The sequence below is a fragment of the Pollutimonas harenae genome, from assembly GCF_004153685.1.
Classification (GTDB): domain Bacteria; phylum Pseudomonadota; class Gammaproteobacteria; order Burkholderiales; family Burkholderiaceae_B; genus Pusillimonas_C; species Pusillimonas_C harenae.
In genome coordinates this window covers 976554-1206295 of sequence record NZ_SDQD01000002.1, presented here as the reverse complement: position 1 = coordinate 1206295, position 229742 = coordinate 976554, and the positions used below count along the sequence as shown (strand labels likewise).

Annotated in this window: 216 protein-coding genes, 5 tRNA genes, 1 pseudogene and 2 riboswitches (2 of these 224 cut by a window edge); of the genes and pseudogenes, 125 read left to right on the top strand and 97 right to left on the bottom strand. The window is 56.5% G+C overall.

Annotated features, from left to right (window positions below; genetic code table 11):
* The 5 genes from ERD84_RS12530 to ERD84_RS12510 form a co-directional block, all read left to right on the top strand.
* A protein-coding gene (locus ERD84_RS12530) for a DUF3348 domain-containing protein (protein WP_218948053.1) crosses the window boundary here: on the top strand, window positions 1–334 show its end. The gene continues 416 nt to the left of window position 1, outside the view; only the last 334 of its 750 coding nucleotides appear in the window; its start codon lies beyond the left edge, outside the window; the stop codon is at window positions 332–334.
* 18 nt (window positions 335–352) lie between these two features.
* Window positions 353–2326: a DUF802 domain-containing protein gene (locus ERD84_RS12525; RefSeq protein WP_130039926.1), complete on the top strand. Its 1974-nt coding sequence runs from the start codon at window positions 353–355 to the stop codon at window positions 2324–2326.
* A complete protein-coding gene (locus ERD84_RS12520; RefSeq protein ID WP_130039925.1) occupies window positions 2323–3000 on the top strand; it encodes an OmpA family protein in 678 nt (225 codons plus the stop codon). The genes ERD84_RS12525 and ERD84_RS12520 overlap by 4 nt, the downstream gene beginning before the upstream one ends.
* Window positions 2993–3646, top strand: a complete 654-nt coding sequence (locus ERD84_RS12515) for a DUF2894 domain-containing protein (protein WP_130039924.1) — start codon at window positions 2993–2995, stop codon at window positions 3644–3646. Before ERD84_RS12520 ends, ERD84_RS12515 begins: the two co-directional genes overlap by 8 nt.
* A 469-nt stretch (window positions 3647–4115) precedes the next feature.
* Entirely contained in the window at window positions 4116–5081 is a 966-nt protein-coding gene (locus tag ERD84_RS12510; RefSeq protein ID WP_130039923.1) for an ABC transporter substrate-binding protein, read from the top strand.
* Here the strand turns inward: ERD84_RS12510 and ERD84_RS15980 are convergent.
* A complete protein-coding gene (locus ERD84_RS15980) occupies window positions 5074–5226 on the bottom strand; it encodes a hypothetical protein (RefSeq protein ID WP_167667408.1) in 153 nt (50 codons plus the stop codon). The two genes, ERD84_RS12510 and ERD84_RS15980, sit on opposite strands and share 8 nt — an antisense overlap.
* A 60-nt stretch (window positions 5227–5286) precedes the next feature.
* Here ERD84_RS15980 and ERD84_RS12505 point away from each other — a divergent pair, with 60 nt between their 5' ends.
* The 4 genes from ERD84_RS12505 (at window position 5287) to ERD84_RS16005 (ending at window position 12515) form a co-directional block, all read left to right on the top strand.
* Window positions 5287–6318: a quaternary amine ABC transporter ATP-binding protein gene (locus ERD84_RS12505; protein ID WP_130039922.1), complete on the top strand. Its 1032-nt coding sequence runs from the start codon at window positions 5287–5289 to the stop codon at window positions 6316–6318.
* Window positions 6315–8396 carry an ABC transporter permease gene (locus tag ERD84_RS12500; RefSeq protein ID WP_130039921.1) on the top strand — a complete coding sequence of 694 codons (2082 nt, stop codon included), beginning with the start codon at window positions 6315–6317 and terminating at the stop codon, window positions 8394–8396. Before ERD84_RS12505 ends, ERD84_RS12500 begins: the two co-directional genes overlap by 4 nt.
* Window positions 8397–8460: 64 nt before the next feature.
* Window positions 8461–9417, top strand: a complete 957-nt coding sequence (locus tag ERD84_RS12495; protein WP_130039920.1) for an arsenic resistance protein — start codon at window positions 8461–8463, stop codon at window positions 9415–9417.
* A gap of 458 nt (window positions 9418–9875) precedes the next feature.
* On the top strand, window positions 9876–12515 hold the full coding sequence (locus tag ERD84_RS16005) for an autotransporter outer membrane beta-barrel domain-containing protein (RefSeq protein ID WP_257215279.1): 2640 nt from the start codon (window positions 9876–9878) through the stop codon (window positions 12513–12515).
* Window positions 12516–12569: 54 nt separating this feature from the next.
* Here the strand turns inward: ERD84_RS16005 and ERD84_RS12485 are convergent, their stop codons facing one another.
* Window positions 12570–13016 carry a CBS domain-containing protein gene (locus ERD84_RS12485; RefSeq protein WP_245150682.1) on the bottom strand — a complete coding sequence of 149 codons (447 nt, stop codon included), beginning with the start codon at window positions 13014–13016 and terminating at the stop codon, window positions 12570–12572.
* Window positions 13017–13488: 472 nt separating this feature from the next.
* On the opposite strand from ERD84_RS12485, the gene ERD84_RS12480 reads away from it, so the two are divergent.
* Window positions 13489–13917 carry a hypothetical protein gene (locus tag ERD84_RS12480; protein WP_245150681.1) on the top strand — a complete coding sequence of 143 codons (429 nt, stop codon included), beginning with the start codon at window positions 13489–13491 and terminating at the stop codon, window positions 13915–13917.
* 127 nt (window positions 13918–14044) lie between these two features.
* A complete protein-coding gene (locus ERD84_RS12475) occupies window positions 14045–14764 on the top strand; it encodes a succinate dehydrogenase iron-sulfur subunit (RefSeq protein WP_180001947.1) in 720 nt (239 codons plus the stop codon).
* A gap of 237 nt (window positions 14765–15001) precedes the next feature.
* Here the strand turns inward: ERD84_RS12475 and ERD84_RS12470 are convergent.
* Window positions 15002–15078, bottom strand: a tRNA-Met gene (locus tag ERD84_RS12470).
* Between the two features lie 264 nt (window positions 15079–15342).
* Window positions 15343–17028 (bottom strand): FMN-binding glutamate synthase family protein, encoded by a 1686-nt coding sequence (locus ERD84_RS12465; RefSeq protein ID WP_130039916.1) that lies wholly within the window; start codon window positions 17026–17028, stop codon window positions 15343–15345.
* 170 nt (window positions 17029–17198) lie between these two features.
* Here ERD84_RS12465 and sugE point away from each other — a divergent pair, with 170 nt between their 5' ends.
* Entirely contained in the window at window positions 17199–17513 is a 315-nt protein-coding gene (gene sugE, locus ERD84_RS12460; protein WP_130040056.1) for a quaternary ammonium compound efflux SMR transporter SugE, read from the top strand.
* Window positions 17514–17593: 80 nt separating this feature from the next.
* A complete protein-coding gene (locus tag ERD84_RS12455; RefSeq protein WP_245150680.1) occupies window positions 17594–18028 on the top strand; it encodes a GNAT family N-acetyltransferase in 435 nt (144 codons plus the stop codon).
* 21 nt (window positions 18029–18049) lie between these two features.
* On the opposite strand, the gene ERD84_RS16060 is transcribed toward ERD84_RS12455, so the two are convergent.
* Together ERD84_RS16060 and ERD84_RS12445 are read right to left on the bottom strand one after the other, a co-directional pair.
* A complete protein-coding gene (locus ERD84_RS16060) occupies window positions 18050–18268 on the bottom strand; it encodes a LysR family transcriptional regulator (RefSeq protein WP_245150679.1) in 219 nt (72 codons plus the stop codon).
* Window positions 18269–18391: 123 nt separating this feature from the next.
* A tRNA-Leu gene (locus ERD84_RS12445) sits at window positions 18392–18476 on the bottom strand.
* 107 nt (window positions 18477–18583) lie between these two features.
* On the opposite strand from ERD84_RS12445, the gene rnr reads away from it, so the two are divergent.
* From rnr to ERD84_RS12420, 5 genes are all read left to right on the top strand, one after another.
* The gene (gene rnr, locus ERD84_RS12440) at window positions 18584–21052 is read left to right on the top strand and encodes a ribonuclease R (RefSeq protein ID WP_130039914.1); all 2469 of its coding nucleotides are present in this window, start codon (window positions 18584–18586) and stop codon (window positions 21050–21052) included.
* Between the two features lie 146 nt (window positions 21053–21198).
* On the top strand, window positions 21199–21948 hold the full coding sequence (gene rlmB, locus ERD84_RS12435) for a 23S rRNA (guanosine(2251)-2'-O)-methyltransferase RlmB (RefSeq protein WP_130039913.1): 750 nt from the start codon (window positions 21199–21201) through the stop codon (window positions 21946–21948).
* A gap of 37 nt (window positions 21949–21985) precedes the next feature.
* Window positions 21986–23215, top strand: coding sequence for a cystathionine gamma-synthase family protein (locus ERD84_RS12430; protein WP_130039912.1), 1230 nt, complete (start codon window positions 21986–21988; stop codon window positions 23213–23215).
* A gap of 337 nt (window positions 23216–23552) precedes the next feature.
* Complete coding sequence (locus ERD84_RS12425; protein WP_013741687.1) at window positions 23553–23825, top strand: HU family DNA-binding protein; 273 nt, start codon at window positions 23553–23555, stop codon at window positions 23823–23825.
* Window positions 23826–23962: 137 nt separating this feature from the next.
* Window positions 23963–24038: transfer RNA gene (locus ERD84_RS12420), tRNA-Val, on the top strand.
* 76 nt (window positions 24039–24114) lie between these two features.
* On the opposite strand, the gene ERD84_RS12415 is transcribed toward ERD84_RS12420, so the two are convergent.
* Complete coding sequence (locus tag ERD84_RS12415; RefSeq protein WP_130039911.1) at window positions 24115–25026, bottom strand: LysR family transcriptional regulator; 912 nt, start codon at window positions 25024–25026, stop codon at window positions 24115–24117.
* Between the two features lie 118 nt (window positions 25027–25144).
* Between ERD84_RS12415 and ERD84_RS12410 the strand changes: the two genes are divergently transcribed.
* The 7 genes from ERD84_RS12410 to ERD84_RS12380 all read left to right on the top strand — a co-directional run bounded on the left by ERD84_RS12410 (window position 25145) and on the right by ERD84_RS12380 (window position 31958).
* Window positions 25145–26563, top strand: a complete 1419-nt coding sequence (locus ERD84_RS12410; RefSeq protein WP_130039910.1) for an amidase — start codon at window positions 25145–25147, stop codon at window positions 26561–26563.
* Between the two features lie 54 nt (window positions 26564–26617).
* Window positions 26618–27598, top strand: coding sequence for a Bug family tripartite tricarboxylate transporter substrate binding protein (locus ERD84_RS12405; protein WP_130039909.1), 981 nt, complete (start codon window positions 26618–26620; stop codon window positions 27596–27598).
* 161 nt (window positions 27599–27759) lie between these two features.
* Window positions 27760–28665, top strand: a complete 906-nt coding sequence (locus ERD84_RS12400) for an energy transducer TonB (protein WP_130039908.1) — start codon at window positions 27760–27762, stop codon at window positions 28663–28665.
* A 13-nt stretch (window positions 28666–28678) separates the two neighbouring features.
* On the top strand, window positions 28679–29557 hold the full coding sequence (locus ERD84_RS12395) for a MotA/TolQ/ExbB proton channel family protein (RefSeq protein ID WP_130039907.1): 879 nt from the start codon (window positions 28679–28681) through the stop codon (window positions 29555–29557).
* Window positions 29558–30073 (top strand): ExbD/TolR family protein, encoded by a 516-nt coding sequence (locus tag ERD84_RS12390; protein ID WP_130039906.1) that lies wholly within the window; start codon window positions 29558–29560, stop codon window positions 30071–30073.
* 126 nt (window positions 30074–30199) lie between these two features.
* Window positions 30200–30874, top strand: a complete 675-nt coding sequence (locus tag ERD84_RS12385; RefSeq protein ID WP_130039905.1) for a response regulator transcription factor — start codon at window positions 30200–30202, stop codon at window positions 30872–30874.
* The gene (locus ERD84_RS12380; protein ID WP_130039904.1) at window positions 30855–31958 is read left to right on the top strand and encodes a sensor histidine kinase; all 1104 of its coding nucleotides are present in this window, start codon (window positions 30855–30857) and stop codon (window positions 31956–31958) included. The genes ERD84_RS12385 and ERD84_RS12380 overlap by 20 nt, the downstream gene beginning before the upstream one ends.
* Window positions 31959–31980: 22 nt before the next feature.
* Here the strand turns inward: ERD84_RS12380 and ERD84_RS12375 are convergent, their stop codons facing one another.
* The 7 genes from ERD84_RS12375 to ERD84_RS12345 form a co-directional block, all read right to left on the bottom strand.
* Entirely contained in the window at window positions 31981–32499 is a 519-nt protein-coding gene (locus tag ERD84_RS12375; RefSeq protein WP_130039903.1) for a hypothetical protein, read from the bottom strand.
* Window positions 32500–32626: 127 nt separating this feature from the next.
* Window positions 32627–33013 carry a monovalent cation/H(+) antiporter subunit G gene (gene mnhG, locus ERD84_RS12370; protein WP_130039902.1) on the bottom strand — a complete coding sequence of 129 codons (387 nt, stop codon included), beginning with the start codon at window positions 33011–33013 and terminating at the stop codon, window positions 32627–32629.
* Window positions 33010–33291, bottom strand: a complete 282-nt coding sequence (locus tag ERD84_RS12365) for a K+/H+ antiporter subunit F (RefSeq protein ID WP_130039901.1) — start codon at window positions 33289–33291, stop codon at window positions 33010–33012. Before ERD84_RS12365 ends, mnhG begins: the two co-directional genes overlap by 4 nt.
* Window positions 33288–33776 carry a Na+/H+ antiporter subunit E gene (locus ERD84_RS12360; protein WP_130039900.1) on the bottom strand — a complete coding sequence of 163 codons (489 nt, stop codon included), beginning with the start codon at window positions 33774–33776 and terminating at the stop codon, window positions 33288–33290. Before ERD84_RS12360 ends, ERD84_RS12365 begins: the two co-directional genes overlap by 4 nt.
* On the bottom strand, window positions 33773–35407 hold the full coding sequence (locus tag ERD84_RS12355) for a monovalent cation/H+ antiporter subunit D (protein WP_130039899.1): 1635 nt from the start codon (window positions 35405–35407) through the stop codon (window positions 33773–33775). Before ERD84_RS12355 ends, ERD84_RS12360 begins: the two co-directional genes overlap by 4 nt.
* Window positions 35404–35748, bottom strand: coding sequence for a Na+/H+ antiporter subunit C (locus ERD84_RS12350; protein ID WP_130039898.1), 345 nt, complete (start codon window positions 35746–35748; stop codon window positions 35404–35406). The genes ERD84_RS12355 and ERD84_RS12350 overlap by 4 nt, the downstream gene beginning before the upstream one ends.
* Window positions 35748–38684, bottom strand: coding sequence for a monovalent cation/H+ antiporter subunit A (locus ERD84_RS12345; RefSeq protein ID WP_130039897.1), 2937 nt, complete (start codon window positions 38682–38684; stop codon window positions 35748–35750). Before ERD84_RS12345 ends, ERD84_RS12350 begins: the two co-directional genes overlap by 1 nt.
* Before the next feature lie 238 nt (window positions 38685–38922).
* Between ERD84_RS12345 and hemN the strand changes: the two genes are divergently transcribed.
* Window positions 38923–40344, top strand: a complete 1422-nt coding sequence (gene hemN, locus ERD84_RS12340; RefSeq protein WP_130039896.1) for an oxygen-independent coproporphyrinogen III oxidase — start codon at window positions 38923–38925, stop codon at window positions 40342–40344.
* Here hemN and ERD84_RS12335 read toward each other — a convergent pair.
* Window positions 40341–40697, bottom strand: a complete 357-nt coding sequence (locus ERD84_RS12335; protein WP_130039895.1) for a YbaN family protein — start codon at window positions 40695–40697, stop codon at window positions 40341–40343. The genes hemN and ERD84_RS12335 overlap by 4 nt on opposite strands.
* A 65-nt stretch (window positions 40698–40762) precedes the next feature.
* Here ERD84_RS12335 and ERD84_RS12330 point away from each other — a divergent pair, with 65 nt between their 5' ends.
* Window positions 40763–41446 carry a Crp/Fnr family transcriptional regulator gene (locus tag ERD84_RS12330; RefSeq protein ID WP_130039894.1) on the top strand — a complete coding sequence of 228 codons (684 nt, stop codon included), beginning with the start codon at window positions 40763–40765 and terminating at the stop codon, window positions 41444–41446.
* 13 nt (window positions 41447–41459) lie between these two features.
* Here the strand turns inward: ERD84_RS12330 and ERD84_RS12325 are convergent, their stop codons facing one another.
* Together ERD84_RS12325 and ERD84_RS12320 are read right to left on the bottom strand one after the other, a co-directional pair.
* Window positions 41460–42782 (bottom strand): hypothetical protein, encoded by a 1323-nt coding sequence (locus ERD84_RS12325; protein ID WP_130039893.1) that lies wholly within the window; start codon window positions 42780–42782, stop codon window positions 41460–41462.
* Window positions 42782–43015 (bottom strand): DUF2249 domain-containing protein, encoded by a 234-nt coding sequence (locus ERD84_RS12320; RefSeq protein WP_130039892.1) that lies wholly within the window; start codon window positions 43013–43015, stop codon window positions 42782–42784. Before ERD84_RS12320 ends, ERD84_RS12325 begins: the two co-directional genes overlap by 1 nt.
* A gap of 176 nt (window positions 43016–43191) precedes the next feature.
* Between ERD84_RS12320 and ERD84_RS12315 the strand changes: the two genes are divergently transcribed.
* The 5 genes from ERD84_RS12315 to ubiT all read left to right on the top strand — a co-directional run bounded on the left by ERD84_RS12315 (window position 43192) and on the right by ubiT (window position 47679).
* The gene (locus ERD84_RS12315) at window positions 43192–44397 is read left to right on the top strand and encodes an NAD(P)H-dependent flavin oxidoreductase (RefSeq protein WP_245150678.1); all 1206 of its coding nucleotides are present in this window, start codon (window positions 43192–43194) and stop codon (window positions 44395–44397) included.
* Window positions 44398–44485: 88 nt separating this feature from the next.
* Entirely contained in the window at window positions 44486–45535 is a 1050-nt protein-coding gene (gene ubiU / locus ERD84_RS12310) for a ubiquinone anaerobic biosynthesis protein UbiU (protein WP_130039890.1), read from the top strand.
* Between the two features lie 119 nt (window positions 45536–45654).
* Entirely contained in the window at window positions 45655–46542 is an 888-nt protein-coding gene (gene ubiV, locus ERD84_RS12305; protein WP_130039889.1) for a ubiquinone anaerobic biosynthesis protein UbiV, read from the top strand.
* A 14-nt stretch (window positions 46543–46556) separates the two neighbouring features.
* The gene (gene trhA, locus ERD84_RS12300) at window positions 46557–47174 is read left to right on the top strand and encodes a PAQR family membrane homeostasis protein TrhA (RefSeq protein WP_130039888.1); all 618 of its coding nucleotides are present in this window, start codon (window positions 46557–46559) and stop codon (window positions 47172–47174) included.
* 19 nt (window positions 47175–47193) lie between these two features.
* Entirely contained in the window at window positions 47194–47679 is a 486-nt protein-coding gene (gene ubiT / locus ERD84_RS12295) for a ubiquinone anaerobic biosynthesis accessory factor UbiT (protein ID WP_130039887.1), read from the top strand.
* Window positions 47680–47688: 9 nt separating this feature from the next.
* Here the strand turns inward: ubiT and ERD84_RS12290 are convergent, their stop codons facing one another.
* The 5 genes from ERD84_RS12290 to ERD84_RS12270 all read right to left on the bottom strand — a co-directional run bounded on the left by ERD84_RS12290 (window position 47689) and on the right by ERD84_RS12270 (window position 52754).
* Entirely contained in the window at window positions 47689–48372 is a 684-nt protein-coding gene (locus ERD84_RS12290) for an anaerobic ribonucleoside-triphosphate reductase activating protein (RefSeq protein ID WP_245150698.1), read from the bottom strand.
* Window positions 48373–48430: 58 nt separating this feature from the next.
* On the bottom strand, window positions 48431–48622 hold the full coding sequence (gene nrdD, locus ERD84_RS12285) for an anaerobic ribonucleoside-triphosphate reductase (RefSeq protein WP_130039885.1): 192 nt from the start codon (window positions 48620–48622) through the stop codon (window positions 48431–48433).
* 52 nt (window positions 48623–48674) lie between these two features.
* A complete protein-coding gene (locus tag ERD84_RS12280; RefSeq protein WP_130039884.1) occupies window positions 48675–50396 on the bottom strand; it encodes a ribonucleoside triphosphate reductase in 1722 nt (573 codons plus the stop codon).
* A 183-nt stretch (window positions 50397–50579) separates the two neighbouring features.
* Window positions 50580–50843: a DUF2249 domain-containing protein gene (locus tag ERD84_RS12275; protein ID WP_371743186.1), complete on the bottom strand. Its 264-nt coding sequence runs from the start codon at window positions 50841–50843 to the stop codon at window positions 50580–50582.
* Window positions 50844–51311: 468 nt separating this feature from the next.
* Complete coding sequence (locus ERD84_RS12270) at window positions 51312–52754, bottom strand: sodium:solute symporter family protein (protein ID WP_130039883.1); 1443 nt, start codon at window positions 52752–52754, stop codon at window positions 51312–51314.
* Window positions 52755–52849: 95 nt separating this feature from the next.
* Window positions 52850–52958, bottom strand: a riboswitch (TPP riboswitch).
* A 56-nt stretch (window positions 52959–53014) separates the two neighbouring features.
* Window positions 53015–53116, top strand: a riboswitch (TPP riboswitch).
* A 48-nt stretch (window positions 53117–53164) separates the two neighbouring features.
* On the opposite strand from ERD84_RS12270, the gene ERD84_RS12265 reads away from it, so the two are divergent.
* Entirely contained in the window at window positions 53165–53947 is a 783-nt protein-coding gene (locus ERD84_RS12265) for a 3-oxoacyl-ACP reductase (protein ID WP_130039882.1), read from the top strand.
* 21 nt (window positions 53948–53968) lie between these two features.
* A complete protein-coding gene (locus tag ERD84_RS12260; RefSeq protein ID WP_180001946.1) occupies window positions 53969–55261 on the top strand; it encodes an LLM class flavin-dependent oxidoreductase in 1293 nt (430 codons plus the stop codon).
* A gap of 14 nt (window positions 55262–55275) precedes the next feature.
* Here ERD84_RS12260 and ERD84_RS12255 read toward each other — a convergent pair whose 3' ends face one another.
* The 5 genes from ERD84_RS12255 to ERD84_RS12230 form a co-directional block, all read right to left on the bottom strand.
* Complete coding sequence (locus tag ERD84_RS12255) at window positions 55276–55812, bottom strand: cytochrome b (RefSeq protein ID WP_130039880.1); 537 nt, start codon at window positions 55810–55812, stop codon at window positions 55276–55278.
* 54 nt (window positions 55813–55866) lie between these two features.
* Window positions 55867–57261 (bottom strand): saccharopine dehydrogenase family protein, encoded by a 1395-nt coding sequence (locus ERD84_RS12250; protein WP_130039879.1) that lies wholly within the window; start codon window positions 57259–57261, stop codon window positions 55867–55869.
* A gap of 40 nt (window positions 57262–57301) precedes the next feature.
* Complete coding sequence (locus ERD84_RS12245) at window positions 57302–58405, bottom strand: carboxynorspermidine decarboxylase (RefSeq protein WP_130039878.1); 1104 nt, start codon at window positions 58403–58405, stop codon at window positions 57302–57304.
* Window positions 58406–58418: 13 nt separating this feature from the next.
* Window positions 58419–58805: a helix-turn-helix domain-containing protein gene (locus ERD84_RS12240; protein ID WP_130039877.1), complete on the bottom strand. Its 387-nt coding sequence runs from the start codon at window positions 58803–58805 to the stop codon at window positions 58419–58421.
* A gap of 418 nt (window positions 58806–59223) precedes the next feature.
* A complete protein-coding gene (locus ERD84_RS12230; protein ID WP_130039876.1) occupies window positions 59224–59406 on the bottom strand; it encodes a hypothetical protein in 183 nt (60 codons plus the stop codon).
* 186 nt (window positions 59407–59592) lie between these two features.
* Between ERD84_RS12230 and ERD84_RS12225 the strand changes: the two genes are divergently transcribed.
* On the top strand, window positions 59593–60039 hold the full coding sequence (locus tag ERD84_RS12225; protein WP_167667406.1) for an NUDIX hydrolase: 447 nt from the start codon (window positions 59593–59595) through the stop codon (window positions 60037–60039).
* A gap of 82 nt (window positions 60040–60121) precedes the next feature.
* Here the strand turns inward: ERD84_RS12225 and ERD84_RS12220 are convergent, their stop codons facing one another.
* The 3 genes from ERD84_RS12220 to ERD84_RS12210 are packed head-to-tail and all read right to left on the bottom strand — an operon-like array spanning window position 60122 to window position 62797.
* A complete protein-coding gene (locus ERD84_RS12220) occupies window positions 60122–60829 on the bottom strand; it encodes an SDR family oxidoreductase (protein ID WP_130039874.1) in 708 nt (235 codons plus the stop codon).
* Window positions 60830–60884: 55 nt separating this feature from the next.
* Window positions 60885–61868: a Bug family tripartite tricarboxylate transporter substrate binding protein gene (locus tag ERD84_RS12215; RefSeq protein WP_130039873.1), complete on the bottom strand. Its 984-nt coding sequence runs from the start codon at window positions 61866–61868 to the stop codon at window positions 60885–60887.
* Window positions 61869–61915: 47 nt separating this feature from the next.
* The gene (locus ERD84_RS12210; protein ID WP_371743187.1) at window positions 61916–62797 is read right to left on the bottom strand and encodes a beta-keto acid cleavage family enzyme; all 882 of its coding nucleotides are present in this window, start codon (window positions 62795–62797) and stop codon (window positions 61916–61918) included.
* A 126-nt stretch (window positions 62798–62923) separates the two neighbouring features.
* Here ERD84_RS12210 and ERD84_RS12205 point away from each other — a divergent pair, with 126 nt between their 5' ends.
* Complete coding sequence (locus ERD84_RS12205) at window positions 62924–63718, top strand: IclR family transcriptional regulator domain-containing protein (RefSeq protein ID WP_209019827.1); 795 nt, start codon at window positions 62924–62926, stop codon at window positions 63716–63718.
* A 25-nt stretch (window positions 63719–63743) separates the two neighbouring features.
* Here the strand turns inward: ERD84_RS12205 and ERD84_RS12200 are convergent, their stop codons facing one another.
* The 3 genes from ERD84_RS12200 to ERD84_RS12190 are packed head-to-tail and all read right to left on the bottom strand — an operon-like array spanning window position 63744 to window position 66204.
* Window positions 63744–64490, bottom strand: a complete 747-nt coding sequence (locus tag ERD84_RS12200) for a ParA family protein (RefSeq protein WP_130039871.1) — start codon at window positions 64488–64490, stop codon at window positions 63744–63746.
* Between the two features lie 5 nt (window positions 64491–64495).
* Window positions 64496–66019: a CHAD domain-containing protein gene (locus tag ERD84_RS12195; RefSeq protein ID WP_130039870.1), complete on the bottom strand. Its 1524-nt coding sequence runs from the start codon at window positions 66017–66019 to the stop codon at window positions 64496–64498.
* A complete protein-coding gene (locus ERD84_RS12190; protein ID WP_130039869.1) occupies window positions 66016–66204 on the bottom strand; it encodes a hypothetical protein in 189 nt (62 codons plus the stop codon). The genes ERD84_RS12195 and ERD84_RS12190 overlap by 4 nt, the downstream gene beginning before the upstream one ends.
* Window positions 66205–66392: 188 nt before the next feature.
* Between ERD84_RS12190 and ERD84_RS12185 the strand changes: the two genes are divergently transcribed.
* The 15 genes from ERD84_RS12185 (at window position 66393) to ERD84_RS12115 (ending at window position 81209) form a co-directional block, all read left to right on the top strand.
* Complete coding sequence (locus ERD84_RS12185; protein WP_130039868.1) at window positions 66393–67289, top strand: HpcH/HpaI aldolase/citrate lyase family protein; 897 nt, start codon at window positions 66393–66395, stop codon at window positions 67287–67289.
* Window positions 67290–67313: 24 nt separating this feature from the next.
* Window positions 67314–68471, top strand: a complete 1158-nt coding sequence (locus ERD84_RS12180) for a CaiB/BaiF CoA transferase family protein (RefSeq protein ID WP_130039867.1) — start codon at window positions 67314–67316, stop codon at window positions 68469–68471.
* Window positions 68472–68551: 80 nt separating this feature from the next.
* Window positions 68552–69775, top strand: coding sequence for a CaiB/BaiF CoA transferase family protein (locus tag ERD84_RS12175; RefSeq protein ID WP_130039866.1), 1224 nt, complete (start codon window positions 68552–68554; stop codon window positions 69773–69775).
* A gap of 1 nt (window position 69776) precedes the next feature.
* The gene (locus ERD84_RS12170; protein ID WP_167667404.1) at window positions 69777–70901 is read left to right on the top strand and encodes a CaiB/BaiF CoA transferase family protein; all 1125 of its coding nucleotides are present in this window, start codon (window positions 69777–69779) and stop codon (window positions 70899–70901) included.
* Window positions 70898–72148 carry an acetyl-CoA hydrolase/transferase family protein gene (locus ERD84_RS12165; RefSeq protein ID WP_130039864.1) on the top strand — a complete coding sequence of 417 codons (1251 nt, stop codon included), beginning with the start codon at window positions 70898–70900 and terminating at the stop codon, window positions 72146–72148. The genes ERD84_RS12170 and ERD84_RS12165 overlap by 4 nt, the downstream gene beginning before the upstream one ends.
* A gap of 64 nt (window positions 72149–72212) precedes the next feature.
* Window positions 72213–72974: an IclR family transcriptional regulator gene (locus ERD84_RS12160; protein WP_218948049.1), complete on the top strand. Its 762-nt coding sequence runs from the start codon at window positions 72213–72215 to the stop codon at window positions 72972–72974.
* A gap of 49 nt (window positions 72975–73023) precedes the next feature.
* The gene (locus ERD84_RS12155; RefSeq protein ID WP_130039863.1) at window positions 73024–73575 is read left to right on the top strand and encodes a TRAP transporter small permease; all 552 of its coding nucleotides are present in this window, start codon (window positions 73024–73026) and stop codon (window positions 73573–73575) included.
* On the top strand, window positions 73575–74861 hold the full coding sequence (locus ERD84_RS12150) for a TRAP transporter large permease (RefSeq protein ID WP_130039862.1): 1287 nt from the start codon (window positions 73575–73577) through the stop codon (window positions 74859–74861). The genes ERD84_RS12155 and ERD84_RS12150 overlap by 1 nt, the downstream gene beginning before the upstream one ends.
* A 66-nt stretch (window positions 74862–74927) precedes the next feature.
* Window positions 74928–75959: a TRAP transporter substrate-binding protein gene (locus ERD84_RS12145; protein WP_130039861.1), complete on the top strand. Its 1032-nt coding sequence runs from the start codon at window positions 74928–74930 to the stop codon at window positions 75957–75959.
* Entirely contained in the window at window positions 75956–76981 is a 1026-nt protein-coding gene (locus ERD84_RS12140) for a TRAP transporter substrate-binding protein (protein ID WP_130039860.1), read from the top strand. The genes ERD84_RS12145 and ERD84_RS12140 overlap by 4 nt, the downstream gene beginning before the upstream one ends.
* A 37-nt stretch (window positions 76982–77018) precedes the next feature.
* Complete coding sequence (locus ERD84_RS12135; protein ID WP_130039859.1) at window positions 77019–78185, top strand: acyl-CoA dehydrogenase family protein; 1167 nt, start codon at window positions 77019–77021, stop codon at window positions 78183–78185.
* A 15-nt stretch (window positions 78186–78200) separates the two neighbouring features.
* The gene (locus tag ERD84_RS12130; protein WP_130039858.1) at window positions 78201–78662 is read left to right on the top strand and encodes a MaoC family dehydratase; all 462 of its coding nucleotides are present in this window, start codon (window positions 78201–78203) and stop codon (window positions 78660–78662) included.
* A 6-nt stretch (window positions 78663–78668) separates the two neighbouring features.
* Window positions 78669–79937, top strand: a complete 1269-nt coding sequence (locus tag ERD84_RS12125) for an MFS transporter (protein WP_130039857.1) — start codon at window positions 78669–78671, stop codon at window positions 79935–79937.
* Window positions 79938–79971: 34 nt separating this feature from the next.
* The gene (locus tag ERD84_RS12120) at window positions 79972–80436 is read left to right on the top strand and encodes a hotdog family protein (protein ID WP_130039856.1); all 465 of its coding nucleotides are present in this window, start codon (window positions 79972–79974) and stop codon (window positions 80434–80436) included.
* Window positions 80437–80591: 155 nt separating this feature from the next.
* A complete protein-coding gene (locus tag ERD84_RS12115; protein WP_130040052.1) occupies window positions 80592–81209 on the top strand; it encodes an ABC transporter ATP-binding protein in 618 nt (205 codons plus the stop codon).
* Window positions 81210–81218: 9 nt separating this feature from the next.
* Here the strand turns inward: ERD84_RS12115 and ERD84_RS12110 are convergent, their stop codons facing one another.
* Window positions 81219–82727, bottom strand: a complete 1509-nt coding sequence (locus ERD84_RS12110; RefSeq protein WP_130039855.1) for an aldehyde dehydrogenase family protein — start codon at window positions 82725–82727, stop codon at window positions 81219–81221.
* A 285-nt stretch (window positions 82728–83012) separates the two neighbouring features.
* Here ERD84_RS12110 and ERD84_RS12105 point away from each other — a divergent pair, with 285 nt between their 5' ends.
* Window positions 83013–83684, top strand: a complete 672-nt coding sequence (locus ERD84_RS12105) for a carbonic anhydrase (RefSeq protein WP_245150677.1) — start codon at window positions 83013–83015, stop codon at window positions 83682–83684.
* Between the two features lie 67 nt (window positions 83685–83751).
* On the top strand, window positions 83752–84288 hold the full coding sequence (locus ERD84_RS12100) for a DUF2058 domain-containing protein (protein ID WP_130039853.1): 537 nt from the start codon (window positions 83752–83754) through the stop codon (window positions 84286–84288).
* Window positions 84289–84336: 48 nt separating this feature from the next.
* Here the strand turns inward: ERD84_RS12100 and ERD84_RS12095 are convergent.
* Window positions 84337–84412, bottom strand: a tRNA-Ala gene (locus tag ERD84_RS12095).
* A gap of 81 nt (window positions 84413–84493) precedes the next feature.
* Here ERD84_RS12095 and argG point away from each other — a divergent pair.
* Window positions 84494–85831 (top strand): argininosuccinate synthase, encoded by a 1338-nt coding sequence (gene argG, locus ERD84_RS12090; protein WP_130039852.1) that lies wholly within the window; start codon window positions 84494–84496, stop codon window positions 85829–85831.
* Between the two features lie 120 nt (window positions 85832–85951).
* On the opposite strand, the gene argF is transcribed toward argG, so the two are convergent.
* Window positions 85952–86896 (bottom strand): ornithine carbamoyltransferase, encoded by a 945-nt coding sequence (gene argF, locus ERD84_RS12085; protein WP_130039851.1) that lies wholly within the window; start codon window positions 86894–86896, stop codon window positions 85952–85954.
* 145 nt (window positions 86897–87041) lie between these two features.
* Here argF and ERD84_RS12080 point away from each other — a divergent pair, with 145 nt between their 5' ends.
* Complete coding sequence (locus tag ERD84_RS12080; RefSeq protein ID WP_130039850.1) at window positions 87042–87350, top strand: DUF3579 domain-containing protein; 309 nt, start codon at window positions 87042–87044, stop codon at window positions 87348–87350.
* Window positions 87351–87367: 17 nt separating this feature from the next.
* Here ERD84_RS12080 and ERD84_RS12075 read toward each other — a convergent pair whose 3' ends face one another.
* From ERD84_RS12075 to ERD84_RS12030, 10 genes are all read right to left on the bottom strand, one after another.
* On the bottom strand, window positions 87368–88330 hold the full coding sequence (locus ERD84_RS12075; RefSeq protein ID WP_130039849.1) for a 2-hydroxyacid dehydrogenase: 963 nt from the start codon (window positions 88328–88330) through the stop codon (window positions 87368–87370).
* Window positions 88331–88485: 155 nt separating this feature from the next.
* A complete protein-coding gene (gene rpsT / locus ERD84_RS12070) occupies window positions 88486–88749 on the bottom strand; it encodes a 30S ribosomal protein S20 (protein ID WP_013741765.1) in 264 nt (87 codons plus the stop codon).
* Between the two features lie 56 nt (window positions 88750–88805).
* Entirely contained in the window at window positions 88806–90362 is a 1557-nt protein-coding gene (gene murJ, locus ERD84_RS12065; RefSeq protein WP_130039848.1) for a murein biosynthesis integral membrane protein MurJ, read from the bottom strand.
* Window positions 90363–90374: 12 nt separating this feature from the next.
* A complete protein-coding gene (locus ERD84_RS12060; RefSeq protein WP_130039847.1) occupies window positions 90375–91133 on the bottom strand; it encodes a 3-hydroxyacyl-CoA dehydrogenase in 759 nt (252 codons plus the stop codon).
* Between the two features lie 76 nt (window positions 91134–91209).
* Complete coding sequence (gene adk, locus ERD84_RS12055; RefSeq protein WP_130039846.1) at window positions 91210–91866, bottom strand: adenylate kinase; 657 nt, start codon at window positions 91864–91866, stop codon at window positions 91210–91212.
* Window positions 91867–91969: 103 nt separating this feature from the next.
* Window positions 91970–92734 carry a 3-deoxy-manno-octulosonate cytidylyltransferase gene (gene kdsB / locus ERD84_RS12050; RefSeq protein WP_130039845.1) on the bottom strand — a complete coding sequence of 255 codons (765 nt, stop codon included), beginning with the start codon at window positions 92732–92734 and terminating at the stop codon, window positions 91970–91972.
* Window positions 92731–92937, bottom strand: a complete 207-nt coding sequence (locus ERD84_RS12045) for a Trm112 family protein (RefSeq protein WP_130039844.1) — start codon at window positions 92935–92937, stop codon at window positions 92731–92733. The genes kdsB and ERD84_RS12045 overlap by 4 nt, the downstream gene beginning before the upstream one ends.
* Window positions 92938–92976: 39 nt before the next feature.
* On the bottom strand, window positions 92977–94059 hold the full coding sequence (lpxK, locus tag ERD84_RS12040; RefSeq protein ID WP_130039843.1) for a tetraacyldisaccharide 4'-kinase: 1083 nt from the start codon (window positions 94057–94059) through the stop codon (window positions 92977–92979).
* On the bottom strand, window positions 94056–94466 hold the full coding sequence (locus ERD84_RS12035) for an ExbD/TolR family protein (RefSeq protein ID WP_130039842.1): 411 nt from the start codon (window positions 94464–94466) through the stop codon (window positions 94056–94058). Before ERD84_RS12035 ends, lpxK begins: the two co-directional genes overlap by 4 nt.
* Window positions 94463–95071 (bottom strand): MotA/TolQ/ExbB proton channel family protein, encoded by a 609-nt coding sequence (locus ERD84_RS12030; protein WP_130039841.1) that lies wholly within the window; start codon window positions 95069–95071, stop codon window positions 94463–94465. Before ERD84_RS12030 ends, ERD84_RS12035 begins: the two co-directional genes overlap by 4 nt.
* 511 nt (window positions 95072–95582) lie before the next feature.
* On the opposite strand from ERD84_RS12030, the gene xseA reads away from it, so the two are divergent.
* From xseA to pcaF, 3 genes are all read left to right on the top strand, one after another.
* Window positions 95583–96917 carry an exodeoxyribonuclease VII large subunit gene (xseA, locus tag ERD84_RS12025; protein WP_130040051.1) on the top strand — a complete coding sequence of 445 codons (1335 nt, stop codon included), beginning with the start codon at window positions 95583–95585 and terminating at the stop codon, window positions 96915–96917.
* 77 nt (window positions 96918–96994) lie between these two features.
* On the top strand, window positions 96995–97573 hold the full coding sequence (gene sodB / locus ERD84_RS12020; RefSeq protein ID WP_130039840.1) for a superoxide dismutase [Fe]: 579 nt from the start codon (window positions 96995–96997) through the stop codon (window positions 97571–97573).
* 215 nt (window positions 97574–97788) lie between these two features.
* Window positions 97789–98994, top strand: coding sequence for a 3-oxoadipyl-CoA thiolase (gene pcaF / locus ERD84_RS12015; RefSeq protein WP_130039839.1), 1206 nt, complete (start codon window positions 97789–97791; stop codon window positions 98992–98994).
* Between the two features lie 3 nt (window positions 98995–98997).
* Here the strand turns inward: pcaF and ERD84_RS12010 are convergent, their stop codons facing one another.
* Both ERD84_RS12010 and ERD84_RS12005 read right to left on the bottom strand, forming a co-directional pair.
* Window positions 98998–99438 (bottom strand): DUF192 domain-containing protein, encoded by a 441-nt coding sequence (locus ERD84_RS12010; RefSeq protein WP_180001945.1) that lies wholly within the window; start codon window positions 99436–99438, stop codon window positions 98998–99000.
* 126 nt (window positions 99439–99564) lie between these two features.
* Window positions 99565–99807 carry a cold-shock protein gene (locus tag ERD84_RS12005; protein WP_013741779.1) on the bottom strand — a complete coding sequence of 81 codons (243 nt, stop codon included), beginning with the start codon at window positions 99805–99807 and terminating at the stop codon, window positions 99565–99567.
* A 162-nt stretch (window positions 99808–99969) separates the two neighbouring features.
* Here ERD84_RS12005 and clpS point away from each other — a divergent pair, with 162 nt between their 5' ends.
* The 11 genes from clpS (at window position 99970) to ERD84_RS11950 (ending at window position 115394) form a co-directional block, all read left to right on the top strand.
* A complete protein-coding gene (gene clpS, locus ERD84_RS12000) occupies window positions 99970–100293 on the top strand; it encodes an ATP-dependent Clp protease adapter ClpS (RefSeq protein WP_130039837.1) in 324 nt (107 codons plus the stop codon).
* Between the two features lie 199 nt (window positions 100294–100492).
* The gene (gene clpA, locus ERD84_RS11995) at window positions 100493–102805 is read left to right on the top strand and encodes an ATP-dependent Clp protease ATP-binding subunit ClpA (RefSeq protein ID WP_130039836.1); all 2313 of its coding nucleotides are present in this window, start codon (window positions 100493–100495) and stop codon (window positions 102803–102805) included.
* Between the two features lie 72 nt (window positions 102806–102877).
* The gene (locus ERD84_RS11990; RefSeq protein WP_130039835.1) at window positions 102878–104149 is read left to right on the top strand and encodes a paraquat-inducible protein A; all 1272 of its coding nucleotides are present in this window, start codon (window positions 102878–102880) and stop codon (window positions 104147–104149) included.
* Window positions 104118–105809: a PqiB family protein gene (locus tag ERD84_RS11985; protein ID WP_130039834.1), complete on the top strand. Its 1692-nt coding sequence runs from the start codon at window positions 104118–104120 to the stop codon at window positions 105807–105809. Before ERD84_RS11990 ends, ERD84_RS11985 begins: the two co-directional genes overlap by 32 nt.
* 17 nt (window positions 105810–105826) lie before the next feature.
* Window positions 105827–106474, top strand: a complete 648-nt coding sequence (locus ERD84_RS11980) for a PqiC family protein (protein ID WP_130039833.1) — start codon at window positions 105827–105829, stop codon at window positions 106472–106474.
* A gap of 115 nt (window positions 106475–106589) precedes the next feature.
* Complete coding sequence (gene putA, locus ERD84_RS11975) at window positions 106590–110405, top strand: trifunctional transcriptional regulator/proline dehydrogenase/L-glutamate gamma-semialdehyde dehydrogenase (RefSeq protein ID WP_130039832.1); 3816 nt, start codon at window positions 106590–106592, stop codon at window positions 110403–110405.
* A gap of 111 nt (window positions 110406–110516) precedes the next feature.
* The gene (locus tag ERD84_RS11970; RefSeq protein WP_130039831.1) at window positions 110517–111674 is read left to right on the top strand and encodes a branched-chain amino acid ABC transporter substrate-binding protein; all 1158 of its coding nucleotides are present in this window, start codon (window positions 110517–110519) and stop codon (window positions 111672–111674) included.
* Between the two features lie 147 nt (window positions 111675–111821).
* The gene (locus ERD84_RS11965) at window positions 111822–112754 is read left to right on the top strand and encodes a branched-chain amino acid ABC transporter permease (protein ID WP_130039830.1); all 933 of its coding nucleotides are present in this window, start codon (window positions 111822–111824) and stop codon (window positions 112752–112754) included.
* The gene (locus tag ERD84_RS11960; RefSeq protein ID WP_130039829.1) at window positions 112751–113836 is read left to right on the top strand and encodes an ABC transporter permease subunit; all 1086 of its coding nucleotides are present in this window, start codon (window positions 112751–112753) and stop codon (window positions 113834–113836) included. The genes ERD84_RS11965 and ERD84_RS11960 overlap by 4 nt, the downstream gene beginning before the upstream one ends.
* The gene (locus ERD84_RS11955; RefSeq protein WP_371743182.1) at window positions 113833–114663 is read left to right on the top strand and encodes an ABC transporter ATP-binding protein; all 831 of its coding nucleotides are present in this window, start codon (window positions 113833–113835) and stop codon (window positions 114661–114663) included. The genes ERD84_RS11960 and ERD84_RS11955 overlap by 4 nt, the downstream gene beginning before the upstream one ends.
* Complete coding sequence (locus ERD84_RS11950; protein WP_130039828.1) at window positions 114660–115394, top strand: ABC transporter ATP-binding protein; 735 nt, start codon at window positions 114660–114662, stop codon at window positions 115392–115394. Before ERD84_RS11955 ends, ERD84_RS11950 begins: the two co-directional genes overlap by 4 nt.
* 150 nt (window positions 115395–115544) lie before the next feature.
* Here the strand turns inward: ERD84_RS11950 and dut are convergent, their stop codons facing one another.
* From dut to ERD84_RS11920, 6 genes are read right to left on the bottom strand one after another with little or no spacing between them, the layout of a single operon-like run.
* Window positions 115545–115994, bottom strand: coding sequence for a dUTP diphosphatase (gene dut / locus ERD84_RS11945; RefSeq protein ID WP_130039827.1), 450 nt, complete (start codon window positions 115992–115994; stop codon window positions 115545–115547).
* A 14-nt stretch (window positions 115995–116008) separates the two neighbouring features.
* Window positions 116009–116656, bottom strand: coding sequence for a DedA family protein (locus ERD84_RS11940; protein ID WP_130039826.1), 648 nt, complete (start codon window positions 116654–116656; stop codon window positions 116009–116011).
* Window positions 116657–116679: 23 nt separating this feature from the next.
* Entirely contained in the window at window positions 116680–117885 is a 1206-nt protein-coding gene (gene coaBC / locus ERD84_RS11935) for a bifunctional phosphopantothenoylcysteine decarboxylase/phosphopantothenate--cysteine ligase CoaBC (protein ID WP_130039825.1), read from the bottom strand.
* 41 nt (window positions 117886–117926) lie between these two features.
* A complete protein-coding gene (lspA, locus tag ERD84_RS11930) occupies window positions 117927–118475 on the bottom strand; it encodes a signal peptidase II (RefSeq protein ID WP_130039824.1) in 549 nt (182 codons plus the stop codon).
* Complete coding sequence (gene ileS, locus ERD84_RS11925) at window positions 118468–121311, bottom strand: isoleucine--tRNA ligase (RefSeq protein WP_130039823.1); 2844 nt, start codon at window positions 121309–121311, stop codon at window positions 118468–118470. Before ileS ends, lspA begins: the two co-directional genes overlap by 8 nt.
* Complete coding sequence (locus ERD84_RS11920; protein ID WP_130039822.1) at window positions 121301–122266, bottom strand: bifunctional riboflavin kinase/FAD synthetase; 966 nt, start codon at window positions 122264–122266, stop codon at window positions 121301–121303. Before ERD84_RS11920 ends, ileS begins: the two co-directional genes overlap by 11 nt.
* A 47-nt stretch (window positions 122267–122313) precedes the next feature.
* On the opposite strand from ERD84_RS11920, the gene purN reads away from it, so the two are divergent.
* From purN to ERD84_RS11895, 5 genes are all read left to right on the top strand, one after another.
* Entirely contained in the window at window positions 122314–122994 is a 681-nt protein-coding gene (gene purN, locus ERD84_RS11915) for a phosphoribosylglycinamide formyltransferase (protein ID WP_130039821.1), read from the top strand.
* A 105-nt stretch (window positions 122995–123099) separates the two neighbouring features.
* Entirely contained in the window at window positions 123100–124425 is a 1326-nt protein-coding gene (locus tag ERD84_RS11910; protein WP_245150697.1) for an RsmB/NOP family class I SAM-dependent RNA methyltransferase, read from the top strand.
* 194 nt (window positions 124426–124619) lie between these two features.
* A complete protein-coding gene (locus tag ERD84_RS11905) occupies window positions 124620–125828 on the top strand; it encodes a DesA family fatty acid desaturase (protein ID WP_130039819.1) in 1209 nt (402 codons plus the stop codon).
* Window positions 125825–128110 carry a UvrD-helicase domain-containing protein gene (locus ERD84_RS11900; RefSeq protein WP_130039818.1) on the top strand — a complete coding sequence of 762 codons (2286 nt, stop codon included), beginning with the start codon at window positions 125825–125827 and terminating at the stop codon, window positions 128108–128110. Before ERD84_RS11905 ends, ERD84_RS11900 begins: the two co-directional genes overlap by 4 nt.
* Before the next feature lie 69 nt (window positions 128111–128179).
* Window positions 128180–128509: a DHCW motif cupin fold protein gene (locus ERD84_RS11895; RefSeq protein ID WP_130039817.1), complete on the top strand. Its 330-nt coding sequence runs from the start codon at window positions 128180–128182 to the stop codon at window positions 128507–128509.
* A 67-nt stretch (window positions 128510–128576) separates the two neighbouring features.
* Here the strand turns inward: ERD84_RS11895 and ERD84_RS11890 are convergent, their stop codons facing one another.
* The 7 genes from ERD84_RS11890 to ERD84_RS11860 all read right to left on the bottom strand — a co-directional run bounded on the left by ERD84_RS11890 (window position 128577) and on the right by ERD84_RS11860 (window position 135759).
* On the bottom strand, window positions 128577–130511 hold the full coding sequence (locus ERD84_RS11890) for an ABC-F family ATP-binding cassette domain-containing protein (protein WP_130039816.1): 1935 nt from the start codon (window positions 130509–130511) through the stop codon (window positions 128577–128579).
* Window positions 130508–131404 carry a 50S ribosomal protein L3 N(5)-glutamine methyltransferase gene (gene prmB, locus ERD84_RS11885; protein WP_130039815.1) on the bottom strand — a complete coding sequence of 299 codons (897 nt, stop codon included), beginning with the start codon at window positions 131402–131404 and terminating at the stop codon, window positions 130508–130510. The genes ERD84_RS11890 and prmB overlap by 4 nt, the downstream gene beginning before the upstream one ends.
* 20 nt (window positions 131405–131424) lie before the next feature.
* Window positions 131425–132561: a succinyl-diaminopimelate desuccinylase gene (gene dapE / locus ERD84_RS11880; protein WP_130039814.1), complete on the bottom strand. Its 1137-nt coding sequence runs from the start codon at window positions 132559–132561 to the stop codon at window positions 131425–131427.
* Window positions 132561–133382 carry a 2,3,4,5-tetrahydropyridine-2,6-dicarboxylate N-succinyltransferase gene (gene dapD / locus ERD84_RS11875; RefSeq protein WP_130039813.1) on the bottom strand — a complete coding sequence of 274 codons (822 nt, stop codon included), beginning with the start codon at window positions 133380–133382 and terminating at the stop codon, window positions 132561–132563. Before dapD ends, dapE begins: the two co-directional genes overlap by 1 nt.
* 29 nt (window positions 133383–133411) lie before the next feature.
* Entirely contained in the window at window positions 133412–134608 is a 1197-nt protein-coding gene (dapC, locus tag ERD84_RS11870) for a succinyldiaminopimelate transaminase (protein WP_130039812.1), read from the bottom strand.
* 69 nt (window positions 134609–134677) lie between these two features.
* Window positions 134678–134762: transfer RNA gene (locus tag ERD84_RS11865), tRNA-Leu, on the bottom strand.
* A gap of 118 nt (window positions 134763–134880) precedes the next feature.
* A complete protein-coding gene (locus ERD84_RS11860; RefSeq protein WP_130039811.1) occupies window positions 134881–135759 on the bottom strand; it encodes a lipid A biosynthesis lauroyl acyltransferase in 879 nt (292 codons plus the stop codon).
* A 232-nt stretch (window positions 135760–135991) separates the two neighbouring features.
* Here ERD84_RS11860 and tig point away from each other — a divergent pair, with 232 nt between their 5' ends.
* The 4 genes from tig to lon all read left to right on the top strand — a co-directional run bounded on the left by tig (window position 135992) and on the right by lon (window position 141983).
* The gene (gene tig, locus ERD84_RS11855; protein WP_130039810.1) at window positions 135992–137302 is read left to right on the top strand and encodes a trigger factor; all 1311 of its coding nucleotides are present in this window, start codon (window positions 135992–135994) and stop codon (window positions 137300–137302) included.
* Window positions 137303–137959, top strand: a complete 657-nt coding sequence (gene clpP, locus ERD84_RS11850) for an ATP-dependent Clp endopeptidase proteolytic subunit ClpP (RefSeq protein WP_130039809.1) — start codon at window positions 137303–137305, stop codon at window positions 137957–137959.
* Between the two features lie 91 nt (window positions 137960–138050).
* Window positions 138051–139358, top strand: coding sequence for an ATP-dependent Clp protease ATP-binding subunit ClpX (clpX, locus tag ERD84_RS11845; protein ID WP_130039808.1), 1308 nt, complete (start codon window positions 138051–138053; stop codon window positions 139356–139358).
* 150 nt (window positions 139359–139508) lie between these two features.
* The gene (gene lon, locus ERD84_RS11840; RefSeq protein WP_130039807.1) at window positions 139509–141983 is read left to right on the top strand and encodes an endopeptidase La; all 2475 of its coding nucleotides are present in this window, start codon (window positions 139509–139511) and stop codon (window positions 141981–141983) included.
* Window positions 141984–142195: 212 nt separating this feature from the next.
* Here the strand turns inward: lon and lexA are convergent, their stop codons facing one another.
* On the bottom strand, window positions 142196–142861 hold the full coding sequence (lexA, locus tag ERD84_RS11835) for a transcriptional repressor LexA (RefSeq protein ID WP_130039806.1): 666 nt from the start codon (window positions 142859–142861) through the stop codon (window positions 142196–142198).
* Window positions 142862–142950: 89 nt separating this feature from the next.
* Entirely contained in the window at window positions 142951–144153 is a 1203-nt protein-coding gene (locus ERD84_RS11830) for an amino acid aminotransferase (protein WP_130039805.1), read from the bottom strand.
* A 75-nt stretch (window positions 144154–144228) separates the two neighbouring features.
* Here ERD84_RS11830 and uvrB point away from each other — a divergent pair, with 75 nt between their 5' ends.
* From uvrB to flhF, 21 genes are all read left to right on the top strand, one after another.
* Window positions 144229–146253: an excinuclease ABC subunit UvrB gene (gene uvrB, locus ERD84_RS11825; RefSeq protein ID WP_130039804.1), complete on the top strand. Its 2025-nt coding sequence runs from the start codon at window positions 144229–144231 to the stop codon at window positions 146251–146253.
* Window positions 146254–146649: 396 nt separating this feature from the next.
* Window positions 146650–147141 (top strand): low molecular weight protein-tyrosine-phosphatase, encoded by a 492-nt coding sequence (locus tag ERD84_RS11820; protein WP_130039803.1) that lies wholly within the window; start codon window positions 146650–146652, stop codon window positions 147139–147141.
* A gap of 124 nt (window positions 147142–147265) precedes the next feature.
* Complete coding sequence (iscR, locus tag ERD84_RS11815; RefSeq protein ID WP_130039802.1) at window positions 147266–147775, top strand: Fe-S cluster assembly transcriptional regulator IscR; 510 nt, start codon at window positions 147266–147268, stop codon at window positions 147773–147775.
* A 19-nt stretch (window positions 147776–147794) separates the two neighbouring features.
* Entirely contained in the window at window positions 147795–149006 is a 1212-nt protein-coding gene (locus ERD84_RS11810; RefSeq protein WP_130039801.1) for an IscS subfamily cysteine desulfurase, read from the top strand.
* An 18-nt stretch (window positions 149007–149024) separates the two neighbouring features.
* The gene (locus ERD84_RS11805) at window positions 149025–149411 is read left to right on the top strand and encodes an iron-sulfur cluster assembly scaffold protein (protein ID WP_130039800.1); all 387 of its coding nucleotides are present in this window, start codon (window positions 149025–149027) and stop codon (window positions 149409–149411) included.
* A gap of 2 nt (window positions 149412–149413) precedes the next feature.
* Complete coding sequence (gene iscA / locus ERD84_RS11800; RefSeq protein WP_130039799.1) at window positions 149414–149737, top strand: iron-sulfur cluster assembly protein IscA; 324 nt, start codon at window positions 149414–149416, stop codon at window positions 149735–149737.
* A 1763-nt stretch (window positions 149738–151500) separates the two neighbouring features.
* A complete protein-coding gene (locus ERD84_RS11795) occupies window positions 151501–155493 on the top strand; it encodes an autotransporter outer membrane beta-barrel domain-containing protein (RefSeq protein WP_167667402.1) in 3993 nt (1330 codons plus the stop codon).
* 401 nt (window positions 155494–155894) lie between these two features.
* On the top strand, window positions 155895–156218 hold the full coding sequence (gene flhD, locus ERD84_RS11790) for a flagellar transcriptional regulator FlhD (RefSeq protein WP_130039797.1): 324 nt from the start codon (window positions 155895–155897) through the stop codon (window positions 156216–156218).
* Window positions 156219–156229: 11 nt separating this feature from the next.
* A complete protein-coding gene (gene flhC, locus ERD84_RS11785; RefSeq protein ID WP_130039796.1) occupies window positions 156230–156844 on the top strand; it encodes a flagellar transcriptional regulator FlhC in 615 nt (204 codons plus the stop codon).
* A gap of 108 nt (window positions 156845–156952) precedes the next feature.
* Entirely contained in the window at window positions 156953–157825 is an 873-nt protein-coding gene (gene motA, locus ERD84_RS11780; protein ID WP_130039795.1) for a flagellar motor stator protein MotA, read from the top strand.
* A 9-nt stretch (window positions 157826–157834) separates the two neighbouring features.
* Window positions 157835–158767: a flagellar motor protein MotB gene (gene motB, locus ERD84_RS11775; protein ID WP_130039794.1), complete on the top strand. Its 933-nt coding sequence runs from the start codon at window positions 157835–157837 to the stop codon at window positions 158765–158767.
* Window positions 158768–158829: 62 nt separating this feature from the next.
* Complete coding sequence (gene cheA, locus ERD84_RS11770) at window positions 158830–160896, top strand: chemotaxis protein CheA (protein ID WP_130039793.1); 2067 nt, start codon at window positions 158830–158832, stop codon at window positions 160894–160896.
* Between the two features lie 27 nt (window positions 160897–160923).
* Window positions 160924–161424 (top strand): chemotaxis protein CheW, encoded by a 501-nt coding sequence (locus ERD84_RS11765; protein ID WP_130039792.1) that lies wholly within the window; start codon window positions 160924–160926, stop codon window positions 161422–161424.
* A gap of 54 nt (window positions 161425–161478) precedes the next feature.
* Complete coding sequence (locus ERD84_RS11760) at window positions 161479–163119, top strand: methyl-accepting chemotaxis protein (protein ID WP_130039791.1); 1641 nt, start codon at window positions 161479–161481, stop codon at window positions 163117–163119.
* Between the two features lie 3 nt (window positions 163120–163122).
* Window positions 163123–163962 carry a CheR family methyltransferase gene (locus ERD84_RS11755; RefSeq protein WP_180001955.1) on the top strand — a complete coding sequence of 280 codons (840 nt, stop codon included), beginning with the start codon at window positions 163123–163125 and terminating at the stop codon, window positions 163960–163962.
* Between the two features lie 48 nt (window positions 163963–164010).
* Entirely contained in the window at window positions 164011–165066 is a 1056-nt protein-coding gene (locus tag ERD84_RS11750; protein WP_130039790.1) for a protein-glutamate methylesterase/protein-glutamine glutaminase, read from the top strand.
* A gap of 42 nt (window positions 165067–165108) precedes the next feature.
* Window positions 165109–165498, top strand: coding sequence for a chemotaxis response regulator CheY (gene cheY / locus ERD84_RS11745; protein WP_130039789.1), 390 nt, complete (start codon window positions 165109–165111; stop codon window positions 165496–165498).
* A gap of 9 nt (window positions 165499–165507) precedes the next feature.
* The gene (cheZ, locus tag ERD84_RS11740) at window positions 165508–166155 is read left to right on the top strand and encodes a protein phosphatase CheZ (protein ID WP_180001954.1); all 648 of its coding nucleotides are present in this window, start codon (window positions 165508–165510) and stop codon (window positions 166153–166155) included.
* 167 nt (window positions 166156–166322) lie between these two features.
* Window positions 166323–167483 carry a flagellar biosynthesis protein FlhB gene (gene flhB / locus ERD84_RS11735; protein ID WP_130039788.1) on the top strand — a complete coding sequence of 387 codons (1161 nt, stop codon included), beginning with the start codon at window positions 166323–166325 and terminating at the stop codon, window positions 167481–167483.
* Window positions 167480–169594 carry a flagellar biosynthesis protein FlhA gene (gene flhA, locus ERD84_RS11730; protein ID WP_130039787.1) on the top strand — a complete coding sequence of 705 codons (2115 nt, stop codon included), beginning with the start codon at window positions 167480–167482 and terminating at the stop codon, window positions 169592–169594. The genes flhB and flhA overlap by 4 nt, the downstream gene beginning before the upstream one ends.
* Window positions 169591–171912 carry a flagellar biosynthesis GTPase FlhF gene (gene flhF, locus ERD84_RS11725; protein ID WP_130039786.1) on the top strand — a complete coding sequence of 774 codons (2322 nt, stop codon included), beginning with the start codon at window positions 169591–169593 and terminating at the stop codon, window positions 171910–171912. Before flhA ends, flhF begins: the two co-directional genes overlap by 4 nt.
* Here the strand turns inward: flhF and ERD84_RS11720 are convergent.
* The 3 genes from ERD84_RS11720 to flgA form a co-directional block, all read right to left on the bottom strand.
* Window positions 171909–172385, bottom strand: a complete 477-nt coding sequence (locus ERD84_RS11720) for a flagella synthesis protein FlgN (RefSeq protein ID WP_130039785.1) — start codon at window positions 172383–172385, stop codon at window positions 171909–171911. The two genes, flhF and ERD84_RS11720, sit on opposite strands and share 4 nt — an antisense overlap.
* Before the next feature lie 7 nt (window positions 172386–172392).
* Complete coding sequence (gene flgM / locus ERD84_RS11715) at window positions 172393–172686, bottom strand: flagellar biosynthesis anti-sigma factor FlgM (protein WP_130039784.1); 294 nt, start codon at window positions 172684–172686, stop codon at window positions 172393–172395.
* Window positions 172687–172808: 122 nt separating this feature from the next.
* Entirely contained in the window at window positions 172809–173519 is a 711-nt protein-coding gene (flgA, locus tag ERD84_RS11710; protein WP_130039783.1) for a flagellar basal body P-ring formation chaperone FlgA, read from the bottom strand.
* 127 nt (window positions 173520–173646) lie between these two features.
* Between flgA and flgB the strand changes: the two genes are divergently transcribed.
* The 14 genes and pseudogenes from flgB to ERD84_RS11640 all read left to right on the top strand — a co-directional run bounded on the left by flgB (window position 173647) and on the right by ERD84_RS11640 (window position 187491).
* Window positions 173647–174060, top strand: a complete 414-nt coding sequence (gene flgB, locus ERD84_RS11705) for a flagellar basal body rod protein FlgB (RefSeq protein WP_130039782.1) — start codon at window positions 173647–173649, stop codon at window positions 174058–174060.
* 32 nt (window positions 174061–174092) lie between these two features.
* Window positions 174093–174509, top strand: coding sequence for a flagellar basal body rod protein FlgC (flgC, locus tag ERD84_RS11700; RefSeq protein WP_130039781.1), 417 nt, complete (start codon window positions 174093–174095; stop codon window positions 174507–174509).
* A 39-nt stretch (window positions 174510–174548) separates the two neighbouring features.
* A complete protein-coding gene (locus ERD84_RS11695; RefSeq protein ID WP_130039780.1) occupies window positions 174549–175235 on the top strand; it encodes a flagellar hook capping FlgD N-terminal domain-containing protein in 687 nt (228 codons plus the stop codon).
* Window positions 175236–175312: 77 nt separating this feature from the next.
* Complete coding sequence (flgE, locus tag ERD84_RS11690; RefSeq protein WP_130039779.1) at window positions 175313–176524, top strand: flagellar hook protein FlgE; 1212 nt, start codon at window positions 175313–175315, stop codon at window positions 176522–176524.
* A 10-nt stretch (window positions 176525–176534) separates the two neighbouring features.
* Window positions 176535–177281 (top strand): flagellar basal-body rod protein FlgF, encoded by a 747-nt coding sequence (gene flgF, locus ERD84_RS11685; protein WP_130039778.1) that lies wholly within the window; start codon window positions 176535–176537, stop codon window positions 177279–177281.
* A gap of 50 nt (window positions 177282–177331) precedes the next feature.
* Complete coding sequence (gene flgG, locus ERD84_RS11680) at window positions 177332–178117, top strand: flagellar basal-body rod protein FlgG (RefSeq protein ID WP_130039777.1); 786 nt, start codon at window positions 177332–177334, stop codon at window positions 178115–178117.
* 3 nt (window positions 178118–178120) lie between these two features.
* Window positions 178121–178804, top strand: a complete 684-nt coding sequence (locus ERD84_RS11675; protein ID WP_130039776.1) for a flagellar basal body L-ring protein FlgH — start codon at window positions 178121–178123, stop codon at window positions 178802–178804.
* A gap of 7 nt (window positions 178805–178811) precedes the next feature.
* Window positions 178812–179966 carry a flagellar basal body P-ring protein FlgI gene (locus ERD84_RS11670; protein WP_130039775.1) on the top strand — a complete coding sequence of 385 codons (1155 nt, stop codon included), beginning with the start codon at window positions 178812–178814 and terminating at the stop codon, window positions 179964–179966.
* Between the two features lie 9 nt (window positions 179967–179975).
* A complete protein-coding gene (flgJ, locus tag ERD84_RS11665; protein ID WP_130039774.1) occupies window positions 179976–180956 on the top strand; it encodes a flagellar assembly peptidoglycan hydrolase FlgJ in 981 nt (326 codons plus the stop codon).
* Between the two features lie 110 nt (window positions 180957–181066).
* Complete coding sequence (gene flgK, locus ERD84_RS11660) at window positions 181067–182725, top strand: flagellar hook-associated protein FlgK (protein ID WP_130039773.1); 1659 nt, start codon at window positions 181067–181069, stop codon at window positions 182723–182725.
* 60 nt (window positions 182726–182785) lie between these two features.
* Window positions 182786–184024 carry a flagellar hook-associated protein FlgL gene (gene flgL / locus ERD84_RS11655; protein ID WP_130039772.1) on the top strand — a complete coding sequence of 413 codons (1239 nt, stop codon included), beginning with the start codon at window positions 182786–182788 and terminating at the stop codon, window positions 184022–184024.
* 143 nt (window positions 184025–184167) lie between these two features.
* A pseudogene (locus tag ERD84_RS11650) lies at window positions 184168–185325 on the top strand (methyl-accepting chemotaxis protein); the annotation flags it as partial.
* On the top strand, window positions 185325–185699 hold the full coding sequence (locus tag ERD84_RS11645; RefSeq protein ID WP_130039770.1) for a hypothetical protein: 375 nt from the start codon (window positions 185325–185327) through the stop codon (window positions 185697–185699). The pseudogene ERD84_RS11650 and the gene ERD84_RS11645, both read left to right, overlap by 1 nt.
* A gap of 67 nt (window positions 185700–185766) precedes the next feature.
* Window positions 185767–187491: a methyl-accepting chemotaxis protein gene (locus ERD84_RS11640; RefSeq protein WP_130039769.1), complete on the top strand. Its 1725-nt coding sequence runs from the start codon at window positions 185767–185769 to the stop codon at window positions 187489–187491.
* Here the strand turns inward: ERD84_RS11640 and fliR are convergent.
* From fliR to fliF, 13 genes are all read right to left on the bottom strand, one after another.
* Window positions 187488–188276 carry a flagellar biosynthetic protein FliR gene (gene fliR / locus ERD84_RS11635; RefSeq protein ID WP_130039768.1) on the bottom strand — a complete coding sequence of 263 codons (789 nt, stop codon included), beginning with the start codon at window positions 188274–188276 and terminating at the stop codon, window positions 187488–187490. The genes ERD84_RS11640 and fliR overlap by 4 nt on opposite strands.
* Before the next feature lie 25 nt (window positions 188277–188301).
* Entirely contained in the window at window positions 188302–188571 is a 270-nt protein-coding gene (gene fliQ / locus ERD84_RS11630) for a flagellar biosynthesis protein FliQ (protein WP_130039767.1), read from the bottom strand.
* Between the two features lie 9 nt (window positions 188572–188580).
* Entirely contained in the window at window positions 188581–189324 is a 744-nt protein-coding gene (gene fliP / locus ERD84_RS11625; RefSeq protein ID WP_130040047.1) for a flagellar type III secretion system pore protein FliP, read from the bottom strand.
* 32 nt (window positions 189325–189356) lie between these two features.
* Window positions 189357–189608 (bottom strand): FliO/MopB family protein, encoded by a 252-nt coding sequence (locus tag ERD84_RS11620; protein ID WP_371743172.1) that lies wholly within the window; start codon window positions 189606–189608, stop codon window positions 189357–189359.
* Window positions 189609–189712: 104 nt separating this feature from the next.
* Window positions 189713–190258: a flagellar motor switch protein FliN gene (fliN, locus tag ERD84_RS11615; protein ID WP_130039765.1), complete on the bottom strand. Its 546-nt coding sequence runs from the start codon at window positions 190256–190258 to the stop codon at window positions 189713–189715.
* Window positions 190259–190268: 10 nt separating this feature from the next.
* A complete protein-coding gene (gene fliM / locus ERD84_RS11610; protein WP_130039764.1) occupies window positions 190269–191261 on the bottom strand; it encodes a flagellar motor switch protein FliM in 993 nt (330 codons plus the stop codon).
* The gene (locus ERD84_RS11605; protein ID WP_130039763.1) at window positions 191262–191744 is read right to left on the bottom strand and encodes a flagellar basal body-associated FliL family protein; all 483 of its coding nucleotides are present in this window, start codon (window positions 191742–191744) and stop codon (window positions 191262–191264) included.
* A 162-nt stretch (window positions 191745–191906) separates the two neighbouring features.
* Window positions 191907–193214, bottom strand: a complete 1308-nt coding sequence (locus ERD84_RS11600; RefSeq protein WP_130039762.1) for a flagellar hook-length control protein FliK — start codon at window positions 193212–193214, stop codon at window positions 191907–191909.
* A 12-nt stretch (window positions 193215–193226) separates the two neighbouring features.
* Window positions 193227–193676 carry a flagellar export protein FliJ gene (fliJ, locus tag ERD84_RS11595; protein WP_245150675.1) on the bottom strand — a complete coding sequence of 150 codons (450 nt, stop codon included), beginning with the start codon at window positions 193674–193676 and terminating at the stop codon, window positions 193227–193229.
* A complete protein-coding gene (gene fliI / locus ERD84_RS11590) occupies window positions 193669–195159 on the bottom strand; it encodes a flagellar protein export ATPase FliI (RefSeq protein ID WP_130039761.1) in 1491 nt (496 codons plus the stop codon). Before fliI ends, fliJ begins: the two co-directional genes overlap by 8 nt.
* Window positions 195156–195905, bottom strand: coding sequence for a flagellar assembly protein FliH (gene fliH, locus ERD84_RS11585; protein WP_167667400.1), 750 nt, complete (start codon window positions 195903–195905; stop codon window positions 195156–195158). The genes fliI and fliH overlap by 4 nt, the downstream gene beginning before the upstream one ends.
* The gene (fliG, locus tag ERD84_RS11580; protein ID WP_130039759.1) at window positions 195898–196899 is read right to left on the bottom strand and encodes a flagellar motor switch protein FliG; all 1002 of its coding nucleotides are present in this window, start codon (window positions 196897–196899) and stop codon (window positions 195898–195900) included. Before fliG ends, fliH begins: the two co-directional genes overlap by 8 nt.
* Window positions 196886–198571 (bottom strand): flagellar basal-body MS-ring/collar protein FliF, encoded by a 1686-nt coding sequence (fliF, locus tag ERD84_RS11575; RefSeq protein WP_130039758.1) that lies wholly within the window; start codon window positions 198569–198571, stop codon window positions 196886–196888. Before fliF ends, fliG begins: the two co-directional genes overlap by 14 nt.
* 352 nt (window positions 198572–198923) lie before the next feature.
* Here fliF and fliE point away from each other — a divergent pair, with 352 nt between their 5' ends.
* Window positions 198924–199256 carry a flagellar hook-basal body complex protein FliE gene (gene fliE, locus ERD84_RS11570; protein ID WP_130039757.1) on the top strand — a complete coding sequence of 111 codons (333 nt, stop codon included), beginning with the start codon at window positions 198924–198926 and terminating at the stop codon, window positions 199254–199256.
* Here the strand turns inward: fliE and ERD84_RS11565 are convergent.
* The 6 genes from ERD84_RS11565 to ERD84_RS11540 form a co-directional block, all read right to left on the bottom strand.
* On the bottom strand, window positions 199253–199549 hold the full coding sequence (locus ERD84_RS11565; RefSeq protein WP_130039756.1) for an EscU/YscU/HrcU family type III secretion system export apparatus switch protein: 297 nt from the start codon (window positions 199547–199549) through the stop codon (window positions 199253–199255). The two genes, fliE and ERD84_RS11565, sit on opposite strands and share 4 nt — an antisense overlap.
* Window positions 199546–200679 carry a flagellar hook-length control protein FliK gene (fliK, locus tag ERD84_RS11560; RefSeq protein WP_130039755.1) on the bottom strand — a complete coding sequence of 378 codons (1134 nt, stop codon included), beginning with the start codon at window positions 200677–200679 and terminating at the stop codon, window positions 199546–199548. The genes ERD84_RS11565 and fliK overlap by 4 nt, the downstream gene beginning before the upstream one ends.
* Complete coding sequence (locus ERD84_RS11555; protein ID WP_130039754.1) at window positions 200676–201008, bottom strand: flagellar protein FliT; 333 nt, start codon at window positions 201006–201008, stop codon at window positions 200676–200678. Before ERD84_RS11555 ends, fliK begins: the two co-directional genes overlap by 4 nt.
* A gap of 150 nt (window positions 201009–201158) precedes the next feature.
* A complete protein-coding gene (gene fliS, locus ERD84_RS11550) occupies window positions 201159–201593 on the bottom strand; it encodes a flagellar export chaperone FliS (protein WP_130039753.1) in 435 nt (144 codons plus the stop codon).
* Window positions 201590–203005, bottom strand: a complete 1416-nt coding sequence (gene fliD / locus ERD84_RS11545; protein WP_130039752.1) for a flagellar filament capping protein FliD — start codon at window positions 203003–203005, stop codon at window positions 201590–201592. Before fliD ends, fliS begins: the two co-directional genes overlap by 4 nt.
* Before the next feature lie 111 nt (window positions 203006–203116).
* The gene (locus tag ERD84_RS11540) at window positions 203117–203503 is read right to left on the bottom strand and encodes a flagellar protein FlaG (RefSeq protein WP_130039751.1); all 387 of its coding nucleotides are present in this window, start codon (window positions 203501–203503) and stop codon (window positions 203117–203119) included.
* Window positions 203504–203672: 169 nt separating this feature from the next.
* Between ERD84_RS11540 and ERD84_RS11535 the strand changes: the two genes are divergently transcribed.
* Window positions 203673–204440: an RNA polymerase sigma factor FliA gene (locus ERD84_RS11535; protein ID WP_130039750.1), complete on the top strand. Its 768-nt coding sequence runs from the start codon at window positions 203673–203675 to the stop codon at window positions 204438–204440.
* 137 nt (window positions 204441–204577) lie between these two features.
* Window positions 204578–204988, top strand: a complete 411-nt coding sequence (locus ERD84_RS11530) for a hemerythrin domain-containing protein (RefSeq protein WP_130039749.1) — start codon at window positions 204578–204580, stop codon at window positions 204986–204988.
* 91 nt (window positions 204989–205079) lie between these two features.
* Here ERD84_RS11530 and ERD84_RS11525 read toward each other — a convergent pair whose 3' ends face one another.
* The gene (locus tag ERD84_RS11525; protein WP_130039748.1) at window positions 205080–206234 is read right to left on the bottom strand and encodes a FliC/FljB family flagellin; all 1155 of its coding nucleotides are present in this window, start codon (window positions 206232–206234) and stop codon (window positions 205080–205082) included.
* Window positions 206235–206510: 276 nt separating this feature from the next.
* On the opposite strand from ERD84_RS11525, the gene ERD84_RS11520 reads away from it, so the two are divergent.
* Window positions 206511–207398 carry a methylglyoxal synthase gene (locus tag ERD84_RS11520; protein ID WP_167667398.1) on the top strand — a complete coding sequence of 296 codons (888 nt, stop codon included), beginning with the start codon at window positions 206511–206513 and terminating at the stop codon, window positions 207396–207398.
* Window positions 207399–207482: 84 nt separating this feature from the next.
* Here the strand turns inward: ERD84_RS11520 and lysS are convergent, their stop codons facing one another.
* The 3 genes from lysS to prfB form a co-directional block, all read right to left on the bottom strand.
* Window positions 207483–209003 carry a lysine--tRNA ligase gene (gene lysS / locus ERD84_RS11515; protein ID WP_130039747.1) on the bottom strand — a complete coding sequence of 507 codons (1521 nt, stop codon included), beginning with the start codon at window positions 209001–209003 and terminating at the stop codon, window positions 207483–207485.
* A 12-nt stretch (window positions 209004–209015) separates the two neighbouring features.
* Window positions 209016–209768 carry an SDR family oxidoreductase gene (locus tag ERD84_RS11510; RefSeq protein ID WP_130039746.1) on the bottom strand — a complete coding sequence of 251 codons (753 nt, stop codon included), beginning with the start codon at window positions 209766–209768 and terminating at the stop codon, window positions 209016–209018.
* A 3-nt stretch (window positions 209769–209771) separates the two neighbouring features.
* A protein-coding gene (prfB, locus tag ERD84_RS11505; protein WP_130039745.1) for a peptide chain release factor 2 occupies window positions 209772–210876 on the bottom strand; the annotation gives its coding sequence in 2 pieces (ribosomal slippage) (window positions 209772–210794 and window positions 210796–210876; 1104 coding nt in all).
* A 154-nt stretch (window positions 210877–211030) separates the two neighbouring features.
* On the opposite strand from prfB, the gene ERD84_RS11500 reads away from it, so the two are divergent.
* Window positions 211031–212119, top strand: coding sequence for a tellurite resistance/C4-dicarboxylate transporter family protein (locus ERD84_RS11500; protein ID WP_130039744.1), 1089 nt, complete (start codon window positions 211031–211033; stop codon window positions 212117–212119).
* A gap of 848 nt (window positions 212120–212967) precedes the next feature.
* Here ERD84_RS11500 and ERD84_RS11495 read toward each other — a convergent pair.
* From ERD84_RS11495 to ERD84_RS11465, 7 genes are all read right to left on the bottom strand, one after another.
* The gene (locus ERD84_RS11495; protein WP_130039743.1) at window positions 212968–214248 is read right to left on the bottom strand and encodes a TRAP transporter large permease; all 1281 of its coding nucleotides are present in this window, start codon (window positions 214246–214248) and stop codon (window positions 212968–212970) included.
* Complete coding sequence (locus tag ERD84_RS11490) at window positions 214245–214793, bottom strand: TRAP transporter small permease (protein WP_130039742.1); 549 nt, start codon at window positions 214791–214793, stop codon at window positions 214245–214247. The genes ERD84_RS11495 and ERD84_RS11490 overlap by 4 nt, the downstream gene beginning before the upstream one ends.
* Window positions 214794–214866: 73 nt before the next feature.
* Complete coding sequence (locus tag ERD84_RS11485) at window positions 214867–215874, bottom strand: TRAP transporter substrate-binding protein (RefSeq protein WP_130039741.1); 1008 nt, start codon at window positions 215872–215874, stop codon at window positions 214867–214869.
* 107 nt (window positions 215875–215981) lie between these two features.
* Window positions 215982–216842: an ABC transporter permease gene (locus tag ERD84_RS11480; RefSeq protein WP_130039740.1), complete on the bottom strand. Its 861-nt coding sequence runs from the start codon at window positions 216840–216842 to the stop codon at window positions 215982–215984.
* A 4-nt stretch (window positions 216843–216846) separates the two neighbouring features.
* Entirely contained in the window at window positions 216847–218091 is a 1245-nt protein-coding gene (locus ERD84_RS11475; RefSeq protein WP_130039739.1) for an ABC transporter permease, read from the bottom strand.
* A gap of 22 nt (window positions 218092–218113) precedes the next feature.
* Window positions 218114–219178: an ABC transporter substrate-binding protein gene (locus ERD84_RS11470; RefSeq protein WP_130039738.1), complete on the bottom strand. Its 1065-nt coding sequence runs from the start codon at window positions 219176–219178 to the stop codon at window positions 218114–218116.
* 2 nt (window positions 219179–219180) lie between these two features.
* Complete coding sequence (locus tag ERD84_RS11465; protein WP_130039737.1) at window positions 219181–220302, bottom strand: ABC transporter ATP-binding protein; 1122 nt, start codon at window positions 220300–220302, stop codon at window positions 219181–219183.
* A 103-nt stretch (window positions 220303–220405) separates the two neighbouring features.
* On the opposite strand from ERD84_RS11465, the gene ERD84_RS11460 reads away from it, so the two are divergent.
* Both ERD84_RS11460 and ERD84_RS11455 read left to right on the top strand, forming a co-directional pair.
* Entirely contained in the window at window positions 220406–221662 is a 1257-nt protein-coding gene (locus tag ERD84_RS11460; RefSeq protein WP_130039736.1) for a metallophosphoesterase family protein, read from the top strand.
* A gap of 5 nt (window positions 221663–221667) precedes the next feature.
* Window positions 221668–225189 carry an ATP-binding protein gene (locus tag ERD84_RS11455; RefSeq protein ID WP_130039735.1) on the top strand — a complete coding sequence of 1174 codons (3522 nt, stop codon included), beginning with the start codon at window positions 221668–221670 and terminating at the stop codon, window positions 225187–225189.
* Window positions 225190–225204: 15 nt separating this feature from the next.
* Here the strand turns inward: ERD84_RS11455 and ERD84_RS11450 are convergent, their stop codons facing one another.
* Window positions 225205–225768 (bottom strand): hemerythrin domain-containing protein, encoded by a 564-nt coding sequence (locus tag ERD84_RS11450; RefSeq protein WP_130039734.1) that lies wholly within the window; start codon window positions 225766–225768, stop codon window positions 225205–225207.
* Between the two features lie 72 nt (window positions 225769–225840).
* Here ERD84_RS11450 and ERD84_RS11445 point away from each other — a divergent pair, with 72 nt between their 5' ends.
* The 5 genes from ERD84_RS11445 to ERD84_RS11425 form a co-directional block, all read left to right on the top strand.
* Window positions 225841–226455, top strand: coding sequence for a peroxidase-related enzyme (locus ERD84_RS11445; RefSeq protein WP_130039733.1), 615 nt, complete (start codon window positions 225841–225843; stop codon window positions 226453–226455).
* A gap of 184 nt (window positions 226456–226639) precedes the next feature.
* Entirely contained in the window at window positions 226640–227413 is a 774-nt protein-coding gene (locus ERD84_RS11440; protein WP_130039732.1) for an ABC transporter ATP-binding protein, read from the top strand.
* Window positions 227410–228405, top strand: coding sequence for an ABC transporter substrate-binding protein (locus tag ERD84_RS11435; RefSeq protein ID WP_130039731.1), 996 nt, complete (start codon window positions 227410–227412; stop codon window positions 228403–228405). Before ERD84_RS11440 ends, ERD84_RS11435 begins: the two co-directional genes overlap by 4 nt.
* 98 nt (window positions 228406–228503) lie before the next feature.
* A complete protein-coding gene (locus ERD84_RS11430; protein WP_130039730.1) occupies window positions 228504–229277 on the top strand; it encodes an ABC transporter permease in 774 nt (257 codons plus the stop codon).
* Between the two features lie 2 nt (window positions 229278–229279).
* A protein-coding gene (locus ERD84_RS11425; protein ID WP_130039729.1) for a type 2 periplasmic-binding domain-containing protein crosses the window boundary here: on the top strand, window positions 229280–229742 show its 5' portion. 386 nt of this gene lie beyond the right edge of the window; only the first 463 of its 849 coding nucleotides appear in the window; it begins with the start codon at window positions 229280–229282; the stop codon falls past the right edge of the window.

Here is a 229742-nt window from a genome sequence, read left to right as displayed (position 1 = left end):
GCGAACGCGTTTGCGCGCCGTGCTGGCTGGCAGATCGCCTGATATGGCTCGTCTTGCCGCTGTGGATGCTGTTATGGAGCAGGCCATGAATGAACGCGAGTTTTCCATGCTGGCCCGTGTTCCGGTTTTGCTTGAAGCGCACTTCAAGCGCTTGAAACAAGCTGCACTGGAGGCACTTGCCAATGAGGATGAGCTCAAGCATGTCCCGTCGGGCGGCGCTCACGCCTGGCTAAATGTGTTTCACGAGGATATGCAAAGCGTATTATTCGCTGAATTGGATATTCGTTTGCAACCCGCTCAAGGGCTGTTGGCGGCCTTAGCTCGCCGGCCTTAGTCGTCAACCTACACTCCTATGAATCGATTTCTTCAATTTCTTATTTTTCTTGCCGGGCTTGTCGCCGCCTGCTGGATTGGCTCGCACTACATTGCTTCAAACCGCTTGGCACTGGCTATTACCGCCCTTATCGCTGTGGTTTATCTGGTCGGTGCACTGGAGTTGTATCGCTACCAGCAGGCCACGACAACCCTGTCGCGGGCGCTTGCGGGCCTTTCCGGGTCGCCGGACAGCCTGGATGAATGGCTGCGCGCTGTGCACCCAAATCTCAGGGTACAGGTAGGCCAGCGCATTCAAGGAGAGCGTGCGGGTTTGCCACGTCCGGTGCTTACTCCTTACCTGGTCGGCTTGTTGGTATTGCTGGGGATGTTGGGGACTTTCCTCGGCATGGTGGCCACCTTGCGTGGGACTGGCCTGGCTTTGGAAAGCTCAACCGACCTGGCCGCCATTCGGGCATCACTGGCGGCGCCCGTCCAGGGCTTGGGTTTTGCCTTTGGTACCTCGGTCGCAGGCGTAGCTACGTCGGCGATGTTGGGCTTATTGTCTGCCTTGTGCACGCGCGACCGGATCTTGGCTGCGCAAACCCTGGACGCCAATATAACGAGCGCTTTGCGCGTGCACTCGCCGGCTCATCAGCGAGAAGAAGGTTTCAGGTTATTGCAGCAACAGACGCTGGGCATGACGGCGGTGGCCGACAAGCTGCAGGCCATGATGACTGCTATGGAGCGACATAACCAGAGTTTGAATGAACGATTGGAGGCACGCCAGGAACAATTCCAGGAAAAAACAGATGCCGCATACCAGCACCTTGCCGCTACGGTGGGACAATCTCTGAAAGACAGTGTGGCCGAAGGTGTGCGCAGCGCCGGGACGGCGATCCAGCCGCTGGTGGAAACAACCATGGCTGGCCTGATGCGCGATACCACCACCTTGCACGACACACTTACGCAAGCTGTGCAGCGGCAGCTTGATGGCGTGGCAGGGGTTTTTGAGCAACGCTCGGCCAGTATGCTGGAAGGTGTCTCGGCTCGTCTGGAGGGCACAGCAGACAGTTTGTCCGCGGCATGGAGTCAGTCGCTTTCCACACAGCGGGAAACCAGCGAAAAGTTGGCCGAGGACAGCCAGCTTGCCTTAACGGCTGCTGTATCGGCACTGGAGCGGCATGCTGTTTCGCTTGTCAATACGGTGGGGCAGTCGCATCAGACTCTACTAACAGATTTGGCCAGTCAGGATCAGAAACGATTGTCGGCCTGGTCAACCAGTCTGGCTGAAACGGCTGAAGCCTTGCGCCAGTCGTGGCAGCAAGCGGGAGTGCAGGCTAAGGAACAACAGCTGGAAATTTGTGCAGCGTTGACGCAAACAGCGAACGAAATTTCCACGCAAACCAAAGTCCATGCCCGTGAGACCATTGCCGAAATGGCGAAGCTGGCACAGTCGGCTGGTGAAGCGCCCATGGCCGCAGCAAGTCTGGTTGCCGAGGTGCGCCAGGCCTTCACCGACAGCATGGCTCGAGACAATACTTTGCTGGATGAACGCAATCGCCTGTTGGAAACTTCGGCAAGCCTGCAGACCGCAATGCAGCATGCTTCGTCTGAGCAGCGGGAGGCTATTGACGCCTTGCTCGTCAAATCCGCAGATGTGTTAGGGCGCGTGGGCACCCAATTTACGGCCCAGGCCCGTGCTGAATCAGAAAAACTTTCCGATGCTGCCGGCCAAATTACCGGCAGTGCTGTCGAGATTGCCAGTTTGGGCGAGGCCTTTGGTGCTGCCGTACATCTTTTTGGTGAGTCAAATGCTGCGTTGATTGAACATTTGCAGCGTATAGAGACCGTCCTGGATAAATCGATTGCTCGTAGCGACGAGCAGCTTGCCTACTACGTAGCCCAGGCAAAAGAAGTGATCGACTTGAGCGTCATGTCGCAAAAGCAAATTATCGAGGAGCTACAGCATGCAGTCGGGAAGCGGCCCTCTTCTGATTCGGTATCTGCATGAACGACGATCTGGACACGGGCATTGAACCCAGCGCGCCTATATGGGCAGTCTTTGGAGATTTAATGTCCGTGCTGCTCGGTGCGTTTGTTCTGGTTTTGGTGGGCGCCATTGGTCTGCAGCTGGAATTGTCAGCCAAACTGGAAGAAGAGGTGCAGCACCGGCAGGAGGAGACTGAGCGCCGTATCAGCTTGGAGCAAGCGCTGGCCACGCAATTGGCCGAAGGCAGCGTGACGTTGATTGACGGGCGCATAGGCATCAGCGGCAGCGTGCTGTTCGCATTGAATTCCGCGCAGCTGCAGGCGGAAGGCCAGGAAGTGCTTCAGTCCCTGGTCGAACCGCTAACGGATTACCTGCGCTCGCATAACCAGATTTTAATGGTGAGCGGCTTTACGGATGATCAGCAAGTGCTCGAGGGAAATCGTAAGTTTGATGATAACTGGGATCTTTCGGCTCAACGCGCCCTGACGGTTACACGAGCCCTGATTTCCGCAGGCATTCCATCTTCATCAGTGTTTGCGGCTGCATTTGGCGCTGAACAGCCAGTTGCCTCCAATGAAGATGAAGCAGGGCGAGCCAAGAACCGGCGGGTGGAAATTTCACCAGTGCCCAGCATGACTGCTGCTGCGGCATCGGCGGCAACGACTGTGTCAGAGGTAAGAGCGGCTGATGAATAAGGAAAGCAGCGAGTCCATTGATAGGCAGCTGGAGGACTGGCGTAAGCGCGGTCACGATCAGCTGGCTCCCTTGCGCTTTCACTTTATCGAGGCCTTGTCCAGGCGGGCAAGCCATCAGAATGGCGCAGCACGGCGCTGGCTCAATGAGCGTCTGTCCACGCAATTGCAAGCCTATCAGGATGAGGTCGTTGAGCCGGCGCAACAGACGGAGCAGCAACGGAGCGAAACCCAGACCGACCCTGTCACCGCAGGGCCTCTGGCTGAACTCCTGGCTTATACGGCTAGCCTGACGCCAGAAAGCCATTCAGCAAGTCCAGTGTCCAGCAAAATAGTGCAGCATGGCTCATTGAGTCTTGATTCCGCACTTATTGATTATTTCAGAGAGGCCTGGGCCAGGGTCAGCGCGAATGGACTGCTGCGGCAATCAAGGGCACAGGTCCCCGATAACGCAGGCCCACTCAACTCCAGCAGCTTGGCACACCGTGCGCTAATCGTGATGCGTGAGCAGTCGCCGGGTTACCTGCATCACTTTCTATCGTACATAGATGCCTTGTCGTGGATGGAACAGTTGAACGACGAGAGGAAAAGAGCCAGTGCCAAGCCAGCCGTTGCGGGGAAACGTAAAGTCGCCAAGCGGCAGGCTTGAGAGGCTCGTCAAACACCCGGAAGAGCAGGCGATATCGGTGTTTGCATTAGGCAAATGGGCCTGTCTATTTCTAAAATGACGTCTTTCGGGTACAATAGCCTACTTCATGTCAGTAAACGGTTTAAATAAAAACCGGTCAAACGCAGCGTACGCGGCAAAAATTGTTGTTTTCAAAATCATCTACGTACCCGCAAGTGTCACGCAGTTTAAAAACGTCTTGAGCGTTTGGTAAGTGTGTCGCGGGTAGCGCTGGAAAGTGCAGTTCTACTCGATGTGTCTGAAATAACTCCAGCATTCTGAACCCCGCGGTTTGGCTGCACGGGTATTTGCCTTGTGTATCACTATTGCGCGCGTATTATGTCGCGCCCCGGGCGAACGAACCTTTGCTGTCATGGGCACGGCTGTGTCGTTTATCAACACTTTGAAAGAGTGATTCTTGCTCATTCAAAATAACGGAGGGAACTTTCCATTGAAAACACTCAACCAACTCAGCGTCAGCATATTACTGGCCGCCAGTGTGATTGGCGCGCCTGCCTTTGCAGCTGTTCCTGAATCCAGCGACCCGATAAAAATAGTCGATAACAACTGGTCCAGTCAAAAAGTACTGGCTCGTGTCGCAGAGCAACTGCTTGAAAAAATCGGCTATGAAACTGAAATTGTGCCCTCGGACAGCCAAGGACAGTTTGCGGCAATGGGTCTGGGCGATCTCCATTTGCAAATGGAGATATGGGAAGGCACGATGAATGACAGCTTCATGAAGGAAGTCGAGGCAGGCCGTATGGTTGATCTGGGTAGCCATACCGCAACGACGCGTGAAGACTGGTGGTATCCCGAATACATGGAAGAAATCTGCCCGGGCTTGCCTGATTGGAAAGCGCTCAATGCTTGTGCGGAAAAATTCGCTGCCCCCGAGACTGCGCCTAAAGGACGCTATCTGGCGGGACCTGTTGACTGGATCAAGCACGACAAAGAAAAAATCGAAGCACTTGACCTCAACTTTACGGTTGTGAACGCTGGTTCTGCCGCCGCGCTGTTTGGCGAGCTTAAATCAGCCGCTGCACGCAAAGAGCCTATCGTACTGTTCAACTGGGCACCTAATTGGGTAGGTGCCGCATTCCCCGGTAAGTTCGTTGAATTTCCCGCTCACGAGAAAGCCTGCACCGAAGATCCAGAATGGGGCATTAACCCAGACAAAACCTACGACTGTGGCTCGCCCGCTGGTGGCTACCTGAAGAAAGGTGCTTGGTCTGGCTTCGAGGAAAAATGGTCCTGCGGCTATCAGTTGATCAAGAACATTGATTTTACTGGCCCCATGATAGATCAGGCTGCTGCGTTGGCCGACGTAGATGGTATGGAACATGATGCCGCCGCTGCTGCATGGATAGAAAAAAACCAGGAACAGGTCACTGCCTGGATGCCTGATTGCGCTAAATAGCATGCGTTTGTGCGCGGCCATGTTCATCTTGCCGCGCACGTTTTACGCGAGTGACCGCACTGCTGTGTGTGTCACTCGTCTGTTCACCATCCCACTTATCCGACACCGCATAGGTTTCTTCTGAACCTGCTCTAATCTGTTTCATACTGCTGATCCCGTCGGAGAGTGGCTGCGCTCGTGCGCCCTTTTATCTGACAGGTCTATTATGAGCAATTCAATAAAAATTTCATGTAAGAATCTGTGGCAGTTGTTTGGCAAAGGTGCTGCTGGTTTCCTGGATAAACATCAATTCAATCCAAGTGATGCGGATCTTGAGTCCGCAGGACTGATCGCAGCAATACGCGATGTCAGCTTTGATGTCCATGCCGGTGAGATACTGGTCATCATGGGTTTGAGTGGCTCGGGTAAGTCCACGCTGGTGCGTTGCATGACCAGGCTGGTTGAGCCAACCTCCGGACAAATAATGTTCGACGGTGTTGACCTTTTGCAAGCATCTTTCGCCAGCCTGACTGATATTCGTCGACGCAAGATGGGCATGGTGTTTCAGAATTTCGGGCTGCTGCCTCATCGTACCGTTCTGGATAACGTCGCATTTCCGCTGGAAATACAAAACGTAGCCAAAGAGACTCGTCTGGCCAAAGCTCGCGAGTTGGTGGCTACGGTAGGACTCGAAGGGCGTGAGCATCATTTTCCTCGCCAGTTGTCAGGCGGACAGCAGCAGCGTGTAGGCATTGCCCGTAGCCTGATTGGTGAATGCGATGTCTGGTTTCTCGACGAACCCTTCTCAGCGCTCGACCCACTGATCCGGCGTGAGATGCAGGATGAGTTCGTGAGCCTGCAATCACGGCTGAACAAGTCCATTGTGTTCGTGACACATGACTTCGATGAGGCGGTGCGCCTGGGTGATCGTATCGCCATCATGAAAGATGGCCGCTTGGCACAAATAGGTACGGCAGAAGAGTTGCTATTGAACCCGGCCAATGATTATGTGAAGAAATTTGTGCAGCATGCGCCTCGCGCCAAACTGATCACGACACGTCAAATCATGGTGCCTGCGCAGGCGGGTGCTGTCAGTCTTGCAGACGAAGGGAGTCATGTCATCAAGGCCACCGATGTGCTGGAAAAGATAGCGCAGCGCGTTATTGAGTCGGAACGTGCCTTGCCCGTTGTCGATGGTGCCGGCTTGTTGGTGGGGCAGGTAAGTCGCGAACACTTGGCGAGGGCACTATTCCAATGACACAGACAGCAAGTTTATCGAACGGTGCTTTGAGCCCGGTGCAGCCCAAGGGGGAACACTCCGCCGGAGTGGCTGCTTCGTCCAAAGCAGCAGCCAGACAGCCTGCAGACCCGCATGCCAAGACAACAATACATCGGTCTATGTACTGGATTGCAGCCTTGGTCGTCATTGCGTTGGGTCAGTTCATGGTGAGCCGGTATGACTGGGTCGCAAAATACCCGTCTGACTGGATCTTGCCCATTAAAGAGTGGATTGATGCGTTTTTTGAGTGGCTGGTATACGGAATACGCTTCTTTGAGGGTGCCTCGCTTGAATTTACCCCGCGCGACGTAACGCGAGGTGTTTCGGCACTGCTGAAATATCCTCTTGCCCTGACCGAGTCTCTTTTCTTTGATGGGTTTTCCAAAAGCATTCCTGCCTTGCCGTGGATTACTGTGGTAGGTTTTGCCACAATTTTGGGGCATTGGCTGGGCGGCTGGCGTACTGCATTGCTTGCGGCAGTTGCCTTTACGTATCTGGCATTGTTTGGAGTCTGGCAGGCATCCATGCAGACTTTTTCTCTTGTCCTGATCACTGTCCCCATGGTCTTCTTGCTGGGCCTGGTTGCAGGGATACTGATGAGCAAGAGCCCGCGCTTTAAAAGCCTGATAACGCCTTTGTTCGATGTGCTGCAGAGCATGCCTCCCTTTGCCTACCTGGTGCCTATCGTGGTGCTGTACGGTGTTGGCAATGTGCCGGCCATGATCGCTACGGCATTGTTTGCCGTTCCTCCTGTAGCCCGCTGCATCTCTCTGGGACTGAGTGGTGTCAACAAAGGAGTGATCGAGGCAGGGCAGATGATGGGCTGCACGCGCAGGCAGTTGCTGTGGCAGGTTCAAATACCGGCCGCACGTTCGGCATTGCTGGTGGGGTTGAACCAAGGGGTCATGCAAACGTTGGCCATGATTGTGCTGGCTGCGCTGATCGGAGCCGCCGGCCTGGGTAGCGAACTGCTGACGTCGCTGCAATCCTTGCGTCTGGGCCAGGCTCTGGAGCAGGGGATTGCGATTGTTGTCATTGCTGTCGTGCTTGATCGTTTAAGCCGCGCATATGCCTTGAAGGAGCCCGTGTACGTAGACCCCAGCCTAAGCTGGTGGCGGCGTCATCCGTATATGTCGCTGGCACTGGGGTTTTTGCTGCTGAGCATCTCGATGGCCAGCCTGTTGCCCGAACTGATGCTGCTGACCGATAAATACAGCATCACCACTGCGCCATACTGGAACGCTGGTATCGACTGGATCAATTTGCATTGGTATGAGCCGGTACAGGCATTTCGCAATTTTGCTCTGATGGAAATTCTGATACCCACCCGCAATTTCTTTCAGGCAATACCTTGGCCTACTTTCGTTCTCCTTGTCGTCTTGCTGGGCTGCAGACTGGGTGGCTGGAAGGTGGCCGTGATTGCTGGTTTGCTGGTGTGGTTTCCGGCTGCGACCGGTTTATGGCACGAGGCCATGACCACCTTGTATATGATAGGTACCGCGGCCATTGTGTGTATTAGCACAGGCTTCGTCATAGGCTTGCTTGCATCGCGTACCGCAGCATGGTCGCGTTTTGCCTCGGGCGTATGCGATTTCTTTCAAACCTTTCCTTCATTCATCTATCTGATTCCAGTAGTGATGCTGTTCAAGGTCAGTGACTTGTCTGCAATTATTGCGGTACTGCTGTTTGCCGTTGTGCCAATGATACGCTATACCATATTGGGGTTGCGTGGCGTGCCGGCACACATTATTGAAGCGGCCACTCAGCAAGGTACCACCCCGCGGCAGCGCTTGTTGAAAGTAGAGTTGCCAATAGCGTTACCTGAAATCATGCTTGGCGTGAACCAGGTTATTTTCATGGCCTTGTTCATGGTTGCGATTACTGCGCTGATTGGAACTCAGGATCTGGGCGCAGAGATCAATGCAGCACGTTCGGGCAATGAGATCGGCAAGGCGCTGGTTGCCGGCCTGTGTATTGCATTCATGGGTATTGCCGCAGATCGATTGATTGGTGCGTGGGTCAAACGCAAGAAGATTCAGCTGGGTTTGACGGCATAGGCCTTTCTGTTTGCCATGCAAGAAAGCAGGCCTTTCTTGCATGGCTTTATCGGGCTTGGCATAAATGGAAAACCTAAGGGAAACACTCGAGGCACGTCAAGTCTGGATATATTTTTCTGCAATGCTCATCGGGGCATTGCTGGGGGTGCTAGCCCCCGGTTCGAATGTGCTGGCGTCGGCGATCAATCCCGCCTTGGCTTTGATGTTGTTTGTCACATTCCTGCAAGTGCCTCTTGCAGAGATCGGTGGGGCATTGCGAAGTACGAAGTTTATCGTTGCGCTGACCATCACTAACTTTCTGGCTTTGCCAGCCCTGACCGCCGCGCTTCTGCAATGTTTGCCTGATATACCCATGTTGAAGCTGGCGGTACTGTTTGTACTGTTGGCTCCATGCATTGACTACGTCATAGCGTTCACGCATCTCGGACACGGAAATGCACGGTTGCTGCTTGCGATGACACCGGTGTTGCTCGTGCTTCAGATGCTGTTGCTTCCGATTTATCTGCGATTGATGCTTGGGACCAAGGCTTCCCAGCTTATCGAAGCGGAGCCTTTTCTTAATGCTTTCGTCTGGCTGATTGTCGTCCCGCTGCTTATGGCAGGAATGGTGCAGGTGCTGGGAAAACGAACGAAAGCAGGTGCGTCGTTGCGCACTGTACTGGACGGTTTTCCAGTACCCGCCACAGCGCTGGTGCTGTTTCTTGTTCTGGCCTCGGTAATGCCTCAGATAGGGCTTGCGCAAGATGCGGCCATGCAGGCATTACCCATTTATCTGGTTTTTGCCGTTATTGCTCCTTTAACAGGCTGGATAATCGCGCGTGCCATGCGACTCGAGCCGGCTTCGGTACGTGCGGTGTCGTTCTCGGCATCTTATCGAAATTCTCTGGTTATCTTGCCGCTAGCCTTTGCTGTCCCAGGTGGAGCACCTTTGCTTCCCGCCGTCATACTCACCCAAACCATGGTTGAGCTCTTCTTTCTTCCAGTCTACGTGCGATTGATTCCCCGCTTGCCGGCATCGTAGTGGTCGGAGCCTGAGAGCGTATCGGTCAGTCAAGGTGCTGGCGCTGCAAGAAGCGCTCAATACTGGCCCTTAGTTGCCAGTCAGGCATCTCATGCGGCACCTGGTCCTGAAACACTGGCACCGTGGCGGGACGTTCGAGCACCTTCAGCAGTCGCAAGGCCTGGCGCTACGGTGACGGCCATTATGTGCATAGTGCTGAAATAATTCTGTTTTCCTTCGCTTTACCCTTCATATGAAGGGGGCCAAAACGGTTTTTCATCGCTAAGCTTGAAGTGATTCGTTACCGCTATAGCCCAAAAGGAAATACCGTGATACCTGACGCAACATCGCATGCTCATGCTCGCAGAAAACCTGCGCGAGGCAAGTCAAGTGCACAACGTAGGTTGACGCCGCGAGTCTTCAGAAGATCGACGGTATATGGGTTTGTATTGGCAGCTATAGCCTTTGGTTTGCCATTAATGGGTGAGGCGGCTGTACTTGGGGGCGATTGGTATTACGAGATAGATGGCATAGGTGGTAACTGTAATCCCCAATCGTCCAAACCAGCTAACTTTGCTACTTATGCTGGGAAATGTGAAGGATCTAGCGATGCGATTGGAGCTTACGTGGAGGTTAACGGTGAAACAGACTCCGAGCTTCCTGTAATAGGCGGATACACTTACAAAGGAAATGCAAGTGGAAATCAGGTGCTCGTTAAAGACTCACAGGTCCGTTCCGTAAAAGGCGCCTTCAAATCAGGGGACGATGGATATGACGGAAGCGCTAATGGCAACATCGTCATTATCGAGCGCTCAATCATTGAGGATGGGGTCTACGGCGCGGATGCCGAAGACGGGGCAGCCAATGGCAATATCGTAACTATCTCAGATAGCGAGATTGGCTATAGTGTGTCGGGAGGAGTTGGAGGTAGTGGTTATGGAGAGCACGAAGCCAACAATAATAAGGTCACCATTACGAATAGTACCGTTGCGCATGGGGTGGTGGGCGGCGATGCGTATACAGAAGACGCAATGAATAATACGGTCACTATTTCAAGCAGTACGATTAGTAATGACGAAGTAAGAGGGGGGGACGCCGATTGGGTGGCAAGCGGCAATAGCGTGATATTAAATGACGCCACGGTGGTGTCCAGCGTCTACGGCGGAGACGGGGACGGCGGTGCGGACGATAATCACGTTATCATTTCTGGGGCTAATAGCCGGGTGGGCGGTGAGGTATTGGGTGGCGTCAGCTACCATACTGGCACCATTGCTTCCAATAATAGTGTTGAAATTTCAGGTGGGGTCATAGAAGACAAGGTTGTCGGCGGTAGCAGTGGGGGGGATTTCGCAAACGAAAACACGGTAAAGCTATCGGGCGGCTGGTTAAAGGGCGATGTGTATGGCGGACGGACAGCTGGAAGTGCGACCGGCAATATTGTTGATATTTCAGGAACCGCCCGGGTAGACGGTAATGTTTACGGTGCGGGGGGCGATTTTGCTATGGATGCCTACGACAATCGCGTGGTGCTTTCGGGTGCGCCAGTGCTTACAAACAGCACGCTTTTCGGGGGCTATGCGCAAGGCGGTGTAAGCTCAGGCAACGTGCTCGAAATCCGTACTAAAGGGTTAACCGCCCAAAACGTCAAGGATTTCCAGGAATACCATTTCATTCTGCCAGGCGATATTCAGCCTGATGAGACGGTGCTGACCCTTATCGGCGGCGAGTCCACCGATCTGCAGGGCACCAAGGTGGGTGTGGCCCTGCAAGGTGGCGGTAATGTGCTGGAGGTTGGAGATCAAGTCGCGTTGATCCACAATACCGCTGGCGTGTTGGTGGATTCTTCGATCGCCCGAGCGTCTGTGACAGGCTATCAGGGGATATCGCTTCAGTATGAGTTTGATGTATCGGCCGACCCCGAAAACCTGTATGCGACCGTAAGCACGGGTTCGCCGGCTGACCCGGGTGATCCAAGTGATCCAAGCGACCCAGGCGACCCAGGCGACCCAAGCGACCCAAGCGACCCAAGCGATCCAAGCGATCCAAGCGATCCAAGCGATCCAAGCGATCCAAGCGATCCAAGCGATCCAAGCGACCCGGGTGGTCAGAGTGGCCAAGGGCTGCCAGGTGAACCAGGTTCGCCGGGAGGCGGTTCGGGCGCTACCGTCATGGAGCAGACCAAGGCGCCGGTAGAAGGCCGCATCAGTACGATGGCCTTGTCGTTGCAGGGTGCCGATATGGTGGCTGGTGAAGGGTTTAAGCAGGCGGGGGCGGCTGCGGCGAGCGGTTCCGGCACGGCCGTGGGTTTTGCTGCGGTCAGCGGCGGCAGCATGCGGTATAACTCAGGCTCGCACGTGGATGTCGATGGCGGCAGCCTGATGCTGGGGTTTGCACGTAAAATCCCGGTGGCTCAGGGCGATATGCTGGCAGGGGTATTTATCGAGGGCGGCTACGGCAGCTACGACACGTATAACGAATTTTCAGATGGTCAGAAGGTTCGCGGTGGCGGCAGCGCGCGCTATTTTGGTGGTGGGGTGTTGCTGCGCCGCGACTGGGCGATTGATCAGGCGGGGCCTTATGCCGAAGGTTCACTGCGGATCGGCAATGTTAGCTCAGACTGGGGCAGTAACGACTTGATCGGTGGGCCGGGCAGCCAGAACGCCCATTACGACACCTCTAATCTATATTATGGCGCTCATCTTGGGTTGGGTTATGTTCAGCCGCTGACGGACCGCCTTTCGGTGGATGTGTCGCTCAAATACTTCTGGGCTCACCAGGAAGGCGATTCGGCCATCATTGCGGGCGATCCGTTCGAGTTTTCAGCGGTCGATTCACACCGCACGCGTCTTGGCGTGCGCTTGAACCAGACGATTACCGAGCAAGTCGTTGCCTATGCCAGTGCAGCGTGGGAACGCGAGTACGATGGCCAGGCGCGGGCGACCACCTATGGGTTTGATACGCCTTCGCCAGGCTTGAAAGGCAATTCCGGCCTGTTCGAGCTAGGCGTCGATATCACGCCCGATGCAAAACGCCCTTTGACGCTAGGCGTCGGCCTGCAAGCCTATGTCGGCAAGCGCGAAGGCTTTAACGGAGTGGCTAAACTGTCCTATGAGTTTTAAGTTTCGGGCTCGCTATCGTTCTAGAGACGGCCATCACGGTCTTACCTGCGCCGGTTAGTGGTAACCAATGCCCATCACGTAATCGCGCAGCAAATCTTCTTCGTATTCGACTTCTTTTAAAAGCACTTGCAATGCGTCGCTGGCATCAAGCAAACCTACCGGGCGTGAGTGGCTGTCGCTAATCGGAATCTGCCTTAATGCTTTGTTTTTCATGACCTCCCATATGTCTCGTAATTTATCTTCCGGGCAGCACTTTATAATGTCGCGGGTCATAATGTCGGCAATGGCAGTGACACAGCCACATCCTGTGCAGTGGCTAATTTGGTTGACGATGTCAGCTTTGGTCAGCACGCCCGCCATTAGACCGCCAGAATCACAGGCAATGACGAGGTTCGTATTAGGAGCACTCAAGAGCTTTGCTGCTTCGGTCACCGGGGCGACCATATCAAGGGTCACAAGTCGTCTACGGGCGATAGGGAGCATGGCGGTAATCAGCGTCATGATTTCCATTCCAATGGTTATTGAGCAAATGTCCAGAAGGCAGGCCGCAGCCGGATAAATAACCTGCTGTGCTGCCGGATCAGAATATCATAGCAAAGTCTTAATTAGCACTTTCAGCACTTAGACGTGTCTTGAGGCCTGCGAGAGATCCATGCGGGCGGCTCGCTTGTGCAGAATGAGCCCATACTCGCCTCGTCCACCATGCTGCATCAGCCGGCCCCCGACGATGCGGTTGATAGAGCACCACACAGGCATTACATGAAATGATGCTGCGCTAATACATACTTGTCGTCAGGTAGCCGAAGGACGCCTGAGTAAGCGAAATCCGCGCGTATTGCCTTCGTCGCCCGTTTCTAATGGGTTAGCGAAAAGTTAGGTATTCACTTGCGGCAGATGCTTTGCAGTACCTCGATACAGAGGGTGCATCCGTAACCGGCTAGGCTGAAATCGGGTTTTGCTATACACAAACCCCATGGACACGCCAACCGCGCAGTTGCGCCTGCAGATGCAAAAGACTATGCAGGCAGACGCCGCAGTGTTTCGGACCGCCGAGACGCTTGAGCAAGGTTGTAGAAAGATCGACGAGATTAACGCTCAATTTGCCGATATTCATGTCACTGACCGCTCGTTGGTCTGGAACAGCGACCTCATCGAAACCTTTGAGCTGGACAATTTGCTGAGTCAGGCGGTCGGCACCATGCATTCGGCGGCACAGCGTACCGAAACCCGCGGTGGACACGCGCGTGAGGATTTCCCCGAGCGCGACGACGTGAACTGGATGAAGCACACGCTGGTCACCGTGGACGACAAAGGTGTCTGTTCATTTGACCACCGGACCGTCCACTCGAACACATTGACCGACGAGGTGGAATCCGTCCCGCCCGCCAAGCGCGTTTATTAACGCGTGTTTGCGAGACGGAAGCTACGCGCCTCGACGCTTGCAGATCATCGAATGTGAGGAATAAAACATGGCTGAATTTACCTTGCCAAAAATGTCCAGAATACAAAAGGGCAATCATCACGCCGCCATGCCGGGTGCAAAGAATGCGCGCAGTTTCCGCGTCTACCGCTGGGACCCTGATGTGGGCGGCAATCCGCGCGTGGATACGTACGAAGTCGATGTTGCGGGTTCCACTATGGTTCTGGATATCCTGCTCAAGATCAAGAACGAGATTGATCCGACGCTTACGCTGCGTCGTTCGTGCCGCGAAGGCGTGTGCGGATCGTGCGCGATGAATATCGATGGTGAAAATACCCTGGCCTGTACTAAGGGTCTGGATGAGCTTCCACAGGGCGTTGTCAGCGTGTACCCGTTGCCGCACATGCCGGTGGTCAAGGATCTGGTGTCTGATCTCACCCATCTATACGCTCAATATGCGTCGATCAAACCATGGGTGCAGACCAAGAGCGTGCCCGGTACGCGCGAACGTCTGCAATCGCCCGAGGATAGAGAAAAACTGGATGGCCTGTACGAGTGTATCCTGTGTGCATGCTGCACCACAGCCTGCCCAAGTTCCTGGTGGAATCCTGATCGCTTCCTCGGTCCTATGGTATTGCTGCAGGCTTACCGATGGATCGCTGATTCACGTGACGAAGCGACCGGCGAACGGCTGGACGACCTAGAGGATCCATTTAAGCTCTACCGTTGCCACACAATTATGAATTGCACCAATACCTGCCCGAAAGGGCTAAATCCTGCCAAAGCAATCTCCGAGATCAAGCAATTGATGATCAACCGGACAGTGTGAGTGGCATTTAATCCGCAACATGGCATGATTTGCATCATGCAACAGTCGCTCGCTAAAGGCGAAGGGCTAAATCAGGGAAGACTAGCGCTGTACCCACCTTGTACCGGACCACTTGGAAGCTGCAAAAACGCTGAACCCAATTTTTGCGTTGACACTTGGTTGACGGATAGCCTCAAAAACAAAAACGCCAACCCGGTAAAAGGCTGGCGTAAAGGCTTGATACTAAATAGATATTCCTGGTGGCGCATCCCTGATTCGAACAGGGGACCTGCGGATTATGATTCCGTCGCTCTAACCGGCTGAGCTAATGCGCCAAAGCACGAGACTTTAGCATATTTTTTTATGCTTGTGTAGCCAGTGAGATGATCGTGGCAGAAAAACGAAGGCCCCGCCTTTTGGCGGGGCCCTACTGCCGTTTTGGCAGTAAGCACAGCATTGGCGCTGTGCTGTATGGCTACCAAGGAAGGTAAGCCGCTACTGCCATCAGGCAGTGACTTAACGATAGAGCTAACAGAAACCGGAAACAAGCTGGGGAAAATACCGAATACTTTATGCTCCATATCCATTAACATGATTCGTTATGCTTCAGGCTTGTCGGCTTGGCTGGCCCCTTCAGGCAACGGGCTGTTTGTGTTGCCCGACAAGGCAGCACTCAAGCTGTATAGCGGAGCAAACGACTCGGCTTGTGCCATGGGCCAGGCGGTTCTGAAGATCGTATTGCGAAACTTACCTTCCAGTAGCTCGCCTTTTTCCAGGTCAGGAAAAAGCGCCGACAGCACGCGGACTTCTCCGTTTGATATCCGACGCGCAATATGATGAGGGCGTAGTTCGCCCGGATGCTGCACACCGGCAGCGCCAAGTAGTTCAGCCAGGGCCTTGAGCGTGTTCTGGTGAAAACCGGCAACCCGTTCTGCTTTATCGGGTACATGCAAGGCCGCCTGCCGTTTTGGGTCTTGCGTGGTAACGCCGGTAGGGCATTTCCCTGTATGACAGGCTTGAGCCTGGATGCAGCCGATGGCAAACATGAAGCCTCGTGCACTGTTGCACCAGTCGGCACCCAGCGCCATGGCGCGGGCCATGTGGAATGCGGTGATAATTTTGCCCGATACGCCCAATTTGATGTGCTCACGTAGTCCTATGCCTACCAGTGTGTTGTGCACCAGGCGTAGCCCTTCTTGCAGCGGCGTACCTACATGATCAACAAATTCAATGGGGGCGGCGCCAGTACCGCCTTCGGCGCCGTCCACAACAATGAAGTCGGGCGTGATGCCGGTATGCAGCATGGCCTTGGCGATGGCAAACCACTCCCAGGGGTGGCCTATGCACAGTTTGAATCCAACTGGTTTGCCGCCGGATAATTCACGCAGGCGGGCTACGAAGTGCATAAGCTCAACAGGGGTGCTGAAAGCACTGTGCTGGCTCGGTGAGTTGCAGTCCACACCTACCGGTACGCCGCGTGCCTCGGCAATTTCCAGGGTAACTTTTGCGCCGGGAAGAATGCCGCCGTGCCCCGGTTTGGCGCCTTGTGATAGCTTGATTTCTATCATTTTGACACTGTCCTGTGTGGCACGTTCGGCAAAGCGCTCTTCTGAAAAGTTGCCTTTATCGTCGTTACAGCCGAAATAGCCTGAACCGATATTCCAGATCAGGTCGCCCTGGTGCTCAAGGTGGTAGCGGCTGATGCCGCCCTCGCCAGTGTCGTGGGCAAAACCGCCTTTGGCAGCACCTTTGTTCAATGCCCGCACCGCATTGGCTGAGAGTGCCCCGAAGCTCATGGCGGAAATATTGAATGCCGACAAGGAATAGGGTTGTGTGCAGTCAGGTCCGCCAACCGTGATGCGGAACTCTTTGGGGTTGGGGTGGGTAGGCGTCATGGAATGGTTGATCCATTCGTAATCGCTACGGTACACATCGCCCTGGGTGCCGAAGGGGCGTTTGTCTTCCTGCCGCTTTGCGCGTTGATATACCAGCGAGCGATCAACCCGTGAAAACGGTAATTCAGTAGTGTCGTCCTCTATGAAATATTGCCGCATTTCAGGACGTATCGATTCAAAGAAAAAACGTAAATTACCGATAACCGGGTAGTTCCGACGAACAGCATGGCGTGTTTGTTGTAGGTCGTAGCACCCCAGGGCTGTCAGGCCCGCCATGACCAACGCTGGCACCAGCCACCAGATATTGAATGCCAGGCCGAGAACTGTGAAGAGCACAGTGCCAGCAATGGCGATATAAAAGACGGTGTAACGGCTAAGTAGCTGATTCATATTCTTTCCGTTGTTACGGTTGCTTGCGGATGCTGGTTATGGTGATGCTGGTGGTGATAGTAAAATGGCTTCCTTGTTAACAGCAAGGACGACCTTGCCGCTTCGAGCGCTCGGGGTGCACTCATTCCAGGGGACGACCCCTTTCCGGAGTATGCATTATGTCGTCATCCATGTCCTGGCTGGTATTGATCATTGCTGGTTTGTTTGAAGTGGGTTGGGCCATTGGTCTGAAGTACACCGAAGGTTTTACTCGCTTATGGCCATCTGTAGGGACGATTGTGTCCATGGTGATCAGCATGGGTATGCTGGGCATGGCCATGAAGCAGCTGCCTGTGGGTTCGGCTTATGCTGTATGGGTAGGCGTAGGAGCCGTGGGCACGGTTATATTGGGCATTGTCATGTTGGATGAGTCGTTCAGTATTCCTCGTTTAGTCAGCGTCGGTTTTATTGTGCTGGGCATTGTCGGCCTGAAACTGGCTGGCTGAACCAATTCTATAGAGCTGTGCGAGGCAGCAGGCAATGTGTTTTGGGTATGCCGCCGGCTCAGATCTACCGGAGTCTATACGTGAACAAGAATATCAACATCGTTGTAGGTGACTGGAGTGCCTGCAAGGCCGATGCGGCTGCGATACGTCATACCGTGTTTGTGCAAGAGCAGAATGTTCCGATCGAGCTCGAAATGGATGACAACGATCAGCGCAGCCTGCACGCAGTGGCCTACGACGAGCATGGCAGGCCTATAGGAACGGGTCGCTTGTTGCCTGATGGCCATATAGGTCGAATGGCAGTGCGGGCCGATTGCCGCAGCTTAGGTGTGGGTTCCATGCTGCTGCGTACGCTTGTTGACCAAGCGCGCGGCAGGCAATGCATGGAAGTGGTCTTGTCGGCACAACTGCATGCGCAGGATTTTTACATCCGTCATGGTTTTGTGCCTGAAGGTGCTGTGTATATGGATGCTGGCATTGAGCACATAACCATGCGGCATGCGCTCACTGCTTGAATCGTTTACTTGTTGACCAGCTTACTGACGTAATTTACCTTCCTGTAGGAAAAAGTCCTGAATTGTGTTGTTCCGCAGCCAATCCATTATGGCGTCGCCATCAGTCGTTCCTGTGGCTTGCACAGCTTTAATGATGGCGGGCTGTGACAAGTGCAGGCTGCGTGATGCCTGACGTGTGCCGCCTTCACTAATGACAGTGTGGAAAATTCGCAGGTCATGAAAGCTGAAGTTACGCTTCATGGGGAGCCTAATGGTGGAAGGGGACGTGGTGATTATGCCACGCGTGTCCTTGCCTTCAGGGCGGGCTGCACAACAAAAAACCCCACAAATCAAAGATTAATGGGGTTTCTGCCTTAATATAGATGGTGCCCAGGAGAGGACTCGAACCTCCACACCTTGCGGCACATGGACCTGAACCATGCGCGTCTACCAATTCCGCCACCTGGGCATAAAGTGTATGCTAGCGCTTTACCGTATTTCTGCGTCTTGCGTTTTGCACAACATCTTTAAGAGGCGCAAAGTATAACGGAAATTTTAAATAAATGGAAATCACCTTTGATCAAACGATCTAAAAAAGACACAAATAACAACGAAACTGACTCCAGGCATGCGTTGCCACCGGATTTCGATCCAGAAGTGCCCAGCCGCGAAGTCATTTTGCAGTACTTGCGCGCCAATCCGGCGCCCATTACACCCGAGGCCTTGGCTAAAGTGCTGGGCATTTCGCCCGAATCGATAGGATTCGATCGGCGCCTGAAGGCCATGGAGCGCGATGGCCAGGCCTTTTTCAATGCGCAGGGGCAATTGCTCCTGAACACCAAGCTCGATTTCATTGCCGGAAAAGTGCAGGGCCACCGCGATGGCTTTGGTTTTCTGTTGCGTGACGATGGCGGGCCTGATCTGTTCCTGTCGCCGCGCGAGATGCTCAAAGTGCTACATGGCGACCGTGTGCTGGCCAAGCCCGACGGAGAATACCGCGGCAAGCCCGAGGCCGTTATTGTTGAAGTGCTTGAGCGGCACACCAACAAGCTGGTCGGGCGCTTTCTGAAAGAGCGTGGCGCATTTATCGTTGCACCCGAAGATCAACGCATCAAGCACGACATCATTGTTGCTTCGTCCGATACAGGCGGGGCCGAGCATGGTCAGGTGGTGTCGATCGAAATCCTGCAACAACCTACACGCCATACGCAGCCACTGGGCCGCGTCATCGAAGTGCTGGGCGAAATCGATGATCCGGGCATGGAAATTGAAATTGCCGTACGCAAGTTCGATGTCCCGCATGAATTTTCCGAGGCGGCGCTACAGCAGGCCAGCAGGATTCCGCCTACCGTTAAACCGGCTGAACTCAAAGGCCGAGTCGATTTGCGCGATGTGCCCTTCATTACCATCGATGGCGAAGACGCGCGTGACTTTGATGATGCCGTATTTTGCACACCTGTTGATCTGGGGACCGAGAAACGCAAGAGGCCAGGATGGCGGTTGCTGGTTGCCATTGCAGATGTCAGCCATTATGTGCGGCCTGGCGATGGCCTGGATGACGATGCCTTCGACCGTGGTACCAGTGTATATTTTCCGCGCCGTGTCATTCCCATGTTGCCCGAGTCCCTGTCCAACGGCATTTGTTCGCTGAACCCCGACGCGGACCGGCTGGTATTGGTTTGCGATATGGTGGTGGCTGCCAGTGGCACCAAGGCAGGCAGTATTACCGCCTATCAGTTTTATGAGGCCGTCATTCACTCGCATGCCCGTACTACTTATACCGATGTCTGGGCAGCATTGCAGCAGCCGGGTGGCCCGGCAGGGCAGGCCATGCGGCCGGTATTGCCTCATATACAGAGTCTATACGAGTTATATCAATTATTTGCGCAGGCGCGAGTCAAACGCGGTGCCATTGATTTTGATACGGTCGAGACTCGTATCGTTTCCAATCCTCTAGGCAAAATAGAACGCATAGAAGCTTATACCCGCAACGATGCACATAAGCTGATTGAAGAATGCATGCTGGCGGCCAATACTTGTGCCGCCGAATTCATGAAACGTAATAAGCGTGTGGGGCTTTATCGAGTGCACGAAGGCCCCACACCTGAAAAACTACAGTCGCTGCGCGATTATTTGCGCAACCTGGGTCTGACGCTCGAAGGTGGGGATGACCCATCCACTTCCGACTATGCTCGCCTGATCAAGGCAGCACGGGCACGTCCCGATTTTGAAATCATACAAACCATGTGCTTGCGCTCCTTGCAGCAAGCCATCTACAGCCCCGAGCAAGTGGGCCATTTTGGTTTGTCCTACGATAACTACGCGCATTTCACTTCGCCCATACGTCGCTATCCCGATTTGCTGACTCATCGGGTAATCAAGGGCGTATTGAAAGGCAAGCGCTATATTCCAGAGCTCGACGATGTCGCCGCTGCGGTCGCCTTACCCAAGGGCGAGCGCGAACACGCTTTGTGGGAAAAGCTCGGGCTGATTTTGTCGGCACGCGAGCGCCGTGCCGACGATGCCTCGCGCGATGTTGAAGCATGGCTCAAGTGCTGGTTTGTCAAAGAGCACGTCGGCGAAGTTTTCAGTGGCCGGGTCACAGGCGTAGCCAGCTTCGGTATATTTATAACCCTCGACACCTTATTTGTAGAAGGTATGGTGCACGTGTCCGAGCTTGGGTCCGATTACTTCCAGTACAACGAAGCCATGAATGAACTGCGTGGCGAGCGCACCGGAATACGTTATCGCCTGACTGACGCGGTCCAGGTACAGGTATCACGTGTTGATCTGGAAGCCAGGCGCATTGAGTTTCGCCTGGTCAAGGGCACGGGTTTCAAAGCCTTGAAGGCGTCCAAAGAACCTGAAGCGACTAGTGGCAGGCGGGTCAAGAAGGCGGCCCCGGCCAAACCCGCCGCACTAAAGGGCACCACGTCACAACAGCGCAGGGCATCCGCCAAACGCAGTGCCAAGGCGGCTGGAGCGAGTAAAACAAGTCGGGCCGGCAAAACAGGTCAAACAGGTAAAACCGGTCGAGGCCGTTAAAAAAGGCCTCTATTCGACCCGCGTTACCAGTATGCGTTTTCCAGCGCGATAAAATAAGAGCTGAACTGCTTCAGCCCCCAAGGCTGCGCCGTCTCCAAAAAAGACGGCATGCCCTGCCTGGGGCAGACATACTTCAAAGGAAAACAATGTCTTCTCATCAGGTTTTGGCCGGCTTTCATGCGGTCATTGCTCGCTTGCGTCACGCGCCAGACTCTATTAAAGAACTTTATGTCGAAGCATCCCGCCGTGATAAGCGCATGCAGGTATTCGTCGAGCAGGCTCAGGCTGCCAATATCCGGGTCCGTCCGGTTCCTGCCGAGCGGCTCGATGGCTTGGCGCGAGGCACGCGTCACCAAGGTGTGGTGGCTTTGGCGGAGGCACGCGAAATGGCCGCTGATGTCGACGAGGTGCTTGATCTGCTTGAAGATAAATCCGAACCCGCCTTGCTGCTGATTCTGGACGGTGTGACCGATCCGCATAATTTGGGTGCCTGCCTGCGGACGGCTGATGCAGCGGGCGTGCATGCCGTCATCGCACCTCGCGATCGATCTGTAGGGCTGAACAGTACCGTCCAGCGGGTGGCATGCGGTGCGGCTGAAACCGTTCCTTATATTATGGTCACCAATCTGGCCCGTACGATGCGACAACTGAAGTCGCGCGATGTCTGGCTGGTGGGTACGGACGACCAGGCTACCGGCAGCTTGCATCAGGTGGATTCCCGCCGGGCTATGGCGTGGGTCATGGGAGCCGAGGGAGAAGGCATGCGACGGCTCACGCGTGAAACCTGCGATGAGCTGGTAACAATTCCCATGCTGGGTTCGGTGGAAAGCCTGAATGTCAGTGTGGCGAGTGCGGTTTGCCTTTACGAGACCGTGCGCCAGCGTACTACAGCTTGAGCGCCCATCATCCTTAACTTTATCGATCTTCCGAACCATGGCTAAGAACGGCTTTACCACTACGATTGTTCATTCTGACCGACGCGCTTCGGTCGAGCACGGCGCTATCCACAAGCCTATGCACCCCTCATCCGAATATGCGTTTGCCGACGCCCGTGAGTTGGCGGCGGTATTTCAGGGTAAGGCCGGTTTCACCTACGCTCGCCAGGGTACGCCCACGACGACTGCCCTGGAGTCAAAAATCACTCAGATGGAAGACGGCGCCGGTACGGTCAGCTTTGCAACGGGTATGGCGGCGCTGGCAGCTACCTTTTTCACCTTGTTGAAAGCAGGTGATCATCTGATCAGCAGCAAGCATATTTTCGGTAATACCAATAGTTTGTTGGGTACGCTTGCAGGCCTGGGTGTGGAGCTTACATTGGTAGATGCCACCGATGTACGTAACGTCGAGCAGGCCTGGCGTCCAGAAACCCGGATGGTATTTGTCGAGGCATTAGCCAATCCGGGTACACAAATCCCCGATCTGGCGGCCATAGGTGAATGGTGCAAGAGCAAAGGTGTGGTCTATGTGGTGGACAACACCTTGGTCACTCCGCTGCTCTGCCAGGGCAAAGCGGTGGGGGCGTCGCTGGTAGTGAACTCTCTGTCCAAGCACATCGGCGGACATGGCAATGCGCTCGGTGGAGCTGTCACCGATACCGGACTGTATGACTGGTCCGACTATCCGAATATTGCGGAACCTTATCGCACGGCTAAGTCCACGTCCTGGGGATTAACTCAAATCAAGAAAAAGGGCCTGCGCGACATGGGAGGTACGCTGGCCTCTGAAGCTGCGCACCGCCTTGCAGTCGGGGCCGAGACCTTGTCCTTGCGCATGAATAAAATTTGCGCCAATGCCTTGGCTCTGGCGCAAGCCTTGAGCCAGCATCCTCGGGTGGCAAAAATACATTATCCGGGTTTGCCTGATCACCCTCAGCATCAGCGCGCTACCCAACTCTTTGGCGGCCTGTATGGCGGTCTGATGGGTATTGAATTGGTCGACGATGTTGATCTTTTCGATTTCCTGAATCGTTTGAAAGTGTTGGCGCTGGCAACTCATCTGGGCGATAACCGCAGCCTGGTGCTGCCCATGGCTCACACCATTTACTACGAGATGGGCCCTGAAACCCGCGCGTTGATGGGAATTTCCGACAACTTCCTCCGTGTATCAATTGGTATTGAGGATATACAGGATTTGCTCGGTGACTTTCAGCAGGCGTTGGCGTAAAAAGGGCGGGCGAAAGCTCATAGCTGCCAGCAGCGTGGACAATTTCGTCCGGGCAGCCATCATCTCGTCCGCAAAAAAACGCGATGTTGTTGCGGTACAAGAACAAAAAGTCAGTAAAGATGCGGGTTTTGAGAGCTTTTTTGCTTGACAGCTGTTCTATTCGAAGGCTTAATACGCGGTAGCCATCCAAGAGTGCTTTGCCGCAATAAAGCAAGCTGGTTGTGCTCACAGGATCTTTTGTGAGTAGTACGAATTGCATCCTTAAGTATTTTTCAATCAAGCGCCAAGTTGGCTCCAGAGCGGGCTTGGCTAAAATAATTTTTAGGGGTAAACCTTAATGAACAAAACCGAGCTTATCGAACACATTTCCACTAAAGCAGATTTGTCGAAGGCCGACGCAGGCCGTGCCCTTGAAGCATTCATTGGCGCCGTCAAAACCACGCTAAAAAAGAAGGGCACAGTTACGCTGGTCGGTTTTGGCACATTTGCCGTTTCCGAGCGCGCTGCTCGTACTGGCCGTAACCCCCGCACTGGCGAAGCCATCAAAATCAAAAAAGCCAAGGTACCCAAGTTCCGTCCTGGCAAAGCACTGAAAGACGCCGTCAATTAAGGCTGCCGGTTTGCATTGCAATACGCGATCTTATATAATCTTTTTCTCGCGTTTTGCAGCAAGTGCAACCCGAAATTTGCAGTGTGCGGTTTTAAGAAAAACCGCAAAACATGGTTTAGTCATGTAATGCAAAAAAAGGGTGCTTAGCTCAGCTGGTAGAGCGGCGCCCTTACAAGGCGTAGGTCGGCGGTTCGAACCCGTCAGCACCCACCACTACACTGCAAATAAAATCAGGCACTTAAAGTAATTTAAGTGCCTTTTTTGTTGCCTGCCCGCTGCCGGATTTTCTTCATGCTTTTTTCAGCCGGCTTTTAAGCGCTTGAATAAATGCCAGCATGGGTGCAGATAACACTCGCCCGGTAAGTGTCTGGATTTGAATGCTTCGGGCATTGGCAGCCGGTTCATTCAAGGGCACGTAGTGCAGCGGATGTCTAAGCTGCCTATGAATGACGGAAGTTGTACCGGCTATGGTCAGCCCACCTCCGTACTGCACGAAGTTGAGCAGAGTTTCAAACTCATTGCACTCCAGTACCGGTTCGAACACAAGCTGGCGACTGCTGCTGGCAATATCAAATAACTGACGTACCGTATTGTCAGGCCCGGGCAGTGCGATTTGTTGCCCATGTATTTGTTTTAGCGTAAGTGATTTTCTATTTGCAAGTTCATGATCGGGCTGCATCACGACAATAACGCTTCCGGCCTGGGTGTGGTTAATGTGTATACCTTTTTGTGCAGCGCGACTGTAGGTCAATCCGATATCAACCTCACCAGTTAGCAAGCGTTGACCGATATCGGCAGGTTTTTCTACTTGAAGCGCAAAGGTGATGCCTGGGTTTGCGGAACGGAATTCAGCAATCGTTGCTGGCAGCAAGTCGATGGCAAAGCCGCTTGTGCAGGCTATTCGGATGTGACCGCAATGTATGCCGCGAGCAGCATCAATTGCCGAGATGACTTCTTCTGCGTCCAGGAATACACGGCGTGCGTACGAGGCAAGCAGATTGCCAGCCAGACTTGGCCGCATGCCGCGCGGCAGACGATCAAACAAGGACGTTCCCAGTGTTTCTTCCAGAGTCAGGATCTGTCGGCTGACGGCTGAGACCGTGACATGTAAATGTTTGGCCGCGTGGGTGATGGAGCCTCGCCGGACGACCTCAAGAAAGTAACGCAGAGCCGTGTTTTGAAGAAAGTCCGGTTTATCCATTTGATCGGATCTGAATAACAGTCAATAAAAAGTCAACAGTTATTAAATTAAATTGAGATGGTCGAAACGATGATTAAACCTTAAGCTCGAACCGATAACAACAGGGATTATTTTGAAAATGCTTCACACCGACGTAATTGACTTGAGTGCCGTGGCATTGATGGCCGCGCTCCACAAGCGTGAACTGTCTTGTGTAGAGGTCATGCAAGCGTACCTGGATCGTATTGCCTTTTGTAATCCACAGCATAATGCCTTGGTGGCCATGCGTGATGCCTCGCAGCTGCTGAGTGAAGCGGGCGAGAAAGACCGCGCACTTGGGCATGGCGATGCATACAGTCTATTGCACGGCTTTCCCATGGCACCCAAAGATCTGCAGCCCGTAGCTGGCATGGCCAGTACGCGTGGATCACTGGTGTTCAAAGATAATATTCCAGATACTGATGCGGACGTTGTTGTCCGAATGCGACGTGCGGGTGCGTTGTTTGTTGGTCGCTCCAACACGCCAGAGTTTGGTCTGGGTGGTCATACCTACAATCCTGTTTACGGGGTTACTGGCAATGCCCACGATCCGGCATTGTCAGCAGGAGGAAGCAGTGGTGGGGCCGCTGTGGCCGTGTCGAGACAGATGCTGCCCTTTGCTGACGGCAGTGACATGATGGGATCTTTGCGTACGCCCGCCGCCTTCAATGGCGTTTATGGTCTCCGGACGACTCCTGGGTTAATACCCAATGGCGTGCAAGATGCATCGGTCACGCCGGCCTTGTCAGTGGGAGGGCCCATGGCAAGGTCGATTCCGGACCTGGCCTTGCTCTTGTCTGTGATGGCTGATTTCCCTGAAAAACTGCCTTTCAGCCGTACAGCACAAGCGGCGGCATTCACCGATCCGCTGCAGCGTGATTTTCAAGGCACACGTATTGCTTGGCTGGGTGACCTGAATGGACATTTGGCATTTGAAGCTGGCGTGCTCGAGGCGTGTGAGGCTGTTTTGTCGTTGTTCAGCGCTACCGGCTGTGTGGTGGAGCCTTACGTGCCGCAATTCGACTATAGCGCCTTATGGCAGGCGTGGATCGATCTGCGCAGCCACCTTTTCTATCGCGCCAATAGCGAAGCGCTGGGTGTCGAGAAGCACTTTGCCCTGATCAAACCCGAGGCGCAATGGGAGTTCATGCGAGGGAAGCGTTTGGAGGCTGATCAGCTTGAGGCTGCCAAGCGTATCCGTAGTCATTGGCTAGCCTTGCTGGATGAAGTGTTCACCCATTACGACTACCTTCTGGTGCCGTCGGCACAGGTTTTTCCCTTTGACGCTGCACTGCATTGGCCCTCGGAGATTGAAGGGCGAAAAATGGATACCTATCACCGATGGATGGAGGTGGTGATACCAGCGTCGATGGCGGGAGGGCCGGCCTTGAGTGTACCTGTTGGTGCTCCCGAAAGTGGCCGAGGGGCGGGCATTCAGATTATTGCGCGCCCAGGTGCTGAACTGGCGGTCATGCAACTGGGGCATGCTTACGATCTGGCCCGTAGGGGTACAGACTAGCCGTCATTCGTAGCAGTTTACACATGAAGTCAAAACAAAAGGAGACGTAAAATAATGCGGAAAACTATATTATTAAGCCGGCTTATCGGCGCGAGCCTTGCTTTGCTGCTGTCGGCCAATACGGTTTTGGCCGCTGGCTATCCGGCCAAGCCCATCACAATGATCGTGCCTTTTTCAGCGGGCGGTGCTACCGATCAGTTAGGCCGATACCTGGGGCAGCGCTTGAGCGACAAGCTTGGGCAGCCAGTGATCATCGAAAACAAGCCGGGCGCCGGTACGGTGGTTGCTGCAGCCCACGTTGCAAAGTCGGCACCTGACGGATACACGCTCTTCCTGTCGGGCAGTTCGGGCTTGACGTTGAATCCGGCGATTCGCAGCCAGCTTCCATACGATCCACTACAGAGCTACGCCTTTATTAGTCACGTGGCATTTATGGACCTGTTGCTATTGGGAAATAGCCAAACCCAGGAAAAAAGCCTGGAAGAGGTGGTTCAAACTGCTAAAGCGAACCCTCAAGCATTGTCATATGGTTCATTTGGTGTTGGCTCAACCGCGCACTTTGCCGGCGAAATGCTTAAAGATGCCAAAGGCGCCAAAATCATGCATATTCCGTTTAACGGCAGTTCGCAGAATTTAACTGCGTTGATTGGTAATCAAATGCCCTTGGCGGTTGATACCATTGTTGCGTCGCTACCGCATATCCGCGCCGGTACGCTGCACCCCATCGCTTTGCTTTCTGCAGAGCGTTCAGCCTTGCTGCCCGATGTGCCCACCGTTGCGGAAATGGGGTCTCCTGGCTTTGAAATCATGTCATGGTTTGCTGTTGTGGCGCCAGCTGGCTTGCCAGATGACATTCGGCAAACTCTGGATGACAGCTTTCGTGAAATCGTTTCGGAGCCCGAGACACGTGACAAGTTGCTCAGCATGGGTCTGACACCAGGCTATGCATCGGGTGATCAGCTTCAGGAAATGGTAAAAAAAGAGCTGCCCTTGATGAAACGCATTGCGCAGTCGGCCAATATACAAGTCCAATAAATCATATGCGTCCCCGCGCGATGTGTAACGGCAAAAGGTCAATCTGATCCAGATATTTTATTGCGAACAATTCGCATTATTGTTAATATCCTGATCTTGAGTAAGTAGCAGTCGTTAGGCCACGAAACCGGCGCTGTTCAACCTTTTCTATTGCTGGATACATGTCGCGTTTTCGTGTTCAAACCAAGTCTCCGTCCGTACTTGTCAGAGTGTCGGGGGCTGTCCTTGTTGTCGGCTTTCATCTGGCGGTGCTTGCCGCAATTGTGTCGTCCAAGCCAGCCAAACCCGAGTTTGAGTTGCCCGAGGCAGTGGAAGTACGTTTTGTAGAAATAGCCGATGAGGTTGTGGATACCGCAGCGAACATCGAGCAGCCGGAAGAGCCGGTCGAGGCAGAGATTCCACCACCGGAAGAAATACCTTATCCGCCTCCCGCGCCGGATATTGTTCCTGAACCTCCGGAACCTGAACCAGAACCAGAGCCTGTCGAGGCTGAAATTCCGCCGCCGGAAGAAATACCATATCCTCCTCCAGAACCCGAGATCATCCCCGAACCGGAGCCGGAGCCTGACGCGATTGTGGAAGAGGTCAAGCCCGAGCCGCCACCTCCACCGCCTAAGCCCAAGCCAAAGCCAAAGCCAAAGCCTAAACCCAAACCCAAACCCAAACCCAAACCCAAGCCAGTGGTGAAGCCGGCCCCGCCACCTGTGCCTAAAGCGGCTCCGCCATCAGGCAAGGCCGCCGAGGTTGCTGTTCCGAAGGCGCCATCCAAACCTGTGGATCCTAACCGGCCACGTATGGTGGGCAAGGTGGATTACCTGGGTAAGCGACCCATGCCCGTATATCCGCGAGCTTCACAGCGGCGCGGGGAGCAGGGAAGAGTTGTTGTTCGTGTCGTGATCTCGGCGCAGGGCGGGGTGGTCAGCGCATCCGTGCGGTCCTCATCCGGCTATTCACGACTGGACGAAGCAGCCTTGAAAGCCGCGCGCTCGGCCCGTTTTAAGCCCTACACGGAAAACGGCATTGCCTATAAGGCCATGGCCGATATTCCATTCGATTTTGTTTTATAGGATTTAAAGAATAATGTTCGATCTAGCAAACAGCGCGATGCATGTACTTGCACAATTAAGTGAGGCAGCGCCCGCCGTACAGTCGGGCGCAACAGAAGCTGCCGGGCTGGCCGTTTCTGCGGCACCCGCCGTGGCAGGCGCAGGCACTACAGCCGCCGATGTTGCGCAAGGTGGCATGCTGCACTTTATTTCCCAGAGTGATATCGTAGGAAAGACACTATTCGGTATCTTGGTGCTTATGTCTGTGGTCAGTTGGTATCTGATCTGCGTGAAATCATTCATGAATATGCGTGTTCAGCTCCGGTCGAACAAATTCCTGCGTGAATTCTGGGCCGCCAGTTCTCTGGAGCAGGTCGAGAATGAAATCGCCACGCATGGTGCGAGTGAGCCTTTTGCCCATCTGGCCAGTCATGCCATCCATGCCCGTAACCATCATGCCAAGTATGGTGCCCTGAAGCTCGAAGAGAAGGGATCGACCAGCGCTTTTATCACCCGTACGATACGCAAAGTCATAGACGAAGAAACCGCCAGGCTGGAAAATGGCCTTACTGTTCTGGCTTCGATTGGCTCCACCGCGCCTTTTGTGGGCTTGTTTGGTACCGTATGGGGTGTATATCATGCCTTGATCGGGATTGGGCTTTCTGACGGTGTGACGGTTAATCGGATTGCAGGCCCTGTGGGTGAAGCGCTCATCATGACGGGGCTGGGTCTGGCCGTTGCGATCCCCGCAGTCCTGGCCTATAACGGTTTTGTGCGTGGAAATCGCGTATACCTGGCGCGCCTGGATGCTTTTGCGCATGACCTCTTTACCTTCCTGTCCACGGGTCAGCAGGTACATGAATCGTCCGGCAAGGCACGCCGTGTAACGATTGCCACATCCAAAGGTGAGTAAATGGCGTTCGGCAGCTTCGATAATGGTAGTGGACGCAGCCATACGGTCTCCGAGATCAATATGGTGCCTCTTATTGACGTAATGCTCGTCTTGCTGGTGATATTCATCATCACAGCGCCTTTGCTCAGCCATTCCATCAAGATCAATATTCCACAAGCTACGGCGCAGCCGGTCGAGCAGGAGCCCAAGATCGTCGACCTTGCGGTTGATGCCGGTGGCATGCTGTTCTGGAACGAGCAGCCGATCAGCATGGATCAGCTCAAAGAGCGATTCGCAGCCGAAGCTGTGCTCGATCCTCAGCCCGATCTACGCATACGCGCCGACCTGAACACGCGCTACGAAATATTGGCGCAAATCATGAGCAGTGCCCGGCAGGCTGGCCTGAAACGTCTGGGCTTCATTACTCGGCCAGGTGCCGATACGCAGGCAACCCAAGAGGCGGCGGGCGCTGCGGCCCCCGCCGCAGCGGGTGGGGCTACTGGCACGGATCAGGTGCAGCCACAGGCCAAATCCTGATCTGCCTACGCTTGGGGCCGCCCACCGGCCTTGGCTACACTAAGCCGCCTGTCAGGGTTGTAACGGCGACAAGGCAAAATACCTTAAACTGGCCCCGCTCATGGCACTTCGATATAGAATCGCAGAATGCGAGTTCTAGTTATCGAAGACGACACAACGCTGGGCCACGCCCTGCAGGAATTTCTGGTTGAACAAGGCTATGCTGTCGATTGGCTGGCTGATGGCGATCAGGTGCTGGGAGCGGTGGCAGGTCAAAGTTATGATTTGCTGCTGCTCGATTTGAATCTGCCTGGGCTAAGCGGGTTAGATATCCTGGCAAAGTTGCGCGCGGCAGGCGAACAAGTCCCCGTCCTTATCCTTACCGCCCGTGATGGTGTCGAAGACCGCGTGGCGGGTCTGGATGCAGGTGCCGATGACTACGTCACGAAACCTTTCGACCTGACTGAATTGGCTGCGCGCGTGCGCGCCTTTGGCCGCCGCCGCGCCGGGCAGGCGCAGCCCTATATCGAGGCTGGCCCCCTGCAATTCGATACCGTGGGACGTGAGGTTCGGGTCAATGGCGAAAGACTATCGCTGTCGGTTCGGGAAATTTCAGTTCTTGAAATGCTCATGGCGCGTGCTGGCCGTGTAGTAACCAAACGGCAAATCGTCAACTCCCTCTCAGCCTGGGATGCCGATTTCAGCGAGAACGCAGTCGAAGTCTATGTCTATCGTTTGCGCAAGCGTCTGGAAGGCACGGGGGCGGGCATCCAAACCGTACGCGGTTTCGGTTATTTGCTCGATGTGGAAAGTGCTGGATAAGTTGCTTGCGGCTTTTCCGCCGCGAGGTTCGCTGGCGCGTCATCTGGTCCTGCGCCTCTTTCCGGCCGTTATTGTGCTCGTGGTTCTCGACCTTGGGGCGACCTGGGTCATGACGCGCAAAATCAATTTTGATGCATGGCTGCTGCGCGATATTTTCTGGACCATGATTTTCAGTCAGATAGTCCTGGTTTCCATTTTTGCCTGGGTGCTGATCTCGGGCGTACGTTCTGGCCTGGCTTCCATTAACCGGCTTTCTCTGGAAATCAGCCAGCGTTCGGTGGATGATCTCCAGCCGCTGGATGTGGCGGGCCTACCCACCGAAGTGGCGCCATTGGTTACGCATTTCAACGATTTATTGTTGCGACTCGATGACTCCATGCAGGCGCAAAAGCGCTTCATAGGCCATGCGGCGCATCAACTGCGTACGCCCCTGACTGGACTGAAACTGGAATCTGAGCTGATGCTCACGCGCAGCTTGCCAGACGATGTGCGCGAGCGGGCGGAACGCATCAAGTCGGTCAGTGACCGCATGATCAGATTAGGACAGCAATTACTGGTGCTGGCCAAGGCAGATCCAAGCACCCGGCGGCCGCAAGATAGCTTTGTCCGCATGGACCTGTGTGAATGGGTCAGAGTCAGTGGTGCTGAGTGGATACCGGCCGCTCGTGCGAAGCATGTTGAGCTGGAATTGATTGCCCCGGACGATCCGGTTTGGGTCGATGTGGACACATTATTGCTCGAGGAGTTATTGAGCAATTTGATCGATAATGCCTTGCGTTATGGCGTTGGTGCTACCACCATCAAACTGCGTGTGACCACCAACCCTCCTTCACTGGCGGTTGAGGATAACGGTCCGGGCATTGATCCGAATGATGCTGAACGTGTATTCGAGGCATTTTATCGATCACCCCGTGCGAATGAGGGTGGTTCAGGCCTGGGCCTGGCGATTGTTCGGGAAATTGCGCGTGCCCATGGCGCTTGGTGGAGTCTGGTCAGCCGACCAGAGTTTGCAGGCACGCGCATTACCGTGGTGTTTCCCGGACCACGCATTGGCGCTCGGCTGACTCGGCAAGAGCAGGACTAAGCTCTTGCCTTGCGTTGTCAGTTTACTGGGCGCTGCCTGGCATCGGGGTAACGTTAGTGCCTGGAGCCGGTATGGCTGGCATGGTTGTTGTGGCCGGTGCGGTAGGTGAGGGGGACGTAGTGGGCGAACCAGGCATTGTGATGGTTGTTTCACGCAATATGCCTCCACCACCCACGCTACCCTGGGTAGTAGTGGATTGGGTTGCCGTATTTTGCCCAGACATTTGTAGCAAGCAATCTTCGCGTTCGCCGGCTGGCAAGCCATTGCAGCGTTGAGTCTGGTTTTTATCGTAAGATGGACTGCTGTTTAGCAGCCGTTTGCGCTTGGCTTCAGCGCGTGCAGCACCAGCTTCTTGCAGGCAGGTGGCTTTATCCTGATTGGTCTGGCCACTATTGCAGCGTTGCACGTCCAGCTTATAGCGGGATTCGATGTCTGCCGGGGTACTGCTGGCCGCAAACACTGCAGGAGTGGCCAGGCAAGCGCCGAGCGCGCAGGCGGCCAATAGCTGGCGGCTTAGAATGGTTGAGCGAGTATGCATCATATACGTACTCCTTTTGATTCGATGTATGGTCCTTCTTGGTATTGAAGGGCTTAAGAATAGTATATAAGCCTGATGAGTTGCCAAGGTAAGCAAACATTTCTTTTTTGTAAATATTTCTGATCCATCTTCAAGGCAGTTTGTCTTCTGTGCTGTTCTCGTGGCTGGCAAGGTCGGGAATTGGTCCTTGCTGAAGCAGCCGCTCTTCTTCGCGCAGTTTACGTTTGATACCCGCCCTCATCAACAGCATGGCAGTCACAGGAGAGCTGATCACCAAAAAGACAGTGATCAGTATCTGGTGAATGATCAGTCGCTGCTCAAGGGCAGAAGACACCAAAATGGAGGCTACCAGTACGCAAAATACACCCAGGGTGTTGCCCAGGGTGGGGGCGTGTATGCGTGAGTAGAAGGTAGGCAGTCGCAGAAGACCCAAGGAGCCGGTCAGTGTCAGCACGCCACTGATGACCAGCAGCAGCGCAACGGGAATGGAGACCCAGATGGGCAGCGTATTCATCATGGCTCTATAACCTCGCCCCGCAGAAGAAACTTGGCTACAGCCACCGCACCCACGAAACCAAACAGGCTGATCAGCAGGGCAATATCAAAATACAGGCTGGAGTTGAATTGCAGACCCAGTACCAGGAGGATCAGCATGCCATTGATGTACATCGTATCCAGGGCCAGCACGCGATCTACCGCGGCAGGGCCGCGAAGCAGACGCACGGCAGCAAACACCAGGCCCAGCACAAAGCATCCCAGTGCGAAAGTGGTCGACCAATATAGAAAGTAGTTCATTCAAAAATCTCCATCAGTGGGCGCTCATAGCGCTGCTGTATGGTGTGCAGCCATTCCGCTTCGTCTTTCAGGTCGAGTACGTGCAAGGTCAGCATGTTGTCTTGCTCGGAATAATCGGACCAGACTGTTCCAGGCGTATAGGTGACAATGCAGGCCAAGGCAGCCAGTCCGTGTGGATCATGCATGCGTAGGGGAATCTTGATGAATCCCGGGGTGGCGTTGGAACGAGGCCCGAGCCAGACGATACGCGCCACTGCGATATTGGATTTGGTAATGTCGATGGCAACATGGCTTACCAATCGTAGCGCCACAAGTATGTTCTTGAGCGACGCGCGCACTGGGCGCAAGGCGGATGCCGCCCACGACAGCAGGACAGCCAGGATGCCGCCCAGAACAATTTGTCCGATCGAAAGTGAATCGTTCAGCAATAGCCAAATGATCAGGAGCACCGATGGCAGCATGAGCAGTGTCAGGTAGCGCCTCATAGGCCACCTCCTGTGACGGACCTGTCGGGGCTTTGAGACAGTACGGCATTGATATAGGATGCCGGGCGATCAAGATAGCTGGCGGTTTGCTCCATCTGGTGCATGACGGGTCCCGCCCAGAAAGCTAAAGCAATCGTTGCCAATATCAGCAAGCCGACGGGCGCGGCTTCGCTGATCCGCAGGCGCGGCGTGACGGTTTCTTCTGAACTCCAGAATAGGCGTATGCCACTGCGGCCCAGGGCAATAATGCCGATCAGCCCCGACACCAGCATACCGATCACCAGCGACCATGCAGCCAATGATGGCGTGTCGGTGGCCGAGGTTTGCAAGGCGGCGGACAGGAGCGCAAACTTGCCGACAAACGCCGAAGTAGGGGGTAGGCCGATAATCAGCAGTGCACAAAACCCGTAGGACATGCCCAGAAAGGCCATGGCGGCGGGTATGGCAACACCGACTACATCATCGGAACGGTCGGCTGGCTCGGGGTCTTCCAGGTCGAAGGCTTCCAGACTGACGGCCAGCACATCCGCACCGAAGGATTGCGTGCGTTCGATGAGCTCCAGCAGCATATACAGTGCACTCAAAGCCAGTACGGAACTAATAAGGTAAAACAGGGCGGGTCCGGTCAGCGTTACGCCAGGCATGCCCAATGCCGCAAATAGCGTACCGGATGACATGATGACGCAGTAGCCTGCCTGGCGTTCGATTTGTGGAGCGGCCAGCAGGCCAATGGCTCCGAATGCCAGGGTAGCCATACCGGCGGGAAACATCCATTCGCCACCAAATGCAGCTGGGGCGCCGGTGGGCAAAAGCAGGGAACCTATACGCAGCAAGGAATAGATACCCACCTTGGTCATGATCGCAAAAATACCAGCGACGGGCGCACAGGCATTGGCGTAGGCTGCCGGCAGCCAGAAGTTCAGGGGCCACGCTGCGGCCTTGATCAGGAAGGCTATGCCAAGAATGGCCGCTCCGGTTTCAAACAAACGCCGCTCGGCACCTGCCAGTACGCCCGCCCGCACAGCCAGGTCGGCCATGTTGAGCGTGCCGGTGACGCCGTAGATCAGCGCCATGGCAATCAGTAGCAGAAAAGAAGCCACAAGGTTGACTGCAATATAGTGCAGTCCCGCCGCAACGCGATGGCGGCCCGAACCGTGCAGCATCAATCCGTAGGATGCTGCCAGCAGTACTTCAAAAAATACGAATAGATTGAACAGGTCACCTGTCAGGAAGGCGCCGTTCAGTCCCATAAGCAGGAACTGGAACAAGGGATGAAAATGTGCACCCGCGCGGTCCCAGCGGGCAGAGGCGTAGACCCAGGTGGCGGCCCCCAGTATTGCCGTCAGGATCAGCATGATGGTCGAAAGTCGGTCGACCACGGCGACGATACCGAACGGAGCGGGCCAGTCGCCCAGCAAATACACGCCTACCCCATCGGGCCAATCGTTGGGAATATAGCCCGCCGATAGGCAGAACAGGGTAATGGCCAGGTAGACTTGGGCCGCAATGGACAGAAAACCCAGCACCAGTCGTGCGCGTCGATGCGAGTCATTGAGCAACAACATGAGCGCACCGAACATGAGCGGTACGGCAACGGGAAGAATGGGTGAATGCTGCAACCATCCGTTCATTGGCGGCGCTCCCTGCCATCGACATGGTCAGTATCCGATAAGCCGCGCGATGCCAGCAGCACCACCAGAAACAGCGCAGTGGTGGCAAAACCAATCACAATCGCCGTCAATACCAGTGCCTGTGGCAAGGGGTCGGCATACTGGCTGGCATCGGCAGCCCAGCCGGTATCAATGACTGGCGGGGCGCCCAGGGTAACCCGCCCCATGGCGAAGATGAACAGATTGACGGCATAGGAAATCAGGGTCAGGCCCATAATGACCTGGAAGGTACGAGGCCGCAACAGCAGCCATATACCAGATCCAGCCAGTACGCCTATGGCAATGGACAGGATAATTTCCATCAGTGGGTGTTTCCTTGTGCGGAGGTAGCAGGTGCCGAGGCGCCTGCTACTGGTTTGCGATATAGCCTGAGCGACTGGTGGGCCAGTGCGACCAGCATCAATACCGTAGCGCCTATAACCAGCATGTACACACCGATATCGAATAGCAAGACGGTGGACAGGTGTACGTGGCCGACGACCGGCAGGGCGATATCCCAACTGACAGCGGCCAGGAAGGGTTTGGCTGCCCACCAGACCGACATGGCCGCCGTTCCGGCAGCCAGCAGCCCCAATGCAATCCAGTATTGCGGATGTATGCGAGGCCGTGCTTCGACCCAGATGACTCCGCCCACCATGTACTGCAGGATGATGGCGGTTGCCATGATCAGGCCGCCTACGAATCCACCGCCAGGCAGATTGTGCCCGCGGATCAGGAAGTACAGCGAGATCAGGGCTGCAATGGGTAACAGCAGGCGCACGAGCACTGCGGGCAACTTCATGACGCCATCCGGAACCAGAGCAGTGGGATCAGGGTCGGCAAATCGGTCGAGTAACTTGTGCTTGGGCGGAAGTTTTTGGCGTGCCTTGGGCAAGCTCATGGTCTCGGGTGGTGGACGGAAGCGGCGCAACAAGGCATAGACCGTCAATGCGACGACTCCGAGCACGGTAATTTCGCCAAAGGTATCGAAACCGCGGAAGTCGACCAGGATGACATTGACGACGTTGGCACCACCGCCCAGTGGGATGGACTGTTCGACGAAGAACGACGAGATGCCGGCCGGGTGGGGGCGTGTGAGCACAGCATACGCAATGGCCGACAGACCTGCGCCACTGACGATGGCAATGATCAAGTCGCGAAACCGCCGTATGAAGGCTTGCACCTTATTCTGCAGCACGGGCTGTTCGTCGTCGCCTTCGACACGGGGTGGCAGCCAGCGCAGCCCCAACAATATCAGCACCATGGTTACGACTTCAACGGCCAGTTGGGTAAGGGCCAGGTCGGGCGCAGAAAGCCAGGCAAAGGTCAGGGCAGTGACCAGGCCGGCTCCGCCTGAGAGGAGCAGCGAAACCGCGCGGTGGTATTTGGCCTGCCGTGCGGCGCCTATTGCACAAGCTCCGCCAGCCACCCACATCAGTGCAAAAAATGGGTCCATGGATGTAGAAACTTCGGGCTGCAACCAACCGCCATGCAGCAACGGCAGCATGGCGACAAAAAAGGTGCTTAGAACAATCAGCAGCAGTTGGGGCTGCAAGCGCGAGGACCGGGTCCAGGCAAGCAGGAAATCGGCCAGGGCATCCAGGCCTTCGAGTATCAGCTCGAAAGTGTGGCGTCCATCGAAACGATAAATGAATGGTGTGATCCCTGGCCGTGTACGGTGCCGGTGGCGCAGTAGCCAGAGCAGGAGTACACCGCCTACAAGGGCGAGAAAGCTCATGGCCAGCGGCAGGTTGAAGCCATGCCAGACACGCAAGTCATATTCTGGCGTAGCCTCGCCCAGAATGGATAAGGCTGCGTTATGCAGGAAGGGACCCACGGTGAAGCTGGGCAGGGTACCGACCACCAGGCAAGTCAGGACCAGAATAGCGCTGGGAATCAGCATTCGCCGGGGAGGTTCATGAGGGGCGCGGGGCAGATCACGTGGCGGCGGGCCGAAAAACACCTGAACCAGGAAGCGTAGTGAGTAGGCTACGCTAAAGGCGCTGGCGATCACGGCGGCAATCGGCAGGCCGTAACGGCTAAAGAGATTTCCGCTTGCAAAAACAGTTTCGGCAAAGAACATTTCTTTGGAAAGAAAACCATTGAGCAATGGCACCCCTGCCATCGACGCGGCAGCCACCATGGCAAGGGTGGCAGTAATCGGCATGCTGCGGTAAAGCCCGGAAAGCCGGCTCAAGTCGCGGGTGCCGGTTTCGTGATCGACAATGCCGGCCGCCATGAACAGAGAGGCTTTGAAGGTGGCATGGTTGACCATATGGAAAACAGCAGCCACCAGAGCCAACTTGCTGTTCATGCCCAGCAGCAGTGTGATCAGCCCCAGGTGGCTGATGGTTGAATAGGCGAGAACGCCTTTCATGTCCATCTGGAAGGTTGCGGCATAGGCGCCCAGTACCAGCGACACCAACCCGGCCCCCCCTATGATGTAGGCCCATTCATCAGTGCCTGCCAATATTGGCCAGAAGCGTGCCAGCAGAAAGACGCCCGCTTTGACCATGGTGGCCGAATGCAGATAGGCTGAGACGGGTGTTGGCGCTGCCATGGCGTTTGGCAGCCATACATGGAAAGGAAACTGCGCGCTTTTGCTCAAGGCGCCCAGGGCGACCAAGACCAGAATGGCGGTATACCAGGGGTGAGTGCGAATCAGATCGCCCGATGCCAGTACGGCGTCAAGATCGTAGCTGCCCACCACATGTCCGAGCATCAGTACTCCGCCCAGCAGGCACAAGCCACCGGCTCCGGTGATGGTCAGCGACATGCGTGCACCACGGCGTGCGTCGAGCCGGTGATGCCAATAGGCAATCAGCATGAAAGAGGAGAGGCTGGTGAGCTCCCAGAACACAACCAGTTGAATCAGGTTACCAGACAGCACCACGCCCAGCATCGAGCCCATGAAGGCGAGGAAAAAGGAAAAGAAACGGGGGACGGGGTCTTGCGGGGACAAGTAGTAGCGCGCATACAGGACGATCAAGGCTCCCATGGTCGTAATGATCATGGAAAACAGCCATGAGTAACCATCCATGCGCAAGGTGAAATCTACGCCAAGACTGGGCATCCAGTGGGTGACGGTTTTGATCACCTGTCCGCCGAATACCCCGGGCAGCTGAAGGAGCACCAGAACGCTGCAGGTGACGGCCACAAACCCTGCCAGCCATGCCTCTAGCTTGCGAGCATTAGAGGGTAATAGCGCAGCAATGATACTGCCCACGAATGGCAGGGCTAGAATAAATACAAGCGACATCTGAGGTGGGGGAGTTTTAATTTGTTGAGAACTACTCAGCCCTAATAATACGATATGTTGCGTTCAGCTTTTAGAAAGCTACGCCAAGAGACATTGCATTTTTGCTTGACTTAGGTCAAGAATTCTTTTGGCCCATGCTTGCACAATAGCATTGAGGGGCACTTTAGCCTTGTATGCAATGGTGCCTGCCATGCGTGCAGGGCCAAGTGACCGCAGTATCATCAAACGGAGAACGGCCATGAGTGCCCAGCAGCCTGTAGTCAGCAATAACACTGTGATGTTTCCAGACATAGAAATTTCCGAGGTCTTGATCCGGCGTTTCGATAGTTCCGGTCCGCGCTATACCTCGTATCCCACAGCCGACCGATTCAATTCCGATTTTTCCGAGACTGACTACTTGGCTTATCTGGCCAAGCGCTCCCATTCCACCAGCAATCCCTTGTTGTCGGTCTACGTCCATTTACCCTTTTGCGAATCGCTTTGCTACTTTTGCGCCTGTAACAAAATCATCACCCAGGATCACGGCCGATCGGCCGAATACCTGCGCTACCTGGATAAGGAAATGGAGCTGGTGGCCAACCACCTGGGCCCGGATCGCAAGACGGGGCAGTTGCATCTAGGGGGCGGTACGCCTACGTTTTTGAGTTCTACCGAGCTGACGCAACTGATGGATTCTCTGCGTCAGCGCTTCGAATTCACACCCGATGCCGAACTGGGCGTCGAGATTGATCCGCGCACCGTCAACGACAAAACCCTGAATATGCTGTCGGGCCTGGGTTTTAACCGTACCAGCTTTGGCGTGCAGGATTTCGATCCGGATGTACAGGCAGCTGTCAATCGCATACAGCCGCTGGCCATGGTCGAAGCGGCGCTCAACGCCAGTCGTCAGGCAGGTTTCGAGTCGGTCAATATTGATCTGATCTATGGTTTGCCCAAGCAAACACTGGGCAGTTTCGACCACACTCTGGACAAGGTTCTGCGTCTGTCACCCGACCGCATCGCCTTGTACAACTATGCGCATTTGCCCTCGCGCTTCAAGGCCCAACGCCTTATCAAGGCCGAAGATCTCCCGTCTGCAGAAGAGCGCTTGCAAATTTTCCTGATGTCCATGAGGCGGCTGTTGGAAGCAGGCTATATCTATATAGGTCTCGATCATTTTGCCAAGCCCGACGATGAGCTGAACAGGGCGCGCATCGATAAAAGCCTGCATCGTAATTTTCAGGGCTATACGACGCGTGCCGAATATGACATGGTCGGGTTCGGTGTGTCGGCCATAGGCAAGGTGGGCCGCTCATATAGTGCGTCCGTACGCTCGCTGAATGCTTATTACCGGCATCTCGACGAAGGTCGCCTGCCCATAGAAAGAGGCTTTAAACTGACTAACGACGATGTGCTGCGGCGCCAGATCATTATGACCCTGATGTGCAGTATGCCACTCGATTACGCGCTTATCCAACAACAACATGGCATCGATTTTGCCAGTTACTTCCAGGCCGAACTCGAGCGTCTGGCGCAATACGAAGAAGCCGGGCTGTTGGTCAGGGACGAAAACAGTTTGTGTATTACTCCCAAGGGCCGCTTGTTTGTGCGAGCCATCGGGATGGTGTTCGATAAGTATTTGGGCAGGCCTACGGTTTCGACCTATTCCAAGCTGATCTAGAGTGTCTTCATTCTGATCAGGTAGATGGTCACACCTATGCCTGGTATCAGCAGCAGCCATCGTACCCAGGGCAGGGGTACATACCAGGCAGAAAAGGCCAGGGATGCCCACATCAGGGTCAGGGCGATAATTTTTCCGCGCAATGGTATTCCCCGGCCCGCTTGTAGATTGCTCAGGTAAGGACCCAGCATTCGATGGGTCATCAGCCAGTGGTGCAAGCGTTCGGAGCCTCGCAGGTAGCAGGCCGAGGCCAGGAGCAGGAAGGGAGTTGTAGGCAGCAAGGGCAGGAAGATGCCCAGTATGGCCAGAATCAGGGCCAGCGTACCCGCGACATTGAAAAGAGTTTTGATCACAAGCTTTTTGGTTGGCGCATACAGGCACTTGCCTGACAAGTCTATCGTTACAGGATTCTAGCAAGATGGCAACAAACAAAGCACGTATACAGGATTTTTTGGCCAAACTCCCTCTGTTCAATGAGTTGTCTGCCCAAGAGCTCAATGTCCTGGCCGCGGGCACCACCGAAATACAGGTGACGCGCGGAGAAATGGTTTTCCATCGGGGGGATCCCTGCATGGGTTTCCATATCGTGGTGTACGGTCAGATCAAGCTGATGTTCATCTCGCCCATGGGCGGTGAGAAGGTCGTACGGCTGATCGGGCCTGGTGACAGCTTCGGCGAAGCATTGATGTTCCTGGACAAGGCTTATATTGTGTCGGCCCAGGCATTGGCCGACACAATGTTGCTGCATGTGGCCAAACAAGTATTGTTTGCCGAACTCGATCGCCATCCCGGATTTGCACGCAAGATGCTGGCGGGGCTCAGTCAGCGCCTGCATAGCCTGATGGGCGACGTCGAAGCCTACTCCTTGCGATCTGGAACCCAACGTGTGATCGGGTATTTGCTGAAAGACGGAGGCGTACGCCAGGACGGCCGCCAGTTCCGGCTGGAAACCAGTAAAACCGTTATAGCATCGCGCTTGAATCTGACTCCCGAGCATTTTTCGCGCATATTGCACGACCTGGGTGCCAACGGACTCATCAAGGTCAGGGGGCGCGACATCACGATCATGGATGCCGCAAAACTCAGCGCCTATCAGGGTTGAAGGCCACAGTATTTTACTTCCAGGGTGCTGTAGCAGTAGCCAGTGCCTCGCCTATTTCCAGCTTGGCCCGTCGAAACAGTCTGAGTGCGCCGGCAATATTCCACAGCAGCCAGAGGGCCGATACCGCGAGCGCCAGGGCTGCAGCATGAGTAAGAAGCATTGGCCGCAGGCTGGCCGCTACCAATAGCAGCAGGGCCAGCAGATGTGGCCAGAACTGTTTTGCCGCAGTGGTATCAGGAATAATTTGTTTGACCTTGGGTACGACGCGCAAGGCGATGGTCAGGTCTTTTTGCAGGTGATACCACAGTAAGAACGGAATGATCTTGTACATCATGCCGTTGATGGCAGACCAGGCGAAACCTACAATAAACAAAACCCCCAGGGTCACGGTAAAGTCGCCGTGGCCACTGATTTGCAGCAACCATACCGGCGCGCAGGCAGCCAGACTGATCATCGACGTGCGCCAGAACAGGGTGGTGGTATCAGCCTGAGGACGTTTGCGTGTCCAGAGCAGTTGAAAGGTGACCGTAGCGAATAACAGGCAGGCGGCCAGCAGCAGGACAGCTATGGCCCGGCCTATTTCCCATTGTATGGAGCTGCCTGCAAATAGATTGACGGTAAAAGCAGTCAGCAGGACGAAAATGGCTGGCGCCAGCCATCGGGTAATGAACTTGGGGTAGAGTTCGGTTACCTGGAAGATTGGAATGACCTGGTAGGCCATGCCTACGAGCAATATACCCACCCATCCCAGTAAACCCCATCCGGCATGTAAATTGGTCATGTGTCGGGAAAGAGGCAGCCAGCCGGCCCAGGCAGCAGCCAGGCCGACACCTATGGCGGCCGTCACGGCCAGCGCCACCATGGCGAACCGAACAGCTACCAGGATTTCACTGGCGCCTTTGGTGGTTTGCTTGCGATATTGCCATAAGCCGCCGGCACAGGCCAGGGCGAGCCACAGCAAAGCGCCACCCAGCAGCACTGCCGCGAGCGGGAACAAGCCCGCCCGGTCAGATAGAAAACCAGCTGCCAGTATCAGCGTACCCAGGCTGAGCAAGCCATGAACGCCAGCAGATGTGCTGCGTGGCGCCAATACATTAATGCCTGTTGCCACGGGCAGTATCTGCATCATGGCGCCGGCCATAGCGCTGGCCAATGCGCCCAGCGTGAACAGATGAGTGATGGCTAGGGTAGGCGCGGTCCAGCGCGAAACCATGGCGCTTGGGCCTGTCCACAGCAACAGCAATGCTGCCAGCAGAACGAATACGGGGGCGCCGAGCAGCAGGCGCAGCGGCACGCTGATGTCGGGCGAGCTATTGAACGATAGGGCGCGTTGCATCAGTCTTTATGCCAGATAAGAATTTGGTAGCGGTAGTCGGGCAGGGTAGATGCCTGATACTGAAAGTGATTGGTGTTCAGAATGCCATAGAGTGGATGCGGTTCGCGATCGATCAGCATACGCAAGCGCTGGCCGGCAGGCAGCTCGGCCAGGGCGTCGAGCACGCGTTCAAGCGGCTCGGGCGGCTCGAGGCCGCGTACATCCAGAAGAATGTCGGAGTCTGAGTTGTTCATATGTTCCAACCATATACGAGACGCGTGTTTATCGGGTTCAAGGCCCCATCGCGCACAGGGCAATAGTAGCCTTGGTTATCCATCATAAAGTTGATATTTATTAAGGAATATCTTGCCTTATGCCTGCATAGTGGTGTCTGCGTTTTAGAGCGATCATTTTCGCAAGGATAACTACAGTGTTGCAAACCGTTTTAGACCGACTCAAGTTAAAGGGCAAGTCTTTGTTGCCCATAGTGCAGGGTGGCATGGGCGTGGGTGTTTCTGCTCACAGGCTGGCCGGAACGGTCGCATCATATGGTGCCATGGGCACTATCTCAAGCGTTGACTTGCGCCGCCATCATCCCGACCTCATGCTGCAAACCGGCCGGTCGCGCAACAAAGAACTCATCGATTCCGCAAACCTGCTGGCGCTCGACCGTGAAATCAAGGCAGCAAAAAAAATGTCAGCGGGTAATGGGCTTATTGCCGTGAATGTCATGCGGGCCGTATCCGAGTATGCATCTTATGTGCGCCAGGCCTGCGAAAGCGAGGCCGATGCGGTGGTCGTCGGTGCAGGCTTGCCGCTCGATTTGCCAGAGCTCACCGAAGGCCACAAAACCGCCATTATTCCCATCCTGTCCGATGTGCGCGGCATTGGCCTGATCCTGAAAAAATGGATGCGCAAGAATCGCTTGCCTGATGCCATCGTCATCGAGAACCCCCGTTTTGCTGCAGGCCATTTGGGTGCGCCTACCGCCGAGGCCCTGAACAACCCCAACTTCGCTTTCAATAATGTGCTCGAAGGTACCTTGCAATTATTCAAAGACATGGGGCTCGAAAAAGAGAACATCCCATTAATCACCGCCGGTGGCATACACAGCCACGAGCAGGTGCTCAAACTGATGGGTATGGGTGCCAACGCGGTTCAGTTGGGCTCGGCCTTTGCCGTCACCGAAGAGGGTGATGCACATCCCAACTTCAAGAAGGTATTGGTAGAAGCCAAGCCCGAAGACATTGTTACCTTCATGAGCGTAGCCGGCTTGCCGGCACGGGCCGTGCGTACGCCCTGGTTGGCCAACTATCTCGAAAAAGAAGAAAAGCTGCAGCGCATTGCCAAGAAGCGGCCTTGCACCGTAGGTTTCGATTGTCTGGCATCTTGCGGTCTGCGCGATGGCATCAGCAAGCACGGGCAGTTCTGCATTGATACTCAGCTGGCATTCGCCCTGGCAGGCGATATCAAGCGTGGGCTGTTTTTCAGAGGCTCAGAAAAGCTCCCATTTGGCAATGCCATCCGTTCGGTACGTGATTTGCTCGAACTCCTGCTCAATGGCATCAAGCCAAGCATCGAAGCCGTACGTACCCCAACAGTACGTTCGATTACCGAGGCCCTGGTCCCCGCTTAGTAACTTGCCACCAGAAAGGTTCCGAATACGGCCGGTAACCAGGCTGTATTCAGAGCTTTCCAAGGTTCACCTTTTCTTGTTAGATGTTATGAACAACGCAACTGCTGTTAAGCACGCTGCGGCGGGCACTGCTGCGCCCACCGTCGAGCTGGTTTGTCCCGCGGGTAGCCTGCCTGCCCTGAGAGCCGCCATCGATCATGGTGCCGATTGTGTTTATCTGGGCTTTCGCGATGCAACCAACGCGCGCAATTTCGCCGGACTAAACTTCGATGAAGTAGCCATCAACGAAGGCATACGTTATGCACATGCAAATGGTCGAAAAGTATTTCTGGCGCTGAATACCTATTCGCAGCCCTCTGGCTGGCAGGCTTGGCGCAAGGCCGTAGACCGTGCTGCCACTGCGGGAGTCGACGCCATGATAGTGGCCGATCCTGGCCTGATGGCCTATGCCAGCCAGCACTATCCCCAGTTGCGCTTGCACCTGTCAGTACAGGGCTCAGCCACCAATTATGAGGCTATCAATTATTACCGCAAACATTTTGGCGTTGTCCGGGCGGTGCTTCCGCGTGTGCTGTCGCTGGCTCAGGTTGAGCAGGTAACTGAAAACACCGGGGTCGAGATCGAGGTGTTCGGGTTCGGCAGCCTGTGTGTGATGGTAGAGGGGCGGTGTGCATTGTCGTCCTATGTCACAGGCGAGTCACCCAACACGCACGGGGTTTGTTCTCCGGCTAAATCAGTGCGCTGGCAACAAACAGAGCAAGGGCTCGAATCGCGACTGAACGGTGTGCTGATTGACCGCTATGCCGACGGCGAAAACGCAGGCTATCCCACCTTATGCAAGGGCCGTTTTGACGTCGCCGAAGAAAACTATTACGCCCTGGAAGAACCCACCAGTCTGAATACGCTAGAAATTTTACCCAAGTTGATGCAGATGGGTGTGCGGGCCATCAAAATCGAAGGTCGCCAGCGCAGCCCCGCATATGTGGCACAGGTCACGAAGGTGTGGCGCGACGCCATCGACCAGTGCCTGGCCAGCCAGCAGCGCTACTCGGTCAAGCCTGCCTGGATGGCCGAACTGAACAAGGTGGCTGAAGGGCAGCAACATACGCTGGGTGCCTATCATCGGCCCTGGAAATAAAAAATCCCACGTCGCGCCTTTGGCTCGCTGCCCACTCGCGGCCTGTATGCCGGGTGTGGCATTCGGCCTCAGGACGGCTTAGCGAACAAAATGCCTGCCAAGGGCAGAAGGAAACAGAAATGAAAATAGCCTTGGGGCCAGTCCAGTATTATTGGTCACGCATCGCCATGATGCAGTTTTACGAGTCCATGACCGATACTCCCGTCGATATTGTGTATTTGGGCGAAACGGTTTGTTCGCGACGCCACGAACTGCGCCTGCCCGATTGGCTCGATATCGCACATATGCTGGCTGATGCGGGCAAGGATGTCGTGTTGTCTACCCAGGTATTGCTGGAGTCTGGCCAAGACCTGGCCACCATGCGCAAGATTGTGGCCAACGATGGCTTCATGGTCGAAGCCAATGATATGGGTGCGGTACATTGCTTGAATGGCAAACCTTTCGTGGCCGGACCTTATTTGAATGTATACAGTAGCCCCACACTGGACCTGCTGGCGGGACAGGGCGCAGGGCGCTGGGTGATGCCGCTGGAAATGGGGCGTGAAGGCCTGACACAGCTGCAGGCGGAACGGCCACAGGATATGCAGACTGAGGTATTTGTTTATGGACGCATGCCGTTGGCTTATTCGGCGCGTTGCTTTACCGCCAGGCATCGGAATATTCCCAAGGATAATTGCCAATACGTATGTATGGATCATCCCGATGGCTTGCTGCTCGAAACGCGTGAGGGCCAGCCCTTTCTGGTCCTTAACGGGATTCAGACTCAGTCTGCTCTGGTTTATAACCTGGTCAACGAGCTGGACACCATGTGTGCCCTGGGGGTAGACGTATTGCGCATCAGTCCACAGTCTCAACACACGGGCGATATCGTACAGCTGTTTCGCCAGGTCCTTGACAGACAGCTGAGTGGTGACCATGCCTTCGAGCAAATGTTGCCTCTGATGCCAGCCGGCTCCTGTAATGGATACTGGTATGGCCGCCCCGGCCTTGAGCAAATGGTCGCTTAACAGGACACAGCCGCATGTATTACGGAGAACGTTTCAACAGCATTTCACATTTGACTGGCGCAGTGCTGGCCGCAGTAGGCGGGATTCTGCTGGTAGTGTTGGCTGCAAGTCTGGGCGACCCATGGAAGGTGGTCAGCTTCAGCGTATATGGCGCCGCACTATTGGGTCTTTATCTGGCCTCCACGCTCTACCACAGCTTGCGCGGGCGTGCGAAGCGCATCTGGTGCAAGTTTGATCACTGTGCCATTTACCTGTTGATCGCGGGCAGCTATACGCCTTTTGCTCTTGTCAGCCTGCGAGGTGCCTGGGGCTGGACGTTGTTCGGTATCGTCTGGGGACTGGCCGTCTTTGGCATCGTCCAGGAGATCTGGCTCGCCAAAGGCCGCCGCATACTCTCCTTGCTGATTTATGTTGCCATGGGTTGGCTGGCTGTTATTGCGGCTGCCCCCTTGATCCACGCGCTGGGTTGGGATGGATTTCGCTGGCTGTTCCTGGGTGGCCTCATTTATACCGTAGGCATTATTTTCTATGCCACTGACGAAAAATGGCGTTATGGCCACGGCGTCTGGCATTTGTTTGTGATGGGCGGCAGCGCTTGCCACTATTTCACTGTTGTGTATTACGTCGCCTAAAGCTTCCCAGGAGTCTGTCGTGAATTCAGGCAATCATTCTGTACCTGCTCCTTTGAGCAAATTGCTGGCACACTTGCCCGCTTATCCAGGTTCCGTGCTGTTTGCTGCCGGGTTGAACCTGGCCCTTGCGCAACATCTGCCTGTTGATACCCTGCACATGCTTGAGAACCGGATACTGCGTATTCAGGCACGCGATGCAGCGATCGCCTTTGATTTCGTGTGGAGTAAAGGAAAATTTTCCGCGGTTGCTCCAGGGGGCGATGTGGCCCTGACCATTGCAGCGCCCCTGTATGATTTTTATCTGCTTATACAGCGCAAGGAAGACCCGGATACGCTGTTCTTCAGCCGTCGCCTCAGCATGGAGGGCGATACCGAACTGGGCTTGCTAGTCAAGAATACGCTGGATGCATTAGACATGTCTTTATTTACACCCGAGCAATTCTTACCGGGTAAGATGCTCGGGCGTTTATTGCCACGCGTTGCTTCGAAGCCGGGTGGCTTCTGACGACTGGACTTAGCCGCGTCTCAGGATAAATTCAGAAAATAAACCCGACACCTGTTCTACCATGCAGCGGCTTGGGTAGCCTTGTTCCATGGATGTGTTCAAGATTTCGTCTTGACAGCCTTGCTCACGAAAAACTTGCAAGGCGTAGCGTTTGACGCCCAGGCCGGCCAAGGTTTGCGCCAGTTGCAGTACTTCGTTTTCTGACAGCAGAGCCGGGTGCAAGGTCGTGCGGCATTCGTAGTCGACACCGCTTGCCAGTATGGCCTGCAGTCCCTTCCATGCCGGTTCGCCGCTGCCCGCTACCTGGGTGACGCGAGCATAGTCGGCGAACAGTGCCTTGACGTCGAAACCTACCCAATCTACGAGTGGGAGTACGCTTTTCAGTCGCTCGGGATGCGTACCGCCGCTGTGCAGCCCTATCTTGAATCCCAGTTTGCGTGTTTCACGTATGGCATTGGCCAGACCGGGGTCCATAGTGGGCTCGCCGCCGCTGAACACTACTGCATCCAGGAGCCCGCGGCGTCGCCGCAATAAGGCTAACGTATCAGTCCAGGGTATCGGGCTGTGTGGCGTGCGCTCCTGAAGATGTGGATTGTGGCAATAGCCGCAGCGCCACGGGCACCCTTGTACAAAAATCACAGCCGAGAGATATCCAGGATAATCAGTGGCAGTGAACGGTGTGACCCCACCCACCTTCAGACGGCGTGGCCGCGCGCCTGAGAGGTGGGCACGCCCTTGTGGCGTGCGGGTTTCAGGCAACAAGTCTGGCCTCTTGTTCGCTGAAGTATTTACGTTCATGGAACTCGCCTTTTTTGCCAATATTGAACGAAGACATGGGGCGGTGATAGCCCATGACTCGTGTCCAGATTTCGCAAGGTTGACGTTCCTGATCACTTAACGTGATGGTGGCGACGGCATGTTGTGTGGTGTGAATGTGGATCATGGTATTGCTCCTTGTTGAAGGTAGAGAGAGGCGGATGAAAGGCGTTGGTATGTCAGGCTACGCAAGCCTGGGTGTGAGCGGCTTCGTGCTGCTTTTGTGCGATGAGCTCTTCGTCGCAAGTGGGGCAGAACTGATGGCTACCACCCAGGTAGCCATGTACCGGGCAAATCGAAAAAGTAGGCGTGACGGTGATATAGGGCAAATGAAAACGCCCCAGCGCTCTTTGCACCAAGGTGCGGCAGGCTTGTGCGCTGGATAGCGGCTCGGTCATATACAGATGCAGGACGGTGCCGCCGGTATATTTACGCTGCAATTCGTCCTGGCGCTCGAGTGCTTCGAATGGATCGTCGGTAAATCCTACCGGCAGCTGAGATGAGTTGGTGTAGTAGGGCATTTCAGCTGTGCCCGCTTGCAGGATGTCAGAGTAACGCTTGCGGTCTTCTTTGGCGAAGCGGTAGGTAGTACCTTCGGCCGGCGTGGCTTCCAGGTTGTACATATGGCCGGTTTCTTCCTGGAAGGCCAGCATGCGGGTACGTATATGGTCCAGCAGCCGAATGGCCAAGTCATGGCCCTGTGGCGAGGTGATGTCATGTTCGCCCCCGGTGAAGTTGCGCAACATCTCGTTGATGCCATTCACGCCCAGTGTCGAGAAGTGATTGCGCAGCGTACCCAGATAGCGACGGGTATAGGGGAACAGGCCATCGTCCATCAGCCTTTGGATGATCTTGCGTTTCAGCTCCAGGCTGGTCTTGCCCAGATCCAGAAGCTCGTCCAGGTGTTTGAACAACGCGGCCTCATCGCCGGCATATAAATAACCTAATCGAGCGCAGTTGATTGTTACCACGCCAAGCGACCCGGTTTGCTCTGCCGAACCGAATAGGCCGTTGCCGCGCTTGAGCAGTTCGCGCAAATCGAGTTGCAAGCGGCAGCACATTGAACGGATCATATTGGGCTTGAGTTCGGAGTTGATGAAGTTCTGAAAATAGGGCAGGCCATATCGTGCCGTCATCTCGAACAGCAGCTCGGCGTTCGGGCTATGCCAGTCGAAATCCTCGGTGATGTTGTAAGTGGGAATCGGGAAGGTGAATACACGCCCCTTCGCGTCGCCGGTCATCATTACCTCGATGTAGGCGCGATTGATCATGTCCATTTCAGCTTGCAGGTCGCCATAAGTAAAAGGCATTTCCTGGCCGCCGATAAGTGGCACTTGTCCACACAGGTCTTCGGGGCAAACCCAGTCGAAGGTGAGGTTGGTAAAGGGGGTTTGTGTTCCCCAGCGTGAAGGTACATTCAGGTTGTAGATCAGCTCCTGGATGTACTGTTTGACTTCTGCGTAGCTGAGCGCGTCGTTACGTACAAATGGCGCCATGTAGGTGTCGAATGAGCTGAAGGCTTGCGCACCCGCCCATTCATTCTGCAAAGTACCAAGAAAATTTACGATTTGCCCGACCGCGCTGGACATGTGCTTGGGTGGCGAAGACTCGACCTTTCCCGGAATGCCATTTAGGCCTTCATTGAGTAGTGTGCGCAGCGACCAGCCGGCGCAATAGCCTGACAGCATGTCGAGGTCGTGAATATGGAGGTCGGCATTACGGTGAGCCTTTCCAACTTCTTCTGGATACACTTCGTCTAGCCAATAATTGGCAATGACCTTACCCGAAACATTCAGGATCAGGCCGCCCAGAGAATATCCCTGATTGGCATTAGCATTAACGCGCCAGTCCGCCTTGCTGAGGTACTCGTTGATTGATGACGCAACGTCGATATGTGCCATATAAACTCCGTTTCACTACATATTGTGTTGAAACGAAGAATATTTACTATATATAGTATGGTCAAGCTTTTGAGCCATGAATTTGTCATTAGCTTGATGTGTGCTAAATCGACGAGGGAAAACAATATGCGCCATGCTTGTTGCTGCGTGCACGGCACATGAAAAACATCGTTTGACGCCTGCCTATCCTACGATCGTGAAATCGATCACGATCTCTCCAGGGTTTCGAGCGATGTAAGCAATTTTTATCTGATCACCGAAGTGTCCTTGTAATTGTTGCAGCAAGGGTAGTGGGTCGTGATCATTGCAAAAGCGCATGGTTTCGCCCGGCTGCAGCGCAGACAATGCGCCAAAGATAGCTGCGTGCCGGAAGCGCTTGGCGACACCACGCGCGTCGAATGGATAAACAGCATCAGCAAACATGGGGATGGAAGATGGACTAGACACGATCGTATCCTTGAAAAGAGTTGAAGAATCGTGACGCGATTATAGGTAGCGCTTAGCTGGATTCCAGGTGGAACCACATTGTCAGCAAGGTTGAATGTAAGGGCTTTTCAGCGGTTTCTGTACTGCGATAAGCGAGACAGGTATCCGCAGCTGTTACATAGCTGACTGATTTGATAAGTGGATGTTGCAGTCATGACTGGCGGCCATGGCAGACCCTGGTATTTCTGTTACAGATGCCGGATTTTGTAGGTATTTAAAGTAATAAAACGGTTACCGTAAAAATTCCTGTTCAGGCAGCATAAGCTGCATAAATGAGCAAGGTGTGCTGATGACGACCAGCCCAGTCCAACCTGATTGAGAAATCAGGTTGTTTTACCCACCGACCTTTATGTGGTCGGTGGGTTTTTTTACGACCGTTGCAGCTAAAAAATCGTGAAAGCGCGCCAATACGTGCCGAGGCTCCAGGATTCAGTCATCCAGACTGCGTATGGTTGCATTCAGGGTGGAAAAATCAAAATGTGTCCGGCTGGCACTGAGGCGCAGCAGCAGGAACGACATCGCGGCTGGCACCAGTGCTGCCAACAGGAACGACTCGAGCAGGTATACGGGTTTTTCGCCGGGCGCTGGAAACAGCAGGATCCCGGTAATTAGTCCGCATAAGGTACTGATGAAAGCCATGCTACCGTTATAGCGCCTGTTGAACAAACCAAAGAAAACAGGGAAGGCGGCAGCCGAGCAGAACAGATCAGCCAGCAAAAACAAATACAGCACACTGTATCCCTGAGCTGACACGATCATGACTGGTATGGCCAGTAGAAAGATCAGCCAGCGCGAGAGCGCCATCAGTTTTCCCTTTTTGATTGTGGGAGTCATGCGTCGGACGTCTACGGCGATCAGGCTGGAGATCGCACTGATGGTGGTGTCGGCCGTGCTCATCACCAGGGCAAGACCAAGGGGAATCAGAGCAATGGCAAACCAGGTGGGAATGTGCCCCAGTAAAACGCTGAACAGGGCAACCGAGCTATCGCCGGCGTGTCCCAGTCCGACAAAGGCCAGGCCGAATAGGCCCATGAGAAAAATGAATGGACCGGCGAACAGTCCGCCGAGCAGGAAACCGCGCCGCATCGTGTGTGTATCTCGTGCGGAATAAACGCGCTGCCAGTTGCCCTGATGAAACAGGCCGGTCAGCAAAATTGCCACAAAGAAAGTAAAGCCTGCCTTGATCCCGATCGGGTCGCTCAGGCTAAGCAACTGAGGTGCCTTATCGTGCAGCCCTTCAACTATCGGTGCCAGGCCGCCTGTGGCTTGCCAACCCAGTGCCATCAGCACCAGAAGCAAGGGTACGATGACGGCCATTTGCACCTTGTCGGTAAAGATGGATGCACGCAGGCCACCATAGGAAGTGTAGAGCAGGGTAGCACCCATCACGATGGCGGCGGTCACCCATAAAGGCACGGGTGCCAGCAGTTGTATCAGCTTGGCGACGGCAGTGATTTCGGCCGTTAAGGTGATGAACATATAGAACATCATGATGAGCAACACGAGTCCGTACATGGACTTGCCATAACGCATGATCACGAACTCCGTCAGCGTATGGCCTTGAGGAATCAGCTCGCGCATGCGTCTGCCCAGGGGGATCATCAGCCACCGCGGTGAAGCGGCACCCAGGCCGTAGCCTATGATGGCGGCCAGGCCTCCCCAGGTGGCAGCTTGGGCCGGGGCAAATAGAATCCACGCACCCAGCGAGGTGGCTAATAATGTCAATATGGTTGCTACGGTGCTTTGACTGTTGCGCGCCACGACATAGTCTTCAAGGCTGCTGCGTTCATGGCGGGAATACAAGATGCCGGAAATGGCAAAGCCTGCGGAAAACAATAGCAGCCAGAGTATGGCGGAAGAGCTGGTAAGCATTTTTTCCCTAGGAGCCCGGAATACCGGGACAAACGAATCAGGCTCTATCGGTTTCGATGAAGCCAGCCGTGAAATGACGGGAAAGAGAGGGTGTTGATGTGTTGAGCTTCCTTCCCTTCGCCGGCATTACCCGGATCAGGTTCGAAGGGTTACCGCAAGCAAATGCGGAATCTCAGCCCATACAGGGCTCCCCCAGGAACTGCCGGCAAGATTAATGTGTGATGGCGTACTTGTCAATCCTGGACTTTGCGTTATGATGGCGCAACGACACGGGGTGCCGGGCCTGAAAAGGTCGGCTGAGATCAACACCCGTCGAACCTGAAACAGTTAGCACTGGCGAAGGGATGTCGGCCTTGAGGCCAGCGGCAGCACTGCCGCGCATACCTTCGTCATTTTTGCAAAGGTATGCCATGAGTCAGCACTTCGCAGCACTTCCCATTCATAAGCAAATCGTGCTGGTGACCGGCGCAGGTCGAGGCCTGGGCCAGCATATTGCGCGCGCCTTCTTGGCTGAAGGTGCTCGTGTTGTGGTGAATTACCTGACGAGCGCCGACAGCGCGCGCGCGTTGGCTGCCGACAACGAAAACCGAGCCATCGCCCTGCAGGCGGACGTTACGGATGCCGGTGCCGTGCAGGCCATGCTGGAGCAAGCTTGCCGGCATTTTGCTGCACCAGTCACCACTATTGTCAACAATGCCTTGCCTGCTTTTTCTTTCAACGGTGATGCACGGCCACATGCCGATGTGCTGGCCTGGAGTCATTTGCATCAGCAGTTCGAAGGGGTGGTCCGTGGTGCCTTGAATACCACGCAAGCCGCCTTGCCAGGCATGCGCTCGGCAGGTTTTGGACGCATCATCAATGTGGGCACGAACCTGTTCCAGAATCCTGTTGTCCCATACCATGACTATACGGCGGCAAAGGCCGCCTTGTTGTCATTGACTCGTACCTTGTCGCATGACCTCGGTCCCGACGGCATTACCGTCAATATGGTCTCGGGTGGTTTGCTACGTACCACGGATGCATCGGCGGCCACGCCAGAGGCCGTGTTCGACCTGATTGCCTCAAGTACACCGCTGCGCCGTGTTACAACACCAGCCGAGTTTGCGGATGCGACCCTCTTCTTTGCTTCGCCCTGGTCTCGTTCGGTTACCGGACAGAACCTGGTGGTGGATGGTGGCCTGGTCAAGAATTAGGGTACGGACATGAGCAAACGCATGATGCACATCAATCTGTTCATTTTTGGCTGTGGGCACCACCGGGCCGCGTGGCGCCATCCAGGCTCGGCCGTTGAAAGCCTGGGCGATATTGCCTATTACGAGCAGTTGGCGCAAATTGCCGAGCGTGGCAAACTAGACGCCATTTTTTTTGCCGATGGGCATTCAACCGACAACCTGACAGACGGGCCACGCTGGTTTCTGGAGCCCTTGACCATGCTGTCCGCCATCAGCCGGGCGACACGGCACATAGGCTTGATCAGCACGGTGTCCAGTACCTTCTACACGCCTTTTCACGCCGCACGTATGGTGGCTTCGCTGGATCATATCTCTAACGGTCGCATGGGCTGGAATGTGGTGACTTCCATGTTCGATACCGAGGCGCGCAACCATGGTTTCGATACCATGCCGGGGCATGACTGGCGCTACGCTCGGGCAGAGGAGTTCGTGGATGTGGCGCTGAGCTTGTGGGACTCATGGCAAGATGGCGCTCCGCAAATGGATCGGCAAGGCGCTTATGTGAAGCCAGAGTCGATACATTCCATAGATCACAAGGGCGAGCATTTTCGGATTGATGGACCCCTCACCGTACCGCGGCCTCCACAGGGCCACCCAGTGTTGTTCCAGGCCGGTGCATCGGAACAGGGCAGGGATCTTGCGGCGCGCCGGGCGGAAGCTATCTATGCTGTGGCATACGATCTGGCGGCGGCACAGGAGTACTATCGCGATATCAAGCGGCGCGTAAAGGCAGCGGGCCGGCATGACTTCGTGCCTATCATGCCGGGGCTGGTGACTTATGTGGGTTCAACCCAGGCCGAGGCTCGTGCCAGACAACGGGAACTCGATGAGTTGCTGCCGGCGCAAGATGCCTTGCGCCAATTGGGTATGTACGTGGGATGTGATTGCACCGGCTGGGAGCTGGATGCGCCGGTACCGTCCCTGCCTGCCCTTGAGGCGTTCAAGGGCCCCAAAGGTCGTTACGCTACCGTATTACGTATTATCAATACCGAAAAACCTACTGTGCGCCAGCTATTGGGGCGCCTTGCTGCAGGGGGAGGCCATTGCACCATGGTCGGTACGCCAGAGCAGATTGCCGACGAAATGGAACGCTGGTTCCTGAATGAGGGCGCTGACGGTTTCAATCTTATGCCCCCCACGTTGCCAGGTGGCATCGATGATTTTGTTGAGCAGGTGGTGCCTGTGCTACAAAAGCGGGGGCTATTCCGCAAAGATTACCAAACAGAAACCTTGCGTGGACATCTGGGCCTGGCGCGGCCATGTGCCCGCAATTGAATGGTGCCTGATTGCTATTTTTTGCGATAAGGCAACATGCGCGACAGCACGGTATCGCGGTCTATGAAATGATGCTTCAGGGCGGCTGCCAAATGCGCAATAACCATAACCAGCAAGGTGTAGTTCAGTACCTGATGAGCCTGTTTCAATGCTGCGCCCAAGGCTTTGTCTTTGGGCACCAGGTCGGGTAGCTGGATCACGCCAAACCATACCACCGGAAATCCGACCGCCGAGCTCATGGTCCAGCCGCTTAATGGAATGGCCAGCATTAGTGCATAGAGTAGCCAGTGCGCTGCGTGGGCGGTAAACCGCGCGGTGGGTGACATGTTTGTCGGTAATGGTGGTGCCGCGTGGGTCAGGCGCCAGCACAAGCGCGTCGCCACCAGTAGCAACAAGGTGACTCCTGCCCATTTATGCCACGAATATACCTTCAACTTAGTGGGGGATAGCGGCAGGTCCTGCATGAAGAAACCTACAGTGAAGGTGCCTATCAGGCCCGCCGCTACAAGCCAGTGGAGAAATATTGCAGTGCGGGTGTAGCGATGTTCCATGATTAATGCGTGCTTCTTGAGACTCGGGCGCCAGGCGCCCGAGTTGCTAGGTGGTCAGGTGAGATTGCGAGTACTGATGGCCGCTTTTTCGTTCAGCGCTGTTTTAACATAAGGATGGCTTTCCGGTGCGCTGCGTTCACCGTGCGTATAGTGACTGACCGCCACTTGTGCGCTGCGTTTCTTGACATTCACTGCAACGGCCGACTCACGTTGCGGATGCAGGATGCGGTCGCCTTGTGCATCGCGAACCCGGGTTACCAGCCCCATGCGATTCATCAGATCTATAAAGGGTTTTGGATCCAGTTCTTCTACGTTGGCCATATGGCCAACATCCCAGACGCCGTCCGCAATCAACATGGCGGCCGCCACTACCGGCACGCCGGCAGTGTACGAAATGGCCTGGCTGCCTACTTCTTGAAAGCTTTCCTTGTGATCGCAAATATTGTAGATGAGCACTTCTTGCGGCTTACCGTTCTTTTTGCCTTTGACCAGGTCGCCTATGCAGGTCTTGCCTGTGTAGTTGGGTGCTAGCGAGGCAGGGTCGGGCAGAATGGCCTTGACCACCTTGAGTGGTACAACCTCAAGTCCCTCGGCGGTGCGTACGGGCTGTTCGGACAGCAAGCCCAGGTTCTTGAGTACCGTGAAAACATTGATGTAGTGTTCGCCAAAGCCCATCCAGAAACGAATATTGGGCACATCGAGGTTTTTCGACATGGAGTGCAGTTCGTCGTGGCCCGTGAGGTAGGTGGTGTTTTTGCCGACTACGGGCATATCCCATTCATGGCGATGCTCGAACATGGCGTTGGCCTTCCATTTGCCCCGTTCCCATGACCATACCGTGGAAGTGAACTCGCGGAAATTGATTTCAGGATCGAAATTGGTGGCGAAGTAGCGACCGTGGCTGCCGGCGTTGATGTCGATGATGTCGATGGATTCGACTTGATCGAAATAGGTGTCGATGGCATAGCGTCCGTAGGCGTTGACGACGCCCGGATCAAAACCGACCCCCAGGATAGCGGTCACGCCAGCCTTCCTGCAATCGTCGCGCCGCTGCCATTCGTAGTTACCATACCAGGGTGGTGCTTCGCACACTTTGGCGGGATCTTCGTGAATGGCGGTGTCGAGGTAGGCTGCGCCGGTTTCGATGCAGGCGCTCATGACCGCCATGTTAAGAAAGGGCGAGCCCACATTGATCACGATCTGACTGTTGGTCGAACGGATCAGCGCCTTGGTGGCTTCGATGTCCAGGGCATCCAGTTCATGCGCCTGCAGTCGGCCTGCACTACGCTGGCTGTCTTTTTCTTTGATGGATTTGATAATGGCCTGACATTTTTCAAGGGTGCGCGACGCAATATGAATATCGCCCAGCAAGATATTGTTCTGGGCACATTTGTGGGCGGCCACGTGAGCCACACCGCCGGCGCCAATAATTAGAACATTGCGTTTCATTGTGGATAATCCCCTAATTGTTGAAATAAGAGCAGTGCTGTCAGGACAGACTGTTGACGTAGTCGTCAAAGGAAAATTCGCGCACTACGCGCACGGAACCATCGGCTTCTTTGACTGCAATCGACGGCATGTGCACGCCGTTGAACCAGTTTTTCTTGACCATGGTGTAACCGGCCGCATCGCCGATGGAGATGCGGTCGCCGATCTGCAACGGGGCGGCGAAACGGCCTTCGCCGAAGATATCTCCGGCCAGGCAGGTCTTGCCGCAGACCATGTATTCATGCTCACCCGTGCCGTCGCCCAACGGGGCGGTCTCGCGGTAAATCAGTAGGTCGAGCATATGAGCCTCGGTGGAGCTGTCTACCACCGCAAGGTGCTTGCCGTTGAACCCGACATCGAGCACACTGACTTCAAGCGTTGTGCTGTGGCGTACTGCGGCCTCGCCCGGCTCGAGGTAAACCTGTACATCGTATTCTTGCGCAAAGCGCTGCAGACGTTGGCAAAAGGCATCTACCGGGTAATCTTTCGCAGTGAAGCTGATGCCTCCGCCCAGGCTGACCCATTTAAGACGCCTGAGAATATCGCCGTATGTATGTTCGATCTGGGTCAGCAACGCGTCGAACCGGGGCAGGTCATCGTTTTCGCAGTTGTTGTGAATCATGACGCCGTCAAGCTGGTCGGCCACAGCCAGAATCCGTGCCGGATCGCCTTCGCCCAGTCGGCTGTACGTGCGGGCGGGATCAGCCAGGTCGAAGCCTGCACAACTGATGCCAGGATTAAGGCGCAGGCCCATGGGCTTGCCCTGGGCTTTTGAGGCGTATCGCTTCAGCTGATTGATCGAGTTGAAAATGATCTTGTCGCAGTTGGCCACGACTTCATCAATTTCGTGGTCAGCAAAGGCAACGCTATAAGCGTGGGTTTCGCCGCCGAACTTCTGGTAACCCAGCTTGACTTCATATAAGGACGATGATGTTGTTCCGTCCATATGCTGGCGCATCAGGTCAAAGACCGACCAGGTGGCAAAGCACTTGAGTGCGAGCAGAACTTTCGCACCGGAGTGTTTGCGTATGTAGTTTATGGTGTCCAGATTGCGTTGCAGCGCTGGCTTGTCGATGAGATAGTAGGGTGTTGGGAGGGTATGCATTGTTGCTTGGAGCCTAAGTGGCCGGCAGGCTGTTTGAGTCCGGAGGTTTCACATTGGATTGATTGAGTTGTGCGGCAGCCCTCTTGCTGAGCTGTTCGATGATCAGTGCGTGGTTGTTCGGGAAGGTAGCCAGAATCTGCATGGTGCCGCCCACGCTTTCTATGTAATGCTGCAAAGTGGAAACCAGCATGTCATCGCGCTTTTCAATGCGCGAGATCGTGCCTTGGCCCACACCCAGCGCAATAGCCAGGTCGTCCTGAGTATGCTGCGTGGCTTTACGCAATTCTTTAAGCGTCGCCACCTTGGTGGCGTTGATTTGGATATTTATGCCATTCACGAGTTTTTGCTTGGGTTTATTGCCAGCAGGTGCCGTCTTCGCCTTATTGGGCTTCTTGGGCATGGTGAGTCCTTTGCGTTGGTGGTACTGATGCAAAAATGTTGGCATCAGAACCAAAGATAAGATGATATATGCTTTCAAAGACATATACAACCTAATGCATATGCAATTCAAGCCATATTCAGGATAGGCCATATGGCTTGAAAGGCATGATTGACTTCATGGGGGTGCACTGCCAGGCATGGCCCAAGGGTGCATGTCGCTGTAGGGAATTTTTTTTGAAAAGACACTCTCGCTAGTGGAGCCCTGGGGTCTGCGCACAGCATCTGCTTGTTGCCCTGGCCTTCATACTCACGCTATTGCTATATTTGCCATCAGTCTGTATCCATAGCCGGCCGTCTTGATCGAAGGCTAGGCCGTCCGGCAAGCACGAAGATATCCCATTCAAAACGGGTGGCGCCGTGCCCTGGCTCATGCGTGATTATTTGGCCGTCGACTGGATCTTGTCGCCTGCGGCCTGAATTTGATCGCCCGCGCTACTGATAGCCTTGTCGATTTCCTTGCCTGCCTTTTCGGCAGGACCTTCTTTTTGGCAGCCGAGCAAAATCAGTGTCAGCATGCTGGCTACCATGACCGTCATTGCTCTTTTTGCAGTGTTGTTCATATTGCATCGTTGTGGTTGAAGGAATTCATAGCATACATCGCGGGCGGTGGAATGGGCAGATGTTGTGGGCACAACACATTTTTGTCATAAGCTTGACACTCTTTTTTTATATCTTGTCTTGCAACTGATATAAAATTCTTTGCGCAAGCCCGTCATACTGTCATGGGCTTGATCATTTATAGACATATGCCAAAGGAACGTTCAAAACATACTCCGCCCAAGCGCGGAGCCTGGGCAGTCATTTATTGCCCCGCTACCGGCAGGTTTTTGCTTGGCAAGCGTTCCAGTGCCGTTAATAATAGCGGGACCTGGAATCTTTTTGGTGGCCGTGTCGAATGCGACGAAGAGCCATCAAGCGCCTTGCTGCGCGAACTGGCCGAAGAAGCAGGCTGGCGTATCAAGCCGAAGCATTTGAATAAGCTGGGCAGGGTGGCAGGCCTCAAGAAAAGCAAAAGAGTCGGCGACCGCGAACTGTATTACTACCTGCTGAAAGTCGATAAACAGCTTGCACCACGATTGAACCGGGAACATTCGAGCTATGGCTGGTTCAAGCACAAGCGCCTTCCGGGCAAATACAACCTGCCTACCGCTGTGGCCATTGAGCTGGGCTTGCTCAAGAACGTATCGCAGTAAGCAAAAGGTTCAAGCGACAGCAACCTCAAACCTTCAATGTGCAGCGGGTGAGGTGGATCAATAGGCGGTAGGGACGGGAGTATTAAACGGATGCCACACCCACAGTCATGCCGCCGCATACGTATAAAACCTGGCCGGTGGTGAAACCACTGCGTTCATCCATAAGAAATGATGCCGCTTGTGCAATATCATCAGGGGTGCCGACCCGCTTAACTGGGACAGACTTGATGATTCTTTCTGTTCTCGGGTCGCCCGGTGGGTTTGCCTTGTCGAATAATTCTGTGCGGATGGGACCTGGCCCTATGGCGTTAGCAGTGATGCCATGGAGACCCAGCTCTAGTGCCCATACACGGGTCATGCCAAGTAGGCCTGCTTTTGACGCAGAGTAGGCGCTGCGTAGTTCCTTGCCCAGCGCCGCGCGCGAAGACATATTGACGATACGGCCAAATTCGGCTGCTTTCATCCCCGGGAGCAGTGCTTGCATGCACTGCACAGCACAGCGCACGTTAAGAGACCAAGCTAGTTGTAGTTCGTCCAGGGTTTGGTTTTCGGCATGGGCGGGCACCACTATGCCTACATTATTGACCAGCCGCGTAATTGGTCCGTCTTCAAGGGCTTGCTCTAACGCATGCGCTGTTTCTTTGGAATCAGATAGGTCTGCCTGAATTCCGTCTCCGATACGGTCGATGATGACGGGTTGATATCCATCCTGGCGACAGCGCGCGGCGATGGCGGCGCCAATGCCGCTGGCACCGCCGGTGATCAAAACACGTTCTTGACTCACAAACATCCTTGTATGTTATTTGCACCCCCCTACATTCTTTGAATAGAGGGGGTCGGTTTAATTAGATCGGCTGAAAGCCGGAAGACTTGACAACATTCTCCCATTTTTTAAGCTCTGCCTTGATATAGCTTGCAAATTCTTCGGGGCTGTTACTAACAGCTTTTGCGCCTTGTCCGGCCAAGCGTTTTTTTACATCGGGCATATCCAGGATCTTGACTATCTCGGCGTTGAGTTTTGCGACAATATCTGTAGGCGTACCTGCAGGAGCCAGGATGCCGAACCAGGCAGTGGCTTCATAACCTTTGACGCCTTCTTCGGCAATAGTCGGCAGTTCCGGGGCCGCTTCAGAGCGTTCGCCTGTTGTTACGGCAAAAGCCTTTAATTTTCCGGCCTGTACGTGGGGCAATGCTGATGGCATATTGTCGAACATGATGTCGACTTGACCGCCCAGCAGATCAATGACGGCGGGCCCACTGCCTTTGTATGGCACATGCAGCATGTCTACACCAGTCAAGCTTTTGAACATCTCACCCGACAAATGGATAGAGCTGCCGTTGCCTGACGACGCAAAGGTGATTTGACCAGGTTTTTGTTTTGCCAAGGCAATGAGCTCCTGGACGGAATTGGCTTGTAAGGCAGGATTGGCGACCAAGATGTTGGGCACTGCGGCAACGAGCGATATTGGTGCGAAGTCTTTGACCGCATCGAAAGACATTTCTTTGTACACACTTTGATTGATTGCGTGCGTGCCTACAGTGCCAAGCAGCAGGGTATAACCGTCTGGTTTGGCGCGGGCGACCATCGCCGAGCCAATGTTGCCACCTGCTCCTGGGCGGTTATCGACGACCACGGTGGTATCAAGGGAGGCACCAAGCTTTTCAGCAACTGTTCGTGCCAGGAAATCGCTGGTGCCTCCGGCAGAGAAAGGCACAATCATCTGAATAGGCTTGGAAGGGTAGTCAGTTGCTGCAGCACTTGCTGATGAGCCGACGATAGTGCTGGCAAGCAGCAATGCTTTGAAGGGGAGGGTACGGGATATTTTCATGTTGTCTCCGGAATTTGTATTGAATAGAAAAACTGCGGTGCACAGCGTCAGGATGGCAAGCCAAGTATTTTTCGAGCCTGGCTTGCCGAGGCAACATCGCCTCCAATTGACTCGATAATGCAACGCGCCCGCCCAACAAGCTGTGCATTGCTTTCAGCCAGGACACCTTTGGCCATATAGATATTGTCTTCAAAGCCGACCCGCACATGGCCGCCGTAGAGATAAGCCTGAGCGACCATCGGGAACTCGTGCCGGCCTATGCCAAATGCCGACCATGTGGCGCCAGTGGGCAGCATGCTGCGTGCATAGGCCATGGTTTCTGGATTGGCCGCAAAGCCATAGTTGACGCCCAGTACAAAACTGAAGAGTCCCGGACCATCAAGCTCGCCTTCACGTATCAAGTCGCATGCCAATCGCAGATCACCAGAATCAAAGATTTCAAGTTCGGGTTTAACGCCAGCCTGTTTAATGATGCGTGCCATCTTGCGCACGTTGGCCGGCGTGTTGATCACGACTTGTCCGGCTGAATTCATCGTATTCAGATCCAGCGTACATATCTCTGGGCGCAGCTCAGCAATATGTTCTACGCGTAATTCAGGACGCAGTAGTGTTGTTCCAGGGCCGGCGACCTTCGGATCTTCTTCACTGGGCACGAAGCGTCCGCCTGGGCCAGTTGTCAGGTTAATCACCATATCAGGATTGCTCTGGCGAATCCGGTCCATGACTTCCCGGTAATACCCGGTTTCCATGGAAGGCTTGCCCGTTTTGGGATCACGCACATGAATGTGTGCAACCGAAGCACCTTCTTTCGATGCCTCTAGAGCCGAATCCGCAATTTGTTTTGGTGTGACCGGAAGTCCGGGGTGCTGTTCGGGTGTGGTGAGATTGCCGGTAATAGCACAGGTGATGATGACCTTTTCTTGCATGATGCTGTCGTTTGCCTAATTGATCGTGGACAGCTCATCCTACCTATGGGCCAAAGCTCGGTCAATGTCGATTATCGAAATTCTGTGCGATAATCGGACATTATTATTAAGCAAAATAAAGAAAATCAAGTGAATTCAGTTGAGGAAATTGCTGCCCTGGCGGGTGACCCTAACTTCATGATGTCTTTGGCACGCGGCCTTGTCGTAATTCGGGCATTTTCAGCCGAGCGCCCAAACATGACCGTTTCACAGATCAGCCAAAAAACTGGCATACCTCGTGCCGCGGTGCGACGCTGCCTATACACGCTCGATAAAATGGGTTTTGTTGCCAGCGTGGACGGAGGGGCATTTAACTTGCGGCCCAGGGTGCTGCTTTTGGGACACGGCTATTTTGCTTCGTCGTCGCTAAGTCAGGCGGCGGGCCCCATTTTGAATCGTTTAAGCGGTCCCTTGGACGAATCAAGTTCCGTATCGGTTCTTGATGGTGATGAAATACTCTATATTGCCCGCGCACAAACCAAGCGTTTGATGGCCATGCATCTGGATGTGGGTAGCAGACTTCCCGCTATTTATACCTCGATGGGGCGTGTACTAATAGCCTCTTTACCCTACCATGAGCAAGAGCAGTACATGGCCCGCGCTAAGTACATACAGTACACGCCGCATTCGCTCACGGATGCAACTGCCCTTGCACAAGAGCTTGAACAGATTCGAGCGCAAGGTTTTGCTGTCATTGATCAGGAACTTGAGGCGGGTGTCCGGTCTATTGCACTTCCCATCATGGGCCGAGACGGTCGACCCATGTCGGCTATGAGCGTAGGGGTTCACGCCCAGCGAATGTCTATCGATGATATGAAGGAAAAAATCCTGCCGGCGCTTCAAGAGGCGGCGACCGAGCTGACCATACTTAGCAAGACCCTCTAGCCAACCAGAATACGATCCGGGCCGGTCAGTTGATTTTCTTCATGATCTCTTTTGAGAGCTCGTAATACGCCATGCCGGCGGGGCTATTGGGAGCTGTGGCCAGGACCGGCGCCCGGTATACACCCATGCGCTCAATGTCGGAAGCGAACGGAATATGGGTATGCAGGAAACGTTTGCGGAACTTGTCGCCCATGGCTTCCATGGTTTCAATGTGGAGCGTCTTTACTCCCTGAACCATGGAGAAAAAGCCGTGCAATTTCTGGACAGGAAGCTTGCTCTCTTTGAAGAAGGCTAGCAGCTGCTCGAAGGTACGCTCTGAAAGTGTGGTGGGAATCACCGGTACAACAATGGCGTTGGCGGATCGAAAGACATTTTCGGACAAGGTCGAGATGGTGGGCGGGCAGTCGAGCACGATGACGTCGTAGTCTTCTTTGACCGACTTTAACGATTTCTGCAGTCGATTATGGCTATGGTGCATCTGCGAAAGAAAGACATCGAAATCACGGAAGCTCATGTTGGCGGGCAGAATATCCAGATTATCGTAGTCGCTGCCGCGAATGGCATCGGCGAACTTTCCAGCGTCCTTGAAAAACGCAGTGTTCGTCAGTCTTTTGGAAGGTTTTACACGAAAATAAAACCCCGACGCGCCCTGCGGGTCGAGATCACATAAGAGCGTTTTGTGTCCGGATGCAGCCATGGCGTAGGCCAGATTGACGGAAGTGGCCGTTTTGCCGACACCGCCTTTGTTCGAATAGCAGGCAATGATCTTCATGGGGCTCAAGCCTTTCTTTCTTGAAAGAGTTTGCGAAATGTTTGCTGTGTTTCGGGACTATTGAATCGCATGAAGTTCTTCACGATTTTGGCCCGCTCTTTGAGTTGGCGGGTATGTAGCACGGCGATCAGCGCGCCTATGCTTTGAGCGACCTCAAGATGGTCATCACCCTGGTTTTCGCGCAGGGTCGGTAATGCGGCGTGCAGGCTTGCTTGCTGGACTGAATAGTCGTTGAAGCGTCCGAGATTGTCTTGCAGGCCCTTCAGTGATTTGAGCAGGCTCTTGAAATCGGCCGGAGGGAATATTGTTCCGAAAAATTCCATGAGATAGCGTAGTTTCTTGCACTGTATGCGCAAGGCATGAACGTCGGCATCGGGTGTGGTGTCATCAATGCCCGCCGCGATTTTGCATACTTTGCGATAGCGTTTCCAGATGAGCCGGCTGGCATAGTCGTGTGCCGCCAGCGTGGCGTTGGGCCCCTTCGCCAAGGTTTGGGGCTGGACATATAACGCGGCAAGCTTCTTCATTTCCTGCAGGTAGGGCTGGCTGCATAAATAGGATGCCAGTTTGGCTTGCTCGGTCTGTCTCTGGCTGGCCAGCATGCCGTAAAAGGCGCTCAGGCCGTTATGCAGGTTTTTTGGCAGCAAGTCGTAATAGGCCTGTTTTTCGAGCAGGTAGACGTCGAGGTCGCGCAAGCGGCCTGTGGGTGCCATGATGGCCGAGAACCGGGCTTTTAGCTCAGCCGTTTGCGCATCGGTGTAAATGCCCTGGAACAGACTGATTACAGAGCGGATCTTGCGCAGTTGTATGCGATAGTCGTGGAGGAACTCGGTATCGTGATCGGCAATGATGCCATGCTCGTTGGCGCGGGCGATGGGTATATGAGTGCTGATGATCTGGTTTGCGGCATCAAAGGCGCGGGTATCACCAGAAATGGCGATTTCGGGCTTTGCATCGTAGATGGACTGCAAAGGGAACAGCGATTCGTACAAGGTATTGCCGGTGACAAGCATGCCGCCCAGGTCAATGATGCGTTCGCGCAGGGCGTCGAGCGATACGTTGTAGCCCTTGAGCCCCTGCAGCACAGCCAATGCCGTGGCGCGGCCGTTCTCGGCTGTGATGAACAACAAATATGCCCGGCAATGTGTTTTTTCTTCGTCGTCGGTAAGCGTTAGTACAGCATGTTGCCTTTGACCTGTGCCCAGGGGTAATAAACGGCGCAAGGACGACAGGTTTGACAATGCCTGTTTGATAGGGCCCTTGGCCAAACCGGAGACAAAGCAGATTTCGTGGTCGGTCGGCTGTGACAGTGGGCGGCTGCTTTCGCTGAAGAGCTCGAGTGTGTCTTGGGTTTTAAGCAGCAGGCGGCCAGAATGGCGCAGGGGATGATCAAAACAATCGAACGCGGTATAAGGCGCGATATCGCTTTCAAGTGCGAGTAGCGGCTTGAGTTTGCCAACAGGCTGATTGATCAAGTCGCTGATTGACGCGACCGGTAATTGGTAACAGTCAATGGGAGATGTAGTCATCGAGGCTTCTTTAAAGGGGTGTTTATATATTCCTGTACAAGCGTTTCGATGATCTTTTGTACGCTTGTGTCCTCTTGAATAGCGCGAATTTTCAGTGCCTTTAACGTCTTTTTTTCAAGTCGTAGTGAAGTGTTTTTTTTGTCGCTATTGCTTGCTGCCGAGCCGTCTGTTTTGTCTTTAGCCATATTGTTCACTTTCTCGATGACGTCATTGTTTCATGACGTTTTATGCGGGTCAAGATCAGCGATATGTATCTTGCTGATTCCGGATCTCCTTGGTATTCTTTGCATGCTGATAAAAACTTATACACACTTGTGAAACTAAATTACGGTTTTACACCTATAAATAATATAAGGAACGGAGACTTTATTTAATGCGTTCATATCTTTTTGTTCCGGCTGATAGCCAGCGCAAACTGCAAAAATCGCTGGATACTGCTGCGGATGCACTTATTTTTGATCTTGAAGACGCTGTCTCGCTGGCCCGCAAAGAAGAAGGGCGCAAGATTCTGGCCGATTTTCTGGCTCAGGCGCAGCAGTCGGATGGGCCCGCCCCCCAGTTGCTGGTACGGGTCAATGCCCTCACCACCGGCATGACACTGGCGGATCTGGCAGCGGTCATGCCATACAGGCCGGCTGGCATTGTGCTGCCCAAGTGTAGTGGTGCGGCCGATTTGAATTTGCTGGGCTCTTATCTCGATGTTTTCGAGCAATTACATCCGGCCGGTCCCGATGTGCCACCGACCTCAATCATTGCCATCGTCACCGAAACCGCTGATTCCCTGGCGGGGCTGCACGAATACCGGGGCGCCACCTCCCGTCTGGCCGGCATGATGTGGGGTGCCGAGGATTTGTCCGGCGATATTGGTGCGCTGGCCAGCAAACAGGAAGAGGCTCCCGAAGAATGGACGGCGCCCTTTGCGCTGGTTCGTTCCTTGTGTCTGTTTGCAGCAGCGGCGGCTGGCGTAGCGGCTATCGATACCGTGCCTACCGAGATCAATAATCCAGAAGCTTTGCTGCGGGAAACGCGCAAGGCTTATCGTGATGGCTTCTCGGCCAAGGCAGCCATTCATCCTGGACAGGTGCCGGTGATCAATCAAGGTATGACGCCAGACGAGCGAACTGTTCAATGGGCCCGGAATGTGGCGGCTGCCTTCGAGCAAAATACCGAGGTCGGCGTCGCTACCCTAGATGGAAAAATGCTCGATATGCCTCATTTGCGCCTAGCTAAAAAGATTCTTTCCGCGGCAGAAAAAGCAGGGCTTGCCTGATTTCCAATTCACCAGGAGGACGTGATGGCAGGACCGCTGGCAGGAGTAAAAATCATTGATCTGAGCTCGGTGGGCATGGGGCCCTACGCGACGCAGATCCTGGCCGATATGGGTGCGGATGTCATCAAGGTGGAGTCGGAGGCTGGTGATGTGGTTCGGCACGGGGCACCCAGCCTCCACCCGGGCATGGGCGCATTCTATATGCAGGTCAATCGCAATAAACGCAGCATTGTGCTTAATCTGAAAGCACAGGATGACCTGGAGGTGCTCAGAAACTTGCTGCGTGACGCCGACGTATTGGTGTCCAACATCCGCGTTCAGTCCATGCATCGTCTGGGCCTGTCTTACGAAGCTCTGCAAGCGGAGAATCCTCGTCTTATTTATTGCGGTGTCTATGGGTTCTCAGAAGAGGGGCCTTATGCAGGCAGGCCCGCTTTTGACGACATTGTTCAGGCCATGAGCGGAGTGGCAGGTATACAAGGCCACGGTGAGGGCCGTGAGCCTGCTTACGTCAACACCGTAATGGCTGACAAGACTACCGGCCTGACAGCCGTCTACGCCATCAGCATGGCTTTGTACGAACGTGAAAAATCGGGTCTGGGCCAAGCTATAGAAGTGCCGATGTTTGAAACCATGGTGTCCTTCACCTTGCTTGAGCATATGGCGGGTGCGACATTCGCGGGACAAGACATGCCCATGGGTTATGAGCGCGTGCTTTCTCCGTTTCGTAGACCATATCGGACGCAGGATGGCTACATCGGTGTGCTGCCTTACACCACAGAACAATGGCGGCGGTTCTTCGAACTCTCGGGGTATCCGCAGTACGCACAAGAAGAGCGATTCATGGATCCGGCGCAACGTGGCGAAAACATTGGGGAATTGTATGAAGTGCTGGCTTCCATCGTGGCCACACGCAGTACGGCGGAGTGGGTCGAACTACTGCAATCTGCCGATATTCCTACGGCCCCAGTGGCTGCCCTGAAAGACTTGCTCGAGGACGAGCACCTGAAGGCGACGGGTTTCTTCAAGGTGCACGAGCATCCCACCGAAGGGCCGATAAGAATGCCTGGCGTGCCTACCCGCTTTTCGCGTACGCCCGGCAGTATCCGCTGGGCGGCGCCAAGCCTCGATCAGGACGCCGCAGCCATCCGTGCAGAAGCCAGCACGAAGCGCAAGAAATAGTTTCTTGCTGGTAGCGACAAGGTTTGCTATTCTTTACACAACAATGAAAAGATTTATATATATATAAAAAGGAGACTAATGTGAGTGGCCCATTGGAAGGCGTGCGCGTTATTGACATGACGACAGTGTTAATGGGGCCATATGCGTCCCAAATGCTCGGAGACATGGGTGCCGACGTCATCAAGGTCGAGTCTCCGCACGGTGATCTGGTGCGTGATCTGGGGCCTATGCAGCACGATCATATGGGCGCTCTGTACTTGCATATCAATCGAAGCAAGCGTGCCATTACGCTGGACGTCAAGCAGCCAGAAGGGCGTGCAGCCTTGCTGCGCCTGGTCGAAGAGGCTGATGTTCTGCTCTATAACATTCGTCCACAATCCATGGAAAGGCTTGGCTTGAGCTACGAGACAGTTGCCGCCGTCAACCCTAAAATTCTTTATGTAGGTACATTTGGCTTTGGGCAGAACGGCCCCTACGCAGCCAAGCCAGCGTTCGACGATCTTATCCAGGGCGCTATCGGCTTGCCATCGCTGATCAAAATGGCAGGTTCTGACGTTCCCCGGTATGTACCTTCAAATATTGTTGACCGCACCGTGGGCCTATTCGCTGTGTCGTCCTTGTGCGCGGCTCTGTACCATCGCGAAAAAACAGGACGAGGCCAGCGCATCGACATACCCATGTTTGAAACCATGGTCAGCCATTTGCTCAGCGACCATATTTCCGGCGCGACCTTCGACCCTCCGTTGGGGCCGCCCGGATACGCCCGCTTGCTGGCTCCAGAGCGGCGCCCTTACAAAACAAAAGACGGTTTCGTCTGCGCTGTGATCTACAACAACAAGCAATGGGCGGCATTTTACAAAGCCATAGGGCGTCTTGAAGAATTCAGCAACGACGCTCGCTTTGTCAATCTGAATACCCGCAATCGTCACATCAACGACTTGCAGCAGATGCTTGCTCAAATATTTCTTGAGCGTACGACGGGTGAGTGGCTGTCCTTGCTAGAGCAAGCTGATATTCCTTGTATGCCCTTGCATACGCTCGAATCTATTTTCGAAGACCCACATTTGCAGAAGGTGGGTCTGTTTCAGTGGGAAGATCACCCCACTGAAGGCCGCATGCGCAGGGTGGGGGTTCCCAGCAGTTGGTCTGATTCGCAGCCGGCACCAGGGCGTCCGGCGCCAGCGCCGGGCCAGCATACCGCGGAAGTGCTGCGGGAAGTCGGCTATTCCGATGAGCAGATCGACCATTTGCGCGCGCAAGGCATTATTTCTGAGCATCCTGATACCGTCCCGCAAGGACATTAATATGCAAGACATGAAAGCCTGGCGACCCTTAAGCGGCATTAAAGTAGCGGATTTTTCAGTCTTGCTCCCAGGCCCGTTAACCACGGTATTGCTGGCTGATCTGGGGGCTGATGTCGTCAAGATCGAGCCGCCAGGTGGCGATGCTGCTCGCGAACTGCTGCCAGACCTGTTCCGCTCGGTAAATCGGAACAAACGCAGCGTTGTTCTCGATTTGAAAACCGAATCAGGCCGCGAGCACGCTGGGCGCATTGCAGCCTGGGCCGATGTGTTTATCGAGTCTTCCCGGCCTGGTGTGGCGGATCGCCTGGGTATAGGGTTCGAGCAACTGACTGCGATCAATCCGCGCCTGATCTATTGCTCATTGTCCGGCTATGGGCAGGATGGCCCCTGGAGAGACAAGCCGGGGCATGATCTCAATTATCTCGCGGCCAGCGGCGCGCTGGCGTATCCTGGTACTTGGGGTGCGCGTCCCTCTCGGTCCAGTGTCCCCATCGCTGATATCGTTGCTGGCAGCCTGGCGGCCTCCGCCATACTTGCCGCTATGCGCGAGCGCGACCAGACGGGGCAAGCCGCCAGGCTGGACCTGAGCCTGTTCGAATCAGCATTATTTTGCACGGCCTTGCGCCACGGCCTGGATGAAGACGCTGATCCCACTGCCCACCTGTTTCCCGGTAATGATTACTTTGAGACGGGGGATGGCCGCATGGTGTCGCTGGGATTACTGGAAGACCGATTTTGGGAGGCATTCGTCAGCCTGGTTGAAAGGCAGGCGCCTGAGTTGGCAGACGACAAGTTTGCAACGCTGGTGGGGCGACGCCAGCATGGTGATGAACTGACACGACGATTGCGCGCGCTGCTTAAGCTGCGCGGGTCCCAGGAGTGGCGTGGCTTGCTTGAGGGCAGCGAGGTACCTTTTGATATCTGCGTGACACCCGCCGAAGCAGCGCAATCACCTCATATCAAGGCGCGTCGCCGTGTGGCGTCGTGCGATAACGAGCAGTTCGTTCCCTTTCCAGTCACGGTCAATGGGCAAGGGCAGCCGCAGGTCCATAGTGCTGCACCGTCCTTGGGCGACCATACAGACAATTTCCTGCGCGGGCTGAATGCAGTGCCTGACGAACGATGATGCAAGAGTCTATCGACCTGAGCCGGTATATCAGGCCTGGTGACACTATATGGTGGAACCAGGGAACAGCCGAACCTCTGCGCTTGACTGAGTCCCTGGTGCGTCAGCGTGCCGAAATCGGGCCGTGCCGTGCATTCCTGGGAGTGACCAGCTCCACCACGCTGCAAGCGGAGCATGCTGACTTTTTGTCTTTGCTGAGCTATTGCGGTCTCGGCCAGAACCAACGCCTGATGGACGCAGGAATGCTGGACGTCATTCCATGCCATTATTCGCAACTGCCTTTCATGCTGGACAGTGGCGCTTTACCTTGCGATGTCTTGTTTCTGCAGGTAAGTCCGCCAGGACCCGACGGCAAACCCAGTCTGGGCACCGCTCATGATTACCTATTGTGTGCGGCGCGGCGTGCACGCGTAGTTATTGCAGAAATCAACGAACAGATGCCCTGGACCCATGGCAGTCCAGGTGTGGAAGACATACGCTTCGATGCGATCGTGCACAGCAATCGGCCTTTGCTCACGGCCTCGTTGCCAACCATAGGCGATATCGAGCGGCGTATTGCCGCGCATGTCGCCGAGTTCATAAACGATGGCTCCGTCCTTGAAATGGGTATAGGTGCAGTGCCTGACGCGATCATGGGTTTGCTGCAAGACCGGCGAGACCTGGGCATACATTCCGGGATGCTTGGCGATAGCGTTGTCGATCTGATCGAAGCGGGTGCTGTCACCAATGCTCGAAAATCCATCGACCGTGGCGTGACGACAGTGGGGATACTGCTGGGCACGCAACGCTTGTACGAGTTTGCCCGCTCCAATTTCAGTCTGAATTTTCAGCCTAGCACTTATACCCATGCTCATTCGGTGCTGGCTAGTATCAACAACTTCATAGCAATTAACTCAGCCATAGAGGTCGATCTGACAGGTCAAATCAATGCCGAAGTTCTCAACGGACGCTATATCGGTGCTATCGGCGGGCAAACTGATTTCATGCGGGGTGCACAGGCGGCAAAGAATGGGCATTCCATCATTGCCTTGCCTTCGTCCACCCGCGACGGCCGCATCAGCCGCATCGTATCGCGGCTGGCCGATGGGGTGGTTACCACGCCACGCAGCGAGTCGGATATTTTCGTTACGGAGTGGGGGGCTGCGCAGCTCAGGGGTCAGCCGTTGCAAGAACGCATGCGTCGCATGATCGCCATTGCTCATCCTGATCATCGCGAGCAATTGGAGCGTGAAGCATTTGGGTGCTAGGGTTTATCCGAGATAAGTCGGCTATTCATTGACAATAATTTTTCATGTGGTGCAAAATATATTCATGCATACGAAAAAACAATCGGACAGCAGCAATGTGAAAACAGCAGCCCGGACGCTGGATTTATTCGAGGCATTTGCGGCTGCGCAAAAACCTCTGAATCTATCCGAGCTGGCCAATGCCCTGCAAATCCCGGTCTCCAGTTGTTTCGCGCTGGTTCGTACGCTCGAGAATCGAGGCTATGTATATATGCTGGCCGCGAAAAAGGGTATTTACCCAACCAAACGCATTCTTGATGTAGCCAGCAAAATAAGTGCCAGCGATCCGGTGCTTGATCGCGTCGAAGACGAGCTCGCCAAACTACGCGATACCTCGGGCGAGACCATTGTTTTCAGCAAACGTCAGTCCGACCATATCGTATATCTTGATGTCTATGACTCTGCCAACAGCATTCGCTACAACACGCAAGTTGGCGACTTCAAGATGCTGCATGCCAGTTCCGGTGGCAAGGCTTTTTTAGGTGCCATGGATGAGGTTGAACTTGACGAGTTTATTGCCCAACTTGAGCTGACACGTTACACACCCAAGACACTGACTACGCCGAAAGCACTGCTGGCTGATTTGGCTGTATCCAGAAAGCGGGGCTGGTATGCAAATATCAGCGAAAGCGTCAGTGACCTGATCGGCCTGGCTGTCACGGTTTCATTGAGTGGTGAGCTCTATTCCATTTCCATGGCGGGGCCTGTATACAGGATGAAGCCTAATTTGCAGGCACTGGTGGCGGCGCTGCTAAAGACACAACGCGCCATTCAGTCTGCTGACTAAGGCCCATCAATAAAAAAGATAAATAAATATAAAGATATAAGGAGACTTTGTGAGTTCTATAGAAACAGCTGATCGCATACTGACTACATGCGAGCGTGTCCTAAGTAATATCGCCGCGCTCATGATGTTTCTGATCATGATGATTGTCGTCACTGACGTTACCTTGCGGTACTTTTTTAATGCTCCTTTGCCGTGGTCATACGAGCTGATTTCCCTGTACCTGATGGTCGGCCTATTCTTCTTTAGCTTGTCCGATGCACTCAGGGATAACGCTCATGTATCTGTCGACTTGCTGCAGAACTGCATGTCGCCGCGCATGCGCCATGCGGCCGAGATGGTTGGTTATGCCTGCGCGAGCGTGGTTTTTGGAGCCATTGTGTATGTGTCCATACAACGCACCTATATCAGTTATATCGGCGACGATGTGGTGGCAGGCGCTATTGCCTGGCCAACCTGGCTATCGAATATAGCGGTGCCCATAGGCGCCGGCCTGATGCTGTTGCGTATGGTGTTTCGTTTTGTTGGACACCTTCTTTCGCTGTTGAGGAATCGGTCAGTCATTGAGTTGCCGCCTGTTACCGGCGCAGGGGAGGCCAAATAATGCTGACAACCGCTATTGTTATCTTTATGGCCGTATTGCTGGCCATCGGTACACCCGTAGGCTTGGCCATGGCCGCAGCCGGTGCTGCTGGTTTGTATGCAATGGGTGGCACAGGCATGGTGTTGGGCATACTGGAAACCAGTCCGTTTTCGGCAGCCAGCTCCTATGAACTGATTACTATCCCCATGTTTTTGTTGATGGCTGAATTCGTCATCTTGAGCGGTGTTGCTGACAACCTGTTCAAGGCAGCCGCGACATGCGTCGGTCGGGTGCCGGGCGGCCTGGGCATGGCAACGGCCCTGGCTGGTGCCGGGTTTGGTGCCATATCGGGCTCAAGTACTGCCTCGGCGGCTACCTTGTCGGCCACGACCATACCTGCCATGCTCAAGCAGGGTTACGAGCCCAAGATTGCCTGCGGAGTAGTGGCTATTTCAGGTACGCTGGCCATGTTGGTGCCACCTAGTATTGCGCTCGTGTTATACGGAATCATTGCTGACGTCAGCATCGGGCAACTCCTGGTGGCTGGAGTGATTCCGGGCTTATTGGTCACTTTGACCATTATGGCCACGGTGTACTTTCTGATTCAGCTTGATCCGTCGCGGGCTCCCAAGGGACAGGCATACAGCCTTCGCGAAAAGCTGTCGTCGCTGCGTGTTGTGGGCGCGATGTTGTTCTTGTTCATGGCAGTAACAGGCTTGATCTATACCGGTGTCGCGACTCCCACCGAGGCCTCGGGGATAGGCGCGTTCGGTGCGTTTTTGCTGGCTTGCCAGGCGCGTACCGTCAACCTGAAAACACTCAATACGGCGCTGACTCGAGCCGCGCACACCAGCTGCATGATCGTACTGATCATTCTGGGCGCCCATATTTTTGGCTATTTTTTCACGCTCACGCAAAGCACACAAGACATCATCCAATGGGTGTCCGAGCTTGATGTTTCGCGTTGGGTGGTCATGGCCATGATCTTGTTCGGCTATATCGTGCTCGGCTGCGTGATGGACCAAATCGCCATCTTGATTCTGACGGTGCCCATCGTACTCCCGCTCGTTTTATCTCTGGGCTTTGATCCCGTATGGTTCGGCGTCATTGTGATTGTGACCGCAGAGGTGGGCATGGTGACGCCGCCGATAGGGCTGAACGCTTTCGTTGTTGCCCGATACACAGGCCGGCCGTTGTCGGAAATATTTCTGGGTGTCATGCCGCATGTATTCGCGCATCTCATCATCATTGCGCTGTTCGTAGCGTTTCCACAAATCGTTTTATGGCTGCCATCAACCATGAGGTAGTGAATTTTGCTGTAAGTCCAGCACCGCTTTCGGGTTGGATTCTTGAACTTTCGAGGAGACAAAAAGATGAAAATAAAAGCAATGCACGGTACGCGCCTGGCTGTATCCCTGGGTTTGGTGTTAGGCCTTTCGCAGGCGGCTACCGCTGCGGATACGATCACTTTGCGTGTGGCTGATTCCTTTCCCACCGGCCACTACATTCCTGATGCCTTGACCAAGCCCTTTATGGAAGAAGTCGAGCGCAAGACGAATAACGCAGTCAAGTTTGAATATTATCCGGGACAGCAACTGGGCAAGGCCAAGGACATGCTCTCGCTGACGCTGTCTGGCGTGGCTGATATTGCCTATATTGCACCGTCATTTGTGAGCGACAAGATGCCTTTGGCGGCTGTTGCGGAGCTGCCGGGCAACTTTACGACTTCATGCGAGGGAACAAACGCTTACTGGAAGCTCGCCCAAGAGGGTGGCATCTTGGACGAGAAGGAATTCAAACCGCTGGGCATACATGTGCTGTTTACCCTCGTCCTGCCGCCATACCAGGTTTTTCTGGGACACGGCGAACTTAAAGACATTGCGAGCCTGCAAGGCATGAAGATACGAACCAGCGGCGGCGCCAAGGATATTGCCGCCCGCAAGCTGGGCGCCGTGTCCATCCAGATGGCAACTCCCGAGGTACACGAAGCGCTGTCGCGCGGAACGATCGACGGCATGCTGTTTCCCTATTCCAGCATCATCTCGTACGACCTGCAGAATATGGTCAAGTATTCCACTGTAGGCGAGAACTTTGGCAGCTTCATCGTGAACTACGCCATTAGTGAAAAACGCTGGAAAGCTTTGTCGCCTGAAATTCAGAAGGCCATGACGGAGGTCGGTAATGCCATGACAGCCAAAGCGTGCGAAGTATCGCAGGAACGCGAGTCGTCCGACATGAAGAAAATCGAGGCAGCGGGCGACAAGCTGGTGACACTGTCCGACGCAGACAAAAAAACCGTTCACGAGCTGATGGGCACTGTCGGTGCGGAATGGGCTCAAGAGCTGGATAAACGCGGTAAGGCGGGTACCGAAGTCCTTAATGCATACAAGGAGGCACTCAAGTGAAAAAAGCACTTATTTCAAGTCTGGCCGCGATGACGGCCTGCGGCATGTTTGTTTCTCCTATAGCGTCTGCCGAGCAGACGCTACGCGTCGCCGACTCACTGCCGGTAGGCCATTTCTTTGCTGAGTACGCAACCAAGTATTGGATGGAAGAGGTCACCAAGGCAACCGGTGGTGAAATCAAGTTCAATTACTATCCCGCCGAGCAATTGGGCAAAGCCAAAGATTTGCTGGCCTTGACGCAGTCCGGCGTAGTCGACGTCGGCTATGTCGTTCCATCGTATGCTTCAGACAAAATGCCCTTGACAGCCGTGGCAGAACTGCCGGGCAGTTTTGATACCTCGTGCGCCGCCACCCTGGCTTACGAGAAATTGGCCACCAAAGATGGCATCCTGGCCAAGAAAGAGTTTGAACCCAACGGCGTACGGCTGATGTTCACCCTTGTGCTGCCGCCTTACCAGGCCTTTACCGGCGGCAAGCCGCTTACCGATATCAAAAGCATTGAGGGCTTGAAGCTGCGCACTGCGGGTGGCGCCATGGATGCGACGGTGCGCAGCTTTGGCGGGGTGCCGGTGCGCATGGCGGCGCCTGAACTATACGAGTCGCTGTCTCGCGGTACGGTCGATGGCATGCTGTTTCCTTATGCCAGCTTGCTCTCTTACGATTTGGCGGGAATTACAAAATACGGTACCACCGGAGAAAACTTTGGCAGTGCCGTGCTCACTTATGTAATCAGCGAGAAGCTCTGGAAGACTTTCTCTCCCGAGGTCCAGAAAGCGATTTCCGAGGTGGGTAAAAAGACGACTCAGCGCGTGTGCAGTATGACCGATGATGATACGGCCCGCGATATAGAAAAAATCCGTGAAAAGGGCGTCACCTTCGTGCATTTCGAAGGTGAGGATCGCAAGGTCATCGATGCCAATATGGTTGAGGTCAGCAAGCAGTGGGCCGAGAAGCTTGATCAACGCGGCAAGCCTGGCTCCGAGGTACTCCAGGCCTTTCATGAAGCATTGAAGTCACAGTAGCAATCAGGCATTCACCACAATATTGGAAGCAGGTTAAATGGACTTTTCTTTTACTCCCGAGCAAGAATCAATAAAAGATTCTATTTCAAAGATTTGCGATCGCTTCGACGATCAATACTGGCTGGATAAAGACCGTGAAGGCGGTTTTCCCTTCGAGCTTCACCAGGCGCTCGCACGAGATGGCTGGTTGGGTATTTGCATACCCGAAGAGTATGGTGGGTCGGGCTTGGGGATAACGGAAGCGGCGATCATGATGCAGACGATCAGCCAGTCGGGGGCCGGGCTTAGCGGCGCCTCGTCAGTCCACATGAATATTTTTGGTCTGAACCCGGTTGTTCAGTTTGGCACCGAAGAGCAAAAGCAGCGCATGCTGCCGCCGCTCATACAGGGCAAGGAAAAGGCGTGTTTCGCCGTCACCGAACCCAATACCGGCCTAAACACAACACAGCTGAAGGTCAAGGCCGAGCGCCAGGGCGATCATTATGTGCTCAGCGGCGCCAAGGTCTGGATATCCAGCGCCCAGGTTGCGGAAAAGATGTTGATCCTGGCACGGACCACGCCTATCGAGGAGGTCAAGAATCACAGTGATGGACTCAGCCTTTTCTATACAACCCTGGACCGCAGCACGGTTGATGTGCGTGAAATCGAAAAGATGGGCCGCAAATGTGTGGATTCCAATGAGCTATTTATTGATGGGCTTAAAGTGCCTGTAGAAGACCGCATCGGCGAAGAAGGCAAGGGGTTCAAATATATTCTGCATGGCATGAATGCGGAACGTATTCTGATTGCCTCCGAGGCAGTGGGCCTGGGCCGGGCTGCGTTGCGCAAGGCGGCCACCTATGCCAAGGAACGTATTGTGTTTGGCCGACCCATAGGACAAAACCAAGGTATACAACACCCTTTGGCTGCATGCTGGATGGAACTGGAGGCGGCCAATCTCATGGTGTTCCATGCTGCTACGCTCTACGACAAGGGTGATCAGGCGGGTACTCAAGCCAATGCCGCCAAGTACTTGGCGGGGGAGGCCGGCTTCAATGCCTGCCAGACGGCCGTCATGACACATGGCGGCTTTGGCTATGCCAAGGAATATCATGTTGAGCGCTACCTGCGCGAAATCATGATTCCCCGTATTGCGCCCATCAGTCCGCAACTGGTGCTTTGTTATATCGCAGAACGGGTACTCGGTCTGCCTAAGTCTTACTAATCCTGGAGCATTCACATGGCAGGTCTTTATTTCGAAGAATTTACGGTTGGGCACGTTTTCAGCCACAGTCTGACGCGCACAGTAACCGAGATGGACAACACCCTGTTCTCGGCATTAACCATGAACCCACAGCCTCTACACATGGATGAAGAGTTTTCTTCCAAGACTGAGTTCGGGCAACGGTTGGTCAATAGTTTGTTTACCCTGGGCCTGGTCATAGGTATTACCGTGACCGACACCACCCTGGGGACGACAATTGCCAATCTGGGTATGACGGACGTCAACTTTCCCAATCCGGTCTTTCACGGCGACACCATCCATGTTGAAACTACTGTGATCTCTACACGTTTGAGCAAATCACGTGGCAATGCAGGTATTGTCGAGTTCGAGCATAAGGGCATCAACCAGCGTGGTGAAACGGTTTGTCTGTGCCGACGCTCCGCGTTCATGAAATGCCGTCCGGAGGCTGGCAAATAGCTATTCATGAAAAATGCAGCAGAAGGTTTATCTGGGAAACCATCCAGCACCCTGATGGCGGGCCTGGCGCTGGCGCTGGCTTTTCTGTTTAATGTTCTGGGGCGCGGTATTGGTGATACCTATATGGTATTCCTGTTGCCGCTCAATGCCGAGTTTGGCTGGAACCGTTCCGAGTTATCCAGCGTTTACTCTATCTATATGCTGTCCACTGGGCTATCGGCGCCTTTCGTGGGCATGCTTTTTGATCGTTGGGGACCCAGAGTTGTTTACGCCACAGGGCTGACATGCCTGGGTATAGCCTATGTGCTGGCTGGCAATCTTACCCAACTTTGGCAATTTCAATTGTGCGTGGGCATTGCCGGAGGAATAGGTGTGTCGGCATTGGGCATGGTCCCGGCGGCTGGTCTGATCAGCCGCTGGTATCGGGGCAATACGGGTACAGCCCTTGGCATCGCCTACTCTGGTGTGGGTTGCGGAACGTTGCTGATTGTCCCGTTGGCACAGTACCTGAATGAATCCATGGGTTGGCGCAGTGCCTATCATATTTTGGGCGTTGGCCTGTTGGTCCTTCTTCCGATTATCCTGTTTTTGCCGTGGCGCACTTTGCGGGCAGGCATACGCCCCGACGCCGTGCCGGATAGAAGTACGTCGACCTTGCGCGAGCCGGGTAAGCCGCAAGTCAGCCCCTTGCGAACTGCACTGAAAACCCGCGCTTTCTGGGAGCTGGCACAGGTCTTCGGTTTTACCGGGCTGGCCATGTATGTGATTCTGGTGCAAACCGTGGCCTTCTTGATCGAGATGGGCTTTGCGCCTCTGCAGGCGGCTGGTGCATTTGGCATCGCAGGCATGCTGTCTGTCATTGGTGTTTCAGCCTCTGGCGCACTCGCCGACCGTATTGGCTATCGCCGAACGGTGACGGCCAGCTTTGTCTCTACCTTCATAGGTCTGTTGTTTCTATTGGCCATGACTTACCAATCGTCTGCCTGGCTGTTGTTTGGCTACATAGCCATGTTTGGCATTGCACAAGGCGCCCGGGGGCCTATTGTGTCCAGCCTTTGCGCCAAGATTTTTCCTGGCCGAGGTCTGGGTACGATTTATGGAACCATATATGCGTGCATGTCGATAGGCGCTGCCCTGGGGTCTCTGGTTTCAGGTGTTCTGCACGACATAACCGGTGGATACCAGGCCAGTTTTTATTTTTCCATGATTAGCCTCTTATTGGCCATCGCTCCGTTCTGGACCTCGGCGACATTGAAGCGCTTTGGGCGTAGCTGATTATTTTTAGAAACTCGTTGAAGGAGACTTACATATGGCGGATCAGATGATGACCATCGGTCATGGGTTTTATTGGGATGACCTGGAGCTGGGCTTCCGATTCAGGACGGTTTCCCGAACCATTACCGAGACGGATTTGGTCAATTTTGTGAATCTCAGCTGGTTGACCGAAGAATTGTTCGCCAATGCCCATTCTCGTGAAGACATGGCGATCAAGGCGCGTGCTGTACCGGCTGCTTTGGTGTATTCCTACGCTGAGGGCTTGCTCACTCCCAGCATGCAGCATACTGGGCTGGCTTTTTTCAATGCTGAGCTGGATGTCAAAGGTCCGACACTGGTCAATGACACCATTCATGTTGAGTGCGAAGTCATCGAGCTGCGGCCTGGTTCAAAGGGTAATCGGGGGCATGTCCGCACGCTCAATCGAGTCGTCAATCAGCATGGCGAAACTGTGATTCAGTACAACCCTTTGCGTCTGATGAAAATGCGGCCGCAATAAGACAGGCCAGGCCTCAGTCATCCAGCTGTTTTTTTTTGCGTGATGCGTGCCGTTTCGGATTACTTAATCGACTTCGACCTATCTTAGGCTACTGTGGTTGGTGCGATTGGCACAAAGTGTGGCGGTGTAACGTATTCATGCGTACACTTGCATCCATGTTGCGGATCAATAATCTCAGTAAGCGGTATGGCGATCATCTTGTGTTTCAGGGGCTGACTCATACGTTTGCCCCGGGCTGTGTGGCCTTCTGCGAAGAAGAAAGCACCGGCAAATCCTGCTTGCTGGAAATTCTCGCAGGTGTCATTGCCCCCGATACTGGCGAAATCTGGGTCGGCGGGCATTCGCTGGCCGCCGAGCCACGGCAAGCCAAGGCCCGTATAGCCTATGTGCCCGAAAATTGCTTGATATTCCCCGAGTTGACGGGGCGTGAGTTGCTCGAACGAATCGCCTTGGATAAGCACACTAGCCTCGACGAGGAAGTGCTTGCTCTGGCATACCGCCTGGGGCTCGAGCCGCATCTGGACAAGCGCTTCGAGCAGATGTCAACGGGTACGCGCCGCAAGGTATTTCTTACAGCCGCCGCTTTGGGAGAGCCGTCAGTTGTGATTGCAGACGGCCCCAGCGATGGGCTGGACAAGCAGGCACGCGCCGCGCTGGCCGATCAGTTCAGGGTGTGGTCCCGAGATCGGATCGTGCTGTTCGCGAGCCACGACCCAGAGCTGGTGCGGGCCTGTGGTGCTGTGGTGATGCGTGTCGCTCAGCTTGGATGTTAGTGCGAACCATCAACCATGATGTGCAGTGACCGTCTTGACACGTGTAAACCCGTACAGAGCCTCAAAGCCTTTTTCACGTCCGTGACCAGACTTTCCTACGCCGCCAAAGGGCAGTTCGATACCGCCACCTGCGCCGTAATTGTTAAGAAACACCTGACCGACATCCAGGTGCCGTGCCATGCGCATCTGACGGCTACCGTCGCGGGTCCATACGCCCGCTACAAGGCCGTATGGTGTGCCATTGGCGATCTCTATAGCCTCTGCCTCGTCTTCAAAAGGGATCAGTACTTGTACCGGACCAAAGATCTCTTCTTGCGCCAAACGGTGATTGGGCGGTACTTCGGAAAACAGGACTGCGCGTACAAAATGTCCGTTAGTGGCGGCGTTTTCGCGGATTGTGCCCTCGGCCGCGACGTTCAGTTCGGCTTTGCCCAGATCAATATAACTGCTGACGATACTTTTTTGCTTGGCTGATACCAGCGGACCCAGATCGCAACCATCTACTGCTGGCCCGGCCACCAGGTTTCGATAGAGCTCGCTCATGCGTTGCTTGACCTCATCGTAGATGCTGCGCTGTACCAGCACGCGTGAAGCGGCCGAGCAAGTTTGCCCTGCATTCTGCATGCAGGCGCCCACCAGGGTGGGCATGGCTTTATCCAGATCACAATCTTCGAACACAATATGCGGTGATTTTCCACCAAGTTCGAGCGTAACGGGGATGACGTTTTGGGCGGCCGCCGTCTGGATATGTTTTCCTGTTCCGACAGAGCCGGTAAACGATACATGGTCGATGCCGGGATGCGTGGACAGTGCTGATCCGGCCTCGGCACCCAGGCCGGTCACGACATTCAATGCGCCGGCGGGCATGCCGGCCTCGAGGGCGATCGCCGCGAACGCCAGCGTCGAGACCGAGGCGTCTTCGGCGGGCTTGACGACGCAGCTATTGCCCGCAGCCAGGGCGGCGCCGACCGCGCGGCCCACAATTTGCATGGGGTAATTCCAGGGGATGATAATCCCGCACACGCCGTGTGGCTCGCGCAAGGTAAAGACGGTGAAGCCATCCTGATAGGGAATGGTATCGCCCATCAGTTTATCGGCTGCACCGGCATAGAACTCGAGATAGCGTGCCAGTGCTTTTGAATCATTAAGCGATTGGTGTAGCGGTTTACCCACATCCAGCGCCTCGATCATGGCCAACTCATCGGCACGCTCAAGCACCAGCGCTGACATTTTCATCAGGATGCGGCCACGTTCAGTGGCGGTCATGCGGCCCCACGCGCCGCGCGAGGCGGCGCGGGCCGCTGCAACGGCCGCTTCAACATCTTCGTTGCTGCCACGTGCAATGACGCCAATGGTTGCGCCGGTGGATGGATTCTCTATGGGCAGGGTCTTGCTGGATGCGGCGTCCCGCCATTGGCCGTCGATCAGAATCTTGGAAGTATCAAACCAGACGGTGGCTTGCAGTTCATCGCTGGCTGTTTTTGTGATGGTGCTGGTGTTGGTGTTGCTTGAGGCCATTGCCCGTCTCCTGTGATAGTGAGTCCCGCCGTCGGCAGATTTCATCGTATATATAGGGATATTTCATTGTAAACACCGTACGCCAATATGTAAGTTGCTCAAGGACAAGCAAGCAAGACACGATGTCGAAATAAGCCTGACGAATATTTATATTGTCATGAGTTAAATCAACATGTAATCTATGGATACAACTAAAATCAGGAGCCGGATATGTGCAGACTATGTATACGCGGTAGTACCTTGGGTAAAGCGCCCGAGTCACCCTCCAGACGTGCTGCCCTTGGCATGATAGGTGCATTGTCATTACTGGGTATGTCTGCAGCGGCTGGGATCGCCCACGCAAAATTACCACCCAAACCAGAAAACGTACTTTCTCCCGATCAAGCCCTTAAGCGTTTGATTGAAGGAAACGAGCGATACACTGCAGGCCAGAGCAAAAGCCGAAGCTTTACATCCACACGTGCAGCATTGGTTGACGGGCAAAACCCCTACGCTTCTATTTTGAGCTGTGCTGACTCTCGCGTCAGCCCCGAATTATGTTTTGACGAAGCAAGAGGTGACCTGTTCGTAACGCGCGTTGCCGGCAACTATGTCACCAGCGATATTCTGGCAAGTCTGGAATATGGCGTCGCGGTTCTGAATACGCCGTTGATCATGGTGCTGGGGCATACCAGTTGTGGCGCGGTAAGCGCGGCGGTTAACACATATGACAAGCAGGCCGAATTTCCCGGCCACATTAACAGTATAGTTACCGAGCTGATGCCAGCCGTACGGGCCGCTGCTAAATCCCATCAAGGTACACTGGTACAGGCAGCTACCATTGAAAATATCAAGCAGAACGCAAAGCGCTTGCAAGAGGCCACGCCCATACTGAGTCGGGCAGTTCAAGCTGGTCAGGTCAAGGTTGTTGGTGGTCTTTATCATCTCGGCACAGGCGAGGTAGAACTCGTCGCATAATCATTGCCGGCAACCAAAAGGTTACGAGCCCGGCGTAGAGTGGGGCATTATTTACGGAGTCGAACATATGGTTTCGCTGCAGGAGCAGCTTTTGAAAGCGGGGCTGGTTAACAAAGGCAAAATCAAACAGGCCCATCACGATAAGAGCAAGCAGAAGAAGGTTGAACGCCAGAGTGGCACGCAAAGCGTCGATGAGGCTCGGCTTGCCGCCCTTGAAGCACAGCACCGGAATCTTGAGCGGACCCGCGAACTCAATGCCCAGCGCGTTGCCACCGCCAACCAAAAAGCCATCATGGCGCAAATAGTTCAAATGGTGCAGCAAAGCCGCCAGAGTAAAGGCGCTGGCGATATTGCCTATAACTTTACCCATGGCACGACCATAGAACGGATACATGTGTCGGCCGAGGTGCAGGCGCATTTGGTTGCCGGGCGTCTTGTCATCGTTAAGCTAGGCAGTACAGCTGAACTCGTCCCCCGGATAGTTGCTGACAAAATTGCCGAGCGCGACCCTTCGCTTGTGGTGTATGTGAAAAAGACCAGCGCCAGCATCGATGAAGACGATCCGTACGCTGCCTTTCAGGTTCCAGATGACTTGATGTGGTAGCTCCGGCCAACAAAAAGCCCCAACTGATGTCAGTCAGGGCTTGAATCTTGGTGGAGAAGAGGAGGATCGAACTCCCGACCTCTGCATTGCGAACGCAGCGCTCTCCCAGCTGAGCTACTCCCCCGGAGCATTGTTATTCTATCAAAATTCTTAACGGTTATAATGCCCGGTTAGTCGAAAATCTTTCCAAGGCCTTATACCACCCATGACAACCATTCTTGAAAACGTTCCAGCCGGCCAGAAGGTCGGTATTGCTTTTTCTGGCGGGCTGGATACCAGCGCTGCATTGCTGTGGATGCGCAACAAGGGTGCCATCCCTTATGCCTACACCGCCAACCTGGGGCAGCCCGACGAAACCGACTATGAATCCATTCCGCGCCGCGCCAAAGAGTATGGCGCCGAGGATGCGCGCCTGGTCGATTGCCGCTCGCAATTGGCTGCCGAGGGTATTGCAGCCTTGCAATGCGGCGCTTTCCATATTTCGACGGCTGGCGTGACTTACTTCAACACGACGCCTATAGGTCGAGCTGTCACCGGTACCATGCTGGTGGCTGCCATGAAGGAAGACGACGTCAATATCTGGGGCGACGGCAGCACCTATAAAGGCAACGATATCGAGCGTTTCTATCGCTATGGTTTGCTGACCAATCCTGCACTCAAAATCTACAAACCCTGGCTTGATCAGGTGTTTATCGACGAGTTGGGTGGCCGTGCCGAAATGTCCGAATACATGCAGCAGGCCGGTTTCGACTACAAGATGTCTGCCGAAAAAGCCTATTCGACTGACTCGAATATGCTGGGTGCCACGCACGAAGCCAAAGACCTCGAGTATCTGAATTCGGGCATCAAGATTGTCCAGCCCATTATGGGTGTTGCATTCTGGCGCGATGATGTGCAGATCAAGGCTGAAGAGATCACGGTGCGCTTCGAGGAAGGTCAGCCCGTGGCATTGAATGGCGTAGAGTATGCCGATAGTGTCGAGCTGATACTCGAAGCCAACCGCATTGGTGGCCGCCACGGTTTGGGTATGAGCGACCAGATCGAAAACCGCATCATCGAGGCTAAAAGCCGTGGCATCTACGAGGCCCCCGGCCTGGCTTTGTTGCATATTGCCTACGAGCGCCTGGTGACGGGCATCCATAACGAAGATACGATCGAGCAATATCGCATAAATGGCCTAAGGCTGGGCCGCTTGTTGTATCAGGGCCGCTGGTTTGATCCACAATCGATCATGCTGCGCGAAACCGCACAGCGCTGGGTGGCGCGTGCCATTACCGGCGAGGTCACACTCGAACTGCGTCGCGGCAATGACTATTCCATCTTGAACACGGAATCAGCCAATCTTACTTATCAGCCCGAGCGCCTGACCATGGAAAAGGGTGAGTCCACCTTCTCGCCGCGCGACCGCATTGGCCAACTGACCATGCGTAATCTCGATATTGTCGACACGCGCGACAAGCTGTTCACTTACGTGAAGTCGGGCCTGCTGGCGCCTGCTGCGGGCTCAGCCTTGCCGCAACTGAAGGACGACTCCAGCAAGTAGTCTGGAAGGCATTCTTTCGGTATATCAGGGCGGCTCACATGAGCCGCTTTGTTTTTGGGTATACATAAAAAAACCGGACCTCGATGAGGTCCGGTCATGACGCCGAGTATGCTGGCAGGATCAGGCGGGCAGTTGTCCCAGCAACAGGAATTCCATGAGCGCTTTTTGCACGTGCAGACGATTTTCGGCTTCGTCCCAGACCACACTTTGGGGTCCGTCGATGACTTCTCCGGTGACTTCTTCGCCCCGGTGGGCCGGCAGACAGTGCATGAACAAGGCCTTGGGATCGGCGGCAGCCATCATGTCGGCATCGACGCACCAGTCGGCAAAAGCCTTGCGGCGTTCTTCGTTTTCGTCTTCGTAGCCCATGCTGGTCCAGACGTCGGTGGTGACCAGGTGAGCGTCTCGGCAGGCCTCGATGGGATCGGCGAATTCCTGCAGGATGCCGGCTGGGAGCTGGCCTACGCGTTGCGGATCGAGCTGGTAACCGGCGGGTGCCGAAACGTGCAGACGGAAGCCAAGGATTTCAGCCGCCTGTAGCCACGTATAGGCCATATTGTTGGCATCACCTATCCAGGCGACCGTTTTGCCCGCTATGGGCCCCTGGTGCTCTATAAAGGTGAAAATATCAGCGAGGATCTGGCAAGGATGGAATTCGTTGGTCAGCCCGTTGATGACTGGCACGCGGGAATGCGATGCAAAGCGCTCGATGCGGGTTTGCTCGAAGGTGCGGATCATGACCAGGTCGACCATGCGCGATATGACACGGGCCGTGTCCTCGATGGGCTCTGAGCGCCCCAGCTGCGAGTCGCCAGTGGTAAGATGTATGACTGAGCCCCCAAGCTGATACATGCCCGCCTCAAAAGAAACACGGGTGCGGGTGCTGGCCTTTTCAAAAACCATGGCCAGGTTGCGATCGTGCAATGTGTGATGCGGCTCGTAGCGCTTGAACTTTTTCTTGATCAGTTGCGCACGATCCAGCACATACTGGATCTCGGTTTTTGATAAGTCGCGAAATTGCAGGAAATGCCGCAGTGGTCCGGTTTTTGGTGTGGCGTCAGACATAATAAGCCTTGTGTAAAAGAGCCATCTTACCTTGCCCGCTGGTCATCCGCAAAAAACGGATGCCATGGGCCAGGATCATATACAATTCGCGGCGCAGGGAAAGTTTGGCAAGCCTGAAATGGCTACGATTTGTCCGCGGAAGTTTATGACCCAATTTGTGCAGCAACTAGTTATTCGTGGCCTTACTCTGGACGGCCAGCGTTTTCGCCCCAGCGACTGGGCCGAGCGTCTTGCGGGAGTAATGTCACAGTTCCGACCGGCGGGCGCCGTAGGAGACCACCTCACGTATTCTCCCTATGCCGTGCCAGTTGTGCTTGATGGCGTCCGTTGTGTGCTGGTTGATCATCGCCTGCGAGATCTCGAGCCTTTGGCCTGGAAGTTTGTTTGCGACTTTGCAAGCGATAACAAGTTGCAGACTACCGAAAGAGAGGTTCCAGGCCCTTTACGCCCCTAGTGGGGCGTTTTTTATGGCTATAGCGCGGGTACAGGCGTGATCACTTTGCCTGTAGTGGCGTAGGCGTCGACGTTATCCAGCACCAGGTCGATCATGGCCTTGCGTGTTTCGTTTGTGGCGCTACCGATATGAGGTACGATCACGACGTTATCCATCGATTTCAGCGCATCGGGCACCTTGGGTTCGGCTTCATAGACATCGAGGCCCGCACCACCCAATTCGCCGCTGGCCAAGGCATTGACCATAGCGGTTTCGTCTATGACCGAGCCGCGTGAGATATTCACAATGATGCCGTTGGGGCCAAGTGCCTTGAGCACTTCTGCGTTGATCAGGCCTCGTGTGCTGTCGCCGCCAACGGTGGCGATGATCAGGAAGTCGGCCCAGGAGGCTAGGTCGACCAGCGAGGCCTCGTAGCCGTATGAAATACCAATGCGCTCGCTGCGATTGTGGTAGCGGATGTCCATGTCGAAGCCGGCGGCGCGCTGTGCAATGGCCATGCCTATCCGGCCCAGTCCGACGATGCCCAGCCTTTTGTGGCTGACTTTGGCACCCAGCGGGAAGGCGGCATCAGTGCCCCACTGATGGTCCCGAACATAACGCTCAGCGTGCCCGAGTTTGCGTGCGGTGGCCAGCAACAGACCGAAAGCCAGATCGGCAACGCAGTCATTGAGCACCTCGGGGGTATTGCTGACCAGAATCTTTTTGCCCTGGGCATGCTTGACATCGATGGCGTCGTAACCCACACCCTGGCTGCATATGGCCTTGAGCTGGGGCAGGGCGTCGATCAGGTCGGCGGGTGTGGGCGTCATGGCGCTGGTGACCACAACTTCGATATTGTCTTTACGCTCAGCAATAACGGATTTGGGATCAGCCTCTTTCCAGAGCTCAATGACATCGAAATGCTTGGACAGGCGTTCTTGGGCGTAGGGGGCATTCAGGGGAAGCAATTGCAGGATAGCGCGTGCTGCGGATGTACTCATGGACATGTCTCGTATGGGTTCGGTTGCTGTTATTGTGTATAAAAACTTTTTTGCTTATGCAGACCAAACTATACCCCACAAAAAAAACAGGACGCCTAGAGCGTCCTGTTTTGCTGGGGTTGCCCCCGATTTTGCCGACTAAACCCTGGCAGCAATTAGGCTAGGGCTTTTACTGCGGCTGCAAGGCGGCTTTTATGACGGGCAGCCTTGTTTTTGTGAATAATGTTCTTGTCGGCAACGCGATCGATAATGCTGGTGGTTTTTTGGAAAACTTCAGCAGCGACAGCTTTATCGCCGGCTTCGATTGCTTGGCGCACGCGTTTGATCGACGTACGAAGCATAGAGCGCAGGCTGGCGTTGTGTTTGTTGCGCTCTACCGACTGGCGAGCACGTTTGCGGGCTTGGGCAGTATTGGCCATTGTGCGTATCCGTGTATCTGGTGGGGGTTTAATTCGGCAAAGACAGCTATTCTATATTATTTGCCATGTCGTGTAAAGTCTGATGGCCTGAAACCGCAGCAGAAGAGCACGGCGAAATAGGTCAGGGCGCCGGCAGCTACCACGCCAGCCAGCCAGAGCACGCGCAAACCTGGCCATGCGCCCAGTGCCAGCCAGTCAAGCTGTTGGCCCGCTATCCATAGCACGGCCGATAGGGCGGCCAGTGCAGGAAGCATGCTCAGGCCAAAACGAATCCAGCCGGGGCGTGGGGTGTAGTAACCACCGCGACGCAGCAGTACGACCAGACATAAGGCATTCACACTGGCACCCAGCCCTATGGATAAAGCCAGGCCGGCATGGGCAAACAGAGGGACCAGAATCAGATTGAATAGCTGTGTCAGTACCAACACAAGCAGCGCGATGCGTACCGGCGTTCGAATATCTTGTTTGGCGTAAAACCCCGGTGCCAGGATCTTGATGGCCAGCAGGCCTATCAGGCCCACTGCGTAAGCCATGACGGCCAGACGGGTCTGCATGACGTCGGCGGCGCTAAAGGCACCATAATTGAACAGGGTGGCGACCAAGCCGTCTGACAGCAGAGCCAGGCCTATGGCAGCTGGCAGGCCAAGCAGCAGCACGAGCCTCAAGCCCCAGTCCAGCAGACTGCTATAACTGGCATGGTCTTGCTTTGCGTGGGCAGCCGAAAGCCTGGGCAGCAGTACAGTACCCAGGGCGATACCCAGCAGGGCGGTGGGAAACTCCATCAGCCGGTCGGCAAAAGACAGCCAGGTGACGCTGCCGGCCTGCAGCCAGGTGGCAATATTGGTGTTGATCAGCAGCGATATCTGGGCGACCGAGACGCCTAATATGGCGGGCAACATCTGCCGCATGATATGTTTGATGGTGGGGTCTGCCCAGGCCTTGCGCACGCTCAGGGAGTAGCGGGGCAGCAGGCCCAGCCTGGCAAGTGCAAACCACTGCACCAGCAACTGGGCTATGCCGCCTATCATGACCCCCGCCGCCAGCGCATAGATTGGCGTCTCGAAGTAGGAAACCAGAAACAGGCTGGCGCCTATCATGGACAAGTTCAGCAAGACGGGTGTGAAGGCCGGTATCGCGAACTTGCTCCAGGTATTGAGTACGCCCGAGGCAAAAGCCACCAGCGACATGCAAATAATGTAGGGAAACATCAGCCGCGTCATCCAGACCGCAGCATCGAATTCGGTTTGCTTTGCAGCGCTGCGCATGCCGCTGGCCATGGCGCTGACCACCCAGGGAGCGCCAATAATGCCGATCAGCGTAACCAGCATGAGGGCAAAGGTCAGTATCAGGCAGACCCGGTCAAGTAGCACGCGGACGGCTTCATGATCGCGAGTGCTGCGTGCTTCGCCAAGTATGGGGACGAAAGCCTGTGAAAAAGCGCCTTCGGCGAACAGCCTGCGCAACAGGTTGGGGATACGGAAGGCAACCCAGAAGGCGTCGGTCAGGGGACCGGCGCCAAAAGAGCTGGCGATCAGGATGTCGCGAAACAGGCCTGTTATGCGGGAAAGCAGCGTAAAGCTGCTCACCGTGGCGGCGGACCTGAACAGGCTCATGGGGAGGATTACTTATTTTGGAGCCATGCGAATGGCGCCATCGAGACGGATGGTTTCGCCATTGAGCATTTCGTTGTTAATGATGTGCTGGACCAGTCTGGCATAGTCTTCGGGACGCCCCAGACGAGACGGGAAAGGAATGCTGGCAGCCAGGGAGTCTTGTACTTCTTGAGGCATGCCAAATACCATGGGTGTGCCAAAAATACCGGGAGCGATGGTCATGCAGCGTATGCCGACCTTGGACAGGTCGCGTGCCAGAGGCAGAGTCAGGCCAACCACGCCGGCCTTGGACGATGCGTAGGCAGCTTGCCCGATTTGACCGTCGTAGGCAGCCACCGAGGCGGTGTTGATGAGGACGCCTCGCTCACCCGTCGCTTCGGGCGTATTGTTGCCCATGGCCGCGGCAGCCAGGCGGCACATATTGAAGGTGCCAATCAGATTGATGGAGACGACTTTCTGGAAGAGGTCCAGTGCATGCGGGCCGTTCTTGCTGACGGTGCGCGCAGCAGGAGCAACGCCGGCACAGTTGACCAGACCGAACAGGGTGCCGGCTTTCAGGGCAGCATCGACAACGGCTTGCCCGTCGGCTTCGCTGGTGACATCGCAATGGACATAGGTTTGCCCCAGCTCCTTGGCCAGTTGCTGGCCGACTTCGTCCTGCACGTCGGCGAGTATGACTTTGGCGCCTTCAGCCACCAGCATGCGGGCGGTGCCAGCACCCAGACCGGATGCACCGCCGGTCACGATAAATACTTTGTTCTTGATGTCCATGTCTCTGTCCGTATAGAAAATCTATATTAAAAACGGGCATTGAGCCCGTTAAGGAACCTCTTGGTTCTATGTGGAATCAGGCTTGCAGCGCCTGGAATATGCGTTCTTTGATATCGTCAACTGCACCCAGTCCGGAAAGCTGGCGGTAGGCTGGTGCATCGGGGTTGCCCGAAGCTGCCCATTCTGAATAATAATCGACCAAAGGACGAGTTTGTTCGCGATAGACAGCCAGACGATTCCTGACGGTTTCTTCCTTGTCGTCGTCGCGTTGGACCAGAGGCTCACCGGTGAGGTCGTCAGTATTGGGTGTTTTGGGCGGATTGAATACGGTGTGGTAGCTACGTCCGCTGGCTGGATGCACACGGCGTCCGCTGATGCGTTCGATGATGTTCTCTTCGGGCACCACGATTTCCACCACAAAATCCAGCTTGACCCCGGCTTCTTTCAGGGCGTCGGCCTGGGGAATGGTGCGGGGAAAACCGTCAAATAGATAGCCATCCTGGCAATCGGCTTGTGTCAGGCGGTCGCGGACAAGGCCAATGATGATGTCGTCGGAAACCAAGCCACCAGTATCCATGATTTTCTTGGCTTCAAGACCCAAAGGTGTCTGGGCCTTGACGGCGGCGCGCAGCATGTCGCCAGTGGAAATCTGGGGAATGCCAAATTTTTCGGTGATGAATGCTGCCTGGGTGCCTTTACCGGCGCCGGGTGGACCGAGCAATATCAGTCTCATGAATTTCTCCTGGAGTTTCGTTTTTCTAACTTTTTCCGATTATGCCGCAACGCAGCAAATTCTGCACGTCTTCGGTGCCGGAGCCAGTGAATTTGAAGACGATTTATAACCTATTTGTGAAAATTTCGCGTATGCGGTCCAGGTCTTCCTGTGTGTCCACTCCTGCCGCCGGGTGTGTGGCAGCAATGTGCACAGCAATGGAGTAACCGTTTTCGAGGGCGCGCAACTGCTCAAGCGATTCGAATGATTCCAGTGCACCGACAGGCAGGCCAGGGTAAGCCATGAGGAAGTTGCTGCGGTACGCATACAGACCTATGTGGTGCAGGGCGGACAGGCCTGGGGCCAGTTTTTGCGAGCCGTCAGCCAGGGCATCGCGCGCCCATGGTATGGGTGCTCTGGAAAAATACAGTGCCCGCTGTCCGAGGGTACAGACGACCTTGACAGCATTGGGATTGAACAGCGTCGCTGCATCGGTAATGACCGTCGCGCAAGTGGCAATCGCAGCATCGGGGGTTTGTGCAAGCAACTGGGCAACTGCGTTGATTTGGGCCGGGTCTATCAGGGGTTCATCGCCCTGCACATTGACCACGATGCTGTCGGCTGCAAGCCCAAGCTGGGTGGCGACCTCGGCCAGGCGGTCAGTGCCAGTGGGGTGGTCGGAGCGAGTCAGTATGGCGTCGAAACCGTGCGCCTGGACGGCGGCCTGGATCTGGCTGTCGTCGGTGGCAACGACAACACGGCTGGCTTGTGATTGAGCCGCTTGCTCGGCGGTGCGAACCACCATGGGCTTGCCGCAGATGTCGAGCAAGGGTTTTCCGGGCAGCCGTGTAGAGGCAGCGCGGGCCGGAATGACAGCGATGAAGCTCATGCTGGTTCGGCGGCGCTTTTGGGTTGGTCGGATTGGGGTTCGGCCAGGTCGCGTGCTTCGGCTTCGAGCATGATGGGGATGCCGTCACGGATGGGAAAAGCCAGTTTATCGGCCTGGCATACGAGCTCTTGCCGTTCACGATCGTGGCGCAGGGCTCCTTTGCACAAGGGACAGGCCAGAATTTCAAGCAGGCGGGATTCCATGCGTGGGCTCCAGAAAAATCGAACAAATAAGGAAGTAGTTTAAAGCCTGGGCGTTTTATCGGCCATGGCAGATTTTTGTGCGGCAATGACGGTCAGTCGTTGATGGCAGCGCTCGAGCCAATCGGGGTCCGAAAAGACGGGTTCGGCATACACCACCCACAGTCTGGAATCATTGAAGCGTCGGCATTTCACGGCATCTTTGCCGGTGATCAGGATGATGGGATCTGATAGGGCGGAGAACGGTGAGTTTTCGTAGGCGTCGTGGTCGGGCAACGCCACTGTCTGGTTCAGATGCAGCCCTGCGGCGCTGAGCATGGAAAAAAACCGCTGGGGCTGGCCGATAGCGGCCACGGCGCTGAACGTTTGCTGACTGTGATCGGACAGCCAGGTGGTCCAGTTCACACTGATGCCTGTGCTGAGTTGCTCAACTCTGACAGGAGCCAGGTGCATGGACAGCCGCTCAGGCTGGGCCTGATACGCGTGGGCAAGGGTTTCGCCAGGCTGAAGATTGGTGATCAGGATGTCGATATAGTCCAGGCGGCTGGCGGGCTCCCGCAAGGGCCCGGCAGGCAGGACACGGCCATTGCCGATGCCGCGCCCATCTTGTACGACGATCTCCAGGTCGCGCCCCAGCGCCAGGTGTTGCAAGCCGTCATCCGCAATAACGACGTCAATCTGAGGATACGCTTGCTGCAGTTGTTGCAGTGCCAGCACCCGTTTGGGGTGCACGGCTACCGGGGCCTGGGTGGCTTGCGCAATCAGGGCGGGTTCATCGCCAAACAGGGCCGGGTCGAGCTGGCCTTGGCCCGTTCTGGCCTGCTTGCCCACCGTGGCTCCATAGCCTCGGCTGATGACGCCGGGTTGCCAGCCGCGTGCCTGCAAAGCCTGGGCCAAAGCAATGACGACAGGTGTCTTGCCTGTTCCGCCCACATAGATATTGCCCACAATGACGACGGGCAGACGGCTTTGGTGTGTGAGTTCGGGATGGCGCTGGTAGCGCAGTCTTTTGCGAGCAATAATCGCTCGCAGCACCCATGATAGGGGCAATAGCAGGGCGCTGATCAGCCCTTTTTTTTGCCAGGCCGTATGCAGGGCCTGAGTGAATGACGTGGCGTTTTTCAAGGCGAATTCTGGGTAGCGAAATTTACGCGGACTATGCCCGCCAGCCGGGCCGCTTCCATGACACGGACGACGGATTCATGCGAGGATAAGGCATCTGCGTTGATGATCAGAATGGCGTCGTCGTGGCCCTGGGCGGCAGCACGCAAGGCCACAGATAGCTCTTGTGCTGTCGTGTCCGTCAGCAATTGGCCGTCCAGAGCATAAATACCTTGCTGGCTGACGGCGATATTCAGGGCGTCGTTCTGCAGGGTGTCAGCCTGGGCTTGGGGCAGCGTCAGCTTCATTTGGCTGTAGCGGGTAAACGATGTCGTGGCCGCAAGGAAAATCAAAATCACCAGCAGCACATCAATGAGTGGAATCAGATTGATCTCCAGATCATCGTCGGCCTGCCTGGACCTGAAGTTCATGGCTGCACTCCGCGGTCTATCATGCGATTGAGGGCGCTGGCTTCGCGTTCCAGCTTGTGTAGATAGTGTTCGACACGTGAGCGGTAGTAGCGGTGAAAAATAAGGGCAGGGATGGCAATAATGATGCCGAAGCCGGTGTTGTACAAGGCGATCGAAATGCCGCGGGCCAACTGCGAAGGATCACCGCCCGCCGGCGTATACGAAGCAAAAATTTCTATCATGCCGACCACGGTTCCAAATAGTCCCATCAGCGGGGCCACTACGGCAATGGTAGCCAGGGCCGGCAGGTATCGGTTCAGATTGTGCGCGACATCTTTGCCTACATCCTCAATAGCAGCAACCCGATAATCATGGGTTTCATCCCGATTGATCATGACTTCGGCCAGCACGCGCCCCAAAGGCGAGTTGCCGGCAATGCGCAGGATCGCATCGGGACTGCTGTGCTTTTGCCTGAGCAGCTCCAGGACTTGCTCGGGCAGGCGTGGAGGAAAGACCAGTTTGCTGCGTAGTGACATAAAGCGCTCGATGATCAAGGCGAGTCCAAGCACAGATGTGGCAACCAGCAGCCAAATAGGCCATCCGGCCGCATGAATGATTTCAAGCAAAATGATCTCCGCGTATGACAGGCCTGCGCATTTTACCGGGTGGCGTATATTTATGGATGATATGGACGGAAAAGAGTGGGCCAAGTTAATACTGCGGCGCGGCTGGCTTCAAAGTAACTGGCGACGCCAGCCTACGCCATATGACCCGTCAAAAACTAACAATAGCAACAAAATTCTGCTGAAATTGGCGTGGTGCATGGCTTTCGAGCGGCTATCCACAGAAACTGTGGATAATTCTGTGCACAAGTTATCCGATAGGCGCTAACCATAGGCTTTGCAGGTTCACTGGCTAATTTCAGCTCATTTTGTAAATTTTATAAATATGCTTATATATCAATTGATTGTGGGATTAATTTAAGGTGAAAGTAGACCTTTGCTTGAGATTGGATTGATATTTCATCAATTTGACAAATCACATTATGCTGTGGACAGAAATACCGAATGGATAGCCATCTAGAGGCGCCTTCCTCTATTGTCCGCTTCAGCACACATTTTTATGGATACATACGCAATGCAGCCTGATACCGACGGCGTTTTAACCGTTAGCCAGTTGAATCGCCGGGTTGGCGATCTGCTTTCCGGGTATTTTTCACGCATATGGGTGAGGGGCGAAGTTTCCAACTTTACCCAAGCCGCCTCGGGACATTGGTATTTCTCTGTCAAGGACGAAGGTGCTGCAGTACGGGCGGTCATGTTCCGTGGCCGGGCTCAGGCGGTCGGGTTCGTGCCCAAGCCAGGCGAAAAATTTGAGTTTCGTGTCAATGTGACTCTATACGAGCCACGTGGTGACTATCAGGTACAGGTCGAAAGCCTGCGGCGTGCGGGGCGTGGCGACTTGCACGAGGCTTTCCTGGTCCTAAAAGACAAGCTGGCTGCCGAAGGTCTGTTCGACCCGGGCCGCAAAAGGCCGATCAAGGCTTTGCCTCAAGCCATAGGTGTAGTGACTTCATTGGCGGCGGCGGCCTTGCGCGATGTATTGTCGGCGCTGGCCAGGCGCGCGCCACATGTGTCAGTCATTATTTATCCTGCTCCGGTGCAAGGGCTGGACGCCGCGGGTCGTTTGAATCAGGCATTGCAGCAGGCCATACAGCGAAACGAAGTCGATACTTTACTGCTGGTACGTGGCGGCGGCAGCCTGGAAGACCTGTGGAGCTTTAATGACGAAGTATTAGCCCGTAGCATTGCTGCCAGCCCAATTCCGATAATCAGTGGTGTTGGCCATGAAACCGACTTCACGATTGCCGATTTTGTTGCCGATGTGCGTGCACCCACACCCACGGCTGCTGCTGAATTATGCTGCCGTAGCCGTCAGAGCTGCGCTGACGCTGTTGCGGCGGCTGTGGCCGCCCTGACAGCCCGGCAAATGCGTAACCTTGAGCGGTCCAGCCTGAGACTGGATCGGGCAGTGGCGTTGCTGGTGTCACCCCAACAGCGTTTGCGACAGCAGGGCGAGCATCTGCAAAGGCTCAGGCAGCGGTTGGCGCAATCCCTGGCACGGCCACAGGAAGGCCGGACGGCCAGGCTGGCGATGCTGGAAACCCGGCTGGCACATGCCAGGCCCCGTCCAGCTGCCCGGCACACTGACATCACGACACAGCTACACAGACTTGCCGCAGGCCTGGAACGCGGATTGGAGCGACGTCAGCAACGACTTGCCGCCAGCATGCAGACTCTGCATGCGCTCAATCCTCACAATATTCTGGAACGTGGCTACGCCATAGTACGCAAAGGCAACGGGGAGGTCGTCAAAAATGCGTTAGACTTGAATATTGGCGAATCGCTAAGTGTTGAGCTTGGGCGTGGTAGCGTTCATGTGAACGTTTCCCAGACGCATGGTTTGCTATGAGTCACCGGCTCAATTTTTTTACGCGCTGATTGCGCTGCTTCATGCACCCTGACTGGTTTTTTTGAAGGAACTTGAACATGGCTTTTACTTTACCTCCGCTCCCTTACGCCCTAGATGCCCTGGCACCTACCATTTCCAAAGAAACACTGGAATACCACTACGGCAAGCATCATCAATCCTACGTCACCAACCTGAACAATCTGGTTGCCGGCACCGAGTTTGAATCGGCCAGTCTGGAAGACATTGTCAAGAAATCGTCGGGTGGCCTTTTCAACAATGCGGCGCAAATCTGGAACCATACCTTCTACTGGAACAGCCTGTCCCCCAACGGTGGTGGTGAGCCCAGCGGTGCCTTGCTGGATGCTATCAATGCCAAGTGGGGCAGCGTCGACGGGTTCAAAGAGGCCTTCAACAAATCTGCTGCAGGCAACTTCGGTTCGGGCTGGACATGGCTGGTCAAGAAAACCGACGGCTCGCTTGATATCGTCAACACCAGCAACGCTGCCACGCCCCTTACCACTTCCGACGTTCCATTGCTGACCTGTGACGTCTGGGAACACGCTTACTACATCGACTACCGTAACGCGCGTCCCAAATACCTGGAAAGCTTCTGGGCAATTGCAAACTGGGATTTCGCAGCCGCCAATCTGGGCTAAAAACCCTTAAGGCAAGCTCTTATTGCCGCCAAGCGCCGCCTGTTTATCGGGCGGCGTTATTATTTTCAAGCCAGGTTTTCGCAGTGGCCGCAGGGTGGACAGACTCGTCTGAGACACCTGAATTCGGCGGCCATTACGGTAATATTAAAAGTTCCCGCACGGCTTGTGCACCGAATTCCGCTTTAGAATTTTTTGTTTGTTTTTCAGGGCCTACCATGACAACACATGCTTATATTTGCGATGCAATCCGCACACCTTTCGGCCGTTACGCTGGCGGTCTGGCCCCGGTCCGGACCGATGACCTGGGCGCCATTCCGCTCAAGGCGCTCATGCAACGTAACCCCGATGTCGATTGGTCCAGGCTCGACGATGTGCTGCTTGGGTGTGCCAACCAGGCCGGCGAAGACAACCGCAACGTTGCCCGCATGGCCAGTTTGCTGGCAGGCTTACCCATCGAAGTCGCCGGCGCCACCATCAACCGTCTGTGCGGTTCAGGCCTTGATGCCATCGGTTCAGCAGCCCGTGCCATCAGGGCCAACGATGCAGCGTTCGTACTGGCCGGCGGCGTTGAAAGCATGAGCCGGGCTCCTTTTGTCATGGGCAAGGCCGACACCGCCTTTTCCCGCAATGCGGCCATCTACGACACCACTATTGGCTGGCGTTTTGTCAACAAGGCCCTAAAAGCTCAGTATGGCGTCGACTCCATGCCCGAAACAGCCGAAAACGTAGCCGACCAGTTCAAGGTCAGCCGTGCCGACCAAGACGCCTTTGCATTGGCCAGCCAGTCCAAAACAGCACTGGCACAGCAAAATGGTGTTTTCCAGGAAGAAATCACCCCTGTGCACATACCGCAACGTAAAGGGGATCCGGTCGTCGTCGACACCGATGAGCACCCGCGCCAAACCTCACTAGAGGCTTTGGCCCGCCTCAAACCCATTGTCCGCCCCGACGGCACGGTCACGGCCGGTAATGCTTCGGGCGTCAATGACGGTGCTTGCGCCCTGATTGTGGCTTCTGAAAGCATGGCTCGTGAGCAGGGTCTGGTTCCGCGTGCCCGTGTTGTGGCCATGGCGACAGCAGGGGTAGAGCCTCGCATCATGGGCATAGGACCAGCGCCAGCTTCGCAAAAGGTACTTGCGCTCGCCGGTCTGACGCTCGATCAAATGGATGTCATCGAACTGAACGAGGCCTTTGCGGCCCAGGGTCTGGCAGTTATGCGCATGCTGGGCCTCGACGATAACGATCCGCGCGTGAATCCCAATGGTGGTGCCATTGCTCTGGGTCACCCCTTGGGCGCCAGCGGTGCACGCCTGGCCTTGACGGCTGTCAATCAATTGCACCGAACAGGCGGGCGCTATGCACTTTGCACGATGTGCATAGGCGTTGGGCAAGGCATTGCCCTGATTATGGAGCGCGTATAAACCTCAGCGCTGCGGAAGCTGCTTGACCGCCATGCCAGCCTTGATCTGGTGGCGCTTGAACCAGCCCTGTTCCATTTCAAGCGCAAACACGATAGCGGCGGCCGGACAGTGCGTATCGAGGCTGTGCGGCTGCATATCGGCGATATTCACAATCATGCCTTGGGCGTCGATGAATGCAATGGATAAAGGCAATGGTGTGTTTTTCATCCAGAAGCAGGGCATGCCCACACTATCAAAAACGAATAGCATGCCATGATCGGTGGGTAGCGACTGCCGGTTCATCAGGCCGTACGAGCGGCTGGCGTCAGTGGCGGCGACCTCGGCCTGTACTGTCTGGGGGCCTACCTTGATTTGCGTCGTGGGTAGCAGCATGCCCTGTGCATGTACAGGGGGAGCCAGGAAAAAAACCAGCGTCAGCCAACACAATGATGCAGACCGCAACATGGCTTTATACAAGGTGTTGCGTGTTTGCACAGGTCTGGCGCAAAAAAAAACAGGGCGACGAGGCCCTGTATGGCGATACGATTTATGCATTATTGTTAAAGGTTATGCAGGTATACCTGCCAGGCGTCAGGCAGCCGTAATGTTGAGTGCTTGTTTGCCTTTTGGCCCCTGGGCGATTTCGAACGCGACTTTTTGACCCTCTTTGAGAGTTTTGAAGCCGTTCATCTGGATGGATGAAAAGTGCGCGAAAAGGTCTTCACCTCCGTTGTCGGGGGTGATGAACCCAAAACCTTTGGCATCGTTGAACCACTTTACGGTTCCGGTCAGCTTTTCGGTGTCCCCAGTGGAGGTTGCGGTTGAATCAGACATGCGGACTGCCTCTCGACTATAGTGTTAAATTGAAACGCGACTACAAGGGTTACCTTTAGCCTATTGATTCTGGCATGCGGCATACTTCCAGGCCCTCAGAATAATACGATAATGCGCAATTTACCCTAACATAGTCAACTATGGAAACCACTAGTATTTGACATGGCCCCACAAATCGAAAACCAGCGTACTACGGTTCTTGATCGTCAACCCGCCAAACTGGCGCCTCCTCCCATGTACCAGGTTGTTCTGTTGAACGACGATTACACCCCCATGGAATTCGTGGTGGCTGTGTTGCAGCGTATCTTTGGAAAGAACGAAGACGAGGCAGCACGTATTATGCTGAAGGTACACCACGAAGGGCGGGGTGTTTGCGGTGTGTATCCGCGTGATATTGCCGCGACTCGGGTCGAAATGGTCAGGCAGATGGCACATGCGCGACAGCACCCCTTGCAATGCGTGATGGAACCTGTCCCCGATGCCTGAAGCTTGCGGATGCTCAATGTTTTTCGCAGTATCGCGCGCAAGCAGTAGCAAGTACAGGTATAGTAAAGTTATCGATAGCATTTGATGCTATTGGGTAACATTGAATATGACTCTTTAATTTATGTTGATACGCAAGGTCGATTTAGTCATAGAATAGATTTATCGAATTGTTTGTCCGCTCCGATCTGTAGGAGGAAGCGTGATCTCCGAAGAACTTGAAGTCAGCCTGCATATGGCCTTTGTCGAGGCCCGTAGCGCCCGGCACGAATTTATTACTGTCGAGCATCTGCTGCTGTCGCTGCTCGATAATGCCGCCGCCGTCGAGGTTTTGCGTGCATGTTCCGCCAACCTTGACGTCCTGCGCCAGGAATTGCGTAATTTCGTCAATAAGAACACGCCCATCTTTCCCGGCGAAGACGAGGTCGACACGCAGCCCACACTGGGTTTTCAGCGCGTTATCCAGCGTGCCATCATGCATGTGTCTTCAGGCAACTCCAACCGTAATACGGTAACCGGCGCCAACGTGCTGGTGGCCATGTATGGCGAAAAAGATTCCCATGCTGTGTACTTTCTGCAGCAACAGGGAGTCACTCGCCTGGACGTGGTCAACTACCTATCGCATGGCATTACCAAAACACCCGACGAGCCGCCAGCTGAGCCGGCCAAAGCCGCCGCCACGCCCGAAGAACCCAAGTCCGATCAGCAGAAATCGCCGCTTGAACTCTACGCCACCGATCTGAACGCCGAGGCACGCTCTGGCCGTATCGATCCCCTTATCGGACGCGAGCACGAGGTCGAACGCGTCATTCAGGTGTTGTGCCGTCGCCGCAAAAATAATCCTTTGCTGGTGGGCGAGGCCGGAGTAGGCAAGACGGCTATTGCCGAGGGTCTGGCATGGCGCATTACCAAGAAAGATGTGCCCCAAATCCTGGCTAATGCCGAGGTCTATGCGCTCGATATGGGTGCCTTACTCGCCGGCACCAAGTACCGGGGCGATTTCGAGCAACGCCTCAAAGGCGTGCTCAAGTCACTCAAGGACAACACCAACGCCATTCTGTTCATCGACGAAATCCATACCCTGATCGGTGCAGGTTCCGCTTCCGGCGGAACGCTCGACGCATCCAACCTGCTCAAACCAGCGCTTTCGTCGGGCCAGTTAAAATGTCTGGGTGCTACTACTTACAACGAGTACCGGGGCATTTTTGAAAAAGATCACGCCTTGTCGCGTCGTTTTCAGAAAATCGACGTTCCCGAGCCTACTGTTGAGCAGACCATACAAATATTGCGTGGCCTGAAAGGCCACTTCGAAGCACACCACGGCGTGCGTTATTCGGCTGCAGCCATTACAGCGGCCGCCGAGCTGGCTGCGCGCCATATCAATGATCGCTTTCTACCCGATAAAGCCATCGACGTCATCGACGAAGCGGGTGCCGCACAACGCCTGTTGCCGCGCTCTCGCCAAAAGAAGATTATTGGCAAGACAGAGATCCAGGCCACAGTCGCCAAAATTGCTCGCATACCGCCGCAAAGCGTGTCCAACGATGATCGCAACAAGCTGGCCACACTCGAGCGAGACCTCAAAACCGTGGTGTTTGGTCAGAATTCCGCCATCGAAGCGCTTGCCGCTGCCATCAAGATGGCGCGCTCGGGCCTCGGCCGTCCCGACAAGCCTATAGGCTCCTTTCTCTTCTCGGGCCCCACTGGCGTGGGTAAAACCGAAGTGGCTCGCCAATTGGCCTTTGTGCTGGGCGTCGATCTGCTGCGCTTCGACATGTCCGAATACATGGAGCGCCACACGGTTTCGCGCCTCATTGGTGCGCCTCCGGGCTATGTAGGTTTCGACCAGGGTGGGCTACTCACCGAAGCCGTCAGCAAGCAGCCGCATTGTGTTTTGCTCCTCGATGAAATCGAAAAAGCACATCCCGACGTCTACAATATTTTGCTTCAGGTCATGGACCACGGCACACTGACTGACAATAACGGTCGCAAGTCAGACTTCCGCAATGTCATCATTGTCATGACGACCAATGCCGGAGCCGAAACGCTGAACCGCAGCAGCATCGGTTTTGCCACGCCGTCCAAAACCGGCGACGAAATGGCCGATATCAAACGCCTGTTCACGCCCGAGTTCCGCAACCGGCTCGATGCCATTATTGGCTTCACACCCTTGTCGCGAGAGGTCATTTTGCGTGTGGTCGACAAATTCCTCATGCAGCTCGAAGACCAGCTGCACGAGAAGCGGGTCGATGTCGTATTCACACAAGAACTGCGCGATCACCTTGCCAAAGAGGGCTTTGATCCCACCATGGGTGCGCGCCCCATGCAAAGGCTTATTCAAGACACCATCCGCCGTGCATTGGCCGACGAACTACTCTTCGGACGCCTGGTCGACGGCGGCAGCGTACAGGTTGGGCTCGATGCCGACAGTAAGGTCGAGTTGGTGTTCCCCGGCAACGACAACAAACCAGGCAAAGTCCAAGATTCGCATCCGGAGCCTGAGCTTGTTGACTAAGCGGTTTGCATACTCACAGCGCCTGCCTGCGGTTCTCCTGGATCAGAGCTTGCAAGGCGGGCGCAAGTGCTTATGGCCAGCCGCCCACTGATTGCTTGTCAGCATTGTGCAACCTTGCATGAGCGTGTACCGCTGGCACCCGGCGCCACGGCAACTTGCGTGCGCTGTGGCTATGCGCTGTATCGTGCAAGCACCATACCGCTCAATGGCTGGATAGCGCTCGTAGTGGGTGCGTTGCTTGTCTTCGCCATTGCCAACTACTTCCCCATTGTCACCTTGCGCATTGGCGGGCTGGCTACCCACGCCTCACTACCTGGTGCCTTGTACCTGACCTGGGAGCAAGGTCACAGGCTGCTAGCCGTCATGACAGGTATGTTTTCGTTCTGGATGCCACTGACGCAACTGCTGTTCCTGCTATGGGCGCTGCTGGCCATACGCGCACGCCGGATACCTGGTGATTTTTCCTACGGCATGCGCTTGCTGGAATTTGTGATTCACTGGAGCATGGTACCGGTATTCATGCTGGGCATATTGGTGGCGTTGGTCAAATTCGCGGGGATGGCAAAGGTGCAACTCGAGCCCGGGATCTGGGGGTTCGTCGTGCTCACATTCCTGCTCACGGGGCTGAGCCGCCTGACGGCGCGCCGCTTGTGGGGCTTTGCCGAAGATGCGGGCCTGGTTATGCAAGCCCGTGCGGATCTTGCTCAAACTCAAACGCACCGGCTGGCTTCCTGCCATGCTTGCGGCTTCGTACAGCAGCTGGAAGATGTTGAGCAAGCCGAGGCTTGCAGACGCTGCGGCGAGCGTGTGCATTTTCGTAAGCCGGATCAAAAATCCAGGGTGTGGGCCCTGGTCTTGGCAGCCTGGATCGCTTATATCCCTGCTAACGTTTTGCCTGTAATGCGGATACGCACTGCGGCCAGCGACAGCGAGCACACTATACTGGGCGGGGTCATCGAGCTGTGGAACTACGGTTCCTGGGACCTGGCCCTGATTGTATTCATTGCCAGCGTGGTGGTACCCATGACCAAATTGCTGGCACTAATGGTATTGATGGTGCAGCGACGTTGGCGTGGCCCGGTAATTCAGCGTCAGCGGACCCGTCTGTACGAGCTGGTCGAGTTTATAGGGCAGTGGTCCATGCTCGACGTTTTTGTCGTGATACTGATGTCGGCCATGCTTGATTTTCCGGGGATATCGCAGGTTATTGCCGGCCCTGGTGCCGCCAGCTTTGGCGCGGTGGTCATCCTGACGATGTTTGCCGCCATGAGCTATGATCCGCGCAAGGGTTGGGACAAACAAAGAGAAATACATGACAGATCCGAACAAGCCTCAAGAGTCTAGCCAGCCGACAGGAGGGCCTGCCGGAAGCGGGGCTGCCGTGCAGCCCTACACGCCTGAGGTAAAGTCGCGCAGCCAGAGCCGGATATCCTGGATCTGGCTATTGCCGCTGGTAGCCGCCTTGGTGGGGGGCTCTTTGCTGGTGCGCGGCTGGCTGCATATGGGCCCCACGATCAATATCAGTTTTGAATCGGCTGACGGCCTGGAAGTCGGGCAGACCAAGGTGCGCTATAAAGATGTGGTGATAGGCGTTGTCTCTGGCATCAAGGTAGCGCCGGACCGCTCCAAGGTGATTGTTAGCGCCGAGCTCAATCGTGATGGCTCGGAATACATCACCCAGTCGGATAGCCGTTTCTGGGTTGTGCGGCCACGCCTGGGCATTAGCGGGGTGTCGGGGCTGGGTACTTTGCTTTCGGGCGCTTATATCAGTGTTGATGCCGCCGAAACCTCTAATGGCGCAGAGCCCGTCTACGATTTTGAGGGTCTTGAGAAACCTCCTGAGGTGGTTAGTGGCCGGCCCGGTAGCCGTTTTACCTTATTCGCGCCTGATCTTGGTTCGCTGGAAATTGGCTCCCCTGTGTATTACCGGCGTATTGAAGTGGGGCGTGTTATAGGCTACGACCTGGATTCCAACGGCGAGCAAGTCAATATACAGGTATTCATCGATGCGCCTAACGACAAATTCGTCACTAAAAATGCCCGTTTCTGGAACGTCAGTGGTATCAACTTATCCTTGAATGCAGACGGCTTCAATGTCGAAACCGGCTCTTTGGTCTCGGTGCTGGCAGGCGGCGTGGCGTTCGCGTCGTCTGATCATTCGCTTACAGAAGAGAGTGAGTCCGCCAAGCCCGACAGTCGTTTCGAGTTGTCCCCGACATATGCCCAGGCTATGGCCGATCCCGATGGGCCAGCGTTTCCCATCGAACTGCACTTTTATCAGTCAGTCAGAGGCTTGAAAGTAGGTGCGCCGGTCGATTTTCGGGGGCTGGAACTAGGCGAGGTATACGATATCGACCTGGAGTTCAATGCTGAAAGCAAGCGGTTTTTTGCGCTGGTCAGGATCCGGCTATACCCTATGCGTTTTGGAGAAGTCTACGAACGCCTGATCAAGCTCAATCCAGGAACGACGGGTTACCCAGGCGCGGCGCTGTTGGGTCCCATGATCCAGCACGGCCTGCGTGGTCAGATCCGGGCTTCCAATCTGCTGACCGGGCAACAATATGTGGCGCTTGATTTCTTCCCGGACGCCGAACCGGTAGCGTTTGATGACAAGAAAAGACCCGCAATCATTCCCACGATAGCAGGCAGTTTTGATCGTCTGCAGCAACAGATCAGCAGCATAGTCGGCAAGCTTGATGCCATACCGTTCGATAAGATAGGCACTGAACTGCAAGGCAGCCTCGAGAGTGCCAGAAAGCTGCTTGATAGGCTGGAAACACAGGTGGCGCCCGAGGCCAGCGGTGTGCTGAAGTCAGCACGCAATTCCTTGAATCAGCTTAATAAGCTGTTGGCTGATAATTCGCCCATGAACAATAATATCGAGCGAACCATGCGTGAACTCAGTAATGCCGCCAAGTCATTGAGGGCCCTGGCCGACTATCTGCAAACGCATCCAACAGCGCTCATACGCGGCCGGGAAGAAAGCTTTCCGGTAACTCCTTAGGGAGCATCGGAGCCATTATGAATCAACTTCTGAAAGTCCTGGTTTGCAGTCTCGCTGGCATACTGCTTGCAGCGTGTGCCTCGAGCAAACCCAGTCACTATTACACGCTGATGGCTACTGCGCCATTGCAACAGCCTGCCGCAGGTAGTACGCCCCTGCCCAAATATGCCATCAGTGTGCAGGCGGTCGAATTGCCCGAACAGGTCGATCGGCCGCAAATTGTGATTACTGATCCGAAGTCTACTCAAGTCATGCCTTTGGGCGATTCGCTTTGGGCCTCACCTTTGTCGTACCAGCTTCAAAATGCCTTGTCCTACGAACTGTCCAGTCAATTGGGTGTGCTCGACGTTTCAGCCACAGGAATCCCCGGTTCGCTACCCGTCTGGCAAGTGCTGATGCAAGTGCAGCGCTTCGAGTCCCTGTACAACGAGCGTGTATTGCTTGACGCCACCTGGCGGCTTACGCCTCTCAATCAAGGGAAAAAGGCTTCCATTATTTGCCGTGGCGCCACGCAAGTGCCGGTACAGCAGGGCGTATCCGCCATGGTGGCCGGGCATCAACAAGCCCTGCGCCAACTTGCTGAAGTCATGGCGCGTCAAATTGAAACCGGAAAAACGGCCGTATCCGATACGCAGGTAAACCTAAAAGGTTGTACTTCTTCGTAGCTGTTTCTCACTAGGGTTAACCTTGGTATAAAAATAGGTGCAACCTGTGTAGTATTCCAATCTTTCTCGCTGCGCGGGCCATTCCTGCGCGCATATGAAAATATGGAGACTAGCCATGGCAACAAGCACACTGGGCGTCAAGGTTGACGATACGCTACGCGAGCGCTTGAAGACTGCGGCAGCCAAGCTGGGGTGTACACCACACTGGCTGCATAAGCAGGCACTTCTTTCGTATATCGACGCCATCGAGCGGGGACGTTTACCGGACGAGATTTCTTATCTGGGTGCAGGCGATGCCGACGGTGGAAGCCCCGAACCCATCGTAGCTGTGGCAGCGACTCCATTTCAGCAATTTGCCCACGACGTGCAGCCGCAGTCAGTGTTGCGTGCTGCCATTACGGCGGCTTATCGTCGTCCTGAAACCGAGTGTGTTTCCATGCTGCTCGACAAGGCACGTTGCGCCCAGCCCAAGAATACCTACGCCCTGGCGCGACGCTTGGTTGAAGCGTTGCGCGGCAAACGCAAGAGTGGCGGGGTCGAGGGTCTGATTCAGGAGTTTTCCCTTTCCAGTCAGGAAGGTGTCGCCCTGATGTGTCTGGCCGAGGCGCTGTTGCGTATACCCGACCGTGCAACACGTGATGCCCTGATACGCGACAAGATCAGCCATGGCGATTGGCGCTCGCATATGGGCGAGTCCCCCTCGTTATTCGTCAATGCCGCAACCTGGGGCCTGATGCTGACTGGCAAGCTGGTCGGCGTCAACAGCGAACAGTCGTTGTCCAAGGCGCTGACGCGGCTTATTGGCAAAGGTGGCGAGCCCCTCATACGCAAAGGCGTAAATATTGCCATGCGCATGATGGGCGAACAATTCGTGGCGGGACAGACCATCTCGGCAGCGATTGCCAATGGACGCAAGCACGAAGACAAGGGTTTCCGATATTCCTACGACATGCTGGGCGAGGCCGCCACCACGGCCGCCGATGCGGAGCGCTATTACGCGTCTTATGTTCAGGCCATACACGCCATAGGAAAGGCAGCACAAGGCAAAGGCATATACGAAGGCCCGGGCATTTCGATCAAGTTGTCGGCACTGCACCCGCGCTATAGCCGCGCGCAGCGCGATCGGGTCATGGCCGAATTGCTGCCCAGGCTTACCGAGCTGGCCATGCTGGCACACCAATACGATATAGGCCTGAACATCGATGCCGAAGAGGCCGACCGCCTTGAGCTTTCTCTCGATCTGCTCGAGGCTTTGTGCTTTGACTCCGGGTTGGCGGGCTGGAATGGCATAGGTTTTGTGGTTCAGGCTTACCAGAAACGAGCTCCTTTCGTCATAGACTACGTCATAGATCTGGCGCGGCGCAGCGGGCACAGGCTGATGCTGCGGCTGGTCAAGGGTGCATATTGGGATACCGAGATCAAGCGTGCGCAAGTCGATGGCCTTGAAGGCTATCCGGTCTATACCCGCAAAGTTCATACTGACGTGTCTTACCTGGCCTGCGCGCGCAGGCTGCTGGATGCACCCGACGCGGTGTATCCACAATTCGCCACGCATAACGTCCATACGCTTTCGGCTGTCTACCATATGGCAGGCCAGAATTATTACCCGGGACAGTACGAGTTTCAGTGCCTGCATGGCATGGGCGAGCCTCTCTACGAACTGGTCACCGGATCCGTGGCGCAAGACAAGCTGAATCGGCCCTGCCGCATTTATGCGCCAGTGGGTACGCACGAAACCTTGCTGGCCTATCTGGTGCGTCGCCTGCTCGAAAATGGCGCCAATACCTCGTTTGTGAATCAGATTGGCGATGAAGATATTTCGATTGATACCCTGATCGCCGATCCAGTAGCCTGCGTCGAACGCATACAACCGCTGGGCGCGCCACACGAGCGCATTCCTCTGCCTCGCGATTTATATCGGGAAGCCGACGGCCGCCCCAACTCAACAGGTTTCGACCTGAGTAATGAGCAGCGCTTGAGTTCACTGGCAGCTGCTTTGCTGAACGGCGTGGGCCAAACCTGGCGCGCCATGCCACAACTGGCCGAAGCCGACGTGCGCTGGGACGACGAGCGTGCCAAGCCCGTGCTGAACCCCGCTGATCATCGTGACGTGGTGGGTTACGTCATGGAGGCCAACGACGCCGAGGTCGTCCAGGCGGTGGCGGGCGCTGTACATGCCGCGCCCATCTGGGCTGCCACACCAGTCGTGGACCGTGCACGCTGCCTGACCCGTGCGGCGCAGATTCTCGAAGACGAGATGCAGTTATTACTGGGCCTGATTGTGCGTGAGGCGGGAAAATCTTTGCCCAATGCCATTGCCGAGGTGCGCGAGGCGGTTGATTTCCTGCGCTATTACGCGGCACAAATCGAGCAGTCATTTTCCAACGACACGCACCGTCCGCTGGGGCCGGTGCTGTGTATTAGCCCATGGAATTTCCCCATGGCCATCTTTGCCGGGCAAGTCTCGGCGGCGTTGGCTGCGGGCAACCCAGTCCTGGCCAAACCAGCCGAGCAGACCAACCTGATTGCGGCGGCGACTGTGTCGGCACTGCATCGGGCGGGCGTACCTGCCGGGGCGGTCCAGCTGTTGCCAGGGCAGGGTGAAACGGTGGGCGCCAGCCTGGTGGCCAACCCCGGCATACGCGGAATCATGTTTACTGGGTCGACCGATGTTGCTCAGCTGATCTCACGCACGCTTGCCGAGCGCCTGGATGACAGCGGCCATCCTATTCCCCTGGTTGCGGAAACCGGCGGACAAAATGCCATGATTGTCGATTCGTCGGCCTTGTCCGAGCAAGTAGTGGTCGATGTGCTTTCTTCCGCTTTCGACTCGGCAGGCCAACGCTGTTCAGCCTTACGTGTGTTGTGTCTGCAGGACGACTGCGCCGACAGTATGCTGACCATGTTGCGCGGCGCCATGCAGGAACTTTGTGTGGGCCAGCCCGATGTGTTGTCCACCGACGTGGGTCCGGTCATTGATGCCGATGCGCGCAACGCCATCCAGGCGCATATCAAGACCATGCGCGATGCGGGTCACCAGGTCGATCAACTTCCTCTAGGGCAGGCTTGCGAGCCGGGCACGTTTGTAGCACCGGCCCTGATAGAAATCGACGACATTTCGCAGCTCAAGAAAGAAGTCTTTGGCCCGGTGCTGCATGTACTGCGCTACAAGCGCGACGATCTCGATGCTCTGGTGGATGCCATCAATGAAACGGGCTATGGGCTGACGTTCGGCGTGCACACGCGCCTGGACGAAACCGTAGCCAGGGTGTCCGAGCGGATTCATACGGGCAACATCTACGTCAATCGCAATATTGTGGGCGCCGTGGTCGGCGTGCAGCCGTTCGGCGGCCAGGGCCTGTCGGGTACCGGGCCCAAGGCGGGCGGGCCTTTGTATCTGAGGCGCCTGTTGTCGCGTTGTCCCGCAGGCTTGCCTGCATGGTGCCAACCCGTTGAAGCACATAACGCACCTTTGGAACTGCCTGGCCCAACCGGCGAAAACAATATGTACTACACCCGGCCGCGCGGCACAGTGCTGTGCATCAGCGCAACAGCAGCCGGAGCGCAAATTCAGTTTGATGCCTGCCTGCAAACCGGCAACCACGTGGCCTTGGTCGATAACCAGACGGGGCGTGCGTTTTTTGATCAATGCGACAAGGCGGGTCAGCAGCGCATACGGCTGCTTCCTTCCGACGATATCGCTCAGGCTGAGTACGACGCCGTGCTGTTCGAGGGGGACAGCGATACCTTGCGTGAATTGAATGGCATCGTGGCGCGTCGCCCTGGTCCCATCATCTCGGTGCAGGGTCTGAGCAGCGATGAGCTGGCGGGAGGAGCAAGCTACAGGCTTGACCGCTTGTTGCACGAGGTATCGGTCAGTGTAAATACAGCCGCCGCGGGCGGTAACGCCACGCTCATGATGGTGGGCTGACAAAATTTGGATTTTTAAGGTTGTGGCCCATTATCCATGGGTTATGCGTTTGGCTTAATTCGGAATGACTGGTTTCCGAGGCTAGCCATATTTCAAACAAAGGAGATAACAATGTCCATCAAAGGATTCAAGCTTTTAGGCGCAACAGCCGCCGTCATGGCAGGCTTTGCGCTGATGCCGGCGCAGGCGGCCGACAATACGGTCGTCAAGCTGGGCTTTGCCGCCCCGCTCACTGGTCCGCAGTCGCATTACGGCGAAGACATGAAAAACGGCCTGACCCTAGCGCTGGAAGAAGCCAATAAACAGAACATAGAGCTCGATGGCAAGCCGGCCAAGTTCGAGCTGGTTACACGCGATGACCAGGCCGACCCGCGCACTGCCGTGCAGGTAGCCCAGCAAATCGTTGATGAAGAAGTGCAGGGTGTATTGGGACATTTCAACTCGGGCACGACCATACCCGCATCGAGCGTTTATAACGATGCCGGTTTGCCGCAGATCGCCATGGCGACTTCACCGGAATATACCCAACAAGGCTACGACACTACCTTCCGCATGATGACCAGCGACACGCAGCAGGGCGCAGCGGCAGGCGAATTCATCGTGAAGGATCTTGGCGCCAAGAATATTGCCCTGATCGACGATCGCACGGCTTACGGACAAGGCCTGGCAGACCAGGTGGCCAAGGCGGTTGAGGCCAATGGTGGCAAAGTGGTTGCTCGTGAGTACACCACCGATAAAGCCAACGACTTTACGGCCATTCTGACTAATATCAAGTCCAAGGAACCCGATGCCATCTTCTTTGGCGGTCTGGATGCACAGTCAGGTCCCATGCGCCGTCAAATGGTCACGCTGGGTATCAAGGCACCCCTGGTATCGGGTGAAATGACACGTAGCGCAACCTTCCTGAAGCTGGCTGGCGATGCGGCCAATGGCACTTACGCCTCGCTGGCAGGTGTACCGCTCAAGCAAATGGCAGCCGGTGAAAAATTCGCGGCAGACTACAAGGCACGCTTCAAGGTCGAGCCTGGTGTTTATGCTCCTTACGCTTACGATGGCGCCTGGAACATGATTACTGCCATGAAGGAAGCGGGTTCGGCACAGCCTGAAAAATACCTGCCTAAACTCGCCGCCCTGCAGCGTACCGGCGCAACCAGCGAAAACATTGCTTATGACAAGAATGGCGATCTGAAGGAAATTTCGGTCACCATCTATGAAGTCAAAAATGGCAAGTGGGAAATGGTCAAGACCATGGTCAGCAAGGCCAACTGATCAGTGCGCAGGAAGCCCTGAACTTGTCGGGTGCTTCCTGAATGTCCCCGGCCGGCCGTGCCTGGCTGCCGGGCAGAGCGCCTGATTGGGCCTTCGCTCCGACAATAGGGCGGACGTCAGTACCGCCTCTTACCTGCGAGTCTAAGCATGGATATCCTTCTACAACAGCTGATCAATGGTGTGACTGTGGGCAGCGTATATGCCCTGGTCGCCCTTGGCTATACCATGGTCTACGGTATCATCGGCCTGATCAATTTTGCTCATGGCGATGTCGTTATGGTGGGCGCCATGGTGGCTACCACGCTGGTTGCCGCGTTTTTGGGTGCGGATCCGGGCAGCACCTCGGCGTGGTTGGCCGTAACAGGTGCCTTGTTGCTGGCCATACCATTGTGCATGGCACTGGGCTGGATCGCCGAACGTTTCGCCTACCGTCCCTTGCGCCGCGCGCCACGTCTGGCTGCGCTGATCACCGCTATTGGCGTGTCGATCATTATTCAGAATATTGCCATGATGGTGTGGGGCCGCAACTACCTGAGCTTCCCACACATTATTGAACCTAATATCTTCCAGATGGGCGGTGCACGCATCAGCCTGCTGCAAATCATCATTATCTTGTCGGCGATGGCCATTATGGCCGGGCTACTGTTGGTTGTGCATCGCACCCGACTGGGTACCGCCATGCGCGCTACTGCGCAAAATCGGGAAGTGGCCGGGTTGATGGGCGTGAATATCAATACCGTTATTTCAGCAGCCTTCCTGATCGGCTCGGCGCTGGCTGCCGTAGCAGGCGTCATGGTCACCACTTATTATGGCGTGGCTCAATACACCATGGGCTTTATGCTAGGCCTGAAAGCCTTTACGGCTGCGGTGCTGGGCGGCATCGGCAATTTAGGCGGTGCCATGTTGGGCGGCCTGTTGCTTGGCGTCATCGAATCACTGGGTGCTGGCTATATCGGCGACCTGACCAACGGCGTATTCGGTAGTAATTACCAAGACGTTTTCTCTTTCATCGTGCTGATACTGGTGCTGGTATTCCGGCCATCGGGCCTGTTGGGTGAACGAGTTGGAGACCGTGCATGAGCCTTACTTCTACCAAGCGGACGATCACTCCCAAAGTCTGGCTGGGCATCGCTCTTTGCGGTGCGGCGCTGGCCATATTGCCCTTCGTCTTGGGCATGGCCGGCCAAAGCTGGGTGCGCACCCTGAATTTCGCCTTGCTGTATGTCATGCTGGCCCTGGGTCTGAATGTGGTCGTGGGTTTCGCTGGCCTGCTTGATCTGGGCTATATCGCTTTTTACGCTGTGGGCGCCTACGTGTGGGCCTTGCTGGCATCACCGCATTTTGGGCTGCACTTGCCGTTCTGGATAGTGTTGCCGGCGGGCGTGGTGCTGGCGGCGTTTTTCGGAGCCATGCTGGGCGCGCCTACCCTCAAGTTGCGGGGCGATTACCTGGCTATCGTGACATTGGGTTTTGGTGAAATCGTCCGCATTTTCATGAACAATCTTGATGCACCGGTCAATATCACCAACGGCCCGCAAGGTATCAACCGGATCGATAGCTTTGCCATCGGAGAGTTCGCTTTCGGTCGTTCGCAATCCTTGTTGGGTTTTCGCATTACCGGACCCGAAAAATACTATTACCTGCTGCTGTTCTTCACCATCGTTATCGTGATCATATGCGCGCGTCTGCAGAACTCCCGCATAGGCCGTGCCTGGGAGGCCGTACGAGAAGACGAGGTGGCCGCCAAGGCAATGGGCATCAACACGCGCAACATCAAGCTGCTGGCGTTCTCTATGGGCGCCAGTTTTGGCGGTGTGGCGGGGGCCATGTTCGCATCCATGCAAGGGTTTGTCAGCCCTGAAAGCTTCAGCCTGACTGAATCCATTATGGTGCTGTGCATGGTGGTGCTGGGTGGTATGGGCAATATTCCGGGCGTCATATTGGGTGCCATTCTGCTTTCTGTTTTCCCCGAAATTTTACGGGCCGTAGTCGTGCCGCTGCAGCAAACAATTTTTGGTGACGTCATTCTTGATCCCGATGGCATACGCATGCTGCTGTTTGGTTTTGCCCTGGTGCTGGTCATGATATTCAGGCCGGCTGGCCTGTGGCCATCCGCGGTGCGGCGTCGAGAGCTTTCTACATCCAAGGAGGGTCAGGCATGATTCCGGCCAGTGTCAACCCTAACGCCAGCTCCATGCCTGAACTGCTGCTGGTAGCCAGCAAACTGAGCAAGCGCTTTGGTGGCTTGCAAGCCTTGTCCGATGTCAGCTTCTCGATTTGCAAAGGCGATATCTACGGACTGATCGGGCCCAATGGAGCGGGCAAGACAACTTTGTTCAATGTATTGACCAGTCTGTATGTGCCTGAATCAGGTAGCTGCAATTTCATGGGCCATCAGCTGACACGCCTGAAGCCGCATGAAATTGCCATTGCCGGGCTGGCGCGCACCTTCCAGAACATACGGTTGTTCGGGGCCCTGAGTGCCATTGAGAACGTCATGATAGGTCGGCACATCCGTACCCGTGCGGGCGTATTCGGCGCCATTACCCGCAACCAGGCCACGCGCGCGGAAGAGGCTGCCATAGAGCAACGAGCACAAGAGCTACTTGACTATGTGGGCATAGGCGACCGGGCCAATCATCTTGCCAGCGCCTTGCCTTATGGAGATCAGCGGCGGCTCGAAATAGCCCGTGCCCTGGCCACCGAGCCGGCGCTGTTGGCGCTTGACGAGCCTGCTGCTGGCATGAATGCATCGGAAACCGTGGTGCTCAGGCGGTTGATTGAAAAAATACGCGACGATGGTATGACGGTGCTGCTTATTGAGCATGACATGAAACTGGTGATGGGCTTGTGCAACCGGGTGCTGGTGCTCGAATACGGCAAGGTGCTGGCAGAAGGCAAGCCCGCTGAAGTCCAGCGCAATCCCAAGGTCATAGAGGCCTATCTGGGTGCCGGCGCTGCAACCGAACATAGCAAGGAAGCGTCATGAGCGAGTCAGAGACTTTATTGGACATCAGCCAGCTTGAAGTGGCTTACGGCGGCATTCGTGCCGTACGCGGCATGGATCTCACCGTACAGCGCGGCGAACTGGTCTGTCTGATAGGTGCCAACGGTGCCGGCAAAAGCACGACGCTGCGCGCCATATGCGGATTAGTGCCCGTTTCAGCCGGAAGCATCACTTACGATGGCAAGTCCATTGCAGGCACGCCGTCCTACACGCTGGTGCGACAAGGTCTGGTCATGGTGCCGGAAGGGCGGGGTATTTTTGGTCAGCTCACCATAGAAGAAAACCTGGCCATGGGTGGCTACAGTCGTAAAGATCAGAATCAGGTGCGCAGCGATATCGAGCATGTCTTCGAGCTCTTTCCTCGCTTGCAAGAGCGTCGCAGCCAGTCGGCGGGCACGCTGTCGGGTGGTGAGCAGCAAATGCTGGCCATGGGCCGTGCCATGATCTCGCGGCCACGCCTGCTTCTGCTGGACGAACCCTCCATGGGGCTGGCACCGCTCATGGTTGAAAAAATCTTCGAAGTGGTTCGCACCATTGCGGCCGAAGGCGTCACTATTTTGCTGATCGAGCAAAATGCCAGACTGGCGCTCGAGATAAGCCAGCGTGCCTACGTGATGGAATCCGGCCAAATCATATTACAAGGGCCATCCAATCAGCTGCTGGACAACCCCAGGATTCGTGCTGCGTACCTGGGTGAGGAAGAGGCCGCTTGAATTGCGGCGGCTAGTTTTTGTACAAGCTAATCCATGATGGCGTGTACTGTGGCTTTCGGGAAATTGTGACTTGTAAGAAAAACGACTTATGCACAGAAAATGTGGATAAGTCGTTTGGCCTATATATGGGCTGTTTGGCTTACGTATAGGTCATCGACGGCCGGTGCTGCCGAAGCCACCCGTGCCGCGTTCACTGTCGTTGAACTCGTCGACAATATCGAACTCGACTTGTTGAACAGGCACCACCACCAATTGCGCCAGCCTTTCCATAGGCTGCAGCACGAACGCTTCGGAGCCGCGATTCCAGGCCGACACCATGAGCGGACCCTGATAGTCGGAGTCGATCAGACCCACGAGGTTGCCCAGTACGATGCCGTGCTTGTGCCCCAGGCCGGAGCGCGGCAGGATGATGGCGGCATAGGCCGGATCGGCTATATGTATCGACAAACCGGTGGGTACTAACTCGGTGACTCCTGGACGCAGAGTAATTGGATTGTCGATACAAGCACGCAGGTCGAGGCCAGCCGAGCCCTTGGTTGCGTAGGCCGGCAGAAAGTCATTCATGCGGGGATCAAGAATTTTTAAGGCTATTTTTCTCACGTTGTACTCGTTGTTCAGGTTTTGTCCTGCGGTTTATGGGTGGGGGGCGTGCGACGCTTGCGCACCATGGCGCGTGCTATCCACAGAGCGAGAATGACTGACAGTACCGTGCTGAATATCAGGCTGAGATTCATGCCGTTGCCATGCATCGCGTCGACGCTGCGGCCCGCCAGATAGCCGGGCAGCAGCATCACGGGTACCCAGATAATGGCTGAAGCAATATTGGCGAGCTGGAACCGCAAGTGCGGCATGCGTATGACACCGGCTACGCTGGGAACCACAGAGCGCAGTGGCCCCAGGAAACGGCCGGCGAATATGGTCAGCATGCCGTACTTATAGAAAAAAAGGCGTGCACGGGCGACGGCGCGTCGCTGTTTGTTCAAGGGCCAGCTATGTATGATTTTTGGTCCCAGCAGGTGGCCAATATAGTACGAAATGGCATCGCCCAGCACAGCGCCTGCTATACCCCAGATCACAACGGGCGCCGGCTCTAGTGTGCCGCTACCCACCAGGCCGCCTACCAGCATCAGCAAAGCGGTTGCAGGGATTGCCAGCCCTATGATCAGCAGCGATTCGCCCATGGTCAGTAGCCCTATGATCAGCCCGGCCCATTCCTGGTGCGACTGGATGAAGGTGCTGGCGTATTCTATATATTGATCCATATTTCCTTGTGGTGAAGGGGCAGTTACTGGTGGGGAGTCGATGACTGTTGGGCAATTTCCCGGACCAGTCTGCGTGCAGCATCGAGCTTGGGTAGCACAGGTAATGCTTGCGCACCTTGCGAGCTGAATAACACGAGTTCGGTGGTATCGGCGTTCATGGCTTGTTGAGCCAGGTTTCCGACCAGCATCGGCACCCCTTTACGCTGACGCTTGGCCTCGGCGTTCTGGTGCAGGTTTTCGGTTTCGGCGGCGAAGCCTACGCAAAATGGGCCGGAAACCATGCCGGCCACGTCGGCCAGAATATCGGGGTTTACTGAAAACTGCAGTTCGGGCGCATGCCCGTCGGCTTTTTTCTTGAGCTTGCTGTCGCTGGCATTTGCCACGTGCCAGTCGGCTACTGCGGCCACTGCAATGAAAATATCGCTGTTGCGGGCTTCGCTCATGACGGCGGCATGCATCTGCGCTGCACTTTCAACATTGATACGATTGACACCGTATGGGGTTGCTAGGGCGGTAGGCCCGGATACCAGCACAACCTGCGCCCCCGCTTCGCGGGCGGCCTGGGCGATGGCATACCCCATTTTGCCGGATGACCGGTTGGTGAGCACACGCACCGGATCGATTTTTTCGGAGGTGGGCCCGGCCGTGATCAACACCTGGCGTCCGGACAGAGTCTTGGGCTGGAAATAAGCAATCAGCTCGACAAGCAGTTCATTGGCCTCGAGCATGCGTCCGCTGCCGATCTCGCCGCAGGCCTGATCGCCTTCGGCTGGTCCGAGGATAGCTGCGCCGTCTGCTTGCAGCTGCGCCACATTGCGCTGTGTGGCGGGGTGCAGCCACATTTCGCGATTCATGGCGGGGGCCACCAGCAAGGGGCAGGCACCTTTGGCAACGCATAGGGTGGACAGCAGGTCGTTGGCTTGGCCGTGAGCCAGCTTGGCGATGAAGTCGGTGCTGGCCGGTGCGATCAGTATGGCGTCCGCGCCGCGAGTCAGGTTGATATGCGCCATATTGTTGGCGATGCGAGCGTCCCAGGTGTCCACGAATACTGGGCGGCCCGACAAGGCCTGCATGGTCACCGGCGTGATGAAGTGAGTAGCGGCTTCAGTCATGACCACATCGATGACGGCACCCTGGTCTTGCGCACGGCGCACGAACTCAGCCAGCTTGTAGCAGGCTATGCCCCCGGTCAGTCCCAGGACTATACGTTTGTTTGCAAGTTCCAGCATAAGGTCATGTGCTCTTGTCGAATTAGGCCGGGATGCAGCACTTAGTCTGCACTGTCCTTTTTGCGCTTTTCATGGCGCATACGTCGGATTTCATCAAGGATCAGCAGGATGGCGCCGCAGGTAATGGCAACGTCCGCCACGTTGAAAGCGGGGAAATACCAACTATCCCAATAAAACAGCAGAAAATCAATGACGTGGCCATGCTGTATGCGATCGATTACGTTACCGATTGCACCACCCAGAATACATGTTAGCGATGCACAAAATAGCCCCTGTTGCGGGTTGCGTCGCAGCAGGTGGATGATCAGGCCGGTGGCACCCAGAGCGATTGCAGTGAACAGCCAGCGCTGCCAGCCCTGGCCGCCAGCCAGGAAGCTGAAGGCAGCACCGGGGTTATACAGCAGTGTGAAGTCGAAAAATGGCAGTACATGCCAGCGCTCACCGTATTGCAGGGCCTGATCAAAATAGAGCTTGGTGATCTGATCGACCACTACAATGGCCAGCGCGACCCCTATCCAGCCCCAGAACTGTAGGGGCCGGCCAGGTTGATTGCGGGTTGCGGGCTGGTTGCCGCTGCGAACCTCAGGCATGTTGACGCGCTTCGCCCTGGCCAAACAAATTGCTGACGCAACGCCCGCAAATGGCTGGGTGTTCCGGGTCGACGCCGACATCTTCCCGATGGTGCCAGCAACGCTCACACTTGGGTTGATGGGTGGGCTGGACCTGGATGCTCAAAGCGTCGTCAGAAGTTTGCTGGTGTACGCTTGCACGCGACACGATCAACACAAAGCGCAAATCGTCGCCCAGGCTGGTCAGCAGTTGATAATCGTTGCCGCTGGCATGAATGTCGAGCTCGGCCGCAAGAGATGAACCGATCTCGCCGGTGCTGCGTACGGCTTCGATATTGCGCATGGCATCGGCGCGGATCTCGCGCAGACGGTCCCATTTATCGCGCAGCAGTTGCGCATCGACCTGATCGGGCAGGGCGTGAAACAACTCGGTGAAGATGCTGGGCACTTCGCGATGCATATGCAGATCTTTCCAGGCTTCTTCCGCAGTAAACGACACGATGGGTGCCAATAGCTTCAGTAAGGTGTGTGTGACGTGATATACCGCAGTTTGAGCCGAACGGCGCGCTACGCTGGTTTTGCCTGCGGTGTACAAGCGGTCTTTGAGCACGTCGAGATAGAATGCGCCCAGGTCTTCGGAGCAGAAGATTTGCAGACGCGATACGGCAGGATGGAATTCGTAACGCTTGTAGCAGTCGAGGACTTCGGCCTGCATGGCAGCCGTCATGGCCAGTGCGTAGCGATCGATCTCGAACAGATGTTCCTGCTCGACCATATCCGTAGCGGGGTTGAAGTCTTGCAGGTTGCCCAGCAGGAACTTCAGGGTATTGCGTATACGGCGATAGCCTTCTACCACGCGTTTGAGGATTTCATCGGAAATCGACAGCTCGCCCGAGTAATCGGTAGATGCTGTCCACAGCCGTAGAATCTCGGCACCCAGTGAATCGGAGATTTTTTGCGGCGCAATGACGTTACCAACCGATTTGCTCATTTTGCGGCCCTGGCCATCGACCACAAAGCCGTGCGTCAGCAAGGCCTTGTAGGGTGGGCGACCATACAGCATGCAACCGGTAAGCAAAGAAGAGTGGAACCAGCCTCGGTGCTGGTCCGAGCCCTCGAGATAGAGGTCGGCGGGCCAGGTCAGCTCGTCGGCATGCGACCCCTTGACGCTGTGATCCTGACCACCCAATACCGTTGCATGGGTGGTCCCTGAATCAAACCAGACGTCGAGCGTGTCGCGGTTCTTTTCATACTGGCTGGCCTCATCGCCCAGCAGCTCGACCGGATCGAGTGATTGCCAGGCTTCAATGCCATGCTGCTCGACGCGCTGCGCAACCTGCTCCATGAGCTCGGGCGTGCGTGGATGCAGTTCGCCGGTTTCCTTGTGTACGAAGAAAGCCATGGGCACACCCCATTGGCGCTGCCTGGACAAGGTCCAGTCGGGACGATTGGCAATCATGGCGTGCAGTCGTGCCCGGCCCCAGGCTGGATAGAACTCGGTGTTGTCCACGCCTTCCAGTGCGGCCTCGCGCAGCGTCTTGCCTGTTTTGGGCTGACGGTCCATGCCTGCGAACCATTGGCTGGTGGCGCGATAGATCACCGGCGTCTTATGACGCCAGCAGTGCATATAGCTGTGTGACAAGGGCTCGGTATGCAACAGGCTGCCGGCCTCTTGCAGCGCCTCGACGATAACGGGATTGGCCTTCCAGATCATCATGCCGCCAAACAAGGGCAGGCTTTCGAGATAGTGGCCGTCACCCATGACGGGATTGATGATCTGGTCATCGCTCATGCCGTGGGCTTTGCAGGAGACAAAGTCTTCAATACCGTAGGCAGGCGCCGAGTGCACCACGCCGGTGCCGCTATCGAGCGTAACGTAGTCACCCAGATAGATAGGCGACATGCGCTGGTAGCCTTCGTGTACGTCGTACAGCGGATGCTTGAACTCAAGATTGGTGAGGGCATCGCCCTTGGCGGTGGCAATGATCTCGCCGCTTAGTTTCCATTGCTCCAGGCAGGACTCAACCAAGTCTTTGGCCAGCAGCAGCAACGAGCCCGTGCTGCGTGGCTGATCGAGCTTGACCAGCGCGTAGTCGAACTCGGGGTGTACGTTAAGGGCCTGGTTGGACGGCAGCGTCCAGGGTGTGGTGGTCCAGATGACTATGGCGCCGTCGTCGACTTCGGGCAAACCAAAGGCATGAGCCAGCTTTTGCTTGTCGCTGAATTTGAACGCCACGTGTACCGAGGGATCTTTCCGGTCGGCGTACTCGACCTCGGCCTCGGCCAGCGCGGAGCCGCAGTCGAAACACCAGTTCACCGGTTTCAAGCCGCGAAAGACATAGCCTTTTTCCATGATGCGCGCCAGCGCGCGCAATTCATCGGCCTCGTTGCCGAAGTTCATGGTCAGGTAGGGGTTGTCCCAGTCGCCCAGCACGCCCAGCCGTTTGAAATCTTTGCGCTGGCGGTCGATCTGCTCAAGCGCGTAGGCCCGTGCCTTGGACTGTACTTCGGCCACAGGCAGGTGTTTGCCGTATTTTTTTTCGATCTGGATTTCGATGGGCATGCCATGGCAGTCCCAGCCCGGTACGTAGACGGCATCGTAGCCGGCCATGGCGCGGCTCTTGACGATGATGTCTTTCAGGATTTTGTTGACCGCATGCCCTATATGGATGTCGCCGTTGGCATAGGGGGGGCCGTCGTGCAGAACGAACTTGGGCCGGCCCTTGCTGGCTTCGCGTATGGCTGCGTAAACCTTGTTTTCTTCCCATTCGGCAATCCAGCCCGGCTCGCGCCTGGCAAGGTCGCCCCGCATGGGGAAGGGGGTATCGGGCAAATTCAGGGTATTTCTATAGTCCATGGAGTGCGAAATGGTCGCGAGCGCATTGCACATCGTTATCGATGGCGGCGATCATAGTGGGTAGGTCGGGAAATTTTTCTTCGTCCCGCAGATATTCAAGAAATTCAACACACGTGAGTTTACCGTATGCGTCTATTTGACAGTCGAGCAGGTGCACTTCGAGCATCAGGCGTCCGTTGTGCGAAATGGTTGGCCGTACACCCAGGCTTGCTACACCGTTGATGGGTTGCGGCCCCAGCCCGTGGGCGCGCACTACGTAAACGCCCGAGCGCAAGGCGCATTGCGAGGGTACTTTTACGTTCAGCGTAGGGTAGCCTATGCTGCGGCCCAGCTTTTGGCCATGGATCACGTGACCACTCAGGCGGTAGCTGTGGCCCAGCAAGTGTTCGGCGCGTTCCAGTTGGCCCACCGCCAGTGCAGTGCGCAGCTCAGAGCTTGATATGCGATGACCATGCTCGTCGGCCACATCGGCAATTGTCTCGACTTCAAAGCCGTATTGCTGTCCGGCATGGCGCAATAGTTCGATGTCGCCGCTGCGTTTGTGGCCGTAGCGAAAATCTTCGCCCACCAACAGCCAGCGGGTATTCAGACCCTGCACCAGCAATTGCCGGATGAAGTCTTCAGCCGACATATCGGCCAGCGCTTGATTAAAGCGTTCCAGTATGATTTGGTCCAGCCCGTGAGCGGACAAGGCGGTCAGCTTGTCGCGCAGGCCGCTGATCTGGGTGGGCACAAGTTCGGGCCGCTGCCCGCGCAACGCAAAATACGTGCGCGGGTGTGGGTCGAAGGTCATGACGGTCGCGGCCAGCCCACGCTCAATGGCCTGTTCGCGGACGCGTGCCAGAATAGCCTGGTGTCCGCGATGGACACCGTCAAAGTTGCCTATTGTCACGGCGCTGGCTTGCTGGCTGTCGTGGCGGGGCAGGGTGCGATAAATGGAAGGAGATGTTTTCACACCCGAGAGTTTACAATCTTGTGCTGCCTTACTCAGGAATTATTGTCTTGGACGTTTCTTCTTCACCCGCCTGTCGCTTCGTCGTGCTGATATCCGGGCGCGGTTCCAACATGCAAACCATAGTCAATACGGTGCAAGCTGGTCACTTGCCTGCCACCGTATCGGCTGTCATGGCCAACAAGGCCGACGCGGCCGGCCTGGAATGGGCACAGGCGCATGGCATCCCGACGGCAGTGGTGCCGCATCGCGACTACGATAGCCGCGAGGCCTTCGATGCCGCGCTGGCCGAGGCCATCGAGGCCTATCAGCCTCACTATGTGCTGCTGGCCGGCTTCATGCGTGTGCTGACGCCGGCTTTTGTCGAGCGTTTCAATGGCCGCCTGATCAATATCCATCCGTCGCTGCTGCCTGCATTTCCCGGCTTGCACACGCACCAGCAGGCGCTCGCCATGGGTGTGCAGTGGCATGGCTGCACCATACACTTCGTGACCCCTGTGCTGGACCATGGCCCTATCGTGGCCCAGGGCATGGTGCCGGTACGGGCGGACGATACCCCTGATGACCTGGCCCAGCGGGTGCTGCAGGTCGAGCACAGAATGTATGCCGACGTGGTAGGCTGGCTGGCACAGGGCCGTGTGTCGCTCGACGCCATGCAGCGCGTGCAGGTGTCTGGCGTTGCCAGCCGCTCTTTTGTCCTGACGCCTGATGGCGTTGCATCATCTGAATAGGTCGTCATGAATAGTACTGATAAACCTCGGCGTGGCCGGGAAACCCGCAAGGCGGCCCCGATGCGGCGCCAAGAACAGGCCAGCCCGGTGGGGCGGCCTTATGTCATGGCAGCGGCGCGCATCGAGCAGGTGCGCAGTGCATTGGGTGAAATCCTGCAGTGGGAGTATCCCGCCGATGCATCTTTGTCGCATTGGTTTCGAGCGCATCCCAAACTGGGTTCGCGCGACCGCGGCGAAGTGGCCGAAGCGGTGTTCGACGTCTTGCGCCATTTGCGCCGCTACCGGCAGTTTGCCGAAAGCGGCACTGGCCCGGCTGCGCGGCGCCTGGCCATATTGGGTCTGGCATCGGTCTTCGATAAATCAGTACTCAACACCGGTCTGTCGGAAACCGAACAGCAGTGGCTCGCGCATGTGCAAGGCATTGCCACCGAGAGCCTGGCGCGCGCGGTACGCGATAGTCTGCCTGATTGGCTGGACGAACGCCTGGCATCGCTGGACGATGCCGATGAGCTGATCAGAGCGTTGAACTTGCCCGCGCCCCTCGATATCCGGGTCAATCCACTCAAGGCCGACCGTGCGGACATGCTCAAGCAAATGCGTGCCGGCCCCGGCTTACGCTACGATCCCGAGCCCACGCCTTACTCGCCCTGGGGCATACGCTTGCAGGGGCGCCCGCCCGTCAATCGCTGGCCTATGTTTGAAAAGGGTGAAATTGAAGTTCAGGATGAAGGCAGTCAGATCCTGGTTTCGCTGGTTGCGCCCAAGCGCGGTGAAATGATCATCGACTATTGTGCCGGTGCTGGCGGCAAGACTTTGCTGCTGGGTGCGCTGATGCGCTCCACCGGCCGCTTGTATGCCTTCGATGTATCGGCGGCCCGCTTGGCACGGGCCAAGCCTCGCTTTGCCCGCAGTGGCTTGTCCAATATCGTCCCGGTGGTCATCAACCCCGATAATGATCAGCGGGTGAAGCGCTTGCGCGGCAAGGCACATCGGGTATTGGTCGATGCGCCCTGCAGCGGTTTGGGTACCTTGCGCCGCAATCCCGACCTGAAATGGCGCCAGCATCCTGAGTCGCTGCAGGCCTTGCGTGACACACAGGCCAGCATATTGCGCCAGGCTGCGCGCTGTGTCGCCCCAGGTGGTCGGCTGGTCTATGCCACCTGCAGCATCCTGCCCGAAGAGAACGAAGAGCAGGTTGAGCGCTTTTTAGCTGAAAATCCCGGTTTTATCCTGCTTGATGCAGGCAAAATAGCGTCAGATCGTTGTGAAAATCTGACACTCGAAGGGCCTTTTTTACGCCTGCGTCCAGACCGTCATCAAACCGACGGCTTTTTTGCAGCCGCGCTAGAGCGAAAAAAGGAAACTCCAGTCAAAAAAGCAGTTCAGGAGGCCGAAGAGGCCCCTCAAGGCCATAACGGCGAAATCGACTGAAATAGGGTTTTTCGAGCACTCGCTTCTTAAGAGCGATATATTGGCTTTTATGTTCCGTTTGTCGAGGGAAGGAAGGAGCCTGATTGGCTTCTAATTCCTTGATCTAGCTCAAAACTATTTTGCAATTCTGCTGTCATATAGCTGACAAGTGAGCTACACTTTTTGTTGTTCTAACACGAGGCCTTTACAGGTTTATGGACCAAATACTCAATTTTCTTAAAGGCGGCCTGCTCCAGTATTCGTGGTGGCAAGTTGCACTGGTCGCTCTGGTGCTTACCCACATCACCATTGTTGGCGTAACCGTCTTCCTGCATCGCAGCCAGGCGCATCGCGGGCTCGACCTGCATCCCGCCGTCATGCATTTTTTCCGGTTCTGGCTTTGGCTGACCACCGGTATGGTCACCAAAGAGTGGGTGGCTATTCACCGCAAGCACCACGCCAAATGCGAAAAAGAAGGTGATCCGCACTCGCCAGTGGTATTTGGCCTGGGCAAAGTGTTTTTCCGTGGTGCAGAACTGTATCGCGAAGAAGCTACTAATCCCGAAACCCTGAAGCGCTTTGGTCACGGCACCCCCGACGACTGGCTCGAGCGCAATCTGTATACCAAGCGCAGCCTGCTGGGTATCCTGATCATGCTGGGTATCGACGTGGCTCTGTTCGGCGTACTGGGCGTTACCGTATGGGCCATACAAATGGCATGGATTCCCTTCTGGGCTGCAGGGGTCGTCAACGGCATCGGGCATGCCTGGGGCTATCGCAACTTTGCCAGTCCCGATACCAGTACCAATGTGTCGCCCTGGGGCATTATCATTGGCGGTGAAGAGCTGCATAACAATCACCACGCCTATGGTACGTCAGCCAAGTTTTCGACCAAATGGTACGAGTTCGATCTGGGCTGGTGCTATATCTCGGTACTAAGCTTTTTTGGGCTGGCCACGGTAAAAAAACGGGCACCTAAGCTCAAACTCGAGGCGCCCAAGGCTGTGGCCGACGCCAGCACTTTGCAAGGCGTCATCACCCATCGCTACGAAATCCTGGCCCGCTATACCGATCTGGTTAAAAAAGCGGCCGGCGAAGAGCTCAACAAGCTCAAGCTGACGCGCAAAGAAGGCAACCCCGATTGCAACTGGACGCTGCTCAGCCGTTGCAAAGACTGGATCACCAGCTCTGACGACGCCCTTGAGCCCGCACAGCGCGAACAGGTCGACACCGTCCTGGCTCAAAACCAGTCACTGTCCACCCTGGTGCAAATGCGACGCGAGCTCGTCCGTCTGTGGGAAAGCTCCAGCTCCAGCAGTGAACAGCTCTTGGCCGACCTGCAAGCCTGGTGCCAGCGCGCTCAGCAAAGCGGCATCGAAGGGCTAGAGCAGTTTGCTTACCGGTTGCGCCGCTACGCGGCATGATAGACAGCCTTAATCCGCAACAACAAGCTGCTGTCACTCTCCCTCCCGCCCACGCGCTGGTTCTGGCCGGCGCGGGTAGCGGAAAAACCCGGGTCCTGACCACACGCATGGCCTGGCTGATACAAACCAGCCAGGCCAGCCCTTTTGGGCTGATGGCGGTTACCTTCACCAACAAGTCGGCGCGTGAAATGCTCACGCGCCTTTCTGCCTTGCTGCCCATCAATACGCGAGGCATGTGGGTAGGAACATTCCATGGTTTGTGCAATCGTCTGTTGCGTGCTCATCATCGCGACGCGGGTTTGCCGCAAACCTTTCAAATTCTGGACAGCGCCGATCAGCTTGCAGCCATCAAGCGCCTGATCAAGGGTGCCGGCATTGATGACGACAAGTTTCCGCCACGCGACGTGCAGCGTTTTATCAACGGAGCCAAGGAAGATGGCTTGCGGCCCGCCGATGTCGAGGTCTGGGATGCGCACAGGCGCCGGCTCGTCGATATTTATCAGCTATACCAGGATCAGTGCGAACGCGAGGGCGTAGTCGACTTTGCCGAGCTGTTGCTGCGCGCCTACGAACTGCTGCAGCGCAATGCACCCATACGCGAGCATTACCAGCGTCGTTTCCAGCATATTCTTGTCGACGAGTTTCAAGACACCAACATGTTGCAATACCGCTGGCTGATCTTGCTGGCGGGCGGTGGTGCCCATATGTTTGCCGTGGGCGACGATGACCAGTCCATCTACGCCTTCAGGGGTGCGAACGTGGGCAATATGGCTGACTTCGAGCGTGACTATGCGAAAGGCAATGTCATACGTCTCGAGCAAAACTATCGTTCCTACGGTCATATTCTGGATTCGGCCAACGCCCTCATCGCGCACAACAGCGCAAGGCTGGGCAAGAACCTGTGGACCGAGCAAGGTGAGGGGGAGCCGGTACGCGTTATCGAACAGGCTTCCGACCTGCTCGAGGCGCAGTGGATTATTGACGAAACCAAGGCCTTGATCAACGACGGCCGCCTGCGTCGCGAAATTGCCGTCCTGTATCGCAGCAATGCCCAGTCGCGCATTATCGAGCATGCCTTGTTTTCGGCTGGTATACCTTACAAGGTGTACGGCGGGCTGCGCTTTTTCGAGCGGCAGGAAGTCAAGCATGCCCTGGCTTATTTAAGACTGATGGACAATCCGCACGACGACACTTCGTGGCTGCGGGTGGTTAATTTTCCGACGCGGGGCATAGGCGCACGCACCTTGGAACAGCTGGCCGATGTGGCCCGACAGCAGGGCGAGAGCCTGTTCCGCGCGGTACCGTCAATGTCGGGCAAAGGCGGCAATAACCTGGCTCGTTTCGCCGAACTGATCCAGCAGATGGCCCACGAGGCACAAGTATTGCCTTTGCCTGAACTCATTGAGCACGTGGTACATCACAGTGGTCTGCTGACGCATTATCAAAGTGATCGTGAAGGCGCCGACCGGCTCGAAAACCTGCAGGAACTGGTCAACGCAGCAGCGGCTTTTGTGGCCGAGGCCAACTTTGAGGGTTTGCCGGCCGGACGCATTCCCGAAGACGCGCTTGCAGCGGCTAGCCTGAATGCAGAGGCATCCGAAGCCATGGCCGCCATGTCGCCACTGGCGGCATTCCTGACCCACGCTTCACTTGAAGCGGGCGATAACCAGGCCCAGGCGGGCCAGGATGCGGTTCAGCTCATGACGGTGCATGCCGCCAAGGGGCTGGAGTTTGATTCGGTGTTTATCACTGGAGTCGAAGAGGGGCTGTTCCCGCATGAAAACAGTTTGCTGGAAGCGGCAGGACTGGAGGAAGAACGGCGTCTGATGTACGTGGCCATCACGCGGGCGCGTGAGCGTCTGTACCTGACGCTGGCACAAAGCAGAATGCTGCATGGGCAAACGCGTTACGCCATGCGTTCACGCTTCCTGGACGAGATCCCCGACGAACACCTCAAATGGCTGACGCCCCGAGAAGGCAGGGCGCCTGTGCAGGCGCAGCAAAATGCATGGAGCGGGGCGTTTCGACGTGGTAATACGTTCAATCAGTCTGGTGGCAGCAGCATGGCGCCACGTGCTCCGCGCGGTCTGGCGACGGGCGTTACGGTGGGCAATCAGGAGTTCCGGATAGGTACGGGTGTGCGCCATGTAAAGTTTGGCGAAGGCACGGTGATTGGGCTGAGCGGTCTGGGGCAGGATGCCCAGGCGCAGATTCAGTTCCGCGATGCCGGGACGAAGACCCTGGCGTTGGGGGTGGCCAAGCTGGAGATCGTGGCTGGCTGATTGGTATGCTTCAGCAATTTCTGCCAGGTGGTCGAGAATGCACTTTCTGAATCGTTAGGCGTGAATAAAATGGATATGCAAAACATCCCCTTTGGGACGACCGACTGGTCTGGCATCCCACGTACCCAACACTCTGCAGAAGCGGGCCAGGCTTTTTGGCAGACGCAGAAATTCGGCAGCATTCGTGTGCGCATGGTTGAGTACACCCCTGGCTATGTTTCGGATCATTGGTGTGAAAAAGGTCACATACTGCTATGCCTTGAAGGCGAGTTGCATACCGATTTGAAGGATGGCCGAAGCTTTACTTTGACACCGGGCATGAGCTATCAAGTTGCCGATGGTATAGATGCGCATCGTTCGCGCGCCCCAAAAGGGGCGAAGTTATTTATTGTGGATTGACGCAAACCAGCTCTGCTGTCAGGCTCACGTTTGATATTAATTCGGCTAAGAATAGCCGCAGTCCCCGCTAAGTCACTGTCAACGTTTCCAGCTCTTCCTGCAACATCAGCCACTCTTCTTCAAGCTGGCCATGCTTTTTGCTCAGCTCGCCATGCTCCTCCAGCACCTTCAAACGCTCATCACGGCGCGCGTCTGAATAGAAATCGGGGTCGGCAATCAACGCGTCAAGGGCCTGCAAGCGCTGGCCGGCACGTTCCATCTCGGCATCTACCTTCTTCAGCTTGGCATCCAGTGGCTTGCGCAGTACGGCAAGACGTTGCCGCTCCTCAGCCTCCTGGCGGCGTTGTGCCTTGCGATCAACCATTGCATCGCCCTGGTTGGCGTGCTCAGTATTGCTGCGAGCCTCGGACCGCGCCTGGGCGCTGCGGGCGCTCAGCCAATCCCGATAGTCTTCCAGATCACCGTCAAACTCCTGCACCCGGCCATCGGCCACAATCCAGAAGCTGTCAACCGTAGTGCGCAGCAGATGGCGGTCGTGGGATACCAGCAGCACGCTGCCGGCAAACTCTGCCAGGGCCGTGGCCAATGCTTCGCGGGTATCCACATCCAGGTGATTGCTGGGTTCGTCGAGTAACAGCAAATTGGGTTTTTGCCAGACGATGAGCGATAACGCCAGGCGTGCTTTTTCGCCGCCGGACATGGGGGCGATCTTGCTGGTGACCGTATCGCCGCTGAAGCCAAAGCCACCCAGATAGTTGCGCAGCTCTTGTTCGCGAGTTTGCGGTGCCAGGCGCGCCAAGTGTTGCAAGGGGGTGGCGTCGGGATCGAGCATGTCGAGCTGGTGCTGGGCAAAATAGCCGATTTCCAGGCCCCTGGATGCACGGCGTTCGCCAGCCAGTACGGGCAGTTCTTCCGCCAGTGTCTTGATCAAGGTGCTTTTACCAGCGCCGTTCACGCCCAGCACGCCTATGCGCGCTCCACCTCTGACCATCAGCTGGATATTACTGAGTACAGTGCGGGCCTGACTGGTGCCGCCGGCATAGCCGGTCGAGACATCGTCCAGCACCAGCAAGGGATCAGGCATGCTGGTGGGTTCGGGAATGCGTATATCGATGCCCGATTCTGCCTGCAGGGGAGCCAGGGTTTCCATGCGGGCCAGTGCTTTGACGCGGCTTTGGGCTTGCTTGGCTTTGGTGGCTTTGGCCTTGAAGCGATCAATAAAGCTTTGTAGTCTGGCTGCTTCGCGGGTTTGCCTGTCCCAGGCCAGGCGAGTCTGGCGCAGGCGCTCAGCGCGCTGAGTCAGGAAGTCTTCATATCCACCGCGATAACGCAGCAGCTTGGCCTGGTCGAAATGTAAAATCACCGAGGCGACGGAATCCAGAAACTCGGTGTCGTGCGAGATCAGCAGGACAGTGCCCTGGTAGGCAGCCAGCCAGCGCTCCAGCCATAACATGGCGTCCAGATCGAGGTGGTTGGTGGGTTCATCCAGCAGCAATAGTTCGGACGGCGCCATCAGGGCGCGGGCAAGCGCCAGACGCATCTGCCAGCCCCCCGAAAAGCTATTGACGGGATTCATCCACTGGTCGGGTGCAAAACCCAGGCCAGCCAACAGTTGTTCGGCGCGTGACGGCGCACTCCAGGCATCGGCCTCGACCAATGCTGATTCCAGTTCGGCGATGCGGTGGCCGTCGCTGTCGGGTGTGGCGGCTCGTTCGGCCTGCAAGGCACGCAAATGCCGGTCGCCGTCAATCACGAATTCTCGGGCGGGCAGCTCGTTGTGGCTGATTTCCTGATCGACGCTGGCAATGCGCCAGCCCGGCGGTATGAGCAGCGAGCCGGCGTCGGCATCCAGCCGGCCTTGCAGCACGGCAAACAGAGTGGATTTGCCGGCGCCATTTTTGCCAACGATGCCAACCCGTTCTCCGGGGTTGATGACGAAATCAGTGCTGTCGAGCAGTACCTTGGTGCCACGCCTGACGGTCAGGCCAGTAGCGCGGATCACGAAGCCAGTTGCTCGCGGGTGAGCAGCAGTATTTGATCGTCAGTGTTCTCGGTACTGAGCAAGATGGGATCGAGATTGGGAAAGGCGGCCAGGAAGTTCTGGTATTCATGGCCAATCTCGAGCACCAGCAGACCATCGGGTGTCATGAAGGCGGGTGCCTGCTGCAAGAGTCGGCGGATGAGGTCCATGCCATCGTCACCACCGGCTAGCGCCATGGTGGGTTCGTGGCGGTACTCCTGGGGCAGGTGCTCCATGGAGTGATTGTTGACGTAAGGTGGATTGCAGACAATCAGCTTGTACTCGCAGTCGGGCAGTTGTTCAAAGAGATCGCTGCAGTGGGTGGTGATGCGTCCGTCCAGCCCCGAGAGCTCGATGTTTTGATCGGCGACTTCAAGGGCGTGCTCTGACAGGTCGACGGCATCGACCTGCGCATTGGGAAAGGCCAGCGCCGACAACACCGCCAGGCAGCCCGAGCCGGTGCACAGGTCGAGGACGAAATCAACGTCATCCGGATCTTCAATCCAGGGGCTCAGGCTGTCGGCCAGCAGCTCTGAAATGGGTGAACGCGGAATGATGACTCGCTGGTCGACAACAAAGCGGTGGCCTTGCAGCCAGGCTTCGCCGGTGAGATAGGCGGCGGGAACGTGCTCGGTAATACGCCGTTCCAGCAGTTTGAGATAGCGCTCGCGCTCGGCGGGCAGCACGCGCGCATCGAGGAAGGGTTCCAGCATATCGAGCGGCAGATGCAGGCTGTGCAGCAGCAGATAGACGGCTTCGTCCCAGGCGTTGTCGCTACCGTGCCCGAAGGATAGCCGGGACGCATTGAACTGGCTGACGGTGTAACGTAGCAAGTCGCGTACCGTGCGCAGTTTTTTGCTGGCGATGTGATGCATAGCGGCTCCTGAAGGCGGGTTTAGTCTGGCAACAACTGTTCCAGCGTACGACGATAGATGTTTTTCAATGGCTCCAGTGTATCAATTCGTATGTGCTCGTTCACTTGGTGGATACTGGCATTGATGGGACCAAACTCAATGACCTGCGGGCATATCTTGGCGATAAAGCGGCCGTCGGACGTACCCCCCGTGGTTGATAGCTGTGTGGCCACACCGGTTTCGTCGAGAATAGCTTGCGCCATGGCCGTGCTGAGTTCACCTTTGGGCGTCAGGAATGGCTCGCCGCCTTGAGTCCAGTCCAGATCGTAATCCAGCTTGTGTTTGCCCAGAATGGTGGCTACACGTGCTTTCAGGGTGTCGGGCGTGCTGGCCGTGGAAAAGCGGAAGTTGAAATCTAGCACGGCAGTGCCCGGCACGACATTCGTAGCCCCGGTACCCGCGTGCAGGTTGGAGACCTGGAAGGTCGTGGCAGGAAAATACTCGTTGCCTTCGTCCCATTGTTCAGCCGTCAGTTCGACCAAGGCGGGCGCCAGCAGATGAATGGGGTTGCGGGCGAGGTGCGGGTAGGCCACATGTCCTTGTTTGCCCTTGATCGTCAGTTTGCCGGATAAAGAGCCGCGCCGCCCGTTTTTGACCGTGTCGCCCAGTGTGTCGACTGATGTGGGCTCGCCCACGATGCAGTAGTCCAGTTGCTCGCCGCGTTGTGCCAGCGCCTGGCATACTTTGACCGTGCCGTCGACGGAAGGGCCTTCTTCGTCGGAGGTGATCAGCAATGCGATAGAACCGGAATGCTGCGGATGGTTGGCAATGAATTCTTCGACCGCTACGGTGAAGGCGGCGATAGAGCTTTTCATGTCGGCGGTGCCGCGCCCATACAAATTGCCTGCACGCTCGGTCGGCGTGAAAGGGTCGCTGTCCCAGCGCTCAAGCGGCCCGGTGGGCACGACATCAGTATGACCGGCAAACACCAGCAGCGGTGCGGCAGTGCCACGCCTGGCCCACAGGTTGACCACATCGCCAAAGGCCAGGGTTTCGCAGTCGAAGCCGGCCACTGTCAAGCGGCTCGCCAGGGCGTCCTGGCAGCCCAGATCGTCGGGCGTTACGGAGGGCCGCGAGATGAGTTCCTTGGCCAGTTGCAGAGTGGGGGTATCGGGCATCAGGCTCTCAGCAGATCGTTAATGCTGGTTTTGGATCGTGTCTGTGCATCGACACGCTTGACGATGACGGCGCAAGCCAGGCTGTGCGAGCCGTCGGCGGCGGGCAGCGAACCTGGCACAACCACTGAGCCCGAAGGGACGCGGCCGTAGGTGACGGTACCAGTGGCGCGGTCGTAAATCTTGGTGCTTTGGGACAGGAACACGCCCATGGCCAGCACGGAATTTTCTTCGACGATCACGCCTTCGACAATTTCGGAGCGCGCACCAATAAAGCAGTTGTCTTCGATGATGGTCGGATTGGCCTGCAGGGGCTCCAGCACACCGCCTATGCCCACACCGCCTGACAAATGCACATTCTTGCCGATTTGTGCGCAAGAGCCTACCGTGGCCCAAGTGTCGACCATAGTGCCTTCATCGACATAGGCGCCGACATTGACGTAGGAGGGCATCAGCACCACATTCCGGCCGATAAACGTGCCTTTGCGGGCGACCGCCGGGGGCACGACGCGAAAGCCACCCTGTGCAAAGGCGGCTGCATCGTAGTGCTGGAACTTGGTGTCAACCTTGTCATAGAACTGCAGGGCGCCTTGGCCCATGACTTTATTGTCTTCCAGTCTGAAAGACAGTAGCACTGCTTTCTTGACCCACTGATGTACCACCCAGTCTCCGGAGATTTTCTCGGCAACACGCAATTGACCGGCATCTAGCGCAGCCAGGGTTGCTTGCACGGCGGCACGTACGTCGGCGTGCCCGGAGGAGGGAGAGAGGTCAGCACGGTTGTCCCATGCTTCCTCGATGGTGCTCTGCAGGTTTTTATTCATAGAAGGGCTCAGTGAGGGTTAAGAATGCTTCAGTATTTGGCATTCACAAAATCAGCGATGCGCTGGGCTGCTTCGACGCATTGCTGTTTGGGTGCAACCAGCGCCAGGCGGACGCGGTTTGCGCCCGGATTGACGCCATGGGCTTCGCGCGCCAGAAAGCTGCCTGGTAACGCTGTGACGCCAGTGGCGCCATACAGATCACGTACAAAATCGGTATCGGAGCAGGGTGTTTGCGCCCATAAATAAAATGAGGCGTCGGGCCGGCTGACACCCAGCACGGGTTCCAGTATGGGCAGGACCGCCTCAAATTTTTCACGGTAAAGCTGCCTGTTGGCAACGACATGCGATTCGTCATTCCAGGCTGCGATGCTGGCCTGCGACACCACCGGGCTCATGGCACTGCCATGATAGGTCCGATACAGCAGGAACTGGGCTATTAGCGTGGCGTCACCGGCTACAAAACCCGATCGAAGGCCGGGTACATTGGAGCGCTTGGACAGGCTGGAAAAGCAGACCAGGCCACGATAGTCATTGCGGCCCAAACGCTGTGCAGCTTGCAGGCCACCCAGGGGCTTGTCGGTTTCGTCGAAATAGATTTCGGAATAGCACTCGTCAGAGGCGATGACAAAGCCATGCTCGTCGGATAAGGCAAACAAGGCTTGCCATTCTTGCAAAGACATGACGTTGCCCGCTGGATTGCCGGGCGAGCATACGAACAGCAACTGGGTTTTGTGCCATACCTCGGCCGGTACCGAGGCCCAGTCGTAGCCGAAATTCAGTTCGGCCTGCGCATTGATGTAGTAAGGACGCGCGCCCGCCAGCAGGCTTGCACCTTCGTAAATTTGATAAAACGGATTAGGGCACACAGTGACAGCGTCGGCAGTGGGATCGATGATCGTCTGGGCGAAGGCAAAAAGTGCCTCGCGCGAGCCGAGTGCAGGCAGTATTTGGGTGTCCGGGTCTGGGGGAGCAATACCATAGCGTCTGGCGATCCAGTCTGATATGGTGGATCGCAGCAGGGCATCGCCCTTGGTCGGTGGATAAACCGACAAACCCGCCATGGCGTCCTGCATGGCTTGGGCAATCAATGCAGGCGTAGTGTGTTTGGGTTCGCCTATGGAAAGGCTGATGGGTGCAAGTGCCGCTGGGGGCATCCCGGCCTGCGCGAGCAGCCGCCTTAACTTTTCAAAAGGATAAGGGTGCAGTGCGCTGAGTCGGGGGTTCATGTTTGCCGCAAGGTAGGGCAGCAAGCCGGCTGTGTGGCATGCTGCAATGCCGGCAAGCATGCATTGTTGTGGTGCGAACGGAGAGACTCGAACTCTCACACCTCTCGGCGCCAGAACCTAAATCTGGTGCGTCTACCAATTCCGCCACGTTCGCTAAAGTAAGCCAAGCATTATAGCTTTTTTTTAATGACGCGCAATGGCGCAGTACTGAATAAACACTTGGGTAATGAAGGGGCAGTTAAATCAAGCGCTTGCTTGCGGTGCTGGCAGTTTCAATATACCGACGGCTCGCCTTCCGGACGCCGCTTGAAGCGTCGATGTACCCAATAGTACTGATCGGGCGTCAGACGTATGCGCGCTTCCAGAAACTGGTTCATGCACAGGGCGTCGGCATGGACATCACCGCTGGGAAAATTATCGAGCGCCTCGAATATGTGCAGCTTGTAGCCTTTGTAGCCGGGCACTACTTCGGCCACAAAGGGCACGACCCGTGCGCCGCTGAGTTGGGCCAGGCGCGATACGGCGGTCAAAGTGCAGGCCTGGATGCCAAAAAACGGCACAAATACAGAGTCGCGCAGGCCGAAATCCATGTCAGCCGCCAGCATGATAGGCTTGCCTGATTTCAACACTCTCAGGATTTCACGCGCACTTCCATGGCGGGAAATCATTTCGGTTCCAAAGCGCGATCTTTGTGTGCGCGAAATGGTCTCGGTAACGGTGTCCGACATGGGTGTATAGATAGAGGCCACCGGATGCATGATAGAGTAATACATGCAGGTGGCTTCAATGGCGGCAAAATGAAAGCCCATAAATATGGTGGGTTGTTCGTAGCTGTCTTGAAGTTCAATGGCGCTTTCGAGCTGCACCAGGCGTCTGATTTGCGAGGCGCTGCCGTACCATTGAATGCCACGTTCAAAGTAGCTGCGTATGACGTGCCGAAAGGTTGAGCGTGCCAGGGCTTCCCGTTCTTCCGGTTGTTTTTCCGGAAAGCACAGGCGAAGATTGGTATGCAATATGCGTTTACGCTTGCTTGGCAGGCTGTATAACAGGCTGCCAAGTGTTTCGCCCAGGCGTGCCACCAAGCCATAGGGCAGCAACGCAAGCGTACGGAGCAAGCCCGCCGTCAACGTGCTTTGTATCTTTTTTTTCATGGACAGAAGGCAGGGAGCCAATCGCCCTCTTGGGGGCAGGTTAATCAACCATGCTAGCACGTGCTCGTTACAAGTAATGTTTTTTTTGGAAACCACCTTATGTGCACCCGGCGAATTACCCTTCGAATTTGCCCCTTAATATAGGGAAAAGTGGTTGCTTTTCGTGGTTCGGACGAGTTTCCGGTAAAATGTCCTGTTCATTTCTTCAATTATTCATTTATATAGGTCCCTAATGCAGCCCGAGGTTGAAATTTTGTCAGGTCTGGAGCGCCGTGTAGATCTGGTCGTCTCGATCGCCGACGTAGAAAAAGAAGTCCAGACGCAACTCAAACGCGTCGCTCGTACTGCCAAAGTTCAGGGTTTTCGCCCAGGCAAAGCACCGCTTTCCCTGATCGAGCGTAGCCATGGGCCCGGCATCCGCTACGACGTCATCAATTCTGAAGTCGGTCGTTCGCTCGACCAGGTCATCGGCGAGTCCAAGCTGCGTGTGGCCGGTACGCCCAATCTTGAACCCAAGACCGAAGGCGTCGAAGAGGGCACTATGGCTTTTTCGGCCACCTTCGAGGTCTATCCCGAAGTGCAAGTCCCCGATCTGGCGACCTTGCAAGTCAAGCGTAGCAATGTAGAAGTGGGCGATGCCGAAGTGCAGCGTACTATCGATATCCTGCGCAAGCAGCGTGCCAACTACGAAGCCCGCGACGGCCGTGAAGCACAAGACGACGACCGCGTCACGCTCGACTTTACCGGTACCATCGATGGCGTAGCTTTCGAAGGCGGTTCCGCCGAGAAATTCCCCTTTGTGCTGGGCCAGGGCCGCATGCTGCCCGAGTTCGAAACTGCTGTGCGCGGCATGAAGGCCGGCGAGTCCAAGACTTTTCCGCTAAATTTCCCCGAAGACTACGGCAGCAAGGAAGTCGCTGGTAAAACCGCCGAATTCGCTATTACCGTTACCGAAGTGGCCGAAGCCATCCTGCCCGAAGTTGATACCGAGTTCGCAAAAGCGCTGGGCCAACCCGAGGGCGACGTTGAAAAACTGCTGGCCGACGTGCGCAGCAACATCGAGCGTGAAGTCAAGGTGCGTGCCCAGGCCCGCAGCAAGGCCAGCGTCATGGACGCCCTGGTTGAGTCATGCTCGTTCGACGTGCCTAAGGCATTGGTCCAGAACGATGCGCAAGGCCGTGTCACCGCTGCCCGCGAAGAACTCAAGCAGCGCGGCGTGCCCAATGCCGACTCGGTGCCTATTCCCGTCGAAGCCTTCACGGCCGAGTCCGAGCGCCGCGTGCGTCTGGGTCTGCTCGTATCCGAACTGGTGCAAGCAGCCGATCTGCAGGCCAAGCCCGAGCAAGTGCGTGCCCGCATCGAAGAATTTGCGCAAAACTACGAGCAGCCGGCACAGGTAGTTGCCTACTACCTGTCCGACCGCCAGCGTCGTGCTGAAATCGAAGCCATCGTGCTCGAAGACAACGTGGTTGAACACGTATTGTCCAAGGCTCAGGTTACCGACGAAGACGTTGCTTTCGAAGAACTCATGGGGACAAACTAAATGTCACGATTTACCGATTTTTACGCCTCAATGTACGGTGGTGACTCGGTGACCCCAACGGGGTTGGGCTATGTGCCCATCGTGATTGAACAGTCGGGCCGTGGCGAACGGTCCTACGATATCTACTCACGCTTGCTGCGTGAGCGCGTTATCTTCTTTGTCGGGCCCGTCAACGATCACACTGCCAACCTGGTGGTGGCGCAGTTGCTGTTCCTCGAGTCCGAGAATCCCGACAAAGATATTTCGCTCTACATCAACTCGCCTGGCGGTTCGGTGTATGCAGGCATGGCCATCTACGACACCATGCAGTTCATCAAGCCTGATGTCTCCACCTTGTGTACCGGCATTGCGGCGAGTATGGGCGCTTTCCTGCTGGCGGCAGGCACCAAGGGCAAGCGTTATACCTTGCCCAACTCGCGCATCATGATTCACCAGCCATCCGGCGGTGCGCAAGGCCAAGCCTCCGACATCCAGATCCAGGCACGCGAAATCCTCAGCCTGCGTGAACGCTTGAACACCATTCTTGCGAACAGCACGGGCCAGCCCGTCGAGCGCATTGCCGAAGATACCGAGCGCGATAATTTCATGTCGGCCGAAGATGCGGTATCGTATGGTTTGGTAGATAAAGTCCTGGTGTCTCGCTCCGACGAGGCGTAAGCCAGATGGTCGGTGTATGCCCTATGGGCGTACACCGGTGATTACCCGGCAGGCGATGCATTGTCCTGTCTACTGAACTTTGAAGAGTTTTATGCCCGATAAAAAAGGATCGACGGACGATAAAGCATTGCATTGCTCGTTCTGCAACAAAAGCCAGCACGAGGTACGCAAGCTTATCGCAGGGCCGTCGGTATTCATTTGTGATGAATGTATTGACCTGTGCAACGACATCATCATCGAAGAAAGCCAGGAAGCAGCGCGCGATGCCATCCGCAACGAGCTGCCCACACCGGCCGAAATCAAAAGCTTTCTGGACGGATACGTCATTGGGCAAGATACCCCCAAGCGTACGCTGGCAGTGGCGGTATACAACCACTACAAGCGTATACGCTATGGTGAAGTCAAGGGCGACGATGTCGAGCTGTCCAAGAGCAATATCCTGCTGATCGGGCCTACCGGCTCAGGCAAGACGCTGTTGGCCCAGACACTGGCCCGTATGCTCGATGTGCCCTTCGTCATGGCTGACGCCACCACACTGACCGAAGCCGGTTACGTGGGCGAAGACGTTGAAAACATCGTCCAGAAACTGCTGCAAAACTGCAATTACGATGTAGACAAGGCCCAGCGCGCCATTATCTATATCGACGAAATCGACAAGATCTCGCGCAAAGCCGATAACCCGTCCATCACCCGCGATGTATCGGGCGAGGGCGTGCAGCAAGCGTTGCTCAAGCTCATCGAGGGCACAGTGGCATCGGTACCGCCACAGGGCGGGCGCAAGCACCCCAATCAGGATTTCGTCCAGGTCGACACCACCAACATCCTGTTTATTGTTGGTGGCGCCTTCGACGGGCTCGACAAGGTCATCCGCGACCGCACCGAGCGTTCTGGCATCGGCTTTTCGGCGTCCGTGCGGGCCAAGACCGAGCGTGGCGTAGGCGAGTTGTTTGCCGAGGCCGAACCCGAAGATCTGATCAAGTTCGGCCTGATTCCCGAGCTGGTTGGTCGTTTGCCCGTGGTGGCCACGCTGGAAGAGCTGCAGGAAGATACCCTGGTACGCATCCTGACCGAACCCCGCAATTCGCTCATCAAGCAATTCCAGAAACTGTTTGAAATGGAAGAGGTCGAGCTTGATGTTCGCCCGGGCGCCCTTACAGCTATAGCGCAGCGTGCCATCAAGCGTCGTACTGGTGCACGCGGTTTGCGTTCCATCGTCGAACAGTCCTTGCTGGGCACCATGTATGAACTTCCTTCCAAGAAGAACGTCAAACGTGTAGTGCTCGATGAAAGCTCCATCACCGGGCAAGGTACTCCCAAGCTGATATACCAGGACGAAGAAGAAGCCGGAACCGATTCGGGGCGGGATACTGCCAAAAAACTGAAAAATGCCGCAGCATAAAGATGCTTGTCGAATACCCCTATAGAAAGTAACTCCGACGCTTTGTAGACTTGAAATACTGGCTATCGTCACTACATACACTATAGGTAGTACTAAAGGGAGGCCTAGGCTTCCCTTTTGTAATTAAAGGTCAACTTTAAGGAAATGACTATGTCTGCAAGCCAGATTCTTACTCCGGAACCGACGGACTTGCCGCTGTTGCCTTTACGCGACGTAGTGGTGTTTCCGCACATGGTGATTCCCCTGTTTGTAGGCCGTCCGCGCTCCATCAAGGCGCTGGAACTGGCCATGGAATCCGGCAACAACATCATGCTGGTGGCACAAAAGTCAGCCAGCAAAGACGATCCCACACCCGAAGACTTGTATCCTATTGGTTGTGTGGCCAGCATTTTGCAAATGCTCAAGCTGCCCGACGGCACCGTCAAGGTGTTGGTCGAAGGCATACAGCGCGCAAGCATACAATCGGTCACCGAAGCCGAAACCCATTTCATGGCGGTGGTGGTACCGGTCGAGGCCTCGGTCGACGAAACCGCCGAGTCCGAAGCCCTGCGCCGTGCGGTGGTTGCCCAGTTCGAGCAATACGTCAAGCTGAACAAAAAAATTCCCCAAGAGATTCTCACCTCTCTTACCGGAATCGATGATGCCGGCCGCCTGGCCGACACCATTTCGGCGCATTTGCCCCTCAAGCTCGAGCAAAAGCAGCAAATGCTCGAAGTCACCGGTACCTCCCAGCGTCTCGAAAATCTGCTTTCGCAGCTCGAATCCGAAATCGATATTCTTCAGGTCGAGAAGCGCATTCGTGGCCGCGTAAAGAAGCAAATGGAGAAAAGCCAGCGCGACTACTATCTGAATGAGCAGGTCAAGGCCATCCAGAAAGAGCTGGGCGAGGGCGAAGAGGGCGCCGATATCGAAGAGCTCGAAAAGAAAATCACTGCGGCCCAGTTACCCAAAGAAGCCCAGAAGAAAGCCGATGCAGAGCTTAAAAAGCTCAAGCTGATGTCGCCCATGTCGGCTGAAGCCACAGTGGTGCGCAACTATATCGATACGCTCATTGGCTTGCCGTGGCGCAAGAAAAGCCGCATCAACAATTCGATTGCAAACGCCGAAGGCGTGCTTGATGCCGACCATTACGGTCTTGAAAAGGTCAAGGAACGCATTATCGAGTACCTGGCTGTGCAGCAAAGGGTCGATAAGCTCAAGGCACCCATACTATGTCTGGTGGGTCCTCCCGGGGTCGGTAAGACTTCGCTGGGGCAGTCCATCGCTCGTGCCACCAACCGCAAGTTTGTGCGTATGGCGCTGGGCGGTGTACGCGATGAAGCCGAAATACGTGGCCATCGTCGTACGTATATTGGTTCCATGCCGGGCAAGATTCTGCAGAACATGAGCAAGGTTGCGGTACGCAATCCCTTGTTCCTGCTCGACGAAATCGACAAAATGGGCGCCGACTTCCGTGGCGACCCGTCGTCGGCCTTGCTCGAGGTACTTGATCCGGAACAAAACCACACCTTCCAGGATCACTACATCGAAGTCGATTTCGACTTGTCCGATGTCATGTTCGTGGCAACCAGCAACACGCTGAATATTCCGCCTGCGCTGCTCGATCGCATGGAAGTCATTCGCCTGTCGGGTTATACCGAAGACGAAAAAGTGCATATTGCCTTCGATCACCTGCTGCCGAAGCTCATGAAGAACAACGGCGTGCAAGAAGACGAAATCACCATCGAAGAGCCGGCCATACGCGATATCGTCCGTTACTACACACGAGAAGCGGGTGTGCGTGCGCTGGAACGTGAAATCAGCAAGATCTGCCGCAAGGTGGTCAAGAAACTGCTGGCCGTCAATCCTGCCGCAAGCAAGCGGGGTCGCGGTAAGGCGTCTGGCGCACCGCAGGCCATCGAGCGGGTCACGGTCACGGCCGAAAACCTCAGTGATTTCCTCGGCGTGCGTCGTTTCAGTTTCGGCATGGCCGAAAAGGAAAACAAAGTTGGGCAAGTCACCGGTCTGGCCTGGACGGAAGTGGGCGGCGATTTGCTGACCATCGAAGTGGCCGATATGCCGGGCAAGGGCGTTGTGCTACGCACGGGCTCCCTGGGCGATGTCATGAAGGAATCCGTCGAAGCGGCGCGTACCGTGGTGCGTGCCCGGGCCCAGAAATGGGGTATTGCGAATACGGCTTTCGAGAAGCGCGATCTGCATGTGCACTTCCCTGAAGGCGCAACACCCAAAGATGGTCCTTCTGCGGGTATTGCCATTACTACGGCCATGGTGTCGGCGCTTACAGGCATTCCGGTGCGCTCCGATGTGGCAATGACGGGCGAGATCACTTTGCGGGGCGAGGTGCTGGGTATAGGTGGGCTCAAAGAGAAGCTGCTGGCGGCGCATCGCGGCGGGATCAAGGTTGTGATGATTCCCGAAGAGAACGTGAAGGATTTGGCCGATATTCCTGACAATGTGAAGAATCACCTTGAGATTGTTCCGGTGCGCTGGATTGACCGGGTTCTTGAGGTTGCATTGCAGAATATGCCTACACCGTTGTCTGATGAAGAGGTTGCGAAGTTGGCAGCCGAGGCGGTGGCTAATGCCAAGCCTGCGGAGTCTTCGGGCGGGGTGATGAAGCATTGATGATGCTGTAACGCGTTGGCTGGGTAATTAGCCAATCAAGGGCCGGGTTCCGTGTTTATGGAATCCGGCTTTTTTATCTGCGCGAGCATATTCTTTGTTTCTGCCTGTGCACCTTTTCTTAAGGGCGGTGTCTCAGCCTCCGGCCCGCCGGAGGCTGAGACATCGCCAGAGATCGCTTGGTGCGCTGGAGACTTGCGCCCTTGGGCCGACCCTTAATGCAGCGGCGTATTGCGGATTAACCCGACTGCGATGCCTTCTATGGAGAATTCGTCGGCGGCGGTGACGATGATGGGCTCGAAATCGGGGTTTTCGGGGAGGAGCTCTATGTGTTTGCCGGCGCGTGCGAAGCGTTTGACGGTGACTTCGTCGCCGATGCGGGCAACGATGATTTGGCCGTTGCGGGCGTCGGGTGATTTCTTGACGGCCAACAGGTCGCCGTCGAGGATGCCGGCGTCGCGCATGCTGAGGCCGCGCACACGCAGCAGGTAGTCGGGGGTTTGGTTGAACAGGGAAGGTTCAATGCCGATTTCGCGTTCGACGTGTTCGGCAGCGAGTATGGGGTTGCCGGCAGCTACGCGGCCTACCAAGGGCACCAATAGTTGCGATAACGCGGACGAGGCCTGCTCGATGAGTGTGGGGGCTGGTGCTGTGGCAACCGGGCTGGCGTCGGTGAGCCTTATGCCGCGCGATGCGCCGGGAGTGAGTTCGATGGCGCCTTTGCGGGCCAGGGCCTTGAGGTGGTCTTCGGCGGCATTAGCCGACTTGAAACCCAGGGCGCGGGCAATTTCGGCCCGGGTGGGCGGGAAGCCCGTGCGGGTGATTTCGCTGCGGATGAGTTCAAGTATTTGCTGCTGACGCTCAGTAAGCTTGACGGCCATGGCTTTCCAGACTGTGTTTATATACAGTCTGGATTTTGCAGCATTTCAGAAGAAAGATCAAGCACCAGGAAAGTGGTGCTTGTTGGCGCTTAGGCCAGGACTTTGGCGATGGCTTCGGCCACGTAGTCGATATTGCGATCGTTCAGTGCGGCGACGCAAATACGGCCGCTGCTGACGGCATAGACGCCATGCTCGTCGCGCAGGCGGTCGACCTGGTCTTTGGTCAGGCCGGAATACGAGAACATGCCGCGCTGGGCAAGCATGAAGTCGAAGTTCTGGGTGACGCCATGGGCTTTGAGCTTTTCGACCAGTTGCACACGCATGTTGCGGATGCGCTCACGCATGGCAGCCAACTCGTTGGTCCAGAGGGTATAGAGTTCTGGCGTGTTGAGTACGGTGGACACCACTGTGCCGCCGTGTGTGGGCGGGTTGGAATAGTTGGTGCGAATCACACGCTTGAGCTGGCTGAGTACGCGGCCGCGCTCTTCGTTGCTGGAAGTGATCAGCGTCAGGGCACCCACGCGTTCGCCGTACAGCGAGAACGATTTCGAGAACGAGGAGCTGATGAGCATGGTGATGTCTTGCTGCGCGAACAGACGGACCACGGCGGCGTCTTCTTCGATGCCGTCGCCAAAGCCCTGGTAGGCAATATCAAGAAAGGGCACCAGGTTTTTGTTCTTGACGACTTCGGCGATTTTTTCCCATTGTTCGAAGGTGGGATCGACACCAGTGGGGTTGTGGCAGCAAGCGTGCAAGATGACGATGGTTTGCTCGGGCAGACTGCCGAGAGCAGCCAGCATGCCGTCGAAATTCAGGCCACGTGTGGCGGCATCGTAGTACGAATAGGTTTCAACGGTGAAGCCGGCACGCTCGAACAGGGCGCGGTGGTTCTCCCAGCTGGGATCACTGATCACGACCTTGGAGGTCGGCAGCAGCTGCTTGAGGAAATCGGCGCCGATTTTCAGTGCGCCAGTGCCGCCCAGGGCTTGTGCAGTCAGGACGCGGCCGCTGGCCAGCAAAGGCGAGTCTTTACCCAGCAGCAGGGTTTGTGCGCCTTTGTTGTAACCTGGAATTCCTTCGATCGGCAGGTAGCCGCGTGCGGCGTGTGCCTCGATGTGGGCGATTTCAGCCTGGCTGACGCACTCGAGCAGCGGAATGCGGCCTTCGTTGTCGTAATAGACGCCGACACCAAGGTTGACCTTGTTTGCGCGGGTATCGGCGTTATATTGTTCAACTAAACCAAGGATTGGGTCGCGCGGTGCAAGCTCGACCGATTCGAAGAGTGATTTCATGTGGGAGTGCTAGGTGGGTAGAGAAAGAGGTAACAATAGTGTGATAATAAGGGGTTTACCCTTAAAGTGTCCAGCATGACTGCAACAGCACCCGGTTTCGTCCAGTACCCCGACAGCCCGTTTCAGCTGTACCAGCCGTACCCGCCGGCAGGCGATCAGCCAGCAGCGATTGCCGCGTTGACCGAAGGCATCGACGATGGCTTGATGTACCAGACGCTGCTGGGTGTAACGGGCTCGGGCAAGACCTACACCATGGCTAATGTCATCGCCCGCACAGGGCGTCCAGCCATTGTCCTGGCGCCCAATAAAACGTTGGCGGCGCAGTTGTACGCCGAGATGCGCGAGTTTTTCCCGAACAATGCGGTTGAGTACTTCGTGTCGTACTACGATTATTACCAGCCTGAAGCCTATGTAGCAGCACGCGACTTATTCATTGAAAAAGACTCGTCCATCAACGAGCATATCGAGCAAATGCGTCTGTCGGCTACCAAAAGTCTGTTGGAGCGGCGCGACACGATAATTGTGGGTACGGTCTCCTGTATCTATGGTATAGGCAACCCGGGCGATTATCACGCCATGGTGCTCACGCTGCGTAGCGGCGATCGCATCGCCCGCCAGGAGCTGCTGGGGCGGCTGGTGGCCATGCAATACGAGCGCAACGATGTCGAGTTCACCCGCGGCGCCTTTCGGGCGCGGGGCGAAATCATCGATGTCTTTCCGGCCGAGCATGCCGAGCTGGCCTTGCGTATTACGCTGTTTGATGACGAAATCGAAACACTGGAAATGTTCGATCCGCTCACCGGCAAGATCAAGCAGAAAGTGCCTCGGTTTACGGTGTTTCCCAGTTCGCACTATGTAACCCCGCGTGAAACCGTGCTGCGGGCCATTGAAACCATCAAGGAAGAACTACGCGAACGATCCGCCATACTCGTGGCTGACGGCAAGCTGGTCGAAGCGCAGCGCCTGGAGCAGCGCACTCGCTTTGATCTGGAAATGCTGCAGGAACTGGGTTTTTGCAAAGGCATTGAAAACTACTCGCGTCATTTGTCTGGCGCGGCGCCGGGTGAACCGCCGCCCACACTTATTGACTACCTGCCGGCTGACGCCTTGATGTTTATCGACGAAAGCCACGTCACCATGGGCCAGCTCAGTGCCATGTATCGGGGCGACCGCTCGCGCAAGTCGACCCTGGTGCAGTTCGGCTTTCGCCTGCCGTCGGCCATGGACAACCGGCCCTTGCAGCTGGAAGAGTTCGAGCAGCGCATGCGCCAGTGCACGTTTGTGTCGGCCACGCCTGCCAACTACGAAAATGAGCACTCCGATAATGTGGTCGAGCAGGTGGTCCGACCCACGGGGTTGGTCGACCCGGTGGTCGAGGTTCGGCCGGCACTGACGCAGGTTGACGACTTGCTGGGTGAAATCAAGCTGCGCATCGCGGTACAAGAGCGTGTGCTGGTCACAACGCTAACCAAGCGCATGTCTGAAGACTTGACCGATTATCTGGCGGAGAGCGGCCTGAAGGTGCGCTATCTGCACTCCGACATTGATACGGTCGAACGGGTAGAGATCATCCGCGATCTGCGGTTGGGCGTGTTTGACGTGCTGGTGGGCATCAACCTGCTGCGCGAAGGCCTGGATATACCTGAAGTCTCGCTGGTGGCCATTCTGGATGCCGACAAAGAAGGATTCCTGCGCTCAGAGCGCAGTCTGATCCAGACCATGGGGCGGGCCGCGCGCAATCTGAACGGCAAAGCCATTTTGTATGCCGACCGCATTACCGACTCCATGCGTCGCGCCATGGACGAAACTGAAAGGCGTCGTCATAAACAGCTGGCTTTCAACAAAGAGCACGGCATTACCGCGCGCAGCGTCAACAAGGCAGTACGCGAAATGATTGATGGCGTCATGGTCGAGCCAAGCCAGGCTTCGGCAGCGGATCTGATCTCGCCCGACGTACTGCGCGACGACAAATCCCTGGCCAAGGAAATCAGGCGCCTCGAAAAGCTGATGATGGACCACGCCAAGAACCTGGAGTTTGAGCAGGCTGCCGCCGCTCGCGATGCTTTGAACCGCTTGAAGCAGCAAGCCTTGCTGACCTGAGGGCAGGCTGAAACCTTGCGGCGCTACTGGGTGCTGACTGATGAGTTGTAAATAAGGCATCAAAATGTTGGTATTAGCCAACGTTTTACATTCTTTAATTATGCTGTCATCTGGCTGGTTAGAGAATAAAGTCGGCCAAGTCTTGCTTTTGATAAACCTAGGGTTTACCATTAATTCTTTACGGGATTTTTGTTATTGCCTCAGCCTTGTTGCGCTGCATGAATATTGGCTCACAGAGCCGCACCGACTGGCTGTTTGAATTTTCAAAATACAAAGAAAAAACTGCTAAAGCCTTATGGTTTATAAGTTTTCTGGCTTGTCAAGACCGGCTTTTAACTTTATGCGGTGCTGCAAAAATCCTTGCCTTATAACGGGTTTTCCCTCACACTCTCGGCTATGATGACTAAGGTACTTTTCGTTTGCATGGGTAATATCTGTCGCTCACCGAGCGCAGAAGGTGTCTTTCGCCGTTTGGTCGACGAAGCGGGGCTTTCTGAGGTGGTCGGTACCGATTCGGCAGGCACCCACAATTTTCACATAGGCGAAGCGCCCGATGCGCGCGCCCAAGCCGCCGCGCGCAAGCGTGGCTACGAACTGTCGCACTGCGTGGCGCGCCAAATCTGTGCCGAAGATTTCCGCGAGTTCGACCTGATTCTGGCCATGGACTGGGAAAATCTTTCTGCATTGCAGCAGCAGTGCCCCAAAGTATACCAGCACAAATTAATGCTGCTTATGCGCTTTGCCAACGAGTTCGAAGAAGCCACTGTGCCCGACCCCTACTACGGCGGTCCAGAAGGCTTTGGCAAAGTTCTTGATTACCTGGAAGACGCCTGTCAGGGCGTAATGGAAATGGTGCGCAAGCGCGTGCTGCAATACCAGGCCGCCTGATCCCACCTTCATTTTTCACCTCAAAACCGTGCCTGGCACGGTTTTTTGTTGCGCTAATACCCAAGCGTTTTAGTCGGAAATTAGGTATACTGTACTAAATTAGTCGGGTATAAAGGAAATCACCATGCGTTTAACGACCAAAGGGCGTTTTGCGGTAACCGCCATGATCGATTTGGCCTTACGGCAACATAGTGGGCCGGTCACGCTTAGCGCTATCAGCCAGCGGCAAAATATCTCGTTGTCATACCTAGAGCAGCTATTCGGCAAATTGCGCCGACACGAGCTGGTCGACAGCATACGTGGCCCCGGCGGCGGCTACTCGCTGGCTCGGTTGGCGCGTAACATTACCGTGGCCGACATCATCTTCGCGGTCGACGAGCCTCTCGACGCCACCAGTTGCGGTGGCAAAGAAAACTGCAATGTAGGCCGCAACGGCAGCACCGGCAAATGCATGACACACGAACTCTGGTCCAATCTTAATCGTAAAATGGTGGACTATCTCGATTCCGTCTCTTTGCAAGACCTGGTCGACCAGCAGCGCATGCGGCAGCTGCACGAGGCCACGCAAGCGCAAAAGTCCAGCAACGTGCGGGTCAATCGTTCGCCCGATGTACTGATCGCGTCGGTCACGTAATACACTGAAGAAGGCTTTCATGAGTGCACGCCCGGTTTATCTAGACTATTCGGCCACCACGCCGGTTGACCCCCGCGTTGTCCAGAAAATGGTGCCCTGGCTGTACGAACAATTCGGCAACCCGGCCAGCAACAGTCACGCTTACGGCTGGGATGCCGAAGAGGCCGTTGAGGCCGCGCGTGCGCAGGTGGCGCAACTGGTTAACGCCGACCCGCGCGAGATCGTCTGGACCTCGGGTGCAACAGAATCCAATAACCTGGCCCTGAAGGGCGCGGCGCATTTCCATGCCGGCCGCGGCAAGCACATTATTACCCTCAAAACCGAGCACAAAGCGGTGCTCGACACCTGTAAAGAGCTAGAGCGCGAAGGCTTCCAGGTCAGCTATCTTGATGTGCAAGAAAACGGTCTGCTCGATGTAGACGTTCTCCGGGCGGCCCTGCGCGAAGACACCACGCTGGTGTCCGTCATGCTCGTCAATAACGAAATCGGCGTCATTCAAGACATTGCCGCCATAGGTGCCATCTGCCGCAGCAAAGGCATTGTGTTTCATGTGGACGCCGCCCAGGCTACCGGCAAGGTCGCCATAGACCTGCAGGCGCTCGACGTCGACCTCATGTCTTTTTCGGCCCACAAAACCTATGGTCCCAAAGGCGTGGGTGCCTTGTACACCCGGCGCAAGCCGCGCGTGCGCATCCAGGCGCAAATACATGGCGGCGGACACGAACGTGGTCTGCGCTCGGGCACGCTGCCCACCCACCAAATCGTCGGTATGGGCGAAGCCTTCCAGCTGGCCGGCCTTGAAATGGCCGCCGAAAACCAACGCCTGCGTGGTCTGCGCGACCGTCTATGGAAGGGCTTGTCGGCCATACCCGATATTTATCTGAACGGCGATCTGGCCCAGCGTGTGCCCCATAACCTGAACCTCAGCTTCAGTCATATCGAAGGCGAGGCACTGATCATGGGCCTGAAGGGGCTGGCTGTGTCCAGCGGCTCGGCCTGTACCTCGGCCAGCCTGGAGCCCTCGCACGTACTGCGTGCCCTGGGCCGCAACGACGAACTGGCTCATAGTTCGCTACGTCTGTCCATGGGGCGCTATACCACCGTAGAAGACATCGATTTCACCATCGCGCTCATTACCGCCCAGGTCGACAGACTGCGCCAGTTGTCGCCCTTGTGGGAAATGAAGCAAGACGGTATAGACTTGAATTCGGTGCAATGGGCCGCATATTAAGTAAACAAGGTTTGCAACATGGCGTATAGCGACAAAGTTCTGGATTACTACGAAAACCCGCGTAACGCGGGCGCGTTCGACCCAAACGACCCCCAGGTTGGTACTGGTATGGTCGGCACGCCCGCAAGTGGCGAAGTCATGCGGCTACAAATCAAAGTCCACCCCCAATCAGGTATCATTGATGATGCGCGGTTCAAGACTTATGGTTGCGGTTCGGCCATTGCCGCTACATCGCTGGCCACTGTCTGGGTCAAAGGCAAAACGCTAGACCAGGCGCTCGAAATCCGCAACACGCAAATCGCCCACGAGCTGGCGCTGCCGCCAGTAAAGATTCATTGTTCCATTCTGGCCCAGGACGCCATCGCGGCGGCCGTCCAGAACTACCGGAAAAAGCATCAGGAATAATCATGGGAATTACGCTTACACAGCAAGCGGCTGACCATATCAACCGCTACATCGAAAAACGAGGCAAAGGCCTGGGCCTGCGCCTGGCCGTCAAGACCACCGGCTGCTCGGGTCTGGCCTACAAACTGGAATACGTCGATGAACCTAATCCAAACGACCTATTGTGCGAACAATTGGGCGTACGGGTGTACATAGACCAAAAAAGCCTGCCTTTTGTGGATGGCACGCAGCTGGACTACGCCCGGGAAGGCCTGAACGAGGGCTTTAAATTCAGCAACCCCAATGAAAAAGCCAGCTGCGGGTGTGGTGAATCGTTTACGGTTTAATGAGGTGGTAGTTACATTATTTTCCTTGTGTTTAATTTGAATTTTGAACTTTAGTTTTCAAATAACACCGCTTATCCGTTGCTGAAAAGCGACGTCTTCCTGTAGAAACAAAAAAATCAGCCTGGATTTATTCCAGGCTTTTTTGCGCCTATGAAGGCGTAATTTCATGTTAATTAAAGGGTTATGCCCCAGTGCTGCAAGTGCTAAATAATATCTAATTATTATTTATATGGAGGCTGTTTCTAAAGGTGACTTTCGAATCTAGGTAATAACCCTAGGTCTGTGTTTTGTTGATTTACTTACAAAACGTGACTTTTGTATGGTTAAATTGCCGATAAGGATAAAAAATATTACATTTTTATCTGTAATGTTACGAACGCAATTACAACGTAAATGCTTTGGATATCGCACAGGGAGCGGGTATGAACAGGATTAGCTCAAAAAAGAGAGTGCTACAGACAACGGTGTTGGCAGCGGCATTATTTGGTGTTTATAGCGCAGCAACTGCGGAGACGACGACCCTACGGTGCTTGGCAGATGTGTGCACGCCTACGGATCGGGTGTCTGGGCAAAACTACAGCCGCTCAAGCGTGGGTTCTAACGAATGGGTTGTTTATTTTAATAATTCCACTCAAATCCTTGTCGGCGGTACCGTTACAGCCGACGGCACTAAAATGCGCGGCGTAGGCTCTGTTAATGGCTCAAATGTCACGTTGGAAGGCGTTGATATTTTAACAAATGCGCAAGCTGGCTTTGGAGCTCACGGCGCGCAAGCGTGGGATGACGGTGGGAAGTACAGCTATCTAACAATCAATGATGGTGTCATTACTACTGCCGGTCAATATAGTAACGGTGTGCAGGCCATCGAAGGCCTCGTTACGGGTACCGGCGTTACGATTAATGTCAATGGCCCTGGAAGCTTCGGTGCAGAAGCAGGGGCTGGTGGTACAGTCGATCTTAATGGTGGCGTCATTAACGTCTTTGGAGGTTCCAACTCCGCTGGCGTCCGTGCCTATAACGGCGGGATAGTGACGCTTGACGGTACCAACATCAACGCTACTGGTACCGGTGCTATCGGTTTGATGGTTGGCGATACGAACGGGGTTGGCGGGCCTGAAACTTCCGGCTCTGTTACATACAAGAACAGTACGGTGGACGCGAACGGCGATGCAGCTAAGGTTCGATTTGACAGCGAACTTGTTCTTGAAGGCGCAACGCTAATTTCTAATAATGCAAAAGGCCTTGTCGTAGATGGCGCAGGTAGTACTGCCATCGTTACTGGCACCGATATCACTGGCAAGACTCGTGGCATTCATGCGTTGAATGGTGGCTCAGTTTCTTTAACTGGGAACCCTTTAATTGGGAATGTCGTTAAAACTGGAATAAATTCAAGTAATAACTCTAGTACTGTCCATGCAGCAAGCGGTTCTTCCATTACTGCTAAAAATATTCAATTTATCGCTGAAACTAACGGCCTTGGCACTGGTGACCTTACAAATGTCGTGTGGGCAGACGGCGCGGGAACGACCGTTGACCTTACTGACGGTAGGGTAGATAACAATAACGCCAAATTTGGGCGTGGTTTACTAGCATCCACCAACGCTTCCATTTTTACAGACAACGTTGCAATAACTACTGCTGGTGAACTATCCAACGCTGTTCATGCGTATAGCGGTGCATCGACTGAGGATAAACCAGCAGATGCTCCCAAGATCGAATTGATTGGCGGCTCAGTAACTACATCCGGCCTTGAGTCTTATGGTTTGTTCGCGCAGAACATCGGTTCTGTTATCGAAGCATCGAGTGAGCTGACTGTAACGACCGATAAGGATTACTCGTACGCAGTCGTTGCCTACAACGGTGGCCATGTCCAGCTTACGGATGTCGAGATTGAGACAACTGGTTCGCACGGCCGCGGTATTTCCGTGGGACAAGTAAGTCCGACCCAGACTCCTGGATCGGTGCCTGTTCCAAACGTTGGCAGCTCAGTCGTCATGGTCGATACTGACGTGACTGTTGGCGGTGAGGGTACTAGCACAGGCAATATGACCTTTGGGGTTTATGCTAGCGGTGCTGGGTCTACTGTCAACACAACGCGCGGTCGCATCGCAGCTACTGGCGACAACTACACTCGTGGAATTCATGCAGCAAAGGGAGCCGAAGTAACAACCACGGATACAGCCATTTCCACCGCCGGCGTGAATTCTCATGTGGTTCACGCCTATGTGTCGGAAGTCGACGCTGAAGCCGGCCTTACGGATGATCAGATTCCAGTTATTACGCTTAATGGCGGTACTGTTACAGCTGGTGGCGATAAATCCTGGGGCCTGTATGCCCAGAATGGCGGTCAAATTATCAGTACGGCAAAGGTAACCACAGCAGGTGCCGGTGGCTTTGGCGCGTTCGCCGAGAATCAGTACGGTGCCGGCGAAACCAAAATTACGCTCAATGGTGGTTCGATTTTGACAACTGGCAGTGTGAACGAATGGGGTCACGGCGGTCATGGCGTCATCGCCAAGCATGCGGGCGGTATCGTTGAAGTTAACAATACTGCAATCACTATTGAAGGTGACCATTTTGAATATGTTGGTGAGGACGAGAGCACTCGGCTGAACAGAACGCAAGCGGCCGCGCTGCTGGCAGAGGTTGGGGGGCTGATCACCACGTCGGGGGCTACGATAACCACCACCGGCGACTGGGCCTTCGGTGCCTTGGCTGATGGCGTTAACGTCGATGGTGTTCGCTCCAAAATCATCATTGATCCAAACACCACCATCACCACTACGAAGATAGGCAGCAGTACCGTGTTTGCTCGCGACGGCGGGCAGATTGAAGTGACGGGCGCGACGCTGAAAACAGCTGGGCAAGATGCTCGTGGTCTGTATGCCCGAGGTTCAGATGCTAAAGTTACCGCCACTAATGTCACGGTTAATACCACGGGCCTGTATGGCCATGGCGCGTATGCTCGTCAAGGTGGCGATGTCAGTGTCACCAATAGCTTAATAACTACCTCTGGAGTCGAGGCAAGCGGCTTATATTCCCGTGATGGTTCTAAACTGACGGCTGATGGGGTCACGGTTGCCACTAAAGGTAATGGTGCACACGGTGCTTATGTTCGGAACGGTAGCGAGGCAATAATCACCGGTACAAACATCAGCACAGCCGGCGCGGGTGCTTCCGCATTGCATACCCGCTCTGATAGTGCAACCACTTCAGGTGGAAAAGCAACTGCCACCAATAGTCACTTCAAGACCACGGGCACCAATGCACATGGCGTAGTATTGCTGGGTGGCAGCTCGCTGAACATGACAGGCGGCAGCATTACGGCTACAGGTGCTGGTTCAGCAGGCATGCGTGTTCATAACCAAAGCACGGCCACTTTGAATGGCGTAACAGTCGTTGCGGCTGGTTCGTCACTGATTTCGAGCTTCAGCAATCCAGATCGGACCCAAACTATCAACATCGGCAGCGGTTCCGACCTGACGCAGAACGACGGCACCTTGCTGTTGGTCTCTCGCGAGACTACCGATGGCGTGGATGGTGGCGCGAATGGTACGGTCGCACTGAATCTGCAGTCTGGCTCGTTTTCGGCCGGTAACGTACTTGATGCAGCCGGCTCGAGGCAGGTAACCGTAACTAAAGCGTCCGATGCCTATTGGGCCGGTATCGTGATCGACAAGACCACTGTTGTTGTGCCTGACGGTGGTTCGCAAGACTACACCGATGAAGAGATCGACGGGAGCGTTGCGAGTGGTGAAGGTTCGACCATCACCTTCAATAACGGCGCCAATATCACCGGCAGCGTGTCGTCGGGTGCGGATTCCACGACTACATTTAGCGGCAATACGAACATCGGTGGCGACGTCGCCGGCCAGCAAGGTTCTAGCGCCAGCTTCAGTGGTGCTACGAGTATTGGTGGATCCGTCGCTGGTGCGCCAGGTTCCAGCTTTGCTTTCAGCGGCTCGTCCACCGACATTGGTGGCTCTGTCGCCGGCGTAGCGGGCGCGGCCTTCAGCTTTAGCGGCCCCACCAATATCGGCGGTAACGTGGTTGGGGATGGCGCGTCGTTCAACTTCGGCCAGGGCACACCGACGACGATTGCCGGTAACGTTGGTCTGAGCAACGGTTCAATCCTGAAAGGCGGTACAACCAGTGTACCCATCCAGATTGCCGGTGATGCACAAGTCGGTTCGGGTTCAACCTTGGGTGGCAACCTGAACATTGCTGGCATGGTCTCAGGTAGCGGTACGCTTGGCCCAGGTAACTCTATTGGTGTGCAAACCTACGGTTCGATCGGCGAGTTCACCGGTACCTATGCGGCTGAAGTGAACGCGGCAGGCCAGTCTGACCTGATCAGGATCGCTTCAGGCGATGCTGACCTGCGCGGCATTGATCTAGTGGTTGGGCAAGAGAACGGCACAGGCGGTTACAAGCTGAATCACGACTACACCATTGTAGAAACGGCGAAGGCCGACGGTATTAGTGCTGTGGAAGGTAACAAGTTTGCCAGTGAATCATTGGATGCTTCGTTTAACGGCGTACCGGTCAAGCTGGATGCGGCTAAGTTTGGCGACAACACGGTCAAGATCGTGCTATCGCCTGATACAGCAGCCATCGACGAGCTGCGCAAGGGCTGGACCAGCAACCAGAATGCCACATGGGATGGGTTGCTGTCGGCGGCTAGCGGTAATGCCTTATCCGGCGCAGTACTCAGTTCGCCCGACATGCAGGATGCCCTTAACCAATTGTCTGGCGAGCTGCACGGCAGCACGCAAACGGCCTTGCTGAACAACAGCCAGTTGGTCACACGTACACTGAGCAACCGCATGCGTGCGAACCTGGGTGCTGGCCTGCAAGCCGGTGCTCCGACAGCGCAAGCGTCGGGCGCGGTGGCTGGTTCCATGCCTACATCCAACGCCTACCCCTTGTGGGCACAGGTAGTGGGTAGCTGGACCGAGCTGGACGATGATGGCAATGCGGCCAAGGCCAAGAGCGACACAGCCGGCCTGTTCATCGGTGCCGACACCGAAGTGGGCAAGGGCTGGCGCGTGGGCGCAGCGCTGGGCTTTACCGATGGCGATGTGAAGGTCAATGACCGCAATTCCAAGTCTGATGTCACCAGCTACACAGCTGCGCTGTATGGTGGCAATAGCTGGAAGACGGCCAAGGGTCAGGTCAACTTCCTGGCCGGTGCCGCCTACACCACCAACGAAGTCGACAGCCGTCGCACCGTGACGGTGGGTGGTTCACAAACGCTCAAGGCTGACTACGACGTGAACACGACGCAGTTGTTCACCGAGTTGGGCTATGCCATTCCGGTGGGTCAGGCCAGCGTGGTCGAGCCCTACCTGGGCCTGGCGTGGATGAGCCAGAAGGCCAAGAGCTTTGACGAGGAGGGGGGTTCGGCAGCACTGCATGGCGATAGCCAGACGGACGATGTAACCACCTTCACGCTGGGTCTGCGTGGTGCGACCACCATCACCACAGGCAAGTCTGAAGCGCGCCTGATGGCGGGCTTGGGCTGGCGTCATGCTGCGGGTGATGTGGATGCCTCGCGTTCGATGTCCTTCATTCAGGGTGCGGGGGATGCCTTCCGCGTAGCCGGTGCACCGATCGCCAAGAACGCCGCGGTGGTGGACTTGGGTGCCGAGATGAACGTGGGCAAGAACACCGCACTGGGCCTGAGCTACAACGGCCAGTTCGGTAACGGTGTCAGCGACAACGCCGGTTCGGTGTACCTGCGCGTACGCTTCTAAGCCAGTAGCAGCTTGCGTCTTTAAGAGGGACGCATGCTGTTTGCACACGTTCTGCCTCCCCAAACAGGATGGCAGGGTGACCACAAATCAAAAGGCCGGTGTTACACCGGCCTTTGTTTTTTTGCCTGGTAATTGTTTGTTATATGTCACACTACTAGGAGATATTGTGTAACTTCTTGATATTGTCATGTAATTTTATATGAATATTTGATACCATCCATTTGTCCGTTTCTATGAAACAAATACATAGAAACCACTCAGTTTAGAAACATTTGTTGTTTTATGTTGCATTTTAAAAAAGCACGGGCTGGGTGTATCAATAGGAGGCGTATTCGCACGAATGCGCCCTGCTGGCCGGGCAGATTGTTGGCCCGGCTTCAGCGCTCACAGGAGATGGCTCAATGTCTGTCGCAGGCAACTCATTACTCAACGATATTCAAGAAGTCAATTTGTCGTACATGATGCTCGCTCAGCGTCTGCTGCGTGAGAATTTTGCCGCAGGTATGCTGCGTTTGGGTTTTGATTCTAATGTGGCCGAACTGGTCATGCGTCTTTCACCGGCGCAAATTGTAAAGCTGTCGGCGTCCAACGCCTTGTTGTGCAAGTTCCGTCTTAACGATTTCGAGCTGTTGTCGTCACTGACGCAAGATGTATTGGGCGGTGTGCTGCAACAAGCGCATTCCACCATACTGCTTTCCCAGCAGCCTGCCGAACAAGCAGTTTGAGCAGGTAGATCATGGCCACAAAAAGCGTTGCTCGGGAAGCCGAAGACATCATCCTGGCTACCGATATGATCCGCCTGGGTGCTCGTTTGCAAGTGTTGCAGGCGGAAACCAGCTTAAGTTACGATCGTCTTGCCCGTTTGTACCGGGAGGTCAAGGGGGTTTCGCCACCCAAGGGTATGCTGCCGTTTTCGGTGGATTGGTTCATGACTTGGCTGCCCAATATTCATTCCAGCATGTTCTATAGTCTGTATCGATTCATGGACGGGAATACGGCGGCCATGAAAGCGCATGCCTTGGTCGAGGCGTATCGCTTATATCTGGAGCAGGCCACGGCGGGCAAGGGTGAGGGCAGCGACGATGAGGCTGTGCTGAGCTTCACGCGGGCATGGATGCTGATCCGCTTCTTTGATAGCAATCTGGTGCAGCTGTCTTATTGTGTGCGTTGCAAAGGCGGGTTCGTGTCACATGCGCACGATCCGCAAAATGACTTTGTCTGCGCCATTTGCCGTCCTCCGCCCCGTGCAGGAAAAACCCGCGCTCGTTCACAGCGCTTGTCTTCCAATCCCGCCCAGGCGCTGCGCAATGCGCGCAAGGCGGCGGGCCAGGCAGGTGCCTCTGCCGGCTAGTCTGCCCGCAGAGCGGGGATTTAGCCTCGAAAACACCCTTTGACGATCGCTTTTGTATGGGCTGAATGCGGCGATCATATAGCCTCCGTGCAAATTGAAGGCGTGTCCGTGTTTATTGTCCTAGGGTTCCTGATTGTTTTCGTTTCGGTGTTCGGCAGCTTTGTCATGCTGGGCGGGCACCTGGGCGCTTTGTACCAGCCCTTTGAATTCGTGCTGATCGCCGGAGCGGCGGTGGGCGCTTATATTGCCTCCAGCAGCGGCAAATCGGTCAAGTTGCTGTTTTCGTCGCTGCCCATCGCCTTTCGTAAGAGTCCGTACAGCAAGGAGCTGTACATGGAGCTGATGGCCTTGCTGTATGTGTTGCTGAACAAGGCCAGGCGCGATGGCTTGATGGCAATCGAGAAAGATATTGAAGAGCCTGAATCCAGCCCCGTTTTCGCCGAGTATCCGCGCATCCTGCGTGATGAAAATCTGATGGAGTTCATTACCGATTACATGCGCCTGATGATCAGCGGCAACATGAGCTCTTTCGAAATCGAAACCCTGATGGACCAGGAAATCGAAACGCATTTCCAGGAACGCAGTGTGCCTTCCAACGCCCTGCGGGCGGTTGCCGATGCTTTGCCGGCTTTCGGTATTGTGGCTGCCGTGCTGGGCGTGATCAAGGCGCTGGCCTCGGTGGACCAGCCGCCCGCCATCCTGGCCGATCTGATCTCCAAGGCCATGGTCGGAACTTTTCTGGGGGTACTGCTGGCTTATGGTTTTGTGTCGCCGTTCGCGTCGTCCATCGAGCGACGCTCGGTCGCGTCCATGAAAGTGCTCGAGTGCATCAAGGTGACCTTGCTGGCCAGCATGAATGGCTACCCGCCGCAATTGGCGGTCGAGTTTGGGCGCAAGGTACTGTATTCCTATGCGCGTCCATCGTTCATGGAACTCGAAAGCCATGTCCGGCAAACACGCTCGGCAAGTAAAAAGGCGTAGGTTGCTTGCATGAAGAATCACGAGCCGCGCATTGTCATCCGGCGCAAACGGTCTCACGCAGGCGTCAAGCATAACGACAGCTGGAAAATTGCCTATGCCGACTTTGTGACGGCCATGATGGCTTTCTTCCTGGTGATGTGGCTGGTGGCCTTGGTGCCACAGAAAGATCTGCAGGAAATGGCCGAGTATTTTCGTATGCCGTTGATGACGGCAGTGAAGGGTGGGCCCAAGAACGAAACGGGCAGCAGTGTGATCCCGTCGGGTGATTCCAGCATTATTCCAAACCCCAGTCCTATTGCTTCTCGCGGTGATGCGCATACCGAGGGAGATCTGCGTGACGTTCAACGCCTGGAGAACCTGAAGGCCGAACTCGAGATACTGATAGAAACCGATCCGGTTTTGCGGCAGTTCCGGCCGCAGTTGCTGCTGGATATGACGCCCGACGGCTTGCGCATCCAGATTATCGATAAGCAGAATCGGCCCATGTTTGCGACTGGCAGCGCGCAGGTGCAGTCGTATATGCGCGACATACTGCGCCAGCTTGGTCCAACCTTCAATCGTTTGCCCAATTCCATCAGCATCGCGGGACATACCGACTCTGTTCAATATGCCTCGGGTGAGCGCGAATACAGCAATTGGGAGCTGTCGGCTGATCGGGCCAATGCGGCGCGCCAGGAGCTGGTGGCAGGCGGCATGGGCGAGAGCAAGATCAAGCGAGTGCTGGGCTTGTCTTCATCGGTGAGCCTGATTAAAGATAATCCGGCCGCTGCCGTTAACCGGCGTATCAGCATTGTTGTACTGAATCAACGTGCCGAGCGACGTATTGATGAGCAGAATGCTTCCGGTGAGTCGAGTGCTGATGTGCAAGAGCTGTTGGCCCCGATTCCGGGCCCGGCGCTGCAACTGCCGGGCATTCCCGGGCTGCCCGTTCCCATGCGCTAGCCCGGTCCGTGCCGGCGGCATGTACGATTTATTGGACAGCTCTACAGGAAAAGGAAGTAAGCATGAGTACGGGCGTCGACCTCAGCCAGTTTTTCGAAACCTTCTTCGATGAGGCGGAGGAGCTGCTTTCCGATATGGAGCAGTGTTTGCTGGCGCTGGATATCGATGACCCCGATATTGGCCAGCTTAATGCCATTTTTCGTGCGGCGCACTCCATCAAGGGCGGTGCGGGTACCTTCGGCTGTTTCGGCCACCTTGCCGATACGACGCATTTGCTGGAAAACCTGCTGGATGCCATCAGGCAGGGCGAGATGCCTTTGCGCAAAGACATGATAGATCTCTTTCTGGAAACCAAAGATGTGCTGACAGATCAAGTTGCCGCCTACCGCGGTGCTCAAGAACCCGACGTGGCCGCCTACGACCGTATTTGTGCCCAGTTGCGCGAACTGGCGCTGGAGCAGGCCGGGCAAGCGCTCGAGCCCGGCCCGGCGTCCATGCCTGGCGCAACGCCGGCGCCTGCTTCTGAGCCATCGCTGGCGCCCGGCTCCGCGCCTGCCGCCTCAGCTCCAGAGACGGCGGCCACTTTACCCTTATGCATCAGTCTGAGCCGGGTGAACTGCAAAGATGCCGACGCGCTGGCAGCCGAAATGGCTTTGCTGGGGCAGGTGTTGCACCAGGAACGTGACGGAGACAGTCTGAGCATATGGCTGGACACGACGGCGTCCGCCGATGACCTGGAGGCTGTTTGTTGTTTTATCGTTAGCGCTGATCAAGTCAGTGTGATGCGGCTTGAATTGCCGGTAGCCGCCTTGGTGGCTAAGGATCAGATACCACCAGCATCTGCTCCTGCCACGCCCGCGCCGCCAGTTTCAGAACCCGCGCCGTCAGAGTCTGCGGCCTCAGAATCTGTAGTGTCCGGTAAGCCGGCCACTTCGCAGAAAGCAGCAGCACCGTCCAGCAGCACCATACGCGTCGGAGTCGAAAAAGTCGACCAGATCATCAACTTGGTCGGTGAACTGGTGATTACTCAGGCCATGTTGGTGCAGCGTTCGTCTACGCTGGATCCCGTCTTGCACGACAGGCTGCTCAACGGCATAGAGCAACTGGAGCGCAATGCCCGCGACCTTCAGGAAGCGGTGATGTCCATACGCATGATGCCCATGGACTATGTGTTCAGCCGCTTCCCACGGGTCGTGCGCGAAAGTGCCACCAAGATGAACAAGCGTATCAGGCTGACCACGCATGGTCAGGCCACTGAGCTGGACAAGAGCCTGATCGAACGCATTATCGATCCACTGACTCACCTGGTTCGCAACAGTATCGACCACGGTATCGAAACGCCCGAGGCTCGTGCTGCCGCCGGCAAGGACCCCGAGGGACACATGATGTTGTCTGCGCAGCACCATGGCGGCCAGATCGTCATCGAGGTGTCTGACGATGGCGCCGGCCTGAACCGTGAGCGCATTCTCAAGAAAGCTATGGCGCAAGGTATGGCGGTTAGCGAGCATACGCCCGACGAAGAGCTGTGGCAGCTGATCTTTGCGCCGGGTTTCTCTACGGCCGAAAAGGTTACCGATATTTCCGGGCGCGGCGTTGGCATGGATGTCGTCAGGCGGAACATCCAGGGCATGGGCGGCCATATACAGTTGGCGTCCCGTCCCGGTCAGGGCACGACCACGCGCATCATCCTGCCGCTTACGCTGGCTATCCTGGATGGCATGTCGGTCAAGGTAGGAGAAGAAACCTTTATTCTGCCGCTCAGTCATGTCACCGAATCCATGCAGCCGTCGGCTGAACAGATACGCAGCATTTCCGATACCGAACATGTGCTGCATGTGCGGGGCGAGTACCTGCCTTTGGTGGCCTTGCACAAAGTCTTTGCGGTGGATGACGCCGTTACGGATATCACTCGCTCCATTGCCGTGATCCTGCAGGCCGAGGACGTACGCTTTGCCTTGTTGGTCGATCATCTCATCGGGCAGCACCAGGTGGTAGTCAAGAATCTTGAATCAAATTATCGAAAGATACCCGGCGTGTCTGCTGCCACCATTCTGGGCGATGGCAGTGTGGCGCTGATTGTGGACGTCTTTGCCCTGATGCGCGTCACGCGCGACAAAACCACGATCTAACGACTAACTGAAGTTTCGGAGAAAGTAATGTTCACCAAGTTCGAATCCAACACCGAGCACGCCGATACTACCGGGCAGGAGTTTCTGGTCTTTACGCTGGCCGCGCAGGAATATGGCATAGACATCCTGAAGGTGCAGGAAATTCGCGGTTACGACGCGCAAACCGTTACACGCATTGCCAACGTGCCGTCTTTTATCAAGGGCGTCACCAATTTGCGCGGCATCATCGTTCCTATCGTGGATATGCGCATCAAGTTCAATCTTGAAAGTGTCGAGTACAACCACGAGACGGTGGTGGTGATCCTGAACCTGAATTCCAGGGTGGTGGGCGTGGTCGTCGATGGCGTGTCCGATGTACTGATGCTGCAGCAGTCGCAAGTAAGCGCCGCGCCGCAGTTCGGCACGGCGTTTTCCACCGAGTACCTGATGGGCATAGGCACGCTGGGCGAGCGCATGCTCATTCTTGTCGATATTGAAAAACTTATGACCAGCGAAGAAATGGCTTTGGTCGAAACGGCGGTTATCTAGATGATGGGCACGGCACCGGTGCTGTGGCGCGCATCACCTGGGTATAAGGTTCACATGCGAAAGTTCAAGTTTTTCACCAACATGAAGATACGCAGCAGCCTGATTCTGGTGCTGGTTTTCTTTTTGATGATGTTGTTGGCTGGTGCGGCACTGGGCGTGTTGTCGCTGCAGGCAAACCACAAGGCACTGGACAAAATCGTTATGAACCAGCGTCTGGGCGCCAGCTTGTACTCGGTGATTGATAACTACAAGAACGTCCAGACGATATTGGGCCGGGCAGTGACCAGCTATATGGTCAATAGCGACCAGCAAAGCTATGCGATTGCCAGCGAATGGGGCGGCATGGGCGGCAATTCCGCCGCTTCGGCCCTTAGCGATGAGTCACGGGCACTGATAGAAGAAGCCCGCCAGCAATATGATCAATCGCTGGTGCGCTTTGCCGGCTATCGCGAGATGGCCGCCAAGGCGCTCGACCCGGAAAAGCGTTACGCGCGAGTGATCGACGGCTATCAAACGCTGATGGAAGGAGGCGTGCTGCCCTTGCTCGATCTGCTTACGCAGGGCAAGGTTGCCGAGTACCATGAGTTTCTGGGCGGCACCACGCTGTTCCTGGAAGAAGATCTTTACAGCGCCCTGGGCAGTCTCGAGTCTTATCAAAAAGATCTGATCGACCGCACTTATCAAAGCGAGGACGAGCATTACACGCTGGTGCTGCAGCTGGTTGGCGCCGCCATGGCGGTGTGCGTGTTGATTGCATTGCTGACTTATATGTTCCTGGGCCGCATGGTATTGCGTCCCTTGCGAGAAGCGGGCCGTCACTTCGACCGCATCGCCAACGGTGATCTGACGCAGCGCGTCGAGGTCAGGTCGCATAACGAAATCGGGGTGCTGTACGAGGCCTTGCGCCGGATGCAGGAAAGCCTGACGCGCACGGTCAGCACGGTGCGCGAAGGGGTGGAAGAGATCACGTTGGGCTCGCGCGAGATCTTCATGGGCAATACCGACCTGAGCAGCCGCACCGAGCAGCAGGCGGCCTCGCTGCAAGAGACGGCGGCCAGCATGGAGCAGCTGGCATCCACGGTACGCATGAACACGGACAACGCCTTGCAGGCCGATGCCTTGGCCAAGGGTGCCTCGGACGTGGCCGAGCGTGGTGGCCAGGCGGTCTCGATGGTGGTGAATACCATGGGTGAAATTTCGGCCAGTTCGCACAAGATGGCCGAGATCGTAGGGGTGATCGACGGTATAGCATTTCAGACGAATATTCTGGCGCTCAATGCCGCGGTCGAGGCAGCGCGCGCCGGCGAGCAGGGCAAAGGCTTTGCCGTGGTGGCGGGCGAGGTGCGTTCGCTGGCGCAGCGCAGTGCGCAGGCGGCCAAAGAGATCAAGGGCTTGATTGAAGAGTCGCAGCACAAGGTCGAGGCGGGCGCGCAGCAGGCGGGCCAGGCGGGCGAGGTGATGCGCGAGGTGGTCGGCTCGGTGCAGGGTGTGACGACCATCATGGGCGAGATTGCATCGGCCTCGCACGAGCAGTCCGACGGGATCGAGCAGGTCAATCAGGCGGTTACACAGATGGATGGGGTGGTGCAGCAGAATGCGGCACTGGTCGAGGAGGCCGCTGCGGCGGCCGGTTCATTGCAAGAGCAGGCCTCGCGCCTGGCCCAGGCGGTAGCCGTTTTCAAGCTGACCACATAAATCATGTCATCCCTGGCGCAGTCCATCTTCACTATGCCCGACCTGCCCGAGGTCGGGCCTAAGGATTTCGAGCGCGCCGCGCGTATCTTGCATAAACGCGCCGGCATTGTGCTTGGCGAACATAAGCGCGAGATGGCCGAGCGCGTACTGGCCACGCGAGCCAGGGCGATGAAACTGGAGGAGGTTCGACTCTACCTGGATTACCTGGAGCAAAACCCACAGTCCGGTCAGTGGGAGGTCTTTGTCAACACCTTTACCATCAACCATACGGCTTTCTTTCGAGAGCAGCATCATTTCGACATATTGGCCAAATTTGCGCAGTCCAGAAAGAAGCCGTTTTCGGTATGGTGCTGTGCCAGCTCCACGGGCGAGGAGCCTTATTCAATTGCCATGACCCTGCGCGAGAGTCGCGCGGTGCCCGACACTGAGGTGTCGATTCTGGCGACGGATATCGATACGCGTGCCGCGGCGGCTGCCTACGAGGGCGTGTATTCGGATGAGCGCGCCAAAGCCGTGCCCGAAGCCTATCTGCACAAGTATTTCTATCGGGGAATCGGCCGTCGGACAGGCATGGTGTGCGTCAAGCCCATCTTGCGCAATATGATCGATTTCGACGTCGTGAATCTGTTGTCGCCGGATTGGCCGACGGAGCAGAAGTTCGATGCCATCTTCTGTCGCAACACCATGATTTATTTTGATAGGGCCACACAAACCAAGCTGCTCGAACGCTTTGCAAGCGTGATCAAGCCCGGCGGCCTGCTGTTCGTGGGTCATTCCGAGAACTTTACCTATTTGACCAAGGCTTTTCGCCTGCAGGGACAAACCGTCTATGTTGCGACTTGAAGCCTATGATCGTCGCCGGCAATGCCGCGTTGCGTCGATACTGAGCATATGAAGAAAATACGTGTTTTGTGCGTGGACGATTCTGCGCTGGTGCGGAGCTTGATGGCTGAAATCATCAACAGCCAGGCCGATATGGAAGTGGTGGCGTCAGCGCCAGACCCACTGATCGCCCGCGAACTGATCAAGCAGCATAATCCGGATGTGCTGACACTGGATGTCGAAATGCCGCGCATGGATGGCCTGGATTTTCTGGAACGCCTGATGCGCCTGCGCCCCATGCCCGTGGTGATGGTGTCGTCGCTGACCGAACGCAATTCGGAAGTCACACTGCGCGCGCTGGAGTTGGGTGCGGTCGACTTTGTGACCAAGCCCAAGCTGGGCCTGCGTGATGGCCTGATGGAATATAGCCTGCTGATCGCCGACAAGATTCGAGCGGCCGCTCACTCCAGGCCTCGCAATGCGGCGCCAGCGGCCACAGCAGCGTCACGCCAGCGTTTGACGTATGTTTTTTCAGGCACTGAAAAACTGGTGATGATAGGGGCTTCCACCGGTGGTACCGAAGCCATACGTCAGGTGCTGGAACCCTTGCCGGCCAACAGCCCGGCCATCATGATCACTCAGCATATGCCGGCGGGCTTTACCAAGTCTTTTGTGCAGCGGCTGGACAGCCTGTGCGCCGTGCAGGTGCACGAGGCCGAGGACGGTCAGCGTGTGCTGCCGGGACATGTCTATCTGGCACCCGGCGGTATCGCCCATATGAAATTGGCCCGGTCGGGGGCCAATTATGTCGTCAAGCTGGAGTATACCGATCCGGTCAACCGGCATCGGCCGTCAGTAGATGTGCTGTTTCATTCGGCGGCCCAGGTGGCAGGCAGGAATGCAGTGGGCGCCATACTGACCGGCATGGGCAAGGACGGCGCCCTGGGATTGCTGGCCATGAGGCAGGCGGGTGCGCAGACTTTTGCCCAGGACGAGGCAAGTTGCGTTGTATTCGGTATGCCGCGCGAGGCATTGCACATTGGTGCAACAGACGTCGCGGTGCCTTTGTCGGAAATGAGTGCGCGCATATTGGCAAGCGCGGGCTCTTATGGTCACCGGGTATAGGCTTTGCGCCGACCGGTGGTTCAATATTTTGGAGAATGATCAGTGGTACAGAAATCCATGAAGATACTGGTGGTTGATGATTTTCCGACCATGCGTCGTATCATCAAAAACCTGCTCAAAGACCTTGGGTTTGACAACGTCGATGAAGCTGAGGATGGCGTAATGGGCCTCGAGAAACTGCGCAACGGCAGTTTCGATTTTGTGGTCTCGGACTGGAATATGCCTAATATGGATGGTCTGGACATGCTCAAGCATATACGGGCCGACGCCGCGCTGGCTGGGTTGCCTGTGTTGATGGTAACGGCTGAAGCCAAGAAGGAAAACATTATCGCCGCTGCGCAAGCTGGTGCCAGTGGCTATGTAGTCAAGCCTTTTACCGCCGCAACACTCGAAGAGAAACTGAACAAGATCTTCGAGAAAATCGGATCATAAGGAGACCTCATGGACACCCCAGACAAACCCATGGGCCTGCCGGCGAATTTTGATGCGTCGAATGATCTGATTCATCGTATTGCATCACTTACGCGCATGCTGCGCGAAAGCATGCGCGAGCTTGGCCTGGATCAGGCGATCAAGGATGCAGCGTATGCCATTCCCGACGCACGTGATCGTCTGCATTATGTGGCACGCATGACCGAACAGGCGGCTAATCGTGTGCTGAATGCAGCCGAGCATGTGCAGCCCTTGCAGGAAACCCTGCAGCGCGATGCGCAGGTGCTGGACGCTCGCTGGCAAGCATGGTTCGATCATCCTGTGGAGCTGGACGAGGCGCGTGAACTGGTCGACGACACCCGGGCAATGCTCAAGAGTGTTCCTGAAACCACACAGGATACCCAGGCTAAGCTGCTCGAGATCATCATGGCGCAGGACTTCCAGGATCTTACTGGCCAGGTCATCAAGCGCATGCTGGGCGTGATTTCAGCCATCGAAACAGAGCTGGTGCAGGTTCTTATCGATAACGTTCCACAAGACAAGCGCGAAGAGGCCGTCTCTTTGTTGAATGGCCCCGAAGTCAACCCGCAAGGAAAAATCGATGTGGTCACCAGTCAGGACCAGGTCGACGATCTGCTGGCCAACCTGGGGTTTTGAGCCGCCTTGACTGTCCGGGCCGCACGCTGATGCAGGCCCGCCATTCCCTCCGGGCGAACTAGGCGCATTTATCCGGTTTGCTCGGGCCTTCGGCCATCGGTGTCTGGACCTAGAATCTGCGTGGACTGATTCTGGTCTTTGAACGCAAGAACTAGCACTGGCACTGAATGGCAGAGGACAGCGACCTCGAAAAAACCGAACCCGCCTCTCCCCGGCGCCTGGAAAAGGCGCGCGAGGAAGGGCAGGTTGCGCGCTCGCGCGAGCTCAATACCTTTTTGCTGCTGGCCGCTGGCGTTGCCACCTTGTGGCTGAGCGGCGCCAGCTTGTACGAAGGCCTGACCGATATTCTGCGTACAGGATTGTGGTTTGACCTGCGGGTCGGACACGATACCGATGTCATGCTGGCGGTGGCGTTCGCCTCGGCACTGCAAGCCGTCATGAAACTGTTGCCGCTGTTCGCAGTGCTGGTGGTCGTGGCCATACTGGCGTCCGTGGCGCTGGGCGGTTTCCTGTTGTCGGGCAAGGCGCTGGAGCCCAAGTTCGAACGGCTCAACCCCATCAAAGGCGTGGGCCGCATGTTTTCGGCGCAGACTCTGGTGGAACTGATCAAGACGCTGGCCAAGGCCTCGGTCATCGGCATTGTTGCGGTGATGGTCATGTCGCATTACCTGGATCAGATGATTTCCCTGATGCACGCTACGGTCTCCGAAGCACTGACCAGAGGGATGGGTCTGGTGGCATTGTGCTGCGCACTGATTGTGGGTGGCCTGATACTGATTGTGCTGATCGATGCGCCCTGGCAGATTTATAGCCATTACAAGAAAATGCGCATGTCGCGCGAAGACGTCAAGCAAGAGCACAAGGAAAGCGATGGCGATCCGCATGTAAAGGGTCGCATACGCCAGCAGCAGCGCGCCATGGCACGCCGCCGAATGATGTCCGAGGTGCCTGGTGCCGACGTCATCGTGACCAACCCTACGCATTATGCGGTCGCGCTTGCCTACAAAGAAGGCCAGGTGGGCGCACCGCGCGTCGTGGCCAAGGGGTCCGGCCTGGTGGCTGCCCGCATCCGCGAGCTGGCGCAAGAGCATAAGGTTCCCATGCTGAGCGCGCCGCCCCTGGCGCGCGCCCTGCATCACCATGTCGAGCTGGGCCAGGAAATACCCGGCGACCTGTATGCCGCAGTGGCCGAGGTCCTGGCCTGGGTCTTTCAGCTGCGCAGCTGGAACAGTGGCATGGGCGCTGAACCTGTGCGGCCTGCCGGTCTGCCTGTACCGGCAGAATTTGATCCTGCGCACACTAACGGGGCACCCGCCCACGCATCATGAACAGTTTTATTGCATTACTTAAAGACAATGGCTCGGCCCACGCCCGCCTGATGGCCGGCCCAGTGCTGATCCTCATGGTGCTGGCCATGATGATCCTGCCCTTGCCGGCCTTTATTCTTGATTTGTTGTTCACCTTCAATATCTCGCTGGCGGTCATGATTCTGCTGGTGGCGATGTTTACCAAGAAGCCGCTGGATTTCGCCGCCTTTCCCGCTGTATTGCTGTTTGCGACATTGCTGCGGCTGGCGCTTAATGTGGCCTCGACCCGAGTGGTACTGCTGCATGGACACAAGGGGCCGGACGCGGCCGGCCAGGTTATTGAGGCCTTCGGGCACTTTCTGGTGGGTGGCAATTTTGCCGTCGGTATCGTGGTCTTCATTATCCTGGTTATCATCAATTTTATTGTGATCACCAAGGGTGCGGGCCGTATTGCCGAAGTGGGCGCGCGCTTTACCCTGGATGCCATGCCAGGAAAGCAGATGGCCATCGATGCCGATTTGAACGCTGGCCTGGTGGGCGAGGAGGAGGCGCGTCGGCGCCGCGCCGAGGTGTCGCAGGAAGCCGAGTTCTACGGCTCCATGGATGGGGCCAGCAAGTTTGTGCGCGGTGATGCCGTAGCGGGCCTGCTGGTGATGATCATTAATATTATTGGTGGTCTGATCATCGGCGTGGGTCAGCACGACCTTTCGTTCGCTGAAGCCGGGCACGTGTATACGCTGCTGACCATAGGCGATGGTCTGGTCGCTCAAATTCCGGCTCTGGTTATCTCGACCGCCGCAGGTGTGGTGGTGTCACGCGTGGCGACCGACCAGGACGTTGGTCAACAAATGGTCAGTCAGTTGTTTGCCAACCCCAACGTGCTGTTCATTACGGCTGGGATCATGGGCGCCATGGGTTTGATACCGGGCATGCCGCATATTGCTTTTTTGCTGCTGGCGGCTGCCATGGCGGGCGGCGGTTGGCTGATGTACAAGCGCCAGCAGGCAGAAAAGGAACAGCAGGCCGAGGAGCCCGCGAAGGCGCAAGCGGCGGTGGAAGCCGCGGCGGCCGAAGCCAGCTGGGACGATGTGGCGCTGGTGGATCCGCTGGGTCTGGAAGTGGGTTATCGCCTGATATCGCTGGTGGATCATGCCCAGAATGGCGAGTTGCTGCATCGCATACGCAGTTTGCGCAAGAAGTTCGCCCAAGAGGTAGGTTTTTTGCCACCAGTGGTGCACATACGCGATAACCTCGAGCTCAAGCCCAATGAGTACCGTATTCTCTTGTCTGGTGTCGAGATCGGACACGGCGTGGCCACGCCCGGGCAATGGCTGGCAATCGATCCTGGCGGCGTAAGCATGAAGCTGCCTGGCACGGCTACGACGGATCCGGCCTTTGGCCTGCCTGCCGTCTGGATTGACGTTGCCATGCGCGAGCAAGCCCAGATCGCAGGCTACACCGTGGTCGATGCAGGCACTGTCATCGCTACGCACCTGAATCACCTGATGCATCGTTACGGCGGGCAACTATTGGGCCGGCAGGAAGTCCAGCAATTGCTTGACCACATCGGTCGCGAATCACCGAAGCTGGTGGAAGACCTGGTGCCCAAGACCATCAGCCTCACCATGCTGCAAAAACTACTGCGCGGCTTGCTGGATGAAGAAGTACCTATTCGGGACATGCGCAGCATTATCGATACCTTGGCCGAACACGCACCGCGTCTGGCAGCGCTGAACCCGGCTGGATCCGGGCCCGATGCCAACGAACTGCTGGCCCTTACGCGTGTCGCACTGGGCCGGGCGATTGTGCAGCAATGGTTTCCGGGTGACGCCGAGCTACGCGTGATAGGCCTGGACCCACGCCTCGAGCGTGTCCTGACTCAAGCCCTGACCACCAGCGGCGCGCTAGAGCCTGGCTTGGCTGAAAGCGTGTTGACGGACGCCCAACGCGCTGTCCAGACGCAAGAGACCAATGGCGATGCCAGCGTACTGGTGGTTCCGCCCGTGCTGCGGGCTTCGTTATCCCGATTCCTGCGCCACCATTTTCCGCAGCTGGGGGTTCTGTCCAATGCCGAAATACCGGATGAGCGCATACTCAAAATTACTGCCCAGATAGGTGGGGCGACGCAATGAACATCAGTCGATTTCTGGGTAGCACCAATCGCGAAGCACTGCGCCAGGTTCGTCTTGCGTTGGGGCCTGACGCGCTGATCGTGTCCAACCGACGTGTCAATGGTGGGGTGGAAATCCTGGCCACTGACGCGACATCGGCTCAAGCAGCTGCTTCAGATGTGCCACAGATGCCGTCAAGCGCGGCCATGCCGCCCGCAAGCAATGCCCGTATTGAGGTCATGAGTGCCATTGGCGACATGCGGGGCGCTCTGGAAGCGCGCATGGATGATTTGATGTGGGGCAGCCATTTGCGTCGGATTCCCCAGGCGGCAACGCTATTCCAGACCATGCTCGGTTTCGGATTCAGCACGGCGTTGTTGCGTGCCATGCTCAAGCGTCTGCCGGAAGGGCTGTCAGGCAAGGCGGCCGTGCAGTGGGCCCGCCAGGAACTCATCACGCATTTGCCGGTGCTGGGTAGCGAAGACGATTTATGGACCAGCGGCCGTGCCATTGCACTGGTGGGGCCTACAGGAGTGGGCAAGACCACCACGATTGCCAAGCTGGCGGCACGCTGCCTGCGCCGTGCCGGCCCGGACAGCCTGGTGTTGCTCACTACCGATACCTACCGGATCGGGGCACATGAGCAACTGAAGATTTACGGTCGAATGATGAATGTGCCGGTACATGTGGCGCAGGACGTGCATGAACTGCAGGCCATCATTCGACAGACAAACCCCGGCCAGACGCTATTGATCGACAACGTTGGCATCAGCCAGCGTGATCACTATATTGCCGAGCAGGCCGCTATGCTGGCGGGCGCAGGCCGGCCAATCAGCCGCTTATTGGTGCTGAATGCCAGCAGCCATGGCGATACCCTGGACGAGGTAGCCCGCAGTTATGCCAACGACGGCGGTTCGCCGCCAGCGGGATGCATCATTACCAAAGTGGATGAAGCCAGCCGGATGGGCGCGGCGCTCGATACTGCTTTGCGATATCAATTGCCGATTCATTTTGTGTCGACCGGCCAAAAGGTACCGGAAGACCTAATGCCGGCGTATTCGGCCGAGTTGGTCGATCAGGCCCTGGCGCACAGCAATCCGGCCAGTGTCTTGTATGCGCCCACCGAGGCCGATTTTGCGGCGCTGATGTCGCTGAGCAAGCCAAGCAACGACAAGGACGTCAAGGCCGGTGCGGATCGGCGTCGTAGTCAATGGCTGCCGGGCCTGCTCTCGGTGACGGGTGGGGCGGCGGGCAGTGCACTGGCAATGGACGATCTGCAGACCGCCTGCGACTTTGTGGATGACGATGTTGCCCTGGCTCAAGCCTACGAATTATGGCGTGCGCCAGCCGGGTCGGATGGAGCGGCTAGGCTTGCGGGCCGCCTGCGACAGTTGGAACGGGTCGCTCATAACGCTCAGGCGGGCGAGGCCGGACCGTTGCTGGCGGTCCACGATCAGTGTCCCTTGAGTTTGCAAAATGGTCTGCGAGGCCATGTGCGGGCAAGCCTGCTGCTGAGCGGGCAGGGCAAGGCCCTGACCACGCCATTACAGCAACTGGCTTTTTCTGGCGGCTGGGTATCATCAACCGGGGAATCGGCCTCGGCGGCTCCATCCGCAAGCGATGCCTTGTTGCGCCAGATCGCTGCGCTAAGTTCTACAGGCTCGCTCATGCATGTGTTTGAGGGCGGCAGCCAGGCCTTATGGCGCAAGGTCAACGGCAGCGGCGTGCGCTGGCTTGCCCAGGTTTTTGGTGCTACTCGAGTGTTTGTCGATGATGGTGCGACTACGGTGGGTGCTTTGGCAAAGACTTTGCCGCATCAGCCGCTGGCGGCGGCCGAACTGCCAGTCGACCTTGATACTATCGCCGGCGTAGCCGCCCCGGATCTGGTGATATGGGCTGCATATTGCCCGGTGATTTTGCCTGCACGCCAGCAAGCACCCCTGAATTTACATATGGTCTCGTTGCGGGTGCTGCGGCGCCAGGATGGCAGTCTGATCAAGACACTATATGGTCTGGCCAAGCCTCAAGATGGTGCAGTGGTTTCCTGGCTGGCAGCCTGTCTGCTCATTCGTAGCGAAGCCCGTTCAGGTCTTCGGCAAACGCCGCAGATGTGGCGGTTGCTGGAACAAGGTCGTGCCTTTGAATCGGAACAGGAGCATGCGATGGTGGCAATACAGTGTGCCATGGCCGCCTGGAATCTGAGTCAGGGCAGCTCGGCGCGTATGGCTCGTTCCGTGGCGGCAAGTCTGGTGGGCAAGGCAACGCTGCCGCCCTCGTGTTGGGCGCCAGCATTGCTCAAGTTGTTTGCGCTGAAAGAGTTTATGCGCCCTGGACCTTAGCCGGCTTTAATATTCGTGCTTTGCGTCTTGCCACCCGGGCGGGTACGTCCTTTGGCATCGTACAGATTCTCGGCGCCAGCCAAGGTGCGTAGCATCTCCAGCGCTTGCTGGTTATGCTCAAGAAACGTATCGATAATGAGGCCGTTGGAGGCGTTCAGTTCGCTGGCCTGGCGGGTTTGTTCCAGCAGTTGCTCGCTGGCAGCACGTAGGGCAGGGTGCTTGTCGGTAGCGGCTTCGAGGCCAGCACGGTCGGCGCCATAACCCAACGTGGTCAGCATGGTCTGACGGGTTTCGCTTGCCTGGGCAAGTTGCGCGGCGTAGATGTTTTTTCTGGCAGTGCTCGTTGCAAGTGCGTCTTCGGCAACGCCGTTGGCCAGTATCTGCGCTTCTGATTCAAGCAGCTCGATAAACTCGCGCACCAGGGTTGTTTCGTGTTCCAGGCAGGTGTGCAGCTGGGCGATCGTGCTGTTCATCAGGTGTCTATTTGAGCAGGTCGCGCACGCTGGCCAGAAGGCCGTCGGCTATGCGACTGGGGTCTATTTTGAGTTGTCCGGACGCGATAGCATCGCGCAGTTCCTGGACACGCGCCACGTCGACGTCATTGTCGGCGTTTTCGAGACTGGACAAATGCCTTGCGGCGCTACTGAGGTCGACCGAGGGCTTGCCGCTGGCCGCCGAACCGGAAGCCGGCACATTCGTGTTGTTCACGCCATCGCTCCGCGTGCCTGCCACGGGGCCGGTCGGGGTATTCAGGGGGGATGATGTGATTTTCAAGTGTTTTCTCCGGAATGCTGCAGCTAGTGTACTGCGTATGCTCAGTTCTTTTACGGTCGAAAACCCACGAACTTTAGGGCTAATACTTGTTTTTGCCAGCGCTTACTTCAGGCAGCGTCTGCTTACATGATTATGCGGACCGTATGGGCATTGACCACCACACCGCTGATGACTTGTCCCGAACTCGCTCGCACCTGGATCTGGGTACCAGGCGCGCCGCTTTGCAAGGCCTGGCCTTCGCCGGTTGCGACAAAGCCGGCACCCCGAGCCTCTGTGCGTACCACCTGGCCGCGCTGTATCGACTCAGGGTCGCGCAGGGCACTGGACTTGATGGGACTGCCTGCGCGTATGCGTTGGCTGGTGATATAGCCGACCACCTGACTGGGGTCGAAAACAATATTTCTGGCCAGGCGCAGGATGTCGCCTTCGCGGGCGGCCATGTCATCGAGCGACACCACCTCTCCGACATCCATATTGCGATTGGCCACATAGTAATAGCCCTGGATACTCAAGGTGACCTTTACATGCGACGTCCATACGGCGGGCTCCACACAGCGCACACCCACCGACATGCGTGAACGCAGCCGCTGTCCTGAGGGTAGATAGGCTTGCAGCTGATCACAGGCCTGCTGGTTCTGTATGCGCGGCGTTTCAACGGTGACCTGGACCGAGCCGGGGTAAGTGCTGGCCTGTGAATGCAGGAAGTCCTCGACTTCGGCGACCACCAGGGCAGGGTCTTGCACTGCGGGGGTTGCATTGGCGGGCAGGGCGGCCTGTGCTGATGTAAACACCGCACACAGCGCGAGGATGAAAATGAGCCATGACTTTTGCATGAGGTCATTTTATAGAAGGGGCTGGCTGGGCAATGCGGGAATTGGCTGTCAATTCGCGCCTTGTTTCATACTTTGTCTAGGCAGCATGGCCTTTACTATGCATGTATCTTCAGAACGCAGGTGCCATATGATTGACCGTATCGGTGACGACTTGGGCTTTTACCAGACAACGCTGGCCTTGCGCCAAAGGCGCCAGGAAGTGCTGGCTGCCAATATCGCCAATGCCGATACACCCAACTACAAAGCGCGCGATTTTGATTTTACTGCCGCGCTGCGCCAGGCCATGGATGGCGGCGGCAGCATGCATTTGCCCGATACACAACTCGCCTTGACGTCGGTTCGCCATATTCCGGCCAAAGCCGTTACACCAGACCCAGCACCTCTACTGTACCGGCAACCGCTGCAACCCAGCATGGATGGCAATACGGTAGATATGGATGTGGAACGCGTAGCCTTTGCCGACAACACAGCTAACTATCAGACCGACTTGACCATCATCTCGGCCCGTATCAAAGGCATTATGGCTGCGCTGCAGCAGTAACGCAGGCAGACACTGAACATTACAGGATTCTCATGTCGACCAGCAGCATATTTCAGATCGCGGGCTCTGCCTTAACGGCGCAGTCGCAGCGTATGAACGTCACGGCCAGCAATCTGGCCAACGCAGACAGCGTGACGGGTCCGGATGGCCAGCCTTATCGCGCCCGCCAAGTGGTGTTTCAGATGACACCTGTAGCCGGTCAGTCGCAGACGGCCGCCGTGGGTGGCGTACGGGTGGCCGCTGTTGTGGAAAGCGCTGCGCCTCCCCGACTGCAATACGACCCCAAGAACCCCTTGGCCAATGCCGACGGTTATGTCGCCATGCCCAATGTGGACGTGGTGGCTGAGACCGTCAACATGATTTCCGCCTCGCGCTCTTATCAGGCCAATGTTGAAGTGATCAACACGGCAAAAAGTCTGATGATGCGCACGCTGTCAATAGGCCAGTAAAGCCATGCCTATCGTCCAGACCTTTATCCGGAGCAAAGCGTGACCACCAATACCGCCGCAGTGAGCAAGACAGACACTAACCCGATGGGCTATGCCCAGGCTGGCACCAACAGCCTGATGGGCGACACCCAGGACAGATTCCTGACATTGCTCGTCACGCAGTTGCAGAACCAGGATCCGCTCAACCCTATGGATAACGCGCAGGTCACATCGCAGATTGCGCAGCTGTCCACGGTGAACGGCATCAATCAATTGAACACTACTTTGCTGGCACTGTCGGGCCAAATGGATGTGTCGCAGTCCATGCAGGCTGCCGGCCTGATCGGCAAAGAGGTGCTGGTGCCTGGCAGCAAGATTTCATTAGGTGGTGAAACCGGCGAGAAGGTGTCCACACCTTTTGGTATCGACTTTATATCGCCGGCCACGAAGGCAACCGTAACGATACTGGACAGCACAGGCACGGCTGTACGTCAGCTGGAGCTGGGTCCTCAGCCGGCTGGCATCGTCTCCATGCAGTGGGACGGCAAGGGCGATGGCGGCGTTGAACTGGTCAATGGTGCCTATACCGTCAAGGTGGCCGCATCCGATGCAGACGGCAATCCCGTATCGTCGGGTGCCTTGATGTACGGCAAGGTAGGCAGTGTGGCGTACTCGTCCAGCGGCTTGCAGCTGGATCTCGGTCTGGCGGGCAAGTTTTCGCTTCTGGACATAAGAAAAATCATGTAGTTGCGGTAGCGGTACGCGGTGTCGCCACGGTGTGCGCCGCACTTCTAAAACATAGTTAAAAGTTAACGAGGTATATCATGGGTTTCGGACAAGGTCTAAGTGGATTGAACGCCGCCGCACAGAATCTGGATGTGATCGGCAACAATATTGCCAACTCCGGCACGGTCGGCTTCAAGTCTGGCACAGCGTCATTTGCCGATGTCTATGCCAGCTCGCGCGTGGGTCTGGGCACGCAGGTGGCCAGCATTAATCAACGCTTCACCATCGGCTCAGTATCCAGTACCGGTAACCAGTTCGATATGGCCATTGATGGGGCCAGCGGCTTGTTCCGGGTAACCGACCCCAGTGGCAGCGTACTGTATACGCGCAACGGCCAGTTCTCGCCGGACAAGGATGGCTACCTGGTCAATGCCCAGGGCTATCAGCTGACAGGCTACGAAGAGGGCGGCACCAATCTGGTGCCGGTACGCGTTCCGTCGGGCAATATCGCGCCGTCAGCAACGTCTACCGTGACGTCCAAAGTAAATGTGGATGCGAATGCGCCGCTGGCGGTGGGTACCTTCGACCCCGCCGTACCCAGTACCTACACACATTCGCTGCCCATCAACGTCTACGACTCCCTGGGTAATTCGCATCAAATGATGCAGTACTTTGCCAAGCGGCCTTCGGAAGCGGCTACACCTGATATCAGTGAGTGGGACGTCTACTATCGCATCGGCGGTCAAGCTGTCACTGATCCGGTGAGTGGTGTTGAGCGTATGCGCTTTGATCAGGGCGGACGCCTGGTGGAGCCTACGGCCCCGGTAACCGTGCAGATGGCTACGGTTCCCGGCGCTTCGCCCGCCAATGCCCTGAACTTCACCGTCGACTACGCCGGCTCCACGCAGTTCGGTGGCGATTTCACTTTCAACTTCAACCAGAATGGCTACCCTACGGGTGAATACGCCAGCATGGCCATCGCGGCGGACGGTTCCATTGTGGCCAGCTACACCAATGGCGAAACCCAGTCCATGGGTTCGCTGGTATTGGTGGACTTTGCCAACTTGCAGGGCCTGCAGCCGGTGGGTGGCAATGCCTGGATCGAAACCTCGACCTCGGGCCAGCCCATACTTGGTCGCCCGGGCTCCAATGGGATGGCGCGCATCAAAGGCCAGGCGGTAGAGGAGTCCAACGTGGACATGAGCCAGGAACTGGTCAACATGATTATTGCGCAGCGTACCTATCAGGCCAATGCGCAAACCATCAAGACACAGGATCAGATCATGCAGACCCTGATCTCGATGCGTTAAATAAACCGACATGGATCGCATTATTTATACGGCGGCCGGTGGCGCCGCCCGCGTGCTGGAACAGCAGTCCGTCATCAGCAACAACCTGGCCAACGTCAATACGGCAGGCTTTCGCGAGCAGATGGCCATCTACCGTTCCGTGCCCGTGGTCGGTGCCGCGCCCACGCTGCCCACGCGGGTTTCCACGGTCACCTCTACGCCGGCCAGCCATTTGGGGCAGGGCGTGATGGTGGAAACCGGCCATGCGCTCGATGCCGCCATTACCGGTGATGGCTGGTTCAGCGTGCAAACACCGCAGGGCGAAGCCTATACCCGTGCCGGTGAATTTGCCGTCAACGAGCAAAACCTGCTGGTCACCAGCCAGGGCTACCCGGTGCTGTCGGCCGACGGCGCGCCGGTTGAAATTCCCGAGCGCGGCGCGGTGACTTTCTCGGGTGATGGGCAGATATCGGTGCTGGGCGCCGGCGATAGGCCAAACGACATACAGTTGATCGGCCAGCTCAAGCTGGTTAATCCCCAACCGGACGGCCTGCTGCGTGGTGGCGATGGCCTGTTTCGCGCGGCCAATGGGCAAGCCGCGCCAGCCGATCCGCAGGTGCGCATGATTGCCGGTTTTGTCGAGAAAAGCAATGTGAACCCGGCCGAAGCGATGGTGGGCATGATTGCCAATGCGCGTCGTTTTGAAATGCAGATGAAAGTCATACAGGACGCGAGCTCCAACGCTGAGCGTGCCAATTCCATACTGTCCACCAATTAATGCCATACGGTACCGATGCGGCATGCCGCATCCACACAAGGATATAGATCATGATACGTTCGCTCTGGATCGCCAAGACGGGTCTGGAATCACAGCAGACCAATATGGATGTGATTTCCAACAACCTGGCCAACGTCAATACCACAGGCTTCAAGCGCAGTCGCGCCAATTTCGAAGACTTGATGTACCAGACCATACGTCAGCCGGGCGCTCAGGTGGGTGCGGCCAACCAGTTACCCTCTGGCTTGCAGATAGGCACTGGTGTGCGTACGGTGGCGACCGAGCGCATTCATACGCAAGGCAACCTGAAAGACACCGGCAATTCGATGGATATCGCCATTCAGGGCAAGGGTTTTTTACAGGTAGAGATGCCTGACGGCACTTTCGCCTACACCCGCGACGGCAGCCTGCAGGTGGACCAGAACGGACAGCTGGTTACGGCCGGTGGTTACCCCATTCAGCCACCCATCAATATTCCCGACAATGCACTGACCATCACCATTGCCCGCGATGGCACGGTATCGGTGACACAACCGGGCGCAGCCGGCACCAATGTCGAGGTGGGACAGCTGCAGCTGAATACCTTCATTAATCCCACCGGTCTGCAAAGCGCTGGCGAGAATCTGTATGTGGAAACCGATGCGTCGGGCCCGGCCAATTTTGCTCAGCCTGGCCTGGATGGTGCCGGCCTGGTGTTGCAGCAGTACACCGAAACGTCCAACGTGAATGTGGCCGAGGAATTGGTCAATATGATCACCACCCAGCGCGCCTATGAAATGAACAGCAAGGCCATCGAGACGTCAGACCAGATGCTGGCGCGCCTGACCCAACTGTAAACCATGCTTAAACGTTTTAGCCGCTTTCTGTTGTGCTGCGCCATTGCCGTGATCTCGGGCTGCGCGCTGGTGCCGCCCGAGCCCGTCGTGACTGGGCCGTTGACGGCGCCTCCGCCGCTGCCGCCACCGGCGGAGGCGCTGGCCAATGGTGCCATTTACCAGCCGACCGCTTATGGTAATTACCCCTTGTTCGAAGACCGCCGGCCCCGCAATGTGGGCGACATCGTGACGGTCATCATCCAGGAGAAAACCAACGCGGCCAAGAACGTGCAGACCCAGACCGACCGCAGCGGCAGTGCCGACTTTGGTGTAACGCTCGCACCGGACCTCATGTCCAGCAACTTCTCCAAGCAGAGCTTCGATATGAGCGGCGGCAATGTGGCTAATGGCACAGGTTCCAGCAGCGCTGACAATAAGTTCTCGGGCACTTTGACAACTACCGTGGTAGGCGTGCTTGCCAATGGCAATTTGCAAATTGCGGGTGACAAGCAAATCGCGATCAATCGCGGCAGCGAGCATATTCGTTTTTCAGGTGTGATCGATCCGCGCTCCATCACCGGCTCCAATACCGTGCTATCCACCCAAGTTGCGGACGCGCGCATTGAGTTCCGCAGCAAAGGCACGATGGACGAAGTCCAGACCATGGGCTGGCTGCAGCGTTTCTTCCTGAATATTTCTCCGTTCTGATACCAACATGATGCAGGCCTTGAATTCCTTTTTTATCCGTCGCTTGCGCCTGCATACAGGCCGGCTGGCGCTTGTCGGCCTGGGCTTGCTGTTGGCGATGGCGCCGCAGCTCGTGCAGGCCGAGCGTGTCAAGGATCTGGCGTCCATTCAAGGCGTGCGCGCCAACCAGTTGATCGGCTACGGCCTGATCGTTGGCCTGGACGGTAGCGGCGACCGGGTTCGCCAGACACCCTTCACGCAGCAAAGCCTGACCAATATGCTTTCGCAGCTGGGTATCACGGTGCCGCAGGGTACCAATATGCAGGTCAGAAACGTAGCGGCTGTGATGGTGACGGCCCGCTTGCCGGCTTTCGCGCGGCCCGGCCAGACGGTGGACGTCGTCGTGTCGTCCATGGGTAACGCCAAAAGCCTGCGCGGCGGTACGCTTTTGATGACGCCGCTCAAGGGTGCCAATGGCCAGGTTTATGCGATTGCCCAGGGCAACCTGCTGGTGGGCGGAGCGGGTGCGGAAGCCGGAGGCTCGAGCGTGCAAATCAACCAGTTGAATGGCGGGATTATTTCCAATGGGGCGATTATCGAACGTGCTGTGCCTACTACTTATGCCCGGGATGGCATCGTGAATCTGGAGTTGAACACGACCGATTTCGGTACGGCGCAAAACCTGGTTGTGGCATTGAACAAGCAGTTCGGCCGGGGTACGGCCACGGCACTCGACGGCCGTGTCGTACAAGTGCGCGGCCCCTTGGATCCTCACGCCCAGGCAGCATTCCTGTCACAGGTAGAAAACCTGCAAGTTCGCGTAGCACCCGCACGCGCCAAGGTGGTCATCAATGCGCGTACTGGTTCGGTAGTAATGAACCGTACGGTGACCATAGACGAAGCGGCCATCGCCTACGGCAATCTCTCGGTGGTGATCAGTCGTCAATCGGACGTCAGCCAACCTGATACCCCCTTCGGTGGCGGGCAGACTGTGGTCACGGACAACACTCAGATAGAAATGCGTTCCGAGAGCGGTAGCCTGCAACGCGTGCGCACCAGCGCCAACCTGGCTGATGTGGTCAAGGCATTGAATGCCCTGGGTGCGACGCCTCAAGATTTGCTTTCGATTTTGCAGAACCTCAAGAGTGCCGGTGCCTTGCGCGCCGACCTCGAGATCATTTAGGCGAACGCCGTGGCTTTCGTTCAATACATTCCCCGGCCTGCACCCGATGCCTTGTCGTCGCTGGATTTCAGTGGACTCAACAGCCTGAAGCAGGGCGTCAACGCCGGTACACTGGAATCGGACCAGGCCGAGCGCAAAGTTGCGCAGCAGTTCGAAGCCCTGTTCATCCAACAAATGCTCAAGCAGGCGCGCCAGGTGTCGAACCAGCCGTCTTTGTTCGACAGTGACCAGACCCGCCTCGCCCAGGACATGAGTGATGAGCAGATGGCCTTGCAATTGGCCAGCCCCGGGCTCGGCCTGGCGCAGGCCTTGCTGGACCAGATACAAGCCAGTCAGGGGCGGACGACCAACACCTTGGGTAAAGAGCCCACGCCGCCCGAGCTGGCCGCTACGCGCTTGCCCTCCTTGAAGTCCCGCATTGGCGACGACAGGCGTGAAGATGCGCCTTCGATTTCTGCATTGATCGATATGCTGGCCAAGAACCCCATCGCGGAAAAGATTTATTCCGCCATCAAGGGCGCGCCCGAGCATATACAGAATTTTGTCAGCCGGATGTCCGAGGCGGCCAAAGTGGCGGCGGCGGAAAGCGGTGTCCATGAAAAACTGATACTGAGTCAGGCTGCGCTGGAGTCGGGCTGGGGACGCCGCGAAATCAAGGCGGACGATGGCAGCACCAGCTACAACCTGTTCGGCATCAAGGCCACTGGGGGCTGGAAGGGCAAGGTGGTGCACATCATGACTACCGAGTACGAAAACGGTGTGGCCCAGAAAGTGAGGCAGCCTTTCCGTGCCTACGATTCTTATGCCGAGTCGTTCGCCGACTATGCCCGCCTGATCAGCCAGAACGAGCGCTACAGCGGGGTGCTGGATGCGCTGTCGGCCGAAGATGCGGCGCGCCGCATTCAGGCGGCCGGCTACGCCACCGATCCGGCTTATGCCGACAAGCTTATTTCCATCATGGGCTATTTCGACAGCGGTCCACGAAGCTGACGCTGAAACTCGCTCCCATGATTAAAGATTTGTCGGGACGGGCCGTTAACGCAGTAGTTAGAGTTTAATTGCGGGCTGCCTGCGGGCGCCCGATGCCAAGCGGAACTTTCATGAATTTAGCCAATCTGGGCCTCTCGGGTTTGAACGCGGCGCAAAACCGCCTGCAAACGGCTGGCCACAACATCAATAATGCGGCCACCGAAGGCTATAACCGCCAGTCGGTCTTGTCGGCCACGGCAGGTGCCAGTGCCACCAGTGCGGGCTATATCGGGCGTGGCGTCCAGGCGGTAACGGTGCAGCGCGCCTACGATAGTTTTCTGTTTCGGCAATTGACCAGTGCCCAGACCACCGGCGCTTCGCTTGCGGCCTATGGCACCGAAATCACGCAGATCAACAATCTGTTTGCCGATCGCACCGTGGGCATCACTCCAGCCTTACAGAAATTTTTCGACGGCATCCAGGCAGTGGCTTCGGCGCCGGCCGACAGTGCAGCGCGCCAGGAGTTGCTGGGACGCGCTTCGAGCCTGGTCGGTCAGATCAATGACAGCAACGCCTTCCTGGATGACCAGCGTGGCAACATCAATACGCAGATTACGACAGTAGTCACGCAAATCAACAGCTACGCCGAGCGCATACGCGATCTGAACACCCAGATCACCACGGCGCGCGCCACGGCCAGTCAACACGAACCCAACGATTTGCTGGACCAGCGTGACCAACTGGTGGCCGAGCTGAGCCAACTGGTGGGGGTCAAAGTCATAGAGCAGGACGGCAATTTCAATCTTACCGTGGGCAATGGCCAGATTCTCCTTGGTGGCGACACGGTGTTTCCCTTGCATGCCCAGCCTTCGGCGGACGACCCCGCACGCACCGTAGTGGCCTATACAGCACCGGTCAATGGTGATGTGGTGGCGGTGGAGTTGCCAGACAGTAGTATCAAGGGCGGCACCTTGGGCGGACTGCTCGACTATCGTCGTGAGGCGCTCGACAGCGTGCAAAACAAGCTGGGTCGTTTGGCGGTGGGTCTGGCGACGGCCATCAACACCGTGCATAGAACAGGCGAAGACTTGCATGGTATTGGCGGTGGCGATTTCTTCACCCTGGGCCCAGTCACGTCCATGCCTGGCCCCGAGAACGGGGGTGGGGCAGTAATGTCTGCGCAGTTTACGGATGCCAATCAGCTCACTGGTCAAGACTATCGCATTGAGCGAACCGTCAACGGCTATACCGTAACCAGCCTGCCCAATGGCAAGGTGTCAACGTTTACGGACTCTGGCGATCCTGCCAACCCGACGGCCATTGAGGTTGATGGCATAAGTTTCAATGTAAGCGGCGCGCCGGATGAGGGTGATAGTTGGCTGGTGCAGCCCACTCGCTCGGCAGCGGCCAATCTGGCGCTGGCCATAGATGATCCGGCGGCTATCGCAATGGCGACGCCGGGCTCGGGTACTTCCAACGGTGACGTGGGCCTGGAGCTGGCAAAGCTGCAGACGAGCAAGGTGTTGGGCGATGGCTCCATGAGCCTGAACGAAGCCTTCTCGCAGATCGTCAACCACGTGGGTGTGATGACACAGAAAAATTCGACGTCAGCCAAGGCGCAAGCCACGCTGATCCAGCAAAACTACGCGGCGCAGCAAGCGGTGTCGGGGGTCAATCTCAATGAAGAGTATGTACGCCTGGATCAATATCAAGAGCAGTTTCGCGCCGCCTCCAGGCTGATCGACGTCAGCTCGTCTTTATTTGATACGTTGTTGGGGCTGCGCAATTAAGCCAGGCGGACCGGGCCGCAAAAATATCTGATCCAGTGATTAATTTTCAGGAAGTGCACCATGCGTATTAGTTCCACCTTGTTCTTTCAGACGGGACTGAACTCCATCAACGCCCAGCAGTCCGATCTGATGCATCTGTACCAGCAAATTGGCAGCGGTCAACGCATGGTGACACCGGCCGATGATCCCCTGGCTGCGGCCCAGGCCATCAATATCAGCCAGTCGCAATCGTTGAACAAGCGGTTTGCCGAGAATCGCAGTGTGTTGAACCAGAACCTGGGCATAGAAGAAAATACGCTCAACTCGGTAACCACCCTGTTGCAGGACGTCAAGACGCGCCTGATCGAGGCTGGCAATGGCACGATGTCGGATGCTGATCGTGCCACCTTGAGTAATGTGCTGTCCATTGCACGTACCAATCTGCTGTCTTTGGCCAATGCCACCGATGGCAGCGGGCAATACCTGTTTTCGGGCGCCAAAGGGAATGTAAAGCCGTTCCAGGAAGGTGTCTTGGGGGTTGTGTACGAGGGTGACCAGTTTCAGCGCAAGATTCAGGCCGACCAGACCAGGACCATAGCGGGTAGCGATGTAGGCACCGATGTGTTCAGCCGCGCGGCGCCTGGTACCACTGGCTACCTGAGCAGTGCGGCTGCTGGCAACACGGGTACGGCGGTGGTGGGCAGCCCGGCCATTACCGATCCGCGCGGCGAGCATATTGGCCATACATTTACCATAGCGTTCACATCGGCCACGGACTATACCGTCACCATCACCGATGCCAATGGCGCTAACGTCGGTAGTGGTACCGGCAGCGGCTACGTGGCGGGCAGCACCGACCACCTGACGCTGCCAGGCGGCGTGCAGGTGTCGATCTCTGGCACACCGCAAGAAGACGACGTTTTCGTGGTTGAACCCATCAGCACCGCCGATGACCTGAATGTCTTCAAGACCCTGGACGGCATCATTGCGGCGCTGGCAGACCCTACGCTAGGCGATACGGTCAATGCGGCGAAATTCCAGAACGCGCTGGGCAGCGCAATACAGCGCATGGACGTCACCTACAACAACGTGCTGACGGTACGCGCTTCAGTGGGTGCCCGCATGAATGAGATTGATGCATTGGACGCCAATGGTGCTCAGCGTGCGCTGAGCTACAGCAATCAATTGTCCAAAATGGAAGACGTCGATTATTACAGCGCAACGGCACAGCTGCAGTTGCGCACAGCCGCCCTGGAAGCCGCGTCGCTTGCCTTTCGCAAGATACAGGCTACCGGTCTATTCAATATGGGGTCCAACTAATGAAGCCAGGCCAAACACAAATTAAAACCAGCCTTTTTGCTATTGTTGCGCTGCAGTCCTTGCTGACTCTGATAGCTGTTGCGGCGGCCTGGTACGCGCCGCAGCTGGCAGAATCCGCCTATATGTTTGCGCAACCCATATATGTGTATATTGGCCTGGTGGTTTTGTCGCTGGTACTTGCGACAGCTGCCTACCTGACCTTGTCGCGCAAGGTGTTGCGACCACTCAAACATGTGGGCAGCTACTTCGAAGACATAGCCTCGGGCGATCTGACACAACGCATCGAGATTTCGTCCCATAACGAAATTGGCATGTTGTACGTAGCACTCAAGCGCCTGCAAGATAGCCTGGGGCGTGCAATTGGTACGGTGCGTCGCGGCATGGAAGAAATGAACGTGGGATCGCAGCAGATTGTTGCCGGTAACACCGATTTAAGCAGCCGGACCGAGCAACAGGCTGCCGCCCTGCAGCAAACAGCAGCCAGCATGGAAGAGTTGGCCAGCACCGTCAAGCAAAACGCCGACAATGCCCAGCAAGCCAATCAACTGGCGGCGACGGCATCCGAAGTTGCCCAGCGCGGCGGCCAGGCGGTCGGCGAAGTCGTGTCGACCATGCAGGGAATTTCAGCCAGCTCGCGCAAGATCTCCGATATCGTGGGCGTGATTGACAGCATCGCTTTCCAGACCAATATCCTGGCGCTCAATGCGGCTGTCGAAGCCGCTCGCGCCGGCGAGCAGGGCAAGGGTTTTGCTGTCGTGGCCTCCGAAGTGCGCGCGCTGGCGCAGCGTAGTGCCCAGGCGGCCAAGGAAATCAAAGGCTTGATCGAAGATTCGGTCAAGAAAGTCAGCGAAGGCTCTGCACAAGTCGAGCGTGCCGGCGCCACCATGGAAGAGATCGTGGCCTCGGTGGCGCGTGTAACCGACATTATGGGTGAGATATCTGCCGCGACCACTGAGCAGTCATCGGGCATTGACCAGATCAATCACGCGGTCAACCAGATGGATCTGGTGACTCAGCAAAACGCGGCGCTGGTGGAGCAGGCAGCAACTTCGGCCAGCAGCTTGCGCGTACAACTGAGCAGCGTATCGGAAGCGGTATCCGTGTTCCGGATTGCCGGCGTCGAAGTGATCGATGTGCCCGCCAAGCAGCTTGCCGCTGCACCCGTACCCGCTGCCGCAGCTCAAAACAAGCCTGCCGCGGCAGTGGCGCGGTCCACCACGCCCAAGCCGTCTTATGTCATGAAACCGCTGGGCAAGTCCAAGACCGAACCTGTCAGTGACGACGACTGGGTGGAGTTCTGATGCTGGCGCGCGACAGCTTGCAGCGTTGGCTGAAGCGTGCCGTATCCGGTGGCGTGCTGCTGCTGGCGGCTGCGTGCAGTACCACAGGCAGCAATTTCGATACGTCGGCCATGTCTATGCTGGTGCCGGGCGTGACCACCCTCGATGAAGCCAGCGTTCTGATGCATGCGGAGCCTGTCAACGTTTACCGGCAGCTGAGTGGTGCAGCCACAGCCCGCTGGGCGCACAAGGCGACGCTGGCGACCGATGCGGTGTATTTCAATCGTGAGCTCTGGTTGGCTTTCGATGCCAACGGCCGCTACTCGCATATTGTCAAAAGCGTGAATATTCCCAGGGCGCATGAGTTCAATAACTACCGGCCCATAGTGCAGTAGCTTCTTTCATTTCTGTTTTTGCGGTTGCTCTGTTTCTACGGCCCTCATTTTTCTTTCAGGTTTCATTATGTCTACTTCGCAATCATCGCCCTCGAATCAAAAGAAGGGCAAGGCACGCGTCAAACGTAGCCGTTTGCGCATCGCCGACGCCAAAATCAGTTTCATCCTGATGCTGGTGCTGGCGACTTTCATGGTGCTTATTGCCGCCGTAGGGGGCATGGGTGCCTGGTTCTTGTCGCAGAATCTCAAGCAGTCCGAGGTAATAGACACGCAGAACAAGGTCTCGCGTATTGTCTATGGTTTTGGCCAGGACATGATGAGTCTGCGTGTGTCCTTACTGGTGGCTGCTCGCTATCAGCAAGATCAGCAAGAAGCGGCTGGTCAGCAAAGTGAAAAGCTGCAGAACGAAGCCGAGGCCATGCTGATTGCTGCCAAGACCAAGCTGGATGATGTCAAGGCTGCTTTTGTTGAATTCCGTAAAGCCTTGCCCGAGTCGAACGAAGGTCGGCGCCTGGCGACCCGCATCATCAGCTCTTATCGTCCGTACGTGGATGATGGAATCGACCCCATGGTACAGGCTCTGGAAAGCAACGATTTCATTACCTTCTACTACGTCAACAATGAATTCGGCATGCCTCGCAGCGTGGCGTTCGAAGAATCGGTGGAGGCATTTTCCAATTACATCGCTCAGGAGCAGGCCCTGTACTACCAAGAAGCACAAGCCAGTTTCCGCAATGCCGTGATTGCCATTGCCATCGCCGTATTGCTGGGTCTGGTCCTGATGATCATCATGCGTGTGGTGTTTGGCCGTACCGTGGTCAAGCCGCTGCGAGAAGCTGGCCGTCACTTCGACCGCATTGCCAACGGTGATCTGACGCAGCGCGTCGAGGTCAGGTCGCATAACGAAATCGGGGTGCTGTACGAGGCCTTGCGCCGGATGCAGGAAAGCCTGACGCGCACGGTCAGCACGGTGCGCGAAGGGGTGGAAGAGATCACGCTGGGCTCGCGCGAGATCTTCATGGGCAATACCGACCTGAGCAGCCGCACCGAGCATCAGGCGGCCTCGCTGCAAGAGACGGCGGCCAGCATGGAGCAGCTGGCATCCACGGTACGCATGAACACGGACAACGCCTTGCAGGCCGATGCCTTGGCCAAGGGTGCCTCGGACGTGGCCGAGCGTGGTGGCCAGGCGGTCTCGATGGTGGTGAATACCATGGGTGAAATTTCGGCCAGTTCGCACAAGATGGCCGAGATCGTAGGGGTGATCGACGGTATAGCATTTCAGACGAATATTCTGGCGCTCAATGCCGCGGTCGAGGCAGCGCGCGCCGGCGAGCAGGGCAAGGGCTTTGCCGTGGTGGCGGGCGAGGTGCGTTCGCTGGCGCAGCGCAGTGCGCAGGCGGCCAAAGAGATCAAGGGCTTGATTGAAGAGTCGCAGCACAAGGTCGAGGCGGGCGCGCAGCAGGCGGGCCAAGCGGGCGAGGTGATGCGCGAGGTGGTCGGCTCGGTGCAGGGTGTGACGACCATCATGGGCGAGATTGCATCGGCCTCGCATGAGCAGTCCGACGGCATCGAGCAGGTCAATCAGGCGGTTACACAGATGGATGGGGTGGTGCAGCAGAATGCGGCACTGGTCGAGGAGGCCGCTGCAGCGGCCGGTTCATTGCAAGAGCAGGCCTCGCGCCTGGCCCAGGCGGTAGCCGTTTTCAAGCTCAATACCAGCGAGGTCATCGAGATGCCGGGCAAGCCGCTGGAGGTCTCCAAGGCTGGTTTCGTTCCCCAGCCTGCTTAAGATCCGGCCAGCGCCTGAGCCAGGCGCGCCATGGTGCTGTAGCCTTCCTGGAAGAAATTCGACAGAAAGGGCCCCGTCTGGGGCAGCACCACGGCCAGCAAAACCAGGCCTGTCATCAGGCTGATGGGAAAGCCCACGGCAAAGACCGATAGCTGTTGTGCGGTGCGGTTCAGTATGCCCAGGGCCAGGTTGATGGTGAGCAGCACAATAATCAGCGGCAAGGCCAGCATCATGCCGGACACCATTACTTCGGAACTCCATTCAAACAGCACGCCCCAACCATTGGGATCCAGCGCGCCCACGCGGACAGGCAAGACATCAAAGCTGCGCATGATGCCAGCCAGCATCATCAGGTGGCCATTAAGTGCCAGGAACAACAGCATCGCCACGATATTCATGATGCGCGCCAGCACAGCGGTATTCGCGCCTGTGGCAGGATCGAAAAATGAAGCGAAGGACAAGCCCATTTGCAGGCCGATGAATTCGCCCGCCGTCTGGACGGCGGCGAAGACAATGCGCATGACCAAGCCCAGTGCCATGCCTATCAATACCTGTTGCACCCCTATCCATAGTCCCGCAAACGAAGCTGGAGGGATGTCGGGCATGGGGTCCAGCGCTGGTGCAATGGCGACGGCCACCAGGGCGGCGAAACCGACCTTGGCCTTTATAGGTATGGATGATTCGCCCAGCAGGGGTGCGGTGCCGATCAACGCCAGGATGCGAAAGAACGGCCACAGAAAGGCGTTCATCCACCCGTAGAGCAGGTCGATATCCACTGAAATCATGATGGCTGTTCCGACGCCCGGGTGTTCAGGAAACCAGGCCGGGAATTTGTGAGAACAGCGTCCGCATGTAATCGACCATGGTAGTGATCAGCCAGGGGCCGAGCAGCACCAGGGCGGCACCGACGGCCAGCAGCTTGGGGATGAAGGACAGCGTCATCTCGTTGATCTGGGTGGCCGCCTGGAAAATACTGATCAGCAGCCCCACCACCAGGGTGACCAGCAGCAGCGGTCCGGCCATGATCAGGGCCACCTTCATGGCCAGATAGGTCATGGACATTACGGTTTCGGAAGTCATGTGCTCCTCCTACTGGTAAAAGCTGCGGGCCAAAGACCCCAGCAGCAAGTGCCAGCCATCGGCCAGTACGAACAACATCAGCTTGAAGGGGAGTGAAATCGTGACAGGTGGAACCATCATCATGCCCAGCGCCATCAATACGCTGGCCACGACCAGGTCGATGATGAGGAAAGGAATGAAGATGGTGAAGCCAATCTGAAAGGCGGTCTTCAGTTCGCTGGCTACGAAAGCGGGCACCAGCACGCGCAATGGCACTTCGTCGGCGGATTGCAGCTCGGCCACGTTGGCCATGTTGGCAAACATGGTCAGGTCCGTCTCGCGCGTCTGGTGCAGCATGAAGCTGTGCAACGGCTTGATGCCGCGTTCCAGCGCTTCTTCGAATGCGATGACGCCGTTACTCAGCGGCTGGTAGGCGTCGGTATAGATCTGGTCGAAGACCGGCGACATGGCAAAGAATGTCAGGAACAGCGCCAGGCCGATCAGTATCGAGTTGGGCGGCGAGGCGCCCGTGCCCATGGCATTGCGCAACAGGCCCAGCACAATAATGATGCGGGTAAAGCCGGTCATCATCATCAGCATGGCCGGCAGGAAAGACATCATGGTCAGCAAGACCAGAGTCTGTATGCTGAGCGACCATGTCTGGCTGCCATCCGGGTTGAGCGCCGAGGTCAGGGCGGGCAGCGCAGTCTGTGCATAGCCCGTGGAGGGTATGAGCAGCGCCGCCAGCACGGCCAGGGCTGTGAGCAGGCGCATGCCTGCCTTGATGACGGTAGGCCGGTACACTTTTATCGACCTTTCAGTACTTTGCCCAGCGCCGCGGCGAAACCTGGTCCGGCGTTTTCCTGCCTGCCTGCGACACCAGGCAAGCCCGAGGCGATTGGCGGGGAAGGGGGCAGAGTATGCAGGAGCGTGATCTGATGCCCGCTAATGCCCAGCACCAGGCGGGCATCTTCCACTTCGACCATGGCCACATAGTTGCGGGCGCCCAGGCTTTGCGAGCCGATGACGCGCAAGCCCGAGGCATTGCCGGTGCGCAGCCAGCCTGCCCGGCGTGTGATCCAGGCACAGGCCAGGATGAGCGCCACAATAAAGAGCAGGCTGACGATCAGGCGCAGGACGGCGGCTTCAGTCATGGTGCAGTCTAGCGACGCCCGTTGAGCCGACTGATGCGATCGGAGGGCGTGATGATGTCGGTGACACGGATGCCGTATTTTTCTTCGACGACAACGACTTCGCCCTGGGCGATGAGGTAGCCATTGACGAAGATGTCCATGGGTTCACCGGCCAGCCCATCCAGCTCCACCACCGAGCCCTGGCCCAGCTGCAGAATGTTCTTGATGGTCAATCGTGTGCGCCCCAGTTCCACCGACAGTTGCACGGGGATATCCATGATCATGTCGATGTCGCTGTTGCTCTCGATGTCGCTGTCGGTCAGGGGCTGAAACACATGCTGTGCGCTGCTGACCGCCGCAGCGGCTGTGGCCGCCGGCTGTTGTGCCGCGGTTTGCTCCGCCAGCGCGCTGGCCCAGTCGTCCGTGTCGCCGGACAGGCCATCGGCCTGCGTGGTCTGGCGCGGCTGCCCGGCCTGCTCGGCCAGCGCTGCGTCCCAGTCTATGTCGCTGCCTGCTGCGGCGCCGGTGTCCGGCGTCTCGTTGTTTTGGGAATCGTTGGGCTTGGAGTCAGTCATGACAGTGTGCTCAGGTAATGTCGGTTTCAGAGGACGCCAGCACTTTCTTGACACGTAGTGCGTAGCGGCCGTTGAATGTTCCGTAGGTGCATTCCATAACGGGTACGCCGCCCACGTGGGCCTTGATGCTGGGAGCGATCTCCAGCGGCAGGATGTCATTGACCTCCAGTCGCATGAGTTCGCCTATGGAAGATTCAATACTTGCGAACTCGGCCACCAGCTCGACGTCGGCGCTGCGCACCTGGCGCGTCAATTGATGGGTCCAGCGCTGATCAATGGCGCCAGCACCGGCTTCCTGCAAGGGCCGGGTCAGCAGATCGCGCACCGGCTCTATCATGGAATAGGGCAGGCAGATGTTCAGGTTGCCGCCCGAAGCACCCAGTTCGATATTGAAGGAGGTGACCACCACGATTTCGTTGCCGCTGGTAATGCTGGCGAATTTGGTGTGCATTTCCGAACGTATGTATTCGAATTGCACCGGATAGACTTGTTCCCAGGCACCGCCATAGCTTTCCAGGGTCAGATTGAGCAGGCGGCGAATAATGCGTTGTTCGGTGGTGGTGAAATCGCGGCCTTCCACACGTGTGCTGTAGCGGCCATGCCCCCCAAACAGGCTGTCGATCACCAGGAACACCAGATTCGGATCGAAGGTGAACAAGGCGGCCCCACGCAAAGGCTTCATGGTGACCATGTTCAGATTGCTGGGCACGGGCAGGTTGCGTTCGAAATCCGAGTACTTCTGGATGCGGATGGAGCCTACGGTAATGTCCGCATTACGGCGCATGAAAGAAAGCAGTACCGAACGCAGGCGCCTGGCAAAACGCTCATTGATCAGCTCCAGCGTTTGCATCCTGTGGCGTACCACCCGGTCGGGCGAGCTCAGATCATAGGGGCGGACTCCGGGCGGATCGTCGGCAGTGCTGGTCTTCTCGTCGCTTTCACCGGTAACACCGGCCAGCAACGCATCGACTTCATCTTGCGAAAGCAGGCTTTGATATGCCATTTACTGGATCACGAAAGCGGTAAACAGGACGCTGTTGACAGAGGGCCCTATCGGCTGCGGAACGTAAGGCTGTTCGATGGCTTCGTCCAGCAACGCCACCAGTTCGCTGCGGCCCTTGGGTGTTTGAATATGGTCCGCATTCTGTTCGGCCAATGTGCGCAGGATGCGGTCGCGCACCTCGGGCATGAACTCGGCAACCAGGCGTCGCGACGTTTCGTTGTCAAGACGCAGGGTGATGGCGACATACAGAATACGCGTGCTGCGATCGGTGCGCAGCGTTACCGTAAAGGGCTCCAGCGATGAGAAAATAGGCTTGGGCAACTCCAGCGGCTTGGGTTCGGACAGCGTTACGTCCAGCAGGGATGAAACCTGGCTGGCTTTGGAGGAAAAAAATAGGGTGACGCCCACGCTTACCGCAACAATCAGGGCGGTAGTCAGCATGGATTTGAGCGTTCTGGCAAATTTGCCCGGATTGGAGGCCATAGCTGCTTGGTTGGAGTAGCGGTTGGAGATTAACTCAGGTACGTCATTGTGCCGCAGGCAAGGCTGGCGGATCACGTCGAATAAGCCGCCAAAAGTTTGCTAGCTCTGGGATTTGATCAACTGCCGCTCTTAAAGCGGCAAGCAAGATAGCCGTGAGTCCGATCAGGCGAAGGTGTCGACCAGTGCGTTGCTGGCTATGCTACGCACCACGGTGGCTGCCGGAATGCTATCGCCCACCAGCGCAAGGCCACCATTCGTACCCGAACCACCGTGGCTGCGGGACGCTGACGACTGGTAGGCGGCCTGATCTGGCTGGCCATGATCACTGACGCTGGTCTGGCCCAGCGATATACCGGCTTGGGCGAGTTGTTGTTGAAGTTGGGGCAGGGCGTTCTCGACCGTCTGACGAACTGCGGCATGGGGCGATACAAACACCGCATGGGCCGTGTTGTCGCTGATGTTGATCGAGATACGCAGCGGGCCCAGTTCGGGCGGATCCAGGCGCAGCTCGGCCGTGTGTGGCATGTTGCTCACGCCTTGAGTCATGGAAACAAACTGGCGGCTGAAATCGGCGCCCCAGTTGGGGTGGCTCAGCGGCGTGGCCACGGCGAGCGAACCACCGGGGATACCCACGGGTGAGGCGCCAGCCAGGGTGGCGGTAGCTGCCATGCCCGATACCAGGCCGGCAACGGTATGGGCGTGGCTAGTGGCAGACGGCAAGCTGGATAGCTCCAGCGCTGATGCCAATACTGCTGTGTCTTGGGCAGGTGCGGCCTGCGTTTTGCTGGCCAGGAATTCGGCCAGGACGGCTGCGTCGGGATTGACTTCGCCAGCCTGCATGCGAGTCTGCATGGCCAGTACGGCTTGCTTGGCGCCGGCAATACTGCTGGCTTGCCTGGCGTTCAGTGGGCTGGTCGACGCCGCCTGCCGGCTGTGGTTAGTCTGATGGATGCTTACTGCTGCCTCAGGCTGCGTGCTGGCTACTGCTAGCGACTTCGCTGTGTTGCCGTCGATGGATCTTGAAAGCAGGGCAGCCAAGGGACTAAGCCCTTTGGTGGCAGCCGTCTTGCCTGCGATGTTGGTGGCCGCTCCATCCTGGATCACAGTGAGGCTGGCTGTGTCGACCGGAAGCTTGCGGCCGCCGCTTGCAGTTTGCTGGACAGCAGCCACTTCAGCCGCAATGTGTAAAGCGATTTGAGGCAAGGCCAGGGCTTGTTCGCTGGCAAGCTGGGCCTGTGCTTCGTCGGCTGCTTGTTCAGCTGCTTGCTCGCCGGCTTTGTCAGCCTTGCCGCCGATTTTCTTGCCGGCAGCCTGTACGGCAGCCTTTTCTGCTTCGACGCTATGCTGGCGGGCCAGCACGTTCGAGAAGCCGGTGGTTTTGGGGTCAGTCTCGCTGCGTGCGGTGCCCGTGGCGCTGCCTGACGAGGCGGGTACGGAAGGCAGGACTGCGGCGATTGCGGGCATATTCATGACAGACTCCGATCAATGTGATGGACGTGCGCGGCGATACAGATTCGCCGATATCTCGTCGCTGGCGAGTTGCTCGGCGCGATGTTCTCGCGTGAGTTGTTGCCGCCGGTCTCGTGACTGCAAGGCTTCAAAGGAGCTGACACGGCGCTTTTCCGCATGCCAGTGCTGCCGGCCTTGTTCGATTTTGGCGTCGATTTGTGCGACAACCCTATTTTGCTGTGTGATCGCCTCATCCAAAGTGGCGATAAACTGCCTGAAATTGTGGTAATTCGATGCCGAAAGTCCGGTCTGCGCTGCCTTGCTCAACCTCTCGGCATAATCCTGCCGGTATACCAGCAGCATGGACAATTGCTGGTCGGCACCGGCCTTTTCGCTGGCCAGTGTCTGCAGTTGCTTGCCTGCCTGGTTGGCGCCATTACGCGCCAGGTCGATCAACATGGGTAATGACGAGTGTTTAGCCATGGTTCAGAACCGAAGTGTGAGGTGGTGCCTGGATGCCTGCATTCTGACCCAGCAGGGCGGTCAGGTCCTCGACCGCGGCCGGGTAGTCGATGCGGTTGGCCATGCCTTGCTGCAAGTAGGCTTCCAGCCAGGGATGTTTTTCTATGGCTTCATCGATTTGTGGATCGTTGCCAGGGGTATAGGCGCCCACCGCAATCAGATCGTGGTTGCGCTGGTAGCGCGACAGCATTTTTTTGAATTGATGCACCAGCTTGAATTGCCCGGGGGGAATAATGGCCGACATGACGCGCGATATCGAAGCTTCGATATCGATGGCTGGATAATGGCCTGATTCCGCCAGACTGCGCGACAGCACGACGTGCCCGTCCAGAATGGCACGGGCGGAGTCTGCAATGGGATCTTGCTGGTCGTCGCCCTCCGTCAGCACGGTATAGAAGGCGGTAATCGAGCCGGCCGGCTGTCCGGCCACCGGGGCGCCATTACCCGCACGTTCGACCAGAGCGGGCAGCTTGGCAAACACGGAAGGTGGGTAGCCTTTGGTGGCTGGCGGCTCGCCTATGGCCAGCGCAATTTCGCGTTGCGCCATGGCGTAGCGAGTGAGCGAATCCATGATCAGCAGCACATGCCTGCCCTGGTCCCTAAAGTGTTCGGCCAGTCGAGTGGCGTAGACGGCGCCTTGCAGACGCAACAAGGGCGATACATCTGCTGGCGCCGCCACGACTACCGAACGCTGCAGGCCTTCGGAGCCCAGGTTGTGCTCTATGAATTCCTTGACTTCACGGCCACGCTCGCCGATCAGGCCAACGACGATGACGTCGGCCTGGGTGTAGCGCGCCATCATGCCCAGCAACACGCTCTTGCCGACGCCTGAACCGGCAAAAAGTCCCATGCGTTGGCCGCGACCCACTGTCAGCAAGCCATTGATGGCACGTACGCCGACGTCCAATACCGTGTCTATCGGTGCGCGCGTCAGCGGGTTGATGGTTTGCGCAAACAGCGGCGCGGGCCGCACATTATCCAACGGGCCCAGGTTGTCCAGCGGCCGGCCAGCGCCATCCAGTACGCGGCCCAGCAGGCCGTCGCCCACAGGCAAGTGCCGCGACAGCACGGTGGGTACGGTGTCTTCACCGCTGACATGGCGAGGCAGCGGCACTCTTTTTTGTATGGAGGGTTCGACCGGCACCACGCGCGCGCCTGGGGGCAATCCCGAAATATCGCTTTGTGGCATCAGATACAAGGTATGTCCATGAAAGCCCACGACCTCGGCATCAGCCCAATGCTTGCGGGCTGGTGAGATTTCTATCTTGCAGGCCGCACCTACGGCCAAGCGCAAGCCGGTAGCTTCCAGCACCAGCCCGGTCGCTCGCGTGATCCGGCCGCTGATATGCCAGGATTCGGTGGCCTCGACGCGACGCTGACCAGCGTCCAGTTGCGCGCGCCAGCGTGCAGTCGGGGAGTCCAGTAAATCCGTGGCAGCCGTCATGCGAGCCGCTCCAGCTTGTCCCCATGACCCAGTGCAGAAACCACCCGCTGCCAGCGCGTTTGCAGCGTGGCGTCGATATTGCCCAGGGCGGTATCAACCATGCATCCGCCACGACTGATGGTGGTATCCGCCACCAACCGCCAATGGCGGGCGCCAGGATCACCGTCCAGGCATTGCTGGACGAGTTCGGCATCGGCGGGGTTGACGCGCAGCTTCAGCATAGCGTCCTTGCCAGCCTCGATTTGAAGCACGTCGTGCACCACGTCCTGGATTTTCTCCGGGTGGCTGTCCAGCGTGCTGCGCAGTACTTGCTCGGCGATCCGGATGGACAATGCGATCAGAGCCTGACCCATATCGGCTTCCATGCGCTCAAGTGAAGCGGTGGCCGACGTAGCTACGGCATTCAACGCCTCGGCTTCCTGGGCGGCTTTATCGTGGCCTGCTGCAAGACCGGCCGCGAAACCGGCTTCATAGCCTTGTTGCTGGCCTTGTTCATGACCCTCGGCCTTGCCCGCTTCCAGGCCTTGCGCATGCCCGGCGGCATAGCCTTCTTCGTGACCGCGTTTTTGTGCGCTTTCGCGCAGTTGCTGTATTTTTCTGAGCAGGGCAGCGTTATCGACTTTCGGCGCCGCCGGCGTGGCGGTTGGCTCGCTTGCGTCGTCCGCTTCCGGGTCTTTGAAAGCCGCCATCTCCCAGCGCTTCCACGACTCCTCTATGCCGGATGAAAAAGCAGGCTTGTCAGACATACTCGTCATTTCCAGGTCGACCCAAGGTGATCTGACCCGCCTCGGCCAGTTTCCGGGCGATCAGCAATATGTTTTTCTGCTCCTCTTCGACCTTGGATATGCGTATCGGGCCTTGCGCCTCCAGATCATCACGCAGCATTTCTGCCGCGCGGTTGGACATATTCTTGAAGAATTTGGCGCGTAGTTCCTCGGGTGCACCCTTGAGCGCAATGGTGAGCGAGGCGGTGTCGATTTCCTTGAGTATCATCTGGATGGCGGCGTCTTCCACGTCGGCCAGGTTGTCGAAGACAAACATCTCGTCAACGATACGCTGTGCCAGATCTGAATCCAGGTCCCGCAGGTTTGCAACCACGGCGTCTTCTTCGGCTGAGCTCATCAGGTTCAGAATTTCGGCGGCCGTGCGCACACCACCCATCTTGCTGCGCTTGGCGCCCTGGCCGGACAGCATGTCGTTGAGCACGTCGGTCAACTCCACCAAGGCGGCGGGTTGCACGCCGCCAAAGGTGGCTATGCGCAGCATGACGTCATTGCGCAGGCGTTCGTTCAATAAGGCCAATACGGCGGAGGCGCGGTCGCGCTCCAGATGCACCAGAATGGTGGCAATGATTTGAGGGTGCTCCTGGCTGATCAGCTCGGCCACGCTGTTCGGGTCGAGCCAGTTCAGTGCGTCGATGCCATTGCCGCTGTCGCCCGCTTCCAGAATGTCTTCGATCAGACCGGCAGCGCGGTCGGTACCCAGTGCCTTGGTCAGCACCGACCGGATGTAGTCGTCAGAGCCAAGCGTGACCGCCATGAACTGGTCGGCCTCTTGCCGGAAATCCTCCAGCACCTGATCGACGTCGGAGCGGGTGATCTGTTTCAGATTGGCCATGGCGCCGCCTATCTGCTGCACCTCGCGCGACGACAGGTATTTGAAAACTTCGCCTGCGGCGTCCTCACCCAGCGACATCACCAGAATGGCGCAGCGATCCAATTGTGACTCAGCGGTTGCCATCTTTATTTTCCATCCAGGAGCGCAGCACCATGGCGACTGCGCGGGGGTCTTTTTCGGCCATCGCGCGAGCGGTAGCCAGATTGTCTTCGTAGCGTGTCATTTCAGACGCGCGGCGCTCGGCAGCGGCGACCGCTTCACGGTGCTTGTCCTCTTCGTCGACCAGGGCCTGGCGCTGCTCCTTGTCGGCCTCTTTGCTGGCCAGGAGAGGTTTGACGATCAGGCGCCAGATCAACAACAGGGCAACGCCTATCAGTACATATTGCAGCAGCTGCATCGCGTATTCCAGGTATATGGGGTTCTGCCATACCGGCGGCGCTGTAGGCGTATCGTCGCTGAATCGGCTGTTGACGACGCTTAGGGTGTCGCCGCGCGAAGCGCTGTAACCCATGGCTTGCCTGACCAGCTCGTTCAGCTTGGCCAGCTCGTCTTCCGGCAGGGGTGTAGCCTTGCCGTCGACATCGCGGTAATTCACGACCACCGCTACGGACAGCCGGCGTAGCGAACCCACGGGATCTTTCACGTGGCTGATGGTACGGTCGACCTCGTAGTTAATGGTAGCGTCGCTGCGGCTGTTGCCGGTGCCTTGCTGCAGGTTGTTGGCGCCAGCGAGCACATTGTCAGCAGGGTTGGCGGCAGCATCGGGAGTGGCGGGTTCTTGATCGGCAGCGTTCTGATTGGCCTCTGCTGCGGGCGGTGTCACGATGGGGGCCACCGCGTTCAAGGGGGGTTGATTGGTCAGTGCGCCGGGTATGCCTTCTGGCGGCAGGACATTATGCTGTATGGATGAACTGGTCTGCTCGCTGCGTACCGCCGCTTCACCGGGTTTCTGGTTGGGCCGATAGACTTCCGAAGTTTGTTCACGCTGTGCGAAATCAACGTCGGCGCTGACCTGGGCGCGCACGTTGCCGGGTCCTACCAGCGGTGTGAGCAAGGTAAGAATGCGCTGTACCGTGCGTTGTTCGATGTCGTTGATCAGGTTGCGGCGGGTACCATCGGCACCGGCTTCGCCACTCAGGTTGGTCAGCAGTCTTCCGTTCTGGTCCACCACCGATACTTTGTCGGCGCTCAGGTGCGGCACGCTGGACGAAACCAGCCAGGTAATCGCCGCGACCTGGGCGTCGCTCAAGCTGCGACCCGGATACAGGGTCAGCAAGACCGAGGCCGTGGGCGGCTGGCGGTCACGCACGAACAGCGATTCACGCGGAATGGCCAGGTGCACCCTTGCACTTTGTACAGCATGCATGGACTGTATGGAGCTGACCAGCTCACCTTCCAGGGCGCGCTGGTAATTGATCTGCTCGGTGAACTGACTGGCGCCAAAGCGGGTCTGGTCCAACAGTTCGAAACCGGTTTCGCCTCCGCGCGGCAAGCCTTGCTGCGCCAGTAGTAGCCTGACCTCATGCACTTTGTCGCGTGGCACGAGTATGGCATTGCCGGTGTTGGATAGCTGATAAGGGATGTTTTGCTGCGTCAGCGCCGCCACGATAGCGCCGCCGTCGCGATCTTCCAGATTGGAGAACAGCACGCCATAGTCGGGTGTGCGTGCCCACATCAGCAGCACGACGACGAGGGTCACAACGGCAGCCGCCGCGCCAAGCAGGGCCGGTTTGGGTAAAGCGCCCACTTTGGCCAGAATGGGATATCGGGTCAGCAACTGCGCAGCAGCGGTCATCGACGGCCTCGGGTATGGATGGTTGAGTCAGTCGTTGGGGACGTCAGGCCGTGGAAGAACAAGGTGTACATGCGACAGGACAAAGGTGGAAGAGCATGAATTATGGCCCGGATGGCTGGGCCGGCAAGCGTCGAAAAACACCGCTTTTGGGCGTCATTTAGCTTTTATGGACGGCCACCTCTTGGGCAGGCCATGGGACTATAGCCTTGGCATGCCGTGCAGCGATCAATGGAAAAGGCGGGGTATTTGGCGCTAGATGCGGCGCTTGTCCGGCGCGTATTTTGGGTACAGTAGGCAAACCTTGAATAAGCCCGAAAAGTTTCGGGTCACAGTTTTTTTCGCACCAATTGATATGGCCATACAGAACTTGTCTGCAATCGAAAACATGCTGGCGCAGATGCGCGCCGTTGCCCAGGCGGCGTCTTCGTCGCCCGGCGCTGGCCACCGCGTTGAGCCCGATAAAGGTGGTTTCGCCGTGGAACTGGCCCGATCGCTCGAGCGCGTATCTACCCTGCAGAATGACTCGGCGGCCCAGGCCCGGAGCTTCCAGGCAGGCGTGTCGGATGTATCGCTGAACGATGTCATGATAGACATGCAAAAGGCCAACATTGCCTTTCAGGCGACCGTGCAGGTGCGCAATCGCCTGGTGGCGGCGTATCAGGAAATCGCCAGCATGCCGGTTTAAGTCGCTTCCGGCTTATTATTCCCTTCAAGCGCGTACAACCAGGCCAACAGCTCGGCAATCGCCAGGTAAAGCTCTGGCGGGATGTGCGCATCCAGGTCTACCTGCATCAGCAAACCGACCAGTTCGGGCGATTCATGCACGTGCAGGCCATGATCTTTGGCTGTCCGGATGATGTTCTCTGCCACTGTGCCGTATCCTTTGGCCACCACGCGCGGCGCGGCATCGCTGGTGTCGTAGCTGATGGCAACGGCACTGGCACGGCCATCGTCTGACTGATTGTTTCCCTGGCTCATGATGTTCCGGCGTTTGATTGGGGCGCTGCGTCTTGCTGGTGAGCGTCTTGCGATACGATGGATAACTGGCTTAGCTGCAGGCCTTGCGCGACATAGCGGCTGCGCAAGGCCTCGGCGTGCGTATCCAGCAACTCAGCCGATTGCGGCGATACCAGATGCATGACCAGCTGCTTGCCCGCCAGATTGAGGCGAGCCTGAACCTGGCCCAGTCCCGGTAGATTCAAAGTAAGGCGCGTGGCCCAGTGATCGGCGGCCTCGGCGGCGTCCTGGTCTTGCGATGGGCGGCGGCTGATCTCCCACTCCATATCGGCACCCGGCCAGGCTTCTCCTTGCCAGACGAAGGATTGATTGGCGAGGACCTCCAGTTGCTGGCGCACCAGCGCGTGTACTTGCGGGTCCAGGCCGGGAATATGAACGGGTTGTGCGCTCTGTGTGCTTGCCGGGCGGCCTATCTGCGCCTGAGGTTCCTGCATCAATTGTGCCGGGCTAAGCTTGCCGAAGGCCAGGCCGGCCAGATGAGCTTCATAGAACAGACCGCTGCCTTGCACCGCTTGCGCTAGGGCGGTGGCCAGCTGCGGGACGATTGGCGTGGCGGCTTGGGGCGCTGCACTGCGGCTTGCTGCCGTGGCGGCAGCGTTGGCGGAGGGAGCGGTAGCCCTTGATGCGGCGGCGCTGCCGGCGTTTGCAGCGCTGGCTCCTGCTTGTGCGTTTGACTGCAGCAAGGGCTGGCGGCCTTGCACCGACGCGTGTAGATCGGGATAGCCAGCCAGCAAGGCTAATATGGTCTTGGCGGTATGTCCCAGTGTGGTTGGCGCCGACGGTGTGCTGGCTGTGTTGGGGATGTCGCGGGCCAGCAGCAGAGTGGCGCTACGCGCCTCTTGCCGGGCTTTGTCAACCATGTTGCGGGCATTTTGCTCGGTCTGAGCCGTGGCGCGGTCAACCACATCGCGTGGATGACGCAGGGTCTCGTTGCGAGTGCCTTCGGCGCGTTCCGGGCTGGCGGCCTGGGCTACTGCGTCGGGCCGGGCGCCGCTAACCAGATTGGCTTGTTGGGACAAGGTGGTCCCCAGGACGGCATCAAGGCGCTGTACCAGCAATGTGCCCAGCGGCGAGGGCCCGCCGACGCTCATTGCTTGAGCGACGGAGCGCAGTAAGCCTGTAACACCGTATGCTGGCGCCGAATGTCACCCAACAGCTTGCCCAGCCGGCTAAGCTCGGGCGAAGCCAGCCGCCGGATATTGGCATCGTCGTCAAGAATGCGGACCAGCAAGTCGCGCTGCGCAAGCTGCTCGTCTTTGCTTAGCGGGTTCATGTCGCGCAAGGCTTCGACGGCTGCCTGGTATTGTGAACCCAGTGCCAGGACTTCGTCCCAGGTGCCGGCGCGTGCTTGTTCCAGCATACGGCTGGTGAGCGCTGCGATGGATTCGTATTGTCGCAGAGTGGCTGACGATGGGCTCATGATGAAGTCACTTGACGGTGCGACGGATGGAAAAATATCGTAAATCAAAAAATATCTCTAACGTCAAGTCATTATATGAAATTAAAAGTAAACAAGCCATGAAATTTTTGAGGCCAATTGCGCTGCGTCAAGCCTTGCTGCATTAGCTATTTAGCCTACCGCGGCTTCCAGGGGCGGCGGGTCAACCGCCTCGCGCCAGGCCGTGGCAATGTCCACCAGCAGGCGTTCGGCCAGATCCAGCTTGCTCATGTCAGTGTTCAAGTTGGCCAGCAGCAGATTGCGTATGATCAGCTCGTAGGTGGCCACCAGATTCCGGGCCAGTTCGCCGCCCGACTCCAGGTCGACGCTGGCTTTCAGGCCCGAGTCAACGATATCGATGGCTTTCGATATGGCCATGCCACGACCCTCGATGTTGTCGTTCTGCATATGCAGGCGTGCCTTCATGATGGCGGCGCGGGCGCCGTCGAAGAGCAGGGTGATCAGGCGCTGGGGGCTGGCGCTAAGCACTTCGGTTTCGAGGCCGACATTCGCATAAGCCTGTATGGAGTGCTGGCGCCGAGCGCCGCGTAAAGGTGCGTAGCTCATTTTTCTTTACTCATATTGCCCAGCATCGAAAGCTGCTGAGTCAGATAGCTGCTGATGGAATTCATTTGCGCCATCATGGAGTCCAGTTGCGAAAACTGCTTGCGGTAGGTCTCCATTTTTGCGTCGATGCGATCAGACATGGCTTCGTACTGCTCTTCCAGGTTTTTCAATGTGCTGGTCATGCTGTCGGTGGCCGAACTGATGGTGCCACCGCTTTTGATGAAATCGTCGGTCACCCGGCCCAGGCTGGCGCTCAGGCCGTTTTCACCGGCAAACAATTTTTCAACATCAGGCATATTGTCTTTCAGCGCCGCGGCCAGCTTGTCGTTGTCAACCTTGAGGTTGCCGGTGGTGGGGTCGGTGCTGATGCCCATTTGCGACAGGCTGCGCAGCGTGTCGCCAGCGCCCACTACATTCAGCGCATCGCGTATCTGATTCTGTACCTTGCGTGCCAGGCTATCGCCCGTCAGGGCGCTGCTGCTCTGGTTGTCTACGTTGTAGGACGTCAGCGTTTTGATGATGCCCTGCAGATTGTTGTAGGCGGTCACGAAGGTGTTGACAGCCTTCGAGGTGACCGAATCGTCGCGCGTGACGGACAGCGTCTGTGGTTTGTCGGCTTCGGTTTCCTTCAGCAGCGTCAAGGTTACGCCCTCGATGGCGTCCTCGATGGTGTTGGACTGGCTTTCGATGGCGATGCCATTGATGGTAATAGCCGCGTTCCTGGCAGCCGTTTCGGTAAAGTTGCCCGTACCGGCTCCCTTGTCGAAGCCTATCAGGCTTTGCAACTGGCTGACATCGGTTGTGGGGTCGTCGCCAGAAGCACTGACGCTGATGCTGGCGATGGCGGCGTCTTCACCCGTATCCTTGGTCGTCAGCAACAGATAATGCTGCGGTGTGTCCTTGCCGTCGTTGACTAGTGTGGCACTAACGCCCAGGCCAGACTTTTCATTGATGGCCTTGACGATGCCTTCCATGCTGGTGTCGGCCGCGTCCAGCGTGAGCGTGGTTGCCGTGCCGTCATTCAGCGTAACAGTAATGTCGACCTTGCCGGTGGCCAGCTGCGTATCGCGCGCTGCCTGAGGCGCACTGGTCAGGCTTTGGGCGCTGGCCAGCGTGGTGACTTCTATATTGTAGTTGCCCGCAATGGCCTTGGTAGATGCCGCAGCTGTATACGACTCGCCCCCCACGCTGGTTTTCAGCGCACCAAAAGTATCGGTCTTGCCCAAGGCGTCCGATGCGGCTTTAAGCGCTTCGATAGAGCTCTTGATAGTGCCGTAGCCCGACAAGCGGCTTTGCACCGATGTGGCTCGCGACTCGATCAGGGCCAGCGAGTGGTTCTCTGCCGTACGCAGCTGCTCAAGCAATTCGTCAAGAGGTAGCCCCGAACCAACGCCGATAGATGATATAGCCATGTAAAACTCCCTGATATGGGGTTATTGTCCTGCAAAATCCGCGAAGTCAAACTGGACTGCAGCGGTGATTAGTATTGGTAGTTCAGCGTTTACGCCGCGCTCGCTAGCGTTCTATACCTTGGTATCGACATTGCGGCCCTGCAGTTGCGCAATCATGCGTGCCACACGAATGACTGCATCGGTAGGGATGGTGCGCAATACATCGCCGGTGTCGCTATCGATAATGGACACCACCAGGCGTCCGGCTTCCGGATCGATGTCGAAACGCAGCCCGGTGGACCACGGCTCCATTTCGCTGTTCAGGGCTTTCAGTGCCTCGCGCAGCGGATCCATGCCCTGGACCGCCTCCCGTCCGCGCGGGGTTGTCGATGTGCCCGTGTTCAAGACTTGGCCAGCCTCGGTTACCTGTACGGCGGGTTCTGGCAACGATGGAGGCTGCTCGGCGGCGGGCAAGGCATAGGGTGCTGCGGCAAGACCTGTGGCGACGGGGTTGACCATCTGTGGCTCCTGGTTGGGTGGGCGCGTAACGCCTTACGGCGTCTTAACGGCAGTTGCAGTGCATTCTTTAATCAGGCGAATAAGCAATAAATTGCCGGGCTGATCCTTCCAACGGAGTCTGGCAAAGCGGGCCACAATGACGCGATGATCGTCAGCTCCTCTATTTCGCATGCCTAGCACCGAAGACCAACTTGTTGGTCAGTATGCCCCGTTGGTTCGCCGCTTGGCGCTGCAGCTTGTTGCCAAGCTGCCCGCCAGCGTAGAGGTGGACGACCTGATGCAGGCCGGCATGATGGGCCTGCTGGATGCCGTACGACGCTATCAGCAAACCGCAGACGCTCAGTTCGAAACCTATGCCGTCACCCGCATACGCGGCGCCATGCTGGATGAGCTGCGCAGCCAGGACTGGCTGCCGCGCAGCGTGCGCAGTAAAACCCGGAGTATCGAACAGGCCATACACACCCTGACCCATCGCTTGCTGCGCGCACCTGCCGAATCGGAAATTGCCGAAGAAATGGGCGTCCCGCTGTCGGAATATCAGCAGCTGCTGGAAGAGGCTCGGGGTGTGCAAATATTGCATTACGAAGACCTGGCGGGGCAGGGCGAGGACGCCGGCTCTGCCCTGGATCGTGCTCCTGGCGACGGCGGCGCCGCGCAGGCCACCCATAGTGCCAATCCCTTGAGTCAGCTGATGTCCAAGGGGTTGCGGCATGCCTTGATGGAGGCCATTAAAGCGCTGCCCGACCGGGAACAACTGCTACTGTCACTGCAGTTTGAACAAGACCTCAACCAGAAAGAAATTGGTGCCGTCATGGGCGTTACCGAAGGGCGTGTGTCGCAATTGCGATCACAGGCCGTTGCCCGCATACGGGCCGCCTTGGCACACAGCGATTGGCATGAAAGCCCGGGTGAAACCGAGCTTCATGCCTTGTTGTAGGGGCGCTGTGCTAGTGATCAAGACCGCGCAGGCAATGTGCCTTTTCCTGTAGCACCATTAAGATATATATAAAATAGATCTTAATGGATCAATTTGGGCTAGCGTGTAGCCTGGATCAATAACAACAGGATGCTTTGATGGAAATCGACCGCTTTAAAAAACAACACGTGGAAATTTTGCAAGGTATAGCCACCCTGCGCAAGCTGGCGCACGCGGGTATTGAAGTGAATGCGCGTGAAATTGCCCGGCAAGTGCAGGCCTTGGGTTCAGTCATTACCTTGCACCTGGCCATTGAAGACCGCATTCTGTACCCATCGCTGCAAAAAGGAACAGACACGGGACTGGCGGAAATGGGCAAGGTCTACCAGGAAGACATGAAGGGTATTGCCAGCAGCTTTATTGCGTTTGCACGCAAGTGGAGCGTAGCCAAGGTTGTAGCCGAGCAGGCCGAAGCGTTCCGTGCCGAGGCCAATACGGTGCTGAAGGTATTGCATGCGCGCATGCAAAGAGAAAATACCGAGTTCTATCCGGCTATTGAGGCGGTGTAGTTTCCATTACACAATAGAAAAGCCGCTAATCGCAGGATAGGCGGCTTTTAGCTCTGTATGAGGACGGTTGCCCGTCCTCGACTGCTTTGAATTAACGCAGCAGCGACAGAACGCCTTGCGGTACTTGGTTGGCCTGAGCCAGAACCGAAGTGCCAGCCTGTTGCAGGATTTGAGCGCGAGTCATGTTGGAGACTTCGACTGCGTAGTCAGCGTCTTCAATACGCGAGCGAGCTGCGGACAGGTTGGTGACGGTGTTGCTCAGGTTGGCGATCGTGGACTGGAAGCGGTTTTGCACAGCACCCAATTCACCCCGCAGTTTATCAACCTGCTGGAGTGCTTTGTCGAGCTTATCCAGCGGTTGTGCCGTGCGAGGTTGAGCTGTGTTTGTTGTATCTGCAGCGTCGGTATCGTAATTTGTCTTGGCTGTGGATGCAGCGGCTGCATCGGCAAAAGTGACGCCCACGGCGCCAGTCCCTGCGTTCACATCGGTGGCCGCGACTTTATAGAGGTTACCTTCACTATCTGAGATAGCGTAGTCGGCATATTTACCAGTCGTTGCATCAAGCTCACCGTAACCATACAGCTTCGTTGCGTCCGTCGTGAAATCCGGGTCGCCTGCTGCAGTTGTCGTAAAGGTAACGGTAATCTCTACGTCTGGGCTAACCGTTTTAGTGCCATTGGCATCAGTCGCGGTGATTTGAGTAACAGCATTCAAGCCGCTGACATTGAAGCCCGCCAGTTTCAGTGTGGAAGAGCTAATCTCAGTAAGTCCGATTTCGATAACTTCGCCGTCGTTCGCCCCAACTTGAACAGAAAGCGTGCTTGCTTCGCTGGAGAGAACCTTCACTCCATTGAATTGAGTCTGTTCAGAAACACGGTCAATTTCAGCTAGGCGCTGGGTGATTTCTTCCTGAATCGAAGTCAAATCTGACGCCGAATTGGTGCCGTTAGCTGCTTGAACTGTCAGCTCACGCACACGCTGCAGGTTGTTGTTGATTTCGTTCAACGCACCTTCAGTCGTCTGAGCGATGGAGATACCATCGTTAGCGTTACGCGTAGCCTGAGTCAGACCCTTGATATTAGCCGTGAAGCGGTTGGCAATAGCCTGACCAGCTGCGTCGTCCTTGGCGCTGTTGATGCGCAGGCCGGAGGACAAGCGTTCGATGGCGGAGCCGAGGGCGCCTTGCGATTTGGTCAGGTTGTTCTGCGAAACCAGAGCCAGATAGTTGGTGTTAATGACAGACATGGATTGCTCCTGTAGGGAAAAGGTGTCGGCTAGTTACTGCCGGTTAACCAGGAAAGCCCTTTCGGGTGGAATCCTGGCCCTTCACTATTGTGTTGGGCAGGCCCTGTATTTCCTGTACAGCCTTGTTTACGGCAGGGAGGCGGACAGGTTTAGGGTGCTGTCATTAATTTCTGTTCATTACGGTGTCCGACGCTGCGTGGCGCTCCCCCTAATCACGCCGACAAGCTATCATAGGTACGCTAGTACCCGTCTTTATTTCCCACGAGCTTGCCACATATGATTTCCAATCCCGTTCTGCGTTTCGGCCTGGCGGCCAATCGTTTGCATCATGAAACCTATGGGGCTGCGCTGTTCCAGTGGCTGGAGCAGTCGGCGGCAGGCATACGGGAACTGGGCATGGAGTGCTATACGGTAGGCCGTACCTTCGATGCCATCGAGCGGTCGGGTTTGCTGGCCGGGTATGGCGGCCTGGTGCGGTATCCCTTTGGCCGCGAAGGCGGCCTGATGAAGCTGGTGGCACGGGTTACCGATGGCGGAAATGGAGCTGAATCGTTTGATGGTGCCATTTATCTTATCGATCCGGTGGATCCCTCTTCGATTTTTCCCGAGGCCTTGGCACTTAAGCGCCAGTGCATCACGCACGGCCGGCCCTTCGTTTCCACCTTGATGGGCGCTATCGAGTGGGTGGAAATTGAACGTTTGTGTGCCGGGCTGGCGCCCGATCCAGCCCGCGCTCCCTTATTTGATTTTTCGGGCCAGACTTTGGCGCTGATTGCGCACGATGCCTTGAAGGACGATATGGTGGCATTTGCCGACCAGCATTTCGAGGTGTTATCGCGCTTTGCGGGCAGGGTGGGTACGGGTACGACCAGTGGCCGCTTGAATGAGTTGGCCTGGTCGCGAGGCTGGCCCAAGGATACGCCCTGGGTGCAGCCCTATTTAAGCGGGCCTTTGGGCGGTGATGCCCAAATTGCCGAACTGGTGCTGGAGCGGCGCTGCCAGCGGGTGATCTTTTTTGAGGATCCGCACGTGGCGCGTCAGCACGAGGCGGATATTCAGCTGCTTGAACGCGCGGTACGCGTCGTGACCGACAAGGCGGCCTGCATTGCCTCGCCAGCGGTAGCGCATAAATGGGCGGGTGCTGTCGGGCCTTTGAAGGCCTAGCAAGCTAGCTGGCCGGTCAGCGCGGTACTGGCCAGCCGCTACGCAAGAAAAAAGCGCCCATGCTAGGGCGCTTCATCATACGGTTTAGTCTTCGCGCCGCAGGTGCGGAAACAGAATCACGTCGCGTATGCTGGGGCTGTCAGTGAGCAGCATGACCAGGCGGTCTATGCCTATGCCGCAGCCACCCGTGGGCGGCATGCCGTATTCAAGAGCGCGTATATAGTCGGCGTCGTAGTACATGGCTTCTTCGTCGCCGGCGTCCTTGGCTTCGACCTGGGCCAGGAAGCGTGCGGCCTGGTCTTCGGGGTCGTTCAGCTCTGAAAAGCCATTTGCGATTTCACGGCCGGTCATGAACAGCTCGAAACGCTCGGTGATGCCTTCCTGGGTATCAGAGGCACGTGCCAGTGGCGACACTTCTACCGGGTAGTCGATGATGTAGGTGGGGTTCCACAGCTTGGCTTCGGCGGTTTCTTCGAACAGGGCCAGTTGCAGGGCGCCCAGACCGGCGCGGGCCAATACGGGGCCGTTGACATCGGCGCCCAGGCGCTTGAGTTCGGTGCGCAGGAAGGCTTCGTCCTGCAGCTGTTCCTCGGTGTAGCCGGGTGCGTACTTGAGGATGGCCTGTACGATGGTCAGGCGATCGAAAGGCTTGCTCAGGTCCAGGGTTTTTTCCTGGTAGGTCAGCACGGCGCTGCCGCTGGCGGCAATGGCGGCTTCGCGTATCAGGGTTTCCGTAAAGTCCATTAGCCAGCGGTAGTCGGTATAGGCCGCGTAGAACTCCATCATGGTGAATTCGGGGTTGTGACGCGGGCTCACGCCTTCGTTGCGAAAGTTGCGATTCACCTCAAACACGCGCTCAAAACCGCCCACCACCAGACGCTTCAGATACAGCTCAGGCGCAATGCGCAAGAACATTTCCATGTCGAGCGCATTGTGGTGGGTTACAAAGGGCTTGGCTGCCGCGCCGCCCGGTATGGGGTGCAGCATGGGGGTTTCGACTTCAAGAAAGCCGGCGTTGACCATGTGGTGGCGTATGCTGCCCATGGCCTTGCTGCGTGCCAGAAAACAGCGGCGCGTTTCTTCGGTCATGATCAAATCGACGTAGCGCTGGCGGTAGCGCAGTTCGGTGTCGGCCACGCCGTGGAACTTATCGGGCAGGGGCCGCAGCGACTTGGTCAGCAGGCGCACCGTGGCCGCATGCACCGAGAGTTCGCCTTTATTGGTCTTGAACATGGTGCCTTCGACCGCGACAATATCGCCGATGTCCCAGGTTTTGAACTGGGTGTAGATGTCTTCGCCCAAGGTGTTCTTGTCCAGGAATATCTGGATGCGGCCCGAGCTGTCTTGCAGGGTGGCGAAGCTTGCTTTGCCCATGACGCGCTTGAGCATCATGCGGCCGGCCACCTTGACCTCTTTGCCGACTTCGGCCAGCGTTTCTTTATCGAGCTCGTCGTAGGCGGCGTGCAGGGCGGCGGCGTGGCTGTCGGGCTGGAAGTCGTTGGGGTAGGCCACGCCCTGGGCGCGCAGCTTGGCCAGCTTGCCACGACGCTCGGCGATCAGGTGGTTTTCGTCAGTGGCAGTACTGGATGGCGTTGATTCGTTCATGATGCTTGTAAATTAGGCGTGATTTCTGATGTCGTCGAGCACGGTGGTGCCGAAGTCGTCGCTGGACAAATAGCGCAATATGCGGCCGGCCACATCGGCGGGCGCGGCCAACTGGCCTTGTGCATGCAATTGAGCAAAGCGCTCTACGTTGGGAAAGTCGATGCTGGTGCTGCCGCGTATGGTTTCCTGCATGCCGGTGTCAACCACGCCGGGCGCCAGCGAAACGATGCGCACGCCATGGTTTTCGGCGTGCAGCACGTTGCTGTAGTGATCAAGGGCGGCTTTGGTGGCGCAGTATACGCCCCAGCCCGCGGTGGGGTTGCGGCCCGCACCCGACGATATATTGATGATGCGACAGTCGGCCTGCAGCGGCTTGACCGCCTGCAGGAAGGCTGCCGTGATCAGCATGACGCTGGTGACATTAAGACTGAAGGCGGCTGTAATGGCTGCGGCGTTGTCCAGGTCGGCCGCCTGGTGTATGGGGTGTACGGTACCGGCGTTATTGATCAGCACATAGCGCTTGGCGCCTGCTGGCAGGCCAGCCACCACTTGCTTGGCCACGCGTTCGGCGGCCGATGGGTTGGCCAGGTCGGACTGCACCTGCTGCAGCGTGCAGCCCGTGGCGGCGGCATGTTCGGCCAGCTTGGGATCATGGCTGCGAGCCACGGTGGTCAGGCGGGTGTCGGCCTGCATCAGGCCTAGGGCCAAAGCCTGGCCCAGCCCGCGCGAGGCGCCCGTTACGATGGCGACGGTGCTTGCTTGCATGTTTTATACCCCCTGTTTCAGACTGGCCTGTATGAACGGGTCGAGGTCGCCATCCAGCACTTTTTGTGTGTTGGAGATTTCGACGTTGGTGCGCAGGTCTTTGATACGGCTCTGATCCAGCACATACGAACGAATTTGATGGCCCCAGCCCACATCGGTCTTGGCATCTTCCATTTTCTGCTGTTCGGCCATGCGGTTGCGCATTTCGAGCTCGTACAGACGCGATTTAAGCATTTGCATGGCTTCGGCGCGGTTGCGGTGCTGCGAGCGGTCGTTCTGGCACTGCACGACGATACCGGTAGGCTGGTGCGTGATACGCACGGCCGAGTCGGTTTTATTGATGTGCTGACCGCCGGCGCCGCTGGCGCGATAGGTGTCTACACGCAAGTCGGCCGGATTGATGTCGACTTCAACCGAGTCATCGACTTCTGGGTAGACGAATACGCTGGCAAACGAGGTATGGCGGCCATTGGCCGAGTCGAAGGGGCTTTTGCGCACCAGGCGGTGTACGCCGGTTTCGGTGCGCAGCAGGCCAAAGGCGTATTCGCCTTCGATCTTGATGGTCGCCGATTTGATGCCGGCCACGTCGCCATCGGACTCTTCGAGTACTTCGGTTTTGAAGTCTTTGTGCTCGCAATAGCGCAGGTATTGGCGCAGCAAGATGGAGGCCCAGTCCTGGGCTTCGGTACCGCCGGCGCCGGCCTGGATGTCCATGAAGCAATTGAGCGGGTCGGCGGGGTTCGAGAACATGCGTCGGAACTCGAGTTCTTCGAGGCGGGTGCCGATGGCGTCGGTGTCGTGCTCGACGGCAGCCAGCGTGGCGTCGTCGTCATCTTCGGCGGCCAGTTCGAACAGTTCTTGTGCGTCGGACAGGCCGTTGGCGATGTCGGTCAGCGTGTGGACGACGGTTTCCAGGCTTTTTTTCTCGCGCCCCAGGTCCTGGGCGTGCTTGGGGTCGTTCCAGACGTCGGGGCTTTCGAGTTCGGCGTTGACTACATGCAGGCGTTCAGCTTTGGCATCGTAGTCAAAGATACCTCCGTAAGGACTCTTGGCGCTCGGCGTAGTCTTCCAGGCGGGCGGCAAGTTGGTTCTGGCGTTCGGCTTCCATAATTGTTCCTGATGGTGTCTTTTTTTGTTTAACCCAGCATTTTACCCTGTACTGAAGGCGAAGAGGCTGGCCAAAGGGTTTTGGCCTTTTGTGGTCGCAGGGATAGAATGCGCATTGTCCTGATTCTATCGTGCCCCGATGCACTCGCCCATTCATGCGCTCATCCATCAACAAATATAAATCCATGCTGCCTGATCCTGGGGTCGGTAGTGGACGGGCAGGGGGGCTGGCGGTGATGTCGCCCGCCAACTTCGGGATGGTCATGGCGACTGGCATTGTGTCTTTGGCAGCGTATATGCTGGGTCACGAGCGCCTGGGCCACGGCTTGTTCTTGCTGAACAATGTGCTGTTTGCCGTGCTCTGTGTATTGACGGTGTTGCGTGCGCTGCGCCATACCCGGGCCTTCTTCGCTGACATGTCGGACCACTTGCGAGGGCCGGGGTTTTTTACTACGGTGGCGGCTTGTGCCGTGCTGGCAGCCCAGTATATGGTGCTGCTGGGCGACACACACATAGGGATGCTGCTGTGGGCGGCGGCGCTGGTCATGTGGTTTGTGTTTACGTATGTGATCTTCACCGTGTTGACCGTCAAACGCGATAAGCCCACGCTCGATCGTGGCATCAATGGCGGTTGGTTGTTGGCCGTGGTGGCAACGCAGTCGATTGCGGTGTGCAGCACCTTGCTGGGTGCGACTACGCAGCAGCCTTATCGGCTCGAGCTGAATTTTCTGGCGCTGTCGATGTGGCTGTGGGGTGGCATGCTGTATATCTGGCTGATGTCGCTGATTTTTTATCGCTATACCTATTTCCGCCTCGAACCCGATGATCTGACGCCGCCGTACTGGATCAATATGGGCGCCATGGCGATATCCACGCTGGCCGGTTCTTTGTTGATTGAAAATTCGGCCGAGGCGCCTTATTTGTCGTCCTTGCAGCCTTTTATAAAGGGCTTCACGATTTTTTATTGGGCGGCGGGCACGTGGTGGATACCGATGTTGCTGATGCTGGGTTTATGGCGTTATGTATACAAGCGTTTTCCTCTGCGTTATGACCCTTTGTACTGGGGCGCGGTGTTTCCGCTGGGTATGTACGCGGCCTGTACTTATCATTTGAATCAGGCGATGGGTTTCGATTTGTTGTCGTATTTGCCACCGGTGTTTTTCAGCCTGGCCATTGTGGCCTGGACGCTGGCTTTTGTGGGCTTGCTGGTTAGTGTGGCCAGACAGGGGTTTATACGGCGCTAGATTGTCGTTTTTGGTTTTAGCATGTGTGCGCTGAGGGCCCTGTATCGAGGTCTTGTGATTTTTATACGTGCGTCAGGGACTCATACGTACGTGCTTCAGACTTGTACTAATCCGGCCTGGCAGGTGTTTGCGAGGCGGTCGAGCTCCCGTGTCTCGGTCCTGCTGCGCAGGACTTCCTGCGGCTGACCCGTCTGGCGAGGCAGTCGCAGAACTCGCGCCGTCGGGCCGGTGGCCCGAAAGCCGTCGCTCAAACACCTGCTCCTTGGCCTCCTCGCCAGGCGGGTCAGCCGCAGCGAGGCCCGAAGTCGCTCTCCCACCCCGCAAACACCCGCCAGGCCTCGTAGTGCGTCAGTTTGGGACGATGCTTGAGTAGGGTCAAGGGTCACAGGCCAAAGGCCAAGGGTCATAAGGATCTGGAAAAGCGGCCGACCATGGCTGGCTAAGTGTTCATCACATGGTATGCAGGTCTGTCTGGTTGACAGGGGTGGAGGGCGGTTCTCGGATGCGCCGGGTTTGAGTTACAGCCAGGGATGCAAGGCTTCGGCTGTTCGAGGGCGCGCTTTCGGGCCGCAGGGCCGAGCGCACGAGTTCCGAAGCCGCCCTGGCTGCAACTTAAACCCGGGTAGTTCTGGCCAAGGGCCAGAACCGCATACGACTAGCCCGCAGCCCCTGTCAACCAGACAGACCGTGGTATAGACACTGACCGTATGATAGACGCTGAGAACCCGAAATTCCGAGCACGTTTAACGCAAGAACGGGCTGGCTTCATCAGGCCAGCCCGTTCGTGTTGTTTGTTAGCTTGCATGCACGTTGTTTGTTAACGCACATGCGATCGAGCCAAAATTACCTTAGAACAATTTAAGCTCCGGCAGCCACAGCGTGATGGCCGGTACATAAGTGATGAGCACCAGGAAGGACAGTAGCAAAATCAGCCACGGCGAGGCGGCCCGCACCACTTGTCCTATGGTCATCTTGGTAATACCCGCCGTTACGAACAGATTCAGCCCTATGGGTGGGGTGACCATGCCGATCTCGAGGTTGACCACAATGATGATGCCCAGGTGGACGGGGTCTATGCCCAACTGCATGGCGATGGGGAACAGTATGGGAGCCAGGATCAGGATGATGCCGGTGGGCTCCATGAACATGCCCCCAACCAGCAGCAAAATGTTGACCACGATCAGGAATTGCCAGGCGGCCATGTCCCAGGCCACGATTTGTTCGGCGATGGCTTGCGGAATGCGTTCGGTGGTAAGTACGTGGGCAAACAGCAGGGCGTTGACGATGATGAACATCAGCATGATGGTCACCTTCGAAGCATCGATCAGCACTTGGGGAACTTGCCGCATGCCGATGTCGCGATAGACGAAGACCGCCACAAAGAAGGCGTACACCGCTGATACGGCCGCCGCCTCGGTGGGGGTGAAGATACCGCCGTAGATGCCGCCCAGGATGATGACGATGAGCATCAGGCCCCAGAAGGAATCGCGTCCGGCGACCATGACTTCTTTAAGTGAGGCGCGAGGCTGGCGAGGCATGTTTTTTACACGGGCCAAAATATAGATGGCCAGCATCAGTAGGAAGCCCAGCAGCAGCCCTGGCACCACGCCGGCCATGAAAAGCTTGCCGACCGAGGTTTCGGTGGCGGCGCCGTACACCACCAGCACGATGGATGGCGGAATGAGAATGCCCAGGGTACCCGCATTGCAAATGACGCCCGCGGCAAACGATTGCGTATAGCCCGAGCGGACCATGCCGGCGATGACAATGGAGCCGACCGCGACGACCGTGGCAGGCGAGGAACCCGACACAGCGGCAAACAGGCAGCAGGCCATGACCGAGGCGATAGCCAGCCCGCCATGCAGGTGGCCCACCGACGCAACGGCAAAGCGGATCATGCGCCGGGCGACGCCGCCCGTGGTCATGAAGGCGCCGGCCAGTACAAAGAAAGGAATGGCCATCAGCGTGAAGTGCTCGGAGCTTTCGAACATTTTCAGGGACAGCGAGGCCAGGGAATCGTGGCCGAACAGCAAAATGGTCAGTATCGACGACAGGCCCAGGGCTACGGCCACAGGCATGCCGATGAACATGAACACGAACAGCATGATGAAGAGCGCGCCGGTAGTCATGATTTTTCCTGTGTGGTGGGCGAGGTGTCGTCACTGGAGTACTTGAGGGCGTCTTCGGCCTCGTCTCCCAGGAGGTGCGCTTCTTTGCCTCGGGCAAGATTGAACAGAATTTGACCAAAACGGAACAGCAGCAAAACAAAGCCTATAGGCATTACCATGCGCGGTATCCATTGATAGATGGGGATATCTTGCGCCAGGATGCCGATCTCGTAGATTTTGGAGACATAAACCCAGCTGCCGATCAGGACAATAACGGTATACAGCAGGCAGAGTGCGGTGGCGATCAGGTTCAGTACATGAGCCACCGGCTTGGGCAGTACCTTGACCAGCGCATCAACCCCTATGTGTGCATTGACACGCACGCCGTACGCGATACCCAGGAAGATCAGCCCGGCAAACAGAAAGGTGCTGAGCTCTAGCGCCCAGACAAAACTGTAGTTGAACACGTACCGCGCAATAACCTGGCCGAAAGTGACCAGCGTCATAGCGGCAAGAATCAGGCCAATAAGCCCTTCTTCCAGCCGCTCGTACCAAGCTGTTTTCATCTGGGTGCTCCGCACATTTTAAAAAGCCGCGCAAGCGCGGCTTGTTTCTATCTACTATTTATTATTTTCTATTTTACTGCTGATCATTGGACGCCAGGGCGGCCTTGATCAGGTCGGCGCCGATATCGCCTTCGAATTTCTTCCAGACGGGCTCCATGGCGGTGCGCCATGCGGCAATATCTTCTTTGCTGAGGGTTTGCACCTTGGCCGCACCGGCTTCTTCGATGCGCTTGCGGTCGCGTTCGTTCAACTTGGCTGCCATATCGTTGGCGTAAGTAGTGGCTTCTGCCATGGCTTGCGTCAGACCTTTACGGACATCGTCAGGCAGGCCATCCCACCATTTTGCGTTGGTGACAACCATATAGTCGATCACGCCGTGGTTGGTGTTGGCAATGGTTTTCTGGACTTCGTGGAATTTTTGCGAATAGATATTGGACCAAGTGTTTTCCTGGCCGTCGACCACGCCGGTTTGCAGGGCCTGGTAGACCTCGCTGAAGGACAGCTTTTGCGGGTTGGCGCCCAACTGGCGGAACTGTGCTTCGAGCACGTCGGAGTTCTGAATACGGAACTTGAGCCCTTTGATGTCTTCAGGACGAGTGAGCTTGTCTTTGTTGGTGGACAGCTGCTTCATGCCATTGTGCCAGTAGGCCAGGCCCTTGATGCCGCGGTTGGTCATGGAATCGAGCAGCGCCTTGCCGTTATCGCTGTGCTGGAAGCGATCAACTGCGGCCATGTCGTCAAACAGGAAGGGCAGATCGAATAGCTGGACTTTTTTGGTGTAGCGATCGAATTTGGATAAGGACGGGGCGATGAACTGGACGTCGCCCAGCAACACTGCTTCCATTTCCTTGGCGTCGCCGAATAGCTGCGAGCTGGGGAAGACCTGTACGGTAACTTTGCCAGGCAAAAGTTTTTCGGCGATTTCCTTGAATTTGACGGCGCCCTGGCCTTTGGGTGTGGACTCGGCCACCACGTGGCTGAACTTGATGACGATAGGGTCTTCTGCCAGCGCCGAGCCCGCAAAAGTCATGGCCAGGCAGGCGCTGATTGCGGTAAGTACGCGTGTAGGGGTTTTGATCATTGATGGTCTCCGTGATGTGAATGTCGCCCGCTTGGATCGACTAGTGTGACACTTTAGCGGGCGGTATCTTGAGTGTAAAGCGCTAGGCTTAGGGGTTTTACATAGGTTTATTCGGTGTCGACGCCTTTACGTACTTGTTCGGAGCGCCGGCGCAGCAGTTCGAGTGTGGCCAGAAAGAATATGGATACGATAATGAGCAAGGTGGCCACGGCCAGAATGGTGGGGCTGATCTGCTCGCGCAGGCCGGCAAACATTTGGCGCGGTATAGTACCTTGTTCTGGCCCCGCCAGGAATAGCACGAGTACGATTTCATCGAATGAAGTCACAAAAGCAAAGAGTGCACCTGAGATCACTCCTGGTCGTATCAGCGGAATGACGATATCGCGAAAGACCTTGATGGGCGAGGCGCCCAGGCTGAGTCCGGCCCGATATAAAGATGGATCAAAGCCGCTGAGCGTGGCGGTAACGGTAATGATGACAAAAGGCACGCCCAGTGCGGCGTGTGCAATGACGATGCCGGTAAACGTACCCACCAGGTTGAAGCGGGTATAAAAAAAGAACATGCCGGCCGCCACGATAATGAGCGGCACGATCATGGGCGAGAGCAGCAGTGCGGTAATGGTGCGCCTGAAAGGCATGGTTTCGCTGGCCAGCCCCACCGCTGCGACGGTTCCTAGTGTGGTGGCAATAATGGTGGCGCATATGCCTATAAAGAAGCTGTTGCGTATGGCCATCAGCCAGTTGTGGCTGTTGAAAATGGCCGCGTACCACTTGAGCGAATAAGCGTCGGGATCCAGTTGCAGCATGCCGGGCGTAAAGCTGAAGAAGGGTTCGGCATTGAACGACAGCGGAATAATGACCAATATGGGTAGCATCAGGAAGAACAGCACCGCCCATGCGGTGAGCTTGAGCCCATAGGCGGCCAGCTTGTGCCGCCAGGTGTAGTAGGCTGGGTAGGTAGCGTCCATGGTGTCAGCCCAGTTTGATGTTGCGCGCGCCGATCAGGCGGTCGTAGACCCAGTACAGCAGCAAAATAAGCACCAGTAACAGCGTGCCTAGCGCAGCGGCCAGCCCCCAGTTGTTCGAGCGCTGCATATGAAAAGCGATGATGTTGGAAATCATTTGCCCGTCGGTGCCGCCGACCAGGGCAGGCGTAATGTAGTAGCCCACCGAAATAATGAATACCAGCAGCGAACCGGCGCTCAGGCCAGGCAGGGTCAGGGGCAGGAATATGCGCACAAAGGCCGAAAACGGTTTGCTGCCCAGCGACAGCGCCGCCCGTACATAGCTGGGGTCTATGCCTTTCATGACGCTGTACAGCGGCAGAATCATGAAGGGCAGCAAAATGTGCGTCATGGCGATGACGGTGGCAAAGCTGGTGTACAGCATTTCAAGCGGGCTGTTGATCAGGCCCAGGGCCTCGAATATCGAATTGAGTACGCCATTGGTTTGCAGCAGGGCTATCCAGGACGTGGTGCGCACCAGCAGCGAGGTCCAGAAGGGCAACAGCACCAGCACCATGAGCATGCCGGCTACGCGCCTTGGCGCATGCGCCAGATAGTAGGCCAGCGGATAGCCCAGCGCGATGCATAGCAGGGTAATGATCAGGGCGATGCTTAGGGTTTTGGTGTAAAGCTGTATATAAATGCGGGCCGACTCGCGCTGCTGGATTTCGTTTTGTGCGTTGCGTTCAAGATCGAGTGCGGTGAGGTAATAGGTGTCGGTATAGACCTGACCCGTTACTTTGATGGCCTGCCACAGTTCGGGCTTGGCCCAGCGTGGATCGGCTTCAGTCAGCAGGGCCATGCCATCTTTGATGAGCGCGTCGTCCGGCATTTTGCGGAACTTGCGCGCGGTGGCATTGACCAGGCTGGATGCGCCCGGATAGGCGCGATTGATGGCGGCCGCCAGGATGCCGGAGCGGCGGGCTTCGGCCAGTTGCTTCAGTTCGGCGGCAAAGGTCGAAAAAACCACCGGCTCGGGCAGTTCGGTTTTTTTCCAGCCCGACAGCTCATGTACGGTTTTGGGGATGAGCTCGACCAGGGTGGGGTTGTACACGCTGCGATACAGCATGGTGGCGATGGGCGCCACAAAGGCAAAGAATATAAAAGCCAGCAAGGGCACGACCAGCAGCAGGCTGGCGCGCTTGCGGCGCCTTAATGCCCGGGTTTCAGCCTTGATTTCGTCGGCTGATAAAACTGCCTGCTGAGTAGTCATGCCCTGCGTCCGTCCAACTTACTTATTTCAACAACCATTCGTTGAATTTTTCGCCTAAAGACTCACCGTAGTCGGCCCAGAAGATGCCGTCGGCCTTCAGGCCTTCGTCGACGTGTGAGCTGGGCAGATGGTCAACGACGCTTTTGTCGACCAGGGCCATGGACGATTTACGGGGTGGGCCATAGGCCACGTCCTGGAAGCCGGCCAGGGCCTTGGTGCTGGTGGTAAAACTGACGAAGTCCAGCGCTTGCTTGAGTTTGGGCGTGCCCTTGACGATGCCCCAGGCGTCGAGGTCGTAAAGATTGCCATCCCAGACCATGGTGAAGGGCTTGCCCTCGCGCTTGATGGCGTCGAAGAAGCGGCCGTTGGCCGATTGCACCATGATCGCGCCACCATCGTTCAGCAGCTGGGGCGCTTGCGACCAGCTGTCGAACCAGACGATTTCGGGTTTGATGGTGTCGAGCTTGGCAAAGGCTCGCTCCTGGCCTTCGGGTGTGGCCAGTAATTTATATACGTCTTCTTCCTTGACGCCGTCGGCCAGCAGAGCCCATTCGAGATTGACCTGGGCGCGTTTGCGCAGAGCACGCTTGCCGGGGAATTTTTTAAGGTCGAAAAGGTCTTCGATGGTTGAAGGCTTTTTGTCGCCTATGGTTTTGTTGTTGTAGGCATAGACTGTGCTCCAGACGATTTCGCCCACACCGCACTCGTTTTCGAGAGCAGCGGGAATGAAGTCTTCTTCGGCGGGGGTGCCGTCGTCGCCTTTCAGCAGGATGTCGCGCGGGATGATTTCGAGCAGGCCTTCGGCGCAGGCGCGTTCAAGGTCTATGGTTTCGATGTCGACCACATCCCACTGGATTTTGCCAGCCTCGACCTGGGCCTTGATTTCAGCCACACCGCCGGTGTAGTTCTGGAACAGGATCTGTGTGCCTGTTTTTTTCATATAGGGGTCGATCTGGTGTTTTTGTTGTGCTGCACCATACGCGCCGCCAAACGATACAACGGTCAGGCTCTCTTGTGCCTGTGCAGGGCTTGCTAGCGCCAGGCCCAGCACCAGCGCCGGCCCTAACAGGGTTGTAATTTTTTTCATGGCTATTCTCCTTGGTCTCGGGATGAGTGGGTGCTAAAAGCGAAACAGTCGTTGGTCATCCAGGCCAGGACGGTTTCTTGCCCTTCGGTGAAATCGGGCGCCTTCGTATCGTTAAGGGTCTTGACGGTGATGTTGCTGCCGTCGGATAACTGAAAGTAATAGCGTATGAAGTCACCCACGTAATGGCGAGTGATGAATTTGGCCGCAATTTGGTTGTCGTAGGGCTGATTGTCTGTTTTTATGACGAGCTTTTCGGGGCGGACCGAGATGATGCACTGGGTATCGCTGGTGCTGCAGTTGCCATTGCGTGCTTGCAGCGGCGTGCCGCAGTCGAGGGATGCGTCTATGGTGTCGGTGCCGGCGCCTTTAGACAACTGGGCAGAGATCAAATTGTTTTCGCCGATGAAGTTGGCCACAAACGCGTTGGCGGGCCGCTCGTATAGGTCGTCGGGCGGGGCGTACTGCTGCACCACACCTTCGTTGAACACGGCAATGCGGCTGGACATGGTCAGCGCTTCGACCTGATCGTGGGTGACGTAAATGACGGTGAAGCCCAGCTTCTGGTGCAGCCGCGTGATTTCGAACTGCATTTGCTCGCGCAGTTTTTTATCGAGAGCACCCAAGGGTTCGTCCATGAGCACCAGCGTGGGTTCGAAAATCAGCGCACGTGCCAACGCCACGCGCTGCCGCTGGCCGCCGGACAACTGGCCCGGATGCCTGTCGCCGAACTGACTGAGTTCAATCAGCTTCAGATACTGCGCTACCTTTTCCTTGATCTGGCTTTTGGGCATCTTGCGTACCGTAAGCGGATACGCAAGATTCTGGGCAACGGTAAGATGGGGGAAGAGAGCATAGTTCTGAAAGACCATGCCGATATTGCGCTTGTAGGGCGCCGTATTGGTAATGGGCTTGCCGGCTACCGTGATGCTGCCGCTGGTTACGTTTTCAAAGCCAGCCAGCATCATGAGGACGGTGGTTTTACCCGAGCCCGATGGCCCCAGCAGGGTGACGAACTCGCCTTGTTTGACGTCGAGGCTGAAGTCTTTGACGACCAGGGCTTTTTGGTCGTAGGTTTTCTTGACGTTGGCAAATCTGAGGAATTCTTCCTTGTCCTCTTGTTCCATCTGTATTCCAGTTGATCTTGGTATTGTGATGATATGGCGCTTTAGAATAGCATCACATCAAGTTGATTTATACCGAGGGTTTCCCCCGTAAAAGGATGTCTAAGTGAGGTTTATTCATGCTGCCGATATTCATCTCGACAGCCCCCTGACCGGCCTGAGCGCCTACGAAGACGCACCCGTGCAACGGCTGCGTACCGCCACACGCGAGGCTTTCACGCGCCTGGTCAATGTGGCCATCGATGAAGCGGTCGACTTCATGGTGATCGCCGGCGACTTGTATGACGGCGACTGGAAGGATCACAACACCGGCCTGTATTTCGTCGCTCAAATGGGTCGCTTGAATCGAGCGGACATCCCCGTGTATTTGCTTTACGGCAATCACGATGCCGAAAGCCAGATGACGCGCAAGCTGATGCTGCCCGACAATGTGCACTTGTTCGGCTCGGGTAAGGCGGCCACTTTCATCAACGATACATTGAAACTGGCCGTGCACGGCCGCAGCTTCAAGGTTGCAGCCACGACTGACAACCTGGCCGCGAGCTATCCGCCGCCCGTGCCGGGCCTGTTCAATATAGGCGTGCTGCATACCGCGCTCGAAGGCAATGCCGCGCACGCCAATTATGCGCCGTGCTCGCTGGCCGAGTTGCAGGCCAAAGGCTATCAGTACTGGGCCTTGGGCCATGTACACGAGTACAGTGCCTGGCGGGGCGATGCTTGTGTGGTCTTTCCCGGTAATTTGCAAGGACGCAATATCCGCGAAACGGGCTCGCGCGGTGCCGTCATGGTCGAGGTCGACGACGAAGGCCAGATTGAGGTCGAGCGTTTGTTGGTCGATGTCTTGCGCTGGCACCGGCTCGACGTCGATGTGTCGGCTTGTGTTTCGTTTGCCGAAGTGGTCCGTGCCATAGCCGCGGCGATGCAAGCTCTGTTGACTGAGTTCGATGCCGATATGCCGTTGGCCGTTCGGGTGATGGTCAACGGCGCAACGCCGGCGCATGGCGAGCTCTTTGGCCTGGAAGGCCAACTGCGCGCTGAAGTACTGGCACAGACGATGGCCTTGGGCCATGATCGCCTTTGGCTGGAAAAGGTAAAACTGGCCACGCGTGCGCCGATGGAATCCGCTGCGCACCATGACAACGCTGAAGCCCTGGCCGATTTGCGGGTCTTGCTCGACCAGGCGAAAGGGGACCCCGTTTTTCTTGAAAGCCTGCAAAATGACCTGATGGGGCTGGTCGGCAAGGCGCCTCAAGCGCTGCAGGGCAGTGTTCCATGGTTCGACGATATCCGGGCGAGTGACCTGAACCGCTTGCTCGACGAGGTTGGTCCGGCCTTGATGGCTCACATAAGCAAGGCGGAGTAAGCGGCATGCGATTGCAAAGGCTGGATCTTATCCGCTACGGAAAATTCACTGATCGCAGTGTGCCGCTGGCCGCGCCGTCTGAATATGACTTCCATCTCATCCTGGGGCCCAACGAGGCTGGCAAGTCAACCTTGCGCAGCGCCATGCTCGATTTGCTGTTTGGTTTTCCAGTACGTACACCGCTGGATTTCGTGCACGCCAAATCTGAGCTGCGTCTGGGCGCCATGGTGCAGCAGGGTGATCAAACTCTGGATTTTCTACGCCTGAAGGCCAACAAGAATACTTTGCGCACGCCAGACGAAACACCGCTGCCCGATACCGCACTTGACCCTTTTTTGAATGGGGCGAGCCGGGCTTTTTTCGACAAGATGTTCGGTCTGGACCATCCTCGGCTGGTGCAAGGCGGTAACAGCATACTGAATGCACAGGACGATGTCGGGCAGATTCTGTTTCAGTCGGCGGCGGGCCTGGCCAGTCTGGGTCAGGTGCGCGATGCGCTGGAAGCCGAGGCAGACAGCCTCTGGGCTCCCACTCGTTCGATGAAAAGAGCGTACTACGTCGCGCGTGCCGATATGGATGCTGCAGTCGAGACGCTGAAAAATGCCACGGTACATACTCGAAAATGGACGGAGGCTCACGAGCGTGTTCAAGAGCTGGAGAGGCAGTTGCAGGAGCAACGCCGTGCTCTGCTGGCGCTTCAGGCCAAGCGCGATCGCCTGGAGCGCATACGTCGTGTGAATCCAGTCATGCGGGAGCTGAACGAGAGCCTGGCGCAGTTGGCCGGGCTGGGCGAGGTTGTCAGCCTGGCACCCGATGCGGCACAGATACGGGAACACGCTCAGCGTGCTCAAGCCGTCGCACAGCACGGCTTGCAGTTTCGGCAAGCGGAGCTGCAACGTCTGGAACAGGCTCTGTCAAGTATTAACATTGAAGATGCATTTCTGGGCTTGCGACAAGAGATCAATGTACTGGATGGCCGGCGTCACCAGTTGGCCAATCATCCCTCGGCCATGGAGCGTTATCAGGGGCAATTACTGCAGCTGACGCAAGAGGCCTTGCTGCAACAGGTTGAGTTGGGTCTGGCGGATGCCCAGACTACGAGGGGTGTGCAAGACAGCTCCTTTGCCGAGCAGGTTTTGCGCAAGCGGCTGCCAGCTCTGCCGGTACGCAAGCATGCTGAACAGTTGCTGCGTGATCACGGCACGGTGACACAGGCGCTGGAGTCCACTCAGGCTTTGCTGCGTGAACGGCAGGCCGAAACCGACGCTATCGAGGCCAGGCTGCAAACCCAATCCGTAGTCGAAGTCAGTGCCGAATTACGCGGGGCGCTGGAACATGCCAAGGCTTTGGGTGACAGCCATGCAGCCATACAGAAAGCACAGCTGTCGGCGCACAAGGCACAGGCTGCCTTGGCGCAGGCGTTATCCGGTTTGGGGCAATGGGGGCGTCCCGCAGAGCAACTGGCTGGCCTGACGTGGCCTTCGGCCCAGCTCGTGGCAGCATGGCTTGCCGAGCGCCGCGACCTCCTGTCGAGTCTGAAGTCAGCAACACAGCGCTGCGATGAGCTGTCGGCCGTTGTCGACAAGGACGCGTTGCGTCTGCGGCAGTATCGCGAACAGCACCATCCGGTTACGCAAGAAGATCTGGTGCGAGCGAGGGACCGGCGCAATACAGTCTGGCAGTCGATCAAGCAAGGTAGTACACCCCTGGTCGAAGCGGTAGAGCCTTTCGAAGCCTCGTTGCGTAGCGCCGATGCGCTGGCCGACCAACGCCACGACAAGGCGCAGGAAGCAGCCCATATGCAAAGTTTGCAGCATCAGTGGGAGCAGGCTTGCCAGGACTTGCAACAGGCGCAACAGCGGCGAGATGCTGGCCAGCAGGCATTGGATGCCTTTGATGCGCAATGGCTGGCGTCCAGCACCACGCTGGGTCTGGCCGGTTTGACACTGGATCAGGCCCCCGACTGGCTGGTCAGCAAAGACCGGGCACTCGAGGCGGCACAGGCACTGGCCTTCGCCCAGCAAGATCTGGAGCAACTGCATCTGGCGCAACAGGCGGCACGTGACAGATTGGCCCTGGCTCTGGTCGACAATGCGGCAACAGACGCACAGGCCGCGCAGGCTCAAACGCTGGAGAGCCTGCGCGTACAGGCCGAAGCCTATAGCCGCCAAGCTGATGCTGCTGAAGCGCGGCGAGAGGCCTGGCAGGCACAAGCCATCCAGGCCCGGCTGACACTGGAGGCTGCACAACAGGCTTCGACCGAAGCGCAGACCCGGAACACCAACTGGCGGCAAGCCTGGTCGGACGCCTTGACACAGCTTGGACTGGCACCAGACACCAGCCCTGGCGCAGCCGAAGGCGCCCTGGCGTTGTTGACATCGATTTCTGACAAGCTGGAGCAAATACGTCGCCTACGTAGCGAAAGGCTGGATCTCATGCAAGCCGAGCTTGACGATTTTGTCGAGCAGGCAGCCAGGCTGGCGCATGCGGCGGGCCTGGAATGCGCCGAGGCAGAGCAGCTGACGTACGCCGACGCCGTTGGCATCAGCCAGGTGCTGGCGCAGCGCTTGGCCCAGGCCATCCAGGCGCAGGAAGAGGCTATCAAGCTGGATCGCGCCCTGAATCTAGAGCGGACCGAGATTCGTGCCGCCGAACAGGCACTGCACGAAGCGCAGGCAGCCATAAGGCCTATGCTGGACCAGGCTGGCGTCCAGACGCTTGACGCTCTGGGGCCGGCCATCATCAAGTCTGATCAGCACCGTACGTTGGCGCAGCGCGTCGAGCAGGCTCACGCACGTCTGTCGCAGGAAGGGGATGGCTTGAGCCAGGACCAGCTCCAACAGGAGCTCGATAGCGTCGATATTGCGGCGCTGATCACGCAGTGGAACAGCCTGCAGGCCGATATCGAGCAGGCGACTCAGGCCCAGAGTGACCTGGCGGTGCAATTGGCCGGCGCCGAGCGTGAGTTTCAGGCCATGACGGGTGCCGATGATGCGGCACAGGCCGAAGCCGCGCGGCAAGATGCTCTGGCCAGAATGAGCGATGCCGCTGAGCGTTACGTCAAAGTCTTTACGGCTTCCCGTTTGTTGCGCTGGTCCATAGACCGTTACCGTGAGGAAAAGCAAGGGCCCATGCTGACGAGGGCCAGCGCTATTTTTGGAGAACTGACTTTACAGTCCTTCGAACGGCTGCGGGTAGACTTCGACCGGCAGCCCATGGTGCTGGAAGGGCAGCGCGCCGACGGGCATTGCGTGGGTATAGACGGCTTGAGCGACGGCACGCGCGACCAGCTTTATCTGGCTTTGCGGCTGGCAGCGCTGGAACTGCACCTCGAACAGGCGCCGGCTTTGCCTTTCATTGCCGATGATTTGTTCATCAACTACGACGATGCACGTTCAGAAGCCGGCTTGCGCGCGCTGGCTGAGTTATCCCGCCATACGCAGGTGATTTTTTTGAGTCACCACGATGCCTTGCTGGAGCCAGCACGCCGTGTGTTTGGCGAAGCACTGGATGTGGTCAGGTTGTAGCGGTCGTGAGGCCTGTCAGTTGCCGGCGATGTCCGCATCACTGATGCCGCGCCGCTGGCGCATGGCCTGGCCGATGCGGGTGATGTCGGCGTCGCCAAGCAGCCGTGCAGCCATAGGAAACAGCTCGTCTTCTTCGCGCTGCATATGGTCTTCGTACAGGCTGATGAAGGCATCCAGGAGGTCGGCGGGCAGCTCTGCTGGCTGGCCGTCAGCGATCTGGGACAGCACAACGCGCAAGCGGCGCCAGCCTGCCTCGAGCTTGCGGTGATCGGCGGCCAGACCATCGGTCAGCTGCCGTATGCAGATGGCATCCGACCCGGCCATGGACTCGAGCAGGGCGGGAAACAAATCTTCTTCTTCGTCGGCGTGGTGCTGCAGGGCAGAGGTGTCGAAATAGCGCATGATGCGGGTTGCTGCGGTGCGAGCCTCTTCGTCAGGGCCGTGTTCGCGTAAATGTGGAACCAGTCGCCTGAGTGTGCTGCACTGGCGTTCAATACGATAATGACAAGCACTGAGCATTTCCAGCGGGGCTTCTGTGCTGGCCGCCGGACCTGAAAAACCGGGAAAGTCTGTAGTCATGGTGAAGGTCTCCGGACACGGGTCTCTGGATATACTCTTATCAGCCACTAATTATAGTAACCGGAGACTTTCATGCCACAACCGAATTACGTGTCTGCGCTGGGCGCACCCGATGCCAGCAGCCTCGATGACGACATACAGGCTGTATTTCAAAAATGCACCGAAAAGCTGGGCCTGGTGCCCAATGTACTGGCCGCCTATAGCTTGCGCCCTAACAAATTGCGCAATTTCATGGCCATGTATAACGAGCTGATGCTGGCGCCGTCGGGGCTCAGCAAACTCGAAAGGGAAATGATTGCAGTGGTGGTGTCTAGTGCCAACCATTGCTATTACTGCCTGGTGGCGCATGGGCAGGCGGTGCGTGCGCTGTCGGGTGATCCACAGTTGGGCGAGATGATGGTGATGAATTATCGGGTGGCACCACTGGAACCGCGTCAGCGCGCCATGCTGGATTTCGCCTGGAAACTGACCAAAACCCCAGAGCAAGTCGTCGAATCCGACCGGGCGGCCCTCACGGCGGTGGGGCTGAGCCAGGAGGATATCTTCGATCTGGCCGATGTCGTAGGTTTTTTCAATATGTCGAATCGCATGGCCATCGGGATAGACATGATTCCCAACCCTGAATACCACGGCATGGACAGGCCCGCTGCCTTTGTCCCGCCGCCCAAAAAAGACAAGTCCGTGTAAATTTGCAACATAACGGTTTTCTGCCCGCCGCAGGCCCGCGGCGGCTGTTTTCTTATGCAGCGTTACAGAGCTTGCCTGTTGCTCATATATTTCACTGGGTTATAAGTAAAGACGATTAAATTTCTTGTGATGATAGTTTGTGATTAGTACAGTTCGATATAACCAAATAGTAAATCGAGCACTCATGAAGCTGTCGTTTCAGAATATAGAAAAGGAATTCTCGGGCCTGCGGGTCATCGAGAATTTCAGCCGCGATATCGAATCGGGCGAGCTGGTGGCTCTGGTCGGGCCTTCGGGTTGCGGCAAATCGACCTTGCTGCACATGGCTGCCGGCCTGGAGACCCCCAGCGCCGGAGCGATGCTGGCCGATGGGGCGAGCATACAGGGACCCCATCCCGAGCGTACGCTGATGTTCCAGGAAAATGCCTTGTATCCGTGGCTGACGCTGGCGCAAAACGTCGCGCTGGCACTGGAATTCCAAAAGATCGACAAACAGCTGGCCTTGAAGCAGGCTGCCGAGTGGCTGTCCAAAGTCAATCTCAAGGGTTTCGAAAATTACTTTCCGCACCAGGTTTCGGGCGGTATGCGCCAACGGGCAGCATTGGCACGTGCGTTTATTTCTCACCCCAAAGCCTTGCTGCTTGATGAGCCTTTTGGCGCCCTGGACGCGCTCACGCGCATGACTTTGCAAGACGCCTTGCGCCAGCTCATACGCGAAGCCGGCCCAACCGTGCTGCTGGTCACCCATGATGTCGATGAGGCCTTGTTCCTGGCTGATCGCATCCTGGTTTTCAGTGCGCGCCCAGCCACCGTGTTGAAAGAGTTCAACCTCACCCAGCACGAAAAAACGCACGACTTGTCCGAGTTTGCCGGCATGCGCCGGGAAATTCTGGGCTTGCTTGGCATACACGCCGAGCACGAAGAATCCACTGCCATCCTAGAGGAAGTTGAAGCATGAAATTGTCACGTCTGTTGTTGCCCGTTCTGGCGGCATTTGCTCTGGCATCGCCCGCACTGGCGGCCGATAAATTCAAGATTGGTTATTTGCGCGTCATGGACGATGCGCAAGCCATTGCTGCCTACGAGGGTGGTTTCTACAAGAAGCACGGCCTGGACGTCGAATTGGTCGAGTTCAAATCGGGTACCGACCTGATCAAAGCCATTGTGGGCGGCCAGCTCGATACCGGCGTACTGGGCTTCACCAATGCCGCTTCATGGTCCTCCAAGGGGGCTGATCTGAAAGTGGTTGGTGGTGCGCAGCATGGCTTCCACGCCATCGTGGTGCGCGATGACTCGGGCATCAAGAATGTAGCCGATCTTAAAGGGCACACCCTGGCTTCGCAAAAAGAAGGCAGCACGGCCGACACCGTATTGAAGGGCGTAGTGCTGAAAGAGGCAGGACTCAAGCCTGAAGACCTGTCGATCATGGGCGTCAGCCCGCAGGTGGCAGTGCAGTCCCTGGTGGGCAAGCGTGTCGACGCAGCCTTTCTGTTCGAGCCGCAGGCACGCATTGCACAACTGGTTGCTCCCGTCACGCAAATATACGAGGTCGGTGAAGTCTGGCCTTTCCCTTGCATGGTGGTAATCGCCTCGGGTGATACGGTCAAGAACCGTAAGGAAGAAGTCTGGAAATCGCTCGATGCGCAGCGCGAAGCGATTGAATTGCTGACCAACAAGCCGGAAGAGGGCGCCAAACTGATCGCCAGCTACTTTATTGCCGAGCCCACGCTCAAGACCCTAAAGCATGGCGATGTGCCTCGCGAAGACATCATTCGCGATGCCATCAAGAGCCAGACTTTCAGCCCCAAGCTGACGGAACAGGAACTGGACCGCATGCAGGAAATCGCCGACATCATGCAGGCACAGGGTTCATTGAAAACGCGTGACGGCAAGCCTTTCGATGTATCGCAGATTATCGATCTGGAATGGCAGGAAGCACGCAAGCTATAACTTCATTTCGTGCCAGGGCGCGGAGCAGCGCTGTGCCGCTGTAAACATCCATCCAATGATGGCCGGTACGAACCGGCCATCATGTATTTTGAGCATACATGAGTACTCAGATTCGACTGACGGGTTACAAAAAAAAATTAGCCATGGTGGTTGCCGTTGCCGCCATCTTGCTGTTCTGGCAAATTGCGGCGTGGTCGCTGCCTGACTTCCTGATGCCAGGGGTGCCTTCGGTCATGGTCCGCTTGTGGGAAGACATACAGTCAGCCGACTTTCGTGCCGCCTTGTCGGGCAGCCTGGTGCGTCTGGGCTTTGGCTACGGCTCCGCGCTGGCATTCGGGGTGGGCTTCGGCCTGATAGGCGGTGTGTTGTTCTTCTTTCGCGAAGTGCTCAAATCGGCCATCATCATCCTGCAATCGATCCCGTCCATCGCCTGGGTACCGCTGTTTTTGATCATGATGGGCTTTGGCAATATGCCCATCATTGTTGTCATTGCCCTGTCGGCATTTTTTCCGGCTGCCTTGTCGGTCATGAATGCCACCGAGAGCGTGCTTAATGTGCACGTATCAGCTGCCCGGGTCATGGGGGCCAGCCGCTGGGACATGCTCAAGCGGGTTTATTTGCCTGCCGTCATGCCCGAGCTGATCACCGGTGCCCAGCTGGCTTTTGGCAATGCCTGGCGCGCACTGATTTCAGCCGAGATGCTGATTGGATTCGGCCAGGGTCTGGGCCGCTCGCTGGCTTATGCCGGAGAAACCGCCGACATGATGGGGGTGATGGCCAATATCCTGACCATCGCCATATTGGCTACCCTGATCGACCAGGTCATCCTTGAAAATCTGAAGCGCCGCGTGCTGCGCTATCAGTATGTCTGAACATGAATATTCTGCCTGCCTGCTGCCGTAAGCTGTTTTCCACCTTTGGTCTGGCCATGGCCACTGCGGCCATCAGCCTGACTGCCATGTCTGGGTATGTTCATGCCGCGACCGAGGTGCCGGGAGCGGGCGGGACAGATGGCGCACTGCAGGTGGGCATGCAATACGTCGTGCCACCTTTTGTGGGAGGGTCCAAGGTTCGCACTCCTGAGGCAATTGATACGGCACTGGCTGAGGCGCTGGCCACCAGGCTGGCGCTGGCCTGGCAGGCAGTGCCCGCCCAGGCGGACAGCAAGCAAGCTTTGATGAAGGCTGACGAGCCCAGGGTAGTACTGGCGCCTGCCTCTACCTCTGTATCGGCCACGGCCGATGCCCGGGTGGCGATTTCCACTGGTTATGCGCTGGCACCCATGGCCATCATGCGCACCGACACCGATATCAAATCGTGGGAACAACTGAAAAACC

Excerpts from the sequence above, each read along its gene's own strand:
- ERD84_RS12525 (WP_130039926.1), top strand. The coding sequence starts at position 353 with ATGAATCGATTTCTTCAATTTCTTATTTTTCTTGCCGGGCTTGTCGCC.
- ERD84_RS12520 (WP_130039925.1), top strand. The coding sequence starts at position 2,323 with ATGAACGACGATCTGGACACGGGCATTGAACCCAGCGCGCCTATATGG.
- ERD84_RS12515 (WP_130039924.1), top strand. The coding sequence starts at position 2,993 with ATGAATAAGGAAAGCAGCGAGTCCATTGATAGGCAGCTGGAGGACTGG.
- ERD84_RS15980 (WP_167667408.1), bottom strand. The coding sequence starts at position 5,226 with ATGAAACAGATTAGAGCAGGTTCAGAAGAAACCTATGCGGTGTCGGAT.
- ERD84_RS12505 (WP_130039922.1), top strand. The coding sequence starts at position 5,287 with ATGAGCAATTCAATAAAAATTTCATGTAAGAATCTGTGGCAGTTGTTT.
- ERD84_RS12500 (WP_130039921.1), top strand. The coding sequence starts at position 6,315 with ATGACACAGACAGCAAGTTTATCGAACGGTGCTTTGAGCCCGGTGCAG.
- ERD84_RS12495 (WP_130039920.1), top strand. The coding sequence starts at position 8,461 with ATGGAAAACCTAAGGGAAACACTCGAGGCACGTCAAGTCTGGATATAT.
- ERD84_RS16005 (WP_257215279.1), top strand. The coding sequence starts at position 9,876 with ATGGGTGAGGCGGCTGTACTTGGGGGCGATTGGTATTACGAGATAGAT.
- ERD84_RS12485 (WP_245150682.1), bottom strand. The coding sequence starts at position 13,016 with ATGACGCTGATTACCGCCATGCTCCCTATCGCCCGTAGACGACTTGTG.
- ERD84_RS12480 (WP_245150681.1), top strand. The coding sequence starts at position 13,489 with ATGGACACGCCAACCGCGCAGTTGCGCCTGCAGATGCAAAAGACTATG.
- ERD84_RS12475 (WP_180001947.1), top strand. The coding sequence starts at position 14,045 with ATGCCGGGTGCAAAGAATGCGCGCAGTTTCCGCGTCTACCGCTGGGAC.
- ERD84_RS12465 (WP_130039916.1), bottom strand. The coding sequence starts at position 17,028 with ATGAATCAGCTACTTAGCCGTTACACCGTCTTTTATATCGCCATTGCT.
- sugE (WP_130040056.1), top strand. The coding sequence starts at position 17,199 with ATGTCCTGGCTGGTATTGATCATTGCTGGTTTGTTTGAAGTGGGTTGG.
- ERD84_RS16060 (WP_245150679.1), bottom strand. The coding sequence starts at position 18,268 with ATGAAGCGTAACTTCAGCTTTCATGACCTGCGAATTTTCCACACTGTC.
- rlmB (WP_130039913.1), top strand. The coding sequence starts at position 21,199 with ATGTCTTCTCATCAGGTTTTGGCCGGCTTTCATGCGGTCATTGCTCGC.
- ERD84_RS12430 (WP_130039912.1), top strand. The coding sequence starts at position 21,986 with ATGGCTAAGAACGGCTTTACCACTACGATTGTTCATTCTGACCGACGC.
- ERD84_RS12425 (WP_013741687.1), top strand. The coding sequence starts at position 23,553 with ATGAACAAAACCGAGCTTATCGAACACATTTCCACTAAAGCAGATTTG.
- ERD84_RS12415 (WP_130039911.1), bottom strand. The coding sequence starts at position 25,026 with ATGGATAAACCGGACTTTCTTCAAAACACGGCTCTGCGTTACTTTCTT.
- ERD84_RS12410 (WP_130039910.1), top strand. The coding sequence starts at position 25,145 with ATGCTTCACACCGACGTAATTGACTTGAGTGCCGTGGCATTGATGGCC.
- ERD84_RS12405 (WP_130039909.1), top strand. The coding sequence starts at position 26,618 with ATGCGGAAAACTATATTATTAAGCCGGCTTATCGGCGCGAGCCTTGCT.
- ERD84_RS12400 (WP_130039908.1), top strand. The coding sequence starts at position 27,760 with ATGTCGCGTTTTCGTGTTCAAACCAAGTCTCCGTCCGTACTTGTCAGA.
- ERD84_RS12395 (WP_130039907.1), top strand. The coding sequence starts at position 28,679 with ATGTTCGATCTAGCAAACAGCGCGATGCATGTACTTGCACAATTAAGT.
- ERD84_RS12390 (WP_130039906.1), top strand. The coding sequence starts at position 29,558 with ATGGCGTTCGGCAGCTTCGATAATGGTAGTGGACGCAGCCATACGGTC.
- ERD84_RS12385 (WP_130039905.1), top strand. The coding sequence starts at position 30,200 with ATGCGAGTTCTAGTTATCGAAGACGACACAACGCTGGGCCACGCCCTG.
- ERD84_RS12380 (WP_130039904.1), top strand. The coding sequence starts at position 30,855 with ATGTGGAAAGTGCTGGATAAGTTGCTTGCGGCTTTTCCGCCGCGAGGT.
- ERD84_RS12375 (WP_130039903.1), bottom strand. The coding sequence starts at position 32,499 with ATGATGCATACTCGCTCAACCATTCTAAGCCGCCAGCTATTGGCCGCC.
- mnhG (WP_130039902.1), bottom strand. The coding sequence starts at position 33,013 with ATGATGAATACGCTGCCCATCTGGGTCTCCATTCCCGTTGCGCTGCTG.
- ERD84_RS12365 (WP_130039901.1), bottom strand. The coding sequence starts at position 33,291 with ATGAACTACTTTCTATATTGGTCGACCACTTTCGCACTGGGATGCTTT.
- ERD84_RS12360 (WP_130039900.1), bottom strand. The coding sequence starts at position 33,776 with ATGAGGCGCTACCTGACACTGCTCATGCTGCCATCGGTGCTCCTGATC.
- ERD84_RS12355 (WP_130039899.1), bottom strand. The coding sequence starts at position 35,407 with ATGAACGGATGGTTGCAGCATTCACCCATTCTTCCCGTTGCCGTACCG.
- ERD84_RS12350 (WP_130039898.1), bottom strand. The coding sequence starts at position 35,748 with ATGGAAATTATCCTGTCCATTGCCATAGGCGTACTGGCTGGATCTGGT.
- ERD84_RS12345 (WP_130039897.1), bottom strand. The coding sequence starts at position 38,684 with ATGTCGCTTGTATTTATTCTAGCCCTGCCATTCGTGGGCAGTATCATT.
- hemN (WP_130039896.1), top strand. The coding sequence starts at position 38,923 with ATGAGTGCCCAGCAGCCTGTAGTCAGCAATAACACTGTGATGTTTCCA.
- ERD84_RS12330 (WP_130039894.1), top strand. The coding sequence starts at position 40,763 with ATGGCAACAAACAAAGCACGTATACAGGATTTTTTGGCCAAACTCCCT.
- ERD84_RS12325 (WP_130039893.1), bottom strand. The coding sequence starts at position 42,782 with ATGCAACGCGCCCTATCGTTCAATAGCTCGCCCGACATCAGCGTGCCG.
- ERD84_RS12320 (WP_130039892.1), bottom strand. The coding sequence starts at position 43,015 with ATGAACAACTCAGACTCCGACATTCTTCTGGATGTACGCGGCCTCGAG.
- ubiU (WP_130039890.1), top strand. The coding sequence starts at position 44,486 with ATGAACAACGCAACTGCTGTTAAGCACGCTGCGGCGGGCACTGCTGCG.
- ubiV (WP_130039889.1), top strand. The coding sequence starts at position 45,655 with ATGAAAATAGCCTTGGGGCCAGTCCAGTATTATTGGTCACGCATCGCC.
- trhA (WP_130039888.1), top strand. The coding sequence starts at position 46,557 with ATGTATTACGGAGAACGTTTCAACAGCATTTCACATTTGACTGGCGCA.
- nrdD (WP_130039885.1), bottom strand. The coding sequence starts at position 48,622 with ATGATCCACATTCACACCACACAACATGCCGTCGCCACCATCACGTTA.
- ERD84_RS12280 (WP_130039884.1), bottom strand. The coding sequence starts at position 50,396 with ATGGCACATATCGACGTTGCGTCATCAATCAACGAGTACCTCAGCAAG.
- ERD84_RS12270 (WP_130039883.1), bottom strand. The coding sequence starts at position 52,754 with ATGCTTACCAGCTCTTCCGCCATACTCTGGCTGCTATTGTTTTCCGCA.
- ERD84_RS12265 (WP_130039882.1), top strand. The coding sequence starts at position 53,165 with ATGAGTCAGCACTTCGCAGCACTTCCCATTCATAAGCAAATCGTGCTG.
- ERD84_RS12260 (WP_180001946.1), top strand. The coding sequence starts at position 53,969 with ATGATGCACATCAATCTGTTCATTTTTGGCTGTGGGCACCACCGGGCC.
- ERD84_RS12255 (WP_130039880.1), bottom strand. The coding sequence starts at position 55,812 with ATGGAACATCGCTACACCCGCACTGCAATATTTCTCCACTGGCTTGTA.
- ERD84_RS12250 (WP_130039879.1), bottom strand. The coding sequence starts at position 57,261 with ATGAAACGCAATGTTCTAATTATTGGCGCCGGCGGTGTGGCTCACGTG.
- ERD84_RS12245 (WP_130039878.1), bottom strand. The coding sequence starts at position 58,405 with ATGCATACCCTCCCAACACCCTACTATCTCATCGACAAGCCAGCGCTG.
- ERD84_RS12240 (WP_130039877.1), bottom strand. The coding sequence starts at position 58,805 with ATGCCCAAGAAGCCCAATAAGGCGAAGACGGCACCTGCTGGCAATAAA.
- ERD84_RS12230 (WP_130039876.1), bottom strand. The coding sequence starts at position 59,406 with ATGAACAACACTGCAAAAAGAGCAATGACGGTCATGGTAGCCAGCATG.
- ERD84_RS12225 (WP_167667406.1), top strand. The coding sequence starts at position 59,593 with ATGCCAAAGGAACGTTCAAAACATACTCCGCCCAAGCGCGGAGCCTGG.
- ERD84_RS12220 (WP_130039874.1), bottom strand. The coding sequence starts at position 60,829 with ATGTTTGTGAGTCAAGAACGTGTTTTGATCACCGGCGGTGCCAGCGGC.
- ERD84_RS12215 (WP_130039873.1), bottom strand. The coding sequence starts at position 61,868 with ATGAAAATATCCCGTACCCTCCCCTTCAAAGCATTGCTGCTTGCCAGC.
- ERD84_RS12200 (WP_130039871.1), bottom strand. The coding sequence starts at position 64,490 with ATGAAGATCATTGCCTGCTATTCGAACAAAGGCGGTGTCGGCAAAACG.
- ERD84_RS12195 (WP_130039870.1), bottom strand. The coding sequence starts at position 66,019 with ATGACTACATCTCCCATTGACTGTTACCAATTACCGGTCGCGTCAATC.
- ERD84_RS12190 (WP_130039869.1), bottom strand. The coding sequence starts at position 66,204 with ATGGCTAAAGACAAAACAGACGGCTCGGCAGCAAGCAATAGCGACAAA.
- ERD84_RS12185 (WP_130039868.1), top strand. The coding sequence starts at position 66,393 with ATGCGTTCATATCTTTTTGTTCCGGCTGATAGCCAGCGCAAACTGCAA.
- ERD84_RS12180 (WP_130039867.1), top strand. The coding sequence starts at position 67,314 with ATGGCAGGACCGCTGGCAGGAGTAAAAATCATTGATCTGAGCTCGGTG.
- ERD84_RS12170 (WP_167667404.1), top strand. The coding sequence starts at position 69,777 with ATGCAAGACATGAAAGCCTGGCGACCCTTAAGCGGCATTAAAGTAGCG.
- ERD84_RS12165 (WP_130039864.1), top strand. The coding sequence starts at position 70,898 with ATGATGCAAGAGTCTATCGACCTGAGCCGGTATATCAGGCCTGGTGAC.
- ERD84_RS12160 (WP_218948049.1), top strand. The coding sequence starts at position 72,213 with ATGCATACGAAAAAACAATCGGACAGCAGCAATGTGAAAACAGCAGCC.
- ERD84_RS12150 (WP_130039862.1), top strand. The coding sequence starts at position 73,575 with ATGCTGACAACCGCTATTGTTATCTTTATGGCCGTATTGCTGGCCATC.
- ERD84_RS12145 (WP_130039861.1), top strand. The coding sequence starts at position 74,928 with ATGAAAATAAAAGCAATGCACGGTACGCGCCTGGCTGTATCCCTGGGT.
- ERD84_RS12135 (WP_130039859.1), top strand. The coding sequence starts at position 77,019 with ATGGACTTTTCTTTTACTCCCGAGCAAGAATCAATAAAAGATTCTATT.
- ERD84_RS12130 (WP_130039858.1), top strand. The coding sequence starts at position 78,201 with ATGGCAGGTCTTTATTTCGAAGAATTTACGGTTGGGCACGTTTTCAGC.
- ERD84_RS12125 (WP_130039857.1), top strand. The coding sequence starts at position 78,669 with ATGAAAAATGCAGCAGAAGGTTTATCTGGGAAACCATCCAGCACCCTG.
- ERD84_RS12120 (WP_130039856.1), top strand. The coding sequence starts at position 79,972 with ATGGCGGATCAGATGATGACCATCGGTCATGGGTTTTATTGGGATGAC.
- ERD84_RS12115 (WP_130040052.1), top strand. The coding sequence starts at position 80,592 with ATGTTGCGGATCAATAATCTCAGTAAGCGGTATGGCGATCATCTTGTG.
- ERD84_RS12110 (WP_130039855.1), bottom strand. The coding sequence starts at position 82,727 with ATGGCCTCAAGCAACACCAACACCAGCACCATCACAAAAACAGCCAGC.
- ERD84_RS12105 (WP_245150677.1), top strand. The coding sequence starts at position 83,013 with ATGATAGGTGCATTGTCATTACTGGGTATGTCTGCAGCGGCTGGGATC.
- ERD84_RS12100 (WP_130039853.1), top strand. The coding sequence starts at position 83,752 with ATGGTTTCGCTGCAGGAGCAGCTTTTGAAAGCGGGGCTGGTTAACAAA.
- argG (WP_130039852.1), top strand. The coding sequence starts at position 84,494 with ATGACAACCATTCTTGAAAACGTTCCAGCCGGCCAGAAGGTCGGTATT.
- argF (WP_130039851.1), bottom strand. The coding sequence starts at position 86,896 with ATGTCTGACGCCACACCAAAAACCGGACCACTGCGGCATTTCCTGCAA.
- ERD84_RS12080 (WP_130039850.1), top strand. The coding sequence starts at position 87,042 with ATGACCCAATTTGTGCAGCAACTAGTTATTCGTGGCCTTACTCTGGAC.
- ERD84_RS12075 (WP_130039849.1), bottom strand. The coding sequence starts at position 88,330 with ATGAGTACATCCGCAGCACGCGCTATCCTGCAATTGCTTCCCCTGAAT.
- rpsT (WP_013741765.1), bottom strand. The coding sequence starts at position 88,749 with ATGGCCAATACTGCCCAAGCCCGCAAACGTGCTCGCCAGTCGGTAGAG.
- murJ (WP_130039848.1), bottom strand. The coding sequence starts at position 90,362 with ATGAGCCTGTTCAGGTCCGCCGCCACGGTGAGCAGCTTTACGCTGCTT.
- ERD84_RS12060 (WP_130039847.1), bottom strand. The coding sequence starts at position 91,133 with ATGGACATCAAGAACAAAGTATTTATCGTGACCGGCGGTGCATCCGGT.
- adk (WP_130039846.1), bottom strand. The coding sequence starts at position 91,866 with ATGAGACTGATATTGCTCGGTCCACCCGGCGCCGGTAAAGGCACCCAG.
- kdsB (WP_130039845.1), bottom strand. The coding sequence starts at position 92,734 with ATGAGCTTCATCGCTGTCATTCCGGCCCGCGCTGCCTCTACACGGCTG.
- ERD84_RS12045 (WP_130039844.1), bottom strand. The coding sequence starts at position 92,937 with ATGGAATCCCGCCTGCTTGAAATTCTGGCCTGTCCCTTGTGCAAAGGA.
- ERD84_RS12035 (WP_130039842.1), bottom strand. The coding sequence starts at position 94,466 with ATGAACTTCAGGTCCAGGCAGGCCGACGATGATCTGGAGATCAATCTG.
- xseA (WP_130040051.1), top strand. The coding sequence starts at position 95,583 with ATGCAGCCTGATACCGACGGCGTTTTAACCGTTAGCCAGTTGAATCGC.
- sodB (WP_130039840.1), top strand. The coding sequence starts at position 96,995 with ATGGCTTTTACTTTACCTCCGCTCCCTTACGCCCTAGATGCCCTGGCA.
- pcaF (WP_130039839.1), top strand. The coding sequence starts at position 97,789 with ATGACAACACATGCTTATATTTGCGATGCAATCCGCACACCTTTCGGC.
- ERD84_RS12010 (WP_180001945.1), bottom strand. The coding sequence starts at position 99,438 with ATGTTGCGGTCTGCATCATTGTGTTGGCTGACGCTGGTTTTTTTCCTG.
- ERD84_RS12005 (WP_013741779.1), bottom strand. The coding sequence starts at position 99,807 with ATGTCTGATTCAACCGCAACCTCCACTGGGGACACCGAAAAGCTGACC.
- clpS (WP_130039837.1), top strand. The coding sequence starts at position 99,970 with ATGGCCCCACAAATCGAAAACCAGCGTACTACGGTTCTTGATCGTCAA.
- ERD84_RS11990 (WP_130039835.1), top strand. The coding sequence starts at position 102,878 with ATGGCCAGCCGCCCACTGATTGCTTGTCAGCATTGTGCAACCTTGCAT.
- ERD84_RS11985 (WP_130039834.1), top strand. The coding sequence starts at position 104,118 with ATGACAGATCCGAACAAGCCTCAAGAGTCTAGCCAGCCGACAGGAGGG.
- ERD84_RS11980 (WP_130039833.1), top strand. The coding sequence starts at position 105,827 with ATGAATCAACTTCTGAAAGTCCTGGTTTGCAGTCTCGCTGGCATACTG.
- putA (WP_130039832.1), top strand. The coding sequence starts at position 106,590 with ATGGCAACAAGCACACTGGGCGTCAAGGTTGACGATACGCTACGCGAG.
- ERD84_RS11970 (WP_130039831.1), top strand. The coding sequence starts at position 110,517 with ATGTCCATCAAAGGATTCAAGCTTTTAGGCGCAACAGCCGCCGTCATG.
- ERD84_RS11965 (WP_130039830.1), top strand. The coding sequence starts at position 111,822 with ATGGATATCCTTCTACAACAGCTGATCAATGGTGTGACTGTGGGCAGC.
- ERD84_RS11960 (WP_130039829.1), top strand. The coding sequence starts at position 112,751 with ATGAGCCTTACTTCTACCAAGCGGACGATCACTCCCAAAGTCTGGCTG.
- ERD84_RS11955 (WP_371743182.1), top strand. The coding sequence starts at position 113,833 with ATGATTCCGGCCAGTGTCAACCCTAACGCCAGCTCCATGCCTGAACTG.
- ERD84_RS11950 (WP_130039828.1), top strand. The coding sequence starts at position 114,660 with ATGAGCGAGTCAGAGACTTTATTGGACATCAGCCAGCTTGAAGTGGCT.
- ERD84_RS11940 (WP_130039826.1), bottom strand. The coding sequence starts at position 116,656 with ATGGATCAATATATAGAATACGCCAGCACCTTCATCCAGTCGCACCAG.
- coaBC (WP_130039825.1), bottom strand. The coding sequence starts at position 117,885 with ATGCTGGAACTTGCAAACAAACGTATAGTCCTGGGACTGACCGGGGGC.
- lspA (WP_130039824.1), bottom strand. The coding sequence starts at position 118,475 with ATGCCTGAGGTTCGCAGCGGCAACCAGCCCGCAACCCGCAATCAACCT.
- ileS (WP_130039823.1), bottom strand. The coding sequence starts at position 121,311 with ATGGACTATAGAAATACCCTGAATTTGCCCGATACCCCCTTCCCCATG.
- ERD84_RS11910 (WP_245150697.1), top strand. The coding sequence starts at position 123,100 with ATGGCAGCGGCGCGCATCGAGCAGGTGCGCAGTGCATTGGGTGAAATC.
- ERD84_RS11905 (WP_130039819.1), top strand. The coding sequence starts at position 124,620 with ATGGACCAAATACTCAATTTTCTTAAAGGCGGCCTGCTCCAGTATTCG.
- ERD84_RS11900 (WP_130039818.1), top strand. The coding sequence starts at position 125,825 with ATGATAGACAGCCTTAATCCGCAACAACAAGCTGCTGTCACTCTCCCT.
- ERD84_RS11895 (WP_130039817.1), top strand. The coding sequence starts at position 128,180 with ATGGATATGCAAAACATCCCCTTTGGGACGACCGACTGGTCTGGCATC.
- prmB (WP_130039815.1), bottom strand. The coding sequence starts at position 131,404 with ATGCATCACATCGCCAGCAAAAAACTGCGCACGGTACGCGACTTGCTA.
- dapE (WP_130039814.1), bottom strand. The coding sequence starts at position 132,561 with ATGCCCGATACCCCCACTCTGCAACTGGCCAAGGAACTCATCTCGCGG.
- dapD (WP_130039813.1), bottom strand. The coding sequence starts at position 133,382 with ATGAATAAAAACCTGCAGAGCACCATCGAGGAAGCATGGGACAACCGT.
- dapC (WP_130039812.1), bottom strand. The coding sequence starts at position 134,608 with ATGAACCCCCGACTCAGCGCACTGCACCCTTATCCTTTTGAAAAGTTA.
- ERD84_RS11860 (WP_130039811.1), bottom strand. The coding sequence starts at position 135,759 with ATGAAAAAAAAGATACAAAGCACGTTGACGGCGGGCTTGCTCCGTACG.
- tig (WP_130039810.1), top strand. The coding sequence starts at position 135,992 with ATGCAGCCCGAGGTTGAAATTTTGTCAGGTCTGGAGCGCCGTGTAGAT.
- clpP (WP_130039809.1), top strand. The coding sequence starts at position 137,303 with ATGTCACGATTTACCGATTTTTACGCCTCAATGTACGGTGGTGACTCG.
- clpX (WP_130039808.1), top strand. The coding sequence starts at position 138,051 with ATGCCCGATAAAAAAGGATCGACGGACGATAAAGCATTGCATTGCTCG.
- lon (WP_130039807.1), top strand. The coding sequence starts at position 139,509 with ATGTCTGCAAGCCAGATTCTTACTCCGGAACCGACGGACTTGCCGCTG.
- lexA (WP_130039806.1), bottom strand. The coding sequence starts at position 142,861 with ATGGCCGTCAAGCTTACTGAGCGTCAGCAGCAAATACTTGAACTCATC.
- ERD84_RS11830 (WP_130039805.1), bottom strand. The coding sequence starts at position 144,153 with ATGAAATCACTCTTCGAATCGGTCGAGCTTGCACCGCGCGACCCAATC.
- uvrB (WP_130039804.1), top strand. The coding sequence starts at position 144,229 with ATGACTGCAACAGCACCCGGTTTCGTCCAGTACCCCGACAGCCCGTTT.
- ERD84_RS11820 (WP_130039803.1), top strand. The coding sequence starts at position 146,650 with ATGATGACTAAGGTACTTTTCGTTTGCATGGGTAATATCTGTCGCTCA.
- iscR (WP_130039802.1), top strand. The coding sequence starts at position 147,266 with ATGCGTTTAACGACCAAAGGGCGTTTTGCGGTAACCGCCATGATCGAT.
- ERD84_RS11810 (WP_130039801.1), top strand. The coding sequence starts at position 147,795 with ATGAGTGCACGCCCGGTTTATCTAGACTATTCGGCCACCACGCCGGTT.
- ERD84_RS11805 (WP_130039800.1), top strand. The coding sequence starts at position 149,025 with ATGGCGTATAGCGACAAAGTTCTGGATTACTACGAAAACCCGCGTAAC.
- iscA (WP_130039799.1), top strand. The coding sequence starts at position 149,414 with ATGGGAATTACGCTTACACAGCAAGCGGCTGACCATATCAACCGCTAC.
- flhD (WP_130039797.1), top strand. The coding sequence starts at position 155,895 with ATGTCTGTCGCAGGCAACTCATTACTCAACGATATTCAAGAAGTCAAT.
- flhC (WP_130039796.1), top strand. The coding sequence starts at position 156,230 with ATGGCCACAAAAAGCGTTGCTCGGGAAGCCGAAGACATCATCCTGGCT.
- motB (WP_130039794.1), top strand. The coding sequence starts at position 157,835 with ATGAAGAATCACGAGCCGCGCATTGTCATCCGGCGCAAACGGTCTCAC.
- cheA (WP_130039793.1), top strand. The coding sequence starts at position 158,830 with ATGAGTACGGGCGTCGACCTCAGCCAGTTTTTCGAAACCTTCTTCGAT.
- ERD84_RS11765 (WP_130039792.1), top strand. The coding sequence starts at position 160,924 with ATGTTCACCAAGTTCGAATCCAACACCGAGCACGCCGATACTACCGGG.
- ERD84_RS11760 (WP_130039791.1), top strand. The coding sequence starts at position 161,479 with ATGCGAAAGTTCAAGTTTTTCACCAACATGAAGATACGCAGCAGCCTG.
- ERD84_RS11755 (WP_180001955.1), top strand. The coding sequence starts at position 163,123 with ATGTCATCCCTGGCGCAGTCCATCTTCACTATGCCCGACCTGCCCGAG.
- ERD84_RS11750 (WP_130039790.1), top strand. The coding sequence starts at position 164,011 with ATGAAGAAAATACGTGTTTTGTGCGTGGACGATTCTGCGCTGGTGCGG.
- cheZ (WP_180001954.1), top strand. The coding sequence starts at position 165,508 with ATGGACACCCCAGACAAACCCATGGGCCTGCCGGCGAATTTTGATGCG.
- flhB (WP_130039788.1), top strand. The coding sequence starts at position 166,323 with ATGGCAGAGGACAGCGACCTCGAAAAAACCGAACCCGCCTCTCCCCGG.
- flhA (WP_130039787.1), top strand. The coding sequence starts at position 167,480 with ATGAACAGTTTTATTGCATTACTTAAAGACAATGGCTCGGCCCACGCC.
- flhF (WP_130039786.1), top strand. The coding sequence starts at position 169,591 with ATGAACATCAGTCGATTTCTGGGTAGCACCAATCGCGAAGCACTGCGC.
- ERD84_RS11720 (WP_130039785.1), bottom strand. The coding sequence starts at position 172,385 with ATGAACAGCACGATCGCCCAGCTGCACACCTGCCTGGAACACGAAACA.
- flgA (WP_130039783.1), bottom strand. The coding sequence starts at position 173,519 with ATGCAAAAGTCATGGCTCATTTTCATCCTCGCGCTGTGTGCGGTGTTT.
- flgB (WP_130039782.1), top strand. The coding sequence starts at position 173,647 with ATGATTGACCGTATCGGTGACGACTTGGGCTTTTACCAGACAACGCTG.
- flgC (WP_130039781.1), top strand. The coding sequence starts at position 174,093 with ATGTCGACCAGCAGCATATTTCAGATCGCGGGCTCTGCCTTAACGGCG.
- flgE (WP_130039779.1), top strand. The coding sequence starts at position 175,313 with ATGGGTTTCGGACAAGGTCTAAGTGGATTGAACGCCGCCGCACAGAAT.
- flgF (WP_130039778.1), top strand. The coding sequence starts at position 176,535 with ATGGATCGCATTATTTATACGGCGGCCGGTGGCGCCGCCCGCGTGCTG.
- flgG (WP_130039777.1), top strand. The coding sequence starts at position 177,332 with ATGATACGTTCGCTCTGGATCGCCAAGACGGGTCTGGAATCACAGCAG.
- ERD84_RS11675 (WP_130039776.1), top strand. The coding sequence starts at position 178,121 with ATGCTTAAACGTTTTAGCCGCTTTCTGTTGTGCTGCGCCATTGCCGTG.
- ERD84_RS11670 (WP_130039775.1), top strand. The coding sequence starts at position 178,812 with ATGATGCAGGCCTTGAATTCCTTTTTTATCCGTCGCTTGCGCCTGCAT.
- flgK (WP_130039773.1), top strand. The coding sequence starts at position 181,067 with ATGAATTTAGCCAATCTGGGCCTCTCGGGTTTGAACGCGGCGCAAAAC.
- flgL (WP_130039772.1), top strand. The coding sequence starts at position 182,786 with ATGCGTATTAGTTCCACCTTGTTCTTTCAGACGGGACTGAACTCCATC.
- ERD84_RS11645 (WP_130039770.1), top strand. The coding sequence starts at position 185,325 with ATGCTGGCGCGCGACAGCTTGCAGCGTTGGCTGAAGCGTGCCGTATCC.
- ERD84_RS11640 (WP_130039769.1), top strand. The coding sequence starts at position 185,767 with ATGTCTACTTCGCAATCATCGCCCTCGAATCAAAAGAAGGGCAAGGCA.
- fliR (WP_130039768.1), bottom strand. The coding sequence starts at position 188,276 with ATGATTTCAGTGGATATCGACCTGCTCTACGGGTGGATGAACGCCTTT.
- fliQ (WP_130039767.1), bottom strand. The coding sequence starts at position 188,571 with ATGACTTCCGAAACCGTAATGTCCATGACCTATCTGGCCATGAAGGTG.
- fliP (WP_130040047.1), bottom strand. The coding sequence starts at position 189,324 with ATGCGCCTGCTCACAGCCCTGGCCGTGCTGGCGGCGCTGCTCATACCC.
- fliN (WP_130039765.1), bottom strand. The coding sequence starts at position 190,258 with ATGACTGACTCCAAGCCCAACGATTCCCAAAACAACGAGACGCCGGAC.
- fliM (WP_130039764.1), bottom strand. The coding sequence starts at position 191,261 with ATGGCATATCAAAGCCTGCTTTCGCAAGATGAAGTCGATGCGTTGCTG.
- ERD84_RS11605 (WP_130039763.1), bottom strand. The coding sequence starts at position 191,744 with ATGGCCTCCAATCCGGGCAAATTTGCCAGAACGCTCAAATCCATGCTG.
- ERD84_RS11600 (WP_130039762.1), bottom strand. The coding sequence starts at position 193,214 with ATGAATATGCCCGCAATCGCCGCAGTCCTGCCTTCCGTACCCGCCTCG.
- fliJ (WP_245150675.1), bottom strand. The coding sequence starts at position 193,676 with ATGGCTAAACACTCGTCATTACCCATGTTGATCGACCTGGCGCGTAAT.
- fliI (WP_130039761.1), bottom strand. The coding sequence starts at position 195,159 with ATGACGGCTGCCACGGATTTACTGGACTCCCCGACTGCACGCTGGCGC.
- fliH (WP_167667400.1), bottom strand. The coding sequence starts at position 195,905 with ATGTCTGACAAGCCTGCTTTTTCATCCGGCATAGAGGAGTCGTGGAAG.
- fliG (WP_130039759.1), bottom strand. The coding sequence starts at position 196,899 with ATGGCAACCGCTGAGTCACAATTGGATCGCTGCGCCATTCTGGTGATG.
- fliF (WP_130039758.1), bottom strand. The coding sequence starts at position 198,571 with ATGACCGCTGCTGCGCAGTTGCTGACCCGATATCCCATTCTGGCCAAA.
- fliE (WP_130039757.1), top strand. The coding sequence starts at position 198,924 with ATGGCCATACAGAACTTGTCTGCAATCGAAAACATGCTGGCGCAGATG.
- ERD84_RS11565 (WP_130039756.1), bottom strand. The coding sequence starts at position 199,549 with ATGAGCCAGGGAAACAATCAGTCAGACGATGGCCGTGCCAGTGCCGTT.
- fliK (WP_130039755.1), bottom strand. The coding sequence starts at position 200,679 with ATGAGCGTCGGCGGGCCCTCGCCGCTGGGCACATTGCTGGTACAGCGC.
- ERD84_RS11555 (WP_130039754.1), bottom strand. The coding sequence starts at position 201,008 with ATGAGCCCATCGTCAGCCACTCTGCGACAATACGAATCCATCGCAGCG.
- fliS (WP_130039753.1), bottom strand. The coding sequence starts at position 201,593 with ATGAGCTACGCACCTTTACGCGGCGCTCGGCGCCAGCACTCCATACAG.
- fliD (WP_130039752.1), bottom strand. The coding sequence starts at position 203,005 with ATGGCTATATCATCTATCGGCGTTGGTTCGGGGCTACCTCTTGACGAA.
- ERD84_RS11540 (WP_130039751.1), bottom strand. The coding sequence starts at position 203,503 with ATGGTCAACCCCGTCGCCACAGGTCTTGCCGCAGCACCCTATGCCTTG.
- ERD84_RS11535 (WP_130039750.1), top strand. The coding sequence starts at position 203,673 with ATGCCTAGCACCGAAGACCAACTTGTTGGTCAGTATGCCCCGTTGGTT.
- ERD84_RS11530 (WP_130039749.1), top strand. The coding sequence starts at position 204,578 with ATGGAAATCGACCGCTTTAAAAAACAACACGTGGAAATTTTGCAAGGT.
- ERD84_RS11525 (WP_130039748.1), bottom strand. The coding sequence starts at position 206,234 with ATGTCTGTCATTAACACCAACTATCTGGCTCTGGTTTCGCAGAACAAC.
- ERD84_RS11520 (WP_167667398.1), top strand. The coding sequence starts at position 206,511 with ATGATTTCCAATCCCGTTCTGCGTTTCGGCCTGGCGGCCAATCGTTTG.
- lysS (WP_130039747.1), bottom strand. The coding sequence starts at position 209,003 with ATGAACGAATCAACGCCATCCAGTACTGCCACTGACGAAAACCACCTG.
- ERD84_RS11510 (WP_130039746.1), bottom strand. The coding sequence starts at position 209,768 with ATGCAAGCAAGCACCGTCGCCATCGTAACGGGCGCCTCGCGCGGGCTG.
- ERD84_RS11500 (WP_130039744.1), top strand. The coding sequence starts at position 211,031 with ATGCGCTCATCCATCAACAAATATAAATCCATGCTGCCTGATCCTGGG.
- ERD84_RS11495 (WP_130039743.1), bottom strand. The coding sequence starts at position 214,248 with ATGACTACCGGCGCGCTCTTCATCATGCTGTTCGTGTTCATGTTCATC.
- ERD84_RS11490 (WP_130039742.1), bottom strand. The coding sequence starts at position 214,793 with ATGAAAACAGCTTGGTACGAGCGGCTGGAAGAAGGGCTTATTGGCCTG.
- ERD84_RS11485 (WP_130039741.1), bottom strand. The coding sequence starts at position 215,874 with ATGATCAAAACCCCTACACGCGTACTTACCGCAATCAGCGCCTGCCTG.
- ERD84_RS11480 (WP_130039740.1), bottom strand. The coding sequence starts at position 216,842 with ATGGACGCTACCTACCCAGCCTACTACACCTGGCGGCACAAGCTGGCC.
- ERD84_RS11475 (WP_130039739.1), bottom strand. The coding sequence starts at position 218,091 with ATGACTACTCAGCAGGCAGTTTTATCAGCCGACGAAATCAAGGCTGAA.
- ERD84_RS11470 (WP_130039738.1), bottom strand. The coding sequence starts at position 219,178 with ATGAAAAAAATTACAACCCTGTTAGGGCCGGCGCTGGTGCTGGGCCTG.
- ERD84_RS11465 (WP_130039737.1), bottom strand. The coding sequence starts at position 220,302 with ATGGAACAAGAGGACAAGGAAGAATTCCTCAGATTTGCCAACGTCAAG.
- ERD84_RS11455 (WP_130039735.1), top strand. The coding sequence starts at position 221,668 with ATGCGATTGCAAAGGCTGGATCTTATCCGCTACGGAAAATTCACTGAT.
- ERD84_RS11450 (WP_130039734.1), bottom strand. The coding sequence starts at position 225,768 with ATGACTACAGACTTTCCCGGTTTTTCAGGTCCGGCGGCCAGCACAGAA.
- ERD84_RS11445 (WP_130039733.1), top strand. The coding sequence starts at position 225,841 with ATGCCACAACCGAATTACGTGTCTGCGCTGGGCGCACCCGATGCCAGC.
- ERD84_RS11440 (WP_130039732.1), top strand. The coding sequence starts at position 226,640 with ATGAAGCTGTCGTTTCAGAATATAGAAAAGGAATTCTCGGGCCTGCGG.
- ERD84_RS11435 (WP_130039731.1), top strand. The coding sequence starts at position 227,410 with ATGAAATTGTCACGTCTGTTGTTGCCCGTTCTGGCGGCATTTGCTCTG.
- ERD84_RS11430 (WP_130039730.1), top strand. The coding sequence starts at position 228,504 with ATGAGTACTCAGATTCGACTGACGGGTTACAAAAAAAAATTAGCCATG.